Source organism: Telluria sp. Soil_C_11, from assembly GCF_057657395.1.
Window position 1 is genome coordinate 55198 of the sequence record NZ_JBDGIN010000003.1, and the last position, 230686, is coordinate 285883.

The window sequence follows — 230686 nt, forward strand, 5'->3', positions numbered from 1 at the left end:
CACCACGATCATCGCGGTTTCCTGGTCCAGCACCTGGTTGATGGTGCACATCTGGCCCAGCTTCATCAGCTGCTTGATGACCTCCGATGCCTTCACGGCCATCTTGTGCGCCAGTTCGGCCACGGTGATGGTTTCCGGCACGTAGACGTCGCGCACGATGGCTTCGGTCGGGGCCTGGAAATTCGATTCGCGATCGTCGTGGCCGCCACGACGGCCACCACGGCCGCCGCCCGCGCGCCAGCCGTCACGGCCGCCGGTCGAGGGGGCGCCACGCCCCTTCATGCCGCCGCCCGGAGCGCCGCGTTTCTTGTCGTCCGACCAGGTCGAGGCCACGTTGGCCGACTTGATCGATTTCTTGTCGCCCGGCTTCGGACGCGCGCCATTGCCGGTCGATTCGCCCGGCTTGGCTTCGCCCGGCTTGGCCGTCGTCGCCGGCTTGTGCAGGGTGGCCGGCTCGGCTGCCTTCGGCTTCGGCGCCGGCACTTCCGGCGCCTTGATCACGCGGCGCGGCTGGGCCATCATGGCCTTGATCTGGGCCACTTCGTCGGCCACGGCCTTGCGTGCGCGCTCGGTGGCGGCAGCGCGTTCGGCGGCTTCCTTGGCGGCTTCGTCGGATTTGCGCTTGGCTTCTTCGGCAGCGGCCTTCTTGGCTTCGTCGGCGGCAGCGCGCTTGGCTTCGGCGGCCGCATCGGCGGCGCCGGCCGCGGCGTCGGCCTGGGCCGAGGCTTGAGCTTGCGCTGCAGCCGCGGTTTCACGCTGGGCACGCTCCTCGGCGTCGCGCTTGGCCTGCTCTTCGGCCGCCTTGGCCTGTGCGGCCTTCTCGGATTCGAGCTTGGCCAGGCGTTCCTGCTTTTCACGCAGTTCCGCTTCCTGGCGCGCCAGCAGTTCCGACTGGCGGCGCGCTTCCTCGTCACGACGCGCCTGTTCGGCGGCGTCGATCACCGGGGCCGTGGCGGCCTTGGTGGTGACCAGGTCGTCGCGCTGCACGAAGGTGCGCTTCTTGCGTACTTCGACCTGGATCGTGCGCGATTTGCCGCTCGCGTCAGCCTGCTTGATCTCGGAGGTTTCCTTGCGGGTCACCGTGATCTTCTTCTTTTCGCCCGATTCGGCAGCGCCATGGGTACGGCGCAGATGGTTCAGCAGCTTATCCTTATCATCCTTGGACAAGGGATCTGACGTCGAACTTTTCTCGACGCCAGCAGAACGCAGCTGCGTCAGCAGCAAGTCTGCAGGCATCTTCAGTTCGGTGGCAAATTGGGCTACGTTGTTACTCGCCATTCAGTCCTCTTTTCTATGTGTCGCGCGATGATAAAGAATAATGTGCAAACCCTTATGCCTTGGCCGTTTCGACCTGGCTCCAGGCTTTCGCCTGCAGGGCCTTGGCCCGGTCGTCGTATTTCGCGTCGACCAGTTTCATCTCATCGTCGGTCACATCATTAAATGCGTTCTTGATCAGTTCACGGGCACGGTCGGTCGGCAACGCCAGGATGGCGCTGAACTCGTCGTAGGCCAGGCCTGCGAATTGCTCGAGGGTCTTGATGCCGGCCAGGCCAAGCTTGCCGGCGGTCGTGCGGTCCATCCCTTCCAGGTTGACCAGTGCCTCTTCCATTCCCTCGAGGCCTTCTTCGGAAGCGATCGCTTCGGTCACCAGTGCGTCACGGGCACGGGTGCGCAGTTCGTTGACGGTGTCTTCGTCGAACGATTCGATTTCGAGCATTTCCGAAATGGGAACGTAGGCGATTTCTTCAAGGCTCGAGAAACCTTCCTCGACCAGGATATTCGCCACTTCCTCGTCCACATCCAGCTTTTCCATGAACAGCGCGCGCACGGCGGCCGTTTCCTGTTCAGCCTTGTTGGCCGATTCCTCGGCCGTCATGATGTTGATCTTCCAGCCGGTCAGGTCGGACGCCAGGCGCACGTTCTGGCCCGAACGGCCGATCGCGATCGCCAGGTTTTCCTCGTCGACCACGACGTCCATCGCGTGCTTCTCTTCGTCGACCATGATCGACGACACGTTGGCCGGGGCCAGCGCGCCGATCACGAACTGGGCCGGATCTTCCGACCACAGGACGATGTCCACGCGCTCGCCGCCCAGCTCGCCGGTCACGGCCTGCACGCGCGAACCGCGCATGCCGACGCAGGTGCCGATCGGGTCGATGCGCTTGTCGGCCGTGAACACGGCGATCTTGGCGCGCACGCCCGGGTCGCGGGCGGCCGACTTGATCTGCAGGAGGCCCTGCTCGATTTCCGGCACTTCCAGCTCGAACAGCTTCATGATGAATTCCGGCGCGGTGCGCGACAGGATCACCTGCGGGCCGCGCATATTGCGGTCCACGCGCAGGATGTAGGCACGGACGCGGTCGCCGATGCGCAGGTTTTCCTTCGGGATCATCTGGTCGCGCGGCAGGCGCGCTTCGATCTTGCCCGACTCGACGATCGCATCGCCGCGCTCCATGCGCTTGATGGTGCCGGTGACGAGGGCGTCGCCGCGCTCCAGGAAGTCCTGCAGGATCTGCTCGCGCTCGGCATCGCGCACGCGCTGCAGCACGACCTGCTTGGTGTCCTGGGCGAAGCGGCGGCCGAACTCGACCGACTCGATCGGCTCTTCGATGTATTCGCCGACTTCGATGTCGGGGATCTGCTCCTTGGCTTCGAAATGCAGGATTTCCTGGTCCGGCAGCTGCAGGCCGGCCTCGTCCGGCACGACGTGCCAGCGCTGGAAGGTTTCGAATTCGCCGCTGTCGCGATCGATGCTCACGCGGATGTCGACATCGCCCTCGTAGCGTTTTTTCGTGGCCTGCGCCAGCGCGAACTCGAGCGCGCCGAAGACGACCTCTTTATCGACGTTTTTTTCGCGCGCGAGCGCATCAACCAGTAACAAAATTTCGCGACTCATGCTTTGCGACTCCTAAAATCCACCTTCGGCACCAGGCGTGCCTTGTCCAGTTCGGCCAGCGTAAATTCCAATAACGCCGGGCCATCCTTGCTTTCAAATTCCAATCCGACCTTGTCGCCTTGCGGTGCATGCAGGATGCCCGTATAGGTCTTGCGGTTCGCGGTGCCGGGCATCGCGACGCGCAGCTTGACCGTGCATTCTTCACCGGCAAAGCGCTCGAAGTCGGCCAGGGTGCGCACCGGACGGTCCAGTCCGGGCGACGACACTTCCAGGCGCTCGTAGTCGACGTTTTCGACCATCAACACGTGCGACAGCTGGTGGCTCACCGTGGCGCAATCTTCGACCGAGATCGGTCCCTTTTCGTCCGCCACCGCCGCCGGGAAGTCGATGAACACGCGCAGGATGCCTCGCTCGGCCCGCTCGATATCGACGAGTTCGTAGCCCAGTCCTCCGACTGTCGTGGCGATCAAATCAAACAGCTGCACTGACTTCTCCAGATCACCGGCTAGTGCCGGACCTCGTAAAACGATTCAACAAAAAAAAAATGGGCAACTGCCCATCTTCTTATATTCCTCACCAGATTCCATGCCCTCACACCAGACAAAACACCGGGCAGAGCTTGGATTGGTTTCGAATTATAACCCGATACGGGGCAGCTCGCAATCGCTGCCCTGCAAAATGAACAGGTATGCAACAGTTTACACCTTTGGCGGCCGGGGCGCAGGACATCCCGTTTTACGTCGGTCCCGCAGCGCACCAATGCCTCGTCCCTGCGCAGTCTGAATAGTGCCGGGGCACCAGTCCTCCCGCGCGGGACGGCCTTGCCCGGATTAACCCCTGCGGCCGCGGCGCGGCAAGCCGTGGTCGCTCACGCGCGGCCCCTGCGGACGGCGGTTCTGGCCGGCGCCGGCGAAGCCGAAGGTGGTCTGCAGCGGATCCGGCTGGCGCGGCCCCTTGCCGCCACCGCCGCCACCACTACGGCCCTGGCCGCCATTGCGCCCCTGGCCACCGCTGCCTCCCTTGCCGCCGCCGAAGCCGCTGCCGCCACGTCCCTGCGCACCGCCGAGGATGCCGGACTGGCCGCGGCCGCCCTGCTGGGCGCCCACACGCACCACCGGCGGGCCGAACGGATCGACGTTGCGGTTGGCGTCGGCGCGGTCGATGCGGTTGCCATTGGCGCGGTCCTGACTGACGCCGCCGCGCTCCTTGCCGCCGCCCGGCTTCTGCTTCTGGCCACCCTGGCCCTGGCCGGCGCCGCCCTTCTTCTCGATGCCGAAGGCGGTCATGAAGTTGCGGACGTCGTTTTCTTCCAGCTCTTCCCAGCGGCCGCGCTTCAGGCCGGTCGGCAGGGTCATCGCGCCATAGCGGGTACGGATCAGGCGCGAGACGGTCAGGCCGACCGCCTCGAACATGCGGCGCACCTCGCGGTTGCGGCCTTCGCCGATCACCACGCGGTACCAGCGGTTCACGCCTTCGCCGCCACCGTCGACGATCTTGGTGAAGGACGCCAGGCCGTCTTCCAGCTCGACGCCGGCCAGCAGCTTCTGGCGCATGCCCTCTTCCAGCTCGCCCAGGGTACGCACGGCGTACTCGCGGTCGATGTTGTAGCGCGGGTGCATCAGGCGGTTCGCGAGGTCGCCGGAATTCGTGAACAGCAGCAGGCCCTCGGTGTTGAAGTCGAGGCGGCCGACGGCCAGCCATTTGCCGGTTTTCATGGTCGGCAGGCGGTCGAACACCGACGGACGGCCTTCCGGATCGTCCGCGCTGACGATTTCACCGGCCGGCTTGTGGTACACCAGCACGCGCGGCGGCTTGTTGTTGTTCACGCGGCGCTGCAGCAGCTTGCCGTTGATGCGCACGGCATCGGTCGGCAGGATGCGCTGGCCGATGTGGGCCGGCTCGCCGTTCACCGACACGCGGCCGGCGATGATCAGCTCTTCCATGTCGCGGCGCGAACCGAGGCCGGCCTCGGCCAGCACCTTGTGCAGCTTGGGCGCGTCGTCCTCGGCGGTCAGGTCGCGGCGCACCTTGGACGGCTGGGGCTGGCCACGGCCGCCCTCGCTCGCGTCGAAGGCGTCCGAGGTGACGAAGGAGAACACGGCGTCGGCGTCGTTCGCCTTGCCGCCGCGGCTGTCCTTGCCGCCGCGCGCGTTCTTGCCCTTGGCCTGCTGCTTGCCCTGCTGCTTACCCGGCTGGGCTTGCTGTCCCTGCTGGCCCGGCTGGGCCTGCTGTCCCTGCTGGCGGGCTTGCTGGCCCGGCTGGCCTTTCTTGCCCCGCTTCTGGCCATCCTGCCTGCCGCCGCGCGCGTCGCGGCGCTGCTCGCCGCCCTGCCCGGGCTGCTGCTCGGCGCCCGGCTGGGCCGACTGGGCGGCGCCGGTGCCGGCGTCATCGGCCTGGACGCGCGGCGCTGCCGCCGTTGCGCCGGCCACTTCGCGCTGCTGGCGCTGTTCGCGCATCTGGCGCGGGCCGCGCGGCTTGCGCTGGCCGTCGTCCGTGGCGTACACGGCCGACTCCGCGGCGCTTGCCGCCGGCTGCGCTGCCTGCTGGACCGGCTGCGCCGGCTGGGCGGCTTCGGCGGCGGGCGCCGGGGCCGGCGCGGCCTGCTCCGCCACATCGGCGGCTTTCTTCGCGCGCGGCTTGCGGACCGGTTTCGCGGCTTGCGCTGCCGGGGCCTCACTTACCGGCGCGGCGGCTGCGGTTGCCGATGCGGCAGGCTCGTCGGCCGGCTTGGCCACGGCCTTGCGGGTGCGTTTCGGTTTGGCTTCGAGGTTCGGCTGCGCGCCGTCGGCCGCCGCCTGGGTGCGCGGCTTGCGCTTCGGCTTGGCTGCCGTCTCCAGCCCTGCCTCGGCAGGGGTCGTCTCGGTGGTGTCGGTTGGATTCATCATTCGTTTCGTTGTTTTTTGCTGACCTGGCGCGAGATCAACCGCCGGTTGCGGGCGCAGGGTCTTGCTCGGGTTCGTGCGCGGTGTCGTGCACGGGGACTTCAACAGGTGAAGTGTCGTCAAATTGTTGCAAAGCCGCTTCCAGCGCCTCCAGGCTGCGCCCGTCGGCCCCGTCGGCCACCTGCTGCAGCGGCGGCAGCTGCGACAGCGAGGCCAGGCCCAGGTCGTCGAGGAACTGCCGGGTCGTGCCCAGCAGCGCCGGCCGTCCCGGCACCTCGCGGTGGCCGACCACGTCGATCCAGCCGCGGTCTTCCAGCATCTTGATCGTCTGCGAGTTCACGGCGACGCCGCGGATCTCTTCGATGTCGCCGCGCGTGACCGGCTGGCGGTAGGCGATGATCGCCAGCGTCTCCAGCGTCGCGCGCGAATACTTCGGCGGCTTTTCCGGCGCGATCCGGTCGAGATAGGGCTTCATCTCGGGCCGGCTCTGGAAGCGCCAGCCGGATGCCAGGCTGACGATCTCGATGCCGCGGTCCTGCCAGTCCTGGCGCAGTTCTTCCAGCAGGATCTTGATCGTGTCGGCGCCCACGCCCGCGCCGATCTGCCTGCCGTTCGCGTCGACGTCGGCGAACAGTTTCTTCATGCCGTGGATCGTCATCGGCTCGCGCGCGCACAGCAAGGCGGTCTCGAGGACCTTCTTGGCCTCATCAGTGTTCATAACGATGTCGTCAGCGGATCTTGCAAGTCGCGCAAAGAAAATATCAAACACAAACCAGTTCAGCGGCCACACAGCGCGATCGCGGCGCGCCGTTGCAGCGACACGCAGGCTTGCGCCCCGGATGAGACAGCACACGTTGAAACTGGGTTCCGTGGCCCGGTGGGGGCACCGGGCGGAATACCGTGGGGAGCTCCCGGCCCCGCCACGCGGCAGTCCGCCGGTCAAGCAGACTGCAATGGTTGACTTTCAGGAGAAACGGGGCTGCTGGCGCAGGAAGGAAACCAGGCTGTGGAGGCAAGGCTCCGGGCGTGCCAGGCAAGCGAACGACATCGTTTCTACCAATTGGCGGCCATTGTACCCGATAAAACCCGGAAAGGGAGAGGCTGTGCACAGGCGAACACGCGCACCCCCGCCCGGCGCGGCGCCGGGCTGCGCCCGCTCAAACGCCGAGCCGTTCGGCCAGGATCGCGGAAACGCCCAGGAAGGCCGGGTAGTCGGCCGTGATCACATAGGTCGGGACCGCCGACAGGTAGCCGGCGAAGCGCCCCTTCTGCTCGAAGCGGCGGCGGAAGCAGGAACGCTCGAAGCGCTCGCCCAGGCGCGGCACGATGCCGCCGCCGATGTAGACCCCGCCCTGGGCGCCGAGCGTGACGGCGAGGTTGCCTGCTACCGTGCCCAGCATGCCGCAGAAGGCTTCGACGACTTCGTCGCACAGGGCGCATTCGCCGGCCAGGGCGCGGCGCGAGATCTCCGGCGCATCCAGCGGCTCGGCGGCGACGCCGCGGTGATGCGCCAGCGCGCGGTAGATCAGTTCGACGCCGGCGCCGGACAGCAGGCGCTCGGCCGATACGTGCTCGAATTCGCGCCAGGCGAACTGCAGGATCGCAACCTCGGTCTCGTTGGCCGGCGAAAAGGTCACGTGGCCGCCTTCGCTGCGCAGCGCGGTCCAGCTCTTGCCGTCCGGCGTCGGGATCAGGCCGGATACGCCCAGCCCGGTGCCCGCGCCCAGCAGGCCGATCGGCGCGCCCGCGCCGGCCGCACCGCCGCCGACCTGGCGCTTGTCGCTATCCAGCAGCCACGGCAGCGCCATTGCCAGCGCCTCGAAATCGTTGACCACGACAAAGGTGTCGAAACCGCACTCGCGGCGCAGGGCTTCGATCGAGAATTCCCAGTGGTGATTGGTCATGCGCACCATGTCGCCCATCACCGGATTGGCGATCGCGATCGCTGCGTGGCGCACCGCGCCGGAGCCTGCCACCGCATCGGCGACCTCCGGCAGGGCCAGGTAGGCGCGCAGGGCGTCCGCCAGGGTCGGATAATCGGCACAGGCCAGCACCTCGATATGCGCGATGCGGCCCGGGCCGGGTTCCAGCGCGAAGCGCGCGTTGGTGCCGCCGATGTCCGCGAGCAGGCGCGGGCTGGCATGCCCCGCAGTCGCGTTCAGGGAGGCGGAGGTCGGCTGGAGAGCGGAGGATGCGGGTGCGGCGGTCATGGCGTGGAATCGGAAACAGATTCCGAAAGCTTAAGGATTTCTTGGCTTCAGCGCAAGCGTTTATTGTAGTTTAGGTACACGCCACCTTGTTTAGCTAGGAATCCTGTTAAAAATCGCCACAAATTCCGAGTAGTCGAGCTACCAAATCAGCCAGTTTTGGACCTGAGTTCGGCGTCCGCCATGCCGTCCGCGCAATGCGCGTTCCAGGCGTCGAGGCCGCCGCGCAGCGGACGCGCGCGGTGGAAACCGTTGTCGAGGAATGCCTTGGCCACCTGGGCCGCGGTGATGTCGTTCGGACAGGAGCAATAGACGACGATGTGGCGCTCGCGGTCGAGGGTCGCCATCAGGCGCTCCGGGGTGTGCTCGCCATACACCAGCGCGCCGGGAATGCCCTCCTCCATCCCGCGCGCGGTCACGCTGCGGGCATCGACGATCAGCGGGTCGTGGCCGGCTTCGAGCAGGCCCTTGAGTTCCTCGGGAGTGATGCGCGGCAGGTCGGCGGCGCCGAGGTTGCGGCGGCGTTCGATGTACTTGAGCAGGATGAACAGGGCGAGCAGCGCACCGACCACCATCAGCGCGGTGCTGCCGAGGGTCTCGAACCAGCCGATCACGTCGTCGACGCTGCCGTGGAACCAGGCGCCCAGTCCCATGCCGACGCCGCTCCACAGCAGCCCGCCGGCCACCGACAGCCAGATGAAGCGTTGCGTGGTGGTGCCCATCGCCCCGGCCAGCGGCGGCGCGATGGTATTGAAGCCGGGAATGAACTTGGCGACCACCAGCGACTTGGCGCCCCAGCGGCTGAAGTTGTCTTCGGTCTGGCTGACGCAGGAATCCGGCGACAGCGAAATCCGGCACAGCAGCCGCAGGATGCGCTTGCCGTAGTAGCGGCCGGCGCGGAACCAGAAATAATCGCTGATCAGGCAGGCCACGATGCTGGCCGCCAGGTACAAGGGCCAGTTGGCATGCTGGTCGACCGCCAGCGCGCCCGCGATGATCAACACCGGAAAGGCGGGAATCGGCAAACCGATCTGCTCGAGCAGCACGACGCCGAACACGATCAGCGCGCCGTAGGTATGTATCAGGTGGGAAAGCTGGGCCATGTCGATATGGTATCGGAAATGATAGACCCGCGCGGCCTTGACAAACAACAAACCGGGGTCAGACTCCCGATTTTGGAAAGAGCCAACAGGACATTTCCAAAATCGGGAGTCTGACCCCGGTTTTAGCTGGATCAAGTTCAGGCGCCGCGCGGGATGGCGGCCAGCAGCGCCTGGGTGTAGGGGTGCCGGGGGTTGCGGTACAGCTCGTCCGAATCGGCCATCTCGACCACGCTGCCGTGGTGCATCACCATCACGCGGTCGGAGATGTACTTCACCACCGACAGGTCGTGCGAGATGAAGATGTAGCTCATCTTGTACTCGTCCTGCAGGTCCTGCAGCAGGTTCAGCACCTGGGCCTGGACCGAGACGTCCAGCGCCGATACCGACTCGTCGCACACCAGGATTTCCGGCTTCATCGTCAGGCAGCGCGCGATCGCGATGCGCTGGCGCTGGCCGCCGGAGAATTCGTGCGGATAGCGGTGGAAGGCGTGCTCGGGCAGCCCGACGCGCTTCAATAGATAGTGCGCATGCTCGACCCGCTCGGCATCGTTGGCGCCGATGCGGTGGATGCGCATCGGCTCCAGCAGGATCTGGCCAACCGTGAAGCGCGGATTCAGCGAGGCGTACGGGTTCTGGAAGATGATCTGGATGCGCCGCTTATAGGCCTGGTACTCGCGGTCGCTCATCGCCAGCAGGTCGCGGCCGTCGAACATGGCGCTGCCGCCGGTGGCGCGGTGCAGGCGCAGCAGGGTCAGGCCGACCGTGGTCTTGCCGGAGCCCGATTCGCCCACCACTCCCAGCGTCTTGCCGCGCGGGAGCGTGAACGACACCTCCTTCACGGCCTTGAACTCGCGCTTGCCGAACAGGCCTTCGCGCAGCCAGAAACTCTTCTGCAGGCCCTGCACCACCAGCACGTTGTCGTCGCCGGCAGCATAGCCGCGCGCACGCTGCGGCAACACGATCTCCGCGGAATGCCGCCCGCTCAGGTAATCGTCGATCACCGGCAGGCGCACCGGCCGCTCGTCCAGCTTCGGCCGGCAATGCAGCAGCGCCCGCGTATACGCATCGGCGGGCGCATGCAGGACCTGGGCGGCCGGCCCCTCTTCCCTCACCTCGCCGTGGCGCATCACGATCACGCGATCGGCGATTTCTCCCACCAGCCCGAGGTCGTGGGTGATGAACAGCACCGACATCTGGTGCTTCTTTTGCAGGCGAGCGATCAGCTCCATGATCTGCTTCTGGATCGTCACGTCGAGCGCGGTGGTCGGCTCGTCGGCGATCAGGAGCCGCGGCTCGCAGGCGATCGCCATCGCGATCATCACGCGCTGCTGCTGGCCGCCCGACATCTGGCTCGGGTAGGCGTCGATCTTGTTGGCCGGATCGGGGATGCCGACTTCTTCGAGCAACGCGAGCGTGCGTGCGCGCGCCTGGCGCTTGTCCATGCCCAGGTGCAGGCGCAGCACCTCGCCGATCTGGTACCCGACCGTGAACACCGGGTTCAGCGAGGACATCGGCTCCTGGAAGATCATCGCGATGTCCTTGCCGCACAGCCTGCGGCGCGCCTCGATGGACTGGTCGAGCAGTTCGCGGCCGTCGAAACGGATCGACGAACCTTCGTGGATGACGGTGGTCTCCTGCGGCAGCAGGCCCATCACCGCCAGCGAGCTGACCGACTTGCCGCTGCCGGATTCGCCCACCAGGGCCACGGTCGCGTTCTTCGGCAGGCTGAAGGAAATGCCCTTCACCGCTTCGAAGGTGTTCTTTTTGTCGATGCGGAAGGACACGCGCAGGTCGCGCACCTCGAGCAATGGCTGATCGAAAGTCATATAGTGCTCACTTCAGTTTCGGATCGAGCGCATCGCGCAGCGCATCGGCGAACAGCGAGAACGCCGTCACCAGCAGGGCCATCGCGCTGGCGGCGGCGGCCAGCTGCCACCACTTGCCCAGGATGAGTTCATTCTGCGCCTCGTTCAGCATGCTGCCCCAGGACACCACGCCCACCGGCACGCCGAAGCCGAGGAAGGACAGGATCACTTCGGCCTTGATGAAGCCGACCACCAGGATCGACATCTGCACCAGCGCCACGTGCGAGACGTTCGGCAGGATGTGCGAGAACATCCGGCGCCAGCTCGACGCACCGATGGCGTCGGCAGCCATCACGTATTCGCGCGCCTTGTGCTTGATGTACTCGGCGCGGATCAGGCGGTAGGGCCCGGTCCAGCCGGTCAGGCCGAGGATCAGCACGATGGTCAGCACGCCCTTGGTCTGCAGCACCGCCGCCACCGTCAGGATCATCAGGATCGACGGGATCGAGGTGAAGATGCTGTAGAACCAGTTGAACAGGTCGTCGACCTTGCCGCCGTAGAAGCCGGAAATCGCGCCGAACAGCGTGCCCAGCGCCACCGCCACCAGGGCCGCGACCAGGCCGACCACGATCGAGGTCTGGCCGCCCTTGATGGTTTTCTTGAGGATGTCATGGCCCCATTTGTCGGCGCCGAAGGGCAAGGTCGATGCCTTGGCCACCTGCGCGGCATGGCCATGCCGGGCCAGCTCCGTCTTCAGCTGCGCCAGGTCGGCCGCCAGCGGATCGAAGGCATTCGGCGGCGCCGGCGGCGCCGGGCGCGACAAGGCGGCCAGCGCAGGATCGGGCCCGACGAAGGTCGGCGGCGCATAGTTCACCGCCACTTCGTCCTCCCAGTCGGCGGCGACCAGGCCGGCACCGGAGAGCAGCACGGACAGCAGGAACAGCAGCACCACCGCCAGCGAGGCCATCGCGATGCGGTCGGCGCGCAGGCGCCGCCAGGCGAGCGCCCACAGGCCAGGAGAAACAGCAGAGTTCATTCGGAAAAGTCCTTCGTCTTGCTTGAGTTGCCTTATTTCAGCTGGACCCTCGGGTCCACTGCCTGGTACATCAGGTCGGCCAGCAGGTTGAACACCATGGTGGCGGCGGCCACGTACACCGTGATCGCCTTGATCACCGGGAAGTCGCTGCGCTCGACCGCCAGGATCACCTCGCGCCCGATGCCCGGGATGCCGAAGAAGCGCTCGAGCAGGAAAGCGCCGATCAGCAGGGCCGGCAGGTTGCCCATGACGTAGGTGATGATCGGGATGGCGGCATTGCGCAGCACGTGGACCCAGACGATGCGGCGCTCGGACAGGCCTTTGGCGCGCGCCGTGCGCACATAGTCCTGGCCCACTTCGTCCAGCACGAAGCTGCGGAACAGGCGCAGGGTCGGCGCCACCGAGACCGTCAGGCCGATCAGGATCGGCAGCGTGGCGTAGCGCAGCAGGTTTTCCAGGAAATGGTCGCCCCAGCCCTGCACCGGGAACAGCCCGAGTTTATAAGCCAGGCCGTACTGGAACACGATGATGTAGACCAGGATCGAGATCGACATGCCGACCGTGCAGGCGACCATCACCAGGCGGTCGGTCAGCGAGCCGCGCACGAAGGCGATCGCCAGCGCCAGCGCGATCCCGATCAGCGTCTCCAGCACGGTGAGCGGCACCAGCACCGTCAGCGAGGGCCCGAGCCGGGTCGACAGGATGTGCGACACCGGCTCGCCGGTGCTCCAGGCGTTGCCGAAGTCGAAGGTCAGGATCTGCCTGACGAAGATTCCGAGTTGCACGTACCAGGGCTGGTCCAGCCCGAGCTGGGTGCGGATGTTGGCGATCGCCTGCGCATCCGCCATCTTCCCCGCCAGCAGGTAGGACGGATCGCCGCCGACCCAGTTGAACAGCACGAAGACCAGCACCACGACACCGGCCATGGTGGGCAGCATTTGCCAGAGGCGGCGAAGTACATAAGCAAACATCGGGATTCCTGGTGATTCTCAGGGGCAAAACGAAACTATAGACCAGTTTTCCACCCTTGCCTCATGAAATCTACGATCCCGGCCATAGCCTTCATGCCATGAACCGGGAATTTTTGCATTGAATAGCATTGAACTGTTGTATTGACGCAATGTTACAAACGTATGCATATTGACTATCGGCAGAGACTGGTGGTCTGATGGGCAAGTTTGGAAAAAAATTCTCTATTTTTTCCAAATTACGAATGGCTAGATCAAGCAATTCAATTTTCTGGCATATATGTATGCGATGACAACAAAATAGCGCATATACATATAGTCACCCTCAGATCATTTCTTGGAGTTGTAATGCATAAGAAAAAAGCAATCGTCCAGGCCGTGTCGTTCGCCGTCGCCTACGTGGCGTTCGGCGGCGCGGCCATGGCGCAGGAGACTTCCTCCGCCCCGATGCAGCGCGTGGAGATCACGGGCTCGAGCATCAAGCGCGCCACCGCCGAAACCGCCTCGCCGGTGCAAGTGGTCAGCCGCGAAGACCTGGCCAAGTCGGGCAAGGGCACCGTCGCCGAGTACCTGCAGACTCTGACCGCCGACGGCGCCGGTTCGCTGCCGACCGGCTTCGGCAACGGCTTCGCCGCCGGTTCGACCGCGATCTCGCTGCGCGGCCTGGGCGCGACCTCGACCCTGGTGCTGCTGAACGGCCGCCGCATGGCGCCGTTCGCGCGCGCCGACGACGGCCAGAAGAGCTTCACCGACCTGTCGACCGTGCCGATGGAAGCCGTCGAGCGCATCGAGATCCTGAAGGACGGCGCTTCCTCGACCTATGGCGCGGACGCGATCGCCGGCGTGGTCAACATCATCCTGCGCAAGGATTTCACCGGCATGGTGCTGAAGGCGGAAGGCGGCGAATCGAAATACCGCGACGCCGAGATGGGCAAGGCTTCCATGACCTGGGGCAAGGGCGACCTCGACAATGACGGCTTCAACGTCATGACCAACGTCGAGGTGTACACCAACCACAAGCTGCAGAACAAGGCCCGCGCCGACCGCGAATGGATCGGCCACGGCGACATCCGTCCATGGGGCTACGCCGCCAACACCCAGTTCGCGGAAGGCTACATCACTCCTGGCGCGTCGCGCGCAACCCCGACCGGCGCCCTGCGCGATCCGAAGACCGGCAACTACGTCTCGCTGCCGGGCTGCTCGCAGTTCTCGGTGACGACGGCGCAGGACCCGGCCGGCGGCTGCCTGTGGTACGTGGACCAGTTCCGCTCGATGCAGCCGCAGATCGACGGCTTCAACCTGTACGCGCGCGGCACCAAGAACCTGGACGGCGGCCTGCAGCTGTACGCGGAAGCCGGCTACTCCAGCCGCAAAACCGCCTTCGACATGCCGCCGTCGTCGACCAACCCGACCGTGGCCTTCCCGCCGAATGCCGCCAACCCGACCGGCGTGATCAACTACGGCAACACGATCCTGATGTCGGCCGCGCATCCGCAAAACCCCTACGGCGCCGATGTGCGCGTGCGCTACTCGCTGTTCGACGTCGGCCCCGTCACCCGCGCCGTCGGCAATTCCTTCAACCGTTTCGTGGTCGGCATCAAGGGCCAGCAGTTCGGCTGGGACTTCGACACCGCCCTGGTGCATTCGAAGTCCGAGCTGGACCTGAACTACCACAACATGCTCAACATGAAGGTGCTGCAGGCTGCGCTGGGCAATCCGGCCAGCCAGTACTTCCCGTACTACATCGGCACCCAGGCCGGCAAGAACCCGGCTTCGCTGTACGCGGCGATGGTCACCAACGCGACCTCGCACTCGACCACCCAGCTCGACATCGTCGACTTCAAGGCGTCGCGCGAGCTGATGCAACTGCCGGGCGGCGCCCTGGGCATGGCGTTCGGCGCGGAACACCGCCGCGAGAAGCTGGACAACCCGTCGCTGTCGGGCAGCGAGGACGGTTCGATCAACTCGAACTACGTCGCAGCCAAGGGTGACAACAACGTCTCGGCGGTCTTCGTCGAGGTTGCGGCCCCGGTCATCCCGACCGTCGAGCTGACCGGAGCGGTTCGCTACGACAAGTACAAGAACTTCTCCTCGACCACGCCGAAGTTCGGCGCCAAGTGGACCCCGCTGAAGACCTTCGCCCTGCGCGGCACCTACTCGGAAGGCTTCCGCGCCCCGGGCCCGGCGGAAGCCAGCGCCCAGTCGCAGAGCACCGGCAACTCCACGGTGCGCGATCCGATCCGCTGCCCGGGCGGCGTGCCAGCGGCCGGCGGCGCCACCGCGGCCGATTGCGCGATCTCGATCGGCGCAGTCAAGGTCGGCAACCCGAACCTGCAGCCGGAAACCTCGAAGGGCTACACGCTGGGCATGGTCTGGGATCCGCTGGCCAACACCAGCCTCTCGCTGGATGGCTGGAAGATCCGCCGCGAGAACGAGATCAACCCGCTGCCTTACGTCGAGGCCGCCGCCCTGCCGACCGCGATCCGCAACGATAACAACCTGGTCGTGAACGGCGTGGTGATCCCGAACTCCGGCACCCTGCTGCTGTCGAACGCACCGTACCGCAACGCCAGCTACACCGAAGTCAAGGGTGTGGACCTGGACATCAAGCAGCGCGTCAAGCTGGGCGACTACGGCCGCGCAGTGGTGGGCCTGACCTGGACCCACATCGCTTCGTGGGTACGCGCCGAGAAGAGCGGCACCCTCTACCAGTACGCGGGCACGCACGGCAACTGCGACACCTCGAACTGCGCCGGTACGCCGAAGGACAAGATTAGCGCAACCGCTTCGTGGGACGTCAGCCAGAAGTTCAACATGACCGCGACGGCCAACTACCGCGCCGACATGCAGAACGTGGGCTTTGCCGGCGACAAGTGTGCAAGCACCTTCGCGAACGGCTCGCCGGCCCCGGGCAACTGCCGCCTGGCCTCGTTCACCACGATCGACCTGTCGGCACGCTACAACGTGACCAGGCAGCTGCAGGTCTACGGCTCGATCTCGAACCTGTTCGACAAGATCGCGCCGCTCGATCCGCTGACCTACGGCGGCCTGAGCTACAACCCGATGGACGCCAGCGGCGCCATCGGCCGCTACTTCAAGCTCGGCCTGCGCTACTCGATGTAATGCGTGTTCCCGGCCGCTCCGCGCGGCCGGCACAAAGCAGAACGGCGAACTCCGGTTCGCCGTTTTTTTACGACCTCGCCCCGCGCAGGGGCCGATTTACTCCTGCCGCAGCCTGCGCTGGCGCACCGCCTGCGCCAGCCCTTCCAGCACCCCGACGCTGGTGTCCCAGTCGATGCAGCCGTCGGTGACCGACTGGCCGTAGACCAGCTCCTTGCCCGGCACCAGGTCCTGGCGCCCGCCCACCAGGTGGGATTCGATCATCACGCCGACGATGCGGGTGTCGCCCTGCGCCACCTGGCCCGCGATGTCGGCGCACACCGGCACCTGGTTCTGCGGATTCTTGCTGGAATTGGCGTGCGAAGCGTCGATCATCAGGCGGCTGGCCAGGCCGTTCGCGGCCAGCTGGCGGCAGGCGTCGTCGACGCTGGCGGCATCGTAGTTCGGGGCCTTGCCGCCACGCAGGATGATGTGGCAATCCTCGTTGCCCGCGGTCGACACGATCGCCGAGTGCCCGCCCTTGGTCACGGACAGGAAGTGGTGCGGCTGCGAGGAAGCCTTGATGGCGTCGGCCGCGATCTTGATGTTGCCGTCGGTCCCGTTCTTGAAACCGACCGGGCAGGACAGGCCCGACGCCAGCTCGCGGTGCACCTGCGATTCGGTGGTGCGGGCGCCGATCGCGCCCCAGCTGACCAGGTCGGCGATGTACTGCGGGCTGATCACGTCGAGGAACTCGGTGCCGGCCGGCAGGCCCAGCTCATTAATGTCGCGCAGCAGCTCGCGCGCCATGCGCAGGCCGTCGTTGATGCGGAAGCTGTTGTCCATGTACGGGTCGTTGATCAGGCCCTTCCAGCCTACCGTGGTACGCGGCTTTTCGAAGTACACGCGCATCACGATTTCCAGCTCGCCCTTGAAACGCTCGCGCTGTTCGGCCAGGCGGCGCGCGTACTCCAGCGCCGCCTTCGGATCGTGGATCGAGCACGGGCCGATCACCACCATCAGGCGGTCGTCCTGGCCGTGCAGGATGCGGTGCAGGGCCACGCGCGCCGAGGCCGCGGTCTGTTCGGCCGCCGGCGTGACCGGAAACTCGCGGATCAGGTGGGCGGGCGGCGTCAGTTCCTTCATTTCGCGGATGCGTAGATCGTCGGTGCGGGGCATTGCTGTTCTCCGTTCTTTCAATGAAAAAAAACCGCCATCGCTGGCGGTTTTTCTGGAATCTTGCGTCGGACTTCGTTCTGCTGTTGCGTGAACCTGCCGCTACTCCACCGCCGTCGGGCTGGAATGGCTAAACCAAAAATAAAAGGTAAAGAAGGCAGTGTGGCGCATAGGTCGTCCGGGGGGTGTCCGATTGACTATAACAACAATATATCTGCATTGGCAAGCTCTTTATCCGTCGCGTGCAGCCGTCATGACAGGCGATCGGTTGCATGAAGCCGACACCCAGCCTGGGTGAACGGTGCACGGTTGAGAGATGTCAGTTGCGCCGGGAAGTCCAGTGCAAAAGTCGCGACAAGCCCCGGCCGACTTGCTCCTTGTGCGAGCTGGGCAGGGAATCCCTCAATGCCACATGGAGTCTGGAAAATGACCGAAACCCCGATATCCCGATCGATCCGCCGCCTGTTCGCGGGCGGCGGCGCCGCCGGCCTGGCGCTGCTGGCGCTGCCCGCCGCGCTGCCGCCGGCCGCACTGGCGCAGGAAGCCGCACCCAAGCCGATCCAGCGCGTCGAAATCACGGGCTCGAACATCCGCCGTTCCGAAGCCGAGACCGCATCGTCCGTCATCACCGTGAACCGCGCCGACATCGAGAAGTCCGGCAAGAACACCGTGGCCGAGCTGCTGCAGACCCTGGCGGTCGACAACCAGGGCTCGGTGCCGACCACCTTCGGCAACGGCTTCGCCGCCGGCGCTTCCGGCATCTCGCTGCGCGGGCTGGGGGCGGCCTCGACGCTCGTACTGCTGAACGGCCGCCGCATGGCGCCCTACGGCCTGGCCGACGACGGCCAGAAACAGTTCTCCGACCTGAACGTGATTCCCAGCGATGCCGTCGACCGCATCGAGGTGCTGAAGGACGGCGCCTCGGCCATCTACGGTTCCGACGCGATTGCCGGCGTGGTCAACGTCATCCTGCGCAAGGACTTCCAGGGCCGCACGGTGCGCTTCTCGCGCGGCGCCACCCAGGACTGGGACGGCAAGCGCACCAACATCGCCTACACCCAGGGCATCGGCAGCCTCGACACCGACCGCTACAACTTCCTGTTCAGCCTCGAGTACAAGAAGTTCGACGAGATCTGGTACCGCGACCGCCGCGACCGCGACTACATCGGCCGCATCGACCTGCGGCGCTGGGGGTATTCGGCCAACGAGGGACTGGGCGGCACCGGCGCGATCATCCCGAACAGCGGCGCGGCCGGCAATGCCATCAATGGCAACGTGCGCAACCCGGCCGACCCGGCCAACTACACCAACCGCGGCAACCTGGCCGGGGCCGGCTTCACCCGCACCTTCCCCGGCGCAGCCTGCGGCAACTTCACCACCCACCCGCAGGGCGATCCCGGCGGCGGCTGCCTGATCGATGCGCCCCTCGAATACAACCAGGTCGAGCCGAAGCAGGAAAACATCAGCTTCTTCACGCGCGGCACCTGGCAGCTGACACCCGACATCCAGGTCTACAGCGAACTGAACTGGTACACCAGCCAGAGCGACACCTCGACCACGCCATCGGGAATCAGCGGCTCGGTCGGCTTCCCGGGCGGGCCGGTCAACAACGCGATCGTCCAGTTCGGCCCGACCCATCCGGACAACCCCTACTTCGGCGCCGCCGCGCGCCTGCGCTACCTGGCCGCCGACGTCGGCCCGCGCCAGTCCGGCATCGAATCGAATTTCATCCGCTGGATCGGCGGCGCCAAGGGCAGCAACTTCGGCTGGGACTGGGACAGCGCCCTGCTGTTCTCGCACAACCACGTGAACAACAACCAGACCGGCTTCCTGCAGCGCGACGTCGCCTTCGCGCTGCTCGATCCGAGCCCTGCCAACGTCGCCGCCGCGCTCGCCAACAGCCCGGCCTACGCGGCCCTGCCGCCGGGCACCGTGTGGCGCATCGCCGAAAACGCCGGACTGAACCCGCCGGAACTGTACGCGGCCCTGTCGCCGTCCATCGGCAACAGCGCCAACAGCAAGGTCGGCCAGATCGATTTCAAGGCCACGCGCGAATTCGGCGGCATGCCCTGGCTGGCCGGCAACCTGGGCCTGGCCGTCGGCGGCGAATGGCGCCACGAGAAGACCGAACTGCGGCCGACCACCGGTACCGAGCGCGGCAACATCATCGGCCTGGGCTACTCGGCGTATGCGGGCCAGCGCAACGTGTTCGCGCTGTATGGCGAGGCGCTGGCGCCCCTGCCCTTCAACCTCGAGGCCTCGGCGGCGCTGCGCTGGGACCACTTCACCGACGTCGGCAACTCGTACACGCCGAAGGCCGGCCTGAAGTGGACGCCGGTGCGCGAGTTCGCCCTGCGCGGCACCTTCGCGCGCGGCTTCCGCGCCCCCAGCGCGGCCGAGAACGGGGTCGGCGGCCTGGCCGCGTTCTCGACCGCGTCCGACCCGCTGCGCTGCGCGCTGGGCGTGACCAGCGTCTGCAATCCGGCGGCCATCGCCCTGATCACCTCGCCCAATCCGTCCCTGTCGCCGGAGCGCTCGCGCAGCTACAACCTGGGCATGATCTGGGATCCGCTGCCGCGCACCAGCATCTCGGTCGACTACTGGACGATCAAGCGCAAGAACGAGATCAACCAGGAACAGGTGGACGCCGCCATCGCCGCCGGCAGCGTGGTGCGCGACCCGACCAGCGTCAGCAACATCCCCGGCGACCCCGGCGCCATCACGGCGGTGCTGACGCGCTACGTCAACTCGGCCCAGACCAAGGTGCGCGGACTCGACATCGATGCCCGCTACGCCCACCGCCTGCCGGACGACTGGGGCATGGCGACCTTCGACGTCAAGTACACCCACCTGTTCGAATGGACCCGCACCGAGCGGGACGGCAGTTCGCGCGACTTCGCCGGCACCCACGGCAACTGCGACGTCACCAACTGCACCGGCACGCCGGACAACCGCGCCAACCTGCGCTTCGGCTGGGAACGCAGCGACTGGCGCATCTCCGCCAACGTGAACTACCGCGGCAAGATCGACAACACCTTGTTCAAGAACGATCCCGACGGCTGCGCCAGCCACCTGGCCAACGGCGCCGATGCGCCGGGCGGCTGCGAACTGGCCTCGTTCACCACGCTCGACCTGGTGGCGCGCTGGAAGCCGCTGCCGCGCTGGGAATTCTTCGGCTCGGTCCAGAACGTGTTCGACAAGGTGGCGCCGCTGGATCCGCTGACCTATGGGGCGCAGGCCTACAATCCGCTGGATTATGAAGGGGCGCGTGGGCGGTTTTACCAGCTGGGGGCGCGGTACACGTTCTAAAAAACGCCGGCCGTAAAACGTCGTCCCCGCGCCCTAAGTACGTCGTCCCCGCGAAGGCGGGGACGACGTATAAAAGCTGCGAACTTCGGTACTTCAGCTACGCGAAAACCACCTGGCTTAAGCCGTACCACCCACCGTCACCCCATCGATGCGCAAAGTCGGCTGGCCCACGCCCACCGGCACGCTCTGGCCTTCCTTGCCGCACACGCCGACGCCGGAATCCAGGCGCATGTCGTTGCCGATCATGGAGATGCGGTTCATCACGTCCGGGCCGTTGCCGATCAGGGTCGCGCCCTTCACCGGATAGGTCACCTTGCCGTCTTCGATCATGTAGGCCTCGCTGGCCGAGAACACGAACTTGCCGTTGGTGATGTCGACCTGGCCGCCGCCGAAGTTGACCGCGTACAGGCCGTTCTTCACCGAAGCCAGGATCTCCTGCGGATCCTTGTCGCCGGCCAGCATGTAGGTGTTGGTCATGCGCGGCATCGGCAGGTGGGCGAAGGATTCGCGGCGCGCGTTGCCGGTCACCGGCATCTTCATCAGGCGCGCGTTCATCGTGTCCTGGATATAGCCCTTCAGGATGCCGTCCTCGATCAGCGTGGTGCACTGGGTCGGGTTGCCTTCGTCGTCCATGTTGAGCGAGCCGCGGCGGTCCTTCAGGGTGCCGTCGTCGACCACGGTCACGCCCTTGGCGGCGACGCGCTGGCCGATCATGCCGGAATACGAAGACGAACCCTTGCGGTTGAAGTCGCCTTCCAGGCCGTGGCCGACCGCCTCGTGCAGCAGCACGCCGGGCCAGCCCGGGCCGAGCACGACGGTCATCGGGCCGGCCGGGGCCGGACGCGCTTCCAGGTTGACCAGGGCCGCCTGCACCGCTTCGCTGGCGTACTGGTCGAGCAGCTCGTCGCTGAAGTAGTTGTAATCGTAGCGGCCGCCGCCGCCGGACGAGCCCATCTCGCGCCGTCCGTTCTGCTCGGCGATGACGGTGACGGACACGCGCACCAGCGGGCGGATGTCGGCCGCCAGCACGCCGTCGCTGCGCACCACCAGCACCACGTCGTATTCGCCGGCCAGGCCGGCCATCACCTGCACCACCCGCGGGTCCTTGGCGCGCGCGATCTTTTCGACGCGTTCGAGCAGCTTGACCTTGGCGGTGGCGTCGAGCGAATTCAGCGGGTCGTGCGGCAGGTACAGCGAACGGCCGCCGCTCGGCTGGATGCTGGAGGCGACCTTGATGCGGCCGGCGCCGGCGCGCGCGATGGTGCGGGTGGCCGCGGCGGCGTCGAGCAGCGCGGCCTGCGAGATCTCGTCGGAATAGGAAAAGGCGGTCTTGTCGCCGGACACGGCGCGCACGCCGACGCCCTGGTCGATCGAGAAGCTGCCGCTCTTGACGATGCCTTCTTCCAGGCTCCAGCCTTCACTCTTGGTGAACTGGAAATACAGGTCGGCGTAGTCGACCTTGTGCGTGAACATCGTTCCGAGCGTCGTGATGAGCTTGCCTTCGTCGAGCCCGAACGGCGTCAACAGCACGTCGCGCGCGACGGCGAGGGAGGAAAGATTCGGTTCGAATGGCTTCATGTGTCAGGTCTTTCTGGTAAGGATAGGCCATTGTGCCATATCCGATTTTGTAGGGTGGGCACGTGGTGCCCACCCTACGGTTAAAGCTTGCGATGTTTTAATGCGGGCAGGCTCTGGCGCACCTCGGCCAGGAAATCCGTGTCGATCTCGCCGCTGACCACGCCCTCGCCCTCGGCCAGCTGGCTGCTCACCTCGCCCCACGGACTGATGAGCATGCTGTGGCCGAACGTGCGGCGGCCGTTGCGGTGGGTGCCGCCCTGGGCCGAGGCCAGCACATAGCACTGGTTCTCGATCGCGCGCGCGCGCAGCAGCACTTCCCAGTGCGCCATGCCGGTCGTGTGGGTGAAGGCGGCCGGCACCACGATCAGCGCGACCTCGCCCATCGCCCGGTACAGTTCCGGGAAGCGCAGGTCGTAGCATACCGACAGGCCGACCTTGCCGAACGGCGCGTCGAAGCTGCCGACGGCCTCGCCGGGCACGATGGTGCGCGCCTCGTCGTAGCTTTCCTCGCCACGTGTGAAACCGAACAGGTGGATCTTGTCGTAGCGGCTGACCGGCTTGCCTTCCGGATCGTAGACCAGGGTGGTGTTCAGCACCCGGCCGGCATCAAAGGAGATGAGCGGCAGGGTGCCGCCGATCAGCCAGAAGCCGTGCTCGCGCGCCTGCGCCGCCATGAATTCCTGGATCGGGCCGTGGCCCGGCTGTTCGGCATGGCCGACTTTATCCGTGTCGGACATGCCCATGATCGGCCAGTATTCCGGCAGGGTGACCAGCTTCGCGCCCCTGGCGGCGGCTTCCGCCAGCAGGCGGCGCGCGGTTTCCAGGTTTTCCCCGACGTTCGGCGAGGACACCATCTGCACTGCTGCAACCGTCGTCTTGCTCATCATTGGCCTTTCTTTTTCGCTGTCTGCGCGGCCGCGTTGGCCGCCGCCGCGTTCGCCGCCTGGTTGTCGAGCTTGGTCACGTTCGGCGACTTCCACGGACCGGTCACCTGCATGTGGTAGGTCAGCGCTTTCATGACCGGCGCCCGCAGGAAGAGCTGGGCCAGGAAGCTGCCGATGCCGATCACCGGGTTGACCGCCAGCGCATACACCAGCGGCCCCGTGCCCAGGTTGAATTCGGGGATCACCACCACGTGCAGGTTGGTGGTTTCGTTGGCGATGTCGGCGGTGCCGTCCATCAGCACCGTGGCCGCCACCCCGTGCATTTTAAGGTTATCCGTGTGCACCACCCCGCGCGAGATCATGGCGTTGGCGGTGATGCCGTCGAAGGCCAGGCCTTCCGAGAACACGTCGTGGAAGTCGAGCTTGAGCATGCGCGGCAGCATCTGCAGGCTCAGCACGCCGAGCAGCTTGGCCGCGCCCGGATCCTTCTTGAGGAACTGGCCATCCTCGACGTTCATCTGCACCTGGCCGGACAGGCTCGGGATGTCGAGCGAATACGGCAGGCCGGCCCAGGAGATGTCGCCCGACAGCGAGCCCTTGCCGCGGCGCAGGGTGCCCGGGAAGCCGAGGCGGTCCAGCAGGCGGCCGGCGTCGCTGATGTCGAGGTTGAAGTTCAGGGCGGTGTTGCTCTTGCCGTCGCGCGTGAGCCAGCGCCCGTTGGCCTTCAGCTGGCCGTCCGGATTGGTGATGGCGATGCGGTCGATGCGCCATTCGCGCCCGGCCAGGGCCTGGGCATTGCTGGCCACCAGTTCCAGGCGCCCGAACTGCTTGTCGAACAGCTCGAAGCGCTCGGCCACGATGTCCAGGCCGGGGATGCCGGCGCTGCCGGCCTTGTTCGATTCCAGCAGGTCCTTGACTTCGTTGGCCGAGGATTCCGGGATGTCCAGCGACGCCAGGCGCGCCGTCACCTTGCCCATGCCCTGTCCATTCTGCGCCTCGTTCCAGGTCACCCAGCCGGTGATCTGGCGCGAATCGACGCTGGCCTGCCACACGCCCGGCTGGTGCGATACGCCCACCACCACGTCGTGCAGCGAACGCTCGCCGATCACCAGCTCGCCGGTGCGCGCGCCGATCAGGTCCGGCATCACGTACTGGGCCATGCCGCCGCCCTGCCCCGCCTCGGCCGAGGACGGCGCCTGGGCTTCGGCCGGCCCGGCGATCGCCGCCGCCGCCGCGATCCAGCGGTCGACGTTCACCGACTTCATGTCCACGTTGATCATCATGCCGCTGTCCGGCTCCGGCGCCGGCACGTTCACGCCGATGCCGCCGCGCTTGACGATCCAGGGGCCGTGCGGCTGGCGTTCGCGCACGTAGCGCGCGGCCATGGTGGTGCCGAGGCCGACGCGGATCTCGTCGCGGGCCACGCCATTCTCCGCGGTCGGCTGGCCGGTCAGGGTGAAGTGCAGCGGCAGCACCTCGGCGGCGGGCTTGTTCAGCGGCGCCGGCAGCTCGACGCCGAGGCCGGCCAGGTTCGAATCGAGCACGATCTGGGTCTGGCGGTCCTTCACCGTCACCGAACCGCCGAAGCGCGCACCGCCGCTCAGCTTGCCCGCCAGGCGCTGCAGCGCCGGCAGCGAGCCGGTGGCGCGCATGCCGTCGGCGGTGGCGGTGCCGGCCATGCGGATCACGATGGCGCCGTCGCGCTGGGTGCCGCCCGACAGCTGCAGCGGCCCGCCCAGGAAGCTGGCGCCGATGCCGTTCAGGTTCACGCCGCGTTCGGAAAACTCGACCTTGCCGAGCGCGGCCTGGATCGGCGGCAGTTCGGGGAACAGCGTCACGTCGTTGTTCTGCAGCTGGAGCGCGCCCTGGACGCGGGTGGCGTGCAGGTCGGCCAGCGGCAGGTGCAGCTTGAGCCCCAGGCGCGCATTGCCGGTGGCTTTCGTCTCTTCCGTGAAGTGGCCGATCCATTCCAGCACCGGGCTGGTCGCCACGTAGCGCAGGAATTCCTGCAACTGGCCGGCGGCGGCGCCGTCGATGTCGAGCATCGATTCGTGGGCGCCCAGTTCCGGGATCACGGCGGTGACGTTGTTCAGGCTCAGGCCGAGGGTGCGGGCGCTGTCGGCATGGATTTCCATGCGCGCGCGGTCGAACAGGATGGTGCCGTTGATGTTCTCGGCCAGCGGCCACAGCGGCGACTTGCCGTCGGGCGCGCGGTGCGCGGGCGCATAGTCGAGCTTGCCGTTGTCGATGCGCCCGCTGACGCGGAATTCGCCGCGCGCGCGCTCCGCCGCATTCCCGGCGTGGAAGGGGAAATGGGCCAGCTCGCCGCGCAGGCGCACCCTGGCGTCGCGCAGCATGCCGCCCTGCAGGGCCCCGGTCAGCCACTCGCGCAGGCCGTCATGGGTGACCAGCGGCAGCCAGCGCCCGATGGTGGCGATATCGAAGCCGTCGACGGTGCCGCTGAAGTCGGCGTTGCCCGGCCCCTTCACCCCGCTTTTATCCTCGTTCAGCGGCAGCAGGTGCCGGCCCGACAGCGTGCCTTTCAGGCTGCCCTGGGTGAAGTCGAGGCCGTCGACCTCGACCAGCAGCTGGTCGGCCTGCGGATACGACCAGCGCGCGCGCAGGCCCAGCTGGTCGAACGGCATGTCGGCTTGGGCGAACCAGGCCGGCAGCGCCAGCGCCAGGCGCTCCGAGGCGATGTTCAGGCTGCCGCCGCGGTCGCTGGCGTCGATGCTGCCGCTCAGGTTGCGCACGCCCGGCGTCGCCGCCCGTCCCGCCTGGGCCGCCAGCGGATCGATGCCGAAACCCTCGACCTGGCCGCGCAGGCGCCAGGCGGCGGGCCTGGGGAAGCTCCCTTCCCATTCGGCGTCGACGTCGAGCAGGCGGCCGCGCGGCGCCAGCCCGGCCAGCAGTTCGCGGTGCGCCGGCGCCAGCGGCATCTGGGCCGCCAGCGTGGCCAGGGCGCCCAGGTCGACCTGCTCGGCGCGCACCTTGAAGCGCTCCGGCTTGCCGGCCGTGGCCGGGCGCCAGGTTTCGCTCAGCGTGGCGGGCGGCAGCACCACGCCGTCGCGGGTCACGACCGAAAAGTTTTCGATGCCGATGCTGTGGCCGAGCGCGCCGAAAGTCGGCTTGCCGTCCTCGGCCCCGGGCTTGAGTTCTTCGCGCGCCGACAGTCGCCCGGACACGCGCGCCAGGGCCAGCGGCGGCGCGTCCGGCGCCAGGCGGGCGCTGACCCCGGCAAGGCCGAGGTCGGCGGTGAAGCCGGCCAGGCGGGCCTGGTCGAAGTTGATCCAGGCGCGCACGGAGCCGCGGCCGGCCTCGACGTTGAACGGATAGGTGATGTACTGCTTCCAGCTGGCCAGGTCGGTATTCCGCAGGTCGGCATACAGCTCGCCTTTCCAGCGGCTCGGGTCCGAGGCCCTGGCGCCGAAGGCCGGGTGGCTGAAGCGGGCGCGGACGTCGAGCGGGGCCGAGACGCCGGCCGGCGGGCTGGCCTTGAGGGCGAAGCGGTGCGAGGTCCAGCGGTTCTCGAGCGCCATCGTGACGTTCGACAGTTCCAGCACCGGCGCGCCGCGCAGCTGGTCGGTCCAGGACAGCCGGCCTTCGCGGATCACGATCTCGCGCTGGCGCAGCAGCCAGTCGGCGCCGCCGCCGTTGCCCTCTTCCTTGCGGTTCGGATCGATGCGCACCCCGGCCACCCAGAACACGCCGTCCGGCGTGCGGCGCACGTCGAGTTCCGGACGGTTGATTTCGAGGCTGTCGAAACGCGGCTCGGCGGCGATCACGGACCACCAGGACAGGGTCGCCGAGACCGACGGCAGGGCCAGCACCTGGCGGCCCGCGCGGTCGCGCAGGAGGACGTCGCCGAGGAACAGGTTCGGATGCAGGCCGCGCCAGGAGGCGTACACGCGCGCGATCGTGACCTGGTTGCCGAGCGCGCGGCTGGCGGCCCGTTCGATGTCGGGCTTGTACAGGTCGATGTTCGGCAGGACCGCCCAGCGCAGCGCCAGGAACAGCAGCATGAAGGTGAAATAGACGAGCAGGACGGCTTTTACCGTAAAGCCGAGCACATGGTGCGACGCCAGGTTGGCATAGCGGTAGGCCGTACGCAGCCGGCGCCAGCGCTCGGCCAGCGCCAGGTGCTCATGGGCGGCGGACGCGTGCGCGTGCGCGTCCGCGGCCGGCGTCGCCTGCGCGTCTTCGTCTCCTCGTTCGGCCTGCTGTTCCGGGTTGTGCATCAGGATGCTAATAAGTGAAGGCTCGCCGAAAATTGTTCGTCAATGATTTTTTTGTCAATAAGTGAAGCGCTTGCAACGATCGCGGCGTCTACCTTACCATCATGCTGACCCAGGGCAGCATGGCGGGCAATTTTACCCCATAGCACGCCTCCCGGAACGTACAAACTCGTCTGGATTTGCCCTATGAATTCCCCTGCAAGCGCATCACGCTTTTACCAACGCTGGCTCGGCGCCGATCCGGCCCGCGCCGGACGGCTTGCCGCCCTGTCCACATTATCGTTGTCCTCCCTCGATTTCGGCGCCGCACTGGAGGCTGAGGCAAGCCATGGCCCGAATGGCGCCAGGCTGCCGCTGGGACGCGCCATGCGCCGGCTGCGCAATCTTTTGATCTGCGCCATTATCGAACGCGACCTCGACGGCCGCGCCGACCTCGACGAAGTCGTCACCGCGATGAGCCGTTTCGCCGACTTCGCCGTGCAGTCCCACCTTGCCGAACTGATGGCCGAAATGACGGCCGCCCACGGCGTGCCGGTCGGCGCCGATTCCGGCCGCCCGCAGCAGATGATGGTGCTGGCGATGGGCAAGCACGGCGGCGGCGAGCTGAACGTCTCGTCCGACATCGACCTGATCTTCGTGTACCCGGAAGACGGCGACACCCAAGCCGGGCCCGGCCAGCGCCCGCTGTCGAACCATGAATTCTTCGTCCGCCTCGGCAGGAAGCTGATCGCCGCGATCTCGGAGATCACGGAAGACGGCTTCACCTTCCGGGTCGACATGGCGCTGCGCCCGAACGGCAAGTCGGGGCCGCTGGCGGCCAGCCTCAACATGGTCGAGGACTACCTGATCGTCCAGGGCCGCGAGTGGGAACGCTATGCCTGGGTCAAGGCCCGCGCCGTGACCGGCGACCCGCTCGATATCGCCGCGCTGGACGCCATCGTGCGCCCCTTCGTGTTCCGGCGCTACCTCGACTTCGGCGTGATCGACGCGATCCGCACCATGCACGCCCAGATCCGCGCCGAGGTCAACCGCCAGGAGCGCCTGCACCCGGAGCGCAGCCATAACGTCAAGCTGGGACGCGGCGGGATCCGCGAGATCGAGTTCCTGGCCCAGGTGTTCCAGCTGATCCGCGGCGGACGCGACCCGGCGCTGCGCGAACGCTCGACCCGGAAGACCCTGCGCCTGCTGGCCGAGCGCGAGCTGCTGCCCGCCGACGCGGTCGAGCGGCTGCTGGACGCCTACACCTTCCTGCGCAACCTGGAACACCGGCTGCAATACCTGGAGGATGCCCAGACCCATACCCTGCCCGCCTCGCCGGACGACCGGCTGGCGGTGGCGCGCATGATGGGCCTGCCCGACGAGGCCGCGCTGCTGGCGCGGCTCGACGAACAGCGCGCCTTCGTGGCGGCGCAGTTCGACGCCATCTTTGCCGAAAAATCGGCGGACAAGGGCGCCGAGCCGTCCGACCAGGCCATTTCCGTGGACGCATCCATGGGCGACCCGGAGAACGGCGATGCGATCGCCCAGCAGTTGGCCGCCCTCGGCTTCGACGATCCGCAGGGCGCTAGCGCGCGCCTGCTCGCGACCTGGCACGCGCCGCGCCTGCAGACCCTGCCGGAGGCCAGCCGCAACCGGCTGGCGGCGCTGGTCAACACGGCCCTGGCTGGAATCGCCGCCGCGGTGCGCGAAGCCGGCCTGGGCAGCCATGCCGCCACCCTCGGGCGCCTGCTCGACTTTTTCGAGGCGATCGCGCGCCGCTCGGCCTACCTGTCGCTGCTGACGGAGTATCCGCACACGCTGGAGCGCGTGATCCGCATGATCAACGCCAGCGGCTGGGCCGCGACCTTCCTCACCCAGCACCCGATCCTGCTCGACGAGCTGCTGGACGACCGCGGCAACAGCGCCGCGGACTGGGCCGACGAGCTCCCGGCCTTCGCCGCCAGCCTGGCAGGCCAGCTCGACGCCGCTCCGGGGGACACCGAGCGCCAGCTCGACATCCTGCGCGAAGCCCACCACGCCCAGCTGTTCCGCCTGCTGGCGCTGGACCTGGCCGGAGAATTGTCGGTCGAGCGCCTGGCCGACCACCTGTCGGCCCTGGCCGACCTGATCGTGCTCGAAGTCGTCAAACGCGCCTGGCTCACCATCCCCAGGCGCCACCGGGAGGTGCCGCGCTTCGCCGTGATCGCCTATGGCAAGCTGGGCGGCAAGGAACTGGGCTATGTGTCCGACCTGGACGTGATTTTCCTGTTCGATGACGACGACCAGGATGCGCCGGGCAATTACGCCAAGCTGGCCCAGCGCTTCATTACCTGGATGACGACGCATACCCCGGCCGGCATCCTGTTCGACATCGACACCGCCCTGCGCCCGGACGGCGCCAGCGGCATGCTGGTGTCGTCGGTGTCCGCCTTCGAGCGCTACCAGCGCAGCTCGGCCTGGATCTGGGAGCACCAGGCCCTCACGCGGGCCCGCTTCTGCGCCGGCGATGCCGGCATCGGCGAGCGCTTCGAAGCCATCCGCGAAGAGGTGCTGCGCCAGGACCGCAGCCTGCGCGAGGCCGAACTGCGCGACGAAGTCGTCAGGATGCGCCGGCGCATGCACGACGCCCACCCCAGTTCTAGCGACCGTTTCGACCTGAAGCACGACGATGGCGGCATGATCGACATCGAATTCATCGTCCAGTACCTGGTCCTGCGGCATGCCTTCGCCCATCCGCAGCTCACCGCCAACAAGGGCAATATCGCCCTGCTGCGCATGTGCGGCGAACTCGGCCTGATCGACCCCGCGCTGGCGGCAGGCGCAGCCGACGCCTACCGCCTCATGCGCAAGCTGCAGCACCAGGTCCGCCTGCAGGGCCAGGAAAATGCCCGCGTCGACCCGGCCCTGGTAGCCTCCCAGGCCGAAGTGGTCGTGCGCCTGTGGCGCGCCTGCTTCGGCGCCTGATCCTTCCTGCCGGCGCGAACGCCGCCGGCAAGCTCCCCATCCTCATCCGCAAGTGCCGGGATTCATGCCTGGCACATGTTGCGTTGCGTCATGTTGCTTTTTTTCCACCTTTAGATCCTTTGTGCAAAATTCTCTCCAATTGTATTGACGCTACGCAAGCTGAATGATTTTATAAGCCCTGCGTATGTACACACATTCCTCTGAGCAAGCGAATGTGGATCGCGTAATTTTGTGTTTAACAAAGAAGGTTGGCGGCCATGAACTGCCGAACCTCTGTCCTCATCGGAGAATCCATGCAACAACGTACGAAGATCGCCATGGCGGTGGCAGTTGCCATCCAGGCGATGACCAGCATTGCACAAGCGCAGACTGCGGAACAGCTGCAACGCGTCGAGATCACCGGCTCGCGCATCCGCCAGGTCGACCTGGAAACGGCACAACCGATCCAGGTGATGACCCAGGAACAGATCCAGAAGACCGGCCTGGTGACGGTGGGCGACATCATCAACAACCTGTCCGCAGCAGGCACCCCGGCCTTCTCGAAGGGCTCGACCCTGACCTCGAACCGCGAACAGGGCGGCCAGTACATCAACATGCGCAACCTCGGTTCGAACCGCCTGCTGGTGCTGGTCAACGGCAAGCGCTGGACCGCGACCGTGGCCGGCTACACCGACATGTCGACCATCCCGTCGTCGATGATCGAGCGCATCGAAGTGCTGAAGGACGGCGCTTCCTCGATCTACGGCTCGGACGCGATCGCCGGCGTGGTCAACATCATCCTGAAGAAGACCATGCAGGGCGGCCAGGCCAGCGTCTACGCCGGCCAGAACGAAAAGGGCGACGGCAAGACCAAGGACTACGCGATCAGCTACGGCGCCGGCGACGACAAGGCCAACATGATGTTCGGCCTGACCCACAGCAGCCAGGGCGAAGTCTGGGCCAAGGACCGCGAGATCACCGCCACCACCTATGGCCCGAACCACCTCAACGCCGGCTTCGGCGCCAGCCCCTGGGGCCGCATCCGCCAGGTCAGCGCCTCCGGCTCGGCCACCGGCTTCAATAACATCCTGAACCACACCGGCTCCTACATGGGCGACGGCACGGGTTCGAGCTCGCGCGATCCGGCCAACTACCATGCCTACGCCGGCGCCGACGCCGACACCTTCAACTCGAGCTCGCAGATGCAGTACACGTCGCCGACCCGGCTGACGTCCATCTTCACCAAGGGCAGCATCGCCCTGCCGTACGACATGCGCTTCACCAGCACCGCGATGTACGCGGACCGCGTGTCCTCGCGCCAGATCGCCGGCTACCCGCTGAACTCCCTCACGCAGAGCAAGTTCCCGGTGTACATCGACAAGGACAGCTACTTCAACCCCTACGGCAACCAGGTGGCCGGCGCCGGCAAGGGCCAGGACCTGTTCTTCTACCGCCGTACCATCGAAGTGCCGCGCGTGACCGAGAACGAAAACCGCACCCTGCACATCGACGCGGCCCTGGAAGGCGATTTCACTGTCCACAACATGGCGTGGAACTGGAATGTGGGCTACAACCACAGCGCCATCAGCGGCACCGTGCTGTCCACCGGCAACCTGAACCTGCTGAGCCTGAAAAAAGCCCTCGGCCCGTCGTTCCTCAACGCCTCCGGCCAGGTCCAGTGCGGCACCGCGGCCGCCCCGATCGCGCTCGCCGAATGCGTGCCGTTCGACGTGCTGGGCGGCCCGTCGGCCTCCACCGCCGCCGCGCTGAAGTACGTGATGTCGACCGGCCAGGCCAGCTACGGCAGCACCATCAACAGCGCCACCGCCGACATCACCGGCGAACTGTTCAAGCTGCCGGCCGGCACGCTGGGCATGGCAGCCGGCCTGGAGCACCGTACCGTCAGCGGCTATGACCGTCCGGGCCAGTTCGAACAGTCGGGCTACTCGACCGACCTGGCCGGCAACGCGACCGTCGGCAAGTTCACCGTGCGCGAAGCCTACCTGGAATTCAACATCCCGCTGCTGAAGGACCTGCCCTTCGTCCATCACCTGAGCGCCGACATCGCGTCGCGCTACTCCGACTACAGCAACTTCGGCAACACCACCAACAGCAAAGCCAGCCTGATGTGGAAGCCGATCAAGGACCTGCTGGTCCGCGGCACCTACGCCGAGGGCTTCCGCGCGCCGACCGTGGGCGACACCTTCGGCGGCGGCTCGCAATCCTTCGACACCTACCTCGACGCCTGCGACAGCCTGTACGGCGAAGCGGCGAAGAACCCGGCCGTCAAGGCGCGCTGCACCGCCGCCGGCGTTCCTGCCAACTTCCGCCAGGTCAACCAGGCCGGCACCCCGGTCCCGGCCGGCGGCGCCCAGACCCCGGTGCCGTTCAACACCGGCGCCGGCAACGACTCGCTCGAGCCGGAAACCGCCACCACCAAGACCCTCGGCTTCGTCTTCAGCCCATCCTTCGTGAGCGGCCTGTCGATGTCGGTGGACTACTTCGACATCCGCGTGAAGAACCGCATCACGGCGGTGTCGGCGGCCTACGAGATCAACCAGTGCTACGTCAACGGCGTGCAGTCGTTCTGCGACAAGATCAAGCGCGACTCGAGCGGCCAGATCTCGAGCCTGTCCCGTGGTAACGCCAACCTGGGCGAACTGGGCACCAAGGGCCTCGACCTGGCCATCGCCTACCGCCTGCCGCGCACGGCCTATGGCCAGTTCAACGTGCGTTCGGAATCGACCTATGTCGACTCCTACCGCATCAAGAGCAGCGCGACCTCGGACTTCGTGGACTACGCCGGCGAGTTCGGCATCAACCGCGTCAAGTCCAACCTGGCGATCGACTGGAGCCTGGGCAACTGGAGCGCCACCCTGGCCTCGCGCTACTACAGCGGCGTGAAAGCGCACTGCTGGAGCGCAGCCGCCAACCTGGAGTGCAGCAACGCGAACGACCCGGCAAGCTGGGGCACCGGCTACACCAAGCTGGGCGCCATGGTCTACAGCGACCTGTCGATCGGTTACTCGCTGCCGTGGAAAGGCAAGCTGCTGGTGGGCGCGAACAACGTGTTCAACCGCAAGCCGATCGTCGTGTATGACGCCGGCAGTGCTTACGGTGGCAACTCGTCGTCGTCGTCGGTGGATCCGGAACGCCCAATCGACCGCTTCTTCTACGTCCGCTACAACCAGCAATTCTGATAGGACGGCCATGTGCGGGCTTCGGCCCGCACAGCTGGCGATGCCCGCCCGGCTTTTTGCCCGGCGGGCATTTTATTTTTCGATAGCCCTGCTCCGCCCCCGCACCGCGCCGGTTGCGGCGCCCAAGTCCCTCTCCCTACAGTCGATCGTTGCAAAAAAGTAACAAGAAGCTAAGAAGAACACGCTTCCTGGTCGTTTTTCCTTATGTCTTCTTTGCAAAATCAAACACCAATGACAAACTGCTCAGGCCGCTTTTTCGCCCTGGCGGAAACAATTTCAAAAAGCAATTTAACAAAGGCAATACGGAAATTGTATTTACGCGAACTTTTCGAAAAGAATGTTTGTAATTACGCACATAAACAACATGCATAAACATTCTTCAGAAAACGTTGACAGCCATCCATTTCGGATGATTTTATTGCAATCTTGGAAGATATGTACGCAGTACATTTTTCCTAAACAAGTCGCATCAGCGACAGCGTTTCCGCGGCCGGGTTGTACCCCAGCCTGCCGCGCCCTAACCCTAGGAGTTTTGCAATCATGATGGAAAAAGTCTTATCCCGGTCGATCCGTTTGATCTGCCTGGGCGGCGTTGCCCTCGGTGTGCAGGCGGCATACGCACAAGAGGCAGCGCAGGCCACTTCGATGCAGCGCGTCGAAGTGACCGGTTCGCGCATCCGACAGGTCGACCTGGAAACGGCACAACCGATCCAGGTGGTGACCCAGGAGCAGATCCAGAAGACCGGCCTGGTCACTGTTGGCGACATCATCAACAACCTGTCGTCGGCCAGCTCGCCGGACTTCAGCAAAGGTGGCTCGCTGGTGTCGAACCCGGAAAACGGTGGCCAGTACGCCAACCTGCGCAACCTCGGCTCGAACCGCCTGCTGGTTCTGGTCGACGGCAAGCGCTGGACCCAGTCCGTGGGCGGCTACACCGACCTGTCGACCATCCCGGCGATCTTCATCGAGCGCATGGAAGTCCTGAAGGACGGCGCTTCGGCGATCTACGGTTCGGACGCAATCGCCGGCGTGGTCAACATCATCCTGAAGAAGAACATGGAAGGTGGCCAGATCAGCCTGTATGAAGGCGCCAACCAGCACAAGGGCGACGGCAAGAGCAAGGACTTCTCGATCAGCTACGGCGCGGGCACCGACAAGGCTTCCATCATCTTCGGCCTGACCCACACCGAGCAGGGCGCAGTCTGGGCCCGTGACCGCGACATCACCGCATTCAGCTATGGTCCCGCTCCGGACCACTACAGCGGCGGCGCAGGTCCGTGGGGCCGTATCCGCCAGGTCAGCGCGACCGGCGGCGCGACCGGCTTCAACCAGTACCTGAACCACACCGGCGGCTTCTTCGGCGACGGCACCGGCAGCCCGTCGAACCTGCAGAGCAGCTACCACAAGTTCGCGAACGCCCCCGAAGACACGTTCAACTCGACCTCGCAGATGATGTTCGCGATGCCGACCAAGCTGGACAGCATGTTCACCAAGGGCAGCGTCGAACTGCCGTACGGCATGCACTTCACGACCACCGCGATGTTCGCGCAGCGCCAGTCGCTGAGCCAGGTGGCCGGCTATCCGCTGAACTCGATGACCCAGTCGAAGTTCCCGGTCTACATCGACAAGGACAACTACTACAATCCGTACGGCAACCAGGCCCTGGGCGGCACCGGCGGCCAGGACCTGTTCTTCTACCGTCGTACCATCGAGCGTCCGCGCACCACCGACAACGAAAACCGCACGATCCACATCGACGCGCAGCTGGCCGGTGAATTCAATGCGCTGGGCAAGACCTTCAACTGGGACGTGGGCTACAACCACAGCTCGGTCAGCGGCACCATCGTCGGCACCGGCAACCTGAACCTGCTGAACCTGAAGAAGGCCCTGGGCCCGTCGTTCCTGAACGCCTCCGGCCAGGTCCAGTGCGGCACCCCGACCGCCCCGATTCCGCTGGCAAGCTGCGTACCGTTCGACATCCTGGGCGGCCCGACGGCTTCGACCGACGCAGCGCTCGACTACGTGATGTCGGTCAGCCAGCACGGCTACGGTTCGACCACCAACAGCGCCACCGCCAACATCGGCGGCGAAATCATGAACCTGCCGGCAGGCGGACTCGGCTTCGCAGCCGGCCTGGAGCACCGTGAAGTGCGCGGCTACGACACCCCGGGCCAGTTCGAGCAGTCGGGTTATTCGACCGACCTGGCAGCCAGCCCGACCTACGGCCGCTACAACGTCAAGGAAGCGTACGGCGAACTGCGTATCCCGTTGCTGAAAGACGTCCCGCTGGTCAAATCGCTGACCGTCGACCTGGCCAGCCGCTACTCGAAGTACAGCAACTTCGGCAGCACCCACAACAGCAAGGTGAGCGTCGAATGGCGTCCGATCACCGACCTGCTGGTGCGCGGCAACTGGGGCCAGGGCTTCCGTGCGCCGGCACTGGGTGACACCTTCGGCGGCGGTTCGCAGTCGTTCGACACCTACCTCGACCCGTGCGACACCAAGTTCGGCAATGCTGCGACCAATCCGGAAGTGGCGGCACGTTGCGCGGCTGCAGGCGCAGGCGCAGGCTTCCGCCAGCTGGGCCAGAACGGCACCCCGATCGCCGCCGCTGGCGCACAGGGCGCCTACCCGTTCCAGAACGGCGCGGGCAACCGCTTCCTGGGCCCGGAAACTTCGGTGACCGATACCCTGGGCTTCGTCTACAGCCCGTCGTGGCTGCCGGGCGCATCGGCTTCGCTGGACGTGTACCGCGTGAAGATCGACAACCGCATCACCGGCGTGTCGGCAACCTACGTGGCGAACCAGTGCTACATCCAGGGCATCCCGTCGTTCTGCACCTCGATCGTGCGTAACGCTGCCGGCGAGATCACCGACCTGGCACACGGCAACGCCAACCTGGGCAGCCTGAAGACCGACGGCGCCGACCTGTCGCTGAGCTACCGCTTCCCGACCAGCCAGTACGGCCGCTTCGGCCTGCGTTCGGAAACGTCGTACACCCGTTCCTTCTCCGTGAAGGCTTCGGATGATTCGAACTGGGCAAACTACGCCGGCGAGTACTACTACAACAAGTTCAAGTCGGTCACGTCGCTGGACTGGAGCCTGGGCAACTGGGGCGCCACCTGGACCGTGCGTTACTACAGCCCGACCAAGGACCAGTGCTGGGATGCTGAAGCGGGTATCGAGTGCTCGAACCCGACCGGCTTCACCGAGAGCTGGGGCGACGGCTACAACCGTATCGGCGCCATGGTCTATCACGACATGAACGTGAACTACAAGACCTCGTGGAAAGGCCAGATCATGTTTGGTATCAACAACGTCTTCGAGAAGAAGCCGCGTATCGTCTACGCAGCTTCGGGCATCACCTCGTCGTCGGCTGTTGACGCACAAATGCCGATCGACCGCTTCTTCTACGTCCGCTACAACCAGGCGTTCTAATCGGCCAGGCCCTTCGGGGCCTCCGATGGACGCCTGCCAGATGCCCGCCGGGTCCGCCCGGCGGGCATTTTTTCATTCGACCGGGTATCATGGGCGGTCAAAGCGAAACGAATACACCATGGTCATCAAACTCAAGAACGACAAAGACATTGCAAAGATGCGCGTCGCCGGCCGCCTGGCCGCCGAGGTGCTGGACATGATTTCCGAACACGTCGCGCCCGGCGTCTCCACCGAGGAGCTCGACAGGCGCTGCAACGAATACATCCGCAAGGTGCAGAAGGCGACCCCGGCCAACGTCGGCTACCACGGCTTCCCGAAAACCCTGTGCACCTCGGTGAACGGCGTGGTCTGCCACGGCATCCCGAGCGAGAAGGAAGTCCTGAAGGACGGCGACATCATCAACATTGACGTCACCGTGATCAAGGACGGCTGGCACGGCGACACCAGCCGCATGTTCTTCGCCGGCACGCCGTCCGCCGAAGCGAAGGGCCTGGTCGACACCACCTTCGACGCCATGATGGCCGGGATCCGCGTGGTGAAACCCGGAGCGCGCCTGGGCGACGTCGGCCACGCGATCCAGACCCTGGCCGAGAAGGCCGGCTACTCGGTGGTGCGCGAATACTGCGGCCACGGCATCGGCCGCGTCTACCACGAAGACCCGCAGGTGCTGCACTATGGCCGCCCGAACACCGGCCTGCTGCTGAAGGAAGGCATGACCTTCACGGTCGAGCCGATGCTGAATGCCGGCGACGCCGACGTCGAACAGCTCGACGACGGCTGGACCGTGGTCACGGCCGACAATTCCCTGTCGGCGCAGTGGGAACACATGATCGCCGTCACGAAGGACGGGTTCGAGATCCTGACGCCCTGGCCGTAGGGTGGGCACCCCCGTGTCCACGCGTGACGTATGCGATTTGTTGACTTCACGCGTGGGCTCGGAGAGCCCACCCTACGTAATCCGCACGGCCCAAAAAAAACGCTCCCGAGGGAGCGTTTTTTGTTGCGGCAGTGCGGATTACTTCGCGTTCATCAGCGCCACGGTGGTGTCCAGCATGCGGTTGCTGAAGCCCCACTCGTTGTCGTACCACGACGACACCTTCACCAGGCGGCCCGACACCTTGGTCAGGGTCGCGTCGAAGTTCGACGATGCCGGGTTGTGGTTGAAGTCGACCGACACCAGCGGCTCGGTGTTGTAGGTCAGGATGCCTTTCAGCGCGCCTTCCGAAGCGTCCTTCATGATCTTGTTGATTTCTTCGACAGTCGTGTCGCGCTTGGCGATGAAGGACAGGTCGACGATCGAGACGTTGATGGTCGGGACGCGGATCGCGTAGCCGTCCAGCTTGCCGTTCAGTTCCGGCAGCACCAGGCCGACCGCGGCGGCGGCGCCGGTCTTGGTCGGGATCATCGACTGGGTGGCCGAACGGGCGCGGCGCAGGTCTTCGTGCATCACGTCGGTCAGCACCTGGTCGTTGGTGTAGGCGTGCACGGTGGTCATCAGGCCGGTTTCCAGGCCGATCGCGTCGTGCAGCGGCTTGACCAGCGGGGCCAGGCAGTTGGTGGTGCAGGATGCGTTCGAGATCACGGTGTCGCTCGACTTCAGCACATCCTGGTTCACGCCGAATACGATGGTCGCGTCGACGTCCTTGCCGCCCGGTGCCGAGATGATGACCTTCTTGGCGCCGCCCTTCAGGTGGGCCGATGCCTTTTCCTTGGTGGTGAAGAAGCCGGTGCACTCCAGCACCACGTCCACTTTCATCTCGCCCCACGGGATCTCGGCCGGGTTACGCTGCGCGAACACGCGGATCTTGTCGCCATTGACGATCATGGTGTCGCCTTCGACCACGACGGTACCCGGGAACTTGCCATGGGTGGTGTCGTAGCGGGTCAGGTGGGCGTTGTGCTCTGCGTTGCCGAGATCGTTGATCGCCACGATCTGGATGTCCTGCTTCTTGCCGCCTTCGTAGAAAGCGCGCAGTACGTTGCGGCCGATGCGGCCATAGCCGTTGATTGCTACTTTGATCGTCATTGTTTACTCCTGATTGAAAAAAATCTTATCTTCGAAGCATAGCGCGAAAAGCATGCCGCACGGATCGTCTCCAGTCCGTGCGGCTTGAATCAATCGTCAGGCGGAGATGACCGACTTGACCTTGCCAACGACGTTTTCGACGGTGAAGCCGAAGTGCTTGAACAGCACCGGCGCCGGGGCCGATTCGCCGAAGGTGTCGATGCCGACCACGGCGCCTTCCAGGCCGACGTACTTGTACCAGAAGTCGGTCACGCCGGCTTCGATCGCGACGCGCGGGATGCCCTTGCCCAGCACTGCCTGCTTGTAGGCGGCGTCCTGGCGCTCGAACACGTCGGTCGACGGCATCGAGACCACGCGCACTGCGATGCCCTGGCCGGCCAGGGCCGCGGCGGCGTTCACGGCCAGCTCGACTTCCGAACCGGTGGCGATCAGCACGGCGCGCGGATGGTCGGCGTCGCGCAGGATGTAGCCGCCTTTGGCGATGTTGGCGACGGTGGCCGCGTCACGCTCCATGTACGGCAGGTTCTGGCGCGAGAAGATCAGGGTCGCCGGGCCGTCCTTGCGCTTGAGCGCTGCGCCCCACGCCACCATCGACTCGGTGGTGTCGCACGGACGCCAGTTGTCCAGGTTCGGGATCAGGCGCAGCGAGGACACGTGCTCGACCGACTGGTGGGTCGGGCCGTCTTCGCCCAGGCCGATCGAGTCGTGGGTGAACACGAACAGCGAACGGATCTTCATCAGCGCGGCCATGCGCAGCGCATTGCGGCTGTAGTCCGAGAAGGTGAGGAAGGTCGCGCCGAACGGGATGTAGCCGCCGTGCAGGGCGATGCCGTTCATCATGGCGGCCATGCCGAATTCGCGCACGCCGTAGTTGATGTGGTTACCCGGGGTGCCCGAGCGCACCGCGACCGATTCCTTCCAGTTGGTCAGGTTCGAGCCGGTCAGGTCGGCACTGCCGCCCAGGAACTCCGGCAGGCTAGGTGCCAGGGCCTGGATCGCGTTCTGGCTGGCCTTGCGGGTGGCGATGGTTTCTTTCTTGTCGATGGTCGAGGCGATGGCGGCGGCCAGGGTCTCTTCGAACTTGCCCGGCAGCTCGCCCTTCATGCGGCGCTCGAATTCGGCGGCCAGTTCCGGGAACTGCGCGCGGTAGCCGTCGAACAGCTTGTTCCATGCGCCTTCCACTTCGGCGCCCTTCTGCTTCTGGTCCCAGGCTTCGTAGACCGGCGCCGGGATGTCGAACGGGATCGCGTCCCACAGCAGGTGCTCGCGCACCGCCGCGACTTCCTTGTCGCCCAGCGCGGCGCCGTGCACCTTGTCGCCGCCCTGCAGGTTCGGCGAACCCTTGCCGATGATGGTCTTGCAGCAGATCAGGGTCGGACGGTCCGAAGTCTTCGCCCTGGCGATGGCGGCATCCACGGCTTCGACGCTGTGGCCGTCCACGTCCGGGATCACGTTCCAGCCGTAGGCTTCGAAACGCTTCGGGGTGTCGTCGGTGAACCAGCCTTCGACCTTGCCGTCGATCGAGATGCCATTGTCGTCATACAGCCAGACCAGCTTGTTCAGGCGCAGGGTGCCGGCCAGCGAGGCCACTTCGTGCGATATGCCTTCCATCAGGCAGCCGTCGCCGACGAAGGCGTAGGTGTAGTGGTCGACGATGTCGAAGCCCGGGCGGTTGAATTCCTTCGCCAGCAGCCATTCGGCGAGCGCCATGCCGACCGAGTTGGCGATGCCCTGGCCCAGCGGGCCGGTGGTGGTTTCCACGCCCGGGGTGATGTGGACTTCCGGGTGGCCCGGGGTCTTCGAGTGCAGCTGGCGGAAGTTGCGCAGGTCGTCCATCGACAGGTCGTAGCCCGACAGGTGCAGCAGCGCATAGTGCAGCATCGAACCGTGGCCGTTCGACAGCAGGAAGCGGTCGCGGTTCATCCAGCCCGGATTGGCCGGGTTGTGGCGATAGTGGCCATCCCACAGCGCAACGGCGATCTCGGCCATGCCCATCGGCATGCCGGGGTGGCCGGAGTTGGCTTTCTGGACGGCGTCCATCGCCAGCGCGCGGATCGCGTTGGCCATCAGGGTGGTGGTTTGCAGAGGTTTCATGGATGTGGTGAGTCTGAGGATTGGAAAGCGTGACGCACAAGCGAGTCTTAACCGGGTATTTTACCAGAGCAGGCGCCCGACGCCTTAAAATGCCGGTCTGCCATTTATCGCCATTGCCATCCATGCCACGTTTTTACTGCCCCCAGCCGCTCCTTCCCGGAGCCATCGTCGACCTGCCGGAAACGGTGGCCCACCACCTGCACGTCGTGCGCCAGCAGGCCGGCGACGAAGTCGTGCTGTTCAACGGCGAGGGCGGGCAGGCCACGGCGCGCCTGCTCGACATCGGCAAGCGGCGGGCCAGCGCGGAAGTCGTGGCCTTCGACGCCGTCGACGTCGAACTGCCCTACTCCATCACGCTGGCCCAGGGCCTGCCCGAGGGCAGTAACAAAATGGACTGGATCGTCGAGAAGGCGGTCGAACTGGGCGTCACGGCGATCCAGCCGCTGGCGGCGGTGCGCTCGGTGGTGAAGCTGTCCGGCGATCGTCTCGACAAACGCCGGGCGCACTGGGAAGGCGTGATCGTGGCGGCGTCCGAGCAGTGCGGCCGCAACCGCCTGGCGCGGCTGGCGCCGCTGCAGGAGTTCGGGCGCTGGATCGCGCAGCCCGACGAGAGCGTGCGCATCCTGCTGTCGCCGCGCGCGACGCAATCGATGGCGGACTGGGCGCGCACCACGGCGCCGCGCGCGGTCACGCTGATGATCGGGCCGGAAGGCGGCTTCAGCGCACAGGAAGAAGAGACGGCGCTGGCGCACGGGGCGCTGGCGCTGTCGATGGGACCGCGGGTGCTGCGTACCGAGACCGCGGGATTGGCGGCGCTGGCGGTGCTGGCGTCGCACTGGGGCGGCATCTAATAGATAGAGGGCGAAAAAAAACCGCAGCCGAGGCTGCGGTTTTCGCATGCGGCGCAAGCACCGCATGGCAGTTCATCAGAACTTGTGGTTGTACTCGACGGTGAAGCGGACCGAACGCGGCGACTGGTAGTAGCGCACTTCGCGGTAGGTCGGGTTGATCACGGTTTCGTCGCCGGTGTCGTACTGCGATTCCTCGGCCAGCGCGGTCTGCGAGTTCAGGGCATTGAACACGTCGACCTTCAGGGCCAGGCCCTTGACCAGGTTCGGTGCGTAGCTCACGTTCAGGTCCAGGCGCTTCTCCCACGGCATGCGGCCCTTCGAGCCACGCGGGCTGGCCTTGCCGCCGCAGTAGTAGTACTCGTAGCCGTAGCCCGGGCCGCCGTACTCGTAGCCCAGTGCCCACGACGGGTCTTCACCCGCGTCGACCGCGTTGTTGGTGCCGTAGCACAGGCGCGGGCGGCCCGACTGGACCAGCAGGTTGCCGCCCACGGTCAGTTCCGGGGTCAGCTGGTAGAAGCCGAATGCCTTCAGCGAGTGCAGGCGGTCGTTCGGCAGCAGGCCGTTGCTACCCACGGCGAATTCCGGGAAGTCCCATGCCGCCGAGGTACCGATGTCGGTCTGGCCGGTATCCGAACGGGTCTGGCCTTCCATGTTGCCCTTGCTGCGCGACAGCGTGTAGTTGATACGGCCATACCAGCCGTTGCGCAGCGGGTGCTCCAGGAAGGTGTCGATTGCGGCGTACTTGCGCTCCGCGCTCGGCTCACCCATGTCGGCAGCGCTGAAGTGCGCCCACTGGCCCTGGCCAGGGATCACATTGCCGGCGGCGTCGTTGGCGTTGATGTACACCGTCATGCCGCGGCCCGGGTTGAAGATCTGGCAACCCAGGGCGCCAGGATTCTCGACACTGATGCCGTTCTTCTGCGCGTAGTCGTACAGCAGGCGCCAGTCGCAGCTGTCGTCGATACCGGCGCCCAGCTTGCGGTAGGTGAAGCGTGCACCGAAGTTCAGGTTCGGGCTCCATGCGCGCTCGAAGCCCAGGGTGAATTCATCCTGGTAGTTCGGCTTCAGGTCGCGGTCGATGACCGAGCGCACGTCCTTCGCCTGGCCGTATTCGCCGTTGGCCGAGTACGGCACGTTGATCGCGGTCAGGCCCAGCGGTGCGCCGGTGGCCGGATCGATGCCGGTATAGGTGAAGTCCTGCTGGGTGTAGGTCGAACGCGAGGCCGCGCGTGCCGCTACCTGGGTCGGCAGCTGCAGGTAGTAGCGGCCGAGGCTACCGTAGACCTTCAGCGAAGCGTCGCCGTTCACGTCCCACGCGGCCGACAGGCGCGGAGCGATCTGGTGCTTCATGTCGATGAACTTCTCGCCGTCGCCGTTGGAGTTGCTGTACGAGTCGTTACGCAGGCCCGCGGTGATCAGCAGGTTCTTGGTGGCTTGCCAGCGGTCTTCGATGTACTGGGCCGACTGCTTGGACGAGGCTGCCGTCACCGACGAGAACACGACCTGGCGGGCATAGTAGCCGTCGACGCCGGAACCGCCGAAGTTGGCGACGATTGCCGGACGGCTGACCGACAGCGGGGTCGGCACGCCGGCCTTGCCGTCGCCGACATAGCGGTAGGTCCAGGAGCTGCCGCCGCTGGTGGCGTAGCCGGCGGTGCTGCTGTTCAGCTTCGACTGGTCGATACCAGCGCGCAGGGTGTGGCTGCCGATCTTGTACTCGATGTCGAGGCGGCCTGCCTTGACGGTGTCGTCGCCCGGATTGCTGCGCGAGCCCGGGAACACGTTGTAGTTGCGGTACAGCGACGACGGGATCGCGCCCCACTGGTTCTGCGGCAGCGTGGTGCCGATGGTCGGCGGCAGGTTGGTGCCGCCGATGGTGTTCGCGCCCAGGGCTTCGTACACGGTGCCACGCTCGGTCTTCATCTCGCCGTACAGCGCGGTGACGGTGAGGTCGTCGTTGATGTTGCCGGTGTAGCGCAGGCTGTTGACCTTGGCGCCCGGGGTGCCCGGGTAGGCCGGATCGGTCGGGCCCAGGTTGTGCGCCAGCGCCGACGTGTACAGCTGGTTGTTCGGCTGGCCGTCCAGTACCGCGGCGGCGTTCGGGTTGTTCGGGTTCAGCGTGTAGCCGTACTTCTGGTAGCGGGTCTTGTAGTCATCGCCGGCGCTGGTGAATTCCAGGCGGTGGTTGTCGGTGATGTTCCAGTCCAGCTTGCCCAGCCAGCGGTTTTCCCACGAGCGGTTCGAGTTCCAGCCCTGCTGGTTGATGGTGGCCGGGTTGGTCACGGTGTACGAAGCGACATACGCGTCGTTGCTGACCGTCTGGTCGGCGGCGACGAACATGAACAGCTTGTCCTTGATGATCGGACCGCCGACATAGGCGCCGTACTGGCGGCTGGTGGTCTGGCGGTTGTCGCGGCGCAGGTCCATCTTGCCGTCGGTTTCCGCATTGTTCACGTCGCCGGTGTTCGGGTAGTAGATGTTCTTGGCCTTGGCGCGCAGGCTGTCCGGGGTCAGGCTGTAGGTCGCGCCGGCTTCCCAGTTGTTGGTGCCGCTCTTCGAGGTGACGTTCAGCACGCCGCCGATCGAACGGCCGAATTCGGCGCCGAAGCCGCCGGTCAGGACCGAAGCCTGCTGGATGGCGCCGAACGGCAGTTCCATCGAGCCTAGCTGGCTCAGCGGGTTGGTGATCGGGAAACCGTTCAGGTAGAAGGAGTTTTCGGAAGCGCCGCCGCCGCCGATCGAGGTGGTGTTACCGAAGGCCGAGTCGCCCTTGGTGGTGCTCGGCGCCAGCAGCACGATCGAGGTCAGGTTCTGCGCGACCGGCAGCTTCGACAGTTCTTTCGCGGTGAAGACCTGGCCGTTGGTCGCGTTCGACACGTCGATGCGGCTGCGGCGGCCGGTCACCTGGACCGTCTGCGTATTCAGGAACGACGCGTCCACGCCCTGGCCCAGCAGCACGTCGACTTCGACGGTGCGCGCGACGGTGCCGTTCTGGAGCAGTTGGACACGGTAGTGGCCGACCGGCAGCGCCGTAACCTGGTAGCGTCCGTTGGCGTCGATGGTCGCGGTACGGCGGTAGCCGGTCTCGGTGTTCTGTAGTGCGATGGTCGCGCCAGGCGCGCCTTCCACACGTCCATTGATCGTGCCGGCGGCATTCGACTGCGCCATCGCCGGCTGGACCACGCCCACGGTCAGCGCCATTCCCCCAAATGCCAGCGCCAAAGCATGGACTAATACGGTTTTCTTCAACATGTGATTCCCTTATTTTCGATTCCAACAGCCTTGTAGACTGTCCTGTTTTAAATCACTTAACCAACCCATCTTGTATTGACAGGTGTATTTATATCCTTCATCATGAGGTGCCCGAGAGACTTTACGAGTCGGAAATAAATTATTGCGATAAAAACACACATATTCTTGGGGTGTCAATTTCGCACATGTATCAATGGCGGCCTGGCGAACCAGGAAGGACCCGCACCAAGATGGCGCAGTTTTCATTGTGTTTTATGCTGCGTCGCAATATGCATACTGCATAGCGGCGTTTAAACGAATAAAGTTTTGCCGGTTTCCCGGCCATATCGCGGGAGTTAGCAAAAATTTCAGCGCATCGCTATTCCGCGTGCTTTAGCTCGCGATGCAACAATTTGGTGCGGGCCACGACCACGCCAGCCTGCGCCTGCCGGTCCCGCCGTAAAAATGTCTTGAATTGTCCAGACGATTTATACCAACGAAATGTTGGAGTGACGCAACAACATCTGCACGAATAAAAAAACCCGCAGGCGAGCCTGCGGGTTTTTGCGTACTGCCGAACCGGGGGTTCGATCAGAACTTGTGGTTGTACTCCACCGAGAAGCGGACCGAACGCGGCGCGGTGTAGCTGATCACCTGGCCGTAGGTCGAGCTGACGTCCGTCGTGCTGCTGATGTTGTAGGTTTCGTCGTACACCTGCACGGTCTGGCGGTTGGTTGCGTTGAACACGTCAACCTTGAATGCCAGGTCCTTCAGCGCTGCCGGACGATAGGCCAGGTTCAGGTCGAGGCGGATATCCCACGGCAGCTTGCCGTAGCTGCCGCGCGGAGCCGGCTTGCCATTGCAGTAGAAGAACACCGAACCATAGTCAGCTTCCGGCGGCACATCCGGGTTCCAGCCGAAGCAGCTGCGCGGACGTCCCGATGCTGCCAGGAAGTTGCCGCCCACGGTGATTTCCGGGGTCACGTCGTAGAAGCCGAAGGCCTTGATCTGGTGGGTACGGTCGTTCGGCAGCAGGCCGTACGAGTTCACCATCAGCTCCGGATTATCCCAGGTCGAGGTGGCGGCGACGTCGGTCTGCGCATTGTCCGACTTGGTCTGGCCTTCGGTGTTGCCCTTGCTGCGCGACCAGGTGTAGTTCAAGCGGCCGTACCAGCCGTTGCGGTACGGGTGCTCGGCGAACAGGTCGATCGCAGCATAGGTGCGCTTCGGCTTGTCGAAACCCATTTCCTTGGCGGTGAACGTCACCTTGGTGTAGTTCGAACGCGTACCGGCATAGTCGACCAGGAAGGTCGCATCCTTGCCCGGGTTGAAGGTGGCGCAACCGAAGCCATCCCAATTGTCGGTGTTGATGTTATGCGAGGCGGCATACGCATCGAACAGGCGCGGATCGCAGTAGTCGTCGATGGTCTCCTTCAGCGTGCGGTAGGTGACGCGGGCGCCGACGGTCAGGTCCGGCGTCCAGGCCTTCTCCAGGCCCAGGGTGGCTTCGTCCTGGTAGGTAGCCTTGATATCACGCGCGGTGACGACGTTCGGATCCTTCGCCTGGCCCAGTTCGTTGTTCACCGAGTACACGCCCGAGATCGGGTTCAGGCCGGTCGGCTGGCCGTACTGGTCGGTGCCGGTATAGGTGAAGGCCTGGCGGGTCAGGGTCGAACGGCTGGCGCCGCGCACTGCCAGGTGGGTCGGGATCTGCAGCGCGTAGCGGCCTGCGGTACCGTAGACCTTCAGCGACGAATCGCCATTCACGTCCCAGCTCGCAGCAAAGCGCGGCGAGATCAGGCTCTTGACTTCCAGGAAGGTCTGGCCGTCACCGTTGATGTTCTTGAAGCCTTCGTTACGCAGGCCCAGGGTCAGCAGCAGGTTCTTGGTGGCCTGCCAGCGGTCTTCGATGTACTGCGCATCCTGCTTCGAACCGGCATCGGTCACCGAGTCGAACAGGCGCTTGCTCACGTAGTAGCCCTGGGTACCCAGGCCGCCGCCGCTGGCGGTGGACGCCTTGGTCGGGCCAAAGGACAGCAGCGCGTTCGGGTTGGCGGTCTTGGCGTACACCCAGATACCGCCGCCGCCGTAGGTCTGGCCGATCTTGCTCGATTCCAGCTCGTTGTTGTCCAGGCCGGCACGGATGGTGTGATCGCCCAGCTTGTATTCCAGGTCCAGACGCTTGGACTTGATCTTGCTCTGCGATTCAGCATTGTCCACGCTGCCCGACAGCACCTGCGGACTGAAGTAGTTCAACCCCGGCGCCTGAACGTTGCTTGCGGCCTGCACCTGGAAGATGTTTGCCGGGACGCTGCCGACCTGGTCATAGCTCGACGATACCGGCATGCGGCTCTCGCCGGCCAGCGCGGTCAGGGTCAGGTTGTCGGTCAGGTTGCCGGTGTAGCGGAAGATCGAGACTTCGGCGCCGACGGACGGCGAGAAGTTCTCGTTGTTCTTGTAGTGCTGCGACGCGGTCTGCGGGCCGACGACTCCCGGGCTGTTGGCGGTCGGATAGGTATAGCCGAACAGCTGGCGGTTTTCGCGGCCGACGTCGCCGATGAAGGTCGCTTCGAGGCGGTGGCTGTCGGTGATGTTCCAGTCGAACTTGCCGACGTAGCGGTCGGTCTTGTCCTGGGTCTTCTCGTAGCCGGTCGCGGCCAGCGAGGAGGAGGTACGGATGCCGTTCACGCGCTCCTGGTTGGCGCGACGCTGCTCGAGGGCGACGAAGGCGAACAGGGTGTCCTTGATGATCGGGCCACCCAGGGTTGCCGAGTACAGGTATTCGTTACGCTGGATATTGTCGCGCTGCAGGTACAGGGTCCCGTCGGTCTTCGCGTTACGTTCGGCGCCCGTATTCGCGTAATAGCGGTTCTTCGGGGTCGCGCGCAGGCTGTCTGGCGTGAACTGGGCGCTCGCGCTGACTTCCCAGTTATTGGTACCGCTCTTGGTGGTGATGTTGACCACGCCACCCACGGAACGGCCGAATTCGGCGCCGAAACCGCCGGTCAGCACCTGGGCCTGGGAGATGGCGCCGAACGGCAGTTCGGAAGCGCCCAGCTGGGTCACAGGGTTGGTAACCGGGAAACCGTTGATGTAGTACGCGTTTTCGGACGGCGCACCGCCGCCGAACGAAGCACCGCCCGTGTAGCGCGGGTCGGCGCGGGTGGTATTCGGTGCCAGCTGGATGATCGCCGCGACGTTCTGCGTGGTCGGCAGCTTGGCAAGCTCCTTGGCGGTGAAGACGGCGCCGTTGTTGGTATTCGACACGTCGATACGGTTACGGCGGCCGCTCACCTGCACGGTCTGGACGGCGCCCGACGTGAACGATGCGTCGACACCCTGACCGACCAGGACATCCACTTCCATGGTATTGGCAACGGCACCGTTACGCACCAGCTCGACACGATAGTGGCCCGGCGGCATTGCGGTAGCGAAGTAACGGCCGCTGGGTTCCGGCGTCACCGAGCGGCGATAGCCGGTCTCGGTATTGATCAGGTTGAGCGTGACGCCAGCCGGCGAGGCGACGCTGCCGACAATGTTACCGGCGGCGTTCGACTGGGCCATCGCTGGCTCCATCACGCCAACGGTCAACGCCGCACCGGCAAATGCCAGCGTCAATGCGTGTACTAAAACGGTTTTCTTGAGCATGTGATTTCCTATTTTGGTATTTCAGCCGTTCTCTCTACGGCCAGGTAACTGCTTGCTGAATCACTTCTGTTGCCAGAACCACTGACTCCCAACCTCTTTTCAAGTAGGCGAAGTCCTATCCTGTTTCATTAAGGATATGTATTCACATAAAAACATAGCGATTCTGCAAGTGTCAATTGGCAATCACCCAATGCGCATAGCCCAAATGCAACGGAAATCGGGTGCACCATGTTGGGGCAGGCAAATATGCACAATTGTGTAGCGCAGCAATACGAATGTTTCACAAGACTGGAAAGAATCTTCCGTTTGAAAAACGTGAGTAAAATCAAGTAAATATATATACATACATGTAAAGATCACCCGTATTGCATGTATTGCACTGCATCATATGTATATGCAAGCGTACAAGGATCGTGAAAAACGCCCACTTATGGTGCATAGAAACTATTTGTCCTGAATTTGTCAGATGTTGGATAAGTGCAACGTTCCGGACACCCATGCAACGTTGCGGACACCCGTGCGCCACAGCGACGCCCCTCGCATGGCGGACAGTACGGACACCGGACACCCGAGGCCGGACATTTCCCCGGCAAGCGCAGGGCGGCTTACAATAGAGGGTTGAACCTCTGACGCGTTTGCCAGCGAAGCCCCTACCCATGCTAAGAATTGCCGAATTAAAACTTCCCCTCGACCATCCTGAACCGGCGTTGCGCCAGGCCGTGCTCACCCGCCTCGGGATCGGGGAAGACGAGCTGATCGACTTCACCGTGTTCAAGCGCAGCTACGACGCGCGCAAGCGCAGCGCCATCGTGCTGATCTACGCACTGGACGTGCAGGTGAAGGACGAGGCGCAGGTATTGCAACGACTGCAGCACGACCGCCAGGTCATGCCCTCCCCCGACACCGGCTACAAGTTCGTGACGAGCGCCAAACCGGCGCCCGGTACTCCGCGCCCGGTGGTGGTCGGCATGGGGCCGTGCGGCCTGTTCGTCGCCCTGATCCTGGCCCAGATGGGCCTGAATCCACTGGTGCTGGAACGCGGCAAGGTCGTGCGCGAGCGGACCGTCGACACCTTCGGCTTCTGGCGCAAGCGCAAGCTCAACACCGAGTCGAACGTCCAGTTCGGCGAAGGCGGCGCCGGCACCTTCTCGGACGGCAAGCTGTACAGCCAGGTCAAGGATCCGAAGCACTACGGCCGCAAGGTCCTGTCCGAGTTCGTGAAGTCGGGCGCGCCGGAAGAGATCCTGTACGTCAGCAAGCCGCACATCGGCACCTTCCGCCTGGTGAAGATGGTCGAGCAGATGCGCGCCGAGATCCTGTCGCTGGGCGGCGAAATCCGCTTCGAGACCCGGGTCGAAGACGTGCTGGTGGAAGGCGAAGGCAACGCCCGCCAGGTGGTCGGCGTGCGCCTGGCCTCGGGCGAAGAGATCCCCACCCGCCACCTGGTGATGGCGATCGGCCACAGCGCGCGCGATACCTTCCAGATGCTGTACGACCGCGGCGTGTACATCGAAGCGAAGCCGTTCTCGATCGGCTTCCGGGTCGAGCACCCGCAGTCGCTGATCGATGCCTGCCGCTTCGGCCCGAACGCCGGCAACAAGATCCTCGGCGCGGCCGACTACAAGATCGTGCACCACGCCTCGAACGGCCGCAGCGTGTACAGCTTCTGCATGTGCCCGGGCGGCACCGTGGTCGCCGCTTCGAGCGAGGAAGGCCGCGTGGTCACCAACGGCATGAGCCAGTATTCGCGCGCCGAGCGCAACGCCAACAGCGCGATCGTGGTCGGCATCACGCCGGAAGACTACCCGGGCCACCCGCTGGCCGGCATCGCCTTCCAGCGCGAACTGGAGTCGCGCGCCTTCGTCCTCGGCGGCAGCAACTACGACGCGCCGGGCCAGCTGATGGGCGATTTCGTGCGCGGCGTGGCGTCGACCGAGTTCGGTTCCGTAATCCCGTCCTTCAAGCCGGCCGTGCACCTGACCGACCTCGCCACCGCCCTGCCCGACTACGCCACCGTCGCCCTGCGCGAAGCCTTCGTCGCCTTCGACAAGCAGATCAAGGGCTACTATAAAGAGGACGCGGTGCTGACCGGCGTCGAGACCCGGACCTCGTCGCCGATCCGCATCAAGCGCCACGACGACAGCCTGCAAAGCCTGAACACGCGCGGCCTGTATCCGGCCGGCGAAGGCGCCGGCTACGCGGGCGGCATCATGTCGGCGGCGATCGACGGCATCAGGATCGCCGAAGCCGTGGCACTGTCGCTGGTCGCCTGAGCGTGACGGCCCAGGCCAAGGGCGGCGCCGCGGTCCCGGCCGGCCACGGCGCCGTGGTCCCGGCGCTGGCGATTGCCGCCGCCATGGTGTCGCAGTACGCCGGCGCGGCCTTCGCCAAGCACCTGTTCCCGCTGGTCGGGGCCGAGGGCGTGGTCGCGCTGCGCGTGGGCCTGTCGGCCCTGCTGCTGGCGGCGTTCACCCGGCCCTGGCGCGCCCTGCCCTCGCGCGCCGACCTCCCCAATCTCCTCCTCTACGGCCTGACGCTCGGCTGCATGAACCTGCTGATCTACCGCGCGTTCTCGCGCATCCCGATCGGCATCGCGGTTTCGATCGAGGTGATGGGTCCGCTCGCGGTGGTGCTGCTGTCCTCGCGCCGCGCGCGCGACTTCCTGTGGGTGGCCTGCGCGGCCTTCGGCCTGTGGCTGCTGCTGCCGCTGCGCGGGTCGACTTCCGCGCTGGACCCGGCCGGCATCGCCTACGCGGCCGGCGCCGCGTTCTGCTGGGCCCTGTACATCGTGTTCGGCAAGCGCGCCTCGCAATCACAGGGCTCCGGCACCGTCGCGTGGGGCATGCTGGCGGCCAGCGCCTTCATCGTGCCGGTCGGGGCGGCGAGCGCGGGCGCCGCCCTGCTCTCGCCGTTCGTGTTAATGGCGGGCTTCGCGGTCGCCGTGCTGTCCTCGGCCGCGCCGTACACGCTGGAGATGATCGCGCTGCGCAGGCTGCCGCGGCGGGTGTTCGGCATCCTGGTCAGCTCGTCGCCGGCAGTGGCGGCATTGGCCGGCTTCGTGGTGCTCGGCGAGAGGCTCGCCGCCATGCAGTGGCTGGGCATCGCGCTGGTGATCCTCGCCTGCGGCGCCACCGCCGCCAGCGCCGGGCAACACTGAACAGCGGTCCGGCGCGCCGGATGGTTCAAATGTTGCCCTTTACAAAAATCCTCAAGACCACAAATATTTTCGACAAGAACTTGTGTCTTATTTAGGCATCACTACGCCTGCATTAAGCATCGCTACGCCCGAATTCGCTTGGTTTGCGAATTTCTATACGTGTATCTTAGCCCTGTATAAATGTTACAAAAAAGGTATTTTTCGATAACCTACTCTTTAGGATTGAAATGCTTACCGAAAAACTCATGGCAAGAACGCTGCGTGTAGTGTTCTCGGGTACCGCCATTGCAGCCGGCATCGGCTTGACGAGCCAGGCCTTCGCCCAGGCGCAAACCCAGACCCAGGAAGCCCAGCAGGCCCCGATCGCACGTGTCGAGATCACCGGCTCGGCAATCAAGCGCATCAACGGCGAAACCGCGGTGCCTGTCACCGTGATCCGCGCCGAGGATCTGAAGCGCGAAGGCATCACCACCATCGAACAGGTGATGTCGACCCTTTCCGTCTCCCAGGCCCAGACCACCTCCAGCCAGTCGGTCGGCGCGAGCACCGGCGGCGCCTCGTTCGCCAACCTGCGCGGCATCGGCGCCAACAAGACCCTGGTGCTGCTGAACGGCCGCCGCCTGGCGAACAACGCCTATGACAGCTCGGCGCCGGACCTGAACATGATCCCGTTCTCCGCGCTCGAGCGCGTCGAGGTGCTGCGCGACGGCGCATCCGCGCTGTACGGCTCGGACGCGGTGGGCGGCGTGATCAACTTCATCACCAAGAAGAACTTCCAGGGCGGCGTCATCACGGCCGGCCTGGACAAGCCGCAGCACGCGGGCGGTCGCGGCTACAATGCCAACGTGGCCTACGGCTTCGGCGACCTGGATACGAACGGCTGGAACGTCTCGGTCGTGATCGACCACCAGGAACAGAACCACATCGGCGGTACCGAGCGTCCGTTCAACACCCGCTTCGCCGGCGGCCTGTCGGCCTCGACCTTCCCGGCCAACTACTTCCAGGGCGGCGACAGCTTCAACCCGGCCGCTCCGGACTGCAAAAGCGGCGTGGCCCTGATCCCGAACGGCGCCGGCGCCTGCACCATGACGACCTCGTCGTTCGTCGACTATATCCCGCGCAGCACCCGCGACTCCGGCCTGATCCGCGGCACCCTCAAGCTGCCGGGCGATCATGAACTGGGCGTCGAGTACCTGACCAGCGAGAGCGTGGTCGCGACCCAGATCGCGCCGGTGCCGTACGGCGGCCTGTACATGAATCGCCTGACCCCGGGCGGCGCGCCGAACCCGTTCTACCCGAACAACCCGGCGCTGGACCCGACCTACACCGAGGACTTCATGCCGGACGGCGTGCTGCCGGGCTTCATCCACGTACGCTGGCGCGACATGCCGAACGGCGTCCGCCAGGACAAGAACACCAACAACCAGCAGCGCCTGGTGGTGTCCCTGCAGGGCAAGGTCGCCGGCTGGGACTACAACACCGCCGCCACCTGGAACGAGAACCGCGTGAAGGAACGCCTGATCGGCTACAGCAATGGCGACCTCATCACCCAGGGCGTGCTGGACGGCGTCATCAACCCGTTCGGCGACCAGACGGCCGCCGGCACCGCGCTGCTGAACTCGGCCGGCCTGGAAGGCGAAGTCATGCACGCGCGCGGCCAGTCGACCGGACTCGACTTCCACGCCAGCCGCGAATTCGGCGATTGGCTGGGCGCCGGCCGCAGCGTCGGCCTGGCGCTGGGCGCGCAAGCGGGCTACGACAAGTTCACGCAAGCCGCCAACCCGGAATTCGCGCAGAAGGTCATCGCCTCGACCGGTATCGACCCGGCCACCTTCAACTCCGGCACCCGCCATACCTACGCGGCGTACGGCGAGCTGAACGTCCCGCTCACCAAGGCCCTCGACGTGACGATTTCGGCCCGCTACGACAAGTACAGCGACTTCGGCACCAGCACCAACCCGAAGGCATCGTTCCGCTTCCAGCCGACGGAAAGCGTGCTGCTGCGCGGCTCCTACTCGACCGGTTTCCGCGCGCCGTCGCTGTATGAGATCCACTCCGCCCAGACCATCACCAACACCGGCGGCAACTACGACGACCCGATCAACTGCCCGGGCGGCACCGCGCTGCCCGGCAAGTCGCCGTCGGCCGTGTGCAACCAGCAGTTCCAGGCCCTGCTCGGCGGTAACCCCAACCTGCAGCCGGAGAAATCGAAGAACGCCACGATCGGCGTGATCCTCGAGCCGATGAAGGACCTGAGCCTCGGCATCGACCTGTGGGCGATCACCCTGAGGAACACGATCGGCAACCTGAGCCAGGACTTCATCTTCGAAAACCCGGCGAAGTATGCGCCCCTGTACCACCGCAACGCCGCCGGCGACCTGTCGGTGGACGGCTCGCAGTGCCCGAACCCAGTCACCTGCGGCTACATCGACGACCGTACCCAGAACCTGGGCGGCACCATCACCAATGGCGTCGACCTGTCGCTGAACTACCGCCTGCGCGCAGGCGGCATCGGCAACTTCACGCTGACCTCGAACGCGACCTGGATCCACAAGTACCAGTTCCAGAACGAAGCCGGCGGCGAGTGGAACCAGAACATCGGCATCTTCTCGCCCTCGGGTACCGGGCCGGTATTCCGCTGGCAGAGTACGACCAACCTGGTGTGGAACAAGGATCGCCTGTCGGCCGGCCTGACCGCGCACTACAAGACCGGTTACATCGACCAGGTCAACGACTCGGTCGACACCCAGCCGGCGGGCTACCGCGTGCCGTCGTACACCACGTTCGACCTTTACGCGGCATACGCACCGCGCAAGGGCCTGGGCCTGACCCTCGGCGTGCGCAACCTGTTCGACCGCGACCCGCCGCTGTCCTTCCAGGACAACCTGTTCCAGGCCGGCTACGATCCGCGTTACTACGATCCGACCGGCCGCACCTACTACGCCCGCGTCAACTACACCTTCTAAGTACGGCCTCGCAGGCCGCATCTTCCGGAACCCATGCCAGTCAGTTCGCTGACTGGCATTTTTTTGACCCTCCCGGGTGATAGACTGGAACGATGTCCAAACGCCAGGAAAGCCCCCGAATGCGCCTCTTCGCCGCCTGCCTCGCCGCCGCCATCTGCACGTCCGCCTCCGCAGCCGAATACACCCTGCCCGCCACGCCCCAGACGGTGGCCTGGGGCTACTACTCGGGCCAGTCCAAACCCGTATTGACCGTCCACTCGGGCGACACGGTGCGCATGCAGGCCCTGTCGACCTGCGGTTCGCCCGAGCGCATGCTTGCCAACGGCGTGAAGGCGGAGCAGATCCCGCCCTACACCGCGGCGATCTACAGGGAAGTCACGGAAAAAGGTCCCGGCGGGCATATCCTGACCGGCCCGGTGGCGATCGCGGAGGCCGAGCCGGGCGACGTGCTCGAAGTGCAGATCCTGAAGGTGGACCTGGACGCGGATTTCGCCTGCAACGTGTTCGGGGTCGGTTCCGGCTTCCTGCCGACCGAGTATCCCTACGGCCGCTACAAGGTGGTTCCGCTGGACCGCCAGAAGATGATCGGCCATTTCGCGCCGGGCATCGAGATTCCGCTGCGCCCCTTCTTCGGCAGCATGGGCGTGGCGCCGGCCGGCGGCAAGATCGATACCGCGCCGCCCTTCGTCCATGCCGGCAACCTGGACAACAAGGAGCTGGTGGCCGGCACCACGCTATACATCCCGGTCGCTGCGAAGGGCGCCCTGTTCCAGGCCGGCGACGGCCACGCGGCCCAGGGCAACGGCGAGGTCGACATCACCGCGCTGGAGACGTATCTGTCCGGTACCTTCCGCTTCGTGGTGCACAAGAACCGCCGCCTGCTCTGGCCGCGCGCCGAAACGCCCACCCACTACATCTCGATGGGCTTCTCGAAGGACCTGAAGGAAGCGACCACCTTGGCGCTGCGCGACATGATCGCGTTCCTGATGGAAGAGAAAAAGCTGTCGCGCGACGATGCCTACATGCTGTCCAGCGTGGCGGTGGACATGGAGATCACCCAGCTCGTGGACGGCAACGTCGGCGTGCACGCGATGCTGCCGAAGAAGATCTTCAGCGCCAAGCGCTGAGCTGCCTGGCACGGGCGAAAAAAAACCCGCCGCATCTGCATGCGGCGGGTTTTGTCGTTTACACGGCTACCAGAATCAGAACTGGTAGGTCGCGCTCACGTAGCCGGTCTGGCCGTGCGGATCGTACCAGGTCGGATCGTAGCCCGTCTGGAAGTAGGAACCGCCGGTGATGACTTCGGTCGGCTTGCGGTTGAACAGGTTCTTGACGCCTGCGGTCAGGGTCAGGTTCTTGATGCCGCTGTAGGTGCCCTGCAGGTCCCAGGTCGAGAAGGCGCCGACGTGCTGGGCGACCGGCTCTTCCGCATCCGCGCGGTAGGCATCCCAGTAGCCCGACTGGAAGTTATTGGTCAGCGACAGGCCGACTTTCTTGTACTTCCAGTCCAGGGTCAGCTGGTCGCGCCAACGGAAGATGATGCCGCCGTTGGAGACCGCGCTCAGCACGTTGCCGTCCTTGTCGATGGTCGCGGCGACGCTGCGCTGCACCGTGCCGTCCGCCAGGGTCAGGTCGTACTTCGAGGTGTAGGTACCGTTCAGGCGCAGGTTGAAGTTGCCGTAGGTCGGGCTCTTCAGCAGGGCCCAGCGCACGTCCACGTCCACGCCTTCGGTCTTCACGCTGCCGGCGTTGATGTTGGTGCCGACGATGTTGGTGATGTTGCCCGCCGGATCACGGGTCACAAGGCCGACGTAGGCCGGGTTGCCGGCTGCTGCCTGGCCCAGCGTGAACGACGGCGACAGCGTGGTCACCAGGTTGTTGACGTTGATCTTCCACCAGTCGACGGCGATCGACAGGCCCTTGACCGGATCGGCCACGAAGCCCAGCGACGACTGTTCCGACTTCTCCGGCTGCAGCTTCGGATTGCCGCCGTAGGTCTGGTTGAACTGGCCGAACTGGCCGGTGACCGGGTCGGTCAGGTTGGCGCTGGTGCCGATGGTCTGCTGGTTCATCAGCTCAGGCAGCGACGGCTCGCGGAAGCCCTTGCCGTAGGAACCGCGCAGCAGCAGCTGCGAGACCGGCTGCCAGCGCAGGCTGACCTTCGGGTTGGTGGCGCTGGCGTTCGGGTAGCGGTCGTGACGGACGGCCAGGTCGGCTTCCAGGTTCTTGACGATCGGGACGATCGTTTCGGCGAACACCGCCGACGAATTGCGCGAAGCCGACAGCGGCAGCTGGGCCCCGCCGTAGCCCGACACGTCGCCGCTCTGGTAAGCCGCGCTCGGATTGACCGACAGGTTCTCGTCGCTCATCGAGGCGCCGACGGCGAACTTCATCATGCCGGCCGGCAGCTGGTACAAGTCGCCCGAGATGCGTGCGTTGATGGCGTCGTTGCGCAGCACCGCGTTCATCACCGGACCGACGTAGTTGGTCGCGTAGATCTGGCGTGCCAGGTCGGCCGACTGGTACTGGGCCAGCGGGTTGAAAGCGTCGTTGTTGCTCAGCAGCTTGACCAGCGCGGTCTGGGTCTGGTAGCCCTGGAGCGCGCGCTCGGTGACGTCGCTCGAGTTGTGGGTATAGGCGACGTCGTAGTCATAGCCCTTGACGGTGCCGCGGAAGCCCAGCGCCAGGTGCGATGCGATCGCGGTGTCGCGGGCGATGCGGTCGCCGCCGTCGAAGGCGCGGTAGCTGACGGTCAGCGGCTGGCCGTTGACGCCGGCCTTGGTGGCGAGGGCGGTCGGGTAGTACGGGCTGTTCGGCGAGACGACGATTGCCGGGTACAGGTTCGCTGCTTCGAAGGCCGGATCGGTCGACAGGAAGGAGGCGCTGTACGGCGAGGGTTGCGCGCGCTGCGTGGTCTCGTTGCGCGACACGAAGCCTTCCATGAAGAGCTCGGCGCTGTCGTTCAGCTTGAAGCGGAAGCTGCCGCCCAAGTTGGCGCGCTTGGCTTCCGGCACCAGGTTCACGTACGGCGAGCTGTCGAAGCGGCAGGTGCCGAGGTTGGCATCGTAGGCGCTGCCGTTGGCGGTGCAGTTGTCCGGCGACAGCGCATTGCCGATGCCCGAGCCGATCGAATTCAGCTTGTTCGGGATCACGCCCATGGCGTTGGGCGTGGTGACCGGGTCGAAGGTGCTGTAGTTGCCGCTCGGGGTGGCGCTGGCGTCGCGCAGGCCGTTGTTGTTCCAGGCGTTGTTCGCATAGCTGCGCTGGCGGCCGAAGATGGCCTTGTCCTTGCTCACATCGGCCGACAGGGTGATGTTGTAGCGGTCTTCGTCGAAATCGCCCCAGCCGGCCAGGAGGCTGGCCTTGTGGGTCTGGCCGCCGCCGTAACGGCTGACGCTGGTGTAGCCGGTGGCTTCCACGCCCTGGTAGTTCTGGCGGGTGATGAAGTTGATGACGCCGCCGATCGCGTCGGAGCCGTACACGCCGGAGGCGCCGTCCTTCAGCACTTCCACGTGGTCGATCGAGGCCAGCGGGATCGAGTTGACGTCGACGGCGGTGCCGTCGGTGGCGTAGTTGCCGAGGCGGCGGCCGTTGACCAGCACCAGGGTCTTGCTCGAACCGAGGCCGCGCAGGCTGGCGCTGGACATGCCATAGGTCGACAGGCCCGCGCCTTCGGCCTGGTTGGTCGCGCCGGCCATGGCGTTCGCGGTCAGGGTGGTCAGCAGTTCGGCGGTGTTGGTGGCGCCGCTGCGCTTGATGTCCGCGGCGCTGACCATCTGCACCGGCAGCGAGCCTTCGACGTCGGCGCGCTTGATCGACGAACCGGTCACTTCGACGCGGGCGATCGGTTTGGCCGTTTCCTGCGCCAGCGCGTGGCCGGCGATGCCCACGCCAATGGCGCCGGCAAACATGACGCGCACTGCGCGCGACAGGGTTTTTTCTTTGAACATGGATGATTCCCGAACGATGATGAGATGTCGCTGGCTTGGGAAGATCGAGGTCGCCCAAGTCGGCGGACAGAATAATGATCGCCACCTTGCCCCTTGGTCAATATGTCCGACGAGAAAACTACATTTGTACAACATAACATTTCGTAACAAATGTAATGTTGCTGAACAACGTTCGTTTTGATCAATTTGCTGCATAGCAACAAAAAAAGGCGCCAAGAGGCGCCTTTCCGATTTTCTTCACATTTTCATCACATTTCCATCACGCTTTCATCACGCTACAGCCACCCTGCCTTGCGGAAGCGCCGATACAAATAGACACATACTGTCATCATCGCCGCCAGGGCCATCGGATAGCCCCACTTCCATTCCAGCTCCGGCATGTACTTGAAATTCATGCCCCACACGCCGGCAAAGGCGGTGAACACGGCGAAGATGGCGGCCCAGGCGGCCAGGCGCTTGTTCACTTCGCTCTCGTCGATCGAGACCATCGACAGGTTGACCTGGATCGCGGTGGCGATCGTGTCGCGGATGGTGTCGAGGCGGCCGGCGATGCGGATCAGGTGGTCCTGCACGTCGCGGAAGTAATCCTGGACCCCGGTCGCGAGCGCCGGCGCGCGCCCGCCCAGCAGCGACCCGACGGCATCCAGCAGCGGGATCACGGCATGGCGCAGTTCCAGGCCCTTGCGCTTGAGCTGGTACAGGCGTTCGACGTTCTGGCGCTGGGCGCCGTGGGTGAAGATGCGGTCCTCGATGGTTTCCAGCTCGGACTCGAGCATGTCGACGATCGGGAAATACCGGTCCACCACGGCGTCCATCAGCGCGTACATCACGAAGGACGAGCCCATGCGCAGCAGGTGCGGCTCGCGCTCGGCGCGGGCGCGCACGCCGAGGAAGCCCTTGGCGGCGTCGCGCCGCACCGACAGCACGTAGTTGGGGCCGGCGAAGATGGCGAGTTCTCCGGTGGCCAGGGCGTCGCCCTCGAGGTCGACCGTGTGCACGACGGTGAACAGGCAGTCGCCGTATTCTTCGATCTTGGGCCGCTGGTGGCCACGCGCGGCATCCTCGACCGCCAGTTCGTGCAGGTTGAACTCTTCCTGCATCTGGCGCATCTCGGCATCGGTGGCATCGCGCAGCGCGACCCAGACGAAGCAGCCGGGACGTTCGAGATAGTCGCTGATGTCCTCGACGGGGATGTCGGAGAGTTTTTTACCTTCCTGGTAGGCGACGCAGTTGATCAGCATGGAACATCATCAAAGCAGCGCATGTTGCGCGGATGACAGAGCTTACACCATGAACCAGTGTTCCCACACTCTTCTACCACGTCGTCCCCGCGCTCTTCTACCACGTCGTCCCCGCGCTCTTCTACCACGTCGTCCCCGCGCAGGCGGGGATCCAAGTTTGCCGGCGCCAACGTAGCTCAAGCAGGACTTGGGTCCCCGCCTGCGCGGGGACGACAGTATTTCTTATTCGTCTTTCGCCCCGTCGATCCCCAACTCCGCAATCTTGCGCGTGATGGTGTTCCGCCCGATCCCGAGCCGGATCGCCGCATCGTTCTTGCGTCCGTGCGTGTGCTTGAGCGCGGTGCGGATCAGGGCCGTTTCGAACTGCTTGCCCAGCACGTCCATCACCTCGACCTGGCCGTCGGACAGCATGCGCGCGGCCTGCAGTTCGAGCAGGCCGATCCAGCCGTCGGTGCCGGTGGGCGCCGCCATCGACGGCAGGACGCTGCCGCCATCCGCGCCGCCGTGCAGCGGACCGGCGGTCGGCGCCGGCATCGCCACCGCAGCCGCCGGTACGGCCACCGAGGCCGCGCTGGCCGGCTGGGCCTGGGTCAGGTCGCGCGGCAGGTCCTTGACCTCGACGGTCTGGCCGGGCGCCATCACGGTGATCCAGTTGCACAGGTTTTCCAGCTGGCGCACATTGCCCGGCAAGTCGAGGGCCGACAGGAAGCGCTGCGCCTCCTCGCTCAGGCGCTTGGGCTCGACGCCCAACTGGCGTGCGCTCTGCACCAGGAAATGGCGCACCAGGATGGGGATGTCGTCGCGCCGCTCGCGCAGGCTGGGCAGGCGCAGCCGGATCACGTTCAGGCGGTGGTACAGGTCTTCGCGGAACAGGCCGTCGCGCACGCGCTGTTCCAGGTTCTGGTGGGTGGCGGCGATCACGCGCACGTTGGCCTTGACCGGCTGGTGGCCGCCGACGCGGTAGAAGTGGCCGTCGGAGAGCACGCGCAGCAGTCGGGTTTGCAAGTCAAATGGCATGTCCCCGATTTCATCCAGGAACAGGGTGCCGTTCTCGGCCTGCTCGAAGCGGCCGCGCCGCATGGCCTGGGCGCCGGTGAAGGCGCCGCGTTCGTGGCCGAACAGTTCGGATTCCAGCAGGTCCTTCGGGATCGCCGCCGTGTTCAGGGCAATGAAGGGCTGGGAAGCGCGCGGGCTGTGCTTGTGCAGGGCGCGCGCGACCAGTTCCTTGCCGGTGCCGCTTTCCCCGGTGATCAGCACCGTCACGTTCGACTGCGACAGGCGGCCGATGGCGCGGAACACTTCCTGCATCGCCGGCGCCTGGCCGAGGATCTCGGGGGTCTCGGTGGGTGCGATCTCGACGCTGGCCTCGCGCAGGCTCTCTTCCAGCGCACGCCGGATCAGCGCCACCGCCTTGTCGATGTCGAACGGCTTGGCCAGGTATTCGAAGGCGCCGCCCTGGAACGAGGCGACCGCCGAGTCGAGGTCGGAGAAGGCGGTAATCACGATCACCGGCAGGCCGGGATGCTTTTCCTTGACGGCGGCCAGCAGGTCGAGCCCGGATTCGCCCGGCATGCGGATGTCCGAGACCAGCACCTGCGGGGTCTCCTGCTCGAATGCGGCCAGCGCCTCGCGTCCACTGGCAAAACTCCGGGTTGCGAGGTTCTCGCGCGCCAGGGCCTTTTCCAGCACCCAGCGGATCGATGCATCGTCGTCGACAATCCAGATTGGTTTCATTGGTTCAGTGCTTCCCCGCATAGATACATCCATCATTAGACCGCGGCCGCACCGTCCCGGTGCTTATGGCAGCGGGATCAGGATGCGGAAATCCGTCAGTCCAGGCCGGCTTTCGCACTCGACCAGCCCCAGGTGCTGCTGCACGAAGGTCTGCGCCAGCGTCAGCCCGAGGCCGCTGCCGCCTTCCCGCCCGGAGACGAGCGGATAGAAGATGCGGTCGCGGATCTCAGGGGCGATGCCCGGTCCATTGTCGATGATATGCAAGTCTAATGCCAGCCCGTAACGAACCTTGGCCAGGGTGACCTGGCGCGCCACGCGGGTGCGCAGGACGATCTCGGCGTCGCCCGCGGCGATCCGCTCGCGCAGGGCCTGGGCGGCATTGTGGACGATGTTCAGCACGGCCTGGATCAGTTGCTCCTTGTCGCCGCGGAACTCGGGGATCGAGGCATCGTAGTCGCGCCGGATCGCGAGGCCGGACGGGAACTCGGCCAGCACCAGGCTGCGCACGCGCTCGCAGACTTCGTGGATGTTGACGTCGCCGACGATGTGCGGGCGGCGGTGCGGGGCCAGCAGGCGGTCGACCAGGGTCTGCAGCCGGTCGGCTTCCTTGATGATCACCTGGGTGTACTCGCGCAGGGATGCCTCCGGCAGCTCGAGCTCGAGCAGCTGGGCCGCGCCGCGGATGCCGCCCAGCGGGTTCTTGATCTCGTGCGCCAGGTTGCGGATCAGCTCCTTGTTGGCCTGGCTCTGGTCGAGGATGCGCTCCTCGCGGTCGAGCTTGAGCTGCTGCACGTTCTCGCGCAGCTCGACCGCTACCTCGCCCTCCCCGGCCGCGCTGACGATGCTGTGCACGTGCAGCGGCTCGCGCCCGCTGCGCTGCAGGGTCAGGTCCTGGCGCAGGTCGGCATACTTGTGCGCCAGCGCCTGCCGGCACAGGGCATCGAGTTCCTGGCCGTTGAGGAACAGCCCGGCCAGCTTCTGGCGCGACAGCGACTTCACCGAGACTTCGAGCAGGTGCTCGGCGGCCGGATTCGCGTAGCGCACCAGGCCGCCGGCGTCGGCCACCAGCACGGCGGAAGCCAGCAGCTCCAGTCCGGTGAACCTGTCCTGATGCGTGCGCTCCGGCGTCATGTCAGCGGATGTTGGCGATCTCGCGCTTCAGCGCTTCGATGTTCTTCTCGGCGCGGCCGATGTCGTCGCGCATTTGGGCCACGCGTTCCTGGTACTTGGCGTAGTTGCGCTCGTTGCCCTGGCGTTCGGGCTCGCCGTTGTTGAAGTCGCGCTGAAGAATGGACAGTTTCTTCTCCTCGGCGCGCAGTTCCTCGTCGAGGATCGCGCGGCGGTCGTCGTCGCGCGCGCGCTGGGTGGCGTTGTCGACGCGCGGGAAGGCCGCCGGGGCGCTGGCCGCCGCGGGACGGCTGGCGCCCTGGCGCATCGTCGCGCCGGAATTCGCGGCCGGCGCACGGGTCGGCGCCGGCGACGAGATGGCGCCGGAGACGATCGAATCGACCACCTTGCAGCCGCCGGTATTGGTATCGGTGTACAGCACGCGGCCTTCCTTGTCGACGCAGCGGTAGACGACGGATTGGGCATGGGCGGCGGTCGCCAGCAGCAGCGCCGCGAAGACGGACGTGCGCAGAATTCGAACACTGCTTGTCATTCGCATCAGCTCAGTCAGCACGATGTGCCTGGTTGGGAATCCACCGAATATACCGCATCCAAAGAAAAACGCGGGGCAGCCGGCCGGCTTTCCCCGCGTTTTTGTTACTTCACGGATACACTTTCACAAGGATCCGTTGACGATCGATTACGACGAATAGTACATGTCGAACTCGGCCGGGTGCGGGGTCATGCGCAGACGCTGCACTTCCTGCATCTTCAGCTCGAGGTAGGCGTCGATCATGCTGTCGCTGAACACGCCGCCGCGGGTCAGGAACTCGCGGTCCTTGTCCAGCGCTTCCAGGGCTTCTTCCAGCGATGCGCACACGGTCGGGATCAGCTTGTCTTCTTCCGGCGGCAGGTGGTACAGGTCCTTGGTCGCGGCTTCGCCCGGGTGGATCTTGTTCTGGATGCCGTCCAGGCCTGCCATCAGCAGCGCGGCGAAGCACAGGTAGACGTTGGCCAGCGGATCCGGGAAGCGGGTCTCGATGCGGCGGCCCTTCGGGTTCGCCACGTGCGGGATGCGGATCGAGGCCGAACGGTTGCGGGCCGAGTAGGCCAGCTTGACCGGGGCTTCGTAGCCCGGCACCAGGCGCTTGTACGAGTTGGTGCCCGGGTTGGTGATGGCGTTCAGCGCGCGTGCGTGCTTGATGATGCCGCCGATGTAGTACAGGGCGGTTTCCGACAGGCCGGCATAGCCGTCGCCGGCGAACAGGTTCTTGCCGTCCTTCCAGATCGACTGGTGCACGTGCATGCCCGAGCCGTTGTCGCCGTTCATCGGCTTCGGCATGAAGGTGGCGGTCTTGCCATAGCTGTGGGCGACGTTCCAGATCACGTACTTCATGGTCTGGGTCCAGTCGGCGCGCTCGACCAGGGTCGAGAACTTGGTGCCGATTTCGTTCTGGCCGGCGCCGGCCACTTCGTGGTGGTGCACTTCGACCGGGATGCCCAGGGCTTCGAGGATCAGGCACATTTCCGAACGCATGTCCTGGAAGCTGTCGACCGGCGGGACCGGGAAATAGCCGCCCTTGACGGTCGGACGGTGGCCGCTGTTGCCGCCTTCGAAGTCCTTGTCGGTCGACCAGGAAGCTTCTTCCGAGTTGATCTTGACCATCGAACCCGACATGTCGACTTTCCACTGGACCGAGTCGAAGATGAAGAATTCCGGCTCCGGGCCGAAGAAGGCGGTGTCGCCGATGCCGGTCGACTTCAGGTAGGCTTCGGCGCGCTTGGCGATCGAGCGCGGGTCACGGTCGTAGCCCTTGCCGTCCGACGGTTCGATCACGTCGCACTGCATGAAGACGGTGGTCTCTTCCATGAACGGGTCGATGTTGGCCGAGCTCGGGTCCGGCAGCAGCAGCATGTCCGACGCTTCGATGCCTTTCCAGCCGGCGATCGAGGAACCGTCGAACGCGTGGCCGGATTCGAACTTGTCTTCGTCAAAGTGCGAGATGGGAACGGTCACGTGCTGCTCTTTGCCGCGGGTATCGGCGAAACGCAAATCGACGAACTTGACTTCGTTTTCCTTCAGCATCTGCATTACATCTGCGGCGGTCCTTGCCATTCGTATTCTCCTGATTGAAAAAGGGGTGTCGGCGACGCCAACGGGGCGTGCGACAGGCGCATCTCAGTTAAAGCAGAAATTGTGCCAGCACTTGACCATGAGCAAATAAGCAATCTGTCCTTGGACCGCCTGCGTTTTGCCCCTTAAAATCAATGAGCCGGTGCGGTGCACAATAACGATGCAGCTTTAGTGCGAGCTCATCCATACGCACCAGCTTGGTGCAAGTGCGGCAGTATGCACCAAGTTGAAGCAAGGTGCACCATTTGTGCGAGCGCCGCGCCATCATCACTCAACCAGGGAGGACCCCATGACCACCACCGACGAGATCCTGGCCGCCGCCAGGGAGCGCGCGCCCGGCCAGCCGTATGCCGGCGCCGTCACGCCGCAGGAAGCGTTCACCCTGCTGCGGGACGATCCCCGCGTCAAGCTGGTCGACGTCCGCACGAATGCGGAGCGCGACTGGATCGGCCGTCCCGCCGTCCCCGAAGCCCAGCACGGCGCCGTGCAGTGGACCCTGTACCCGGGCGGCACGCCGAATCCCGACTTCGCGGCCCAGCTCCAGCAGGCCGCCGACAAGGACGACGTGGTGCTGTTCCTGTGCCGCTCCGGGGTGCGCTCGCGCCACGCGGCGCGCGCTGCGACCGAGCTCGGCTACAAGAACGCTTTCGACATCCTCGAGGGCTTCGAGGGCGACCGCGACGGCGAAGGCCATCGCAAGACGGTGGGCGGCTGGTGCAAGGCCGGCCTGCCCTGGGTAGGCGCTTAAGCGCGCACGCGCTGGCGCACGAAGTTGATGTGGCTGCGCAAGCCGTACAGCGCGTCGGCATAGGCCAGCGGAATCGAGATGTGGTTCACGCGTGCCTCGATCTCGTCGAGGCGCCGCAGCAGGTCGGCGCGCACCTCGTCGCAACGGGCCGGATCGGCGTTCTCCAGTGCCTGCTCGACCGCGCGCAGCTGGCCGTACCAGCGGTACACGCGCGAACGGATGCGCCACACGTACAGCGGCGGCACGATTTTGGACAAGGGAATCAGCAGCGCCGCCAGCGCCACCATCACGACCCACAGGCGGTCGAACAGGTTCGCCAGCCAGAACGACAGGTAGCGCTGCAGGAAAGGCGGGCCGTCGCGGTAGTACTTGGCGGCTTCGCGCGAGACCGGGATCTCGGTGTACTTCGGCGACGGGAACTGGCCCTGCTGCTGGAACCAGCCGGCGCCGCCATGGATCTCGGTGGCGGATTTCACGAACAGGTCGACCAGGGCCGGATGCAGGTCGTCGCGCGCGACCAGGGTCGCGGTGGGCGCGATCAGGTGGAAGTCCTGGGATGGAATATCGCGTCCGAGATCGACGATCCCCCTCGGCAGCACCACATGGGTCAGGAAAGGCAGGCGCCGCGTGTAGGCCTCGGCCTGGCGGAAATCGTATAAGCGGATGCCCGGGGTCTGCAGCAGCATCTGGATCAGCGGCGCCTCGGGCGCCGAACTGAACACCAGGCCGTCGATGCGGCCGGCCAGCAGCTCGACGGTGGCCGGGGTGTTCTCCAGCGAGGAGATGGTCAACTGGCCCGGCTCGACGCCGTTCACCGACAGCACCTGCCGGAACAGGCGCGGCACGCCCGTCCCTTCCGGGCCGAGGTTGATGCGCAGGCCTTTCAGCTGGGTCAGGCTGCGGATATCGAGCTTGCGGCCGTTCCGGCCCTGGGTGCGCTCGCGCAGGAACAGCCACACCGGCTCGGTGAACAGGCTGCCCAGCGACATCAGGCCCTTTCCTTCGGCCTGGGCTTCGCTGGTCGAGCCGCTCTGGACGAAGGCGATGTCGGCACGGCCGGCGATCAGGCGCTGCAGGTTGTCCTCGGAACCGAGCGAGCGCTGCAGCTCGACCTTGATGCCATCGCGCGCGAGCAGGGCCGCGTACTTCCGGCCGAACTCTTCGTAGGCGCTGTTTTCCTGGCCGGTGGCGAGCACCACGTGGCGCGGCGGCGCCGGGTCGACCACGATGTAGGCCACCACGCAGGCGGCCAGCACCAGCAGGATGGTCGGCAGGGAAGCGAGCAGCAGGTCGCGCAGCGACACCAGGCTGAACTTGCCGAACTTGGGCCGCCTCACGCGGCCCCCGGTCGATCAGGCCCGCCGCTCAATGCAGCACTTCTTCCACCGCGGCCGGCTTCGGGCGCACTGGCTCGGGCTTCGGCTGTTCCGGCGCCTCGCTGCGCGGTTTCGCGCGCGGGGCCGCGGCGGCCTTGGCGCGGAGGGCGTCCACCGCTTTCGGATGGGCGCCCTCGCCCGCCGCCTTGGCGCGGGCGGCGTCGGCGGCCGGCTTGTGGTGCGGCGTGTCGCCGGCGTCGGGCTTGGCGTGCCCAGCAGCTTCCCTGGCCGGCTTGGCGTGGGCCTGTTCGGCGGCCGGCTTGGCCGCGGTCTTGGCGGCAGGCTTGGCCGCTGCTTGTGGCGACCCGGCATCGGCAGCCGGCTTGTGCTGCGCCGGCGCGGCCTCATCCGCCTTGGCGGCCGGTTTTACCGCGGCAGTCGGCTTGGCCGGCACGGCAGCCGCCTGGGCGGCCGACTTGGTTGGCGCCGTCACCTCTTCGGCCTGGGCGTCTTCGGGCGCCGGCTTCACGGTGGCGACATCGTCGGTCAGCTGGTTGCCGGCGGCCGCGGCGGCGGCTGCCTTCTCGGCCGCCGTCACCACGTGCAGGCCCGGCACCGTCACCGTGTCCTGCTTCTCGATCATCGGCATCAGGCTCGGCGCCAGCGTCACCAGCAGCTGCACCGGCAGCGCGCTGGTGAAGTCGTAGTGGGCCGACTCCGGACCGTGCACATAGGCCGTCATGCTGCCGAAGAAGCGCTCGCCGATGTTGAACACGAAGGTCGCCGAGCGGTTCACGTAGCGCGATTCGATCAGGCGGTGGCCGGCGCCGTAGACGTCGAAGCGCTGGTCGCCGGTGCCGGTCTTGCCGCCCAGGGCGATCACGCTGCCGTCCTGTTTATAGAAGGCCTGCTTGACGCGCTTGGCGGTACCCTCCTGCACCACGCCGCGGATGGCGTCGGCCACCGCACGGGCGACTTGCGGGTTCAGCACCTGCTCGCCCTTGCCGTCCTCGCTGCGCTTGACCAGGGTCTCGTAAGGCGTGTCCTTGGCGAAGTGCAACGAATCGATGCGCTGGGTCGGCTTGCGCACGCCGCCGTTGATGATGATGCCCATCAGCTCCGCCAGCGCGATCGGCCGGTCGGCCGAGGCGCCCAGGGTCGTCGCGTAGGACGGCACCAGCGAATCGAAGGGATAGCCCATCTTCTTCCACTGCGCGTGGATCTTCAGGAAGGCCTCGACCTCGATCAGGCCGGCGATGCGCTTGTCCTGGGCATGCTTGCGGTGGGTCTTGAACAGCCAGGAATAGACTTCCTGGCGCTCCTTCACCGAGGCCTTGGTCACCTCGTCCCAGCCCGCCTTCGGGTGGGTGCGCAGGTAGCCCGCCAGCCACAGCTCGAGCGGATGGACCGAGGCGACGTAGCCGCGGTCGGCCAGCGACATGTTGGCCGGCGCGTACTGCTCGTACATCTTGGCGATGCGTTCCTCGTCCACTTCCCTGTCGTCCGGCAGGTGGGTGTGGATGAACTTGCTGAATTCGGCCAGCGACGCATCCGGCATGATGGTGCGGTGGACCGCCGCCACCTTCGACGCGGCCGGGCGCACGCCCTGCATCAGCGCGGCCTCGACTTCGTTCCACTCCATGCCGCGGTACTTGTTCCAGAAGCGCGCCAGGAAGTCCTTGCCCTCGCGGTCGGCGAAGCGCGACAGGTACTCGGCGCGGCGCGGATCGTCGGCGTCGGCCAGCAGCTGGGCCGAGGAGCCCGGCAGCTGGAACATGTAGTAGCGCACCACGTCGCGCATCAGGCGCACGAACACCAGGTTGGTCGAGTTCTGCAGCGCCTGCTGCACGGTCAGGATGCGGCTGTCGTCCAGCTTGCTGAAGTTGCCGAAGGTGTGCAGGCCGCCGCCGGTGAAGAAGGCCTCGCCCGGGTTGCCCGAGTACTTGCGCTCCATCGCCGCGTTCAGCATCGGCGGCAGGCTGCGGTCGGCGCCTTCCGGCAGGGTCATGAAGTACTCGACCGCCCACTGGCTCAAGCGGTCCTTCGGATCGATCTTCACCTTGGCCAGCTCGGCCTTCGACATCGGCTCGTAGCGCTGGTGCAGCTGGTCGACGATGTCGAGGTAGGTGGTCAGCGTGCGCAGCTTGGCGGTCGAGCCGAGGTCCAGCTTGGCGCCCTCGTTGATGTCGAGCGGCTGGTCGTAGTTGTCGGTCTGGACGCGCAGGTAGTTCACATGGTCGCCGCGCTCCATCAGCGTGAAGCTGTACACGACCTTGGACGGGTCGCCGTTGCCGAGCATGCCCTTGCCGGTCAGGCCCGCGGCGGCCGCGGCTTCGTTGTCGGTCAGGCGGCGCAATGCCGCGGTGACGGCCTTCTGCGCTTCCGAGTTCAGGGTGGTCACCACCGACAGGTCGAGGCGGTCGAGGTTGTACAGGCGCGAGTCGCCCAGCAGGTTGGCCAGGTGGTTGCGCACCGCGTTGGCGGCCTTGCGGGTGACGAAGGTGTTGGCCGGCGGCGGCGCCACGCCGGAGCCGAGCGCCGGATGCAGGGTCGCGGCCAGCGCGGCGTCGCGCAGGGCTGGCGAGATCACGCCGGCCTGGGCCAGCACCCGCAGGTGGCTGTTGGTGAGCTGTTCGAGATCCTTCTCGCCGGCGCCCAGGTAGTAGGCCGGGCGGCGCTGGGCGATCATCAGCGACAGCGCTTCCTTGTAGACCAAGGCGAATTCCGGCGTCGCGGCATTGCTGCCCAGGATGCGGTTGACTTCGGCGAAGTCGCGGCCGTACCAGACCCACATGCCGTCGCCGATGCCGTTCACCTCGCCGTAGCCCAGCTTGGCCGACAGCGGCACCGTGTTCAGGTATTCGAGCACGATGCGGCGCCGGGTCGCGCTGGTGTCCTCGCCATCCTGGTAGGAGCGCAGCATCGCCGACGCCATCTGGCGCAGCTTGTCGGACAGCGAGGCGGTGCGGCCTTCCGGCGAATGGCGGTATTTTTCGATCTGGGTCGCCAGCGTCGAGCCGCCGGCCACGCGGCCGCCGCTGCCCAGGCCGACCGCGTGCAGCGACTTGTCGAACACCGCCTTCGAGAAGCGGTCCCACTCCACCGCCGGATTACGCTTCGGGTAGGTGGTGTCGAGCAGTTCGCGGTTCTCGATGAACAGCAGGCTCTGCACCAGCAGCTTCGGTGCGGCGTCGAATTTTTCGTACAGGCGTTCCGGGAAGCGCGCCGAGAACAGCGGCTCGCCGCTGTAGTCGAGGATGTCGAGGCCGGCGCGGGTCTTCTCGTGGTAGGTCGCGAACAGGCCCATGTCGGCCAGTTCGACCATCTTCGGCGACATGCGCGCCTGCGACACGATCACGTAGTCGCGCGTCTTCAGCTTGGCCAGGTAGTTCGGCAGGTTCGAATAGCCGAGCCGCTCGTCGTACGGGCTGGCGGAGGGAAAGCGGATCGCATCGCTCGGGCCTGTGTCGACGCGGTAGCTGATCTTCTTGGCCAGCCCGGCGAAGAAGCGGGCCTGCACCGCCGAGGTGCGGCTTTCGTAGACGGCGAACGCGGCGCCGCCGGCCACCAGGACCAGCATCAGCACCAGCAGCGCGCGCTTGACCCTGCGCCAGCGGCGCCTTGGCGGCGCGCCTGGCGCCGGCGGCTGCTCGACGCCCGAGCCGGAATCCGCGGGCACGGGAATGGCCGCGGGCTCGAGGACGGGTTCCAGGCGGGTCGCCGTGTCGTGCAGGGGGACTTCCTGCACGGCGGCCATCGCTGGCACGCCGGCAAGGGCGGATTGGCCCGGCAGCACGAAATTACGGATGCGGCGCAGGGCGCGGGAGAGGCGGGGCCGTCCAGGACGGCGAATACGTTCCATATCGTTTAACCGGTTTGAATCTATGTTCTGCAATTCCCGTCAACCGGCGCGCCCACTACTGGCGCTGCGAGTGATCCAGGTCGTCGAAAAGTTCACAAAGTCAGGCGCAACCTCACTCCAGATTGCGCTGCTCACAGACATCATTCCACCACATCAATGTGACATACAGGAGCCGCTCACACAGATTTTTGACGTCGCCCGAGTATTTTCGCAAAAAAACAACGGCTCAGTTTGCACGACCGTACCAGCGCCGCAACTACCGCTGCGAGGGCTGCGGTAACGGCTGGTACTCGGCCCCCATGCGCGCCAGTTCCGCGCACATGTCGCCGAAGGCGGAAGCGACCTGGACGGGGTCGCCTTTCACGCCCAGTTCGATGTGGCGGCGCGTCTTCATATCACCAACGCTGGGCAGGCTGAATACGTTGACGCCGGGGTAGTTCGCCTCCAGGCGCTCCATCAGCGGGGTCAGCACCGCTTCGGCCTGGCCGTACACCAGCAGCGCGCGTTCGGCGCGCGCTTCGCGGTGGAACAGGTGGCCGTACTGCGTGTCGAGCACCCAGGCGATCATCGGCCAGGCCATGACCGGAAAGCCGGGCACGAAATGGTGCGGCGCGCCGGCGTGGCGGGCTACGCTGAAGCCGGGGATGCGGTTGTAGGGATTCGGGATCAATGTGGCGCCCGCGGGGAATTCGGCCATCCTGAGGCGGTGCAGGTTGTCCGGCGAATCGAGATCCGGCTCGATGCCCGCTTCGCGCGCGGTCTCGCGGATCCGTTCCTGGACCAGCAGCTTCCCTTCCGGATGCAGCGCGAGCGGCCGCCCGAGCGCCGCGGCGGCGCACTGGCGCGTGTGATCGTCCGGGGTGGCGCCGATGCCACCGGTGGAGAACACGATGTCGCCACCGCCAAAGCTGCGCTCGAGCAGCGCGGTGATGCGCGCCGGATCGTCGCCGACGATCTCGGCCCAGGCCAGCTGCAGCCCGCGCTCGCCGAGCAGCTCGATCACCTTGGGCAGGTGCTTGTCGCTGCGTTTGCCGGACAGGATTTCGTCGCCGACGATGATCAGGCCGAATGCCATCCTTGCCTCCTTGGGTCAGGTGGGCGCCGGTTCCTTGTTTGCCTGTCCCGCGCGCAGGTCCTCCAGCGCCTGCAGGCAGTAATACTGGAACCACAGCCCGGTGAAAATGAAGATGATCAGGTAGAGCCAGATCGACAGTACCGCCAGCACCGGGAACAGCACCACCGACAGCAGCGCGCCGCCGATCCAGGCCACGCCCGGCAGCGCGCCCAGCAGGCCGGAGATGGTGCCGATCAGGAGCAGCTGGCGGCGCCGGCTGCGCACGATGATGCGGCGTTCCTCCAGGCTGGCGTGGATCGCCAGCGCGTCGTAGCTCATCACGCGCGCCGTCAGCCAGCCCCACAGCACGGCCTGCACCACCAGCGCGACCGGCGCCAGCGCGTACAGCGGCAGGGTCACGATCCACAGCAGCGCGAACACCACGATGCCGGACAGGTTGGCGCCCAGGCTGCCGAGGAAGCTGCCGCCCTCCTTGCGCTCCAGGGCCGGAAACTGGACCCGGCTGACGTGGCGCGCGATGGCCGGCATGGCGCCCACGCCGATGAACAGCAGCGAGGTGATGATCATCAGCGGCAGCAGCGCCAGCATCGCCACCAGCGGCACGACCAGGGTCTTCAGGAAGCCCAGGCCCAGGGTGGAGAGGATGCTGCCGCTGGTCTCGAACAGGCCGTATTCCCGGAACGTATCCTGCAGCCAGTCGTACAGCGGCTGCATGCCGGCGTACAGCAGGCTGCCCCACAGCGCCAGCGACAGCAGCAGCGGCACGACCGACAACAGCAGCATGCGGCTCGAGAATTGCGAGCGCAGCGCGCGGCCGTAGGCGATCGCGATCGGGCGCACCATCAGGCGCTGCCTCTCGGCCGGCGGCCGAGCGATTCGGCCAGGCGCACCAGGCCCAGCCACTGCTGGCGCCAGAAGCCGCGGCCATAGTCGCGCGCCGCGCGCACCGTGCCGTCCGGGGCGGTGCGCTCGAACTGGTCGCGCACGCCGGTGCCGTGGAAGCCCGGCGCGAAGTTGGCGGTCCTGAACAGCAGGTCCCAGACCGGCAGCAGCACGCCGAAATTGCAGCCGCCCAGCTCCCTGCCCTTCGATTCATGGCCGATCCCGACCGCGTGGTGCGTGCGGTGGAAGCGCGGCGAGACCAGCAGGCGCTCGCCCAGCCAGCCGAAGTGGATGCGCACGTTCGCATGCTGCAGCGACTGGAGCGCGCGCGAGACCGACACCAGCAGCACGTACTGCGAGGGCGCCACGCCGATCGCCAGCGCGATCAGGGCCAGGTAGACGTCGCGCAGCAGGTCGTCCAGCAGGTGGTTCCGGTCGTCGCTCCACAGGTTCATGTTCTGCTGGCTGTGGTGCAGGCTGTGCAGGGCCCACCACCAGCGGAATCTGTGCTGGCCGCGGTGGAACCAGTAGTCGAAGAAATCGATCACCACCAGGTAGACCAGGAAGCTGGCCAGCGGGCTCATGCCGGACACCAGGGACTCCAGGTTAAACGGGTGCACGCCTTCCATGCGCAGCATGCCGGCCACGTGGTCCATCACCGGGTCGAGCGTGAAGAATACCGCCATCGTGAAGAAGCCCAGGCGGTGGATCAGGGTGTAGACGAAGTCGTTCCAGCGCGCGTGGCGGTCGCTCATCTGCTGGGCCGGGATGATCGCCTCCAGCGGGCGCAGGATCAGGTACAGCGCCGCCACCTCGCAGGCGCCGGCCAGGAACCACTCGACGCCCTCGAAGGCGTCCTCGGCGTATTCGCCCAGGCCGGTATAGAACAGGAAGGGTTCGACCACGGACTCGAACAGCCAGCCCTGGAGGAATGCGAACCAATCGAGGAAATGCTGGATCATTGTTTGAATTGAGAAGCGTACGCGGGATGCTCACGCAGTGTAGCGAAACAGAAGCCTTTCTGCTCGAGGCCACCGATCAAGGGTTCCAGGTTGGCCGGCGCCCACGGGTCCTTGCGCGACCAGATGCCCATGTGGGCCATGAAGATGTCGCCGTCCTTGAGCCCGCCGAGGGCGCGCTTCAGCAGCAGCGCGTTCGGGAATGCCTCGCTGGACGTCTCGTCGCCGGAAAAGCCGGCCGGCGCCCAGCCCACGTGGCGGTAGCCGCAGCCTTGCGCGGCGGCCAGCACGTTGGGCGAGGTATGTCCGCCCGGCGCGCGGAAGATCGGGTCGAGGTGGCGTCCGGTCAGTTCCCTGAAACGGGTGTCGACGCGGCGCAGCTCGTCGCAATACTGCTGCGGAGTCCAGCCCTGGAGCGTCCCGGCGCGGGCGCCGAACTGCGGCTTGACCAGCATGCGTCCGCCGGCCTCGTCGCGCTTCCAGTAGACATGGTCGAAGGTGTGGGAGCCGAAGGCGTGGCCTTCCGCGACGCGCGCCTTCCAGAAATCGGACCAGGACGGATCCAGCGACCAGTCGCCGCGCACCGTCTTTTCGTTGGCCAGGAAGAAGGTGGCCTTGATGTGGTGCCTGCGCAGCGTATCCGCGATCAGTTCGGCCTGCGACTGGCTGCCGGTGTCGAAGGTCAGGTAGATGGTGCCCTTGCAAACATCGGCGGCCGAGGCTTGCAGAGTTACGGTAGCCGCCAGCAGCAGCGCCGCCGCGGCCTGGGCTGGCCGCGGCCGCATCACATCCTCGGCGCCGAGTTGGCGAAGAACACCCCGTGCGGCGAGCGGCCGACCGGGATCATCTTGAGCACCTTGCGGCTGGCGACGTCGATCACGGCAACCTTCTTGATCCAGCGCTGGGTCACCCACAGGGTCTTGCCGTCGCTGGAGAGTTCCATGCAGTCCGGGCCGCCCGGCACCGGGATCATGCCGACGTTCTCCAGCGTGACCTGGTCGATGATGTTGATCGAGTTCTGCACGCGGTTCGACACGAACACGTGGCGCTTGTCGCCCAGCGCGCGGAAGTTGTGGGCGCCGTTGCCGGTCTTGATGCGCTTGACGGTCTTGGCGGTGCGCCAGTCGATCACCTCGACATAATCGCTGCCCATGATCCCGACCAGCAGGTACTTGTCGTCCGGCGTCATGGTGATGCCGGCCGGGAGCTTGCCGACCGCCATGGTCCACTTGATGGCGCCGGTCTTCAGGTCGATCGCGCTGACCTGGTCGCTGCCCTGGCGGGTGATGAAGGCGGTGGTGCTGGCCGCGTCGAACGCGATGTGGCTGGGCATGCGCGGCATCGGCACGCGGCGGCTCAGCACGAAGTTACCGTTCACGTACTGGTAGATGTCGACGCGGTCGAGGCGCAGCGCGGTCGAGACGAACCATTTCTGGTCGGGCGAAAAGCCGATCTGGTAGGGATCGAGCACGTCGGTCACCTTGCGCTGGACCTTGCCGGTGACCGGATCCAGGAAGATCAGCTCGTTGCCGACCGAGCTGGCGACGATCACGGACTTGTTGTCCGGCGTGGCCATCAGGTGGTGCGGCTCCTTGCCGACGGCGAAGGTGCCGTTGTCGGCGCCGGTCGCCTGGTCCAGCAGCTGGACCGTGGCATCACGCGAATTCAGGACGACGACGACGTTGGCCTGGGCGGCCTGCACGGCGCTCAACAGGCAAAGACCAGAAACGAAAAGCTTACGAAAACGACGCAGCATGGGAGGACGACAGCCCGGAGGTGGAGGAAGTTCTTATTCTACGGGGAAACGTCTGTATTCGAAGGGTGGTTGACAGGTTTCGACAAGAATTCGGCGCGCCCCCGCAACACAGTGGAAAAGGCGTCAACAGTATGTGAACACCATGGGATTGGCAGTTTCATAGCAACCGGGCAGGCCATCGACTACAATCGCCATTTCACCCTGAACAAGAGGACCATATCATGCCCATCACCACCACGAATTCCGGCCTGCAATACGAAGACACCGTCGAAGGCAGCGGCCCGGAAGCCAAGGCCGGCCAGTACGTGACCGTGCACTACACCGGCTGGCTGCAGAACGACGACGGCAGCCAGGGCGCCAAGTTCGATTCCAGCAAAGACCGCAACGACCCGTTCCAGTTCCCGCTGGGCGCCGGCCACGTGATCAAGGGCTGGGATGAAGGCGTGCAGGGCATGAAGGTGGGCGGTGCGCGCCGCCTGATCATCCCGGCCAGCCTGGGCTATGGCGCACGCGGCGCCGGCGGCGTGATTCCGCCGAACGCGACGCTGATCTTCGACGTCGAGCTGCTGGCGCTCTGATTCATGCCTGCGTGGGCACGTGGTGCCCACCCTACGGCGATGCGTGTGATCCGGTAGGGTGGGCACCACGTGCCCACGCCGAATCGACCGAGGGTTTCTTCTAATTGAGGGGTGATTCCTGCCGGGATGCGCTAAGATGCCCGAAGTATTGGCATTTTATCCAAGGAGTTGCCCCATGAGTTTGCAAGAACAGTTCGCCCAGGCCCAGATCGATTCGAAGAACCTGCCCGAACGTCCGGACAACATGACGCTGCTGAAGATCTACGCCCTGTTCAAGCAGGGCTCCAGCGGCGACGTCACCGGCGAGCGTCCGGGCTTCACCGACATGGTCGCCCGCGCCAAGTACGACGCCTGGGCGGCCCTGAAAGGCACCTCGCAGGACGACGCGATGCAGCAGTACGTCGACCTGATCGAAGACCTGAAAGACTGATCAGGCGGCAAACACCTTGCGCATGCTTTCCGCCACCTTCGCCTCGATGGTGCAGCGGAAAGCGCCCATCAGGAGGCCCAGCCTGATGCGCAAGTCCGCCTGACGCTCGCCCAGCGCGAGCGTCCCTTCCACGCCGCTGCGCTCGAAACGCAGCACGTCGCCCTCCCACCTGCAGTGCAGGCCATATTCTCCCGCCAGCTTGTCCGCCATTTTCTGGGCCGCCGCGCGCGCCGCATCCTGGCTGAGCTGGTGCTGCTGGGTGATGCTGATATCCGCCATCTGGCTCTTCCTTCCTGAATCGACAACGACAAAGTCCGCCATCATGCCAGCTGGGTCGCGCAAAGGCCAGCAGCGGCGCCCTGTTGATGAGCATCAATTGCTTAAAAGGTGTAGCGGGTGACCATTTCCCTTGCGGTCCGCCTGCCGCAGCCTGCTCAACGGAGGAAGCCACCATGTCACGAGACGCCAGCCTGCCCGAACCCGCCCAGCCCCCGATCGGCTACGTGCCGATGCCAACCGCGCCGTATCGCCAGCACCGCAAGGCCGCCCAGCTGCTCGACCAGCCCGGCCGCCCGCGCCTCCCGGGCGGGCCTGGCGCCGGTGCGCCGGGCCGTGCCGGCAACGAGGAAGAGAGTTCGCAGGACGACGTTCCCCTGCCCTACGCCTTCGGCGCCCGGGTGCTGATGTGGAAGCAGGACCCGTCGGTGTCCGAAATCGGCACCCGCAAGGTGTTCCTGCCGGGCGTGGTGCTGGCCGGCCCGCGCGACGCCCGCATCGCCATCGGCGACGATCCCGACATCCCGGCGGTGGAGCCGAACGCCTTCGGCGACTTCGTGACCATGCCGGACACGCCGCAGTTCGACGCCGTCCACACCTTCGCCGTGGTGCGCCAGACCCTCACCATGTACCAGCGCGCCCTGTCCACCGCAGGCAGCACCATGCCCCTGCCCTGGCAATGGAACAGCAGCGTCGACACCTCGCCGCTGCAGGTCCATCCCTACGGCCTGCCGAACGTGATGAACGCCTATTACAGCCGCACGCAAGCCTGCCTGAAGTTCGGCGACTTCATCCCGCCCGGCGAGACGGCGCGCGTGTACACCTGCCGTTCCTTCGACATCGTCTCGCACGAGACCGGCCACGCCGTACTGGACGGCATCAAGCCGCAATGGCTGATGGCGGACAACCCGCCGCAGACCGGCGGCCTGCACGAATCCTTCGGCGACCTGACCGCGATCTTCCTGGCCCTGTCCCAGCTCGACCAGTGCGAGGCGGTGGTGGCCCAGACCAAGGCGCACTTGCACGACAAAACTTTCCTGGCAGACATCGCCGAACAGTTCGGCCTGGCGCTGGGCAGCACCAACGGCCTGCGCAATGCCGACAACGACCTGACGCTCAGCGAAGCCGGCACCGAGGTGCACGCGATCTCGCAGGTCTTCACCGGCGCCGTGTACGACATCCTGGCCGACATCTTCGCCTTCGAGCGCAACCCGGAACTGGAGGATTGCGCCAGCGTCCTGCACCGGGTCGCGGCGTGGCTGCGCGGGCTGCTGCTGCGCGCCCTGATCGCCGCTCCCGACGCCGCCGCCACCTATGCCGACGTCGCCAACGAGATGCTGCGACTGACCCTGGAAGACGGCAAGCCGGCGGAATACACGACCTTCATCCGCAACCGCTTCGCCCAGCGCGAAGTGGTCGAGGTGCCGGCCACCTTCACCGGCCCGCACCCGCCCGGGCTGCGCCTGGCGCCGCGCGTGACCGACGCGCCGGGCGCGAAACAGGACCGGCGTGCCTGCTGCGGCACCATGAACCTGGCCGAGTACTACAACGTGGAGCGCATCCTCGACGCCGAAGCGCAGGCGCTGGCGCGCTGGTGCCTTGATCACGGCCGCTTCGGCCCGGCCGGCGAAGAGGTGGCCAAAGCCGGAACGGAAGCCGAGGCCACGGTCGCCGCGATCAAGGCCGGGGCGGACGGCATGACGGCGGCGGCGGCCACGGCACGGGTCTCCGCCACCGGGACCGCCGCTGGCAAGGTGCTCGGCATGCCCGCGGCCTGAGATGAAGATCGGCGCCCGGCCGGCAGGCCCTGAGCGGCCATCTGCGCGCAAGCCGCCGGGCCAGCCGTTGAATATTCGGCAATTGTTCCTCTTGGCAGCGCCCGCAAGAAGAACATTTGCTTATGTATATTGTGTATAAGCCTGATTTGTCGTAATGGCCGAATTGCCCTAAAATACAGTGCTTTGCCGCGTCCGGCGAACCCTCCGAACCCAACACGCCGCCGCTTCCACTGATTAAGGACTGTTATGACCCACGTTGTCACCGAATCGTGCATCCGTTGTCGCTATACCGATTGCGTGGATGTATGCCCGGTAGATTGTTTCCGGGAAGGCCCGAACTTCCTCGCCATTGATCCGGACGAGTGCATCGACTGCGCCGTGTGCGTGGCGGAATGCCCGGTCAACGCGATCTACGCGGAAGAGGACGTGCCGTCGGACCAGCAGCAATTCATCAAGCTGAACGCCGACCTGTCGCGCAACTGGCCGTCGATCACCAAGACCAAGCCTGCCCTGCCCGACGCGGAAGAGTGGAAAGACGTCAAGGACAAGCTGGACCAACTGGCCCGCTAAGAAGCCTGCCACATACATCAACAGGAAAGATCAGCATGACAATCAGTGCCACCCCCGAAGTGGGCACCATCGCTCCCAACAGCTCTTTTGCCGGCGCCATCGAAGCCGACGCCGTGATCATCGGCGCGGGTCCGGTCGGCCTGTTCCAGGTGTTCGAACTGGGCCTGCTCGAGATCAAAGCCCACGTGATCGATTCGCTGCCGGCCGTCGGCGGCCAGTGCGTGGAACTGTACCCGGACAAGCCGATCTACGACATCCCGGCCGTGCCCGTCTGCACCGGCCAGGAACTGACCGACAACCTGCTCAAGCAGATCGAGCCGTTCGACCCGACCTTCCACCTGGGCCAGGAAGTCACCACCGTCCAGCGTCGTGAAGACCACCGCTTCAACGTCGAAACCTCGACCGGCACCCGCTTCATCACCAAGACCATCTTCATCGCCGCCGGCGTCGGTTCCTTCCAGGCGCGCACGATCAAGGTCGACGGCATCGAGAAGTTCGAGAACAGCCAGCTGTTCTACCGCGTCAAGGATCCGGCACTGTTCGAAGGCAAGAACCTGGTCATCTGCGGCGGCGGCGACTCCGCCCTGGACTGGGCCCTGAACTTCGTCGGCAAGGCCGAATCCGTGGTGCTGGTGCACCGTCGCGAAGACTTCCGCGCCGCCCCCGCTTCGGTCGCCAAGATGAAGCAGCTGTGCGAAGAATACGAAATGCAGCTGATCACCGGCCAGGTCACCGGTTTCGACGAAAAGGATGGCACGCTGTCCGAAGTCAAGGTCACCGGCGCCGACGGCGTGACCCGCCGCGTCCCGCTGGACATGCTGATGGTGTTCTTCGGCCTGTCGCCGAAGCTGGGCCCGATCGCCGAATGGGGCCTGGACATCGAACGCAAGCAGCTGAAGGTGGTGGACACCGAGAAGTTCGAAACCAACGTGCCGGGCATCTTCGCCGTGGGTGACATCAACACCTACCCGGGCAAGAAGAAGCTGATCCTGTCGGGCTTCCACGAAGCCGCGCTGGCCGCCTTCGGCGCCGCACCGTACATCTTCCCGGACAAGAAGATCCACATGCAGTACACGACGACCTCGCCGAAACTGCACAAGATCCTCGGCGTCGAGACGCCGGTATTCGACTGAACGTTCCGTTTCAGCCTCGCGACGAACAAGCCCCGCCTCTGCGGGGCTTTTTTCTTATGTAGGGCACTTAACCGAAGGCGGATAAGGAACTGTGATACTAATGTTGCATTGCACTATTTTTTAGATTCAGGACACCATCTCATGTTGCCCCACGCCAAACCAATTGGCCTATAATTGATCGAATCTGCTGCGCAAATGTATGTACGCAGAGCAATGAGAAGGAAATAACATGCTTTATCAACTGCACGAGATGCAACGCTCCTTCCTGAACCCGCTGATGCAGTGGGCCGATGCCTCTGCAAAACTGTTCTCGAATCCCGTCTCGCCATTCGCCCACACCCCGTTCTCCCAGCGTATCGCCGCCGGCTATGAGCTGATGTATCGACTGGGCAAGGATTACGAAAAACCGGCCTTCGACCTGAACTCGACCACGATCGACGGCCAGACGGTCGGCATCATGGAACGCACCGTGGTCAGCAAGCCGTTCTGCAAGCTGCTGCATTTCAAGAAGGACCTGCCGGACGCGGCGTTCGCGGAACTCAAGCAGCCGACCGTGCTCGTGGTCGCTCCATTGTCGGGGCACCACGCCACCCTGCTGCGCGATACCGTGCGCGCCCTGCTGCCGAACCAGGACGTCTACATCACCGACTGGGTCGACGCCCGCATGGTGCCGATGTCGGATGGCCCGTTCCACCTCGACGACTATATTTATTACGTACAGGACTTCATCCGCCACCTGGGTCCGGACGTGCACGTGATCTCGGTCTGCCAGCCGACCGTGCCGGTGCTGGCCGCGATCTCGCTGATGGCGACCAACAAGGATCCGAAGCTGCCCAAATCGATGGTCATGATGGGCGGCCCGATCGATCCGCGCAAATCGCCGACCGCGGTCAACGACCTGGCGACGGAAAAGCCATTCTCCTGGTTCGAGAACACCGTGATCTACGCGGTGCCGGGCAACTACCCGGGCTTCGGCCGCAAGGTCTATCCGGGCTTCCTGCAGCACGCCGGCTTCATCGCGATGAACCCGGGCCGCCACGCCCAGAGCCACCGCGAGTTCTACCAGCACCTGGTGCGCGGCGACGACGATTCGGCCGAAGCCCACCGCAAGTTCTACGACGAATACAACGCCGTGCTGGACATGCCGGCCGAGTACTACCTGGAGACGATCAAGACCGTGTTCCAGGACTTCGCCCTGCCGAAAGGCACCTGGGAAGTCGGCGGCCAGCTGGTGCGTCCGCAGGACATCAAGGATGTGGCCCTGTTCACCATCGAAGGCGAACTGGACGACATCTCCGGCGCCGGCCAGACCCACGCCGCGCACGAACTGTGCACCGGCATCCCGGCCGAAAAGCAGGAGCAGTTCACGGCGCCCAAGTGCGGCCACTACGGCATCTTCTCGGGCCGCCGCTGGCGCGAGATCATCTGCCCGATGATCGGGGAGTTCATTCGCAAGAATGCCTGACCTGGCAGTGGGGCCATGAAAAATGCCGCGGAATTCCGCGGCATTTTTTTTACCGTCGTCCCCGCGAAGGCGGGGACCCAGGTTTGTTTGCGTTTCGTTAGCGCCTACAAGAATTGGATCCCCGCCTTCGCGGGGACGACGGGGTGTGCTTATTTGTGCGCCGCCCGATACCGCTCCAGCTCGGTGTTGAGCCATTGTGCGCTGGTCGTCGGCTGTCCGTCGCCGCAACGTATCAGGTAAGACTTGCCGCTCATGCTGCTCTGGGACGCCGCGCGGTCGATGAAGGCCTTCGTGTCCGGCACCAGGTCGCGGCGCTGCAGGTAGTCGTATTTTTCCTGCAGATGCTCGCGGGCCGCCTTGCTGTCGTGCCAGCTGCCGTTGCGGTTGAACTGGCAGCCGGACTGGGCGACGTAGTCGAGCAGGTGGGCGATTTCCTGGCGCGCACGCGCGTCCTGCTGCGCCCACGCGGGCGCGCCTGCGCTCAGGGCGACGGCGGCGGATAAGGCAATCAGGGTGCGTCGGCGATGCATGCGTCCTCCAATATCCAATGTCCAATTTCCATAGGCAAATGCCACACTACCACATCGGTCATCCGATGCGGCAGCGCGGCCGGTAGGTCACCTGCCGGGGCCGCCCCATGGGCAGCCCGCGGTATCAGTGATTGATCATCAGGTCTGCGATCACGCCGGTGGCGATGGCCGCCAACACGTAGTCGCTCCCTGTCTGCACCCAGTGATAGCCCCTCGGCGGAGGCCGCAAATGGTGTTCGCGATAATTGTTCACCACATACTGGTGGTTGCGGTAGCGGCTCGGCAGGCGGTCGCCGCGGCGGAAGCTGTGCTCCGGTCCGGCGCCGTTCCAGCGGTGTTCGTCGCCACCCCAGCCTTCGTTGCCGTAGCGGCCGCCGCCGCGGGCCTGGTAGCCGTCGCGGCGGTCGTCGCGGCGCTCGTCCCGGCGGTCGTATTGGCGGTTGCGGCCATCGTCGCGGTCGCGCTGGCTGTAACGGTCGCCGCGGTCGCGGTCACGGTCGCCGTGATAACGATCCTGGGCAAAACCCGAGGCGCTGGCGCTCAGCAGTGCGGTCAGCAGTGCTGGAATGATGAGGTGCTTCTTTTCCATAAGACCCTCCTGTTCGTTCATTGCCTGGGTTCAGTAGACCATCAAGCGAACTCGGCACTCCGTACGGTGCAGCACGCAAGGCTGTAGGACAAATGGCAGCGTTCCTGACAGCAGAGCGGCCATGGCGGGCCGGCTTTCGACGGCGCCGCCCATTTAGCGGATAATGGCGGTTTAGCAAACGCCAGACTTTTATTCAGTAACCGCTTGAGCACCGTGACGAAATCCCTCGCCGACCAGATCGAAGACCTGTTGCCGCAGACTCAGTGCACGAAGTGCGGCTACCCTGCCTGCCGTCCGTACGCCGAAGCGATCGCCAACGGCGAGGCCGACATCAACCGCTGCCCGCCGGGCGGCCTGGAAGGCGTCGCGCGCCTGGCGCGGGTCACGGGCCGGCCCGTCATCCCGATCAATCCGGCCAACGGCGTCGAGCGTCCGCGTCCGGTCGCCTTCATCGACGAGGCCCTGTGCATCGGCTGCACCCTGTGCATCCAGGCCTGCCCGGTGGACGCCATCCTCGGCGCGCCCAAGCAGATGCACACCATCCTGCCCAGCCTGTGCACCGGCTGCGACCTGTGCGTGGCGCCCTGCCCGGTCGACTGCATCAGCATGATCCCGGTGACGGGAGAGCGTACCGGCTGGGATGCGTGGTCGCAGGAGCAGGCCGATGCCGCCCGCGCCCGCCACGATTTCCGCAGCGAGCGCCTGCAGCGCGAGAAGGAAGAGAACGACGCGCGCCTGGCCGCCAAGGCCCTGGAAAAGATGCGCGCGGTGACGGCCGAAGAAACCAACACCGCCGAAGAGCTGGCCGAGAAGGAGCGCAAGCGCGCCATCATCGCCGCCGCCATCGAGCGCGCGCGCCTGAAGGCTGCCGGGAAGTCCGAATAAACGCCCTCACATGAACGCAAGCAAATGAACGCCACTAAGCGCTACGAGATCTTCACGCGCTTTCGCGCCGCCAATCCCCATCCGACCACCGAACTCGAATACAGCACGCCATTCGAACTGCTGATCGCGGTGCTGCTGTCGGCCCAGTCGACCGACGTCGGCGTCAACAAGGCCACGCGCAGGCTGTACCCGGTGGCGAACACGCCGCAGGCCATCCTCGACCTCGGCCTGGACGAGCTGAAGACCTATATCTCGACCATCGGCCTGTACAACAACAAGGCGAAGAACGTCATCGCGACCTGCGAGATCCTGGTGAACCAGTACGGCGGCGAAGTGCCGCGCGACCGCGAAGCGCTGGAAGCCCTGCCCGGCGTGGGCCGCAAGACCGCCAACGTGGTGCTGAACACGGCCTTCGGCGAACCTGCGATGGCGGTCGACACCCATATCTTCCGCGTCTCGAACCGCACGAAGATCGCGCCGGGCAAGAACGTCGACGAGGTCGAGCGCAAGCTGCTGAAGTTCGTGCCGAAGGAATTCCTGCACGACGCCCACCACTGGCTGATCCTGCACGGCCGCTACACCTGCGTGGCGCGCAAGCCGAAGTGCTGGAACTGCATCATCAACGACCTGTGCGAATTCAAGGACAAGACCCCGGCGCCGGCCGGCGTCCTGCCTCCGTCCGTGCCTGCGCTTACGGATTGAGAAGCGTCATCGCGCCGGGTGCGAACGAAGCGCGCCGGATGCGCCCGTCGACCACTTCGTCAATGCACAGCATCTCGAGCGTGCCCACGCCTTCCGGGAAGTTGCGGGTGATGAGTTCGAGGTCGGTCACGAACTTCCCCATCACGGTGCGCGACAGCAGGCGCGTAGGCGCGCATCAGCGCATCGATGTCCCTGGCGTTGAAGGCGTCGAGCTGGGCCTGGACAACGGCGAAGGGCGAACTGTTTTGCATTGCGGTGTCGTGAGAGGGTGGATGGGGCTGGGAGTCTACTATTTTTAATCCGCGCGCTTCAATGCCCGCAGCGTGTAGGCCAGGTTCTCGGCGGCCGAAAAGACCTCCTTGCCGGCCGGCCGGGGATACAGGTTGTAGAAAGGTGCGCGGTACCAGGACTTGTCGAGTGCAAGGACAAGACCGCGGCGCCGGCTGGTGCACAAGAATCACTTCGTCAGCACCAGCGAAAAAAACACGGAGCCCAATCCGTTCGACAGCTTGAAGAACAGCTTGTTGCGGCCCTGCCTGACATGCACGACGCGCTTGCCTTCGCTGAAGTTGTAATCGCGGCCATGGATGTTGTCCGCGTCGTGGACCTCCCTGTAGAACGGCCCCTTGGCCACATTCCTGCCGCGCCAGACCAGCCTGTCGTTGAGCCACAGCTGCGCGTCGTCGTGGGCGCCGACCCAGATCGTCAGGTCCCGAGCCTTGTCGACCATCAGCTCGGTATAGCCGTAATACACGGCCTCTTCGGCAGGCTGGGGCGGAACCAGGGGATAGTTTGCCGAGTCGACGTATTCCCACTTGAGCAGGCGGCCGTCCTTGCCGCGATAGGCGGCGTCCAGGACCACGGCCTGCTCGGGCGGATCGGGCGAAAGCCACGCGTCGCCATGCTTGCGCTCGAAGGGGCCGATCAGGTACCAGCGATTGACGTAGACACGGTCGGCATAAGGGCCGCCGGGTCCGATGATGCGACCCGTGCCCTTGACCTTGGCGCCGGCGGGGACCTCCGGAATGCGCACGATGGTTTGATCGATGTCGTCGTGGTTGCCCGCCACGACATTGCCCTCAATCCCCCGGCCCGCCCGGTCGGAATTGATGAATGCATCGATCGCCCGAAACACGGACGACATGGACGCGCCGGCGGGGCTTTTCGCGCCCGGGGGGCCGCCGCCAACTTGCCCGCCTGGCCCGCCCTGCCGCACAGCGCTGCTGCTGCGTAATTCGCCTGCCGCCATGCGCATGCCGTCCTGCTGCTGCTTCAGTTGCCGGCCGCGCCGGGCCAAAGCGTCACGCGCCTTTGCTTCAAGCTGCTCGATCATCGAAGCCGCATCGACGGGCTTGCCGGCTTCGGCGCCGGCCGGCTCTTCCGGCTTGGGCATCTGCGCGACCTTTTCCAGCGCTTTTTGCTTCGGGATGTGGAGCAGCTTCGCCAGTCGCTCGGCGCGGGCGTCACGCTCGATCTTGTCGATCCTGCGGGACAGCTCCCTGGCTTCCTCGAGCAGTTCTTCCGGCGTCCTGGGCTGCGCGCTGAACTGCACGTGGTCATCGTTGTCAGCCGCCGCCCCCGATTCGAGCTGGGACTTGATCCGCGCCATGTCGTGCACGCGTTTTTCGAGGCGCGCCCGTTCCGTGAGCTGCTTGCCGGCGTCGACCATTGGCTGCTCCCGGTCGCGCCGGATGCGCTGCTGGTCCAGCTCGACGCGAACGACGACTGCGTACAGCACGCCGAGCAGCGCCGCATGCGCCACGAGCGACAGCGACAGGAATGGGTATCGCCGGACGTGGATCATTTCGACAGCACCACCGAATAGAACATCAGGTCCACCCCGTTGTACAACTTGAGCAGGATGGTGTTGTGCCCCTTGTTGAAGTGCAGCCGGCGCTGGCCTTCGGTCAGGTTCAGGGTGTGCATCTCGGGCAGCGTCATGAAAGGCTGGCGGTACCAGGGCTTGTCGACGCCATCGCCGCTGAGCCAGACCAGGCGGTCGTTGAACCACATCTTGGTATCGTCGTCGCCGCCGATCCACACCCACAGGTCCATGTCGCGGTCGACCACGACCTCGGTGTAGGCGTAATACACGGCGTTCTCGGCGCGCGGCAGCGGGATCGACGGGTAGCGCCCGTCCTGCTGGAAGGTCCAGCGCACCGGCAGGTCGTTCTTGCCGTAATAGACCGCGTCGAGGTCGACGCCACGCTCGGGCGGATAGATCGCGTTCTGGCTGTCATGGCCGGCGCCTTCGAAGGGGCCGATCACATACCAGGTATCGAGGAAGATGCGGTTGGCGTAGGCGCCACCGGCGCCGATCGTGCGGCCGCGGCCGGTGCGCATGGTGACGGCGTCGACCGGCGGGGGTGCCAGGAACGCGCCGAAGCTGCGGGAGTCGCTGAAGGCATTGCTCGACATGTCGATGCTGCTGCCCGTGATCGCGCCGGGCGCGCCCAGCGCCAGGCCGCTGACCAGGGCCTCGACCTTGCTGCCGCGCGAGGCCGAGTTCTGCACGATGCCATTGCCCCCTGGCCGTCCACCCTGGCCGCCCTGGCCGCTCATCTGGCCATTGCCTTGGCCCTGGCCACCCTGGCCGGCCGCCTTGCCGCTGCCCGGTCCCTGGCCGGCTTTACCGCCTTGCGGCCGGCCTGGCTTCAGCTCTCCTGCCTCCGGCTTGATGGCGACGCCCTGCTGCTGCGCCAGCAGTTGCGCGCGGCGCTGCGCCAGGGCGGCCTTGGCCTGTTGCGCCAGCTGGGCCACCTGGACTTCCGGCGATGCATGCTTGGTCGATGCCGGCCTGGGTTTGCGCGCCTCGTCGAGCTGCACGCGCCTGAGGGCCTCGGCCGCGGGGATGCGCAACACGCGTGCCAACTCGGTGGCGCGGATCTTCTGCTGCACCTGCCCGATCTGCCGGGCCAGTTCACGCGCCCGCTCGGCAGGATCGGGCGGCAGGGGGGCGTCCTTGCCGCCTTTGCCCTTGCCCTCGCCACCGGCTTCGCCTGCGCTTTCCGCCAGCGCATCGCGGATCTCCTCCATCGTGCGCAGCTCGCGCCGCATCTGGCGCTGCCCGGTGTGTTGCAGCGACTGCGCGACCTGCGCGCGCAAGCCGTCGTCGCGCTTGATGGCGACGTGCACCGGCCCGGCCGTGTACAGGCTGGCCGCGAGCACGCCGTGCGCCGCCAGCGATGCGATCAGCCAGGGATGACGGCGCCACGGCTCGACCATGCTCGAACCGTCCAGTCGGAAAGTCGCGTCGGCATTCATTTACTGCCGGCGTGCACGCATCGCGATATTGCTCAGGCCTTCGAACTGGCACAGGTCGAGCACATGGACGATGGACTGGTAAGAAGCGTTGCCGTCTCCCTCGATGCGCACCGGCCGGCCCGGATGCGCACGCGCCTCGCCCGACAGGCGCTCGTGCAGAGCCTCGATCGACAGCCTGTCCTCGCCGATCGCTACCTGGCCCGCGCGGTCAACCCGGATCACCAGCGGATCGGGCGCAGCGTCGGCCAGGTCGAGCGTGGCGGAGGAGCGAGGCAGCGTGATCGGGATGGCCTTGTCCTTGTGCTGCTGCTCCTTCTGCTTGAACGAGGTCGCGACCATGAAGAACATCAGCAGGAAGAAGATGCAATCGATCAGTGCGATCAGGCCGATCTCGGGCTGGTCGTCCTCGCCGAGCTCAATGCGCATGGCCGGCCTCCCTGGCGCGCACTTCGTCCAGCAGGCGTCCGAGCTGGCGTTCCAGCAGGATGCCGATGTTCACCATGCGGTTGCGAAAGAAGTGGTGCAGCGCCAGCGACGGCAGCGCCACCGACAGCCCGGCCGCCGTGTTGACCAGGGCCTTCGAGATGCCGCCGGCCAGCAGGGTCGGATCGCCCATGCCGTTGAAGGCGATCACGTGGAAGGCCTCGATCATGCCGACCACGGTGCCCAGCAGGCCGACGATCGGCGCGATGGTGGCGACCACGTTCAGGGCATAGGCCTTCTGCTGCTGCAGGCGCAGCTCCGTCGACGCGATCTCGGCCGCGCGCGCCGAAAGCGTCTCGGCCGGCAGCCGCGGATGCCCGGCCATGAATTCGAGCACGCGCGCCAGGCTGCTGCGGTCTTCCCCGGCGCGCGTCGCCAGCGCCGCGTAGTCGCCGGCCCGCCACAGGCCGAGCGCCTCGTCGGCCAGGTCCTGCGGCGCCACCTTTTGCGCGCGGAAGTTCGCCAGCCGTTCGAACGCCACGGCCAGCGCCAGCACCGACAGCGCGCCGATCACGACGACGCCGGTGCCGCCTTCGAGCAGTTGGGAGGCGAGGTTCAGTTCCTGCATGGCGGTCCTTTCGCTAATGTTATTAATTTCCGGCTAATTTAACACAATATATCCACGCATTAGCAATACAAATTGCCACAACATGGAAATATTATTTGCCATCAATAAGAAACCATGGCGAACCCCGTACGCCGCCTGCTAGGCTAGGGATTGTTCCGGACCGCTGCGTCCTTTATCGAGGGGAAAACCATGCCCATACCTGTCATGAATCTGGTGCGCGCCGCCTGCACGGCGGTTCTGCTCTGCCTGTCGTGCGGCGCCACCGCGCAAGGCTCCGGCATCCGTTACGGCGTCGCGCCGGCGCAGGACTGTATGGTGGGGAGCGCCGCTCCCGCGCAGGGCAAACGGGTCGATGCGAGCGGCGTCGCCGTCGAAGGCGGCGACGTGCGCCGGATCAGTGTGAGTTTCGACGAGGCGGTCGCCACCGATACCATCCACGTCGCCATGAACGAAGCCGGCTCACGCGCGCTGGCGCTGGTCGAAATACAGGATGCGGATGGAGGCTGGCGCAAGGCTTGGGAAGGACGGCTTGCCGCGCCCGCAGCGAACTTTTCGGAAGTGGCGTGTTTCGAACCGAAACTGCCGCAGAAACAGGTGGTGCGGGCCCTACGCCTCACTTTCCGCGACGCGCCAGGCCAGATCGACGTCAATTACGCGGCGCTGCTGCGCCGCTGAGCCTCAGAGTCTCAGAGCAGGACCAGGTTATCCCGGTGCACCAGCTCGGGCGCCTCGACGTAGCCGAGGATGGACTCGATCTCGCTGGAAGCGTGGCGCATGATGCGCCTGGTCTCGGAAGCGGTGTAGTTGGCGAGCCCGCGCGCGATCTCGGCGCCGTCCTCGGTCACGCAGGTGACCAGTGCACCGCGCCCGAATTCGCCGCGCACGGCCGTCACGCCGATCGGCAGCAGCGACTTGCCCTCTTTCTGCAGCTTGTGCGCGGCGCCGGCGTCCAGCACCAGTTCGCCCGCCGTGTGCAGGTGGTCGACCATCCACTGGCGCCGCGCGGTGAGGCGCGCGGTGGGCGCCAGCAGCTGGGTGCCGATCGCTTCGCCTCTGCCTAAGCGCACCAGCACATTGTCTTCCCTGCCCCAGGCGATCACGGTATGCGCGCCCGAACGCGCGGCGCGCTTGGCGGCCAGCACCTTGGTCAGCATGCCGCCGCGGCCGATGCTGCTGCCGGCGCCGCCGGCCATCGCTTCGAGCGAGGTGTCGCCGGCCTGGGCTTCGGCGATCAGCTTCGCTTGAGGGTCCTTGCGCGGGTCGGCCGAGTACAGGCCCTTCTGGTCGGTCAGGATCACCAGGGCGTCGGCCTCGATCAGGTTGGCGACCAGCGCGCCGAGGGTGTCGTTGTCGCCGAACTTGATCTCGTCCGTGACCACGGTGTCGTTCTCGTTGATGATCGGGACCACGCCCAGACGCAACAAGGTGGTGAGCGTGGAGCGTGCGTTCAGGTAGCGTTCGCGATCGGCCAGGTCGGCGTGGGTCAGCAGCACCTGGGCGGTCTTCACGCCGTGCGTGGCGAAGCTGGTTTCGTAGATCTGGGCCAGGCCCATCTGGCCGCAGGCGGCGCAGGCCTGCAGTTCGTGGATGTCGGTCGGGCGCGCGCTGAAGCCGAGGCGCAGCATGCCTTCGGCGATCGCACCGGAAGACACCAGCACGACTTCCTTGCCGAGGGTGCGCAGGGACGCGATCTGGGCGGCCCAGCGCGCGATCGCGGCGTTATCGAGGCCGCGGCCTTCGTTGGTGACGAGCGAGGAGCCGACCTTGACGATGATGCGCGAGGCGGACTGGATGACGGAGGTGGCGGACATGTCGGAGTTCATGATTCGGGGAGTGGCGAAAAGGGCTTTCCTGGCGGGCGAAGCAGCAGCAGCGCCAGGCCGAGCAGCACTTCGATTCCGCTAACGACGAACAGTGAGCCCTGGGGCAGGCCGATCGCGAAGGACGCGGCGAGGCGGCCGAGCGGCTGCGCCAGGATGAATAATGCTGCGAGGTCGCCGAGGATGGGCTGGTCGCCCCGCCTGGCCGCCAGGAACGCCAGCCCCGCGGTGGCGAGGCGCACTCCGACATAGATGGCGTAGAACTGGCTGTAGCCGTTCACGCCCACGAGAAACAGGCCCATCGCTTCCGCGACCCGGTCCGGATCGAGGAATGCCGACAACGCGGCCAGCGAGCTGGCCGTGGCGGTCGCCTGCAGCAGCCGGCTGCGCAGGAGAAAGCGGCGCGACGGGGATAGGACCAAATCAGTCTTCGAGAATCTTGAAGCGGGGATCGTCCGGATCGATCGACGAGATGCCGCGCGCTTCCTCGGTCATCTGCTTTTCTTCGGAACGGTGCTCGACGTGGCGCTTCTCTTCCAGGTACTTGTAGATCGCGTGGACCAGGTCTTCGCAGCCTTCGCGGCTCAGCGCCGAGATCTCGAACACCGGGCCCTTCCAGGCCAGCTTCTTGACGAAGTCCTTGACAGCCTTCTTGCGCTCGTCTTCCGGCACCACGTCCAGCTTGTTCAGCACCAGCCAGCGCGGCTTGTTGACCAGCTCTTCGTCGTACTTCTCGAGTTCCTTGACCAGGGCCTTGGTGTCCTTGACCGGGTCGGTCTTGCCGTCCGCCGGCGCAAAATCGACGATGTGCAGCAGCAGGCCGGTGCGGCTCAGGTGGCGCAGGAACTGGTGGCCCAGGCCGGCGCCTTCGGCCGCGCCTTCGATCAGGCCCGGGATGTCGGCGATGACGAAGCTCTTCTCGTGCGAGACGCGCACCACGCCGAGGTTCGGATGCAGGGTCGTGAACGGATAGTCGGCGATTTTCGGCTTGGCGTTGGACACCGCCGTGATGAAGGTCGACTTGCCGGCGTTCGGCATGCCCAGCAGGCCGACGTCGGCCAGCACCTTCAGCTCGAGGCGCAGCGCGCGGCGCTCGCCTTCCTTGCCTTCGGTCTTCTGGCGCGGCGCGCGGTTGGTCGAGGTCTTGAAGTGGATGTTGCCCCAGCCGCCCTCGCCGCCCTTGGCCAGCAGTTCGACCTGGCCATGTTCGGTCAGGTCGGCCAGGATTTCGCCATTGTTATCGTCGATGATCAGGGTGCCGACCGGCATGCGCAGGTAGACGTCCTCGGCGCCCTTGCCGTAGCAGTCGGAGCCGCGGCCCGGTTCGCCGTTGCGCGCCGTGTGCACCTTGGAGAAGCGGAAGTCGACCAGGGTGTTGACGTTGCGGTCGGCGATCGCCCAGATCGAGCCGCCGCGGCCGCCGTCGCCGCCGTCAGGGCCGCCGAACGGACGGAATTTCTCGCGTCGGAACGAGGCGCAGCCATTGCCGCCGTCGCCGCCGATGACTTCGATTCTTGCTTCGTCGATAAACTTCATGATGAACCACCAAAACTGAGGGCTATGTCACTGTTAAATGTGCCACAAGATGGGCCCATGGATACGCACTTAACGGTGACAGCGCCAGAAATTAAAAAGGCTCTACCTGTGGGCAGAGCCTATCGATTGCAAGGCTTGCGCCTCACGTCGCGGAACCTGCCGGGGCAAGGTTCCGCTGCGCCGCTATTTAGGCAGCGACTGCTTCAGCAGCAACGACGGTCACGTACTGCTTCGAGCCGACGCCTTGCTTGACGAACTTGACAGTGCCGTTCACCAGGGCGAACAGGGTGTGGTCCTTGCCCAGGCCAACGTTGGTGCCCGGACGGATCGTGGTGCCGCGCTGGCGCATGATGATGCCGCCTGCGTTGATCGACTGGCCGCCGTAGACCTTCACGCCAAGGCGTTTGCTTTCTGAGTCACGGCCGTTGCGGGTAGTACCGCCGCCTTTTTTGTGTGCCATTTAGATGCTCCTTGATGACTGATGAGGACGCGCGGCAATTAGCCGTTGATCGCAACCACTTGGATTTCGGTGTAGTTCTGGCGATGGCCCTGACGCTTCTGGTAGTGCTTACGACGACGCATCTTGAAGATACGCACTTTGTCGTGACGACCGTGCGAAACAACAGTCACGCGAACCGAAGCACCTTCCACCAGCGGAGCACCAAATTTGATGCTCTCGCCCTCGCCGACGGCGAGAACCTGATCGATAGTGAGTTCGGAACCAATGTCTGCCGGTATCTGTTCTACTTTGAGTTTTTCGCCAGCGACAACTTTATATTGCTTGCCACCGGTTTTTATGACCGCGTACATGATTTGAAACCTCATTGATTGTTTGAAGAAATTCCAGCGAATCGGGCGTACAGCATGCTCGGGATTCGGGGAACAGAGGATTATACATAAATTGGTGCAGGGCGTCAAAACCGCTGTGGTGACCCGGCACGAACGTGACGCCTGAGCAACTGGCCGCCGATCCCGCCGGATGGTCGACTGATGCGAAAGAGCGCGGGATTGGCTTGCTTATCGTATAATCGCGCCACTTAACACATCCACATCGCACTCAACGTCCAGCAGGTCCGCCTTGTCCGCCGCCACCAACAACGCCCAACAGAACCCCATCACCCGCACGATCGCAGCCGACATGGAGGCCGTCAACGGCGTGATCCGCCAGCGGCTGCAGTCGGACGTCGCGCTGGTGAACCAGATCGCCGAATACATCATCAGCGCCGGCGGCAAGCGGATCCGCCCCGTGCTGGTGCTGCTGCTGGCCAATGCCTACGGCTACCAGGGCAAGGGCCACCACGAACTGGCGGCGGTGGTGGAATTCATCCACACCGCGACCCTGCTGCACGACGACGTGGTCGACGAATCCTCGATGCGCCGCGGCCGCCAGACCGCCAACGCGATGTTCGGCAACGCTGCCTCGGTGCTGGTCGGCGACTACCTGTACTCGCGCGCGTTCGAGATGATGACGAGCCTGGACAACATGCGCGTGATGGAGATCCTGTCGCGCGCCACCACCGTGATCGCCGAGGGTGAAGTCCTGCAGCTGCTGAACATGCACGATCCGGACGTGACCCAGGAAAGCTACCTGACCGTGATCCGCTCCAAGACCGCCAAGCTGTTCGAGGCCGCCGCCCAGCTCGGCGCCCTGGTGGCCGGCGCGAACGACGCCCAGATCGAGGCCGCCGGCGAATACGGCCGCTCGCTGGGCACCGCGTTCCAGCTGATCGACGACGTGCTCGACTACGCCGGCGACGCCGCCGAGATCGGCAAGAACGTCGGCGACGACCTGCGCGAAGGCAAGCCCACCCTGCCCCTGATCTATGTGATGGAAAACGGCAGCATTGAACAGCGCGCCCTGATCCGCAGCTGCATCGAACAGGGCGACGAAACCCATTTCGACGCCGTGCTGGCGGCCGTCACCAGCAGCGGTGCGCTCGACTTCACCCGCCGCGCCGCCGAAGCCGCGGCCAAGCGCGCCGCCGATGCGATCGCCGACCTGCCGGACAGCGAATTCAAGCAGAGCCTGCTGCAGCTGTGCAGCTTCGCAGTTGACAGGAACCACTGAGGCAACTATAGTAATGCCTTCCCGAGATTCGGCAACGGGTCTCAAACCAGTCGGGGTGTAGCTTAGCCCGGTAGAGCGCTACGTTCGGGACGTAGAGGCCGGAGGTTCGAATCCTCTCACCCCGACCATCCGATTCCTGGCGAATCATGACAGCAAAGCCCCTCGTCGAAGGGGCTTTTTGCTTTGCGGATCAGGACATGCCGCATCAGCTGCCTGCGCGACGGGTGCAGTAGTCGTAAGCGTCCGCCTTCGGCGCCAGGTCGGTGTCGACCAGGATGATGACCGGGGCATTGTCGGCGCGCTTGCCGAAATAGGCTTCGAAGCCCTTCCCCAATACGCCGCTGGTAAAGGCGATCTTCCCGCTGGCGCTGTCGTAGGCCATGGCGCCGCTCTTCTTGCCTCCGCTGACCCACGCATACTGGCTGGCGCTGCTGAATTCGATCACCTTGTAGGTATAGCCGGCCTGGTTGTATTGCTGGCGGCAGGCATAGGTTCCCGCTTCGAACGTGCCGCCGCGGACCTTGAACACGCTCAGCGGTTCGATCCCGGCGAGGGCGGGACCAACGAGCGCCAGCCCCAGGGCCGGCAGGAACAGCATGTTCGCAAAGCATCGGTGGATGGGTTTCATGGATGTCCGGATTCGGATGAGTGGTTGTGAGTTTGAAAATACCATATGTTGTCCGGAATGCCGAGCATTGGCCGGCCTGGGGGACGGCATCGGCACGTCAAGCTTGGCGCAGCTGTGCCGTTTCGCTGTTGACAGAACCACCGAGAAAAACTATAGTCATGCCTCTCGAAACGCCGGCTCCGGCGTTCCATACCAGTCGGGGTGTAGCTTAGCCCGGTAGAGCGCTACGTTCGGGACGTAGAGGCCGGAGGTTCGAATCCTCTCACCCCGACCATCTCCTTTTTCCAGCAGATTCACTTCAGCGGCCAGAACCAGACTTCCTTGCTGGTCCAATAGCAATCGCTCCCACATACCCGTATGCCTCCAGCCGGCGCGGATACGATATCGATGTGCCCATTTTCGAAAAGGCCTGGAATCAGCTTCCAGAACGACACGATCCCGTTTCCGTTTCCGATGGCATCCTGCACGTCCCTGCCGCTGAATTTTTCAGGCGTACCGAGCCGTGACTGGTGTGCGAGCAATAGCGAGAGGTTGCGCTGCCCCATCTCGATCAGCTTGCCCTGATACGGCCCTTTCTTGATCCTCAGGCGTCCCGGAATGGTTTTCCCGGACTTGATGAGTGCAAGGCTCATACGGATCGCACAAGTGTTGTCGTAAGCCGGGTTACCGATTAGCTCGTCCCACCCAAGTGTTCTGAGCAGGTCCAGCTGTTTGAGTACTTTATTTGACGAGAAATTGGCCCGCAAGGCGGCGTACGAGAGTTGCCACATGAGTGCTCCTATCGATGAGTACACGGGTATTTGGAAACGAACTGCCGGTACAGCAGAACCGCCGCATTGCCGGGCATGGAGCCGCGGGGCCGATCTACCAGATTCGCCCAGCCACGCTCTTCGAGTTCGTGCGGTTTGATGCGGCCAGGGGCACACCAACTGATCCCTTGCGTGGCATCCACGACGCCGCCGACATAGCCTGCGGCATAGCGCTCACGTTCGGGCACGTCTCCCAACAGCCAGGACATGAAGCGATCACCGGTCATCCGTGGCTGTGCGGCGCATGCGCCATCCTTCAGCGGGAAGGCTGAGCGGAACTGTTCGACCAGCACTGCTGCGGCGGCATCCGGCATGGACCCGGCGGGACGAGCAGCCAGCACATCGAGCACCCGCTCGTCCATCTGCACGACGTCCAGGCCGGCGGGCGGACACCATTGGGCACCTCGGGTACTGTCCGCGACTCCCGCCATGTAGCCCTGAACGTAGGGCTTGTCGAAGTCATGCCGGACATCCGGACCGCCCCGCAACCCGGCAATGAGCTGGTTTCCGGTGACGCGTGCCGGACGCCGGTTCGCGCCGGTGGCCATGGACGCGGCAAGGGCCAGCGCGAGGATGGCAAGATGAAATCTCATTCGTGGGGATTTGAAGGGCGAAAGCCCCATTCTTGCGCTCCAGCGCGGGGGGCAGGTTGAACGGCATCAATCAGTGGCGGCGAGCCTGCCGACTATCCGTCGTTGAATTTACATTAGCGCTAATGTATTATCTGGCGCATGGACCCCAAACAAGACCCCGGGCTCGGCGAACTGCTGCGCTACGTCACCGAACTGCTCGAACATGGCGCCGAGGAGCACTACCGTGCGATGCGCGTGAATTACCGGGTGCGCTATACGCCGGTCCTGCGCGCGCTGCACGCCGGCGCCCGGACCGTCACCGACATCACCGAACGCAGCCGCCTGACGCAGGGCGCCATCAGCCAGACCGTGGCCCTGCTGGAGGACGATGGCCTGGTGTCGCGCCACGCCGTCGACGATGGACGCAAGAGCGGCATCCGGCTCACGGCGGCCGGCCGCGGCCTGGTGGCCAAGCTCGAACGGCATTGGGTCGCCACCTTCGCCGCCATCGACGCGCTCGAGGAAGAAACCGGCTATCCGCTGCGGCGCGCGCTGGTGGCCGCGGCCGAAGCGCTGGAGCGCGAAGACTTCTCGGCCCGGGTCACCGCCGCCAAAGCACAACTGAAGAAAGGAGCGCATCCCCATGCCGACTGATCACCCACAGGCGCGCAACTGGTTCGACCAGGGCGGCCGCGCCTACGCCCGTTTCCGGCCCGAGTACCCGCGCCAGCTGGCGGCCTTCCTCGCCTCGAAGGCGCCTGGCAACCAGCTCGCCGTCGACGTCGGCTGCGGCAATGGCCAGCTGACGCAGCTGCTGGCGCCTTACTTTGCGAAGGTGGTCGGGCTCGATCCGAGCGCCGACCAGATCGCGAACGCGGTCCCGAACGAGCGGATCGATTACCAGTGCGCGCCCGCCGAACGGCTGCCGCTGCCCGATGCCAGCGCCAGCCTGGTCACCGCGGCCCAGGCCGCGCACTGGTTCGACCTGCCGGCCTTTTACCGCGAAGCGCGCCGCATCGCCGTCCCGGGCGCGATCCTGGCGCTGGTCAGCTACGGCGTGCTCCGGATGGACCCGGCGCTCGATGCGCGCTTCCAGAAATTCTACTGGGAAGAGATCGGGCCCTACTGGCCGCCGGAGCGCAAGCTGGTCGACAACGGCTACAGGACGATCGACTTCCCCTTCGAAGAACTGGCGCCCGCCGCGATGGACATCCGCCTCGACTGGCACCTGTCCGAATTCCTCGGCTATCTCACGACCTGGTCCGCGGTGAAGAGCGCCCGGGAAGCGGGCAAGGAAGAGCTGCTGGTCGCCTTCGCCAACGATATCGCACGGGCCTGGGGCGACCCGAACCTGAAGCGCACCATCGCCTGGCCGATCAACATGCGCATCGGTCGACTCTAGCCGCATGGATTACCTCGGCCTGAAACACTTCCACATGGGCTGCGCCGCCCTCTCCGGCGCGCTGTTCCTGCTGCGCGGCGTGTGGATGATGCGCGCTTCGAACATGCTGCAGCGGCGCTGGGTGCGCGTCGCGCCGCATGTCGTCGATACCCTGCTGCTGGCCAGCGCGATCGGCCTGGCCGCCTGGAGCCATCAATACCCCGGCCGGCAGCCCTGGCTGACCGCCAAGGTGGTGGCCCTGCTCGGCTACATCGTGCTGGGTTCGATCGCCCTGAAACGGGGCCGTACGAAAGGACAGCGCCAGGCCGCGTTTGCCGCGGCGCTGGCGCTGTTCGCCTACATCGTGTCGGTGGCCGTCACCAAGCGGCCCTTGCCCTTCTACTGATCAGCGGGCGCTGTTCAAACGCACCAGCAGCGCGCCGCCGGCCGACAGGGTCGCCAGCAGCGTCACGCCGGTCCAGCCCCAGCTTGCCAGGACCTGGGCGCCGAGCAGGCCGCCGGTCGCCATGCCGATGAACATGCAGGTCATCAGCACCGCGTTCAGGCGGCTGCGCGCTTCCGGCGCGATGCCGTAGACGATGGTCTGGTGCGAGATCAGGCTGGCCTGCACGCCCAGGTCGAAGCCGACCGTCGCCAGCGCCAGCAGCGCCAGTTGGGCCTGCACCGGCAGCAGCGGCATCAGCAGCATCACGCCGAACGACACCACGGCGATGGCGCAGGCGATGCGCAGCACCCATTCCGGGCCATGGCGGTCGGCCAGGCGGCCGGCGATGGGCGCCGCCAGGGCGCCGGCGGCGCCGGCCAGGCCGAAGGCGCCGGCCGCGCCCGAGCCGAGATGGAACGGGGCCTCGTGCAGCATCACGGCCAGGGTCGACCAGAAGGCCGAGAAGCCGAGCGCCAGCAGGCCCTGGGCCAGCGCGGCCTGGCGCAGCTTCGGGTATTCCACCCACAAATGGACGAGCGACTTCAGCAACTCCGGATACGGGTGATCGCTGGTCGGCGCAAAGCGCGGCAAGCCTTTCGCCAGCACCACCGCCAGCAGGGCCACGCTGGCGGCAGCGGCGACGAACATCGCGCGCCAGCCGAAGGTCTCGGCGACGAATCCGCTCACCACGCGCGACAGCAGGATGCCCATCAGCAGGCCGGTCATGACCGTGCCGACCGCCTTGCCGCGCTCTTCCGGCGGGGCCAGCGTGGCGGCCGCGGGGACGATGTCCTGGGCCACGGTCGCGAACAGCCCGACCAGCAGGCTGGCCACCAAGAGCACCGGCAGGCCCGGCGCGAAGCCGGTCAGCAGCAGGGCCGCGCATAGGACCACGGCCTTCAGCAGGATGATGTTGCGGCGGTCGAAACGGTCGCCCAGCGGCGCGAGCAGCAGCAGCCCGAGCGCGTAGCCGAGCTGGGTGAGCGTCGGGATCCAGCCGATCTCGCGCGGACTGGCGTGCAGGTCGCCGGCCAGGACGCCCAGCGTCGGCTGGCTGTAGTAGAGCGCGGCCACGGTCAGGCCGGTGGCGCCGGCCAGCAGGAAGGTCAGCGACGACGACAGGTGGGGCCTTGCATGGGCGGTCTGGACGGTGTTCATGGTGTGCTTCCGATAGGTCTCGATGGCGCCATTATCGTCACCCGGGCTGGACGACGGTAGACGCGGCGGACGTCGAAGTGTTATACGATGGACGTATGAACCTTGAACTTAACGGCGTTGTTTCCACCGCCGACCGTATGATGCTCGTGGAAACATTTGTCCGCATCGTCGACGCCGGCAGCCTTTCGGCGGCGGCGCGGCTGCTGGAAACCACCCAGCCGACCGTCAGCCGGCGCCTCAAGACCCTGGAAAAATCGCTGGGCGTGCGCCTGCTGCAGCGCTCGACCCACGCGATGAAGCTGACCGACGACGGCATGCGCTGCTACGCGCGGGCCAAGGAGCTGATCGCCGGCTGGCAGGAATTCGAGAGCGAGATCCGCGGCGCCGGCGAGGAGCCGGTCGGGCTGCTGCGCGTGATCGCGCCGCACGCCTTCGGCCAGCAGCAACTGGTGGCGCCGCTGGCCGAGTACCTGAAGCGCTATCCGAAGATGGCGGTCGACTGGACCCTGCACGACCGCACGCCGGACTTCATCGCCGAGGGCATCGATTGCGCGATCCGGGTCGGCGACATTCCCGATCCCTCGGTGGTGGCGATCCGGCTGGGCGAGGTGCCGCGCATCGTGGTCTGCGCGCCCTCGCTGCTGGAAGGCGGCGCGGTGCCGGCCCACCCGGCCGAGCTGGCCGGCCTGCCGTGGATCGCGGTGTCCCCCTACTACCGCAACGAGGTCGCGCTGACCCACCGCGAGAGCGGCAAGACGGTGCGCTTCCCGGTCCAGCCGCGCATGTACACGGACAACCTGTATGCGATGCGCAGCGCGGTCCTGCAGGACATCGGCGTGGCGATCGGCTCGTCCTGGGCCGTGCGCGAAGAACTCGAGGCCGGCCGCCTGGTGCAGCTGACGCCGGACTGGCAGGCCGCGCCGCTGCCGATCCACCTGCTTTATCCGCCGGCGCGCTTCTATCCGGCGCGGCTGCGGCGCTTCATCGACATCATGCGGGTGGCGGTGCCGCAGGCCTTCGGGATCCTGCCGGCGGATTGAAGCGGCTGCGACTCAGTTCCCGGCCTGTACCGAGCCGATGCCCGACGCCGACTTGTTGACCGTGCGCGGCTTGCCGTAATAGGTCAGGTTGCCCATGCCCTCCACCACGGCGTCGAGCCGGTTCCTGGCGTAGACCTTGACGTCGCCGATGCCGCGGAAGCGGATGTCCGCGTCGTTCGCGAGCAGGGCTTTCGCATCGACTTCGCCGACCCCTTCCGCTTTCATGCTGAAGATCTTCACTTCGCCGTTGATGCCCACGCTGCCGGCGCCCCGGTAGGTCACGTCGAGGCGCTCGCCGCGGACCTGGTTGAGCTTGATCTCGCCCGCGCCTTCGACGTCGAGCGCGCGCAGGGCCGGCATGGTGATGACCACGCGCTGCTCGCCCCTGGAGTTGTACTTCTTGTCCCTGTCGGGCATGCGCAGGCGCAGTTCGCCATCCACCACTTCGCTGGTGAGGTCGCGGATGAACCTGGCGTCGCCGCGCACGGTCAGCGACTGCGCCTTGCCCGCATCCACGGTGACGCTGATCGGACCGTGCACGCTGATCGACGTGAAGGCCGGCGCATTGCGGACCTGCTCGTCCGCGTGGGCGGTGGCGGCGATGGAAAGGGCGGCGGCAAGGGCAAGGGTAGTCAGGCGCATCGCAAAACTCTCGGTCGGGTTAAGGTGAACCCATTGTAAGCAGAGAACCCCTGCCCGGCCGATGTTTTGCGACGGACTGCATTTTTCGCTGCCTTGTTTGCTAATTGCGCTGCTCGGCCAGCAGCGCCCGGATCTCCGGCACGCAGGAACCGCAGTTGCCGCCCGCCTTCACGCAGGCCGTCACCGCCGACGCATCTTCCAGGCCATGCTTCGCGATCGCGATGCGGATCGTGTTGCGGCCCACGCCGAAGCAGGAACACACGGTCGGCCCCGGATCGGCGCCCTGTTCGCGCGCGCGGCCGGACAGCAGGCCGGCGCGGTCCTGCGGCGTCAGGGCTTCCTTGCCGAACATCTGCGCCAGCCAGGCGCGTGCGGGCAGATCCTGGCGCTGCGACACGAACAGGCAAGCCTCGATGCGGCCGTCGACCAGGTGGGCCGCGCGGTACACGCCGCCGCAGCGGTCCTCGAGTTCGATCCAGTCGGCGTCTTCGTCCTCCACCTGCAGCAGGCGCCGCGCCCAGCCGGCCGCGCCGGCAAACGGATGGCGTCCGGCCAGTTCGTAGCGCACGAAGTCCGCACCCTGGATGCGGGTCCAGTTGGCCGCGTCCTCCAGCGGCAGCTCGGCCCGGCTGAGGATGAAGCCGAACCAGTTCACGCCGAAGGGTTCGACGCGCACCGGCGTGTGCTTGAATTCCGGCTCGCCGGAGACCGGATCGACCGCCGGGTTGACGATGCTGCCGACGCGCGCATCGGACGCGGTCTGGCCGCTCCAGTGGATCGGCATGAACACGCTGCCGCGCGCGATGCCGCCGCCGTGCCGCACGCGCGCCACGCTTGCACCCCAGCGGCTGCTCACGCGCGCCAGCTCCCCCTCCTTCACGCCGCACAGCAGGGCATCCTGCGGATGCAGGTCGACGAAGGGTTCGGGCAGGTGTTCGGCCAGCCTGGCCGAGCGCCCGGTGCGCGTCATCGTGTGCCACTGGTCGCGCACGCGGCCGGTGTTCAGCACCAGCGGGTAATCCGCGTCGGGCGCATGCGCGGGCAGGCGCGCGCGCGTGGCCACGAAGCGCGCCCTGCCGTCCGGGTGGGAGAACTGGCCGTCGCCGAACAGGCGCTTGGCGGAATCGCCGGGCCTGCGTACCGGCCATTGCACGGGGTCCAGCGCATCGTATTCGGCGCGGCTCAAGCCGGCCAGGCCGCCAATATCGAAAATGCGTCGCCGCTGGCTGCCGGCGCCGTTCTGCCAGCCCGACAGGCGCGCATGCTCATCGAAGATCTGGTGCGGCGAGGTGAAATCGAAGCCCGTGAAGCCCATGCGGCGCGCCACGTCGCAGACGATGTCCCAGTCCGGCCGCGCCTGTCCCGGCGGCGACAGGAAGGCGCGCTGGCGCGAAATGCAGCGCTCGGAATTGGTGACCGTGCCATCCTTCTCGCCCCAGCCCAGGGCCGGCAGCAGCACGTGGGCGAGTGCGTTCGTGTCGGTGCCGGACACGATGTCGGACGCCACCACCAGCGCGCATTTCTCCAGCGCGCGCCGGGCCTGATCGGCGTCCGGCAGGCTGACCAGCGGATTGGTGGCCATGATCCACACGGCCTTGACGGCGCCCTCCTCGATCGTGCGGAACAGGTCGACCGCCTTCAGGCCCGGCTTGCCGGCGATGCGCGGGGCGTCCCAGAATGCGCGCACGGCGGCGCGCTGGCCGGCGTCCTCCAGGTCCATGTGGGCCGCCAGCATGTTCGCCAGGCCGCCCACCTCCCGTCCGCCCATCGCGTTCGGCTGGCCGGTCAGCGAGAACGGCCCCATGCCGGGGCGGCCGATGCGGCCCGTGGCCAGGTGGCAGTTGATGATGGCGTTGACCTTGTCGGCGCCGCTGGACGACTGGTTGACGCCCATGGTGAAGGCGGTGACCGTCTTGTCCGTCTTCGCGAACAGATCGTAGAACGCCAGCAGCTGCTGCGGATCCAGCCTGCACGCCCTGGCCACGTCGAACAGGCTGCCGGACTGCCCGGCCGCCTCCAGCGCCTCGCCCAGGCCGGCGGTATGGGCGTCGACGAAGGCGCCGTCGAGGCCGCCGTGGGTGGCCAGGTAAGCCAGCAGGCCGTTGAACAGCCAGACATCGCTGCCCGGCTTGAGCGGCAGGTGCAGGTCGGCCAGGTCGCAGGTGGCGGTGCGGCGCGGGTCGATCACCACCACCTTCATCTGCGGCCGCGCTTCCTTTGCGCGCACCAGGCGTTGATATAAGGTCGGATGGCACCAGGCGGCGTTCGAGCCCACCAGCACCACCAGGTCGGCCAGTTCGAAGTCTTCGTAGCAGCCGGGCACGATGTCTTCGCCGAAGGCGCGCTTGTGCCCCGCCACCGCCGAGGACATGCACAGGCGCGAGTTGGTGTCGATGTTCGCGCTGCCGATATAGCCCTTCATGAACTTGTTGGCGACGTAGTAGTCCTCGGTCAGCAGCTGGCCGGAGACGTACAGCGCGACGGCATCCGGGCCGTGCTCGGCGACGATGCGCGCGAAGCCGTCGGCGACCTTGCCGAGCGCCTCGTCCCAGCTGCTCTCGCGCAGCACGCCTTCTTCGCGCAGCATGGGAGCGAGCAGGCGCCCTTGCAGGCCCAGGGTCTCGCCCAGCGCCGAGCCCTTCACGCACAGGCGGCCCTGGCTGGCGGGATGGGCCTCGTCGCCCAGGATGGCGAGCTGGCCGTCCTGGCCGAGCCGGGCGCTGACGCCGCAGCCGACGCCGCAATAGGGACAGGTGGTACGGACGGTGGTGGGGATGGCGGACAGCTTCATGCAGGACTCCGGTTACGCGGCCGCCAGGGACTGGGCCTGGCCGAACAGCAGGTGATGGCGGATGGCGGCGATGTCGGTGCGGTTCTGGATCAGCTCGAAGTACCACGGCCCGTCGGCGACGTCGCCGTACAGCACTACGCCGAGCAGGCGGCGCCCGCCGACCACCAGGCGCTTGTAGACGCCGCCGCGGCGGTCGCGCAGCACCAGGTCTTCGCTGCCTTCGCTGCCGACGATGTCGCCGGCCGAGTACAGGTCGACGCCCGTCACTTTCAGCTTGGTGGCGGTGGCCTGCTGCACGTAGCGGCGGTGGCCCCGGCCCGCCAGGTGGGCCGCGCAGACGCGCGCCTGGTCCCAGATCGGCGCCACAAGGCCGAAGGTGGCGCGGCGGTGCTGCACGCATTCGCCGACCGCATAGACGCGCGGATCGTAGGTCTGCAGGGTATCGTCGACCACGATCGCGCGCTCGACGTGCAGGCCGGCTTCCCTGGCCAGCGCGACGTTGGGCCGCACGCCGGCCGCCATCACCACCAGGTCGGCCGGGATGCTGTCGCCATCGCCGAAGCGCACCGCCCGGACCCTGCCCTCGCCTTCGATGGCGGCGGTCTGGCGGCTCAGCAGGATGCGCAGGCCGCGCCGCTCCAGCGAAGCGCGCAGCAGCTCGGCCGCCGGCGGATCCAGCTGCTGGTTCATCAGGCTGGCGGTCACGTGCACCACGGTCACCTCCATCCCCTGCCGCAGCAGGCCGTTGGCGGCTTCCAGGCCCAGCAGGCCGCCGCCGATCACCACCGCGCGCCCGCCCTTGCGCGCGGCCGCCAGCATGGCGTCGACGTCGTGCAGGTCGCGGAAACCGATCACGCCCGGCAGGTCGTGGCCGGGCACCGGTACGATGAAGGGCGTCGAGCCGGTCGCGATCAGCAGGCGGTCATAGGACACGGCCAGGCCGGAGGCGGCATGGACGATGCGCCGCCGGCGGTCGATGCGCACCACCGGGTCGCCGGCGTGCAGGGTGACGCCATTGGCCGCATACCACTCGCGCGAGTGCAGCATGATGTCGTCGACCGTCTTCTCGCCCGCCAGCACCGGAGATAACAAAATCCGGTTGTAGTTCCCGTGCGGCTCGGCGCCGAACACGGTGATGCCGTACATGCCGGGGTCGAGCGTCAAGAGCTCCTCGACCGTGCGCATGCCGGCCATGCCGTTGCCGATCACGACCAGGGACGGTTTCATCATGCACCTACCCAGACCTGGCCATCCTGCACGCGCACCGGATAGCTGGCCACCGAGTTGTGCGGCGCTTCCAGGCACTCGCCGGTCTGCAGGTCGAAGTGCTGCTTGTAGATGGGCGAAGCCACCACCACGCGCTCGCCGATGCTGCCGACCAGGCCGCGCGACAGCACCGCCGCATGCGAGTTCGGGTCGTAGTTATCGATGGCGAACAGGCTCGGGGACTCGGCGCCGACACGGAACACGGCCACCTGGCGCCCGTTCAGCAGCGCACACACGCCGGTATCCGGCACGATGCGGTCGAGGGGGCAGACGGCGTTCCACTGGTCCAGTTGAATATCGCGATGCATGGTTGTTCTCCTCGATGGTTCAGGCAATACGGGTGATGGGAATGACGCGCGTGCGTTCCTCCGGCGTGGCCGGCCGCACCTGGCCGCGTTCCGGCATGAAGACCACGTTGTCGTCGACGGTTTCGCTGTTCACGAAGCTGCGGAAGCGCGCGCGCACGGCAGGGTCTTCGACCGCGTTCTTCCATTCGTCGGCATAGCTGTCGACCACGCGCTGCATGTCCGCTTCCAGTTCGGCGGCGATGCCGAGGCTGTCCTCGACCACCACCTGCTTCAGGTAATCCAGGCCGCCTTCCAGGCTCTCCCTCCAGGTGCTGGTGCGCTGCAGGCGGTCGCCGGTGCGCACGTAGAACATCAGGAAGCGGTCGACCAGCTTCACCACGGTTTCCTCGTCCAGGTTCGACGCCAGCAGCTCGGCATGGCGCGGCTTCATGCCGCCGTTGCCGCATACGTACAGGTTCCAGCCTTTATCCGTGGCGATCAGGCCGACGTCCTTGCCCTGCGCCTCGGCGCACTCGCGGGTGCAGCCGGACACGCCGAACTTGATCTTGTGCGGCGCGCGCAGGCCCTTGTAGCGGTTTTCCAGCGCGATCCCGAAACCGATGCTGTCGCCCACGCCGTAGCGGCACCAGGTCGAGCCGACGCAGGACTTCACGGTGCGCAGCGACTTGCCGTAGGCGTGGCCGGACTCGAAGCCGGCCGCGATCAGCTCTTCCCAGATCGCCGGCAGCTGGTCGACCCGCGCGCCGAACATGTCCACGCGCGCGCCGCCCGTGATCTTGGTGTACAGGCCGTATTTCTTGGCCACCTGGCCCACCGCGATCAGGCCGTCCGGCGTCACCTCGCCGCCCGGCATGCGCGGCACCACGGAATAGGTGCCGTCCTTCTGGATATTCCCGAGGAAGTAATCGTTCGAATCCTGCAGGCTGGCGTGTTCGGGCTTCAGCACGAAGTCGTTCCAGGTCGAGGCCAGGATGTTGGCGGCGACCGGCTTGCAGATGTCGCAGCCCAGCCCCTTGCCGTGCCTGCCCAGCAGCTCGCCGAAGCTCCTGATGCCGCCCACCCGCACCAGGTGGTGCAGTTCCTGGCGCGAGTACGGGAAGTGCTCGCACAGGTGGTTGCTGACGGCCAGGCCGGCCTTCGCCATCTCGGCCTTCATGACCTGGTTCACCAGCGGCACGCAGCCGCCGCAGGCCGTGCCGGCGTTGGTGCAGGCCTTCACTGCCGCGATGTCGCAGGCGCCGCCCGCCACCGCGTCCGCGATCGCGCCCTTGCTGACCGCGTTGCAGGAGCAGACCTGGGCCGTGGCCGGCAAGGCCTCGACGCCGATCGCCGGGCGCGCCCCGCCCTCGCCCTGGGGCAGGATCAGGAACTCTGGCGAGGCTGGCAGTTTCAGGCCATTCAGCATCAGCTGCAGCAGGTTGCCGTATTCCGCCGCGTCGCCGACCAGCACCGCGCCCAGCAGGCGCTTGCCGCAATCGGAGACCACGATTTTCTTGTACACCCGCTTGCGCTCGTCGCTGAACTGGAAGCTGCGGCTGCCTTCGGTATTGCCGTGGGCATCGCCGATCGAGGCCACGTCCACGCCCATCAGCTTCAGCTTGGTGCTCATGTCGGCGCCAGCAAATGTCCCTTCCTGGCCGAGCAGCGCGCGGGCGACGGTGCGCGCCATGTCGTAGCCGGGGGCGACCAGGCCGAAGCACTGTCCCTGCCAGGCTGCGCACTCGCCGATCGCGTAGACGTCCGGGTCCGAGCTCAGGCAGGCGTCGTCGATGGCGATGCCGCCGCGCGGGCCGAGCGCCAGCCCGCAGGCGCGCGCCAGCTCGTCGCGCGGACGGATGCCGGCCGAGAACACGATCATGTCGGTCTCGAGGAAGCTGCCGTCGGCGAATTCCATGCGGTGCGTGGCGCCCTCGCCATCGACGATGCGCAGGGTGTTCTTTTGCGTGTGCACGGTCACGCCCAGCTCCTCGATGCGCGAGCGCAGCATGCGCCCGCCCAGCTCGTCCACCTGCACCGCCATCAGGCGCGGTGCGAATTCGACCACGTGGGTGTCGAGCTGCATGTCGCGCAGCGCCTTCGCGCACTCCAGGCCCAGCAAGCCGCCGCCGATCACCACGCCCGAACGCGCCCGCTGGCCGCAAGCCAGCATCGCCTCCAGGTCTTCGATGGTGCGGTAGACGAAGCAGCCGGCGCGCTCGCGGCCTTCCACCGGCGGCACGAAGGGAGACGATCCGGTGGCGAACACCAGCTTGTCGTAGCCCAGCACTTCGCCGCCGGCCAGAAGCACGGTCTTTGCGGCGCGGTCGACCGCCACCGCCTTCGCGTTCAGTTTCAGCTTGACGCCGCTGCGCCCGAAGAAGCCTGGCGCCACCAGCGACAGCGCGTCGGCGCTGCGGCCGGCAAAGAACTCCGACAGGTGCACCCGGTCGTAGGCCGGGCGCGGCTCTTCGCACAGCACGGTCACGTCGAAGCCATGGCCGGCGTCGCCGCACAGGGTTTCGAGGAATTTGTGGCCCACCATGCCGTGGCCGATGACGATCAGTTTCATGATGCTTGTTCCTTAAGCTGCGGCCGGCGCCGGGGTTTCGGTGACGGCGGCGCCGAAGCGCACGCCGATCGCGCACAGGCTCGATGCCAGCACGGCGCCGCCGAGGACGAACAGGGTCTGGCGCACGTCGCCGGTGCCCTTCATGAGGAAGCCGGCCAGCACCGCGCCGACGTTGCCGCCCGCGCCGACGATGCCGGCCACGCCACCCAGGGCCTTGCGGCTCACGAAGGGCACCAGCGCGTAGGTGGCGCCGCACGCCATGTGGGTGCACAGGCCGAAGGACAGCATCGCGACGATCGCCGCGGCCACGCTGGCGGTCTGCGAGAACCACAGCAGGCCCAGGCCCTCGCCCACCATCAGGATGAACAGCAGGTTGACGCGGCTGTTCAGGCTGCCTTTCGCGGCGGCCTTGTCGGACAGCCAGCCGCCCAGGGCGCGGGCGAACAGGGCCAGCAGGCCGAAGCTGCCGGCGGCCATGCCCGCTTCCTTCAGCGACAGCTTGAAGTGGTCGACGTAATAGACCGCGGCGACGTTGTGGATGAAGAGTTCGATGCCGAAACAGGCGCCGTAGGTCACGAACAGCAGCCACGCGCGGTAGTTGCGGCAGGCTTCCGCAAAACTGGCCCAGCCGCCCTTGCCGCCGGCTTCGAAGGGAATGCCGGCCGCGCGCAGCTCGGCGTAGTTCCCTTCCGGGCAGTCCTGGGTGAACTTCCAGTAGGCCACGGCCATGGCCAGCATCGCCACGCCCGGCACCAGCAGGGCCGCGCGCCAGCCCATGGTCTCGCTGACGCCCGCCATGACCACGGCGCTCGTCAAGAGCGGCATCAGGGCTTGCGCGGCGCCGCCGCCGCTGTTGCCCCAGCCGGCCGAGGCCGCGTTGGCGGTGCCGACCACGCGCGGGCCGAACATCACCGAGGTGTGGTACTGGGTGATCACGAAGCTGGCGCCGACCGCGCCGATCCCGAGGCGGAACAGCAGGAAGCTTTCATAGCTCTGGGCCATGGCCACGCCCAGCACGGGGATGGCGCCGATGGCGAGCAGGCCGGTATAGGTCTTGCGCGGGCCGAAGCGGTCGCACAGCGGGCCGACCAGCAGGCGCACGACGATGGTGATGGCGACGGCGGCGATGTTGATGTCGGCGATCTGCGCCATCGACAGGTGGAACTCGCCTTTGATGACCGGCATCAGCGGCGCGCAGGCGAACCAGGCGAAGAAGCAGACGAAGAAGGCCACCCAGGTCAGGTGGAAAGCACGCATTTGCGGCGTACTGAAGGAGAACAGCTTGATTGAATTTGCTTTGCCGGCCATGGTTCGCTCCCGATAAAAAAGAAAAGGCGCCCGCTGCCTGGCCGAACGCATGGGTGCATGGGTTCGGGTGCAGCGGACGCCGTTGTCCTGGTGTTCTGTCTACCTTCCGGGCCGCCGTTGGACCGGTGGATATGCATGGGATCGCCGTTGATCCGTGCAGGGAGTGTTTGCAAGAGCCGTGCCAGATGCCCTTTCCCCTGGCGCGCCGCAGCGCTAGCGGGGACTGCGCTTCATTGCGGTGCACCATGCGCGATAATGAGGCGCCGGCATGCACTGTTCATGAAGAGATATAAGCGGAAGGATTGCTGCCGTCCCAGACCTTGCCGTCCATCAGCACGGACGAGCGCAGCAGGCCGGCGGGCGCCGCCACGCCGGCCTGCGCGGCGGCTTCGCGGTACAGGCCGACCCGGTTGACGCGGGCGGCGACGGCCAGGTAGTCCGGATCGTCGCGCAGCAGGCCCCAGCGCCGGTGCTGGGTCATGAACCACATGCCGTCCGACAGCCAGGGAAAATTCGCCTCGCCGTCGGCGTGGAAGCGCAGCGGGTCCGGGTCGCGCCAGCGCCGGTCCATGCCGTCGTCATACCAGCCGTTCAGGCGCGCGGCGATCAGTTCGCGGCCGGCGTTCACATACGCCGGGCTGGCCAGCACCTCGGCGGCGGCATCGCGGTGCGCCGGCGAGGCGTCGAGCCAGCGCCCCGCTTCCAGCAGCGCCGCTACCAGCGCGCGGCAGGCGTGCGGATGGGCGTCGACGAAGGCGGCGGTGGCGCCCAGCGCCTTGCCGGGATGGTCGGGCCAGATGTCCTGGCTGGTGGCGACGGTGAAGCCGCCGCCGTCCAGCACCGCGCGCGCGCTCCACGGCTCGCCCGCGCAGAAGCCGTCGATGTGCCCGGCGGCCAGGCTGGCCGCCATCTGGCCCGGCGGGACGGTCGCCGCCTGGATGCCGCGCAGCGGATCGATGCCGCTCGCCGCCAGCCAGTAATACAGGAACATCGCGTGGTTCCCGGTCGGGAAAGTGTGGGCGAAGGTAAAGCGGCGGCGGCCGCGCAACATGTGGGCCGCCAGCGACGGCCCGTCGAGGACGCCCTGCTCCGCCAGCGCGCGCGACAAGGTGACGGCCTGGCCGTTGCGCGACAAATTCATCAGCACCGCCATCGGCACGGCGCGCGCACCGATGCCCATCTCGACCCCGTACACGAGGCCATACAGCACATGGGCGACATCGAGGCTGCCGTTGGCCAGGCGGTCGCGCATGCCCGACCACGAATGCTCGCGGCTGAGTTCGAGCTTGATGCCGTATTTTTCGTCCAGCCCGAGCACGGCGGCCATCACGAGCGGGGCGCAGTCGGTCAGCGGCATGAAGCCGGCGCGGATGATGGGGGTTTCGGGGCGGTCGGAGCCGATCAGCATATAAGGTCCTTAGCCGTCGTTCCCGGGCAGGCGGGAACCCAAGTTTGCTGGTGTTTCGGCAGCTCATGCAGAACTTGGATCCCCGCCTTCGCGGGGACGACGATACATACGTCAACTATAAAAGGTCTTCCACATCCAGAATCCGCTGCGCCACCTCACCCAGCTTCAACTTCCTGTTCATCGCCATGCTGCGCAGCTTCTGGTAAGCCTGCTCTTCGGTCAGCCCGCTGCGCGCCATCAGCACGCCCTTGGCGCGCTCGACCAGCTTGCGGTCGGCCAGCTGGCGGCGGGTGTCCGAGAGTTCGTCCAGCAGCCTGCGCTCGCGCTTGAAACGGGCCAGGGCCACGTCCAGCACCGGCTTCACGCGCTCGGGCAGCAGCCCCGCCACGATATAGGCCGAGACGCCGGCGCCGAGCGCGGCATCCATGCTGGACGGGTCCTGGTCGTCGGTGAACAGCACGATCGGACGCGGCGCGTCGCGGGTGGCGATCACGATGTGCTCGAGCACGTCGCGGGCGTCGGATTCGCTGTCGATGATGATCATGTCCGGCTGGATCTGGGCGATCCGCTCGGGCAGGAAGATATCGGCCGGCAGCGCGGCGACGATGTCGTAGCCCGATTCCAGCAGCCCGATGCGCAGCGCGGTGTTGCGCTGCGCTTGGGCGGCGGCCTGCTCGCCGCCGCATGGCGCGGTGTTGACCACGACGATACGAAGGCTGCGCTGGACGGGAGGTGGCGGTTTCATGCCTTGGGAATATGCAAGTTCCGGGCCAGACAGATATTTCCGAAACGCATAACCGAAGTAAGGACGAGCCACAGTTTAACGTCAAGAAACATTCACAATACTAATGGAGAACATCACGAAGTAAAAGTTCCCTTATGTCTGAAGTCTCCCTATACTGCACCGCAACAACTGAGATTTCACGGAGAACTTCATGAGCACCGCAACGATCACCCAGGCACAGGACAAAGGTCTGCGCCACCAATTTGCCGACAGCATCGCCCGGATCCGCGAATTCGCGATCGAACTGTTCGTCGCCCATGGCGGCTGGTTCGTACAGGACGCCGACCGCAGCGCCCGGAAGAGCCGCCGCGAGCTGCTGTCGCTGGCCGCCGCCGCCGAATCCCACAGCCCTTCGCTGTCGGCCGAACTGCGCCACCTCGCTTCCAAATAATTGACAAGGACACCATCATGACCCCAGTCGAATACATCACCGTCGGCATCTCGGCGCTGGCCATCGTCACCCGCATCGTGTTCTTCATCCGCAACCCGTCCGTGACCACCCCGACGGAACTGTGGATGACCGAACAGCCGCAATTCAAGGAAGTCGGCTAAGCATCACCATCCAGTCGCTACTGTTCTCCACGCCCGGCATTGGCCGGGCGTTGTCGTTTACGGCGCCGTACGTACGCAGGCGCGCGACGCCCGCGGCGAGAATCCACACAGCATGCTTGTCGGCTGAGCTAGAATGCTTTTTTGCAATTTCTCTCTGACACGCGATGCGCCTTCCCGTTTACGCTTCTCTCGCCGTCCTGGCTGCCCTGCTGGCCCTGCCCGTTGCCGCCTCGACGCCCATCACCCTCGACCAGGCCATGGCCCATCCCGACTGGATCGGCACTCCCGTGGAAACCGCATGGTGGAGCTGGGACGGCAAGCAGGTCCTGTACAAGCAAAAGCGCACCGGTTCGCCGCTGCGCGACATCTACCAGACCGGGGCCCAGTCCGGCCTGAACAAGGCCCGCAAGGTCGAGGATGCGGAACTGGCCAGGCTGGACGGCGCGCTGGTGGTCTACAACCGCGAGCGCACCCGCGCCGCCTTCATCCGCAACGGCGACCTGTTCGAGCGCGACCTCAAGAACGGCGAGCTGGTGCAGATCTCGCGCAGCAGCGGCGTCGCCATCAACGCGGTGCAGTATTCCGCCGACGGCCGCAGCGTGCAGTTCCGCATCGGCGACGACTGGGCCACCTGGGACCGCGCCAGCCGCCTGGTGTCGCCGATCGCCGTGGCGCGCGCGGCCAAGGAGCCGGGCGCCCAGGAGCCGGATGCGCTGCGCGACATGCAGCTGCGCCTGATCGCCACCCTCAAGCGCCAGAAGATTGATCGCGACGCCAACCGCGCACGCGCGGAGGAAGAACGCCGCGCCGACCCGACCCGCGCCCCGGCCCCGATCTACCTGGGCGACAAGCTGTCGATCGCCGCCACCCACCTGTCGCCGGACGGCCGCTGGCTGCTGGTCGTGACCGGTCCGAAGGATGGCGGCGACAAGGGCCGCGTCGGCAAGATGCCGCGCTACGTGACCGAGTCCGGCTACGAAGAAACCTCGGACGAGCGCACCCGCGTCGGCCGCAACAGCCCGCACCCGCACGGCCTGAAGCTGGTCAACCTGCTCACCCGCGAGGTGAAGGACCTGTCCTTCGACGTCCTGCCGGGCGTGAACGCCGACCCGCTGGCCGCCATGCGCGCCGAACGCAAGCTCGATCCGCTCAAGGGCAACCGCGCCGTGAAGGTCGGCTTCGACGGCGAGAACGTGGTCTGGAGCGCGAACGGCGCGAACGCGGCGGTGATGCTGCGCGCGGTCGACAACAAGGACCGCTGGATCGCCACCGTCGATCTGCCGCGCGCCGCGCTCAAGCCGGTGCACCGCCTGACCGACCAGGCCTGGATCAACTTCGACAGCAGCGAATTCGGCTGGCTGCCGGACAACAGCACGCTGTGGTACCTGTCCGAGGAAACCGGCTATGCCCACCTGTACACGCTGGACGCTTCCGGACGCACCCGCGCCCTCACGCAGGGCAAGTGGGAAGCGTCGGACGTGGCGTGGTCGGCCGACGGCGCCACCGCCTGGCTGCTGTGCAACCGCAAGACCCCGGGCGCCTATGAAGTCTGCGCGGTCAACGCGAAAGACGGCTCGACCCGCGAAGTCAGCCGCCTCGACGGCGGCGTGGAAGACTTCCGCCTGTCGCCGGACCAGCGCAAGCTGCTGGTGCATTACTCCGGCCCTTACCTGCCGCCGCAGATCGCCACCCTGCCCTCGAGCGGCGGCGACGCGGTCAGGCTGACCGATACCCGCACCACCGAATTCAAGTCCCACGACTGGATCCAGCCGCAGTTCGTGGCCGTTCCCTCCACGCATGGCGCGGAACCGGTCTGGTCGAAGCTGTACCGTCCGGCCCGGCTCGAGCCGGGCAAGCGCTATCCGGTGGTGATGTTCGTGCACGGCGCCGGCTACCTGCAGAACGTCACGCAGCGCTACACGCCCTACTTCCGCGAGCAGATGTTCCACAACCTGCTGGTGCAGAAGGGCTACGTGGTGCTGGACATGGACTACCGCGCCTCGAAGGGCTATGGCGCCAAATGGCGCAGCGCGATCTACCGCCAGATGGGCCACCCGGAACTGGAAGACTACCTGGACGGCGTGAACTGGATGGTCGCCAACCAGCAGGGCGACGCGAAGAACGTCGGCATCTACGGCGGCAGCTACGGCGGCTTCATGACCTTCATGGCCCTGCTGCGTGCGCCGGAAGTGTTCAAGTCGGGCGCCGCGCTGCGCCCGGTCACCGACTGGACCACCTACAACCACGAGTACACGGCCAACATCCTGAACACCCCGGACCTCGACCCGGAAGCCTACAAGGTCTCGTCGCCGATCGAGTACGCGCAGAACCTGCAGGGCAACCTGCTGATCGCGCACGGCATGGTCGACGACAACGTGTTCTTCCAGGACTCCGTGCGCATGGCCCAGCGCCTGATCGAACTGAAGAAGGATCACTGGGAACTGGCGCCGTATCCGATGGAGCGCCACTCCTTCGTCCAGCCCGAAAGCTGGTATGACGAGTACCGCCGCATCTACCAGCTGTTCGAGCGCACACTCAAGCAGGCGCCCGCGGCGCAGTAACACGGTATCATCGGGGCGCCTGCGGGCGCCCTTTTCAATTCTGCCTTCGATTCCGCCATGCCTGCCAAACGCCTGTTGCCATCCCTTCTTCCCCTGATCCTGCTGCCGGCCGCCGCGCTGGCCCAGAGCCTGCCCGAGGCCGGACAGCTCGATGCGGACAAGGTGCTGCAGTCGCGCTATGGCAGCGCGCCGGCGACGCCGGGCGCTCCGGCGGCTCCTGCCGCTGCGGCGGAGACGGCGGCAAGACCCGCCCCCGAGGCGCCGCCGGCAAAGGCGCCGAAGACCGCGAAAGCCGCCCCGGCGCAATCGCACGCCCAGGCCGAAGCGGCCGAACCGGCGCCCGCGCGCGCCGAGCCCGCGCCGGACTGGGGCGACGGCATCACGGGCGTGGTCATCGAGGCCAGGGGCGCCGAGGGCAAGGCCGCGCTGCCCGTCACCTTCGGCCAGGTGTTCGCGCAGGGCGACCTGAAACGCTCGGACACGCTGCTCGGCCGCCTGCCCGATGGACGCACGGTGCCGCTGCAGGTCGACGTCAAGGCCACGCACGCGGACGGCTCCGTGCGCCATGCCGTCATCAGCGCGCTGCTGCCGCCCGGCGGCAAGGGCGGTGCGCAGGCCATGGCGCTGGTGAAGGGCAAGGCCGGCGCCGCGAAAGCCGCTGCGCCCACGTCGGCGCAAGCCCTGCTCGACGCCGGCTTCACGGCTTCGGCCAGCGCCGTCATCGACGGCCAGGCCTGGACCGCGTCGGCCGACAAACTGCTGCGCCAGAAACCCGCCGTCTGGCTGGACGGGCCGCTGGTGACGGAATGGCTGGTCTCGGCCCCGCTCAGGAACGACAAGGGCGCCGAACATCCGCGCCTGAGCGCGCGCTTTGCCGTGCGCTGGTACCGCGCGCTGGGCAAGGCGCGGGTCGACGTCACGCTGGAAAACGCCTGGGCCTTCCAGCAGGCGCCGCGCAACGAGACCTACGATGCCCGCGTGCTGGTCGGCGGCCAGGAGGCGTATGCCAAGCCCGGCCTGGTCCACTTCAACCAGGCGCGCTGGCGCAAGACCTTCTGGTGGGGCGAGGTCCCGGCGGTGCACGTCCGCCACGACAGCGCCTACCTGATCGCCTCGCGCGCGCTGCCGAACTACGACCGCTCGGTGCACGCCTCCGGCCGCGCGCTGGCCGACCTGCAGGCCGCGTGGAACGGGCCGAAGACGGAACCGATGGGCATCGGCCTGGCGATGGCCGCCATGCCGACCACCGGCGGACGCGACGACATCGGCCTGCTGCCCGGCTGGGCGGCACTCTACCTGCTCAGCATGGACAGGCGGGCAAAGGAGGCCACGCTCGGCACCGCCGACCTGGCCGGCAGCTGGTCGATGCACTACCGCAACCGCGCGACCGGGCGGCCGGTCAGCCTGCTCGACTTTCCCTACATGACCATCGTCGGCCAGCTCAGCGATACGGTCAATCCCAGGACCCGCAAGTCGGAAGCCTTCCCGCCCTGTCCCAAGGACGCGTGCAAGACGCCCTACGTCCACGACATCTCGCACCAGCCCTCCTTCGCCTATTTACCCTACCTGGTGACCGGCGACTTCTACTACCTCGAAGAGCTGGAATTCTGGGCGATGTACGACGTCTTCAATTCCAACCCCGCCTACCGCCAGAACATCAAGGGCCTGCTCAATCCGGAGCAGGTGCGCGGCCAGGCCTGGGGCTTGCGCACGCTCGGCGAGGCGGCCTACATCGTGCCCGACGACGATCCGTTGAAGTCGCACTTCAGGCGCATCCTGAAGAACAACATGGACTGGTACAACGCCACCTACACCGACAACCGCGACGCCAACCAGCTGGGCTTCATCTCGATCGGCTACGCCTTTCCCTACAAGAATGGCACCGCGATGGCGCCGTGGCAGGACGACTTCTTCACCGCCGCGATCGGCCATCTGGTCGACCTCGGCACCGAAGGCGCCGCGCGCCTGCTGGCCTGGAAGATCAGGTTCCCGATCCTGCGCATGACGGCGCCGGGCGCCTGCTGGACCGGTGCGACGGTGTACGAACTGACCGTGCGCGACACCGCGACCTCGCCGATCTACACGACCATGGCGCAGGCCTACAAAGCCAGCCATTCGCCCGCGGTGTCGGCGCTGCCCTGCGACAGCGCCGAGCTGGCGCAGGCGATCAAGGCGAAGCCGGGGGAGATGACGGGTTACGCCTCCAGCGCCACCGGCTATCCGGCAAACCTGCAGCCGGCGCTGGCGTATGCGGCCGATGCCGGCGGCAAGGCCGGCCAGGAGGCATGGCGCAAATTCATGGCGCGCAGCGTCAAGCCGGACTACGGCGGCTCGCCGCAGTTCGCGATCGTGCCGCGCGGCCCGCAAAAATAGCGCCGCTCATTGCGTCCGGGCGCCGGACTCGAACCAGGCCGCGACCTGGGCCCGCTCGGCATCCGTCATGTTGGTCATGTTCGCCAGCGGCATGGCCTTCAGCTGCACCGCCTGCTGGTAGATGCGGGCGGCGTTCTGCGAGATGCCGTGCGGGTCGTCCAGCATCACGCCGGCCGGCGCGCTGGCGAAGCCGGCCTGCGTCGGATGGGCCGCATGGCAGGACACGCAGCGCTGCCGGATGATGCCCTGCACCGCCGCGAACTGGGCGCCCGCGTTGGCGTTCGCAGCCGGAGCGGCGGCCGGCGGCGCCGGCGCGATCGCCACCGCCACCGCCAGCAGCAACAGCACGCCCACGGCCGGATAGCGCCATTCGACGCGGCCCTTGTGGCGCAGGTTGAAGAAGTGGCGGATGAAGACGCCGGCCAGCATGATCGCGGCCAGCACCGCCCAGGCATGCGCGTGGCGCCAGGTCATGGCGAAGTGGTTGCTGATCATGATGAACAGCACCGGCAGCGTGAAGTAGTTGTTGTGCACGCTGCGCTGCTTGCCGCGGATGCCGTAGACGGGGTCGGGCGTCTGGCCGGCGATCATCGCATTCACCATCCTGCGCTGGCCGGGAATGATCACCATCGCCACGTTGGCGACCATGATGGTGCCGATCATCGCGCCGACGTGGATGTAGGCCGCGCGCCCGCCCAGGGTATGGGTCAGCACCCAGGCCGCCCCGGAAAGAAAAGCGAAGATCACGGCGCCGAAGGCCAGGTCGTGCTTGCCCAGCTTCGAGCGGCACAGCAGGTCGTAGACGATCCAGCCCGCCACCAGGCTGCCCAGGCCGATGCCGACCGCCTGCCAGCTCGAGAGCGCGGCCACGCCGCGGTCGACCATCATGGCCTGGGCATTGAAGTAATACACGATGGTCAACAGGGCGAAACCCGACAGCCAGGTCGAATACGCTTCCCATTTGAACCAGTGCAACTCCTTCGGCAGCTCGGCCGGCGCCACCAGGTATTTCTGCGGGTTGTAGAAGCCGCCGCCATGCACGGCCCACAGTTCGCCGGCCACGCCCTTGTTCGCCAGTTCGCTGCCGGGCGCCGGCGGCCTCAGGGAGTTATCGAGCCAGACGAAATAAAAGGAGGCGCCGATCCAGGCGATGCCGGTGATGACGTGCAGCCAGCGCACCAGCATATTCATCCATTCGAGGGCATACGGAAGCAGGTAGTCCATGAACATCCTTATCGTGATCGGAAGCATCTGAAGTGCGCAATGAGCAAAGATAAACCGGTTTCCATTTATTCAATATGAAAAATACCGTATATTCGACATAAGCGAGCGCATATACGCGTTTTTTCCCGAGCTTCCGATGTCCAGCCTGCCCCAGCACCTCGACCTGCACCTGATCCGCATCCTCTACCTGCTGCTGCAGGAAAAGAACGTCTCGCGCGTGGCGCTCAAGCTGAACCAGCCCCAGCCCTCGATCTCGGCCTCGCTGCGTAAACTCCGCGAACTGACCGGCGATCCGCTGCTGGTGCGCGGCGCGCGCGGCATGGTGCCGACCCAGCACGGCGAGAGCCTGCTCGAACCCGCCCGGCGCATCCTGGACGAGACCGAGAACCTGTTCGTCAGGAAGACGCCCTTCGTGCCCGAGCAGGCCGCGCGCACCTTCCACATCGCCGCGCCCGACTACCTCGACACCCAGTTCCTGCCGAACGTGGTCGCCAGCATCCGCCGCGGCGCGCCCAACAGCAAGGTGGCCATCCACCACCTGGGGCCGGGCACGGACTACCTGCGCATGCTGTCGGACGGCGAGATGGACCTGGTGATCGCCAACTGGGACGAACCGCCCGCGCACCTGCACATCTCGAAGCTGTTCGAAGACCCGATCATCTGCACCATGCGCGCCGACAGCGCCTACGCGCGCCGCACGGCCAGCGACGCGATGACGCTCGCGGACTACCTCGGCCTGCCGCACGTGGCGCCCTCGCCGACGCTGCCCGGCTACCACGGCGTGATCGATGCCTTCCTCGAGCGCGCGGGAATGCAGCGCAAGGTGGCGGTCGAGTCGCCCTACTTCGGCCTGATCCCCTACATGCTGACCCAGACCGACCTGGTGCTGACCACCGGCCGCCAGTTCATCCGCTTCTACGAAAAGACGCTGCCGCTGAAGAGTTTCACGGTGCCGATCAAGTTTCCACCGATGCGTTTCTATCAACTCTGGCACCAGCGCGTGCACCAGTCGCCCGAGCACAAGTGGCTGCGCGACCAGGTGACGACGGCGGCGAAGGCGCTGGTCAAGGCCTGAACGCCGAACCCGCGCCGTTCATTTTGGCGCACGAACGCACCATTCCGGTGCTGTTGCTCGAAAACGGGGCAATCCGTCGGCCCCGCGTAAAGACGATGCATAGCGCGCCCCAAATTGGAACGCTTATTGCTATCAAGAAGTGCATTAGCAAACCTTTGCACTTTTTGGGAACAGACACGCATGGATGCCTATAAAACCGGGGCCGACGCACTCTTCATCCTGCTCGGCGGGATCATGATCCTGGCGATGCACGCCGGTTTCGCCTTTCTGGAACTGGGAACGGTGCGCCGGAAAAACCAGGTCAACGCCCTGGTCAAGATCCTGATCGACTTCGCCGTCTCGACCATCGCGTACTTCTTCGTCGGCTACATGATCGCGTATGGCGTCAACTTCTTCGGCAGTACCGGCACGCTGGTGGCGAAGAACGGCTACGAACTCGTGAAGTTCTTCTTCCTGCTGACCTTCGCCGCGGCGATCCCGGCGATCATCTCGGGCGGCATCGCCGAACGCGCCAAGTTCCATCCGCAGATGGCGGCCACCGCCGTGCTGGTCGGCCTGGTCTATCCTTTGTTCGAAGGGATCGCCTGGAACAATCGCTTCGGCTTCCAGGACTGGCTGCAGTTCACCTTCGGCGCGCCGTTCCACGACTTCGCCGGTTCGGTGGTGGTGCACGCCGTGGGCGGCTGGGCCGCGCTGCCGGCGGTGCTGCTGCTGGGCGCGCGCCGCGGCCGCTACACCAGGGATGGCCGCATCTCCGCCCATCCGCCGTCGAACATCCCCTTCCTGGCGCTGGGCGCGTGGGTCCTGACCGTGGGCTGGTTCGGCTTCAACGTGATGAGCGCGCAGACGCTCGACAAGATGAACGGCCTGGTGGCGGTGAATTCCCTGATGGCGCTGACCGGCGGCACGCTGGTCGCCTTCATCATGGGCCGCAACGATCCGGGCTTCGTCTACAACGGCCCGCTGGCCGGCCTGGTGGCGGTGTGCGCCGGTTCGGACCTGATGCATCCGCTCGGCGCCCTGGTGACGGGCGCGATCGCCGGCGCCATCTTCGTGGCGCTGTTCACGCTGGCGCAGAACCGCTGGAAGATCGACGACGTGCTGGGCGTGTGGCCGCTGCACGGCCTGTGCGGCGCCTGGGGCGGCATCGCGGCCGGCATCTTCGGCAGCCGCGCGCTGGGCGGCCTGGGCGGCGTATCGCTCGCCTCGCAGCTGCTCGGCACCCTGCTCGGCATCGTCATCGCCGGTGCGGGCAGCTGGATCGTCTACGGCCTGCTGAAGGCAACCGTCGGCCTGCGCCTCGACGCCGAGCAGGAATTCGACGGCGCCGACCTGTCGATCCACCGCATCAGCGCCACGCCGGAGCGCGAAACCACCTTCCAGTGATCGGCCGCCCGGTCAGCCGGCCAGCGAGGCGCCGAACATCCCCAGCACCGCGACCGCCATCACCGCGGTGCACAGCCAGCCCAGCGCGCGCAGCCGCCCGGAGATCTTCAGGGTTCCCATGATCTTCGGGCTCGACGCCACCGCCATCATGATCACCATGACCGGCACCGCGATCACGCCGTTCAGTACCGCGCTCCAGTACAGCGCCTTGATCGGGTCGAGCGGCACGAAGTTGATGCCGATCCCGGCCAGGGTCGCGACGATGATGATGGCGTAGAACTTGCGCGCCGCCGAGAACTTGTCATCCAGGCTGCTCTTCCAGTGGAAGGTGCCGGCCATCGCGTAGGCGGCCGAACCGGCCAGTACCGGAATGGCCAGCAGGCCGGTGCCGACGATCCCCGCCGCAAACAGCATGAAGGCCATTTCGCCGGCGATCGGCTTGAGCGCCGACGCCGCCTGGGCCGAGGACTGCAGGTCGTCGACGCCGTGCGCATGCAGGGTCGCGGCGGTGGTCAGCATGATGAAGAAGGCCACCAGGTTCGAGACCGCCATGCCGACCAGGGTGTCGAAGCGGATACGCCGGAACTGCTCCTTGACCTGCTCGGGCGCGCGCCGCAGCGGTTGGGCGTCGGCGTCGGCGCGCAGCTCCTCCACTTCCTGCGAGGCCTGCCAGAAGAACAGGTAGGGACTGATGGTCGTGCCGAACACGGCGACGATGGTGGTCAGGTATTCCTTGTGCCACTGCGGCTGCGGCCAGACCAGCGAGCGCAGCACCTCGGGCCACGGCACCCGCACCACGAACACGGTGGCGACATAGGCCAGCAGCACCAGCGTCAGCCATTTCAGGATGTTGACGTAGCGCTGGTAAGGGACGAACACCTGCAGCAGCACCGACAGCACGCCGAACGCCACCGCGTAGTAATGGGCCTTGCCGGGAGCGACCAGCACCATCGCGTCGCCCATCGCCGCGATGTCGGCCGCGATGTTGATGACGTTCGCGATGAGCAGCAGGCCGACGATCAGCCACACCAGCTGGCGCGGCGCGAAGCGCTGCAGGTTGGTGGCCAGCCCGCGCCCGGTGACCCGGCCGATGTGCGCGCTGATGACCTGGATCGCCACCATCAGCGGATACGTGAGCAGCAGCGTCCACAGCAGGTTGAAGCCGAACTGGGCGCCAGCCTGGGAGTAAGTGGCGATGCCGCTCGGGTCATCGTCCGCCGCACCGGTGATCAGGCCCGGGCCGAGCTTCGACAGCCAGGCCGAGGCTTCCGGCGATGGCTTGTCGGAGTCCTTGAAGTCCATGACGCCATCATGGACGCAGGCGACGGCTTGCTCCGTTCGCCTGCGCACGCAACTGTGGGTAAAGCCGCGACGCGCAGGAGCGCTTCAGCCGCCGAGCGCCGCCAGCAGCCTGCTGCCGACCGGCGCGCCCCAGCCGGTGCAGGCATCCCAGCCCGTTCCCGCCGCATACGCGCCGTTGTTCCCGGAGCTGATGTCGCGGAACGCGCCGCTGCCGGCCACCGGCCCGTACAGCTGCGGATTCAGCCAGCCGACGGGCGTCTCCAGGCGCTGGTTGAAGCGCGCCACCAGGCCCGCCCACAGCGGCGAAACCGCGCTGGTGCCGCCGACCACGAAGGTGAGGAAGTCGACCCGCACCCGGTAGCCGGTCGCCGGCGAGGCATTGCCGGCCACGTCGGGCAGGCCGCGTCCGATGCGCCCGCCCGTGTTGCTTGACCGCGGCACGCCCGCCGCGTCCTGCCAGGCCGGCAGGTCGAACACGTCGCTGACGCCGCCGCCGGTGGCGCTGGTGTGCGGGTCGTCGTTCCACACGGTCTCGCTGGCGATGCTGCCGCCGCTGGCGGTGAGGCGGGTACCGCCGCAGGCCAGCACGTACGGGCTCGAGGCCGGGAAGTCGGCATGCGCCAGGCCGTCCGGCGTACCGTTCTGCGGGTTCTGGTCGCCGGAGCCGGCGTCGCCGGCGGCGCAGCATACCGTGACGCCGAGCGCCGCGGCGGCCTGGAACGCCTGGTCCATCGCCTGCAGCCCCTGCTCCGACCACTCGCTCTCCGGCGCGCCCCAGCTGACCGAGATCACCGACGGCTTGTTGACGCTGTCGTGGACGGCGGCGGCGATCGCATCGACGAAGCCCTGTTCGCTGTTCGGCGCGAAGTAGACCGCGATCGAGGCGCCCGGCGCCACCGCGCCGGCGATCTCGATGTCGAGCATGACCTCCGCATCCGCGCTCCACGGCAGCGAGGGACTGTTCTTGCCGCCGTCCACCGACACCGCGGTCACCTTCGGCGTGGCCAGGTCCAGGCTGCGGAAGTAGGCGTTCAGGTCCGACGTGCGGTAGCCGCCGCCCAGTTCGATGATGGCGATGCACTGGCCGCTGCCGTCCAGGCCCTGCGGGAAATCGTACAGCCGGGCGATGTCGGGCGGGGTGAAGGCCGCCGCCGCGGCGCTCTCCCCGGCGGCCTGCATCGGCGGCGTCGACAGGCGGTAGTGCGGCCGGGCGATCGGCGTGTCCTCGATGCCGAACACGCCTTCGACGATCCCGCCCAGCTCGGGCGGCAGGTGCACGGGGGCGGTGCGGCGCCGCGAGATCCCGGACGCATGCTCGACCCGTTCGATGGTGGTCTGGAACGCGGCGCCGACCTGGGCCGCGGTGCCGGACAGGACGATGCTGCGCGCGGCCGGCCTGCGCTCGACCACGGCCAGGCCGGCCTTGCGCGCGAAGTCGGCGACCGCGTCCAGGTCTTCCTCGCTGGCGCCGTAGCTGGCCGCGTATTCTTCGCGCGTCAGGTAGCGGCGCCGCGCGCGCTCGGCCTGCAGCGCGTGCTCCGGCAGGCCGGCGCGGCGCCGCAGCACCATGGTGATCTGGAACCGTTCGTCGGCCGGTACCGGGCCGAGGGATTGGACGCCGGCCATCGGGGCCGGGATGCTGCCGGAGAGTTTGACCATGTTGACCTCTTTGATGTGACGACATTAAGTTGAAGCAACATCGGCCAGTGTGCGCGTCTGTTTCCCAAAGTATTTGATCGGCGCCAAGCCGGGCGGCGCGCGCCCTTCCGTGCAACAATGCGATTGAACCTTCATGCGGCGCCCGGGTATTCACCGAAAACAGCGGAGAACGAATGCGTGGACCAGCAGGCGGATAAACGGTCCGATAGCGAGGCGGACCTGGTTGGCCGGATTGCGGCCGGGGACCGCCATGCCTTCGAAATCCTGTACCGCACCTACTTTCCACGCCTGACGCGCTTCCTGCACCGCATGACGCGCAGCGCGACCACGATCGAGGAGATCGTCAACGACACCATGCTGGTCGTGTGGCAGCGCGCCGCGACCTTCGACGGCAGCTGCAAGCTCTCGACCTGGGTGTTCGCGATCGCGTTCCGCAAGGCCTGCAAGGCGCTGCACGGACTCGACGAACCGCTGGACGCTTTCCCGGACAGCCTCGAAAGCACGGCGGACTGCCAGCCGGAATGGCGCTTCGAGCAGCTGCGCCTCGGCCATGCGCTGGATACCGCGCTGGCCGCGCTGCCGCTGGAGCAGCGCGCGGCCTTCCAGCTGACCTTCTATCACGACATGAGTTACGCAGAGATCGCAGACATCATGGAATGCCCAATCAACACAGTCAAAACCCGGCTGTTCCACGCGCGCCGCCGTCTTGCCTCGCAGCTGGGACGGCAACTGGAGGGCCGGATATGAGCCCCGACGAACTCTTTTCCTCCGAGCACCGGGCCGCCCAGGAATCCCTGCCCTGGCTGGCCAACGGCACCCTCGACGTTAGCGAGCGCGACAGGCTGCGCGCGCACCTGCGCGCCTGCACGCGCTGCCGCGACGACCTCGACCTGCTGCAGGCGCTGCGCGCCGCCGGCCCGGGCCCGGCGCCCGACTGCGACCCCGAGCGCGCCTGGGCGCGCATGCTGCCGCGCCTCGATGCGGCGCCAGCGCCATCGGCGGCGCCGGCCGCCGCCCCGGCGCGCTGGCGCGAGCGCCTCGCCGCCAACGACCGCAGCTGGCTGCGCCGCGCGGTGGCCGCGCAAGCCGCCGTGATCGCGGTGCTGGCGGTCCTGCTGCTGCGTCCGGGCGCGGATCCGGGCGATGAGCCGGCCTATCGCGGGCTCGGCGCTACGGCGGCGGTGCAGTCCGGCATCGTGGTCGTGTTCCGCCCGGACACGCCGGAGCGCGAGCTGCGCCGCATCGTGCGCGCCAGCGGTGCCCGTATGGCAGGCGGCCCGACCGATGCCGATGCCTATCTGTTGAACGGCGACGACCCGGCGGCCGCCTTGCGCAGGCTGCGCGCCGAGCCCGCCGTCGTGCTGGCCGAACCGCTCGGCGCCGGAGAACGGCCTTGAAACGCCTGCTGTCCGCCCTGCTGGCGCTGGTCCTGGCCTGCTGCGCCCTGCCCGGCGGCGCGCAGAACGGCGTGCAGGACAGCGATGCGCAGGCCTCGCGCCAGCTGCTGGTGATGCTGCGCATGCCGCCCCAGCACTTCCGGCCCGACAGCAGCTACGGCGGCGGCTACGCCGACGACGGCACCCGCGCCGCGCGCCGCCGCCAGGCCAGGGAACTGGCGGACGCCTATGGCCTCAAGGTGGTGGACGACTGGCCGATGCCGGCGATCGGCATCGACTGCTTCGTGATGGAAGAGCCGGGCAACGCCCCGCTCGAGCGCGTGCTGGACGCCCTCGGCCGCGATCCGCGCGTGGCTTGGGCCCAGCCGGTCAACCGCTACCACGGGCTGGAAGAGAGCGCGGCACGCGGCGGCGACCCGCTGTATGCCGTGCAGCCGGCCGCGCGCTCCTGGCACCTGGCCGAGTTGCACCGCGTCAGCACCGGGCGCAAGGTGACGGTGGCGGTGGTGGACAGCGGCGTCGACGGCGCCCATCCGGACCTGGCCGGGCAGATCCTGCTGCGCCAGAACTTCGTCGACGCCCTGCCCGATGCCGCCGAAGCGCATGGCACCGCGGTGGCCGGCATCATCGCCGCGCGCGCCGGCAACGGCATCGGCATCGCCGGCGTCGCCCCGCAGGCCCAGCTGATGGCCCTGCGCGCCTGCTGGGAAAGCGCGCGCCAGGAAACCCAGTGCAACAGTTTTACGCTGGGCAAGGCCTTGCATTTCGCGCTGGTCAACGGTGCGCGGATCATCAACCTGAGCCTGGGCGGGCCGTCCGACCGCCTGCTGCAGACCCTGATCGAGGCGGCCCTGGCGCGCGACGTGGCCGTCGTCGCCGCGGTCGACCCGCGGCGGCCCGACGGCGGCTTTCCCGCATCGCAGCGCGGCGTGATCGCGGTGGCCCCGACGGGCAGCCGGCATCCGCTGCCGGCCGCAGCCTGGCTGGCTCCCGGCGCCGACGTGCCGGCCACGCTGCCCGGCGGACGCTGGGGCCTGGTGTCCGGATCGTCGTACGCGGCCGCCCATGTGGCCGGGCTGGCGGCGCTGGTGCTCGAGCTGCGGCCGGGTGCCCCGCCTGCCCTGGTGCGGCGCGCCTTCGCGGCGGCGCCGCGCACGGCCCTGGTCGCGCACGATCCCGGCCGGGAACAGGAGCAAGCTGGTAGCATAGACGCATGCGCGACCATTGCGCGCGCCGCCGGAACCTGCGCTTGCCAATGTCCAACGACCGCCGCCGTGACCGCCGATGCTTCCCGCTAGCGCATGCGCACGCCGCCGCCTGCCTTTTTCTTGCCTGCGCAATGCTTCCTGTATGCGCACAGACCAGCGGCAACCTGCAACTGGTGTCCGAGTACGCGGTGCGCGGCATCTCGCTCAGCGCCGGCCATCCGGCCGTGCAATTGCGCATCGACCATGACATCGAAGACGGCTGGTACGCGGGCGGCTTCGCCTCGCCGGCGACCCTGGGCGAGCGCAGCCAGGCCCAGCTGATCTTCTACGGCGGCCGCGCCGGCAGGCTGGCGTCCGGCCTGTCCTGGGACGCCGGCATCAGCCGCACCGCCTTCCTGCGCGACCGCGGCTACGACTACACCGAATTCCATGCCGGCCTGGCGCTCGACCGGGCCAGCGTCCGCCTGTTCCTGTCGCCCGCCTACTACGGCGAGGAGCGCACCGCCTACCTCGACCTGAACGCCTTCCATCCCCTCGACGACCGGCTCAGGCTGACCTTCCATGCGGGCGTGCTGCACACCTTCGGCGCCTACGCCGGCCCGCGCGACCGGACCGACCTGCGCATCGGCCTGGCCTCCACCTTCGGCGACTGCACCGTGCAAGTCGGCTGGCAGGCGCTGCTGCGCGCCGAACATGGCGGACCGCCCCGCGCCCGCGCGCTGACCGGCAGCGCCGGCATCCGGTTCTGATCGAACTCGTTGAACCTTCCCTGGCGAGGACGGCATTAACCGGATGCCCTTCCTTCGATTTCCTGACAGGAGCACATCATGAGCATTCATTCCCGCGTGACCGCCTGCCTCCGGGCAGGCCTGTTCGGCGCCGCCCTGGCCGCCGCCCTCGTTTCCTGCGGCGGTGGCGGCGGCAGCAGCGGCGACAACAACATGCAGATGCAGCCACCGCCCGTCACGCCCACCATCGCCAGCAATTTCCTCATGCGTTCCCTGGTGTCGGATGGCGCCGGCGCGGAGCATGTCGACGGGAAACTCATCAACGCCTGGGGTATCGCGTTCAACCCGACCGGCTTCGTCTGGGTGGCGAACAACGGCAGCTCGACCTCGACCCTGTATGACGGGAACGGCGTTCCGCAGAGCCTGGTGGTCGCGATTCCGCCGAGCAGCTCGAGCGCGTCCAACCCGACCGGCATCGTGTTCAACGGCAGCGCCAGCTTCCAGGTGACCCAGAACGGCGTCACCGGCGCCAGCGCCTTCATCTTCGCCTCCGAGAACGGCACGCTGTCGGGCTGGTCGCCGACGGTCAACCGCACCAACGCGATCCTGGCCGTCGATACCGGCGCCGGCGGCGCGGTCTACAAAGGCCTGGCGATCGCCAGCTTCTCCGGCGCCAACTACCTGTATGCAGCCGATTTCCGGAATAACCGGGTCGACGTCTACGACGCCAACTGGAACAGGGTGACGCTGCCCGGCGGCGGCTTCACCGATCCCAACCTGCCGGCCGGCTACGCGCCCTTCGGCATCCAGGCCATCGGCGGCCGCATCTACGTCGCCTACGCCCAGCGCACCGCCGGCAGCATCGACGAGACCAAGGGATCGGGGCTTGGCATCGTCGACGTGTTCGATGCCGGCGGCGCCCTGGTCCGGCGCCTGGTCACCGGCGGCGCACTGAATGCGCCCTGGGGCCTGGCGATGGCGCCGGCCAATTTCGGCGGCGCCAGCAACCTGCTGCTGGTGGCGAATTTTGGCGATGGAAAAATCAACGCCTACAACGCCGACACCGGCGCGTTTGCCGGCACCCTCATGAAGGCCGACCGCACGCCGATCGTCATCGACGGCCTGTGGGGCATCGCCTTCGGCAACGGCGTGAACAACCAGCCGACCAACACGCTGTTCTTCACGGCCGGCCCCGGCGACGAAGCGCACGGCCTGTACGGGCGGATCGACCTGCAGCAGTAAGCTACACCGCGGCCTCCTCGCCGCGCTGGCCCACCGCATGCGCGATGTGGCTCACCAGCGAACCCGGTTCGACCGGCTTGGCGAGGTAGTCGTTGAAGCCCGCCTGCATCGCCCGGTTGCGGTCGTCCTGGCGCGTGAAGGCGGTCAGGGCGATGGCCGGGATGGCTCCGCCGGCGCCGGCCGAGCGGCGCCGGATGCGGCGGATCAGCTCGAAGCCGTCGACCTCGGGCATGCCGATGTCGCTGACGATCACGTCCGGCCGCTCGCGCTCCAGCAGCGCAAGGGCCATGCCGGCATTCGGCGCGGCCATGATGATGGCGCCGCTGTGCGCCAGGATCTGCTGCAGCACGTCGAGGGTGTCGGGCGCATCGTCCACCAGCAGCACCTTGACGCCGGCCAGCGCGCCCTGCCCCAGCCTGGCGGCGGCGTCGGACACCGCGTGCTCGGACGGCGGCAGCGTCGCCGCTTGCGGCTCGGCCAGCGGCAGGCGCAGGGTGAAGGTGGTGCCGGCCTGCGGACCGGGACTCGACACGCCGATGGTGCCGCCATGCAGCTCGACCAGCTGGCGCGCGATCGACAGGCCCAGCCCGAGGCCGCCGTGCCGGCGCGTGATCGAGGCGTCCTGCTGGCGGAAGCGGTCGAACACATGCGGCAGGAACTCGGGCTCGATGCCGATCCCCGAATCGGCCACGCGGATCACGACGTCGCCGCCGTCGCGGCCCAGCATCACCTGCACCGTGCCGCCGCCCGGGGTGAACTTGACCGCGTTCGACAACAGGTTCCACATCACCTGCTGCAGCCGGCCGGGGTCGCCCAGCACCATCGATTCCCCGCGTTCGAGGTCGACGCGCAAATCGATCTTCTTGGCCACCGCCGCCGGATGCACGGTGCCGAGCGCTGCCTCGACGACCTTGTCCGGCTCGACCAGCTGCACGTCCAGGCGCAGCGTGCCCGAGATGATGCGGCTCATGTCGAGCAGGTCGTCGATCAGCTGGGTCTGGGCGCGGGCGTTGCGCTCGATGGTCTCCAGGCCGCGCCTGAGCGTCGCCTCGTCCTTGGTGCCGCGCTGGAGCATGCTGGCCCAGCCGAGGATGGCGTTGAGCGGGGTGCGCAGCTCGTGCGAGAGGGTAGCCAGGAACTCGTCCTTCAGGGCGCTCAGGCGCTCGGCCTCGTCGCGCGCCGCGCGCTCGCGCATGAGCAGGTCCTGGCGTTCGGCGGCGGTGGCTTGCGAGATCTCCAGCACCCGCGCATTCGCTTCCAGGCGCGCATTGAACAGGGAGGCCAGCAGGGCGAAGCCGAGCACGCCGAAGGTGGCGATCACGACCAGCGTCGCCAGCCCGCCGTGGTTGACGCCGTCGCGCACGGCCGCCATGCACACGCTGTCCTGCGGGAAATTGGCGGCGGCCATGCCGGTATAGTGCATGCCGGCGATGGCCGCGCCCATCACCACCGCCGCGCCCAGGCGCGCCAGCCACACATGGGGCACGTTGTGGCGCAGGCGGAAGGCGATCCACAGCGCCAGGCCCGACGCCGCGATGGCGATCGCGACCGACAGCGCGAACAGCCACGGGTCGTAGACGATGCCCGGCTCCATGCGCATCGCCGCCATGCCGGTGTAGTGCATGGCGGCGATGCCGATCCCCATCAGGACCGCGCTGACGGCCAGGCGTGTCGTTCCCAGCTCCGCGCGGCTGACCTGCCACAGCGCCAGGCAGGAAGCGGCGATCGGCAGCAGCAGCGAGACCAGGGTCAGCGGGAGGTCGAAGGCGATCGGGATCGGCAGGCGGAACGCCAGCATGCCGACGAAGTGCATGGCCCAGATGCCGGAGCCCATGGCGATGGCGCCGCCCACGATCCAGGCGGCGACGGCGCGGCCGTGCGATTCGCTCACGCGGCCCGCCAGGCTGAGCGCCGCATAGGAGGCGACGATCGCGACGAGGATCGACAGCACTACCAGCGGCGTTTCGTAATGTCCGGTCAGCATCGGCAACCACACCTTGGCAACGGAAAAGGAAGACAGCTGCCAACAGTATGCTACGACTTCCCCCGGACCGGCGAGTCAGGAAACATCCGACACAAGACTGTTACTATTACGAAACAACTTCGCCAACCGTGCGACAGTGGCCGCGTGCTAGCCGCGCGCTACGCCGGCCCGCTCCAGCATCGCGTGCAGCAGCACGTTGCAGCCGGCTTCGAGGTGATCGGGACGCGCATCCTCGATCTCGTTGTGGCTGATGCCATCCTTGCAGGGTACGAAGATCATCCCGGCCGGCGCCAGGCGCGCCACGTAGATCGCATCGTGGCCTGCCCCGGAGACCACGTCCATGGTCGAATAACCGAGCTTGTCCGCCGCCTTGCGCACCGCGCCCACGCAGTCCGGGTGGAAGGGGCAAGGCGGGTAATACGACACGCGTTCCAGCTGGATGCCCAGGCCGCTCTCGGCGCGCGTGCGCTCGACGAAGGCCATGATCTCCCCGTGCATGGTGTCGAGCAGTTCGTCGTTCACGTTGCGCAGGTCGATGCTGAACTTGACCCGGCCGGGGATCACGTTGCGGCTGTTCGGGAACACCTGCACCATGCCGACCGTGCCGCGGCCGTAGGGCGGATAGCGGTTGGCGATCGCCACCGTCTCCTGCATGATGCGGGTCGCCACCTGCAGTGCGTCGCGGCGCAGGTGCATCGGGGTCGGGCCGGCGTGCGCCTCCATGCCCTCGACCGTGCAGTCGTACCAGGACAGGCCCATCACGGCCGGCACCACGCCGATCACCTTGTCCGCATCTTCCAGCACCGGGCCCTGCTCGATATGGGTTTCGAAATAGGCGCCGATCGGATGGTCGCCCGGCGTCTGGCTGCCCCGGTAGCCGATCCGTTCGAGCTCTTCGCCGACGCTTTTGCCGTCGACGTCGCGCGCCGCACAGGCCGTCTCGAGGCTGAAGGCGCCGCAGAACACGCCCGAGCCCATCATCACGGGCACGAAGCGCGAGCCTTCCTCGTTGGTCCAGAACGCGACCTCGACCGGCGCCTCGGTTTTGATATCCAGGTCGTTCAGGGTGCGCACCACTTCGAGCCCGGCCAGCACCCCGTAGTTGCCGTCGAACTTGCCGCCGGTCGGCTGGGTGTCGATGTGGCTGCCGGTGACGATCGGCGGCAGCGCCGGATTCGCGCCCTCGCGGCGCATGAAGACGTTGCCGATCTGGTCCACCGTGACGGTCAGGCCGGCTTCCTGCGCCCACTGCACGACCAGGTCGCGGCCCTGGCGATCGAGGTCGGTGAGGGCGAGGCGCTTGACGCCGCCCTTCTCGGTGGCGCCGATCTGCGCCAGGTCCATCAGGGAATTCCACAGGCGGGGGCCGTTGATGCGGAGGTCGTTCATGGTGCTTCCTTTATTGTTGGCAGCGCTACCGTCATTCCCGCGGAAGCGGGAATCCGTGCTGAGCGCGCGATGACGTAGCCTTGACCGGTACTGCCGATTCAGCATGGATTCCCGCCTTCGCGGGAATGATGGATCAAACGGTAACGGCGCTATTCGCGTTCACGTTTGCATTAGCCGTAGTGGCAGTGAACGCCGGCCGCTCCACATACCGCCCCGCCCCTTCCTCCGCCCGCAGGTCCCCGTCCGCATACGCCACCTTCCCGGCCGCCACCGTATGCGTCGGCACCCCGCGCACGGTGCGGCCTTCGAACACGTTGAAGCCGCCCTTCGAGTGCTGGGTCGCGGCAGACAAGGTGCGCGTCGCTTCCGGGTCCCACACGACGATGTCCGCATCCGCACCCGCGGCCAGCACGCCCTTGCGCGGGTAGATGTTGAAGATCCGGGCCGCATTGGTGGAAGTGACGCTCACGAACTCGGATGGGGTCAGGCGGCCGGTGTTGACGCCGGCGTCCCAGACCACGGCCATGCGCTCCTCGACGCCGCCGCAGCCGTTCGGAATGCGCGTGAAATCGTCGGCGCCCATCGCCTTCTGCTCGGCGCAGAAGGTGCAATGGTCGGTGGCGGTGGTGTGCAGGTTCCCGCCCTGCAGGCCCTGCCACAGCGCGGTCTGGTGGTGGCTGGAGCGGAACGGGGGACTCATCACGAACGCGCGCGCGTAGGCCGGGTCGGGGTTGGCGTAGACGCTGTCGTCGATCACCAGGTGCCCGGCCAGGGCTTCGCCGTAGACGCGCTGGTCGTGCGCGCGGGCGCGCGTGATGGCTTCCAGCGATTCGGCGCAGGACACGTGCACGATGTAGACGGGGGTGCCGAGCACGCCGGCGATGGCGATCGCCCGGTTCGCCGCCTCGGCCTCGACCGCGGGCGGGCGCGACAGCGGATGCGCCTCCGGGCCGCGGATGCCCTTGGCCAGCAGCTCGCGCTGCAGCTGGTAGACCAGTTCGCCGTTCTCCGCGTGCACGGTCGGGATCGCGCCCAGTTCGAGCGCCCGGCGGAAGCTCTTCACCAGGGTCTCGTCGTCGGCCATGATCGCGTTCTTGTACGCCATGAAGTGCTTGAAGCTGTTCACGCCATGCTCGCGCACGAGGGTGCCCATGTCCGCATGCACCGACTCGTCCCACCAGGTGACGGCGACGTGGAAGGTGTAGTCCGCGGCCGCCTTCTTCGCCCAGCCGCGCCAGGTGTGGAAGGCGTCCATCAGCGGCTGCTTCGGATCGGGGATCACGAAATCCATGATGGTCGTGGTGCCGCCCGCCAGCGCGGCCGCGGTGCCGGTGTAGAAATCGTCGGCGGTGACGGTGCCCATGAAGGGCAGCTGCATGTGGGTGTGGGTATCGATCCCGCCCGGCATCACGTACTGCCCGCCGGCGTCGATCACGGTTGCGCCGGCCGGCGCCTCGAGATGTTCGCCGACGGCGGCGATCTTGTCGCCGATGCACAGGACGTCGGCGCGGAACGCCCGGTCGGCGTTCACGACGGTACCACCGCGGATCAACACACTCATCACGATCTCCAGTAGGGTGGGCACCCCGTGCCCACGGTTTGCGGCCGCATGGTGGGCACATGGTGCCCACCCTACATGTTTACTCCAGCGGACGGGCGGCGGCCATCGCCGGCACCGCCCTGCCCTTCATCATCAGGCCGTACACCACCGCGGCAATCGCGATGCCGACGAACCATGCATAGGTATATAGAGTCCTGAATCCGGCGCCGACGTTCGGGAAGGCGTCCGGGAAGGCCGCGTTCAGGAAGCCGGGGATGTTCGGCAGCACGCCGGCCACGAAGGCGACGATGGCGGCCATGTTCCAGCCGTTCCGGTACGCATAGATGCCGTCGTCGCGGTACAGCTGGTCGACCGCCAGCTCGGTCTTGCGGATGAAGTAGTAGTCGATGATCAGCACCCCGGCGATGGGGCCGAGCAGTGCGGAGTAGCCGGTGAGCCAGATGAAGATGTAGTTCTCGGTCTTCTCGAGGATCTTCCACGGCATCATGACCAGGGCGATGCCCGCCGTGATGTAGCCGCCCACGCGGTAGGAAATATGCCGGGGCGACAGCGCGGAGAAATCGTAGGCCGGCCCCACCAGGTTGGCGGCGAGGTTGACGCTGGCGGTATCGATCAGCAGGATCAGCAGCGCCACCAGCACCGCGATGCCGGTCATGCGGCTAGCGACGTCGACCGGGTCCCACAGCGCCTTGCCGTACAGGACCACGGTGGCCGAGGTGACGGTCACCGCCAGCGCGGCCAGCAGTCCCATCGGCAGCGGCAGGCCGAGCGACTGGCCGACCACCTGGTCGCGCTGGGTCTTCGCGAAGCGGGTGAAGTCGGGGATGTTCAGCGCCAGCGTGGCCCAGTAGCCGATCATCGCGGTCAGCGACGGCCAGAACACGGACCAGAACAGGCCGGCCTTCGGGCCGCCCGCCACGAAAGCGGAAGGCTGGTCCAGCAGCGGACCGAAGCCGCCGACCTTGTCGTAGACCCACCACAGGAGCAGGAAGCAGATCGCGATCTTCAGCGGCGCGGTATAGGTTTCGAGCTTGCGGATCGATTCCATGCCGTGCACGATGAAATACATCTGGATCGCCCAGAAGCCCAGGAAGCAGGCCAGCTGGCCCGGGTTGATGCCCAGTCCCGGCAGGTTGGCGCCGCCGATGGGGGCGCCGAGCAGCACGCCCAGCAGGGTATAGATCATGCTGCCGCCGAACCAGGTCTGGATGCCGTACCAGCCGCAGGCGACGATCGCCCGCATCAGCGCGGGCAGCCGCGCGCCGCGCGTGCCGAACGAGGCGCGCGCCAGCACCGCGTACGGGATGCCGTACTTGGTGCCGGCGTGGCCGATCAGCAGCATCGGCAGCAGCACGATCACGTTCGCGACGAACACGGTGGCCACCGCCTGCCAGGCCGACATGCCGCCTTCGATCAGGCTGGCCGCCAGCATGTAGGCCGGGATGCTGATCACCATGCCGACCCACAGGGCGGCAAAATGGTACCAGCGCCAGCTGCGCTGCGCGGCACTGGTCGGCGCCAGGTCCTCGTTCCAGAGTTCTTTGTTGACTGCGGGGTCCATGCTCATCGGGTGTTTCTCCATCGGTTACGTTTCAAACTTCCCCGAATACTACCTCCGCCCGCGGGTTGCGTGGGTCTTTCGTCCAGTTCATGTAGGGCAGCCCGGTCGGCTGCGGCACCATCGTGATGCAGCCCTCGACCGGACAGGTGATCTCGCACAGGTTGCAGCCCACGCACTCGGACGGCTTGACCTCGTAGCGCCGCGCGTTGCCGTCCACCATCCGGGCGATCGCCTGGTGCGAGGTGTCCTCGCAGGCCACGTAGCATTTGCCGCACTGGATGCACTTGTCCTGGTCGATGCTGGCGATGACCTGGTAATTCATGTCCAGGTATTTCCAGTCGGTCGTGTTGGCCACCGCCTTGCGCGAGAACGCGGCGATGTTGGCGTAGCCCTTGCGGTCCATCCAGCGCGACAGCCCGTCCTTCATCTCTTCGACGATGCGGAAGCCGTGCAGCATCGCCGCCGTGCAGACCTGCACCGAGCCGGCGCCCAGCGCAATGAATTCGGCGGCGTCCTGCCAGTTGCCGATGCCGCCGATGCCGGAGATCGGCAGGCGGGCAGTCAGCGGATCGCGCGCGATTTCGGCCACCATGTTCAGCGCGATCGGCTTGACCGCCGCGCCGCAATAGCCGCCGTGGGTGCTGGCGCCGCCGACGATGGGATAGGCCACCATGCGGTCGAGGTCCAGGTGGGTGATGGAGTTGACGGTGTTGATCAGCGAGACCGCGTCCGCCCCGCCCGCCAGCGCCGCGCGCGCGGGCGCGCGCACGTCGGTGATGTTGGGCGTGAGTTTCACGATGACGGGCAGGCGCGTGTACATCTTGCACCAGCGCGTCACCTGCTCGATCAGGTCCGGCTGCTGGCCCACCGCCGCGCCCATGCCGCGCTCGGGCATGCCGTGCGGGCAGCCGAAATTCAGCTCGATGCCGTCGGCGCCGGTGGCCTCCACCAGCGGCAGCATCTCGCGCCACGGCGCCTCTTCGCAGGGCAGCATCATCGAGACGACCAGGGCGCGGTCCGGCCACGCCTTCTTGACGGCGGTGATCTCGCGCAGGTTGATCTCGAGGCTGCGGTCGGTGATCAGCTCGATGTTGTTGAAGCCGATGACTTCCCGGTTCTTGCCATGCAGGGCCGAGTAGCGCGACGACACGTTGACGGCCGGCGGATCCTCGCCCAGCGTCTTCCACACCACGCCGCCCCAGCCGGCCTCGAAGGCGCGCACCACGTTGTAGGCCTTGTCGGTCGGCGGCGCCGAGGCCAGCCAGAACGGGTTCGGGGACTTGATGCCGCAAAAATCGATGCTCAGGTCGGCCATGCTGCCTCCGCAGTGGATTGGATGTCGTGATGGATGGCCAGCGCGGCCAGCTTGCCGTGCTGGACCGCCTGCACCGTCAGGTCCTGGCCCGGCGCCACGCAATCGCCGCCGGCGTACACGCCAGGGAGCGCGGTGCGGAAGCAGCTATCTATCAGGATCTTGTTGCTGCGTTCGTTGGTCTCACGCTCTATTTCACGGGCCAGCGGGTCGACCAGGGCGGCCAGTCCCACGCCCTGGCCGATCGCCTTGAACACGGCGTCGGCGGCGATCTCGATGATGCCGCCGGTCGTCACCAGGCGGCCGTCTTCCAGCCGCGTTTCCTCGAAGCGCATGCCGCGCACGCGGCCCGCATCGTCGAGCAGCACTTCGAGCGGCGCGGCCCAGGTGCGCATGCGCACGAAATGGGCCTTGGCGATCTCGATCTCGTGGCCGGTCGCGCTCATGGCGTCGAAGCCGCGGCGGTAGACCAGCGTGACCTCGTCGGCGCCCAGGCGCTTGAGCTGGACCGCCATGTCGATCGCGGTGTTGCCGGCGCCGATCACGATGGCGCGGCGCGGCACCGGCAGCGCGGCCAGGTCTTCGGCCTGGCGCAAGGTGGCGATGTAGTCGACCGCCGCCATCAGGCCGGACGCGTCTTCGCCGGTCAGGCCGAGGCGGCGGCTGGCCGCGAGGCCGAGGCCGAGGAACACGGCGTCGAAGCGCGCATGCAGGTCGGCCAGCTGCAGGTTCTCGCCGAGCGCGCAGCCGTACTGGATCTCGATGCCGCCGATCGACAGCAGGAACTCGACTTCGCGCTGGGCGAAATCGCCGGGCAGCTTGTACTTGGCGATGCCGTACTCGTTCAGGCCACCGGGTTTTTCGCGCGCCTCGAACACGACCACGCCGTGGCCCAGCATCGCCAGCCGGTGCGCGCAGGCCAGCCCGGCGGGACCGGCGCCGACCACGGCGATGGTCCTGCCGGTGGACGGCGCGCGCTTGAACGGATGGCCGTCGAATTGTGCGTTGTCGAGGGCGTGGCGCTGCAGCAGGCCGATCTTCACCGGCTGGCCCTCGGCGTCGTTGTTGCGCACGCAGGCGTCCTCGCACAGGATCTCGGTCGGGCACACGCGCGCGCAGCTGCCGCCCAGGATGTTCTGCTGCAGGATGGTGCTGGCCGCGCCTTCGAGGTTGTGGTCGTGGATGTTGCGGATGAAACTGGCGACGTCGATGCCGGTCGGGCAGGCGCGCGTACAGGGGGCGTCATAACAGTAGAGACAGCGCGCGCTTTCGATGGCGGCCTGGCGGCCGGTGAGCGGCGGCGCCAGGTCGGTGAAGCGCTCGGACAATGCGCTATGCGTGCAGCCGGCCTGCGGCAGGTGCTGGAGTGACTCAATCATGTTGCATCCCTTGTGGCTGGGAGCTTCGCAAACCTACTGCGCGTTGCACTGGCGGCCTGCGATGCTCGCCGTACCGTAAGTACGGCTGCGCTTCTCGGCCACCATTGCTGCCGCTCGCTACGGTTTTCGAAGCTCCTGTTGTTGTACTGATATTTCGGGAAATGCTCTGATGCCGGTACTGCCTGCTGCTGTTGTGAAGAGCGCTTATTTCATCTGCGGGAACGCAAACTCCGCCCCGCTGCTCGCCGTATTCGGCCAGCGCTGCATCACCGCCTTGTGGCGCGTGTAGAAGCGCACGCCTTCCGGGCCGTAGGCATGGTGGTCGCCGAACAGGCTCTTCTTCCAGCCGCCGAAGCTGTTGAAGGCCATCGGCACCGGCAGCGGCACGTTCACGCCGACCATGCCGACCTGCACCTGCCGCACGAATTCGCGGGCCACGCCGCCGTCGCGGGTGAACACGGCGACGCCGTTGCCGTATTCGTTCCTGTTGATCAGCTCCAGCGCGCTGCCGACGTCCGGCATGCGCACCACGCACAGCACCGGGCCGAAGATCTCTTCCCGGTAGATGCTCATCGACGGCTGCACGTGGTCGAACAGGGTGCCGCCGACGAAGAAGCCGTCTTCGCGGCCCGCCACGCGGTAGCCGCGGCCGTCCACCACCAGGGTCGCGCCCTGCTCCACGCCTTCGCCGATCAGCTTCTCGATGCGCTGCTTGGCGGCCTGCGTCACCACCGGACCCATTTCTGCGCCCTGCTCCATGCCGTCCCCGATCTTCAGCGCCTTGGTGCGCTCGGCAAGGCGCACCACCAGCTTGTCGCCAGCGTCGCCGACCGCCACCGCCACCGAGATCGCCATGCAGCGCTCGCCGGCCGAGCCATAGGCCGCGCCGATCAGGGCATCGACCGCCATGTCCATGTCGGCGTCCGGCATCACGACCATGTGGTTCTTGGCGCCGCCCAGCGCCTGCACGCGCTTGCCGGCAGCGCTGCCGCGCGCGTAGATGTATTCGGCGATCGGGGTCGAGCCGACGAAGCTGACCGCCTGCACGTCCGGGTTGTCGAGGATGGCGTCGACCGCGCCCTTGTCGCCGTGGACGACGTTGAACACGCCGTCCGGCAGCCCGGCTTCCTTCAGCAGGCGCGCGTGCAGCAGCGACGGCGACGGGTCGCGCTCGGAGGGCTTCAGCACGAAGGTATTGCCGCAGGCGATGGCGACCGGGAACATCCACATCGGCACCATCACCGGGAAGTTGAACGGGGTGATGCCGGCCACCACGCCCAGCGGCTGGCGCATCGACCAGGCGTCGATGCCGCGCGCGATCTGGTCGGTGAACTCGCCCTTCAGCAGCTGCGGGATGCCGACCGCGAACTCGACCACCTCGATGCCGCGCGCGACCTCGCCCTGCGCGTCGGCGAAGGTCTTGCCGTGCTCGCGCGTGATCATGGCGGCGAAGTCGTCGACATGCTGCTGGCACAGCTGCAGGTACTTGAACAGCACGCGCGCACGCGCCAGCGGGGGAGTCGCGGCCCAGGCCGGGAAGGCCGCCTGGGCGGCGGCCACGGCGGCATTCACCTCGTCGCTGCTGGCCAGCGCCACGCGCGCGCAGGGCTGGCCGAGGGCCGGATTGTAGACATCGGCGTAGCGCCCGGAAGCGCTGTCGACTTCGCGCCCGCCGATATAGTGTTGGATCGTCTCGTTCATGATGTTCTTTATTAACTGTATTAGTCCAGGTTCCGGAGTACGTCGCTTAACTTTCCGAACAATTCGTCGACGTGCTTTTTCTCGAGGATCAGCGGCGGCGACAGGGCAATGATATCCCCGGTGACCCGGATCAGCACGCCGTCCGCGAACGCCTTCTTGAACGCGGCATAGGCGCGCGCGCCCGGCTTGCCGGCGATCGGCTCCAGCTCGATGCCGGCCACCAGGCCGATGGTGCGGATGTCGATCACGTGCGGCAGTCCGCGCAGGGCGTGCACCGCGTCTTCCCAGTAGGGCTGGATGGCCTTCGCGTTTTCCAGTACGCCCTGCTCCCTGAACACCTCGAGGGTGGCGATCGACGCCGCGCAGGCCAGCGGATGGCCCGAATAGGTGTAGCCGTGCGCCAGTTCGATGCCCGGCGGCGCATCCATGAAGGCGTCGTGGATGAATTTTTTCGAGAACACCGCGCCCATCGGCACGACGCCGTTGGTCAGGCCCTTGGCGGTGGTCATCATGTCCGGCTCGACCTCGAAATAATCGGCCGCGAACGGCGTGGTCAGGCGGCCGAAGCCGGTGATGACCTCGTCGAAGATCAGCAGGATGCCGTACTTGTCGCAGATCTGGCGCAGGCGCTTCAGGTAGCCCTTCGGCGGCACCAGCACGCCGGTGGAACCCGACACCGGCTCGATGATCACGGCGGCGATGGTCGAGGGATCGTGCAGGGCGACGATGCGCTCCAGCTCGTCGGCCAGCTCGGCGCCGAAGTCCGGCTCGCCGCGCGAGAACGCGTTCTTCAGCAGGTTGTGCGTGTGCGGCAGGTGGTCCACGCCGGGCAGCAGCGGGCCGAAGTTCTTGCGGTTGGGGCCGATGCCGCCGACCGACAGTCCGCCGAAGCCGACCCCATGGTAGCCGCGCTCGCGGCCGATCAGCCGGGTGCGCCCGCCCTCTCCGCGCGCCTTGTGGTAGGCCAGCGCGATCTTCAATGCGGTGTCGACCGCTTCCGAGCCGGAGTTCGTATAAAACACATGGCCGAACTTGTGGCCGCTGTACTCCATCAGCTGCTCGGCCAGGTCGAAGGCGGCCGGGTGGCCCATCTGGAAGGTCGGCGCGAAATCGAGCTGGCCGACCATTTCGCTGACCGCGGCGACGATCCTGGGCTGCGCATGCCCGCAGGGCACGCACCACAGGCCGGCGGTGCCGTCGAGCACGGCGTTACCGTCGACGTCCTTGTAGTACATGCCTTCCGCCGATACCAGCAGGCGCGGATGGGCCTTGAAGTCGCGGTTGTTCGTGAATGGCATCCAGAACGACGACATCGACTGCGGCATGGATTCGTTCATGTGTCTCTCCCCTGGTGGACAGCCAAAAGATTTACCAATTGGCAAAATCATCGTGCAATAATAGACAGCAAGACAACGGTGGCACATATACACAACCGGCGAAATGGTCCAACCGTACTGGTAGCATAACCTGTACAGTTGCCAGCGTCGCACCGAAGGAGCTGGCAATGGCAAGCACTGAGGAGCACCCGCAGGGAGGCCTGCGTGAGCAAGATCCTGCCGCCATGGAAGGCGGGAGCGATCCTGCCTGGCCGGTGCTGGCGATCGACCGGCAGCGCCGCGGCAGCCTGGTGGACCAGATCGTCGCGGCGATCTCCGGGATGGTAAATCGGCGGCTGCTGCGCGTCGGTACCAAAATGCCCTCGGTTCGACAATTCGCAAAGGTCAACGGCGTCAGCACCTTCACGGTGGTCGAATCCTACGACCGCCTGCTGCACCTGGGCGTGCTGTCCTCGCGCCGCGGTTCCGGCTTCTTCGTCGCGCGCGGCGGCCTTGACGCGGCATCGCCGCCCTGCCCGTCCGCCGGCCCGGCCGGCTTCTCCCCCGCCTCGGTCGACGCCCTCACGCCCGACCTGTATTCCGGCCAGTCCGACGCCTTGCCGGTCGGCGCCGGCTGGCTGCCGCCCGAATGGTACGGCGAGTCGACCATCCTCGACGCGGTGCGCCACGCGATGAAGATCCCGGCCGGCCGCCTGCGCGGCTACGGCCATCCGCTCGGCTTCCCTTCGCTGCGGCAGCACCTGGCGCACAGCCTGTCGGCCGAGCTGTGCGCGGCCGAGCCGGAGCAGATCCTGCTGACGCATGGCGCGACCCACGCCTTCGACCTGGTCCTGCGCACCTTGACGCGCCCCGGCGACGTGGTGTTCGTCGAAGACCCCGGCTACAGCAACCTGCTGGCCCTGGTGCGCCACCACGGCTGCATCCCGGTCGGCATCCCGCGCAGCGCCTCCGGCCTCGACATGGAGGTGCTGGCGAACGAAGCGGCGGCGCAGCACCCCAAGCTCATGTTCGTCAACACGGTGCTGCAGAATCCCCTGGGCACCTCGCTGTCGCAGGCCCAGGCGCACCGCCTCCTGGCGCTGGCCGAGCAATACGATTTCTGGCTGGTCGAGGACGACATCTACCGCGAGCTGGCCGCGCCCGGCGAAGCCTCGCTGGCGGCGATGGACGGGCTGCGCCGCGTGATCCGCATCGGCAGCTTTTCGAAGACCCTGGCACCTAGCCTGCGGGTCGGCTCGATCTGCGCATCCGGCTCGCTGGTGCCGGAACTGGTGCGGGTCAAGATGCTGACCGGGCTGACCACCTCGGAAGTCAACGAACGCGCCGTGTTCGACGCGGTCAGCAGCCGGGCCTACCGGCGCCAGGTCGAGCGCCTGGCCCAGCAGCTCCTCGACGCCGGCGAGCGCGCCCAGGACCGCCTGCTCGGGGCCGGCCTGCAAGCGCTGGCGCGCCCGCGCGGCGGCATGTTCGTCAGCGCCGGCTGGACTTCGCCTTCGACGCCGGAGCGCAACGGCAGGACGATCGCCGAGCGGGCCCTGCGCGCCGGCATCCTGCTGGCACCCGGCGAATTCTTCAGCCTGCACACGCCGCACACCCCCTGGTTCCGCTTCAACGTCGCCTACGCGTCCGAGCCGCTGCTGCTCGACTTCCTGCGCACCCAATCTTGACAAGGATGGCAATGACCACAACCACGACCACGCACCCCGTCGACGCCCCGCCCGGCAAGCGCGTCCAGCATCGCGAGGAAGTCGAAGGCGCGATCCTGCGCGAAGCGGTGCGCCTGTTCGCCGAGCGCGGTTTCGATGGCACCTCGATCGCCGACGTGGCCGAGCGCGCCGGGCTGTCGAAGCAGAACCTGATGTACTACTTTTCGACCAAGCAGGCGCTGTACGAGCGCGTGCTCGACGATGTGCTGGACGAATGGCTGGAACGCATGGCCTGCCTGGCCGATCCCGCGCAGGACCCGGCCGACGTGCTGCGCGCCTACGTCCGCGCCAAGCTGCGCTTCTCGCGCGAGCAGCCGCTGGCCTCGCGCGTGTATGCGATGGAAGTGATCGGCGGCGCCAAGCTGTACGGCGAGCAGATCCGCCAGCGTGTCGTGCCGCTGCTGCGCCAGGACATCGCCGTGTTCGAGCGCTGGATCGCCGACGGCAGGATCGCGCCCGTGAACGCCACCCACCTGCTGTTCGCCGTATGGGCGATGACCCAGTCGTACGCCGACTTTTCCGCGCAGATGGTGCTGGTGCTGGACCGCTCCGAGCTCACCGGACAGGATTTCGACGACGCGGCAAAGCTCATCACCGGCATGGTGCTGGCCGCGCTCGGCATTCAATGAAAGGAATGACCATGCCCGACCTGAAGCCCGTTACCCTGGACACCGAACGCCTGCTGCTGCGCTGGATGACCGAAGACGACATCGACGGCCATTACGCCGTGTTCTCCGACCCGGAAGTGGCGCGCTACTGGAGCAGCGAACCCTGGTCCGACATGGATCAGGCGCGCCAGGCGATCGCTTCCACCATCGCCGCCTACGCGGACGGCAGCGGCATGCGCCTGGCGATTGTCCAGCGCGACAGCGGCCAGTTGATCGGCAACGTCTCGCTGCACCACTTCTTCGAACAGAACCGGCGCTGCGAAATCGGCTACGCCCTCGCCAGCAGGCATTGGGGCCAGGGCTATGCGACCGAGGCGCTGCGCACGGCGATCCGCTACGGCTTCGACGTCCTCGGCCTGAACCGCATCGAGGCCGACATCGACCCGCGCAACGCCGGCTCCGCGCGCGTGCTGGAGAAGCTCGGCTTCAGGAAGGAAGGCTATATGCCCGAGCGCTGGATCGTGTTCGGCGAGTTCGCCGACACGATCAACTACGGCCTGCTCCGGCGCTACTGGGACGAGCGCTGAGCAGCGCTACCAGCCTGAAAAAGCCTCCAGGGCAAGGCGCATCGTCGAAGACAGTACGTTAGTACGGCGAGACGATGCAACGCCGCCATGGAGGTTTTTTTCAGGCTGGCGGCGCCATCCAGACCAGGTTCCACAGGTGGCCGTCGATATCCTCGAAGCCCTGGGTGACCATGAAGCCGTGGTCTTCCAGCGGATGCGGCGCGCGGCCGCCGGCGGCGACCGCCTTCTCCACCAGGCCCGCCACCTCGTCGCGGGTCTCGCACATCAGGCAGATGATCACTTCATTGGCTTCCTTGGCCTGCACCACCGGCTTGTCGATCAGGCTCCTGAAGAAGTCCTCGGTCGTCAGCATGGCGCTGATGCCTTCGTCGATGACCACGTTGGCCGCGCGCTCGTTGGAGAACTTCGGATTGAAGCCGAAGCCGAGGCTCGCGAAGAAGGCCTTGGATTTTTCCAGGTCCTTGACCGGCAGGTTGAAGATGACTTGCTTGCTCATGATGTCTCCTTGTCGATAAATGATTTGATCAGGCCTGCTGCGGCGCCATCCATACGAGTTCCCAGATGTGGCCATCCAGGTCTTCGAAGGCGTGGCCGTACATGAAGCCGTGGTCCTGCGGCGCGCGCGGGGCGCGGCCGCCGGCGGCGATGGCCTTGGCCACCATGCTGTCGACTTCCTCGCGGCTCTCGCAGCTCAGGCAGACCAGCACCTCGGTCGCCTCCTTCGCCTGCACGATCGGCTTGTCGACGAAGGTCTTGAAGAAGGCTTCGGTCAGCAGCATCGCGTAGATGCTGCCCTCCGCGATGACCATGCCGGCCCCGCTGTCGTTGGTGAATTGCGGGTTGAAGCCGTAGCCGAGCGCGCTGAAGAAGGCCTTGGACTTGTCCAGGTCCTTGACCGGCAGGTTGACGAAGATCTGCTTGTTCATGACATCCCCATGTTGGAAGGTGAGTTGGAAATCGGCCCTGCATCTCGACGACGAGTGATGATGAACGAAATCGACAGGCGTTTGAAATTTTTTTTACCAGACCGCTTCGGTGTTGCGCCAGGCCGGCAGGGCCTGCACGCGGTCGAGCCAGGCCAGCAGGTGCGGATACCCGTCCAGCGGCAGCCGCGCGCGCTCCCGAACCATCAATGGCGCCGCCACCGCATAGTCGGCCAGGGTCACGCCGTCCCACACCAGCCAGCGGCGGCGGGCCAGGTGCTTGTCCAGCACCGTGGCCGCCTGCGCCAGGTCGGCCGCGCCGCGCGCCAGCTCGTTCACGTCGGCGTCCTGGCCCGTCACCATCTTCTTCCACACGTTTTCCCAGGCGATCACGCTGACTGCCGGCGCGACAGCGCGCGCCCAGCACCAGGGCCTCCAGCTCGTCGGCGTCGAACATCAGCGGCGGCAGGAAGAAGCCGGTGCGCAGCAGGTAGCCGACGCCGGCCGATCCCTCGACGGGTGCGCCGAGCTGGGCCAGCGCCTGGATGTCGCGGTAGATGGTGCGCTCGGACACGCCGAGACGTTCGGCCAGCTGGGCGGCCGTGACCGGGCGGCGGTTGCCGCGCAGGGCATCCATCAGCTGGAACAGGCGGCCGGTACGGGTCATGGGGCCATGGAGTCTAGAAATTTCATAAATGCAATATTATCAAAGCTCCAGCAAGCGTCCGTTCATCCGTCCGCCCGACCGGCCATCCCATGTTTTGCGCATTTCGTCGGAGCATGCTGGAACCCTGCCCGCGCAAGGACTACAGTGATTCCATCGAACGACAACCCAGGAGTCCCCACCATGAAAAGCGCCAACTTCCGTACCTTCTGCGACAGCATGGAAGACGTCGCCCGCGACATCGTCCGCGCCTGCCGCCGCGGCGCCCGCACCATCGCCGCGATGCCATGGCCGGCCATGCTGGCCTGCTGCATCGTGCTGGCGTTCGTGATCAGCATCCTGCCGCTGGCCCTGTTCCTGTTCATCCTGTTCATGGGCGTGAAGGTCGTGGCCGGCGCCTTCGTCATCGACCGCCGCCGCACCGTGCGTGAACAGTAAGGAGTCCGTATCATGAGCGCCAGCCAGATCAACCAGGGCCTCGACTTCCTGCGCGACGCCTTCAACGAAGCCAGCAAACTGTGGTGGCGCTTTTTCGACTGGCTCGCCGTGGTCGAATGGCGCCAGCTGGCGCTGACCTGGTTCCTCGCGTTCCTGGTCTGCGTGCCCCTGAACATGCCGGAGCTGGCAACCTGGTACCTGATCGCCTCGTTCGGCGTGAAGATCCTCGCCGGCGGCAAGCGGAAAGCCGAGCTGCTGGCGAAGGAAGCGACGATGCAGGCCAATGTCGCCACCCTCGAGCGGCGCCTGATGGAAGCGCAGATGGCCGCCCTGCAGGCCCAGGTCGAGCCGCACTTCCTGTTCAACACCCTGGCCCTGATCGGCCAGCTGATCGAGACCGATCCGCAGGAAGCGGCGCGCGTGCACGCCCACCTGATCGAATACCTGCGCTCGACCCTGCCGCAGATGCGCGCCCGCGACGGCGCCACGCTGGGCAAGCAGGTCGAGCTGTCGAAGGCCTACCTGTCGATCATGCAGGCGCGGATGAAGGAAAGGCTGAACGTGCGCTTCGAGGTGCCGGTCTTCCTCGGCAGCGCGCCGTTCCCGCCGATGATGCTGCAGACCCTGATCGAGAACGCCATCAAGCACGGCCTGGAGCCGAAGATCGCGGGCGGCACCGTCACCGTGCGCGCCTATGTCGACGGCGCCACCCTGCACGTCGAAGTCTGCGACGACGGCATCGGCATCGACCCGCACGCGGACGACGGCATCGGCCTGGCGAATATCCGCGAACGCCTGCAACTGCTGTACGGCGCGAACGCCGAGCTGGTGATCCACACCCCGGCCAGCGGCGGCGCCTGCGCCCTGATCAAGCTGCCCTACCAGATGATGGAGACCGCATGATGAACGGAGGCGTGCTCACCGCGATGATCGCCGACGACGAGGCGCCGATGCGCGACCTGCTGCGTGCGCGCCTGGCCGCGGTCTGGCCGGAACTGCGCATCGTGGCCGAGGCCGCGAACGGCGTCGAAGCCGTGGCGCTGGGCGAACAGCATCGGCCCGACATCGCCTTCCTCGACATCCGCATGCCGGGCCTGAACGGCATCGAAGCGGCGCGCCAGCTGTACCGGCACTCGCACATCGTATTCGCCACCGCCTACGACCAGTACGCGCTGGACGCCTTCGAACAGGGCGCGCTCGACTACCTGCTCAAGCCGGTGACCGCGGAGCGCCTGGCGACGACCTGCGCGCGCCTGCAGGTTCAGCTGAAAGCGCGAATGAAAGCGCCCTCTCCCGCCCAGCCGGACATCGGCCAGCAGCTGGCGAGACTGACGGCGCTGCTGGAAAACCGCGGCCAGGAAAAGCCGAAGACCGGCTACCTGCGCTGGATCCAGGCCCAGGTCGGCGCCAGCCTGCGCATGGTGAGCACGCGCGAAGTGCTGTTCTTCCAGTCGGACGAAAAGTACACGCGGGTGCAGACGGCGGGCGGCGAATTCCTGATCCGCAAGACCCTGAAGGAGCTGGCCGAAGAGCTCGATCCGGACGAGTTCTGGCGCATCCACCGCTCGACCCTGGTGCGCGTGGACGCCATCGGCGAAGTCGCGCGCGACCTGCGCGGCCGCCATATGCTCAGGCTGCGCGGCCATCCGTTCGAGCTCGAAGTGAGCCGCAACCACACCTATCTGTTCCAGCAGATGTGAATCGTCCGGTGGTGCTGGTAGGATGGATGCGTCCCCCGCATCCATCGATCAAGGAGCCGCCATGCCGTCGATTGCCATCCCCTGCCTGCGCTACCGCGACACGCCCGCCGCCATCGACTGGCTGTGCGAAGCCTTCGGTTTCGAATGCCAGATGGCGGTGCCGGGCATCGACGGCGCCATCGCCCACGCCCAGCTGACACTGGACGGCGGCATGATCATGCTGGGCTCGGTCAGCAGCGAAGGAGAATATGGTCGCCTGCTGGCCCAGCCGGACGAAATCGGCGGCCGCGAAACCCAGACCGTCTACCTGCACGTCAAGGATGCCGACCGCGTCTGCGAGCGCGCGCGCAATGCCGGGGCCAGCATCCTGCAGGAGCCGGCCGACACCGAATTCGGCAGCCGCGGCTTTTTGTGCCGCGACCCCGAAGGCCATGTGTGGAATGTCGGGACCTACGACCCGTGGAAGCCCGAGCAGCTGTTCAATAAGCCTTGATCGGCCGGGCGGATCAGCTGAACAAGCCCTCGTCGGAGCCGTCGCCGTCGAAGAAGCCGCCATTGCTGTCCAGGCCGCCGCTATCGTCGAGGCCGCTGTCGAACAGGCCTTCCGACGCGACGTCGCCGGGGTCGGTGTCGAGCAAATGACGGCCGGAGGATTGGCCGATATCGCCCAGGCCCGCCTGCTCGGCCAGCGAACTGCCGGACTGGTCGCTGAACAGGTTGTTGCCCGTGTCGTCACTGTTCAGCAGACGGCTGCCGCCGCCCTGGTCATGGTGGTGGAACATATTGTCCAGGCCATGGAACAGGAAGTTGCCGGCTGCCACGCCGGCCGCGGTCGCCGCGATCGAGCCCAGCAGGCCACCGCCGCCGCCCAGGAAGCCGCCGGGGCGTGCGCCGAACATGCCGCCCATCATCGACGGCTGCTGGGATTGCGCTGGATACTGCGGCGGATAATCGCGGGGGTCGCGCTGGTACTCGCGCCTTTCCTGCTGCATGGGCGCACTGGCGGGACGGGCGTCGCCGCTATTGCCCCAGGTGTTGGCATCCAGGAACCGCCTGTCGCCCTGCTGGGCCGAGCGGACCTGGTTTTCCAGCTGGGCAATCTGGTCCTTGGCGCTTTTCAGTGCCTGTTCCAGCAGCAGCGAGCGCTGGACCAGCAGGTAGGCGGCGTCCGGCTGCTGGGCGACCGCGCGCTGGATCAGGGCATCCGCTTCCGGATCCTTCTGGATACCGCGCGCCTGGATCAGCTGGCTCAGGAAATCGTGCAACATCTGCGAATCTTGCGGGCTCATGGACTTGCCTCCTAAATATCGAATCCGGTTAGGCCCATGTTGAGGGTGTGGTCAGGATTTCAAGTCGACCAGCTTACGCGGGCCTGAAGAAAATCTGGTTACGCCTGCCGATCTCCGGAATCCTGGCCAGGTCATCCGGCCCCTTGACCTCCCGGTCGACGTCGCGGAAGAACGCTTCGGCGTGGGCGGGCGCATCGATGATCAGCATGTGCGCCGGCGCTTCGGAAGCGCCTTCGAAAGCATGGAGCGTACCGCCGGGAGCATAAAGAAATTCGCCGGCCTGGATGAGCTGCTCCTGTCCGGCCACCTGGAAGCGCACTTGCCCTTGGGTCACATAGTAGGCTTCATCCCATGCATGATCATGCGGCGGCGGACCCGCGTGCATGGGAAGCACGACTTCCATCAAGGACCAGGCATGGTCAGTCTTGTCACCCGGGCACAGGAATTTCACCTGGGCGCCGAGGACGCTCAAGGTTTCTCCTTCGCCTTGCTTCATTACAACGATGTGCTTGCTCATGGCGCCCTCCGCGGAACTGCTGGATCAGGACCTTACTATGATCCTTTTTTGGCAGTCCATGAAGGACAATCCGCCGGCGTCTCCGGGAGCCGGAAACGGCGGCGATCCTTGCTGCTTACTTCTTCAGGTCCCAGCCGCCGAACGCGTTCGGCAGTTGACCGGCGGCGGTGGTTTCCATCAGCTCGCCCTTCAGGTTGGTCAGCACCACCGGCAGCTCGTTGCCCCCCAGCTCCAGGGTCACCTGGCGGCAGGCGCCGCAGGGAGCGATCGGGCCGTCGGTGTCGCCGATCACGGCCAGGGCCGTGAAGTCGCCCGGCTTGTAGCCGTGGGCGATGGCCGAGAAGAAGGCGGTGCGCTCGGCGCAGTTGCACAGGCCGTAGGAAGCGTTCTCCACATTGCAGCCGCGGAAGATGCGGCCATCCTTGCATTCGAGCGCGGCGCCGACCTTGAACTTCGAGTACGGGGTGTAGGCCAGTTCGCGGGCGGCGCGGGCTTCTTCGATGAGTTTTTCGTATTTCATGGGGACTCCAGATCGTCGTCGTTCCCGCGCAGGCGGGAACCCAAGTTTGCATGCGTTTCGGCGGCTCATGCAGAACTTGGGTCCCCGCCTTCGCGGGGACGACGGGTCATTCTTACGGACGAATCGTCTTGTAGATCATCGGCTGCGCCGCCGGCTGCTCCTGCGCGATGCGGTAGGCCGCCTGCACCTGGCGCACGGCCTGCTCGGCCGCTTCCTGGGTGCGCGCGTGCACCATCGCCAGCGGCTGGCCGGCGTCGATCCTGTCGCCCAGTTCGGCCAGGCCGGTCAGGCCGACGGCGAAGTCGATCGGGTCCTGCGGGCGCACTCGGCCGCCGCCCAGCGCGACCACGGCCAGGCCCAGGCCGCGGCAGTCGGTCGCATACGCGTAGCCCGATTCCAGCGCCGGCACCGGCACCACGATCGGGGCCTTGGCCAGGTGGGCGTCCGGCTTGTCCATCAGGTCGGCCGGGCCGCCCAGGGCGGTGACCATGCGCGCGAAGCGCTCGGCGGCTTCGCCGGAGTCCAGCGCGTGCTGCAGCTTCGCGCGGGCTTCGTCGGAGGTCGCGGCCAGGCCGGAGATGACCAGCATCTCGGCGCACAGCGCCATCGTGACTTCGTGCAGGCGCGCCGGACGCGATTTACCCGTCAGGTAGTCGATCGCGACGCGCACTTCGACCGCGTTGCCGGCCGCCGGGCACAGCGACTCGTTCATGCCGGTCAGGATCGCCGAGGTCTTCGTTCCGGCGCCGTTGCCGACCTTGACGATCGATTCGGCCAGCTCGACCGACTTCTCGTAGGTCGGCATGAAGGCGCCGCTGCCCGCCTTGACGTCCATGACCAGGGCGTCCAGGCCGGCGGCCAGTTTCTTCGACAGGATCGAACCGGTGATCATCGCGACCGACTCCACGGTGGCCGTGGTGTCGCGGATGCTGTAGAAGCGCTTGTCGGCCGGCGCCAGCTGGGCGGTCTGGCCGATGATGGCGACGCCGACTTCCTTCACGACTTTCTTGAACAGGTCCGGATCGGGCACGGTCGAGTAGCCGGGGATCGAATCGAATTTGTCGAGCGTGCCGCCGGTGTGGCCCAGGCCGCGGCCCGAGATCATCGGCACGAAGCCGCCGCAGGCCGCGATCATCGGGCCCAGCATCAGCGAGACGACGTCGCCCACGCCGCCGGTCGAGTGCTTGTCGACCACGGGACCCGGCAGGTTCAGCGACTTCCACTCCATGACCTGGCCGGAATCGCGCATCGCCAGGGTGAAGGCGACGCGTTCGTCCATGTTCATGTCGTTGAAGTAGACGGCCATCGCCAGGGCGGCGATCTGGCCTTCGGTCACGTCACCGTTGGGGATGCCGCGCACGAAGAACTGGATCTCTTCCTTGCTCAGGACGCCGCCGTCGCGCTTCTTGCGGATGATTTCTTGGGGGAGGAACATGGTATTCGCTCTCTATAAACACCGTAGGGTGGGCACCCCGTGCCCACGCGTGACGCCGGCATCTTGCTGGCGTCCGCGTGGGCTCGGTGAGCCCACCCTACATTAAACAATCGATCAGACGCCGTACGGAATCCAGACGTTCTTCACCTGCGAAGCATGCTGCAGCACGGTCTTGCCGCAAGCCTGCTTCGCATCGAACCAGTCGCGGCCTTTCGCGCCGCCGGTCCAGGTGCGCTTCAGCGACTCGGCCGACAGGCGCTCGACTTCGGCGCAGCCCTCAAGCGAACCGTCGTGGCGCCACACGGCGTCGACGTCGAAGTGCGACGCCAGCGTACGCGCCAGCTCGTCGGCCGAACCCGTCACGATGTTCAGCGCGCCGCCCGGCAGGTCGGAGGTGTCCAGCACCTGGTACAGGTCGAGCGCCGACAGCGGATGCGCTTCCGACGGCACGGCGATCACGCGGTTGCCCAGCGCCAGCGCCGGGGCCACCAGCGAGATGAATCCCAGCAGCGGGTTCTCGTTCGGGCAGACGATGCCGATCACGCCGACCGGCTCGTTCAGCGCCACGGTGATGCCGTGCATCGGCGGCTGGTGCGCCAGGCCGTCGTACTTGTCGGCCCATGCGGCCCAGTAGAACAGGCGCTCGATCGAGGCCTGGACTTCCGCGGCGGCGTTCTTCGCGCCGGTCTGCTGGGCGATGCGGGCGGCGAATTCGTCGGCGCGCACGGCCAGGTTCTCGGCGATGTAGTACAGGACTTGCGCGCGGTTGTGCGCGGTCGCCTTGGACCAGCCGGCTGCCTTGTGCGCGGCTTCGACGGCGTTGCGGATGTCCTTGCGGTTGCCTTCGCCGATGTCGGCGAGGAACTGGCCGTTGGCGCCATGGATCGCGCGGCTGTAGGCGCCGTCCGGGCGGGCCTGCTTGCCGCCGATGTAGAGCTTGGCGGTGCGGTCGACGGCGAAGGGATTGCCCTCTTCCGCCGGTTTCACTTTGCCCTTCTCGGCGATGACCGGTGCGGCCGGGCGGCGGTCTTCCGCCAGCGGGGTCAGGTACTCGTACATGCCTTCCTTGCCGCCTTCGCGGCCGAAGCCCGATTCCTTGTAGCCGCCGAAGCCGCAGGCTGCGTCGAACTGGTTGGCGGTGTTGATCCATACCACGCCCGCCTTGATGGCCGGCGCGACGTCCAGCGCCAGGCTGATCGACTCGGTCCACACGCAGGCGGCCAGGCCGTACACGGTGTTATTCGCCAACTGGACCGCCTCGCCCGGGGTGCGGAAGCTCATCGCCACCAGCACCGGGCCGAAGATTTCGGTCTGGGCCACGGCGGCCGAGGTCGAGGCACCGGTGATCAGGGTCGGCAGGAACCACGAGCCGCCAACCGGCATGTCGCAGGCCGGCTGCCAGATCTCGCAACCTTCGGCGCGGGCCGATTCGACCAGGCCGGTGATGCGCTGCTGCTGCACCGGATCGACCAGCGCGCCGATGTCGTTCGATTTATCCAGCGGCGAGCCGACGCGCAGGTTCTGCATGCGCGCCTTGACCTTGGCGATGAAGCGCGGGTAGACAGATTCCTGCACCAGCAGGCGCGAGCCTGCGCAGCAGACCTGGCCCTGGTTGAACCAGATCGAGTCGACCAGGCCTTCGACGGCGGCGTCCAGGTCCGCGTCTTCGAAGACGATGAAGGGCGACTTGCCGCCCAGTTCCAGCGACAGCTTCTTGCCGGAACCGGCAGTGCTCTTCCTGATGATGCGGCCGACTTCGGTCGAGCCGGTGAAGGCCAGCTTGTCGATGCCCGGATGGTTGACGATCGCCTCGCCCACGCGGCCGTCGCCGGTGACGATGTTGACCACGCCGGCCGGCACACCGGCCTGCTGGCAGATCTCGGCGAACAGCAGCGCCGTCAGCGAGGTGAACTCGGCCGGCTTGAAGACGATGGTGTTACCCGCGGCCAGCGCCGGCGCGACCTTCCATGCCAGCATCAGCAGCGGAAAGTTCCAGGGCACGATCTGGCCGACCACGCCGACGGCGCGGTAGTCGGCGAACTCTTCCGACTGCAGCTGGGCCCAGCCGGCGTGATGGTAGAAATGGCGCGCGGCCAGCGGCAGGTCGGCATCGCGGGTTTCGCGGATGGTCTTGCCGTTGTCCAGGGTCTCGAGCACGGCGAACAGGCGCGAGTGCTTCTGCAGCAACCTAGCCAGCGCATACAGGACCTTGGCGCGGCCATGGCCGCCCATCGCCACCCAGCCCGGCTGGGCGCGGCGTGCGGCTTCGACGGCGCGGTTCACGTCGTCCGAGGTGGCTTGCGTCACCTGGGCCAGTTCGCTGCCGTCGGCGGGGTTGAAGGAGCCGAAGGTCTCGGTCGCTTCGGTCCAGGCGTTATCGATGAACAGGCCGAAACGGCGGCCATGCTGGTCCAGCCACGCTTGCGCTTCCTTGGTGCTTTCGGGTGCGGGGCCGTAATCCATAGTCTGAAGAATCTCTTTAATAGTAGGCATGACGAATCCGTGTGCTTTTTTGCTTATTAAGGTTGCGCGTGGCGATGGGCGGCGGAATAGAAGCCCGTCACATGATGTTCGAGCTGGCGCTCGATGTCGGTCAGCAGGCTGGAGGCGCCGATGCGGAACAGGTGCGGCTGCAGCCACTCGTTGCCCAGCTCTTCCTTCATCACGGTCAGGTACTGCAGCGCGGATTTCGCCGTGCTGACGCCGCCGGCCGGCTTGTAGCCAACCTTGAAGCCGGTTTGTTCGTAGTATTCGCGGATCGCGCGCACCATCACCAGCGACACCGGGATGGTGGCGTTCACGCCTTCCTTGCCGGTCGAGGTCTTGATGAAGTCGGCGCCGGCCATCATGCAGACCCACGAAGCCTTGGCCACGTTTTCCAGCGTGACCAGGTCGCCGGTCGCGAGAATGGCTTTCACGTGCGCTTCGCCGCACGCCTGGCGGTAGGCCAGCATCTCGTCGTACAGCGCCTGCCAGTTGCCGGTCAGGACGTGCTGGCGGGTGATCACGATGTCGATCTCGGTCGCGCCTGCGGCCACCGACAGCTCGATCTCGCGCAGCTTGGTTTCCATGCTCGACAGGCCGGCCGGGAACGCGGTCGACACGGCGGCGATCGGCAGACGGCCCTGCAGCACCTGCACGGCCGGCTGGATCATCTCGTGGTACACGCAGACGGCGCCGGTAGTCAGGTTGTCCAGGCCCAGTGCCTGCATCAGGTCGGTGCGCAGCGGGCGCATCGCCTTCATGCACAGGCGCTCGACGCGGCCCGGGGTGTCGTCGCCGGACAGGGTGGTCAGGTCGATGCACTGGATGGCTTTCACCAGCCAGGCAGCCTGGTAGTCCTTCTTGACCGTGCGGCGGTTCGCCAGGCTGGCGGCGCGGCGGTCGGCGGCGTTGCGGTTGACCTTGAGGTGGTTGATCCAGCCCAGGTCGAGGCCGATGGCCGTGTTGCGCGCAGTGATGATTGTAGAGTCGAGGTTCGGGCTCATATCAGGGCAGTTCCGTTCGAGAGAGGTTTGACGCCGAGGTGTTTGGCAAGGGTTGCACCGATATCGCTGAACGTGTCGGCGGTCGGCAGTTCGCGCGCGGGCGCGGCCGGGCCGAAGAACAGCATCGGGATGTGTTCGCGGGTGTGGTCCGAGCCGGGCCAGGTCGGGTCGCAGCCGTGGTCGGCGGTGATCACGACCAGGTCGCCTTCCTTCAGCCTGGCCGTGAATTCCGGCAGGCGCGCGTCCAGTTCGTGCAGCGCGTTCGCGTAGCCGGCGACATCGCGGCGGTGGCCGAAGTGCATGTCGAAGTCGACGAAGTTCACGAAGGTCAGCGACTTGTCGGCGGCCGTATCGGCCACTTCCAGCAGGCGGTCGAACAGCGCCATGTTGTCGGCGCCCTTGATCAGCCGGGTCACGCCCTGGCCCGCGAAGATGTCGCTGATCTTGCCCAGTGCGATGACTTCGCCGCCAGCGTCCTTGACGTGGTCGAGCAGGGTCGGCGCGACCGGTGGCACGGCATAGTCGTGGCGGTTGCTGGTGCGCTTGTAGTTGCCGTTCGAGCCGGTGAAGGGACGCGCGATCACGCGGCCGATGTTGTAGGGCTTGACCAGTTCATACGCCGCTTCGCACACTTCGTACAGGCGCTCCAGGCCGAAGGACTCTTCGTGCGCGGCGATCTGCAGCACCGAGTCGGCCGAGGTGTACAGGATCGGCTTGCCGGTGGCGACATGCTCGTCGCCCAGCTCGTTGATGATGGTCGTGCCCGAGGCGTGGCAGTTGCCCAGCCAGCCCGGCACGCCGGTGATCTCCTGCAGCTTGTCGGTCAGCTCTTTCGGGAAGCTCGGCACGGTCTTCGGGAAGTAGCCCCAGTCGAACAGCACCGGCACGCCGGCGATTTCCCAGTGGCCGCTCTGCGTGTCCTTGCCGGTCGACTGTTCGCGGGCGACGCCCCAGGCGCCGCTGAAGCCCTCGCGTTTCGCGAAGCCGGCCGGCCATTCGCCGCTGGCCTTGTGCGCGGCGGCGCCCAGGCCGATGCGTTCGAGGTTAGGCAGCGACATCGGCTTGCCTTCCTGCGCGGCCCATGCGGCGATGTGGCCGAGGGTGTTGGCGCCGAGGTCGCCGTACTTGTCGGCATCCGGCAGCGCGCCGAGGCCGAAGGAGTCAAGCAGGAGGATGAATGCGCGTGACATAAATTAGTTATCTCCAGAATCGAACCCGCGACCTTTCATTCGTCGCCCCCGCGAAGGCGGGGGTCCAAGTTTGCGTGCAACTCGACTGCTCTTGCAAACTTGGGTTCCCGCCTTCGCGGGAACGACGATTAGCCGCAGGGACGACGAATCAGGCGTTAGCGGTAGCGCCCAAACGCTCAATGAACGAATAAATCAGGGTAACCAGATCCTTGGCCGCCACCGCAGCATACTTCAGGGTCTGCTCGTGCGACAGCGGGAACGGGGTCAGGCCTTCGGCCAGGTTGGTGATGGCGGAGACGCCGGCCACCTTCAGGCCGCAGTGGCGGGCGGCGATCACTTCCGGCACCACCGACATGCCGACCACGTCGGCGCCCATGGTACGGAAGGCGCGGATCTCGGCGGCGGTTTCGAAGTGCGGGCCCGGGGTCGACAGGTACACGCCTTGGTGCAGGGTGATGCCCTTCTCTTTGGCGACGGTCTTGACCAGTTCGCGGGTCTCGGCGTCGTACGCGTTGGCCATGCTGAAGAAGCGCGGGCCGAAACGCTCGTCGTTCGGGCCGGCCATCGGGCTGCCCGGCAGCAGGTTGATGTGGTCGGTCAGCGCCACGATGCTGCCGGCGTCGACTTCAGGACGCAGCGAGCCGGCGGCGTTGGTCACGAACAGCAGTTCGCAGCCGATCAGCTTCAGGGTGCGCACCGCGGAGGTCATCACGCTGGCGCCGTAGCCTTCGTAGAAGTGGCCGCGGCCCTTCATGCAGGCGACCGGCACGCCGGCCAGGGTGCCGAGCACCAGTTCGCCGGCGTGGCCGTGCACCGTGCTGATCGGGAAGCCCGGCAGGTCGGCATAGCTGATCGCCACCGCATCGCTCATCTGCTCGGCCAGCACGCCGAGACCGGAGCCGAGGATGAGTGCCACGCGCGGCGCGAAACCGGGCTTGCGGGCACGGATGACGTCGGCGGCTTCGAATGGGGTGTTGCTGAGCATGGATGGCTTCCTTGTGAGATATCGCTGGAGTTCGGGTTCGTGCTGGGTGGACCGGAGAGGCCTTGTACTGCAGGGCTGCACCGATTGCGGGAATCCGGCGCACCAAAATAATCGAACTATGCATTATCGTGGATTGGTATGGCAAATACCAAATATTTGCTCGATTTATATATAGAATGTATAAATATGGATTCGCCCCTGTATGCATGGCGATACATCGTTCAGCCTGCCGCCGCCAGAGGGATGAACTGTTGCGTTGACGCTCGCCAAACAAATGTTTAACATCACAAACAATTGTTTATACCCATATCGACTGCCCCTGCCGTGACCGAGCACTCAAAAAAACAACAGTTGCTGGAACTGATCCGCGCGAATCCCTTCATTGCGCAGCAGGACCTGGCGGGCAGCCTGGGCCTGTCGCGCTCGGCCGTGGCCGGCTACATCGCGGGCCTGATCCGCGAGCGCAAGCTGCTCGGGCGCGCCTACGTCCTGCCGGACCGCCGTCCCGTCACCTGCATCGGCGCGGCCAACCTCGACCGCAAGCTGCGCTCGCTGGCCGGCATCGCCCTGCACACCTCGAATCCGGCCAGCCAGAGCGAATCCTTCGGCGGGGTCGCGCGCAACATCGCCGAGAATCTCGCACGCCTGGGCACGGCGGTTGCTTTACTGACGGCGACGGGCAAGGACAGCTCGGGCGCCGCCCTGCTCGCGCATGCGCAAACCCTCGGCATCGACACGGGCGGCACGCTGCAGCTCGAGGGCGTGGCCAGCGGCACCTACACGGCGGTGCTGGACCAGGATGGCGAGATGGTGGTCGCGCTGGCCGACATGGCCCTCTACGACCGCCTCGACCCGGCCTTCGTCGACAGCCGCCAGGCCCAGCTCGCGGCCAGCGCGCTGGTGGTGGCCGACCTCAACCTGCCGCTGGCGACGGTGGACGCCCTGCTCGCCCAGGCCCGGCGCAGCGAGGTGCCGCTGGTGCTGGTGGCGGTGTCGGAGCCGAAGATGGCGCGCCTGCCGCGCGACCTTGACGGCGTGCGCCTGCTGATCCTGAACCGCGGCGAGCTCGCCGCGCTGGCCGGACGCGAACTGGCCGGCGACACCGGGCTCGATGCGGCGGTGGCCGAGGTGCGGGCCCGGGGCGTGCGCGACCTGGTCGTCACGCGCGGCGCCGACGGCGTGCTGTTTACCCGCGGCGATGACATCGTGCGCCTGCACGCGGACGGCGCCGAGGTGGTCGACGTGACCGGCGCCGGCGATGCCTTTGCGGCCGCCGTGTGCTGGTCGCTGCTGCAAGATGGCGACGACCTCGAACTGGCCTGCCGCCGCGGCCTGAAGCTGTCCGCGCTGACCCTCGGCGTGGCGCAGACCGTGCACCCGCGGCTCGGACCGGACACTCTCATGAACACGAACACCCAGGACTGAACATGCAAGCCTTTCTCCAGTTTTCTCCCGAAGTGCAAGGCGCCCGCGCCGCCGGCAAGCCGGTCGTCGCGCTCGAATCGACCATCATCTCGCACGGCATGCCCTACCCGCAGAACGTGCAGACCGCGCGCGAAGTCGAGCAGGTGATCCGCGACGCCGGCGCGGTGCCGGCCACCATCGCCCTGATCGACGGCCGCATCTGCATCGGCCTGGCCGACGAACAGCTCGAGCTGCTCGGCCAGTCGAAGGACGCGATCAAGGTCAGCCGGCGCGACCTGGCCTATGTGCTGTCGCAGAAGAAGCTCGGCGCCACCACCGTGGCCGCTACCATGATCTGCGCGAAGCTGGCCGGCATCGAGGTCTTCGTCACCGGCGGCATCGGCGGCGTGCACCGCGGCGCCGAGACCAGCTTCGACATCTCGGCCGACCTGCAGGAACTGGCGCAGACCGGCGTGGCCGTGGTGTGCGCGGGCGTGAAGTCCATCCTCGACATCGGCCTCACCCTCGAATACCTCGAAACCCACGGCGTGCCGGTGGTGAGCGTCGGCCAGGCCGCCTTCCCGGCCTTCTTCACCCGCGACAGCGGCTTCCGGGCCGACTTCCAGCTCGACACGGCCGAGAACCAAGCGCGCTTCATCCGCACCAAGTGGCAGCTCGGCCTGGACGGCGGCGTGGTGGTCAGCAATCCGGTGCCGGAAGCCGCCGCCATGCGCAACGAAGAGATCGACGCCATCATCGCCCAGGCCCTGCGCGAGGCCGATGAACAGGGCGTGAAAGGCAAGCTTGTCACGCCTTTCCTGCTGGCGCGGATCAAGGAACTGACGGGGGGGCGCAGCCTCGCCACCAATATCGCGCTGGTCAAGCACAATGCCCTGGTCGGCGCCAAACTGGCCGTGGCGCTGGCACACACGGTTCACCAATCCTGACGGATCACCATGTCGATCGACCTGAAGCAGCTGAAATACTTCCTCGCCGTGGCCGAAGAAAAAAGCTTCAGCCGCGCCGCCGAACGCCTGCACATCTCGCAGCCGCCGCTGTCCCAGCAGATCATGAAGCTTGAAAGCGAGCTGGGGGTGCGCCTGTTCGCGCGCACCACGCGCAGCTTCGAACTGACGGTAGCCGGCAAGGCCTTCATGCAGGAAGCCTCCGACCTGCTGGGCCGCATGCGCATGGCGGTCGACACCATCCGCCAGATCGACCGCGGCGAAGTCGGGCGCCTGCGCGTGGGCATCGTCGGCTCGGCGATGTGGGGTCCGATCCCCGGCCTGCTGGAGCAGTTCCAGAGCCAGTTCCCGCGCGTGACCTGGACCATCCACGAACTCGGCCCGAACGAACAGTGGGATGCCCTGCGCGGCAGGCAGATCGACGTCGGCTTCTGGCGCGAGCCCAAGCGCGATGCGGACGAACTGAAGCACGCCAGCCTGCGCCAGGACCTGTGCTTCCAGGAGAACTACTGCGTGGCGGTCAACGCCCAGCATCCGCTGGCAAGCAAGGAGCACATCGACCTGCTGGATGTCGCCGGCGAACCGCTGCTGACCCTGCACCTCGACCAATCGGCCGAGCCGCGCTACCTGATCCAGTGCTGCGTGAACGCCGGCTTCCAGCCGACCATCTTCCAGGAAGCGGCCGAGCCGCAGACGCTGCTGGCGATGGTCGGCGCCGGCCTCGGTGTGGCGCTGATGCCGGAGACCACCGGCCGGATCGGCTGGCCGGGCGTGCGGTTCTTGCCGATCAAGGGGAATCCGCCGTCGGCCAACCTGTACATCACCTATCCGATCCAGGACGATGCGCCGGTGGTGCGGGCGTTCCTGAAGATCGTGAATCCGGAAGGCGAATAGGCATCGCGGTTAGAATGGGTTCTCGAAACCCTGTGAAAGCACCACCATGAAAAAGACCGACCTGGCCAAGTTCGACGCCAAGAAGCTGATGAACCAGGCTGGCCCGCGCGGACCATCCTTCGGCACTGCCGAGACGGCGCCCGTCGACCGGCGCGAGCAGCGCGAGCGCGACCGCGCCCTTGGGCTGGTGCCGTTCGCGGTCAAGCTGAATGGCGACCTGGTCAGGCAGTTGCAGGCCATGGCCAGGGAACGCGGGCTCGACATGAACGAACTGGTTGCCGACCTGCTCCAGAAAGGCCTGGCCGGATAAGCCTCAGTGCGTGGCGCCGCCCGCCAGCGCCACGTCATTCTCCACCGCCAGCGCCACCTCGACCGCGACGCGCAAGCCCGCCACGATCTCCTCCAGCGTCATCGAAGCCGTCGGCTGCACGGGATAAGCCTCCGCCTGCTCCGGCAGGAAAGGCACATGGATAAAACCTGCCTTGACCGGCAAACCGCGCAGGTGGTGCATCAGCGCATAGAACACATGGTTGCACACGAAGGTGCCGGCGGTCTGCGACACGCCCGCCCCGATGCCCCGCTCGCGGATCGCCGCCGCCATGGCCTTGATCGGCAGGGTCGTGAAATAGGCCGCCGGGCCGTTTGCGACGATGGGAACGTCGACCGGCTGCTGCCCGAGGTTGTCGGCGATGCGGGCATCGTCGACGTTGATGGCGATCCGCTCGATCGAGATCTCGGGCCGCCCGCCGGCCTGGCCGACCGCGATGACGATATCGGGCCGGAGCTCGTCGACGGATCCAAGCAGCGCTTCGGCGGCGCGCCCGAACACGCAGGGCAGCTCGCGCGCCACCACCCTGAAGCCATCGCCGCGCCAGCCATCGAGCCGGCGCACGGCTTCCCATGAAGGGTTGATGGCGGCGCCATCGAAAGGATCGAATCCTGTGAGCAGGACGGTTTTCATAGGCTTATCGATACATCAGGAAGTACAACAGGACGATATTCGCCAGCAGCAGCGGCAGCGCGGTCGGCAGCTGGGCCTTGATCACGGCGTTCTTGTCCGGCAGCTCGAGCAGGGCCGCCGGCACGATGTTGAAGTTGGCCGCCATCGGCGTCATCAGGGTGCCGCAGTAGGCGCTGAACATGCCGATCGCCGCCATCACGGCCGGATTCGCATGATACACCCCGACCAGCACCGGGATCCCGATCCCGCCCGCGATCACGGGGAAGGCGGCGAAGCCGTTGCCCATCACGACCGTGAACAGCGCCATGCCGATGCAGAAGGCGGCGCAGGCGACCAGGCGCGAATCCATCGCGATATACGAGGTCGTGATGTGGGCCACGGCCTTGCCGACGCCGGCCTCGGAAAACAGCAGGCCGAGCACGGCCAGCATGTGCGGCAGCACCACCGCCCAGCCCATCGCATCGATCAGGCGGCGTGCCTCGCGCACGCCCTGCAGCGGAGTCGCGCGCGTGAGCCAGCAGGCCAGCGCCAGCGCGACGATGGAACCGCAGCCCATGCTCACCAGGGTCAGGTTCTTCGGGTCCAGCAAGGGCGTCGCATCGATGCGCACGTCCTTGAGCAGGGTCGAGCCGAGCATCGTCACCACCGGGATCGCCAGCGCCGGTACCAGCAGCTTGTGCCCCAGGCGGGCGGCACTGGCGCGGCGCGCCTCTTCCGGCGGCATGCTCGCCTTGCCGCCCCTGACCAGGCCAACGCCCGCCACCAGCGCCATCCCGACCATCAGCAGGCCCGTGGCCGCCGGCGGCATGCGCCCGCCAGCCAGGTAGAGCAGCGCGTACAGGCCCCAGAACAGCGCCGTGCTGAAGCGGCGCGGATTGCTGCGGTCGCGCAGGTTCATGATGGCGGTGGCCGCGAACAGCAGGCCCACCAGCAGGTAGAAATCGTCGAGCGCCAGGATCATCGCGCCGCTCCGCTCACGGCGCCGCGTGCGATGCCGGCGGCGCGCAGGATATGGGCGTCGAGCCGGCGCAGGTTCCAGGCGTGGATCAGGAAGGCCGTCACCGCGGTCGGGATGCCCCACAGCGCCATGTGCAGCGGATCGACTTCCAGGCCCTCGGCGCGCAGGATGGTCTGCATCAGCACGATGGCGCCGAAGGCCACGAACACGTCTTCGCCGAAGAACAAACCGACGTTGTCGGTGGCGGCGCTCATCGCACGGATGCGCTGGCGCATGGCTTCATCCAGTGTCACGCCGCGCGCCTCGGCGGCCGCCTCGGCCATGGGCGCCACCAGCGGACGCACCATGTTCGGATGGCCGCCCAGGCTGGTCAGGCCGAAGGCGGCGGCCAGTTCGCGCACCAGCAGGTAGACCGTCAGCAGGCGCCCGGTGGTGGCGGAGCGGATCTTCGCGATGCTGGCCTGGGCGTGCTCTTTCAGCCCGGCGCGCTCCAGCAGGCCGATCGCGGCCAGCGGCAGCAGCAGGATCAGCGGCAGGTTGCGCGTCTTGACGAAGGCCGTGCCGAGCGACTCCAGCAGGTGCACGATGGACAGGCCGCCGGCCACGCCGGTCACGCCGCAGGCGGCGATCACGACCAGCACCGGATTGGCGCGCAACAGGAATCCGGCGACGACGACGGCAATGCCGAGCAGCGGCCACAGGTTGACGGCAGTGTGCATGGGTCTCCAGCTGGGTTCGTTATTTTTGGCGAAGAGATATTACCTCAGTACCAGGCCGGCACCGCAAATGGATGAGATCCACCGCCGCAGCCCGCGTTGGCGTGGCTTTTGAGTCCGGCCAGGCGGCGGTTGCATGCACGGGCCTCGCCCGCTTTGCGTGCGCGCATGCCAAATCCGGCTTCTCCGGCTATGCTCGGTGAATCATCAACGGGAGGCCAATCATGCATTCGTCCACCCATCCATTCCGCGGCGCCAGGCTGCTGGCCGCGCTGCTTGCCGCGCTCGGCCTTGCCAGCTGCGGCGGCGGCGTCGACATCGGTATCGGCTTCGTCTGGCATTCCGACGACCGCCCCTGGCCGAACCACCCCGACTGGCCCAGCTGGCCCGACCGTCCCCAGGGCGCCACCGGACTGTTCCCCATTGCCGGGGACATCTGCGGCGTCTGCACGGGGTCGCGCGACGGCACCGGTTCGGCGGCCCGCTTCAACGGCCCGGAAGGCATCGCCGCCGACGCCGAAGGCAACCTCTACGTGGCGGAACCGGCCAGCGCGACCATCCGCAAGGTCTCGCCGCAAGGCGCCGTCACGACCCTGGCCGGCACGGCCGGCGCGGTCGGCTATGCGGACGGCACCGGCGGCGCGGCGCGCTTCAACCAGCCGTCGCGGCTCGAAGCCGATTCCCAGGGCAACCTCTACCTGACCGACACCGGCAACTCGGTGGTGCGCAAGGTCACGCCGGGCGGCGCGGTCGCCACCCTCGCCGGCAACGGCACCTGCGGCAGCGTGGACGGGCGCACCACGACTGCCCAGTTCTGCAACCCGAAAGGCATCGCGCTGGATCGCTGGGGCAACCTGTGGGTCGCGGACACCGGCAACCACACGGTGCGCCGCATCGATCCCAACGGCAACGTCAGCACCGTCGCCGGCTCGCCCGGCGTGTGCGGCAGCGCGAACGGGCGCGGCGACGTGGCGCGCTTCTGCAATCCGCAGGACGTGGATGTCGACGAATGGGGGAATGTGTACGTGGTCGACACCGGCAACTCGACCGTCCGCATGATCAACCCCAAGGGCGAGGTGACGACCCTGGCGGGCCAGGCCGGCCAGTGCGGGGCGGTGGACGGCAGCACGACCGTGTCGCGGCTGTGCGCGCCCAGCGGCATCGCCATCGAGGGCAACGACCTGTATATCGCGGATACCGGCAACGGCACCGTCCGCCGGATCAACCTCGACAACGTGACCAGTACGGTGGCGGGCGTCGCCGGGCGCCAGGAAGTTCAGTTCGGCGCACTGCCCGGCGGACTGGACCATCCGGCCGGCGTGGCGCGCGCGCCGGACGGTTCGTTCGCGCTCACGACCCATAACCTGGTCGTGAAGCTGCTGCCGGCAAAATAGGAGAGTTATTCCGGACGCACCGGCGTGCCCGCATCCTTGCCCACCACCGTGGTCCACGGGCGCACGCGCCAGCTCTTCACCAGGCCCCGGGTGACGTAAGGATCGGCCTCGGCGAAGCGCTCGGCGGCGTCCGGGGAATCGCCGGCGAACAGCAGGACGGCGGTGTCGGTCGGATCGGCCAGGGCGCCGGCGAGCACGAGCTCACCGCGCTGCTCGGCTTCCCAGGCCATCTTCAGGTGTTCGCTGCGGAACTCGCCGCGGCGCGCCAGGTAGTCGGGCGCCAGTTCATACATCAGCAGGTAGTGCACAAAAGGTCTCCTATGAAATCGACAACGTTGGACGCTCTTCGGCATCTTAACCCATCCCAAATGTGGGCAAGCACGGCGATGGCACCATGGCCGCCATGAAACGCCATCACATCACCCTGGGCGCCCGCACGACGGCCGACGGCGTCGTCACCTCGGCCTCGAGCACCGTCTCGGTCGACGGCGCCCGCATTGCGCTCGAAGGCGACCAGGTCAGTTGCCATGCCTGCGGCGGCACGGGCACGATCCGCTGCACTGGCCCGCGCACGCCGGAGCGCCACGACGGCCGGCTGGTCGCGCTGGAACACGACCTGTGCATCTGCAACTGCGCCACGCCGCCGAAGCTGGTCCCCAGCCAGGGCGTCCGCTACCAGACGGTCGACGAGTCGGTTGCGCCATAGGCCCGCCTTGGCGTGCGGCCGCCTGCAGCGTCCCGCCAGGCATGTTATTGTTGGTATATGGCAACGCATTCACAAGCTGATTCATGTCCTCGCGCTTTTGTACCTCAGCGCACAGAATTTCGTGGATGGCAGAGGTAGACTAAGCGCATGGACACTCGCAAAAAAGTAGCGGCAGGGATGGCTGGCTTTGCCAGCATGCTGTGGCTGGGCCTCACGGCCGCGGTCGCCGCCAACCAGCGCCGCCTGGTGTTCAATCCCACCGTCGAGCGCGAAGTCCAGAACCCGCGCAGCAGCGGCCACCGCACCCGTCCCGTGGTGCTGCGCGCCGCCGACGGCACCCGCCTCTGCGGCTGGCTGATGACGCCGAAGATTCCCGGCCGCCATCCCGCCGTCGTGTATTTCGGCGGCCGCTCCGAGGAAGTGTCGTGGGTGGTGCGCGATGCCGGCAAGCTGTTCCCCGACATGGCCGTGCTGGCCGTGAATTACCGCGGCTATGGCGAATCCCATGGCGATCCGGCCGAGATCCACATGGTCGAGGACGGGTGCATGCTGTTCGACTGGATGGCCGCGCGCGCCCACGTGGACCCGCACCGTATCGCCGTGGTCGGCCGCAGCCTCGGTTCCGGCGTCGCCGTGCAGGTGGCGAAGGAGCGCCCGGTGCATTCGGTGGTCCTGATCACGCCCTACGATTCGATCCTGGCGATCGCCAAGCGCAAGTTCCGCGTGATGCCGATCGAGTACATGCTGCGCCACCGCTTCGAGTCCATCAAGTATGCCCCGGCCCTGAAGGCGCCGACCTATGTGCTGCGCGCCGCCAGCGACGACGTGGTGCCGCATTCGCATACCGACCAGCTGGTGGCCAAGCTGGCCCAGCTGTGCGGGGACGACATCGTGCCCGATTCGGACCACATGAACATCCCCTACCTGGAGGGCACCCAGAGCCGCATCGCGGCGTTCCTGGGCTCCCAGTTCGCCAAGCCGCTGGCCGAAGCCGCGGCGGCGGGCAGTCCCGCAGCCGGGGCCGTTCCGGCAAGCGCCGCTTCCGCTGCGCCGATTCCCGCGCCGGCCATCGCCTCCGTCGCCATCGACGGTGCGCCGGCCGCTCTCCTTCCCTCGCCCGCCGGCGCGATTCCCGCACCGGCCATCGCCAGCGCCCTCGATACGGCCACCCCGATCGCCCTGCCCGTCATCGACGCCGCCCCGGCACTGGCTGCGCTGGCGTCGCCGCTGTCGCCGGATGGCCTTCCCCTGGCCGGCAAGTAAGTACGCCGGCAGGCTGCATCGGCGTTTCCGCGTCATGACGCACACGACAATACGTGTGGTTTTCTGTTAGAAACAGCTGAAAAATAGCACTATTTATATTTCAACTAAATAAATTGCGAAGTAAAATCGTATTTGCCACGAATAAACGGGCTGATGCATAGTTGCAAGGCCGAGCTGCAAAAGTCACCTGTATTTCCAGATACGCAGCGCCGTGGTCGACCCTGGTCCGGCCAGTGCCTGTTGCGATGACGCGACGGCATTCCGCCAGCCTCGACCGCGATACAAATCGACACCACATCAGGAAAAGATTTTTGACACAATCCGCTGGCATCGTGCCACGGATGGGCTGGTCCTTGCCTTGCCGCCTCCCATCGCAACCGTTGCGCCGGGTACAATATCAGGATTCCAGGAGCCATTACATGAAATTCAAGCAACTCAGTATGACGATCGCGGCGCTGTGCGTCGCCGGCAGCGCTGCAGCGGGCGCGCCGAAGCTGGGCATCGTCTACGACGCCGGCGGCAAGTTCGACAAGTCGTTCAACCAGTCGGCTGCCGAGGGCATTGAGCGCTTCAAGAAACAGAACGGCATTAACGTCTTCGAAGCCCAGGCCAGCAGCGATACCCAGGCCGAGCAGGTGCTGCGCGGCCTCGCGCGCAAGAAGCTCGACCTGATCATTTCGGTCGGCTTCTCGCAGACCCAGGCCGTGCAGAAGGTGGCCGCCGAATTCCCGGCCGTGCACTTCGTCCTGATCGACGGCACCGCCACCGGCAAGAACGTCAACTCGATCCTGTTCAAGGAGCAGGAAGGCTCCTACCTGGTCGGCGTCGCTGCCGCGATGGCCGCCAAGTCGGGCAAGATCGGCTTCGTCGGCGGCATGGACATCCCGCTGATCCGCGCCTTCGAGTGCGGCTATGCGCAGGGCGCGAAGGCCGTCAATCCGAAGATCGACGTGCAGCAGAACATGGTCGGCACCACCGCCGCCGCCTGGAACGACCCGGCCAAGGGCGGCGAGCTGGCGCGTGCCCAGTTCGACCGCGGCGCCGACGTGGTGTTCGCCGTGGCCGGCGGTTCGGGCCTGGGCGTGATCCAGATGGCCAAGACCAAGGGCAAGCTGGCGATCGGCGTCGACTCCAACCAGAACGATATCCAGCCGGGATCCGTGCTGACCTCGATGGTCAAGAACGTCGGCAACGCCACGTATGACGCGCTGATGCAGGCCAAGGCCGGCCAGTTCGCTTCCGGCGTGACCTACAAGGGCCTGAAGGAAGGCGGCGTCGACTGGGCACTGGACAAGAACAACCGCGCCATCGTCCCCGCAGCAATGGAAAAGCGCGTGAACCAGGCCAAGGCCGACATCATCAGCGGCAAGATCAAGGTGGTCGATTACCGCGCCGCCGGTTCCTGCCCCCAGTAACCGTATTCCTGATTTACCCAAAGCGCGCCGCGCCGGATTGAAAACCGGCGCGGCGCGTTTTTGAATAATGCATCCCGTCTTTACTAATTCTGACTACAGATCGCTATGCAGCCAGCCGTAGAATTTCGCAACATTAGCAAAGCCTTCGGGGCGGTGCAGGCGAATGCCGACGTCAGCTTCTCGATCGCCAAAGGCTCGATCCACGGCGTGATCGGTGAAAATGGCGCCGGCAAGTCGACTTTGATGAGCATCCTGTACGGCTATTACAACGCCGACAGCGGACAAGTCCTGATCGATGGCCAGGCGCGCGACATCCGCACCAGCCATGAAGCCATCGCGCTGGGCATCGGCATGGTCCACCAGCACTTCATGCTGGTCGAGAACATGACCGTGCTCGACAACGTCATGCTCGGCAACGAAGGCGGCTTCAAGCTGGCCGCCAAGCGCGGCGCGGTCGAAGCGAAACTGCGCGAGATCTGCGAACGCTACCGCCTCGACGTCGACCCGCTCGCCACCGTCCACGACCTGTCCGTGGGCGCCCAGCAGCGCGTCGAGATCCTCAAGCAGATCTACCGCAGCGCCAACATCCTGATCCTGGACGAGCCGACCGCCGTCCTGACCGCCCAGGAGACGGCATCGCTGTTCGAAATCCTGCGGCTGTTCAAGGAACAGGGCAAGACCATCATCCTGATCACCCACAAGCTGCAGGAGATCATGGACATCACCGACGAGGTGACGGTCATGCGCGCCGGCCGCGTGGTCGGCGCCGTCAAGACGCTCGACACCTCGAAGGAGCAGCTGGCCAACATGATGGTCGGCCGCCCGATCCAGAGCGAGCTGCCGCGCGCGCCCTTCAATCCGGGCGCCGACGTGCTGAAGGTCTCGAACCTGCAGCTGAAGGACGCCAACGGCGTGGCCCTGCTGTCGGACATCGACTTCACCCTGCGCGCGGGCGAGGTCGTGGCGATCGCCGGCGTGTCCGGCAACGGCCAGAGCGAGCTGCTCGAGATCCTGTCCGGCATGCGCCTGCCGACGTCCGGCAAGGTCGAATTCCTCGGCCAGGACCTGCCCTACGACGGCCGCTCGAACGCCGACGGCCTGCCCGCCACCTTCCGCGAGCTGGGCATCGGCCATGTGCCGGAAGACCGCCTGCGCGACGGCGTGATCAAGGATTTCTCGGTCATGCAGAACACCGTGTTCGGCTACCAGGACAAGGTCAGGAACCGCTGGGGCCTGTTCGACTTCAAGAAGATCGCCCAGCGCTGCGCCGGCCTGATGCAGGCCTTCGACGTGCGTCCGAACAATCCGGACCTGCGCATCGGCCTGCTCTCGGGCGGCAACCAGCAGAAGGTCGTGATCGCGCGCGAGGTTGCCGCCGGACCGAAACTGATGCTGGTCGGCCAGCCGACCCGCGGCGTCGACATCGGCACCATCGAGAGCATCCACACCCAGCTGCTGCGCCTTCGCGACGAGGGCGTGGCGATCCTGCTCTCCTCCGTCGAACTGGAAGAGGTGCGCGCGCTGGCGGACCGCATCCTCGTGATGTCGGGCGGGCGCATCACCGGCATCCTGCCGATCGACGAATTCGACACCACGCGCATCGGCCTGCTGATGGGCGGCATGCACAAGTCGTGATTGAACCAAGCTGACATGAAAACTGAACTTCCACGCTGGGCCACGGGTTTCGTCCTGCCCATCCTGAACCTGCTGTCGGCGCTGCTGGTTGCGGCGCTGGTGATCCACCTGCTGGGCGAGAGCCCGCTGGAATCCATGGGGATCCTGATCAACAGCGCGATCGTCAATCCGGAAGGACTGGCCTACACGCTGTTCTACGCCTCGACCTTCATCTTCACCGGCCTGGCGGTCTCGATCGCCATGCAGGCGGGCCTGTTCAACATCGGCGCCGAAGGCCAGATGTATATCGGCGGGCTGGGCTTAACGTTAGCTATGCTGGCCTTCGACGCGCACGCACCAAGCTGGCTGCTGATCCCGGTCGGCATGCTGGGCGCGGCCCTGTTCGGCGGCCTGTGGGCCTTCCTGCCGGGCTACCTGCAGGCCAGGCGCGGCAGCCACGTGGTGGTCACGACCATCATGTTCAACTTCATTGCCGCCAGCCTGATGAACTTCCTGATCGTGAAGTACATGATCCCGGAAGGCCAGCAGAACCCGGCCTCGCGCGTGTTCTCCGACGCCGCCGCCCTGCCGCTGCTGTCAAGTTGGTTTGCCGGCGCGGACGGCACCTCGCCGCTCGGCGATACCCCGCTCAACATCAGCTTCCTGGTGGCGATCGTGGCGCTGGTGATCTACGGCGTGGCGGTGTGGCGTTCCTCGTGGGGCTACAAGCTGCGCGCCACGGGCCTGAACCAGCACGCGGCCCACTACGCCGGCGTGAAGATCAGCCGCACCATCATCGTCACCATGCTGGTGTCGGGCGCGCTGGCCGGCCTGGCCGCGGTCAACTCGGTGCTGGGTTCGACGCACTACCTGTCTCTGAATTTCCCGGCCGGCGCCGGCTTCGTCGGCATCGCGATCGCGCTGATGGGCCGCCAGCACCCGGTCGGCATCTTCCTGTCGTCGGTGCTGTTCGGCGCGCTGATCCAGGGCGGCTTCGACCTGTCGCTGGAAAAGCCGAACATCCCGCAAGAGACCTTCATCTTCATCCAGGGCCTGATCATCCTGTTCTGCGGCGCGATGGAAAACTTCTATGCGCCGGCCGTCCTGAAACTGATCAATCTCGGTAAAGGTAAATAATCATGGAAGACCTTCATCTCGCCAGCATCGTCGTCTCGACGATCCGCAATGCGCCGGTGCTGATGTTCGCCGCGATGGCCGGCCTGTTCGCCGAACGCAGCGGCGTGGTCGACATCGGCCTGGAAGGCAAGATCCTTGCCTCGGCCTTCGTCTCCGCCGCGGTGGCGTACACGACCCAGAACCCGTGGTACGGCATCGCCGCCGGCGTGGCCGTATCGGCGGCGCTGGCCATGATCCAGGCCTTCGTCGCCATCACCCAGAAGGGCAACCAGCTGGTGTGCGGCATCGCCATCAACATCGCGATGAGCGGCCTGACCTTCGTGCTGGCCCAGTTCTTCTTCCAGCAGGGCGGCCGCACGCCGGACCTGGGCAGCGCGCGCCTGACCGACGTCATCCTGCCCGGCACCGCGGCCCTCGACAACATCCCGTTCATCGGCTGGCTGTACGGCCACGTGATCGGCGGCCAGTCGGTGCTGGTCTACCTGGCGTTCCTGCTGGTGCCGGTGGTGCACTGGGTGGTCTACCACAGCCGCTTCGGCCTGCGCCTGCGCGCCTGCGGCGAGAACCCGCACGCGGCCGATGCGGCCGGCGTCTCGGTCGAGCGCACCCGCTACCTGGCGATGCTGGTGGCCGGCGTGCTGTGCTCGTTCTCGGGCGCCTACCTCGCCATCGTCCAGAGCGGCTTCTTCCTGCGCGACATGTCGGCCGGCGCCGGCTACCTGGCCCTGACCGCCCTGGTGTTCGGCAACTGGCGTCCCATCTACACCGTGCTGGGCTGCCTGATGTTCGGCCTGTTCGGCGCGATCCAGATCCAGCTCGAAGGCGTCGACCTGCCGGTGGTCGGCCGCATCCCGGGCTCGCTGATCCAGATGATCCCGTATGTCGTGACCGTGGTGGTGCTGGCCGGCCTGATGGCCAAGTCGGTGGCGCCGAAGGCCATTGGCAAGCCGTTCGTCAAGTCGCGCTGAGCCAACGGTACGCGGACGTCACGCGTGGGCACGTGGTGCCCACCCTACGAATCGCGGTAGGGTAGGCTCCCCGAGCCCACGCCTTGCATTCATTCCGCCGCGTAGGCGCGCGCCTGCGAGCGCGCAAAGGTCCACGCAAAACCAATACCGGCCGATGCGCCGGTATTTTTTTTCATCAGCGGACTGTCCCGGTTCGCCGCTCCCGCAGTCGATTCATAGCGCACGAAGCCGAACAGGCGCAGGTCGGGATTCAACCGGTAGGTCCCGAACAGGCCGGTGCGCACCAGCAGCAGGCCGCTATCCGCGTGATAGGCCGGCCGCTCAGGCGTCGCATACTGCGGCTGCACTTCATAAAAATAGCGGTTGATGCGGCGATCGCCGAACACGGCGCCGAGCTGGGCTTCCATGGTCCAGCGCGCCGCCTCTCCCCGCTTTTCCCACACCAGGCGCGGCTCCATGGTCCAGCCCTGGCGCCGCAGCCCGCTCCTGGCCTCGATCACGGCGCGCAGCGGCAGTTCGAAACGCAATCTTCCCCGCTCGCCCAGGTCGGCAAACTTCACCTTCACGCGCGGGCCGAATTCGACCAGGGTGCCGAGGTCCGGCATGCCGCGCCGCGCCTCGACGTCGTCCGAGTGGGCCGGCAGCGAGGCGGCGAAGCCGATGTCGAATTCGACCTTGTCGGTGTTCAGCAGGCGCGCGCCGATGCCGTTCTGGTCGGCGCGCAACACCTTGCCGCGGTAGATCAGGAAGGGCAGCGCCAGGCCGCGGTTCGAGCGGTCGTCGGCGCCCGGATAGGCCGGCGTGCTGAAGGCGGCGGCGCCGAGGCCGGCTTCCCACAGCGGGAGGTTGCGTTCGACGGGCTGGGCCTGGGCGGCGGCGAGCGCGGGCAGCAGAGAGATGCCCGCGCCGGTCAGGAAGGATAGTGTGCGCATGGTGCCATTCTAGCGGCGCCCATTTGCCGATGGCGCGAGCCTCGCAGGGTGGGCGTGCGGCACCCACCATGCGGATACGCGCCCAGGCAGAGGATTTATTGCCAGATCGCCTGCAGCAGCTGCGCCAGGTGGTAGCCACCCTTGATCAGCTGGGTCTTGGCGATCGCGGAGCTCGGCACCGGATAGTTCTGCGGCACTTCCAGGCTCCAGGTGTAATAGGTCTCGCCCTTCTTGCTGGTCTGCGGGGTGATCTTGCCGACGGTGACGCCGTCGAAGGCCTGCTTCGACACGGCCAGCGCGTCGTCCGCCCACTGGTAGGGCCAGGTGACCGGGTCGCCGCTGGCGCGCGCGACTTGCGGCTTGCCGTCGATCGCGGCCTGCGCGAACTTCTCGGGGGTCCTGGCCTGGATGCGGCGGAAGGCGTAATTGACCGTGGTGCTGTCCCAGTAGGAGTGGAAGGGCTTGGTCAGGGCCTTCGGCACGCCTTCCTTGATCGGCTTCGCCTCTTCCGGCGGGATCACGTCGGACAGTCCGGCGACCAGGCTGGTGAGCTTGGCGTCGTCCATCAGGAAGTTGTTGCCGCCGCGCGAATCGAAGACCGCGGTCTCGTCGATTTCGGCCCTGGTCTTCGGCACCACGAACTTGCCGTCCTTGTTCACGAAGGCCGCTCCCACGTGCAGCGGCTGGTGGATGTCGCCGGTCATGTGGGTGATCAGGATCAGGGCCTGGCGCGGGGTGAACCTGTGCGGGTTGGTGGCCGGGGTGTCCTTGCCCTGCAGGACGGCGATCGCCTGCTTCAGGGTCTGCACGATGTCGTCGTCGGCGGTGCCGGCCGCGCCGTCATGGTAGTGCTCCAGCTGGAACGGCACGTCGGTGTAGTGGTACTCGCTGTGCTTCGGGTTGGCGTTCACGTACTCGACCATGTCCGGGCTCTGCGGGCCGCAATAAGTGCCCTTCACGCAGTCCGGCCAGTTGGCGACCGATTCCAGGGTTTCGCCCGGCAGCAGGATGGCCTTGACCTGCTGTTCGGCCTTGCTGCCCTTGATCAGCTTGTCCGCGATGGCGCCGACGGCGCGGTGGCCGTCATTGCCCCAGGCGAGGGCATCGGTCGAAGCGAAGGCGCCTGCCAGCGCGAGTACACATGCGAGTTTCTTCATGATGGTTCCTTGTTGGCGCATCGGCGGGTAAGCGTCAGCGCACCTTGTGGATACGGGCCTGCGGCGCGGCCAGCGAGGACGCGCCGGTTTCAGGATGTTGTTTCAGGTAGCCGATCAGCGCGTCGAGGTCGCGCATGCCGGTGTCGTGGCGGTTGACGCCTTTTGCCAGCACCGGGAAGTTGTCGCCGCCGTCGGCCAGGAAGTTGTTGGCCACGATGCGGTATGTCTTGCCGTCGTCGACCGGCTGGCCGTTCACCTTCAGGCTGCCCGGCACCAGGCGCTGGCCGACCGGGCGCGTGCTGTCCCAGGCGTAGGACAGGCCGCTCGACACCTGCAGCATGTAGCGGTCGTTGCCCGGACGGTCCCACTGCTGTTCGAGCAGGGTGCGCAACTGCGCGCCGCTGATGTCCAGCACCACCAGCGTATTGCCGAACGGGAGGACGGCCTGGGCCTGGCCGAAGCCGACCACCCCACCCTCGCCCGCTTCCAGGTCCTTGCGGATGCCGCCCGGGTTCATGAAGCCGAGCTGCACGCCGTGTTCGCGCATGGCGGCGACCACCGCGTCGGCGATCACGTCGCCCAGCGGCGATTCGCCGGCCTCGTTTTCCCTGCGCGCGACGGTCGGCGCGGCGATGCGCGCGACCGGCTTGGCCAGTTCCGCGGTGCTGCGTGCGCGCACCTCGCGCAGGTAGGCCGCCAGCTGCGCATCGGGGGTGAAAGCGCCCGGCGCCATCACCACGTTGCGGACCTGGATGTCGTCGACGCGGCCGCTGGCCGGATCGACCGTCATCCTGATGCGCGACAGCAGGTGTCCCATGGCGTCGGCCTGGGTGACCACGCGGCCGTCGACCTTGCACAGGTAACCCTTGTGCGAGTGGCCGGTGATGACCAGGCGGATGGCCGGATCGAGCTTCTTGACGATGCCGACGATCGGGCCCTGCAGGCCGTCGCAATACGTCTTGTCGTAGGGTTCGCCGGTGTGGCCGCCTTCATGGATCAGGACCACGAACACCTTGGCGCCCTGGGCCCGCATCTCGGGCAGCACATTGTTGATCGACTCGGCCTCGTCGAGGAAGGACAGGCCCTTGATGGCCGAGGCCACCGCCACCGAGGGCGTGTCCTTCAGCACCGCGCCGACCAGGCCGACCTTCACGCCCTTGACGTCGACGATGCGCCAGCCCGGCACCAGGTTCCTGCCGGTCTGCGCGTCGACCACGTTGGTGGCGAGGTAGGTGAAGCCGGCGCCGCGGAAATCCTTCGAAATCTGGCAGGCCTTGTCCGGCCGCGGCGAATCGCAGCCGCCATGCTGCTGGCGCAGCAGTTCCTTGCTGCCCTGGTCGAATTCGTGGTTGCCGAGCGAGCTGGCGACCAGGCCCATGCGGTTCATCGCTTCGATGCTGGGCTCGTCCGCGAACATCGAGGACATCGCCGGGCTGGCGCCGACCAGGTCGCCGGCGGCGACGAACAGCAGGTCCTTGTCCTCCTTGCGGAAGGCGTTCAAGGCGCCTTTCAACACGTCGATGCCGCCGGCCTGGATGGTCTCGCGCTGAGCACTGCCCGCCGGCGCCCAGGTGTACTTGCTGGGTTCCAGGTTGCCGTGGAAATCGTTGATCGCGACCAGGTTGAGTTCGATGCTGCCGGAGGCCGGATGCGGGGAAGTGGCGCAGCCGGCGGCCGCGAAGGCGAACGCGACGGTCAGGGCAGCGGTGCGGAGACGAAGGGCCATGTGGATGTCAATACGAATGCAGGGATCAAAAAAAACAGGCCCGAAGGCCTGTTTCATTATCGGCGATTGGCGCCGGCCACTCAACTGCCGCGGCCGGCGTCAGCCTCACATCAGATGTCGACCGAGAAGGTGACCGATGCGAAGCGCGGAGCGCCCAGGTAGTAGCGCAGCGGCGAGCTGCTTGCCGGGATGCCCGGATAAGCAACCATGTTGGTAATGGTGGTCGACGCCGGGTTGCGGTACTGCTTGTTGGTCAGGTTGCTGACGTTCCACTGCAGCTTCGGATTCTTCAGCAGGCCGTAGTTCGCGAACTTGTAGCCACCGTCCAGCGCAAAGGTGGTGTAGCCCGGAGCGGTTTCGTCGTTGACCAGGGTGCCCTGCTGTTCGCTGGTGGCGCGAGCCTTCAGGCGAACGTAGAACGCGCCCTGCTCGTACTGGGCCGACAGGCCTGCCTTCCAGCGCGGGGTGTTCGGCATTTCCTTGCCGGCGGTCGGCAGGACTGCGGTCGAGTTGATGCGCAGGTCGTTCTTGATCTCGCTCTTCTGGTAGCCGAGCGAACCGTAGAAGGACCAGCCGTAGATCGGCATGTTGTTCGCTTCGATCTCGAAGCCGCGGTTGCGCACGGCGCCGACGTTGGTGTAGATGCTTGCCTGGGCGAGATCGTCGAACGCAGTTGCCTGGCGGTTCTTGAAGTTCACGTCGAACACGGTCAGGGTTGCAATGTACTTGTTGTCCTGGTGGCGGTAACCGAGGTCGGTGTTCCACGAGGTCTCGGACTTCACGTCGCCGGCCAGGGTCGCCACGCCATTGACGAACTGCACGTTGGTGCCGGCGTTACCGAATACGAAGTTCGGCGGCGCCTTCATGTTCTTGGCGATCGACGCGAACAGCTGGTCGTCGTTGGTGAGGCGGTAGCGCGCGCCCAGCTGCGGCAGCACCGAGCTGTAAGTCTTGGCGATACGGTAGGTACCGTAGGTGTTGCCTTCGCTCAGGTTGTTGGTGACGTCACGCTTCAGGTGCGGGGTACGCACGCCGAAGTTGATGGTGACCTTGTCGTCCATCATCACGACGGTATCCTGCAGGAAGACCTGCCAGCCGATCGACTTGGTGACCCAGTCGCGGCTCTGGAACAGGGTGCCGTCAGCACGACGCACGGCGTTGTCCTGCAGCCACGGGTCGAAGTTGCCGAAGTTGTCCACCGGGACCATGGTGCCGGTCTGGCGGTGCTTGGCGTTCTCGTACCAGAAGCCGCCCAGGATGGTGTGGTCGCCGACGGTGTGGGTCAGCGAGGTGGTGACGCCAGGACGGTTGGTGCGGGTCACGCTGGCGTTCGCCACGATGACGTTATCTTGGGTGTCGCCGTCGCCGTTCAGGTCGACCGTGCCGTTCAGGTTGTAGCGGCCGTTGCTGCCGATGGTGGTGCCCAGGAAGGCGTTTTCCTTCTGCGAACGCTGCTGGATGCCGCCGTTGCCGAAGCCGTACCAGTAGTAAGGAACGATCTTCAGGTCGGTGTCCGCGCCCAGGCGGAACTTGGCGGTTGCCGAAGCGATGGCGTTCTTGAACGGGTTGCGCGACAGACCATAGTACGTCGGAGAAGGAGCGATCTTCGATTCGTCCTGGGGGGTACCTTTAACCGGGGTCAGGTGGCCAGGGAACACGGCGCTGGTGTCATAGTAGTAGCCGTTGTTCTGCAGCTCTTTCAGCGTGATGTTGTTGATGTTGTTGTTGTTCGCGTTATTCCACAGGATGGTCGCGTGGATGTAGTTGAAGCGATCCCAGTCGTAGTTGAAGCCGCCGTCGACGTGCTCGCGATCGGCGCCGCCTTCACCCTTCCACTTGTCGGCCTTGGCGCGCGAGTAGGAGATGAATGCCTTCGAGCGCTTGTCCGAGAACAGGCCGGTGTCGTAGCGGACGAAGGTCTTGAACAGGTTCAGCTGGCCCAGGGTCTGCATCACGCGGACGCGCTGGTTGTTTTCCGGGTTGCAGGTGACGATGCCGAAGTTACCGCCGGTGGCGCCGACTTGCGGCGAGTCCACGTCGGTCGAACCCTGGGTCACGAATTCCGAGCAGGTGTTTTCCTGGTCGACGTATTCTTGCGGGTACACCGAGAACGAACCCGAATCGTTGACCGGCACGCCGTTGATGGTGGCGCCGATCTGGTCGCTGTTGAAGCCGCGCAGGGTCAGGCCGCCGCCGAACAGGCCGGTTGCATCCATGTTGTAGCTGTTCACCGACGGCAGCATCTCGAGTGCTTCATAGGCGTTGCCGGTCGGGCGCTGCTTTTCCAGTTCCTCTGCCGTGATGGTCGAACGTGCCTTCGGCGCGTCTTCGGTGACCATCAAACCCATACCAATCTTCTTGCCGGTGATGACGACTTCGCGCGTCTGGCCCGCGTCAGTATCGATCTTCTGCGTGGTCGAAGTTTGGGCGTTGGCCGCGGCCGCGAAGCATGCCAGCTGGCATGCCACAGCGATCAGGCTGAGGCGCAACTTGGGTTGTTGATGAAAAGCGGATTGCATTAAGAACTCCCTAGAGTTTTATTGTAAAAATGACAACAGCAGCGTTGACCCTGCGAAAATCTATGGGGAGGGGCACCCCCTCCGAGTTTGGAGCACGGCAGTATAGGAAGCGGATATGTCAGACTGATGACATGGAGATATTTGCAGAACATCTTGCAAATTTATCTAGCCGTGTCACCGATCATGCATGAGCCCACCTTGTGGGGCAAATATGATTTCTCTTGGAAACTTATACGTTATTCGTATAAATCTATTAAAAAAATCACAAAGCGACCACGTAATCCCTGCAAACGTGCATAAACAGTGTCGGCCGGATTATAAGGGAGGCATGCCTAGCGGAAATCACAAAGCGTGAAAATCTAAAAATCTGTCCGATTGGCAAAGATTTTTGTCGCGTCTGCGAGACAGATTGTCGTTTTAGGCAAGTCTTGCCCGCCCGACAACGCTGTCGAGCGGGCAAAATATTACTTTGCGGAATGTGCCTGGCGGTCCAGGGCGGCGATGTCGGCTTCGAATTTCGCGAAGCGTTCGTCGAGCTGGCGGGTCAGGCGCGCCTTGTCGGCGGCCGGGAGGAAAGCGTAGCGGATGCTGTTGTAGGACGCTTTCTTGACTTCCGCGTAGCCGGGCTTGTAGCGGCTGGCAAACAGCACGTACTCGTTGGCCAGGTTGTGGCGGGTCACGCCGGCGTCGTCCGTCGAGATCACATAGGGCACGCCATATTTACGGTACAGGGTCACCGGATGATCCTGTCCCTGCACGCCGTTGATGAAGGCGTTCGAGGTCAGGTTGATCTCGACCGGGATGTCCCTGGCGCGCATGCGCTGCATGATCGACACGATATTCGTCTCGTGGGCCAGGTCGATGCCGTGGCCGATGCGGTCGGCGCCGGCCAGGTTCACGGCCTGGTCGATGTGGAACTGCAGGTCTTCCGGCGGGACGTCGCCCAGCGCCAGCTCACCGGCGTGCATCGCCACCTTGACGTCCGGGTAGACCGACTTCAGGAAGCGGAACATCTTCATGTGCAGGGTGTAGTCGCGCATCGACACCATCTGGCTCTCCTGCCCGACGATGTTGACGCCGACGATCTTGCTGTCCCTGGTGGCGGCCTTGAAACCGGCCAGCATCGAGGAGAACACCTGGGACGGGTTCAGCAGGCGCAGCACATAGGTCTGGTAGCGCATGGTGAAGCGCTCGTCGTCGATGCCGGCGGCGGCCTCGTCGATCTTGGCGACGAAGTCGGCGATCGACTGGTTGAACTTCGGATCCGCATCGAGCTGGCTCATCCAGGCGCGCATCTGGGCATTCAGGGCCGCATCGTCGTGCGCGTTCTGCCAGGCCTGGGCGTCGAAGTCCTTGTTCACGACGAACGGCGACATCTTGAACATGGTCTCGATGTAGCTGACGTTCTCGCCGATGGCGCGCTCCTTGATCTCGACCAGGCCTTCGTGGAAGTTGGCGTTCGAGACCGGGCCGAAGTAGCCGAAGGTCTGGAAGAACTGGCGATCCGGCGGCGCCTGCACGGCGCCGTGGTTATGGAAATCCTTGCTCGACCAGCGCTGCAGCAGCTCGCGGTAGGTGAAGTCGTCGGCATAGACGTCGGCGCTGGCCAGGCAGTTGCGCGCCGATGCCGGCTTGGCGCGCTCGGCGTCGACGATCGCCTTGTCGGTCTCGATGCGGTAGGTCTGCTTGTTGACGCAGTAGCCCTGCTTGTCGAGGAAGTCGACATAGGTCTCGGCATACAGCGCACCGGAATAGTGGTGGTGCAGGTCGCCGCCCTTCGGCATCTGGGTGAAGAACATGGTCAGCTCGGCCGTCTTCGGCTCGCTGCCGGCGATCAGCGCGGCGTAGTGGCGCGCGGTGGCGGCTTCGTTGGCCTTGGCGGCGGTGGGACGCGCGCCGGCATTGGCGGCCAGTGCCAGGCTCAGGGCCACGGCGAGGAGAGTCTTCTGCATGTGTGCTTTCGGTCGGTCTTGGGGCGAAACCTCAGGGCAGCGTCCGCTCGTGCACCGCGACTCATGCCACTGGCATGAGTCGCCCAGCCGCGTAGGTGGCGCGGATGGCGCGGTCGTCGCCCAGCAGGGCCAGCGCAAACAGGGTCTCCTCGAGCGTGTTGCTGTGCGCGGTGCGGCGCTCCAGCAGCGGCGTGGCCTTGGGGTCGAGCACGATGAAATCGGCCTCGGCGCCCCGAACGAAATTCCCGATCGTGCCCTCGAGCTGCATGCTGCGCGCGGCGCCCAGCGTGGCGAGGTAGAACATGCGCAGGGCCGGGAGGTAGCTGCCTTTCAGTCGCGCAACTTTATACGCTTCATTCATGGTTTGCAACATCGAGAACGACGTGCCCGCCCCCACGTCCGTGCCCAGCGAGACCAGGGCCCCGGCATGGTCGGCGCGGGCGATGTCGAACAGGCCGCTGCCCAGGAACAGGTTCGAGGTCGGGCAATGCGAGATCGCCGAGCCGGATTCCGCCATCCGCGCGAAGTCGGCATCGTCCAGCCAGATGCAGTGGCCGTACATGGCGCGCGCTCGCATCAGGCCATAGTGGTCGTAGACGTCCAGGTAGCTGCGGCGCTGCGGGAACAGTTCGCCGACCCATTTGCATTCGTCGCGGTTTTCCGAGACGTGGGTCTGGATGAAGGTGTCCGGCCAGGCGCGCGCCAGCTCGCCGGTGGCGGCCAGCTGGGCCTCGGTGGAGGTCGGGGCGAAGCGCGGCGTGATCGCGTACATGCTCCTGCCCTTGTTGTGCCAGCGCCGGATCAGTTCTTCGCTCTCGCGCAAATCGGCGGTGTCCTGCAGGAAGTCCGGGCAGTGGCGGTCCATCAGCACCTTGCCGGCGCCCATGCGCAGGTCGCGCGCGGCACTCGCCTCGAAGAAGGCGTCGACCGATTCCTTGTGCACGCTGCAGTAGACCAGGGCCGTGGTGGTGCCGTTCCTCAGCAGCTCGTCGAGGAAGAAGTCGGCGGTGGCGCGCGCGTGCGCGGGATCGCCGAACTGGCGCTCGGTCGGGAAGGTGTAAGTCTCCAGCCACGGCAGCAGGCCCGGGGCCGGCGAGGCGATCATGTCGGTCTGCGGGAAATGCAGGTGGGTGTCGATGAAGCCCGGCGTGATGATCTTGCCGCGGTAATCGACCGGCACCACGCCCTCCGGCAGCGTCGGCGCGAGCTGCGCGTAATCGCCGGCCGCCTTGACCTTGCCCGCTTCGACGATCAGCAGGCCGTCCGCATGCCAGACATGGGCGTCCTGCTTGACTCCGGGATCGGCGTGAAAATGCAGCAGGCTTGCTCGGTAGGCCTGCAGGTTTTGGGTGTCCATCGACATTAGATTCTTTCTGTTGAGGCTATGGTCACGGTGCGGGCTTCCCACACCATCAGCAGTTGCGCGGCCACGGCGACGGCGATCACGGCGGGCGCCTTGCCTTCGATGCCGGGCACCCCGATCGGGCAGACCATGGCATCCAGGCGCGTTTGCTCCACGCCGCGCTCGCGCAGGCGGTGCTCGAACTGCTTGCGTTTGGTATGCGATCCGATCAGCCCGAACCAGTCTTGATCGAGGCTTGGGCGCTTCAGGATCGTTTCGGCCAGGCGCTGGTCGAGCGCATGGCTGTGCGTCATGACGAGGAAGCTGGTGCTCGGCGCGGCCCGTTGCGCCAGCGCTTCCGGGATATCGGTCGCTTCGGCCACGACGTTGGCCGGCAAGTGGTCGGGGAACAGGTCTTCGCGCTCGTCGACCCAGGTCACGCGGCAGTGCAGGTCCGCCAGGGCGCGCACGATGGCCGCGCCGACGTGGCCGGCGCCGAACAGCATCAGGTGGTCGCGCGGCGCCTCGACCTTGTCCACCAGCCAGCGCCGTCCGTCGGGACCGCGCATGATATGGGTCCCTTGCGCGCGTGTAAAGTCCGGGGCCTCGCCGCCCTGGATCCGTTGCGCGCACGCGTCGAACAGCGCCAGGTCGGGCGCGCCATCGATGGCCACCAGGCGCCAGCAGTCCTCGCCGGCGCGCGCCGCCAGTTCCGCCAGGTGTGCCCGGTCGGCCAGTTCGAAGGCCAGCTGCACCACCCCGCCGCAGCACTGGCCGAGGCTGGGGCCGAGCGGGAAGCGTTCCAGGCGCCGGGTCTCGCCGGCCGCCAGCATGGCGCGCGCCGTTTCGACGCCGCGCAGCTCCAGGTGGCCGCCGCCGACCGTGCCCCACTGGCGCGTCGCATCCACCAGCATCTTCGCGCCGGGTTCGCGCGGCACCGAGCCTTCGACCGCGGCGACCGTCACCAGTACGGCAGGCGCGGCCCCAAGCCCGGCGCCGTGCGCCGCTGCGGACAGCCAGTCTTCCATCTCAGGCGCTCGCCGGCGTTGCCGCCTGCACCGCGGCGACGGCATTCAGGATCGCTTCGCAGGTCGCCGGCGCGTGCAGCGGCGGATGGACCTGATGGCCCTTGATGCTGGAGATGGCGTCGCGGATCGCGAAGAACACGGAGAACGGCAGCAGCAGCGGCGGCTCGCCCACGGCCTTCGAGCGGTGGATCGAATCCTCGACGTTGCGGTTCTCGAACAGGCGCACGCGGAAGTCTTCCGGGCAGTCGGACACCGCCGGGATTTTATACGTCGACGGCGCATGCGTCATGAGCTTGCCGCCCTCGTTCCACCACAGCTCCTCGGTGGTGAGCCAGCCCATGCCCTGGATGAAGGCGCCTTCGACCTGGCCGATGTCGATGGCCGGGTTCAGCGACTTGCCCGCGTCGTACAGGGCATCGGCGCGCAGCAGTTTCCATTCGCCGGTCAGGGTGTCGACGATCACTTCCGACACGGCGGCGCCGTACGCGAAGTAGGAGAACGGGTGGCCGGTCATGGTCTTCGGGTCCCAGTGCAGGCCGGGGGTGGCGTAGTAGCCGTCCGACCACAGCTGGGTGCGCGCCAGGTAGGCTTTCGCCACCAGCTCGCCGAACGGGATCTCGGCGCCGTTGACGAACACGGTGTCGGCCGCGAAGCGCACCTGCTCCGGCACGCCGCCATACTGCTTCGCCGCGAAGGCCGCCAGGCGCTCGCGGATCTGGCGCGCGGCGTCCTGGGCCGCCTTGCCGTTCAGGTCCGCGCCGGTGGAGGCGGCGGTGGCCGAGGTGTTCGCGACCTTGCTGGTATTCGTGGCGGTGATGCGCACGCGCGCCAGGTCCACGCCCAGCTCGTGCGCCACCACCTGCATCACCTTGGTGTTGACGCCCTGCCCCATCTCGGTGCCGCCATGGTTGACCAGGATGGAACCGTCCACGTAGACGTGCACCAGCGCACCGGCCTGGTTCAGGTGGGTGACGTTGAAGGCGATGCCGAATTTCACGGGCGTGAGCGCCAGGCCCTTCTTCAGCACCGGGCTGGCTGCGTTGAACGCATCGATGCTTGCGCGGCGGGCGCGGTATTCGGAACTCGCCTCGAGCTCGTCGACCAGCTCGTGGATCACGTTGTCGACCACCACCTGGCCGTAGGGCGTGACGTTGCGCTCTTCCTTGCCGTAGAAATTCAGCTTGCGGATGTCGAGCGCGTCGCGGCCGAGATTCCTCGCGATCTCGTCGAGCACGTATTCCATCGCGATCGCGCCCTGCGGGCCGCCGAAGCCGCGGAAGGCGGTATTCGACTGCGTGTTGGTCTTGCCGCAGGCGGCGCGGATGTCGACGTCGGACAGGTAATAGGTATTGTCGAAGTGGCAGACGGCGCGCGTGGCCACCGGGCCGGACAGGTCCGCCGAGAAGCCGGCACGCGACACCATGTCGACCCTGGCCGCGACGATGCGTCCGTCGTCGTCGTAGCCGACTTCGTATTCGTAGTGGAAGCAGTGGCGCTTGCCGGTCACCAGCATGTCGTCGTCGCGGTCGGCGCGCAGCTTGACCGGGCGGCCGCACAGCTTGGCCGACACCGCCGCCGCCGCGGCCCACAGCGCCGACTGCGATTCCTTGCCGCCGAAGCCGCCGCCCATGCGCCGGCACTCCACCACCACGTGGTGCGAATGCAGGCCCAGCGCGTGCGCGACCACGTGCTGCATCTCGCTCGGGTGCTGGGTCGAGCACAGCACCAGCATGCCGTCGTTTTCCTGCGGGATGGCGTAGGCGATCTGGCCTTCGAGGTAGAACTGTTCCTGGCCGCCGACGTGCAGTTCGCCTTTCACCGTGTGCGGCGCGCGTTCGAAGGCGGCCTGGGCGTCGCCGCGCGCGAGGCGCATCGGCGGCAGCACATAGCTTTGCGCCTTGCGCGCTGCCTGCGGCGTCAGGATGGCCGGCAGCTCTTCGTAGGCGACGACGCCCTTCTTCGCGGCGCGGCGCGCATTGTCGTGGGTGTCCGCCACCACGACGAACAGCGGCTGCCCCACGTACTGCACCAGGCCGTCGGCCAGGATCGGATCGTCGTGGATGATGGGGCCGCAGTCGTTGGTGCCGGGGATGTCGCGTGCCGTGTAGACCGCGACCACGCCGCGGCTGGCGCGGACCAGCGAGAGGTCGATAGACTGGATCCTTGCGTGCGGTTTACTGGACAGGCCCAGCGCCGCGTGCAGGGTGCCGCGGACCTCGGCGATATCGTCGGTGTAGTCGGCCTGGCCGAGCACGTGCAGCCGCGCCGATTCGTGGGCCTTCGAGACGCCGACCGCAGTCCACGCCGCCGTCTTCGGTTCCGGTGCGCTCATGTCGTTCATGGTCGCTCTCCTCAGGCAAATACGTTCACTGCGTCCGCCGGCAGCGGGTTCTCGCGCCGGGTCTCCAGCCAGAAGCGGCGCAGCAGGTTCTGCGCGCCCTGCATGCGGTAGGCGTTCGAGGCGCGCATGTCGGTGAGCGGCGCGTAGTCCTGCGCCAGCGCCGCCATCGCCTCCTGCAGCGCGGCCTCGTCCCAGGCGCGGCCGGTCAGGGCCGCTTCGGCCTGTGCGGCCCGTTTCGGGGTCGCGGCCATGCCGCCGAAGGCGATGCGCGCCTGCTGGACGACGCCTGCGTCCAGTTCGAGGGCAAACGCGGCGCACACGGCCGAGATGTCCTGGTCGAAGCGCTTGGCCAGCTTATAGGTACGGAACGCGACCCCGGCGCGCGGCAGCGGGATCCGCAGCGCCTGCACGAATTCGCCGGGCTGCAGGTCCTTCTGCTGGTAGCCGAGGTAGAAGTCTTCCAGCGCCAGTTCGCGCTCGCCCGCCGGGCCGCGCAGCACCAGGCGGCTGCCGAGCGCGATCAGCCAGGGCATCGAGTCGCCGATCGGCGAGCCGTTGGCGACGTTGCCGCCCAGGGTGCCGGCATTCCGGATCGGCAGCGAGGCGAAGCGCTGCCACAGCTCGGTCAACTCCGGATAGCGCGCGCAGATGGCGGCATAGGCATCGTTGAGGGACACGCCGGCGCCGATCTCGAGCATGCCGCCGGCCTCGCGCACGGCTTTCAGTTCACCGACATGGCCGAGGTAGATGATGTCGGCGAGCTCGCGCATCTGCTTGGTGACCCAGAGGCCGACGTCGGTCGACCCGGCCAGCAGCACGGCCTGCGGATGGGCGGCGCGCGCCGCCACCAGCTCCTCGACGCTGCGCGGCGCGTGGAAGGTCTGGCCATTGAAACTGTACACCGCGCCGGCTTCGCGCTGCAGCCCGCGCAAGGTGGCGGCCAGGGCCTCGCGGTCGAAGCCGACGCGCGGCAGTTCCGTCATGCGGCGCGCGGCATCGATGATCGGACGGTAGCCGGTGCAGCGGCACAGGTTGCCGGACAGGGTGTCGTCGATCTCGCGGCGGTCCGGGCAGCCATGCCCGGACGGCAGCCCGTCCCGTTTCAGGTACATCCCCCACAGCGACATCGCGAAGCCCGGCGTGCAAAAGCCGCATTGCGAACCGTGGCATTCGACCAGCGCCTGCTGCACCGGATGGAGCGCGCCGCCGGCCTGCTGCAGGTCTTCGACGGTGAACAGGGCCTTGCCGTCCAGGGTCGGGGTGAACTGGATGCAGGAATTCACCGCCTTCATCTCGAGCCGGCCGTTTTCCAGCGAACCGATCACGACGGTGCAGGCGCCGCAGTCGCCCTCGGCACAGCCTTCCTTGGTGCCGGTGCAATGCAGGTCTTCCCGCAAGTGCTGCAGGACGGTCTGCGTGGGCGCGACGCCGCTCGCTTCGTGAACGGCCCCGCGGTAGAAGAATCGGATCGGTGTGGACATTGTTGCCTCGGATTTAACCCAGCTTGTGAGATTAACACCGGAGGAGGCGCCAGATATATTCGATTGATGATTTTGGATATAATCAATTTCGAATACAACCATGCACCGTAACGCGCTTTCATTCTACAAACAGATGCTGCATTTGCCAGCACGGCAGCTGAACAAGGCGAAAACGCAAAACTTGCTATGCTTGACCCGACCAGGGAGGGAAAGCATGTCTTTGCACGTCGTACATTTCATCGGTCCGATCAACGCCAACTCGGCCTGCACCATCCGCAACCTGTGCCTGCAGGCCCTGCAGAGCGGCGCCAGCGAGATCGAACTGCATATGTCGACCGAGGGCGGCAACATGACGGCCGGCTTCGCGCTGTATTTCTTCCTCAAGTCCCTGCCCCTGCCCCTCACCACCTGGAACGTCGGCAGCGTCGAATCGGTCGGGGTCGCGATCTTCCTGGCCGGCCAGAAGCGCTATGCCTGCCCCGGCACCCGCTTCCTGATCCACCCGCTGCACTGGGGCTTCGGCAACCTGGTGGCGGCCGACCATGCCCGCATCTCGGAATGGCGCGACTGCCTCGACTTCGACGCCGAGCGCTATGCCACGATCTTCGAGGAAGCCACGCGCGGCGCCCATGCGCCCCACGACATCCGCGGCTACCTCACCGGCAGCTCGCGCATCTACACGGCCGACCAGGCCGTCCAAGCCGGCATCGTCCACGACGCCCGCCAGGCCCGCCTGCCCGAAGCCGGGACCACGTCGCACTGGTGGAACTGAGCGTAGCAAACTTGCAAGGCCCCTCCCCTTGCCTTTAGAATCGACTCCTTCCCCGATTCTTCACGGTCTGCCTTGGAAACCGTACCCCTTTGGGCGCTCGTCCTTGCCCTCGTTCTCCTGATTCTCTGCTCGGCCTTCTTCGCGATGGCGGAAACGGCCCTGATGGCGGCCAACAAGTACCGCTTGCGCCACATGGCCAAGCGCGGCCACCGCGGCGCCGTCACCACCCTGTGGCTGCTCGACCGTACCGACAAGCTGCTGTCGCTGGTGCTGATCGCGAATACCCTGATCAATGCGATGGCCACCGCCCTGGTGACGGCGATCGCGATCCTGTTCTTCGGCCATGAGGAAAGCGTGATCACGATCGCCACCGCCAGCGTGGCCTTCCTGCTGATCGTGTTCGCCGAGATCGCGCCGAAGGTGATCGGCGCCACCTATCCGGAACGCATCTCGCTGGGCACCAGCCTGGTGCTGCGGCCGCTGATGAAGGTGGCCAAGCCGGCCATCTGGTTCGTCAACCTGTTCGTCTCCGCCATCCTGCGCCCCATGGGCATCCGCGCGAACGCCGATGCTCACCAGCAGCGCCTGTCGCCCGAGGAATTGCGCACCGTCGTGCTGGAAGGCGGCAACTTCATGCCGCAGAAGCACAAGAGCATCCTGCTCAACCTGTTCGACCTGGAAAAGATCTCGGTCGAGGACATCATGACCCCGCGCAGCCAGATCGAAGCCCTGAACCTGGCCCTGCCGGTCGAGGACATCAAGGCCGAGCTGACCACCTGCTACCACAACAAGCTGCCCGTCCACGACGGCGAGATCAATCGGATCGTCGGCATCCTGCACGTGCGCAAGGCGGTCGGCCTGCTGAACCAGGCGGACGAGCTGACCGCCGACCACTTCCGCGAACTGTTGAGCGAACCGTATTTCATTCCCCAGGACACGGACGTGTTCACCCAGCTCCAGTATTTTCAGGAAAACAAGGAGAGGCTGGGCATCATCGTCGACGAATACGGCGAGGTGCAGGGCCTGGTGACGCTCGAGGACATCATCGAGGAAATGATCGGCGACTTCACCACCTCGACCCCGGGCACCGCGCGCGCCGACGCCATGGCCTGGAGCGCCAAGGGCGAATGCCTGCTCGAGGGCAGCACGCCGCTGCGCGACATCAACAAGAAACTGGGCCTGGAGCTGCCGCTGGACGGCCCCAAGACGGTCAATGGCTTGCTTCTCGAACAACTCCAGGAAATCCCGGAGTTCCCCATCGCACTCAAGGTCGGGCAATGCGTGATCGAGGTGGTGCAGGTGCAGAATCAATCAATCAAGATCGTGAAACTGTTGCGGCCGGTGGCTATCAAACGGTGGCTGGCGGCCTAAACCACGTCGTCCCCGCGCAGGCGGGGACCCAAGTTTTGCGTGAGTTAACGAGACGCCTGCAAACTTGGGTTCCCGCCTGCGCGGGAACGACGATGATTCGCCTCGGGAGCCGCAATGTCACTCAGCCAGATCTTGTCACCCATGCAATACCATTCCATCTACGTGGTATGCACGCGTCTTTCCCGGAGGCTATCTCTTTACAAATCTAATGCCTGCGGGCATGATCCCAAGCAGCCGCCGGGAATGACTGGCCAGCCCGGCTCCTTGTCGCCAATCCATCCCTGATCCTATGGCAGCAGTCCTCCCCAACACGACCGCAGGCACCGCATTGCCCGGGTTGGCGCGCGCCCTGGTGCAGGCTGGACGGTTGACGCTGCCGCAGGCGGACGGCCTGCAAAAGAAGGCCGCCGCCGACAAGACCGGCTTCATCGACACCCTGCTCGGCGCCGGCGCCATCGATGCGCCCGGCCTGGCGGTGTTCTGCGCCGAGACCTTCGGCTATCCCCTGCTCGACCTGTCCACCTTCAGCACGGAGTCCCTGCCGGCGAACGCCATCGATGCGCGCCTGATGCAGACCCAGCGCGTGGTGGCGCTGTCCAAGCGCGGCAACAAGCTGTCGGTGGCGCTGTCCGATCCGACCAATACCCAGGCCCTGGACCAGATCAAGTTCCAGAGCGAAGCCTCGGTCGAGCCCGTGATCGTGGCCCACGACACCCTGCTGGCCCTGCTGGCCGGGCTGTCGAAGAACGCCGAGCAGAGCATCAGCGAACTGGTCGGCGACGACGCCGACATCGAATTCGCGGAGGACGAGCCGCAGCAGGCCACCCAGGCCGAAGCGGCGGCCGCCTCGGAAGTCGAGGACGCGCCCATCGTGCGCTTCCTGAACAAGGTGCTGATGGATGCGATCACCCTCGGCGCCTCGGACATCCACTTCGAGCCCTACGAAAAGCAGTACCGGATCCGCCTGCGCGTGGACGGCGTGCTGCGCGACCACCTGGCGCCGCCGCTGTCGATCCGCGACAAGCTGGTCTCGCGCATCAAGGTGCTGGCCAAGCTCGACATCTCCGAAAAGCGCGTGCCGCAGGACGGCCGCATGCGCCTGGTGCTGTCGCCGACCAAGACGATCGACTTCCGCGTCAGCACCCTGCCGACGCTGTTCGGCGAAAAGACGGTCATGCGTATCCTCGACGCCACCCAGGCGCAGATGGGCATCGACTCGCTCGGCTACGACCCCGACCAGAAGGCGCTGCTGATCGACGCCATCACCCGCCCCTACGGCATGGTGCTGGTGACGGGCCCGACCGGCTCCGGCAAAACGGTTTCTTTGTATAGCTGCCTCAACCTGCTGAACAAGCCCGGCATCAACATCTCGACGGCCGAGGATCCGGCCGAGATCAACCTGCCCGGCGTGAACCAGGTCAACGTCAACGAAAAGGCGGGACTCACCTTCCCGGTCGCGCTGAAGGCCTTCCTGCGCCAGGATCCGGACATCATCATGGTCGGCGAGATCCGCGACCTGGAAACCGCCGACATCGCCATCAAGGCCGCCCAGACCGGCCACATGGTGTTCTCGACGCTGCACACGAACGATGCGCCGTCCACGCTGACGCGCCTGATGAACATGGGCGTGGCGCCGTTCAACATCGCCTCGTCCGTGGTCCTGATCACGGCCCAGCGCCTGGCGCGCCGCCTGTGCACCTGCAAGCAGCCGCTCGACATCGAGCGCGACGTGCTGAAGGCGGCCGGCTTCCGCGACGGCGACCTGGACGGCGAATGGAAGCCCTACGGCCCGGTCGGCTGCGAACGCTGCCTGGGTTCGGGCTACAAGGGGCGGGTCGGCATCTACCAGATCATGCCGATCTCGCCGGCGATCGAAGCCCTGATCCTGGCCAACGGCAATTCGATGCAGATCGCCGCCCAGGCGGAAAGCGAAGGCGTGAATTCGCTGCGCCGTTCCGGCCTGATGAAGGTGAAACAGGGACTGACCAGCCTCGAGGAAGTGCTCGGCTGCACCAATGAATAGGAAATAATATGGCAACTTCGGCCCAAGCACGTGCCGCTGGCGGCGCCCAGATCAAGGAATTCGTGTTCGCCTGGGAAGGCAAGGACAAGACCGGCAAGACCGTGCGCGGCGAGATGCGCGCCGGCGGCGAAACCATCGTCAACGTGACGCTGCGCCGCCAGGGCATCATGGTCACCAAGGTCAAGAAGAAGGTCTACCGCAGCGGCAAGAAGATTGTCGACAAGGACCTGACCCTGTTCACGCGCCAGCTCGCCACCATGATGAAGGCCGGCGTGCCGCTGCTGCAATCCTTCGACATCGTCGGCAAGGGCCACTCGAACCCGTCGATGTCCAAGCTGATCATGGACCTGCGCGGCGACATCGAGACCGGCACCAGCCTGAACAACGCCTTCCGCAAATACCCGCTCTACTTCGACCCGCTGTTCTGCAACCTGGTGGGCGCCGGCGAACAGGCCGGCATCCTGGAAGACCTGCTGACGCGCCTGGCGATCTACAAGGAAAAGACGCTGGCGCTGAAGGCCAAGATCAAGTCGGCCCTGATGTACCCGATCGCGATCCTGGCGATCGCCTTCATCGTCACCGCCGTGATCATGATCTGGGTCGTCCCGGCCTTCAAGGAAGTATTCACCAGCTTCGGCGCCGACCTGCCGGCCCCGACCCTGTTCGTGATGGCGATGTCCGACTTCATGGTGAAGTGGTGGTACGTCATCTTCGGCGGCCTGTTCGGCGCGATCTACTTCTTCTTCCAGGCCTGGCGCCGTTCCCTCAAGATGCAGCAGGCCATGGACCGCCTGCTGCTGCGCCTGCCCGTGTTCGGCGACGTGATCCGCAAGGCGACCATCGCCCGCTGGACCCGCACCCTCGCCACCATGTTCGCGGCCGGCGTGCCGCTGGTCGAAGCCCTCGACTCGGTCGGCGGCGCCTCGGGCAATGCGGTGTACCTGGATGCGACCAAGAAGATCCAGACCGAAGTCAGCACCGGCACCAGCCTGACGGCGGCGATGCAGAACGCCAACGTGTTCCCGAACATGGTGACCCAGATGGTCGCCATCGGCGAAGAGTCCGGCGCCCTCGACGGCATGCTGGGCAAGGTCGCCGACTTCTACGAAGAGGAAGTCGACGAGGCCGTGGGCGCGCTGTCCTCGCTGATGGAACCGCTGATCATGGTGATCCTGGGCGTGCTGATCGGCGGCCTGGTGGTGGCCATGTACCTGCCGATCTTCAAGCTGGGCTCGGTCGTGTAAACTTGCAGGGCGCACGTTCGGCTGCCCAAAGCCCGCAAAACCCCATAGAATAGGTTGATTCACGGAAATCAACCTATTCCTGCCACGCCATGCAACCGGACACCCTCCTCTTCGCCGCCCCCGCCAGCCTGATCCCGGCCATCGCCGCCGCCATCTTCGGCCTGCTGATCGGCAGCTTCCTGAACGTGGTCGTGCACCGCCTGCCGATCATGCGCCAGCGCGAAATCGACAACTACATCGCCGACAAGGAAGGCAAGCCGCTGCCCTTCCCGGAGCGCTACAACCTGATGGTGCCGCGCTCCGCCTGCCCGCACTGCGGCCACCGGATCACGGCGCTGGAAAACATCCCCATCGTCAGCTGGCTGGCCCTGCGCGGGAAATGCAGCGCCTGCAAGGCGCCGATCTCGGCCCGCTATCCGGTCGTCGAAGCGGTCAGCGGCATCCTGTCGGGACTGCTGGTCTGGCATTTCGGCAGCGGCTGGGCGGGCCTGGCGACGCTGGTGTTCACCTGGCTGCTGATCGCGATGACGCTGATCGACATCGACCACAAGGAACTGCCGGACGACCTCACCTATCCGCTGCTGTGGCTGGGCCTGCTGGTCAACCTGGACGGCAGCTTCGTGCCGCTGCGCGATGCCGTGCTCGGCGCCGCCGGCGGCTACCTGTTCCTGTGGGCGGTCGCCCGCACCTACGAACTGGTGCGCGGCCATATCGGCATGGGCGACGGCGACTTCAAGCTGCTGGCCGCGCTCGGCGCCTGGTTCGGCTGGAAGATGCTGCCCATGATCATCATCCTGTCGTCCTTCGTCGGCGCCGCCATCGGCCTGGCCATGATTGCGATCGGCAAGACCAAGAAGGGCCAGCACATCCCGTTCGGTCCCTACCTGGCGGGGGCTGGTATGATCGCCCTCTTCTACGGACCGGAACTCACCCAGCTCGCGATGGGGCTGGCGCAGCCTTGAATGGATAAACAGGATTCCACGCGGACGATGCCGAGGTTCGATGTCGGCCTGACCGGCGGCATCGGCTGCGGCAAGACCACCGTCGCCGACCTGTTCGCCGCGCGCGGCGCTTCGGTGATCGACACCGACCAGATCGCGCACTCCCTCACCGCGCCGCACGGCGCGGCCATGCCTTTTCTCCTCGACGAGTTCGGCCCGGATTTCGCCACGCCGGACGGCGCCCTGGACCGCGCGAAGATGCGCGCCCTGGTGTTTGCCGACCCCGGCGCGCGCACGCGCCTGGAGGGCATCCTGCACCCGCGCATCCGCGAAGCCACGGCCGCGGCCGCGCTGCTGGCCACCGGCCCCTACGTGATCTTCGTGGTGCCGCTGCTGATCGAATCCGGCACCTGGCGCGAGCGGGTGGCGCGGGTGCTGGCGATCGATTGCCCGGAGGAAGTGCAGATCGCGCGCGTGATGGCGAGGAATGGCTTGCCGGAAGCCCAGGTGCGCGCCATCATGGCGGCCCAGGTCACGCGGGCGCAGCGCCAGGCGGCGGCCGACGACATCATCCTCAACGACGACGGGCTCGAGGCACTATTGCCCCAGGTGGAACGCCTGCACGCCTTTTATCTTAACGAAGCGGCAAGATTGGCGGAATCGCCGAACGAGCGTTTGTAATTTTGCCCATCATGGTTCAGAATCACGGGATCGCTCCAGCATACGCCGAGAGGAATGCCACTTTGATCGTCTACGAATACCCATTCAACGAGCGGATTCGCACGTTGTTGCGGCTCGAGGACCTGTACGAGAAATTCAAGTTCTTTGTGAATCAGGAGCATCCTCTGCAGCACCATGTCGCGCTCGCGACGATCTTCGACATGCTGGAAGTGGCGGGGCGCGCCGACCTCAAGTCCGACCTGCTGCAGGAACTCGAACGCCAGAAGCAGAGCCTGATGAGCTACCGCAGCAACCCGGCGGTCGCCGCCGAGGCGCTGGATGCCGTGCTGGCCGAGCTGGACACCGTCAGCAACGCCCTCGTCAACGCCCAGGGCAAGACCGGCCAGAACATCCGCGACAACGAATGGCTGATGAGCATCCGCGGCCGCACCGTGATGCCGGGCGGCGCCTGCGAATTCGACCTGCCTTCCTACTACGCCTGGCAGCAGCGCACCGCTGCCCAGCGCCATGCCGACATCATGGGCTGGTTCGCACCGCAGGCCCCGCTGTTCGACGCCCTGGCCCTGGTGCTGCGCCTGCTGCGCGATTCCGGCGGCCCGGTCAAGATGATCGCGGCGAGCGGCAGCTACCAGCAGATGCTGCAGGGGAAGGTCTACCAGATGCTGCGCCTGTCGATCGACGATCGCCTGGGCGCCATTCCGGAAATCTCGGCCAACAAGTACATGCTGTGGGTGCGCTTCACGAGCCAGGGCGGTGACCTGAAACCCAAGCCGCTCGAAGACGATGTACCATTCGAGCTCACCCTCTGCAACTTCTGAATCCCGTCATGACTGTCGTTTCCTGTCCCACCTGCGGCAAAAAGGTCGAATGGACCCCGGCGAACAAGTTCCGCCCATTCTGCTCCGAACGCTGCAAGCAGATCGACCTCGGCGCCTGGGCCGAGGAGAAATACACGATCCCGGGCGCCACGCCCACCGATGCCCAGGATGATCCGCTGGCCGACCAGTAAGCCGCACCTTTTTCGAGGGAGTACGCATGCCGCTGATCACCCTTACCGTCCGCAAACCCAAGAGCGCCGAATTCAAGGCGCAGGTGCTCGATGCCGTGCACGCCAGCCTCGTCTCGACCGGCGTGCCCGGCACCGACAAGTTCCAGCGCGTGCTAGAACTCGACGCCGACGATTTCCGCTTCGATCCGACCTACCCCGACGTTGAAGGCAGCCGCAACGGGGATTTCGTGCTGATCGAAATCCTGTGGTCGGTCGGGCGCAGCGTGAAGGTCAAGAAGAAGTTGCTGGCCGAGCTGATGGAGCGCCTGCGCGGTGCGGGGCTGGATCCGGAAAACGTGATGGTGGTGTTCAAGGAGACCAGCTGGGAGAACTGGGCCTTCGCGGGCGGCCGCATTCTTCACACATGAGGATTCTTGCGCTGGCCGCGATCCGCGGCTACCAGCGCTGGATTTCACCGCACAAAGGCTTTTGCTGCGCGCTGCGCGCCCGGCGCCGGTGCGCAATCCCTGGCGCCACAAGGAACAGGGCCATTGCGATGTGCCCTGCGACTCGCCCGGCTGCGACGCTCCCGGCTGCGACCTGCCGGACCTGTCCTGCCACGGCGGCCATGGCAACCGCGCCTGCGGCTGCGCCGAAGATGTTCTCGACCTGGCCGACTGCGGCTGCGATATCGGCGACTGCGGCCGCGCCAATCGCCGCCGCGCCGAACGCTGGCGCTACAAATGCTGCGGCCGGCGTGCGCGCCGGCAGCGCGACAACGCCCACCTCGATGCCCTGGCGCGCAGGATCGCCGAGCGCAAAAGACAGCAGCGATAGGCGGCTGCTATAGTCGCTGTTCACCTTTTCGCAGGAGCCAGCGATGCAGAAACGAACACTTGGAAACCTGGAAGTCTCGGCCCTCGGCCTCGGCTGCATGGGCATGACCCACGCCTACGGCAAGGCGCCGGAGCGGCCGGCCATGGTCAAGCTGCTGCGCGATGCGGTCGAGCGCGGCGTCACCTTTTTCGATACGGCCGAAGTCTACGGCCCCTTCAATAACGAGGAACTGGTCGGCGAGGCCCTGGCGCCGCTGCGCGACCAGGTCGTGATCGCGACCAAGTTCGGCTTCGCGCCCGATCCCAAGGGCGGGCCGCGCTGGAGCGGGCTGGACAGCCGCCCGGAGCACATCCGCGCCGTGGCCGAGGCATCGCTCAAGCGCCTGAGAACCGACACCATCGACCTGTTCTACCAGCACCGCGTCGATCCGGACGTGCCGATCGAGGACGTGGCCGGCACGGTCGCTGAGCTCATCAAGGAAGGCAAGGTCAAACACTTCGGCCTGTCCGAAGCCGGCGCCGAGACGATCCGCCGCGCGCACGCCGTGCAGCCGGTGACGGCGCTGCAAAGCGAATACTCGCTGTGGACGCGCGAGCCGGAAGCGGAGATCCTGCCGCTGCTGGAGGAGCTCGGCATCGGCTTCGTTCCCTTCAGCCCGCTCGGGCGCGGCTTCCTGACCGGGAAGATGGACGAGAACACGCAGTTCGACAGCTCTGACTTCCGCAACAGCCTGCCGCGCTTCACCGCCGAAGCCCGGAAGGCGAACCAGGCCCTGGTCGACCTGCTGGGCCAGGTCGCGCAACAGAAAGGCGCGACGCCGGCCCAGGTGGCGCTGGCCTGGCTGCTGGCGCAGAAGCCCTGGATCGTGCCGATCCCGGGCACCACCAAGCTGAGCCGGCTGGAGGAGAATATCGGGGCGGTGGCGCTGGAATTGACGGCGGAGGACCTGGCCGGAATCGACGAGGCCGCGTCGAAGATTACGGTGCAGGGGGCGCGCTATCCGGAGCACTTGGCGCGGATGGCGAAGGGCTGAGGAGCCTGATCGTCGGTCCCCGCGCATAAACAACCGTCGTCCCCGCGAAGGCGGGGATCCAAGTTCTACTGCGCAGGCTAATCAACGAACTTGGGTTCCCGCCTGCGCGGGAACGACGGGATAACGCACCTTGTCCAACCACTCCAGCAACGGAATGGTCGCCGGCAGCAGCGGGCTGACCGAATACCCGCCCTGCCACGCAAACGCCTGCCCTTCCAGGCTTTGCGGCTCACCGATCCACTCGCGGCTGATGTAGAAGTACAGCCGCACATGGGCATGCTCGTACACATGCTCGACGCAGCACCAGGGTTCGGCGCTCACGACGTGCACGCCCAGTTCTTCGACGAACTCGCGCTGCAGGGCGTGGAAGATGTCCTCGCCCGGCTCGACTTTCCCGCCCGGGAATTCCCAGTAGCCGGCATACGGCTTGCCGTCGGGGCGCTGGCCCAGCAGTACGTCGCCGTTCTCGCGCATCAGGATGCCGACCGCGACGTCGATCGGCTTTTTCACTTCAGACATCCACCAGCTCCTGCCTGGGTGCGGGCGGCAGCTTGCCCGCGTAGTCCTTGGCGAACTGCCAGGCCACCCGGCCCGAGCGCGAGCCGCGCTGCAGCGCCCAGCGCAAGGCCTCCGGACGCGCGGCCTCGACCTGCTGCGGCGTGCAGCCGAAGCTCGCCAGCCAGTGGCCGACGATGTCCAGGTAGTCGTCCTGCTTGAACGGATAGAAGGACAGCCACAGGCCGAAACGCTCGGACAGCGAGATCTTTTCCTCGACCGTCTCGCCGGGATGCAGGTCGCCGTCGTCGCCATGGCTGTAGCCGGCGTTGTCCGACATTTTTTCCGGCATCAGGTGGCGCCGGTTCGAGGTCGCGTAAATGAGCACGTTGTCCGACTGCGCCGTGATGCTGCCGTCCAGCGCCACCTTCAGCGCCTTGTAGCCGGCCTCGCCCTCTTCGAAACTGAGGTCGTCGCAGAAGATCACGAAGCGCTCCGGACGGCCGGCCACCAGGTCGACGATGTCCGGCAGGTCGGCCAGGTCGGCCTTGTCGACCTCGATCAGGCGCAGGCCCTGGCCGGCGAAGCCGTTCAGGCAAGCCTTGATCAGGGACGACTTGCCGGTGCCGCGCGCGCCGGTCAGCAGGACGTTGTTGGCCGGGCGGCGCTGCACGAACTGGAGCGTGTTCTGCTCGATCTGCTCCTTCTGGGGGCCGACGTGCTGCAGGTCGTCCAGACGGATGGCCGAGGCGTGCAGCACCGGCTGCAGGTATTTCTGGCCGGCGGCGCCCGAACCGGGACGCCTGCGCCAGCGGAAGGCAAAGCTGCGGTTCCACTCCGGCTCGCGCGGCACGCTTGGGGGCAGCATCGCCTCCAGCCTGGCGAGCAGGTTTTCGGCGCGGTGCAGGAACTGGTCGAGCTGGTTCATAGGAGATTAACTGAGCCTGCTTACGAACGGTAATCGGCGTTGATCGAGACGTAGTCGTGCGACAGGTCGCAGGTCCAGACCGTGGCCGCGGCATCGCCCCGGCCCAGTTCCACGCGCACCAGGATCTCCGCCTTCTTCATCACGCGCTGGCCGTCCTCTTCGCGGTAGTCCGGGTTGCGGCCGCCGGCCTTCGCCACCAGCACGTCGTCCAGGTAGAGATCGAGCTTCGTGGTGTCGAGGTCGTCCACGCCGGCATAGCCGATCGCGGCCAGGATGCGGCCCAGGTTCGGGTCCGAGGCGAAGAAGGCGGTCTTCACCAGCGGCGAGTGGGCGATCGAGTAGGCGATCTTGCGGCACTCTTCCATGTCGCGGCCCTGCTCCACCGTGATGGTGATGAACTTGGTGGCGCCTTCGCCGTCGCGGATGATCTGCTGGGCCAGGTGGGTCGAGATGCCGGTGACGGCGTCGCGCAGGGCGGCGTAGTCCGGGCTGTCGCTTGAATCGATCACCAGCGAACCGGCGCCCGTCGCCATCAGGATGAAGGAATCGTTGGTCGAGGTGTCGCCATCGATGGTGATGCAGTTGAACGAGCGGTCGGCCGCGTAGCGCACCAGTTCGTCCAGCACCGGCTGGGCGACCTTGGCGTCGAAGGCCACGTAGCCCAGCATGGTCGCCATGTTCGGCTTGATCATGCCGGCGCCCTTGCTGATGCCGGTGAGCGTCACGCTGTGGCCGCCGATGCTGGTGGTGAGCGAAGCCGCCTTCGGCTGGGTGTCGGTGGTCATGATGGCTTCGGCCGCGTTGAACCAGTTGTCCTGCTTCAGGTTGCCGACTGCGGCCGGCAGCGCGGCGACGATCTTCTGCACCGGCAGCTGTTCCAGGATCACGCCGGTCGAGAACGGCAGCACCTGCTGGGCGTCGATACCGAGCAGGCGCGCCACTTCGTCGCAGGTGGCCTTCGCATTCGCCAGGCCCGGCTCGCCGGTGGCGGCATTGGCGTTGCCGGTGTTGACCACCAGCGCGCGGATCGGCTTGCCGCCCGCGGACACGGCCGCCAGGTTGGCCTTGCTCACCTGGACCGGCGCGGCGCAGAAACGGTTCCTGGTGAAGACGCCGGCGACGGTGGCGCCTTCGGCAAGTTTCATCAGCAGCACGTCCTTGCGGTTCGGCTTCTTGATGCCGGCTTCGGCAAAGCCGATCTCGAGGCCATTCACGGGCTTCAGGTCGGCGGCGACGGGCAGGGGGGAATTGACGGCCATGGCGTTCTCAGAATGAAAGATTGTCGAATCCAATATTGTACCGCCAGCGGCTGGGATGGGGCGCCGCATCGTCGTTAATGACTTTTTAAGACGGGTGCTTAATAATTGGCAACATTATTACTAAAAATGGCATGCCCGTGAAAATTGCGCTCCCGACTTCGCTGCTGGCGGCTTCCGTGCTGGCGATCTCCGCTTTCGCGGCCGACCAGCCGCCCGCGGCCAGCCCGGCCGCCCGGCCCGCTCCCGGTCCGGTCGCGGACGCCATGCAGTCCGCCCTGCGCGAATGGCAGCTGGCCCAGGAGCCGCGCCTGCCCCTCCCCGTCCAGCTGGACCGCATGGCGGCCATGCGCTACACCCCGGAGACCGCCGCCAAGCTGCGCACCGTGTTCGGCAACGAGCAGCCGTTCACGGTCGACCGGCAGCCGGCGAAGACGGGGCGCCTGCTCTACCGGATGCGCCTGCAGCCGCTGCACCATGCGGACGATGACGGTTCGCGCGTGGACTGGGACGAGGCCCTGCTCGACTTCGACATGGACAAGGCCGGCAAGACCGTCGACCTGAACGGCCACTGGAACACCCTGGCCGCCGAGGAAGCCGGGATGCGCCTGAGCGCGGAGGACATGACCCTGACCGGGCGCCAGTCGCGCAGCCGCGACCATCTCTGGTTCGGCAACGCCGCGGTGCGCGTGGCCCGCGTGCGCGCGGAGGGGAAAGCCGGCGACACGATGCTGGCCATGGACGACCTGCGCATGAGCTGGCGCAGCGCGGACCGCCCGAAGACCATCGACATGCAATTCCAGAGCCGCATCGGCGCCATTGCCGTCGCCGGCGAGAAGGTCGAGGACGTGCGCTTCGACATGCGCTTCGTGAACATCGACAGGGCCTCGATGGCGGCGCTGCAGGCCGCCGGCGAGCGCCAGCGCAAGGAGCTGGCCGCGATGACGCCCGAGCAGACGCTGGCCGTGGTCAAGCCGCTGCTGCTCGGCTTCGGCAAGGCCTCCATCGCGCGCGGCTCGGCCATCGAGATCGACGAGATCAGCGCGCGCTTCCACGGCATCAAGGCCAGCATCCGCGGCCGGGTCGGCCTGGCCGGCGCGGTCGAATCCGACCTGCATGACTTGACGGCGTTCGCGAAGAAGATCGCGGCCCGCTTCGAGATCCGGGTGCCGGTCGCGATGGTCCGCGAGATCGGCGGGGTGGTCGCCGCGCGCCAGGCGCAGCAGCAGGGCACGACGCCGGACGCCGCCAGCACCGCCCAGATGGGCCAGACGATCGCCGACGTCATGGTCGGCAAGCTGGTCGGCGGCGGCTTTGCGCGCATCGAGAACGACGTGCTGGTCTCGAACCTCGAGTTCCGCGACGGGAAGCTGACCGCCAACGGCAAGGAAGTGACGCTGCCCACGCCCGCGCCAGGCGGCCAGCAGCCGGCCACGACGCAGCGCTCGAACCTGCCGCCGGGCGCCCTGCAGGCGCGCCGCATCGAAGACAGCTGCCGCCTGCCGGACTTTCCGGACGAGGTCATCGGCCAGGACAAGCCGCTGCGCGCGGGCTTCGCCTGGCTGGTCGACGACCAGGGCAAGGTCGGCAACGTCCGCGTGACGGCGCCCAGCGGTTATCCGGGCTGGGACCATGCCATGACCGAGGTGCTGGGCCAGTGCCGCTACATCCCTGCCCTGCAGGACGGCAAGCCGATCGGACTGCAGGTCGACTGGGACGTGGCGCGCAGCGCAGGCGGGCCGCGCTCCCCCAGTCCAGGGACTTGAGTAAGATGTCCTTCCCCATGCGGAGCCTTCCATGACCGACACCCAACGCAGCGTCCTGAGCGCCTGTTTTTCGCTGGCGATCATCCTGTTCGCCCTGTTCGTGACCCAGCGCTTCGTGCTGCCGCTGCTGTGGGCGGCGATCCTGTGCATCGCCACCTGGCCGCTGTACCGGCGCGCGCTGGCCTGGACCGGCAACCGCGAGATCCTGTCCGCGGCCCTGGTCACGCTGCTCCTCGCGCTGCTGTTCATCACGCCGCTGACGCTGGGCGTGGTCCAGGCCGCGCACCAGGCGCCGGCGCTGGCCCAGCTGGTGGCCAGCGCCAACACCGAGGGCCTGGCGGCGCCCGCCTGGCTGCTCCGGATCCCGCTGGCCGGGGATGCCATCTACAACTGGTGGCAGGCCACGCTGGGCCAGCCGCACGGCCTGGCGCACCTGCTGCACGACAGTTCGGTGGGCCGCATGCAGTCGGCCAGCGAAGTGCTGAAGCGGGTCGGCAGCGGCACCCTGCACCGCCTGATCGACATCGCCTTCGCCTTCCTCTGCCTGTTCTTCTTCTACAAGGACGGCCATGCGCTGCAGGGCCAGACCAACGCCATCGGCGCCCACCTGATCGGCGCCCAGCGCTGGACGCTGTATGCCCTGAAGGTGCCGACCGCGGTGCGCGCCACCGTCAACGGCCTGGTGCTGGTCGGGCTGGCCGAAGGCGTCCTGCTGGGTATCGGCTACCAGATCGCCGGCGTGCCCTCGTCGGTGCTGTGGGCGGCCGCCACCGGCGTGCTGGCCATCATTCCCTTCGGCGCGCCGCTCGCCTTCGGCGCCGTCGCCGCGCTGCTGCTGTACCAGGGCGACGCGGCGGCGGCGGCGGCCATCGCCGCCTGGGGCGCCGTCGTGCTGTTCGTGGCCGACCACTTCGTCCGCCCGACCATCATCGGCAACGCCACCAAGCTGCCCTTCCTCGCCGTCCTGCTGGGCATCCTGGGCGGGGTCGAGACCCTGGGCCTGATCGGGCTGTTCGTCGGCCCGGTGGTGATGACCCTGTTCGTCACCCTGTGGCACGAAGAGAAGCGCTTCCGGCATCCGGGACCGAGGGGCGCATGAACACCAGGGCGCAGGCCAGCAGCGCCATGTGGGCGGCGCAGGAGTAGAACGGCGCGATCGCGGGCTGCGCGACGTCCGAGCGGGAGAACATGTCGAGCAGTCCGTTGGCGAGGTTCCAGCCCCAGTGCAGGCCCACCGCCGCCCACAGCGTGCGCGTGCGGTACAGCGCCGCCGCGTAGGCCAGGCCGAAGCAGAAGATCGTCAGCCACTCGACCGGTCCCTTGTGCAGGCGGTAGACGTGGTTCAGCACGAACAGCGCGGCCGACACCGCGATGAAGCTCCAGTGCCTGCCGAGCGCCGGAAAGGCGCGCAGCACGAGGCCGCGGGTGACGATGTCCTCGGCCGTGGACGCGATGAAGGTGGAGAACAGGAGGAAGGCCAGCGCGCCCGCCAATGCCGTGCCGGACGGCGCCTCCATCCACGAGAAGGTGTACACGCCGGTGCGCGCACCGATCGCGACGGCCGCGAACTTGGCGGCGATCGCCAGCACGAGGCCCAGCGCCAGCAGCCGCAGCCAGCCCGGGCGGGCATCCAGGTACCAGGCACGCATGCCGCTGAAGCCCAGCGAGCGCGAGCCCCACCAGGCGGCAAACGGGAACAGCAGCAGCAGCATGGGGTTCCCGACGCCCTCGGGCATCTGGTAGAAGAAAAACAGTACGGCGGCCACCAGCAGCAGGCGGGACGAGGCCGGCTGCGGGACGGCGCCATCGGTCAAGGTCCGCATGCGCTCTCCAGAGGGATTGAAAGCTTGCCAGAATAGCATGGCCTCGAGCTGCCGAAATGAATATCATCGCAAGCTTGACCCTGACGCCACGTCAGGCTCCAGACTGGCGCCACGCTGAAGAAAGGAGACACCCGCATGCTGAAAATCGGAGAACTCGCCGCGCTCGCCAAGCTCACGGTACGCACGCTGCACCATTACGACAGCATCGGCCTGCTCCAGCCTTCGGCGCGTTCCGATGCCGGCTACCGGCTCTACGGCCGCGACGACGTGGCGCGCCTGCACCAGATCCAGGCCCTGCGTTCGTTCGGCATGGGCCTGGCCGACATCGGCCTTTACCTGGACAGTCCGGATGGCAGTCCGCTGGCCGTGGTCGAGCGGCAGTTGCGTGCGCTCGACCGCCAGGTGCAGGAGGCGGCACGCGTGCGCGAGCAGCTGCAGCGCCTGCACGGCGAGCTGGCGGCCGGCCGCCAGCCGGAGCTGTCCACCTGGCTGCACTCACTGGAGCAGATGAGCATGTACGAAAAATACTTTACGCAGGACGAACTGGCGCGCCTACCGATGTACCACGACGAAGCGGTCAAGGCGCAATTCAAGGGACTGGTCGACGAAGCCCAGGAGATGATCCGCGGCCAGGTGGCGCCGGATTCCGACACCGCCAGGGCCTTCGCGCGGCGCTGGCTGGACGCCTTCGGGCGCGGCACCGGCGGCGACGCCGGACTCGCCGCCCGCATCAACTTGATGGCGCAGCGCGAACAGGGAAGTCCGGGCCTGCCGTCCGGGGTCATGCAGTATGTGATGGCCGCGATCGGCGAGCTGAAATACGAAGCCTGGGCGAAGTACCTGGCCCCCGGCGTCATCGCCCGGATGCGCCGCCACCATGCCAGCCGCGGGCCGGAATGGGCCGTCCTGATCGGCCAGGTGCGCGAACAGATGCGCCTCGACCCGGACGCCGCGCAGCCGGCTTCGCGGGCGCTGGGGCGCCAGTGGATGGCGCTGTTCCACGACATGGTCGGCACCGACCCGCAGGCGGTCGCGGATTTCCGCCGCGCGGCCGCGGAAGAACCGGTGCTGCGCCAGGGGTCGGGGATCAGCGATGAGGCGATTGCGTGGCTGCGGAAGGGGCTGGCGGATTAAATGACGTCGTCCCCGCCTGCGCGGGGACGACGTGCATCTACTACCTGATTACGCCAGCTTGCCGTGGCAGGCCTTGAACTTCTTGCCGCTGCCGCAAGGGCACGGATCGTTGCGGCCGACCTTCATGCCCATGTAGGTGGTGGCCGGGTCGTCGCTCACCGCGGTGGTGCCGGCGGTGGCCGCCTGCGGCGCCATCAGTTCTTCCGGCGCGGCGGTCGGATCGAAATCGGCGTGCTGGTAGTTGACGTTTTCCAGGTGCGCCGCGGCCGCCTGCATCGCCGCCTCGGCCGCCTCGACTTCCTCGCGGGTCTGGATGCGGACCGTCATGATGGTGCGGATCACTTCGTTCTTGATCTGGTCCAGCATCGAACCGAACAGCTCGAAGGCTTCGCGCTTGTATTCCTGCTTCGGGTTCTTCTGGGCGTAGCCGCGCAGGTGGATACCCTGGCGCAGGTGGTCCAGCGCCGCCAGGTGCTCGCGCCAGTGGGTGTCGATGTTCTGCAGCATGACGTTGCGCTCGAAGCCGCCGAACGCGTCCTTGCCGACGATCGCCACCTTGCTGTTGTACGACTCGTCGGCGGCGGCCAGCACGCGCTCGAGGATGTCGTCGTCGTTCAGGTTCGGCTCGTCCTCCAGCATCTGCGCCAGCGGCACCTGCAGCGACCATTCGTCGGCCAGCACGCGCTGCAGCGCCGGGATGTCCCACTGCTCCTCGACCGACTCGGCCGGCACGTAGCCGCGCACCACGTCGGTGAACACGCCCGTGCGCAGCGACGAGATCAGCTCCGAGATGTCGGCCGCTTCCAGCAGTTCGTTACGCTGGGTGTAGATCACCTTGCGCTGGTCGTTGGCGACGTCGTCGTATTCGAGCAGCTGCTTGCGGATGTCGAAGTTGCGGGCCTCGACCTTGCGCTGGGCCGACTCGATCGAGCGGGTCACGATGCCCGCCTCGATCGGTTCGCCTTCCGGCATCTTCAGGCGGTCCATGATCGCGCGCACGCGGTCGCCGGCGAAGATGCGCAGGAGCGGATCGTCGAGCGACAGGTAGAAGCGCGAGGAACCCGGGTCGCCCTGGCGGCCCGAACGGCCGCGCAGCTGGTTGTCGACCCGGCGCGACTCGTGGCGCTCGGTACCGATGATGTGCAGGCCGCCTTGCGCCACCACGTGGTCGTGCAGCGACTGCCATTCGTCGCGAAGCTTCTGCGACTGTTCCTGCTTCTGCTCCGGCGACAGCGATTCGTCCGCTTCGATGAACTGGATCTGCTTCTCGACGTTACCGCCAAGGACGATGTCGGTACCGCGGCCTGCCATGTTGGTGGCGATGGTGATCATCTTCGGACGGCCGGCCTGGGCGATGATTTCCGCCTCGCGGGCGTGCTGCTTGGCGTTCAGCACGTTGTGCGGCAGGCCGTTCTTCGTCAGGATGCCGGACAGCAGTTCCGAGTTCTCGATCGAGGTGGTACCGACCAGCACCGGCTGGCCGCGCTCGTAGCAGTCGCGGATGTCGGTGACCATCGCGCCGTATTTTTCCTCGGCCGACTTGTACACCTGGTCCTGGCGGTCCTTGCGCTGCGACGGCTTGTTCGGCGGGACGACCACGGTCTCGAGGCCGTAGATCTCCTGGAATTCGTAGGCTTCCGTGTCGGCGGTACCGGTCATGCCGGACAGCTTGGTGTACATGCGGAAGTAGTTCTGGAAGGTGATCGAGGCCAGGGTCTGGTTCTCGTTCTGGATGCGCACGCCTTCCTTGGCTTCCACGGCCTGGTGCAGGCCGTCGGACCAGCGGCGGCCGGTCATCATGCGGCCGGTGAATTCGTCGACGATCACCACTTCGCCGTTCTGCACCACGTAGTGCTGGTCCTTGTGGTACAGCACGTGCGCGCGCAGGGCGGCGTACAGGTGGTGGATCAGGGTGATGTTGGCCGCGTCGTACAGCGAGGCGCCTTCCGGCAGCAGGCCCATCTTGGTCAGGATGGCTTCGGCCTTCTCGTGACCGGCCTCGGTCAGCAGCACGGTGTGCGCCTTCTCGTCCTTGGTGTAGTCGCCCGGGACTTCGACCTGGCCCTTGCCGTCCGGGGTTTCTTCGCCGATCTGCAGGGTCAGCATCGGCGGGACTTCGTTGATCTTGTGGTACAGGTCGGTGTGGTTCTCGGCCTGGCCGGAAATGATCAGCGGGGTGCGGGCCTCGTCGATCAGGATCGAGTCCACCTCGTCGACCACGGCGAAGTTCAGGCCGCGCTGCACGCGTTCGCGCGCTTCGTAGACCATGTTGTCGCGCAGGTAGTCGAAACCGTATTCGTTGTTGGTGCCATAGGTGATGTCGGCGCCGTAGGCCTTCTGCTTGCTGTCGTGATCCATCTGCGACAGGTTCACGCCGGTAGTCAAACCCAGCCAGCCGTACAGGCGGCCCATCTGCTCGGCGTCGCGCTGCGCCAGGTAATCGTTGACGGTCACCACGTGCACGCCCTTGCCTGACAGCGCGTTCAGGTAGACCGGCAGGGTTGCCATCAGGGTCTTGCCTTCGCCGGTGCCCATCTCGGCGATCTTGCCGTAGTGGAGGACCATGCCGCCGATCAGCTGCACGTCGAAGTGGCGCATCTTCATCACGCGCTTGGCGGCTTCGCGGCAGACGGCAAACGCCTCGGGCAGGATGTCGTCGAGGGACGCGCCGCCGGCGATCCGTTCCTTGAATTCGGGGGTCTTTGCCTGGAGTTCGGCGTCCGACAGCTTTTCCATCTGCGGCTCGAGCGCGTTAATCTCGCGCACGGTTTTTTGGTATTGCTTGAGCAGTCGCTGGTTACGGCTGCCGAAAATCTTGGTCAGGAATGACATGCTGTGTTCTTAAAAAGTACGCCGCGAAAAAGCCATGGATGATATCAAAATAATATCCGCCGAAGACCGCCTATGGCAAAAAGCCACCGATTTTATCATGCGATCCGGCCACACTTGGGGGTGAACGGGCGCATCACAAGTGCAGGCGGACAAAGAATGTTATCAAATTGCATCCGAAAGCACATTTCCGCATGCTTCTTTCGGACGCGCCCCGGCTGTGGTATGTTCCGCGCATGGAGTCCCCCAAACAGCCCCCCTTCCATATTTATGGCACGCGCGTGCGCCGCACCTCGATCGAGGCGACGGACTTCCTGCGCCGCAACGACCGCCTGGCCAGCCTGCTGCCGGCGGCGACGCGCATGGCCAGCCTGCAAAAAGAGGTGCGGCTGGTCTTGCCGCCGATGTACGCCAACTGTGAAGTGCTTTCGGTACAGGACAATGTGCTGACCCTGGCAGTCCCCTCCTCGGCCGTGGCCGCCAAGCTCAAGCAGCAGGTGCCGAAGCTGCAGGCCGCGCTGCAAAAGAAAGGCTGGCAGGTGGATTCGGTGCGGATCAAGATCCAGGTGGGACGCGCGCTGCCGGCCGAACCGGAGGGACTGAAACCCTCCTCGCTGGAGCTGCCGCCGACGGCGGTGCAGGCCTTCGAGGAGCTGGGGGATGCCTTGCCGGAATCGCCGCAGAATGCGCCGCTGATCGCGGCGATCAGGCGGCTGGCGGAGAAGCGGAAGAAATAAGGCCGTTAGCGCTTGCTATGTCGTTATCGCCTGATCCGTCGTCCCCGCGCAGGCGGGGACCCAAGTTCGGCGCGTACTACTAGCGCTTGAGGCTATCGATACGCAAATAAACTTGGGTTCCCGCCTTCGCGGGAACGACGTACTGAGGCCGCGTGAAACACGAACGCTGCGACCACTCAGGTCAGCGCCCACTCCCGCTCCATCTGCGCCCCATACGACACCGGCGCCCGCTCCTGCTCGTCGAAGGTGACGATCTCGTAGGACTCCGGATGCGCCAGCAGTTCGCGCAGCAGCAGGTTGTTCAGGCCATGGCCGGACTTGTGGGCTTCGTAGCTGGCCAGCAGCGGGTAGCCGACCAGGTAGAGGTCGCCGATCGCGTCGAGGATCTTGTGGCGCACGAACTCGTCTTCGTAGCGCAGGCCGTCGGCGTTCAGGATACGGTACTCGTCCATCACGATCGCGTTTTCCAGCGAGCCGCCGCGCGCCAGGCCCATGCCGCGCAGGCTTTCGACGTCCTGCATGAAGCCGAAGGTGCGGGCGCGCGCCACGTCGTGCACGTAGGAGACCTTGCCGAAGTCGACGACCGCGCGCTGCATGGTGCCGTCCACGGCCGGGTGGTTGAATTCGATGAAGAAGTCGAGCCTGAAGCCGTCGTACGGGGTCAGGCGGGCCCACTTCTCGTTGTTGCCGCTGCCCTGGCGCACTTCGACGGGCTTGAGCACGCGGATGAACTTCTTGGCCGCGGCCTGCTCCTGCACGCCGGCCTGCTGCAGCAGGAAGACGAAGGACGAGGCCGAGCCATCCATGATCGGGATTTCTTCGGCGGTGACGTCGACGTACAGGTTGTCGATGCCGAGGCCGGCGCAGGCCGACATCAGGTGCTCGACGGTCGAGACGCGCGCATTTTCCTGGATCAGGACCGAGGCCATGCGGGTGTCGCCGACGATTTCCGCGTTCGACGGAAACTCGACGACAGGGTCGAGGTCGACGCGGCGGAACACGATGCCCGTGTCGATGGCGGCCGGGCGCAGGGTCAGCTCGACCTTGGTGCCCGAGTGCAGGCCGACACCTGTCGTACGCACCAGCTGTTTGATTGTTCGTTGTTTGAGCATCCCCCGATTATATCGTAGGGTCCCTGCCTACGCCGGAGGAGGCCTTGGTCCCACACCCCTTCCGGTGGCAGGAATGCCACGTTTTCAAGGGTGTTCGGCTTCGGCTTGCGCCGATTGGACTCCCTTTTCGTGGCGAATCAGGTACAAACCGCTGCCGATGATGATGGCCGCCCCGATCAGCGTGTAGCGGTCCGGCAGGGCTTGCCAGAAGATCCAGTCGATCGCGATGCCGCAGGCCAGGGCCGTGTATTCGAACGGCGCCACCACCGAGGCTTCGCCGTGGCTGAAGGCTTCGGTGATCGCCAGCTGGGCCAGGAAACCGCTGAGTGCCAGCCCGCCCAGCAGCGGCAGGTGGCGCAGTTCGACCGGCGCCCAGTCCGGCGCCGCCAGCACCGTCGCGCCGACCGCCATCATCAGCATCAGCCAGAACACCATCTGCTCGCTGCTGTCGGTGCGCGCCAATACCCGTCCGGTGACCGCCGATACCGCGTAGAACACCGCCGCCACCAGGATCGCCAGGCCGCCGAGCGTGAGAAAGCCTTCGCCGCTCGGCCGCAGCACCACCAGCACCCCGGCCATGCCGATCGCGATCGCCAGCCAGCGCGCGCCGTTCACGCGCTCGTTCAGCACGAACACGGACAAGGCCGTGATCAGGATCGGGCCGATGAAGAAGATCGTGTAGGCTTCGGCCAGCGACAGTCCCCTCACGCCATAGGCGAACAGGGCCAGCATGAGGATGCCGATCGCCGCGCGCAGCAGGTGCAGCGGCCAGCGGATCCGGAAGATGGACCGGGCGCCGCTGCGCCTGAAGCCGCCGCGCCAGGCGACGTAGACGCAGACCAGCGGCAGCGACGACAGGGACCGCAGCGCCGCCACCTGCATCGCCGGGAATTCGGCGGACAGCAGCTTCATGATCGTGTCCATGATCGAGAACATCAGCACCGCGGCCAGCATCGCCTGGATGCTGCGCAGGTTGCCGCTCATTCCAGTGTCCGCTGCCGCGCGGCTCACAGGCGCTTCTCCATGAAGACGGACAGCGGATCCGCCCGGTACTCGCCGAAGGGTTCGCAGCGCACGAAGCCGAAGCGTTCGTACAGGGCCAGCGCTTCGGGCTGGTGGATGCCGGTTTCCAGCTTCAGCGTGCGCAGGCCGCACATGGCGGCGAACATGCCGATATGTTCGAGCAGCTGGCGCCCGGTGCCGCGGCCGCGCTGCGCTTCGTCGACGAACATGCGCTTGATCTCGCCATAAGCTTCGCCCAACGCGGCGCGGTTGACCAGGGCCGCGCAGCCGCGAGCTGCGCCATCGACATCGCGCGCGACCAGGAACAGGACATCGCCCTGCAGCAGCGAATCGATGTCCATCAGGTGGTTGCTCTCGGCCGGATACAGGGACGCGCAGTAGGCGTCGAGGCGCGCCAGCATCGCGCGGATTTCGGGCTGGTCGGGGGATTCGGTATTGATGATCATGGTGTTCCTGCCCGTCGTTCCCGCGAAGGCGGGAACCCAGGTTCGGCGCGTTCCACTGATGCTACAAGCTACAGATACGCGAACAAAACCTGGATCCCCGCCTGCGCGGGGATGACGTGTACTTACTTACATCTGTTCCAGCATCTTCTCGGCCGACGACACGGCAAAGCCGCCGCCGTTCTCGAGGTTCAGCTGCTTGACCACGCCGTCCTCGACCAGCATCGAATAGCGCTGGCTGCGCACGCCCAGGCCCTTGGCGGTCAGGTCGAGTTCCAGGCCCAGGGCCTTGGTGAAGGTGCCGCTGCCGTCGGCCATCATGCGGACGATGCCGGTGGCTTTCTGGTCGCGGCCCCAGGCGCCCATCACGAAGGCGTCGTTGACCGACACGCACCAGATCTCGTCCACGCCCTTGGCCTTCAGCTGGTCGGCCAGCTGGATGTAGCCCGGCAGGTGCTGGGCCGAGCAGGTCGGGGTGTAAGCGCCCGGCAGGCCGAAGATGGCGATGGTCTTGCCCTTGACGAGGTCGGCCACATTGAAGGTGTTCGGGCCGAGCGAGCAGCCTTCGGTTTCGGTCTCGATGAATTCCGACAGGGTGGCTTCTGGCAGGCGGTCGCCGATCTGGATGGTCATGGTAATACTCCAATGTTGTGATAATCAGAACCCGCAAGTATGCCTGATCTTCAACAAACCGGGGTCAGACTCCCGATTTTGGAAAGATCTCATGAGCCATTTCCAAATTTCGGAGTCTGACCCCGGTTTGAGGCAGCGTAAACAAAAGGCCAGTACCGCTTGGTCGGTACTGGCCCTTGCATCATGGAGCGCCGGTGGTCAGCCGGCTGGAGTGTGCTCGCTGTTTAGTCGGCTTGCTTGCGGAGGAAGGCCGGGATGTCGTAGGTCTCGACGCCGTTGTTCTGCATCGCGCGGACCTGCTCGGAGGCCTGCTCGCGGCGCCACACGGCCGGCTGCTTCATGCCGTCGCCGGCGCCGCCGGTGCTGATCGAGCCCATGCCCATGCCGCCCGCCGACACGGTGGCCGCGCCCGACATCATCGGTGCGCCGTAGGTGCCGGTGCGCAGCACCTGCTGCGGCTGCACCAGCGAGATGCTGGCCTTGTTCTTGCCCAGGCCGGTCGCGACCACGGTCACGCGCAGTTCGTCGCCCATCTCGTCGTCGTAGGCGATGCCCTGTGCGATGGCGGCGTCCGGAGCGGCGAAGGCGCGCACGGCGGCCATCACTTCCTTGATTTCCTTGCCCTTCAGGCCGCGCGATGCGGTGACGTTCACCAGCACGCCCTTGGCGCCCGACAGGTCGATGCCGTCCAGCAGCGGCGAAGCCACGGCCTGTTCGGCGGCGATGCGCGCGCGGTCGACGCCCGAAGCGGTCGCGGTGCCCATCATGGCCTTGCCCTGCTCACTCATGATGGTCTTGACGTCGTTGAAGTCGACGTTGATGTGGCCCGGCACGTTGATGATCTCGGCGATACCGGCCACGGCGTTGTTCAGCACGTCGTCGGCATGCTTCATCCATTCCAGCATGGAGTCGTCTTCGTAGATGTCTTCCAGCTTTTCGTTCAGGATCACGATCAGCGAATCGACGTGCTTGGTCAGCTCGGCCAGGCCGGCTTCGGCCACGTCCATGCACTTCTGGCCTTCGTAGGAGAACGGCTTGGAGACCACGGCGACGGTCAGCGCGCCCAGGCTCTTCGCCACTTCGGCGACGATCGGCGCGGCGCCGGTGCCGGTGCCGCCGCCCATGCCGGCGGCGATGAAGACCATGTGTGCGCCGCGCAGCGAATCTTCGATGCGCGCGCGCGACTGCTCGGCCAGCTGGCGGCCGACTTCCGGACGCATGCCTGCGCCCAGGCCGGAATCGCCGATCTGGATGATGTTGTGCGCGCCCGAAGCGGACAGCGCCTGTGCGTCCGTGTTTGCGGCGATGAACTCGACACCGGAAACACCTTTATTGATCATGTGCTGAACCGCGTTGCCACCGGCGCCGCCGACGCCGACGACCTTGATGACGGTTCCCAGTGCTGCGTTATCGACCATATCGAACTCCATGATGAACTCCTAATCTCAATGAGCCGTTCCCAAGCTGCAGACCTCATCGGCAGCGATCAAACCTGCAGATTGGAAACATGCATGTATTTTAAAAATAATTTACGTTGGTTACCAAGAAAAAACGTAACTGCAAGTACCAAAAGTTTTAAAAGTTCCCTAAAAACCACTCTTTCATCCGTTGCCACACTGCTTTCACCGATCCATCCTGGCGAGTCACGATGTGGCCACGCAAATACTGCTTCTTCGCTTCCAGCAAAAGGCCGAGAACGGTCGCGTAGCGCGGGCTGCGCACCACGTCGGCCAGTTGGCCGCGATACTCCGGCGTGCCGAGGCGCGCCGGTTTCAAAAAGATGTCTTCGGCCATCTCGATCATGCCCGGCATGATCGACGAACCGCCGGTCAGCACGATGCCCGACGAGAGCACGCCTTCGTAGCCGGATTCGCGCACCACCTGGTGCACCATCGCGAACAGCTCCTCGACGCGCGGCTCGATCACGGCCGCCAGGGCCTGGCGCGACAGCGAGCGCGGACCGCGGTCGCCCAGGCCCGGCACTTCCAGGGTCTCGCCCGGATCGGCCAGCACCTGCTTGGCCACGCCGTAGCGGATCTTGATCTCTTCCGCTTCGCCGGTCGGGGTGCGCAGGGCCATCGCGATGTCGCTGGTGATCTGGTCGCCGGCGATCGGGATCACGGCGGTGTGGCGGATCGCGCCATCGCTGAACACGGCGATGTCGGTGGTCCCGCCGCCGATGTCGATCAGGACCACGCCGAGTTCCTTCTCGTCGTTGGTCAGCACGGAATCGGCGGACGCCATCGGCTGCAGGATCAGGTCCGAGACCTCGAGTCCGCAACGGCGCACGCACTTTACAATATTCTGCACCGCGGACACCGCACCTGTAACAATGTGCACGCGCACTTCGAGGCGGATGCCGCTCATGCCGATCGGCTCGCGCACGTCTTCCTGGTTGTCGACGATGAATTCCTGCGGCACCGTATGCAGCAGCTGCTGGTCGGTCGGGATGTTGACCGCCTTCGCCGTCTCGATCACGCGCGCCACGTCGGTCGCGGTGACTTCCTTGTCCTTGATCGCCACCATCCCGCTCGAATTGAACGAGCGGATATGGCTGCCGGCGATGCCCGCATACACGTTGCGGATCTTGCAGTCGGCCATCAGCTCGGCTTCTTCGAGCGCGCGCTGGATCGACTCGACGGTCGCTTCGATGTTGACGACAACGCCCTTCTTCAAACCCTTCGACTCGTGCTGGCCGAGTCCAATTACTTCATGGCGCCCATCGGCCATCACCTCGGCCACGACCGCCACCACCTTCGAGGTGCCGATGTCGAGGCCGACGATCAGGTTCTTTGCGTCTTTTGTCATGTTTGCTGTCGCCTGCTTGATTAGATTTGCTTTGTTGTTTTAGTGGGTGCTTTTTTCTTTGCTGCCTTGACCGGCTTGGATGCGTCGGCCGGCACGCTCAGCGCCGCCGACGACAGCGCCAGGCCGTTCGGGTAGCGCATGTCGATCGTGTCGATGCGTCCTTCCTGCAGGCGCGCCACCAGCTGGGGATAGATGCTCACCAGCCGCTGCACGCGCGCCTTCATGCCATCCTTGCCCTGCTCGCGGCCGAGTTCCACGCTCATGCCGTTGTCCAGCCGGACCGTCCAGGCATAGCGCTTCGACAGGCTCAGCGAAACCGGCACCAGGGCCACCTTCGAGAACAGGCCGCGCAGCTCGGCAAAGCGCGCCAGCACCTCCTTCTCGCTGCCGGCGGGACCATCGAAAGCAGGCAGTGCATGGTCCTCGTCGGCCTCGGCCAGGTTGGCGGTGAAGGCATCGCCCTTCACGGACAGCAGGCGCCCATCGTCGCCCCAGGTGCCGAGCGCTTCATGCTCCTCGACCTGGACGATCAGCTGGTTCGGCCACTCGCGGCGCACGCTGGCCTTGCGGACCCAGGGCACGGCCTCGAAGGTCGAACGCACCTGCTCCAGGTCGGAAGTGAAGAAATTCCCCTTGATCTTGCCAAGCACGCTGTTGCGCACCGTGAGTTCGTTCACGTGCTGCAGGTCCAGGCCGTACATGCTCTCGACACGCACCGCACGCAGGGTGAACATCGGGCGCTGCGACAGCCACCAGACGCCAGACGCGATACAGGCGAGCGCCACCAGCGCGCTGATCGCGCTGGCGGTTGCGTTCAAGGCTCGCACGTCATGCCACATCGTTTATGCCTTTTCCTTCGTCTGGCCGATCTTCAGGCTGGCGGAGCGCAGGATCTCGACGCACAGGTCTTCATAGCTCGTCCCTTCGGCGCGGGCGGCCATCGGCACCAGCGAGTGCGTGGTCATGCCAGGGGAGGTGTTCACCTCCAACAGGAAGAACTGCTTGTCGGATTCGCGCAGCAGCACGTCGATGCGGCTCCAGCCTTCGCAGCCGAGCGCGCGATAGGCCTTTTCCACGTGGCGCTGAATCGCCTCGGTGGTGGTGGCATCCAGCGGCGCCGGGCAGTGGTACTTGGTGTCGTCCGTGAAGTACTTGTTCTGGTAGTCGTAGTTGCCTTCCGGGGCCACGATCTCGATGATCGGCAGCGCGCGCGCCGTCGCGCCGGTGCCCAGCAGCGGTACCGAGAATTCGCGGCCTTCGATGAACTGCTCGGCCAGCACCAGCTTGTCGTACTTGTGCGCCAGGTCGACCGCGGCCTTCAGGTCGGACGCAGCAGTGACCTTGGTGATGCCGATGGTCGAGCCTTCGAGCGGCGGCTTGACGATCAGCGGCAGGCCTAGATCCGCCACCACCTTGTCCAGGTCGGTGTCCTCATCGATCACGGCATATTTTGGCGTCGACACGCCATGCGCCAGCCAGACGATCTTGGTGGTGATCTTGTCCATGCCGACGCTGGAGGCCATCACGCCGCTGCCGGTATAGGGGATGCCGAGCTGCTCGAGGGCGCCCTGCAGGCTGCCGTCCTCGCCGTAGCGGCCGTGCAGCGCAATGAACACGCGGTCGAATTTTTCCGCGGCCAGGTCGGCCAGCGAACGCTCGGCCGGGTCGAAGGCGTGCGCATCGACGCCCTTCGATTGCAGGGCCTGCAGCACGCCGGTACCGGACAGGATCGAGATCTCGCGCTCGGCGGAACGGCCGCCGAACAGGACGCCGACCTTGCCGAGTTCTTTGACTTCGGATGGGGATAAAACGCTCACGATGAAACCTTTTGATGCTGGGTCAGTTGATGCGGAACGCCGCCGATCGAGCCGGCGCCCATGGTGAGCACGACGTCGCCGTCGCGCGCCACCTTCAGGATCGTCGCCGGCATGTCGGCGATCGATTCCACGAAAATCGGTTCGATCTGGCTGCCGGCGCGCAGCGCGCGCGCCAGGGCACGGCCGTCGGCGGCCACGATCGGGGTTTCGCCGGCCGAGTACACCTCGGCCAGCAGCAGCACGTCCGGCGCGCCCAGCACCTTGACGAAGTCTTCGAACAGGTCGCGGGTGCGGGTATAGCGGTGCGGCTGGAAGGCCAGCAGCAGGCGCCGGCCCGGATAGGCCGCGCGCGCCGCCGCCAGCGTCACCTGGGCTTCGACCGGATGGTGGCCGTAGTCGTCGACCAGGGTGAAGCTGCCGCCGCCCTCGAGCGGAATCTCGCCGTAGCGGGTGAAACGCCGGCCGACACCGCGGAATTCGGCCAGGCCCTGGGCCGTGGCCTCGTCCGGGACGCCGATCTCGCGCGCGATAGCGATCGCCGAGCAGGCGTTCAGCACGTTGTGCATGCCCGGCTGGTTCAGCACGAAGTCGGTGTCCGGATAGCCTTCCTGGCGCACGGTGAAGCACATGCGGGTGCCGTCGGCGCGGGCGTCCAGCGCACGCACTTCGGCATCCTCGGAAAAGCCGTAGGTCGTCACCGGCTTGGTCACCTGCGGCAGGATGGCGCGCACGTTGGCGTCGTCGATGCACATCATCGCGCGGCCGTAGAACGGCAGGCGGTGGGTGAAGTTCACGAACGCGGCCTTCAGCTTTTCGAAGTCGTGCTCGTAGGTGTCCATGTGGTCGGCGTCGATGTTGGTGATCACCTCGATCATCGGCGTCAGGTTGAGGAAGGACGCGTCCGACTCGTCGGCCTCGGCCACGATGTAGTCGCCGGTGCCCAGCTTGGCGTTGGCGCCGGCGCTGTTCAGGCGGCCGCCGATCACGAAGGTCGGGTCCAGGCCGCCCTGCGCCAGCACCGACGCCACCAGGCTGGTGGTGGTGGTCTTGCCGTGCGTGCCGGCGATCGCGATGCCGCGCTTCAGGCGCATCAGCTCGCCCAGCATGATGGCGCGCGGCACTACCGGGACCTTGGCGGCGCGCGCCGCCACCACTTCCGGATTCGCCTCGTTGACGGCGGTCGAGGTCACCACGGCGTCGGCGCCGCGGATGTGCTCCGCCGCGTGGCCGGTGTGGACCGTCGCGCCCAGTTCGGCCAGGCGCTGGCTGGCGGCGTTCGAGGCCAGGTCCGAGCCCGACACTTTATAGCCGAGGTTCAGCAGCACCTCGGCGATGCCGCTCATGCCGCTGCCGCCGATGCCGACGAAGTGAATGTGTTTGATCTTGTGCTTCATGCCCTGCCTTCGCTCAATTCTTCAAGTACCTGCGCAATCGCCGCATTGGCGTCGCGCCGGCCGACCGCCTGCGCCGCTTCCGCCATCTTCAGGCAGTCGTCGCGGCTCAGCGATTGCAGCAGCTTCGCCAGCTGCTGCGGATTCAGTTCGCCCTGCGGCAGGTGCAGGGCCGCCTTTTGCTTGTCCATCCAGACCGCGTTGTCGCGCTGGTGGCCGGTGGTGCTGGCAACGAACGGCACCAGCACGCTGGCCACGCCCGCTGCCGTCAGTTCCGACACCGTGATCGCGCCGGCGCGGCAGATCACCAGGTCGGCGTTCGCGTATTCCGCCGCCATGTCGTCGATGAAGTCGACCACGTTGGCCTGCACGCCGGCGTTCGCATACGCCGCGCGCAGGGCCTCGATGTTCTTCTTGCCCGACTGGTGGGTGACCACCGGGCGCACGCCTTCCGGAATCAGGGCGAGGGCCGCGGGCACGGCATCGTTCAGCACTTTCGCGCCCAGGCTGCCGCCCACCACCAGGATGTTCAGCGGACCGCTGCGGTTGGCGAAGCGGTGGCCCGGCGACGGCATCTCGAGGATTTCCTTGCGCACCGGATTACCGGTGACGACCGCCTTGCCGGCCGCCTTCCCGAAATCTGCCGGGAAGCCGAACAGCACGCGCTGGGCGATCGGGGTCAGGATCTTGTTCGACAACAGCAGGGCCGCGTCGGCATTCACCAGCGCCAGCGGCACGCCGCCCGCACGCGCCATCATCCCGCCCGGCACGGTCACATAGCCGCCCATGCCCAGCACCACGTCCGGCTTGCGCAGTGCGAGGTATTTGCGGCAGGACGCGAAGCTGGCGACCAGCTTGAACGCGCCGCGCACGGTGTGGCCCAGGCCCTTGCCGCGCATGCCGGCGAAATCGATGCGGTCCATCGCGATGCCGTGCTTCGGCACGATATCGCCTTCCATGCCGTGGGCGGTGCCCAGCCAGCTCACTTCCCAGCCGCGCTCGCGCATGGTTTGCGCGATGGCGATGCCCGGGAAGATGTGGCCGCCGGTGCCGGCCGCCATGATCATCAAGCGCTTGGTCATTTGCGGCCTCCACGCATCAGCACACGGTTTTCGTAATCGATGCGCAGCAGGATCGCCAGGCCGACGCAGTTGAACAGCACGCCCGAACCGCCGTAGCTCATCAGCGGCAGGGTCAGGCCCTTGGTCGGCAGCAGGCCCAGGTTCACGCCCATGTTGATGAAGACCTGCACCCCGAGCCAGATGCCGATGCCCTTCGCGGCCAGGCCGGCGAAGTGCTGCTCAAGCGCGATCGCCTGGCGGCCGATGTCGAAGGCACGCTTCACCAGCCAGTAGAACAGGCCGACCACGACCAGCACGCCGACCAGGCCGAGTTCTTCGCCGATCACGGCCATGATGAAGTCGGTGTGGGCTTCCGGCAGGTAGTGCAGCTTCTCGACGCTGCCGCCCAGGCCGACGCCGAAGAACTCGCCGCGGCCAAAGGCGATCAAGGAATGGGTCAGCTGGTACGCCTTGTCGAGCGCATTGCCCTCTTCCCACGGATTCATGTACGCGAACATGCGCGCGCGGCGGAACGGCGACAGCGCGATGATGGTCGAGAACACCATCACCAGCACGGCGCCGATGCCGCCGAACCAGATCATGTTGAAGCCGCCCAGGAACAGGATGCCCATCGAGATGCAGACCACCACGCCGAAGGCGCCGAGGTCGGGTTCGAGCATCAGCAGGCCGCCGACCAGCGCCATCGCGGCGGCCATCGGCATGAAGCCCTTGGTCAGCTTGTGCATGTACTGCTGCTTGCGCACCGTGAAGTCGGCGGCATACAGCACCGCCACCACCTTCATGATCTCGGACGGCTGCATCTGCATGATCTTCAGCGGCAGCCAGCGCCGCGCGCCATTGACCGAGACGCCGACGCCCGGCACCAGCACCAGGGCCAGCAGGATCAGCGTGCCGACGAACATCAGCGGCGCGAAGCGCTGCCAGGTCGCGACCGGGACCCGGAACACGAACAGGCCGACCACCAGCGAGAACGCGATGAACATCGCCTGGCGGATCAGGAAGTAGTTGTTCTTGCCGCCCAGGTAGGCGAACTTGGGCGAGTCGGCCAGCGCGATCGAGGCCGAGTACACCATCACCATGCCGAACAGCAGCAGCAGCACGACGACCCACACCAGCGGCTGGTCGTATTCCATCATGCGCGACGGCCGGGCACGCGCGGCGACCACCGCGTCGTTCGAGGAACCGCCGAACTTGAAGGGGATCTGGAAGGCCATCAGATGTCCTGCCCCTTCTCGAGCGCGATCTCGCGCACGGTATCGACGAATACCCTGGCGCGGTGCGCGTAGTTGGTGAACATGTCCAGGCTGGCGCAGGCCGGCGACAGCAGCACCACGTCGCCGCTCCTGGCCAGGCCGCTGGCGCGGCGGGTGGCTTCTTCCAGGCTGCCCAGGTCGAAGCACGGCACGCCGCTCGGCTCGATCGCGGCCTTCACCGCCGGCGCATCGCGGCCGATCAGCAGCACCGCCTTCACATAGCGCGAGCATGGCGCGGACAGCGGCGCGAAGTCCTGGCCCTTACCGTCGCCGCCGGCGATCAGCAGGATCTGGCGGCCGGTCTCGCCGAAAGTCTGGCCCAGGCCTTCCAGCGCGGCCACGGTGGCGCCGACGTTGGTGCCCTTGCTGTCGTCGTAGTACTCGACCTCGTCGATGCTGGCGACCAGTTCGACGCGGTGCGGCTCGCCCTGGTAGTCGCGCAGGCCGTGCAGCAGCGGCGCCAGCGGCAGGCCGCAGGCGCGGCACAGGGCCAGCGCGGCCAGCGCATTCGAGGCATTGTGGATGCCGCGGATGCGCAGCGCGTCGGCCGGCATCAGGCGATTGATCACGCGTTCCTGCGCTTCTTCCGGTTCGCCCTTTTTACGTTTCTTTTCCGGCTCTTCCGCCGGATTCGCATTCGCCAGCCACAGCACGCCGCGCTCGTTCACCAGGCCGAAGCTGCCGGGAGCGTCCGGCTCGCCGGTGCCGAAGGTCGTGACCTGTGCGTCCGGCGAGGCCATGCGCATCACGGTGGCGTCGTCGCGGTTCAGCACGCGGACCGTGTCCTTGCCGAAGATGCGCGCCTTGTCGAAGGCATAGGCGGTCATGCTGCCGTGCCAGTCCAGGTGGTCCTGGGTGACGTTCAGGACGGTGGCGGCGTCCGGGTTCAGGCTGAAGGTGGTGTGCAGCTGGAAGCTGGACAGTTCCAGCACCCAGGCTTGCGGCAAATCGTCGCCTACGCGCATGTCGTTGTCCAGCACTTCGCGCAGCACGTCCAGCGCGGCCGGGCTGATGTTGCCTGCCACGCGCGTGCTGAAGCCGGCGCGGCGGCACAGCAGGCCGGTCAGGCTGGTCACCGTGGTCTTGCCGTTGGTGCCGGTGATGGCGATGACTTTCGGGGCGTAGCCACGGGTTGTCTTCAGGTCGGCCAGGGCCTGGGCGAACAGCTCGATCTCGCCCCACACCGGGATGTTGCGGGCGGCTGCTGCCGGGCTGATGTCGGCCAGCTCGCGTTCCGGCGCCAGGCCAGGGCTGACGGCGACGAAGTCGACGCCGTCCAGCAGGCCGGCATCGAAGCCGCCGCCGATGAACTCGGCGGCCGGCACGGACTCGCGCAGCGCGGGCAGGCGCTGCGGCTCGGCGCGCGTGTCGGCCACGCGCACGCGCGCGCCGCAGCGCGCCAGCCATTGCGCCATCGCGAGGCCCGATTCGCCGAGCCCGAGTACCAGTGCGGTTTTGCCGTCGTAGTTCATCGTTCGTTCAATGCCCGATTAACGCAGTTTCAGGGTCGAGATACCGATCAGGACCAGGATGATGGTCACGATCCAGAAGCGCACCACGACCTTGGTTTCCTTCCAGCCCTTCTGTTCGAAATGGTGGTGCAGCGGCGCCATCAGGAACACGCGGCGGCCGGCGCCATAGCGCTTCTTGGTGTACTTGAACCAGCTCACCTGGATGATCACCGACAGGGTCTCGGCCACGAACACGCCGCCCATGATGAACAGCACGATCTCCTGGCGCACGATGACGGCGATGGTGCCGAGCGCGCCGCCCAGCGCCAGCGCGCCGACGTCGCCCATGAACATCTGCGCCGGGTGCGCGTTATACCAGAGGAAGGCCAGGCCCGCGCCCGCCATCGCGCCGCAGAAGATCAGCAGTTCGCCGGCGCCCGGGATGTGCGGGATGAACAGGTATTTCGAATAGGTCGCGTTACCGGTCAGGTAGGCGAACAGGCCCAGCGCGCCGCCCACCATCACGGTCGGCATGATGGCCAGGCCGTCCAGGCCGTCGGTGAAGTTGACGGCGTTGGACGCGCCCACGATCACGCAATAGGTCAGCGCGATGAAGCCCCACACGCCCAGCGGATAGCTGATGGTCTTGAAGAACGGGACGATCAGGTCGGCCTTGGGCGGCAGGTTCATCGAGAAGCCCGACTGCACCCAGGCGAAGAACAGCTGCCACACTTCCCACGGGGTCGCGGCCGAGACCGAGAACGCCAGGTACAGCGACGACGCGATGCCGATCAGCGACATCCAGAAGTATTTTTCGCCCGAACGCATGCCTTCCGGGTCCTTGTAGACCACCTTGCGGTAGTCGTCGACCCAGCCGATCGCGCCGAAGCCGAGGGTCACCACCAGCACCGGCCAGATCAGGCGGTTCGACAGGTCGCACCACAGCAGGGTCGAGAAGGCGATCGAGATCAGCACCAGCACGCCGCCCATGGTCGGGGTGCCGTGCTTGGCCAGGTGGGTCTGCGGACCGTAGGTGCGCACCGCCTGGCCGACCTTCATCGCGGTCAGCTTGCGGATCACCGCCGGGCCGCACAGCAGGCCGATGACGATCGCGGTGATCGTCGCGAACACCGCCCGGAAGGTGATGTAGTTAAAGATGCGCATCGGACCGACATAGTCCTGGAAATATTGTGCGAGCCAGAGAAGCATTTAGTGAGAATCCTTGCCAGTGTTTTGTGATTGAACGAGATGCTGGACCACGCGTTCCATCTTCATGAAGCGCGAGCCCTTCACCAACACAGTTGCGTCGGATTTGCTGCCCAGTTGCTTATCCAGTGCTGCCAATAAATCGTCGAACTGCTCAAAGTGTTGCGCGCCCGCGCCCGTCATGTGGCGCGCCAGTGCGCCGGTGACGAGCACGGTCTCGATGCCGCGGCTTGCCGCATATGCACCGATTTCTTCGTGAAACTCGGGTCCTTGCGTGCCGACTTCGCCCATGTCGCCCAGCACCAGGATGCGCGGCGCGGCCGCTTGCGCAAGCACGTCGATGGCGGCGCGCACCGAATCCGGGTTGGCGTTGTAGGAGTCGTCGATCACGGTGGCGCCGTTGGCGGCCTGCTTGCGCTGCAGGCGGCCGCTGACGGGCGCGAATGCTTCCAGGCCGCGCACGATGGCGTCCTGGGGAATGCCGGCGGCGAGCGCGCAGGCGCAGGCGGCCAGGGCGTTGCGGACGTTGTGTTCGCCGGCGGCGGAGAGCTTGATCTTAAAGCCGTCGTTCCCGCGCAGGCGGGAACCCAAGTTTGCTTGCTCGTCGGCGGCGCTTGACTTGGATTCCCGCCTGCGCGGGAACGACGAGCTAACGACCAGGTCCGCACCAAAGCTGTTCGGCGCGTACGTCGCACGCACATCGCAAGCCCCGGACAAACCAAACGTCAGCACATCCTTGCCAGCCGCCAGCTCGCGCCACAGCCCGGTGTACTCATCATCCCCCGGAAACACGGCCACGCCGTCCGCCGGCAGGGCGGCGAGCACCGAGCCGTTCTCGCGCGCCACCGCTTCCACGGTGTGCATGAATTCCTGGTGCTCGCGCTGGGCGTTGTTGACCAGGGCGACGGTCGGTGCGGCGATGGCGGCCAGGCGGGCGATTTCGCCCGGGTGGTTCATGCCCAGTTCGACCACGGCAGCCTTGTGCGCGCCGGTCAGGCGCATCACGGTCAGCGGCACGCCGATCTCGTTGTTCAGGTTGCCCTGGCTGGCCAGGCGCGCATCTTCGCCGACGCTGGCCGCCAGGATGGAGGCGATCATTTCCTTGACCGTGGTCTTGCCGTTGCTGCCGGTGACGCCGATCAGGGGAATAGCGAACTGGCTGCGCCAGGCGTTGCCGATCCGGCCCAGGGCCGCCAGCGTGTCCGGCACCACCAGGGCCGGCAGCGGGAAGTTGTCCGGCAGCTTTTCCACGACCACGGCCGCCACGTTCCGGGCGACCACCTGGTCGAGGAAGTCGTGGGCGTCGAAGGTTTCGCCGCGCAGCGCGACGAACAGCGCGCCGGCTGGAGCCGAGCGGCTGTCGGTCGACACGCCTTCGAAGGCGGCGTCACGCGTCATGCGGGCGCCGGCGATCGAAGCGGTCAGCTGTTGGAGCGATCCGTGCATTAATTCGTCCTCATCATCGTCAGCCGCGCGCTCAAGGCCAGCGTGGCATGGTCGGCATCGGAAAACGGCATCTTCCGGCCTTTGATTTCCTGGTAGGGCTCGTGCCCCTTCCCCGCCAGCAGGATCACGTCCTGCTTGGCGGCATGCTTCACCGCCGACAGGATGGCGGCGGCGCGGTCCTCGATCGCCTGGTAGGTCGAGGTGGGATGCTGCTGGTCCATGCCGGCGACGATCTGTTCGATGATCGCGCGCGGCTCTTCGCTGCGCGGGTTATCGCTGGTCACCAGCACGTGGTCTGCCATCTGGGCGATGGCGCCCATCTGCGGACGCTTGCCCGGGTCGCGGTCGCCGCCGCAGCCGAACACGCACCACAGCTGGCCGCCGCGTTCCTGCGCCACCTGGCGCAGCGCCACCAGCGCCTTTTCCAGCGCGTCCGGGGTATGCGCGTAGTCGATCACGACCAGCGGGGCCTCAAGGCCGCCAACCTGCTGCATGCGGCCCGGGGCCGGCTCGAGGGTCTCGATGGCGTCCAGCGCGGCGCGCAGCGGCGCCTCCTTCGCCAGCAGCACGCCCAGCACCGCCAGCGCATTGCTGACGTTGAAGTGGCCCACCAGGCGGGTGCGGGCGAGCGCGCTGCCTGCCGGCGCATCGACGTGGAACTCGGTGCCGGCCGGGCGGCTGCGCAGTTGCGAGGCGCGCAGGATGGCGACGCCGTCGAGCGCCGGTTGCTGTTCTTCGCTGCGGACCGTGTAGCCGGTGACCGCCACCTGCGGGTAGTGGGCGCGCAGGTGCGCGGCGATGCGCCCGCCCGCGGGGTCGTCCAGGTTCAGCACGGCGTGCTTCAGGCCCGGCCACTCGAACAGCTTCAGCTTGGCGGCTTCGTAGCTGTCCATGTCGCCGTGGTAGTCCAGGTGATCGCGGGTCAGGTTGGTGAACACGGCCACGTCGAAATGCATGCCGGCCGTGCGCTCCTCGACCAGGCCGATCGACGACACTTCGATTGCCAGCGCGCGCGCGCCGGCGTCGCGCAGGCCGGCCAGGCGGGTCGCCAGCAGCACCGCATCCGGGGTGGTGTAGCCGGTGGCGTCGAATTCGGGTTCCACGCGGGCGCGCACCAGGCCCACGCCCAGGGTGCCGATGACGGCGACGCCGTTGTCCTGGCCGCCCAGGCGGGCCAGCGCCTGCGCCGTCCACAGCGCGATCGAGGTCTTGCCGTTGGTGCCGGTCACGCCCACGGTGAACATGCCGGCGTCGGGCTGGCCGTAATACGCATGGGCGATCGCGCCGGCGTTCTTCTTCAGGTTCTCGACCGCCAGGTGCGGCACGTCGATGCTTTCGTCGAAAGCGAAATCGCGGGCTTCATGCACGACTGCCGCCGCGCCCTTCTCGAGCGCCGAACCGATGTAGTTGCGGCCGTCGGCGGCGCCCTCGCCCGGGTAGGCAAAGAACACGTCGCCGCGGCCCACGCGGCGCGAGTCGGAAACGAGACGGCCGCCTGGGGCGGCGGCGCGAATCCATTGGCAGATGTCTTCCAGGCTCGTCATCAGTTGCTCTCCTCGAGAGGATGTTCGGGGATGATGATGTCGGTGACCGTCGAGTCGGGCGGCACGTTCGCCGCCCTCAGCGCATTCGCCGCCAGCGCCGCGAAGGTCGGCGCCGCCACCGCGCCGCCGGTGTGGAACGGGCCGCTCGGGTCGTCGATCATCACCGCGATCACGAAACGCGGATTCGACATCGGCGCGATGCCGACGAAGTTGCCGATGTAATGGGTCTGCGAATAGCGGCCGTCGATCACCTTCTGTGCGGTGCCGGTCTTGCCGCCGATGCGATAGCCGGCCACCTGGGCCTGCGAGGCGGTGCCTTCCGGGCCCACCACGGATTCGACCATGACGCGCATCTGGGCCGCGGTCTTGGCCGAGACGATCTGCTGGCCGACCGGCTTTTCGGTGATCTTCTGGAAGGACAGCGGGATGATGTCGCCGTCGCGCGCGAAGATCAGCCAGGCGCGCGCCAGCTGCAGCAGCGACATCGAGATGCCCTGGCCGAAGGACATATTGGCCTTGGCCACCACAGGCCACGATTTGTAGGGACGCACGCGGCCTGCGACCGCTCCGGGGAAGCCGAAGCGCGGCGCCTGGCCGAAGCCGACCTTGGTGAACATTTCCCACATCTCCTGGGCCGACAGCAGCTCGGAGATCTTGGTGGTGCCGATGTTGGACGACTTCTGGATGATGGTGCCGACGTCGATCACGCCATGCGGATGGGTGTCGCGGATGACGTGGCCGCCGGTGGAATAACGTCCGTTGCCGGTATCGAAGGTGCTGCGCGGCGTGATCAGGCCCTTGTCGAGCGCCAGCGCCACCGTGAATGGCTTGAGGGTCGAACCCGGCTCGAAGGTGTCGGTAATGACGCGGTTGCGCAGCTGCTCGCCGGTCAGGTGCGAGCGGTTGTTCGGATCGTAGGTAGGCCAGTTGGCCAGCGCCAGCACTTCGCCGGTGTGCACGTCCAGCACCACGGCGGCGCCGGCCTTGGCGTGGAACTTCTCGACCGCGTTCTTGACGCTGTTGAAGGCGATGTACTGCAGCTTGCTGTCGACCGACAGGGTCAGGTCCTTGCCGTCGTGCGGCTCGCGCGACATGCCGATGTCTTCGACGATGCGGCCCAGGCGGTCCTTGATCACGCGGCGGCTGCCCGGCTGGCCGGCCAGGGCCTTCTGCTGCGCCAGTTCCATCGCTTCCTGGCCCACGTCCTCGACGTTGGTGAAGCCGACCATGTGCGCCATCACCTCGCCCTGCGGGTAGTAGCGCTTGTATTCCTTGCGGGTGTCGATGCCCTCGATGCCGAGCTTCTCGATCTTCGCGACGACGTCCATCTCGACCTGGCGTTTCAGGTAGACGTAGCTGCGGTCGGAGTTCAGCTTCTTCAGCAGTTCCGCCTGCGGCATCTCGAGCAGGCTGGCCAGCTCGCGGATCTTGTCGCTGGACGCCGGGCTGGCCTTGTAGTCGTCGGTGAAGATCGAGACCGACTTCACCGGCAGCGAGGAGCCCAGCACCATGCCGTTGCGGTCGAAGATCTTGCCGCGCGTGGCCGGCAGTTCCTGGGTACGCATGTAGCGGTTGGCGCCCTGCTCCTGCAGGAATTTGTTGTCCGCGACCTGCACCCACACGGCGCGCCCGGCCAGCACCGCGAAGGCGGCGAACAGCACGAACAGCACGACGCGCGAGCGCCAGTCCGGCAGGCGCACCGCCAGCACCGGGCTCTTCGAGAAGGCCACGCCCTTGGACGCGGCGACGCGGGAATTGGAGCGGGACGTACCGGCACTCGACCTCATTTGCCGCCTTCCGTCAGGTATTGCGTGCGCGCCGGGCTCAGGGGCGCCATGTTCAGTTGCGCGCGCGCGATCTGTTCGATGCGCTCGTTCTTGCCGAGGGTCGACTGGTCGAGCTGGAGCTGGGCCCAGTCGATATCGAGCTGGCGCTGCTGGGTCGCCAGTTTCTCGATGTCGTTGACAAGGTGGTTGCGCTGGTAGCGGGCGTTCACGACCGATAGCGCGCAGCCGACCAGCAGCACGGCCAGCACGACGTTGAGCTTGCCGGTCATCGTGCTAACCCCATGGCCGAAGCACCCAGGCGTTCCGCCACGCGCAGCACCGCCGAGCGGGCGCGCGGGTTGGCCTCGACCTCGGGGCCGGACGGCTTGGTCTTGCTGATCAATTTCATCAAGGGCTGAGGCAGGTCGGCGGCACGGATCGGCAGCCGGCGGTCCGGCTGCTCGACCTTGGCCTTCGAGGCCAGGAACTGCTTGACCATGCGGTCTTCCAGCGAATGGAAGCTGATGACCGACATGCGCGCGCCGGGCGCGAGCAGACCGAAGGCCGCGTTCAGACCTGCTTCAAGGTCCTCAAGCTCTTGATTGATGAAAATCCGGATAGCCTGAAAGGTGCGGGTTGCCGGATCCTTGCCTTTCTCCCGGGTTTTGACCGCGTTTGCCACGATTGCGGCAAGCTGTCGTGTGCTTGAAATTGGCTCGACTGCCCGGCGAGCAGCAATCGCCTTTGCAATCTGAAAAGCAAACCGTTCTTCCCCATAATCGCGAATCACCTTTTCCAGTTGTTGTTCCGGCACCGTTGCCAGCCATTCGGCGGCCGAGATGCCCCGTGTCGTATCCATCCGCATGTCCAGGGGACCATCGTTGCGGAAGCTGAAACCGCGGCTGGCGTCGTCCACCTGGGGCGACGAGATGCCGAGGTCCAGCAGAATGCCGTCGACCTGGGCGATTCCGCGTGCCGCCAGCGCGTCGACCATGGTCGCGAAACTGTCGTGCACGATCGCGAATCGCGGATCGTCAATCTGCTCGGCGGTGGCGATCGCCTGGGGATCCTTGTCGAAGGCGATCAGGCGCCCTTGCGGGGCCAGCTTCGACAGGATCAGCCGGCTGTGACCGCCGCGGCCGAACGTGCCATCTATATAAGTACCGGATGCGCGCGCACCGTCGAGACCGAGCGCATCGACTGCTTCATCCAGCAGCACCGTACGATGCTGCAATTCAGGCACCGGAATAACGTTCATGGCGGCGCCTTAGAAGGAGAAATTGGAAAGGACATCGGGCATGCCGCCGGCGACGGCTACGGCCTCGTCTGCGGCCAGTTTGGCGGCGTCCCAGATCTCGAAATGGGTTCCCATCCCGAGCATCATCACTTCCTTCTCCAGTCCCACTGCGCTGCGCAGTTCGGGTGAAATGAGCACCCGGCCCGATCCGTCCAACTCGACATCGCAGGCGTTACCCAGGAAAATGCGTTGCCACGCCCTGGCGGACATCGGCCAGGCGGCGATCTGTTCGCGATGTTCTTCCCACACCGGGCGCGGGAAGAACAATAGGCAACCATGCGGGTGTTTCGTGAGCGTCATACGGCCTTCACACTGCTGCAACAAGGCGTCACGGTGCTTGGCCGGTATTGACATCCGGCCCTTCGCATCGAGATTGATCGCTGACGCGCCCTGAAACACGTATATACCTAGTTTTGGAGAGTTATCAGTTTGTTAGTTTTAGGCGCCGGGAGATCCTGATTTCTCCCACAAAACTGCACTTTTTGCCACCGTTTCCCACTTTAGAGGAAGCGTTGTCCTTGGTCAAGCGAATTCACGTTTGGAAAAAAGAGAAATTGCCAATGAAACCAATGACTTAGCGAACTTCCCTGAAGCTGGCTCAAGTAAAAATGTTGAGCAAAATTAGATACTTAGCTAATAGTGTGCATGTGCAAGCTCATGTATACACATGGGTTTTACGTTTGATCGTCCGCAACTTTTTACTGGCGGTAGGTCGGGCCGGCGCGACAGGTTTCACCCCCTTTGCATGGCACGGTACGCTGAGAAATTGCAGATCGATGCAGGGCGAGTTAGGATGAAACCGAGGCGATAACCCAGCAGGGCTCGGCGCCTGGTAAGTGAGCACCTGCTAACTCATCTGCCCTGGAGAACGTCGTGAGCATCACACTTGCCCGGACCCGCACCGTCTACGACCTTCATGAGGTCCAGGGTGCGCTCGACCGTAGCCGCGGACGTTCGCCCGAACTCGACGCGTTCTACGAACGCATGCTCGAGACCGGCGCCGAACGTTTCGTCACCACCCCCTCTTCCCTCGACGCCCTCGACCCGCTGTTCGAGGAATGCCCGAACTTCGACGAAGTGCTGGACGACCTGGCGCGCTATTTGCGCCTGGCCCACGCCGGCGACAAAGGGTTCAACGTCATGCCCATCCTCTTGTTAGGAGGACCGGGCGTCGGCAAGACCCATTTCGCCAAACGCCTCGCGAAAGTCATGCAGACCGATTGCGAACTGATCAGCATGAACGCGCTGTCGGCCGGCTTCGTCATCACCGGCAGCTCGGCCAGCTGGCGCGGCGCCAAGTGCGGCAAGGTCGCCGAACGCCTGGTGCGCGGGCAGTTCGCGAATCCGGTGATCGTGCTGGATGAAGTGGAGAAGGCTTCGGGGTCCTCGCAATCCGATCCGCTGGCCGCCCTGTATCAGTTACTGGAGCCGGAGACGGCCTGCGCTTTCCGCGACGAGTTCATCGACGTGGATATCGACGCCTCGCAGATCTTCTGGGTGCTGACCGCGAATTCGACTGAGGGTATCCCGCATCCGCTGCTGAACCGCATGGCCGTGTACGAAGTGCCGGCGCCGACGCCCGAGCAGGCGGCCGGGATTGCGCAGCGCATGTATGCGGGGCTGCTGCGCGAACTGAACTTAAGTGGATTCGATCCGCGGCTGGGGGATGTGGTGCTGGACAAGCTGGCGGGGGTGTCGCCGCGCGACCTGCGCAAGACCTTGCTGGATGGGCTGGGGTATGCGGTGGCGGATGGGCGGGAGCATGTGATTGCTGCCGACATTCGGGTCAAGGTGGTGCCGGGTAAGGGGCGGATTGGGTTTTAATCGAACTTCATTAAGCGATCCCATATCCTTTCATCGAAAACGGCTTTTGTTGATAGAAATACACTTCTAAACGCACACGCGGAAACTCCTGGTGTCAGATCAGTGCTGAGCTCATTTTCGAATGTTTATACTGCCCCGACCCAGGTTCAGACGGGTGATCACTTCCTATTCTCTTTATGTCTAGCTAAAATCTGATCGCTTATTGCAGTAAGGTCACCACCCGAACACTCTTCATCGCCACAAGGGCGGATCAGGCGAAGGCCTTGTAGTATGGCCCATTCCAAGGGGTCGCCAGAATAGGCAGGAAAAAGGACGGTTAAATCACAAGTGCCATTTGATTTCAATCTGAGCCGAGCCTGATCCCAGCTTCTTCCATCCCACTTATATCCGTGTTGAAATTCTACGAGCGACTGAATGTCCGATTTGCTGCCACCGCACCCATTTGGTTCAAGTATGATGAGTTTCGATTCAGGTCTAAGCTTTCCTCGCAAGGTCCAAACACGGTCATGAACGGAATCCTGCGCCAACCGGCGATCAATCTCGTGTGCTCCGTCAGTGATGCACCAGGCTCCAAGCCGGAGTTCGCAATCGATGGAAGGTGCGGCATATGCCGAAAGATTAGCAGCTCCCCACAAAAAAACCGTAAGAATTAGAACCGCAGAAATTTTCCCTATTCCCATTAACAACCTCCATTTGCGGCACTTACACCAGGGGCGCAAGTGTTAAGGAAGCGCTGAACAATTCATTTTCGCGCGCGAAAGTCAGTCCGATACGCGGGTGAGTTTCGCGCGCCGTAGTTTCTGATCGAATCTGGCGCTCTAGGGTCCCGGATCGGCCGTTCCGGGCGAAATTTGCGGCCGATTTTCGACCTCAGGACGCAACTTGGGCGTGCGCTGGTCCAAGGGACCTGCGAGCCAGGACCAGATTGGCGAAGCCGAACAGCGTCAACAACTGGGCGTTGTTCTTTGCCAGGCCGCGATAACGCGCCTTGCGATGCTTGAACAGGCACTTGACGACATGGAAGCAATGTTCGACTTTCGCACGCACGCTGGCCTTGGTTTCTCCAGCTTTTCCCGGGCGCGCCCCAGCGGATTCTTTTTGAGCGTCTTGCGCGCGCTCGGGCGCATCGCGACGTGCCAGTCGATTTCCTTGTCCGCGTTTTCCGGGCGCTTGCCCACACCCTGGTAGCCAGCGTCGCCCAACACGGCCTTTTCGCCACCGTGCAGCAGCGCATGGGTCTGGGTCACGTCGGCCACATTGCCAGCCGTGCCAACGACCGAGTGCACCAGGCCCGTAGCCATATCGACGCCCACGTGCGCCTTCATGCCGAAGTGCCAGTCGTTCCCTTTCTTCGACTGGTGCATCTCGGGATCGCGTTTCTTGTCGCCGTTCTTTGTCGACGGCGGCGCCGCAATCAGGGTCGCATCGACGATCGTCCCCTCGCGCATGACCAGGCCTTTGCTGGCCAGATGCACGTTGATTTCATCGAAGATCCGGCGCGTCAGGTTGTGCTTCTCCAGCAGCCAACGGAATTTCAGCAGCGTCGTCGCATCCGGCGCCGATTCATGCGTGAGATCGATGCCGACGAAGCCTCGAATGGACTGACTGTCGTAGATCGCATCTTCGATGCCCTCGTCCGACAAACCAAAGCACTGCTGGGCAATGTACATGCGCAACATGCGCTCCAGGCCTATCGGCGGACGGCCTCGGCCATCGCCCTTCGGGTAATACGGCAGCAACGCGGCGACCAGCGCCGGCCACGGGGTCGCGGCCTCGATCTCGGCCAGGAAACGCTCGCGTCGCGTCCGCTTTTTCTTGCTGGCGAACTCCGCGTCGGAAAAGCTCGTTTGCTTCATTGGGTGGTCAGAATGATGGGATGCGTCATTGTGCCAGTTGCACGTCGCGCCGGGGGCTCGGCGATTAAATCAGCGCTTCCCTAGAGGGTTTTGTTAGGCGTTCTTAAGCACAAAAACTAACAATGACCTGATGAACACTTCATCAACGTTTCTCGTCATTTTTATTTAACTTTCTTGTCCCACAATACACCCAGAGCGATAAAAACGAAAGCGCATATAAAGTAGAAAGCCACAAAACCATAAAAAGGCCCTGGTTGTACCCCAACCTCGTAGACAGATCTTCCCGCACCACGAGATTCAACGACGACCTCCCCAATTACTAACGCGTAAGTCGCATAGGCTCCGGTTGCAAGGCCACCAAAAATACTGAGCCACGGAGTAATTCTTGCAAATAGATCAAACATAAACTTTTAATGCCATAAGATTAGAGCCCCGCTTTTTGCTCAATAAATTTTTGTGTTGCGCCAATTGATACATCGGATACATTCTTGCCAAGAGCTTGCCCGGTGGACTCGCCCATCATCACATGAGCGCCGAAGTTCGTAGACGATCTCGTCGTCTCGGCAACATGGCTTGCCACCCCTCCACTATTGGCAAGGCGGCCAACTGCACCTGCGGCAGCGTTATCAACCTTAGCGCCAACAGCGGCCCCGACGGCTCCGCCAATTGCACCTGATACTATCTTGGCGCCACTAACTTTATTCCCGTTCACGGCATCAGTCGCAGCAGAGCTCGTCCCTCCAAGCAAGCCGCCAGTAGCAGCCGTTCTAACGACGGCCTGTGT

The 230686-nt window shown here is 66.2% G+C and carries 187 protein-coding genes, 2 tRNA genes and 3 pseudogenes (2 of these 192 running past the window's edge); 73 read left to right on the forward strand and 119 right to left on the reverse strand.

Annotated elements, in window-relative coordinates:
* The 10 genes from infB to AC3A6M_RS05925 all read right to left on the reverse strand — a co-directional run.
* Nucleotides 1-1278: the beginning of a translation initiation factor IF-2 gene (infB, locus tag AC3A6M_RS05880; protein ID WP_487851797.1), read on the reverse strand. 1599 nt of this gene lie to the left of the window's left edge; the window shows 1278 of its 2877 coding nt (coding positions 1-1278); its start codon is at nt 1276-1278; its stop codon lies beyond the left edge, outside the window.
* A 52-nt stretch (nt 1279-1330) separates the two neighbouring features.
* Nucleotides 1331-2896 carry a transcription termination factor NusA gene (gene nusA / locus AC3A6M_RS05885; protein WP_487851798.1) on the reverse strand — a complete coding sequence of 522 codons (1566 nt, stop codon included), beginning with the start codon at nt 2894-2896 and terminating at the stop codon, nt 1331-1333.
* Complete coding sequence (gene rimP, locus AC3A6M_RS05890) at nt 2893-3381, reverse strand: ribosome maturation factor RimP (protein ID WP_487851799.1); 489 nt, start codon at nt 3379-3381, stop codon at nt 2893-2895. Before rimP ends, nusA begins: the two co-directional genes overlap by 4 nt.
* A 345-nt stretch (nt 3382-3726) precedes the next feature.
* Nucleotides 3727-5778 carry a 23S rRNA pseudouridine(2605) synthase RluB gene (gene rluB, locus AC3A6M_RS05895; RefSeq protein WP_487852183.1) on the reverse strand — a complete coding sequence of 684 codons (2052 nt, stop codon included), beginning with the start codon at nt 5776-5778 and terminating at the stop codon, nt 3727-3729.
* A 37-nt stretch (nt 5779-5815) separates the two neighbouring features.
* A complete protein-coding gene (scpB, locus tag AC3A6M_RS05900; protein WP_487851800.1) occupies nt 5816-6496 on the reverse strand; it encodes an SMC-Scp complex subunit ScpB in 681 nt (226 codons plus the stop codon).
* Nucleotides 6497-6935: 439 nt separating this feature from the next.
* Nucleotides 6936-7988 carry a glucokinase gene (locus AC3A6M_RS05905; protein ID WP_487851801.1) on the reverse strand — a complete coding sequence of 351 codons (1053 nt, stop codon included), beginning with the start codon at nt 7986-7988 and terminating at the stop codon, nt 6936-6938.
* A 146-nt stretch (nt 7989-8134) separates the two neighbouring features.
* Nucleotides 8135-9088, reverse strand: a complete 954-nt coding sequence (locus AC3A6M_RS05910; RefSeq protein ID WP_487851802.1) for a DedA family protein/thiosulfate sulfurtransferase GlpE — start codon at nt 9086-9088, stop codon at nt 8135-8137.
* Between the two features lie 137 nt (nt 9089-9225).
* Nucleotides 9226-10914 (reverse strand): ABC transporter ATP-binding protein, encoded by a 1689-nt coding sequence (locus tag AC3A6M_RS05915; protein ID WP_487851803.1) that lies wholly within the window; start codon nt 10912-10914, stop codon nt 9226-9228.
* 7 nt (nt 10915-10921) lie between these two features.
* The gene (locus AC3A6M_RS05920; RefSeq protein WP_487851804.1) at nt 10922-11929 is read right to left on the reverse strand and encodes an ABC transporter permease; all 1008 of its coding nucleotides are present in this window, start codon (nt 11927-11929) and stop codon (nt 10922-10924) included.
* Nucleotides 11930-11961: 32 nt separating this feature from the next.
* Nucleotides 11962-12900: an ABC transporter permease gene (locus AC3A6M_RS05925; protein WP_487851805.1), complete on the reverse strand. Its 939-nt coding sequence runs from the start codon at nt 12898-12900 to the stop codon at nt 11962-11964.
* Between the two features lie 345 nt (nt 12901-13245).
* Between AC3A6M_RS05925 and AC3A6M_RS05930 the strand changes: the two genes are divergently transcribed.
* Nucleotides 13246-16020, forward strand: coding sequence for a TonB-dependent receptor (locus AC3A6M_RS05930; protein ID WP_487851806.1), 2775 nt, complete (start codon nt 13246-13248; stop codon nt 16018-16020).
* A gap of 96 nt (nt 16021-16116) precedes the next feature.
* On the opposite strand, the gene aroG is transcribed toward AC3A6M_RS05930, so the two are convergent.
* Nucleotides 16117-17175, reverse strand: coding sequence for a 3-deoxy-7-phosphoheptulonate synthase AroG (gene aroG / locus AC3A6M_RS05935; protein WP_487851807.1), 1059 nt, complete (start codon nt 17173-17175; stop codon nt 16117-16119).
* A 423-nt stretch (nt 17176-17598) separates the two neighbouring features.
* On the opposite strand from aroG, the gene AC3A6M_RS05940 reads away from it, so the two are divergent.
* Nucleotides 17599-20481 (forward strand): TonB-dependent receptor, encoded by a 2883-nt coding sequence (locus AC3A6M_RS05940; RefSeq protein WP_487851808.1) that lies wholly within the window; start codon nt 17599-17601, stop codon nt 20479-20481.
* 117 nt (nt 20482-20598) lie between these two features.
* On the opposite strand, the gene tldD is transcribed toward AC3A6M_RS05940, so the two are convergent.
* The 3 genes from tldD to AC3A6M_RS05955 all read right to left on the reverse strand — a co-directional run bounded on the left by tldD (nt 20599) and on the right by AC3A6M_RS05955 (nt 27181).
* Complete coding sequence (tldD, locus tag AC3A6M_RS05945) at nt 20599-22059, reverse strand: metalloprotease TldD (RefSeq protein ID WP_487851809.1); 1461 nt, start codon at nt 22057-22059, stop codon at nt 20599-20601.
* An 80-nt stretch (nt 22060-22139) separates the two neighbouring features.
* Nucleotides 22140-22946 (reverse strand): carbon-nitrogen hydrolase family protein, encoded by an 807-nt coding sequence (locus AC3A6M_RS05950; RefSeq protein WP_487851810.1) that lies wholly within the window; start codon nt 22944-22946, stop codon nt 22140-22142.
* Nucleotides 22943-27181: a YhdP family protein gene (locus AC3A6M_RS05955; RefSeq protein WP_487851811.1), complete on the reverse strand. Its 4239-nt coding sequence runs from the start codon at nt 27179-27181 to the stop codon at nt 22943-22945. The genes AC3A6M_RS05950 and AC3A6M_RS05955 overlap by 4 nt, the downstream gene beginning before the upstream one ends.
* A gap of 183 nt (nt 27182-27364) precedes the next feature.
* On the opposite strand from AC3A6M_RS05955, the gene glnE reads away from it, so the two are divergent.
* The 4 genes from glnE to map all read left to right on the forward strand — a co-directional run bounded on the left by glnE (nt 27365) and on the right by map (nt 37615).
* Nucleotides 27365-30121 carry a bifunctional [glutamate--ammonia ligase]-adenylyl-L-tyrosine phosphorylase/[glutamate--ammonia-ligase] adenylyltransferase gene (glnE, locus tag AC3A6M_RS05960; RefSeq protein ID WP_487851812.1) on the forward strand — a complete coding sequence of 919 codons (2757 nt, stop codon included), beginning with the start codon at nt 27365-27367 and terminating at the stop codon, nt 30119-30121.
* Nucleotides 30122-30414: 293 nt separating this feature from the next.
* Nucleotides 30415-33300, forward strand: a complete 2886-nt coding sequence (locus tag AC3A6M_RS05965) for a TonB-dependent receptor domain-containing protein (protein WP_487851813.1) — start codon at nt 30415-30417, stop codon at nt 33298-33300.
* Nucleotides 33301-33945: 645 nt separating this feature from the next.
* Entirely contained in the window at nt 33946-36738 is a 2793-nt protein-coding gene (locus AC3A6M_RS05970; RefSeq protein WP_487851814.1) for a TonB-dependent receptor plug domain-containing protein, read from the forward strand.
* Between the two features lie 118 nt (nt 36739-36856).
* Nucleotides 36857-37615 carry a type I methionyl aminopeptidase gene (gene map, locus AC3A6M_RS05975; protein ID WP_487851815.1) on the forward strand — a complete coding sequence of 253 codons (759 nt, stop codon included), beginning with the start codon at nt 36857-36859 and terminating at the stop codon, nt 37613-37615.
* 138 nt (nt 37616-37753) lie between these two features.
* Here map and gap read toward each other — a convergent pair whose 3' ends face one another.
* Nucleotides 37754-38764, reverse strand: coding sequence for a type I glyceraldehyde-3-phosphate dehydrogenase (gene gap / locus AC3A6M_RS05980; protein ID WP_487851816.1), 1011 nt, complete (start codon nt 38762-38764; stop codon nt 37754-37756).
* Nucleotides 38765-38860: 96 nt separating this feature from the next.
* Nucleotides 38861-40858 carry a transketolase gene (gene tkt, locus AC3A6M_RS05985; protein WP_487851817.1) on the reverse strand — a complete coding sequence of 666 codons (1998 nt, stop codon included), beginning with the start codon at nt 40856-40858 and terminating at the stop codon, nt 38861-38863.
* Between the two features lie 122 nt (nt 40859-40980).
* On the opposite strand from tkt, the gene AC3A6M_RS05990 reads away from it, so the two are divergent.
* Complete coding sequence (locus AC3A6M_RS05990; protein ID WP_487851818.1) at nt 40981-41709, forward strand: 16S rRNA (uracil(1498)-N(3))-methyltransferase; 729 nt, start codon at nt 40981-40983, stop codon at nt 41707-41709.
* A gap of 75 nt (nt 41710-41784) precedes the next feature.
* On the opposite strand, the gene AC3A6M_RS05995 is transcribed toward AC3A6M_RS05990, so the two are convergent.
* Together AC3A6M_RS05995 and AC3A6M_RS06000 are read right to left on the reverse strand one after the other, a co-directional pair.
* Complete coding sequence (locus tag AC3A6M_RS05995; protein WP_487851819.1) at nt 41785-44961, reverse strand: TonB-dependent receptor; 3177 nt, start codon at nt 44959-44961, stop codon at nt 41785-41787.
* Between the two features lie 570 nt (nt 44962-45531).
* On the reverse strand, nt 45532-48588 hold the full coding sequence (locus AC3A6M_RS06000) for a TonB-dependent receptor (RefSeq protein ID WP_487851820.1): 3057 nt from the start codon (nt 48586-48588) through the stop codon (nt 45532-45534).
* A 656-nt stretch (nt 48589-49244) separates the two neighbouring features.
* Here AC3A6M_RS06000 and AC3A6M_RS06005 point away from each other — a divergent pair.
* The 4 genes from AC3A6M_RS06005 (at nt 49245) to AC3A6M_RS06020 (ending at nt 55838) form a co-directional block, all read left to right on the forward strand.
* Complete coding sequence (locus AC3A6M_RS06005; protein ID WP_487851821.1) at nt 49245-50861, forward strand: NAD(P)/FAD-dependent oxidoreductase; 1617 nt, start codon at nt 49245-49247, stop codon at nt 50859-50861.
* Between the two features lie 2 nt (nt 50862-50863).
* Nucleotides 50864-51745 (forward strand): EamA family transporter, encoded by an 882-nt coding sequence (locus tag AC3A6M_RS06010; RefSeq protein ID WP_487851822.1) that lies wholly within the window; start codon nt 50864-50866, stop codon nt 51743-51745.
* 245 nt (nt 51746-51990) lie between these two features.
* Complete coding sequence (locus tag AC3A6M_RS06015) at nt 51991-54711, forward strand: TonB-dependent receptor (RefSeq protein ID WP_487851823.1); 2721 nt, start codon at nt 51991-51993, stop codon at nt 54709-54711.
* A 119-nt stretch (nt 54712-54830) separates the two neighbouring features.
* The gene (locus tag AC3A6M_RS06020) at nt 54831-55838 is read left to right on the forward strand and encodes an acetamidase/formamidase family protein (RefSeq protein WP_487851824.1); all 1008 of its coding nucleotides are present in this window, start codon (nt 54831-54833) and stop codon (nt 55836-55838) included.
* Between the two features lie 75 nt (nt 55839-55913).
* On the opposite strand, the gene AC3A6M_RS06025 is transcribed toward AC3A6M_RS06020, so the two are convergent.
* The 6 genes from AC3A6M_RS06025 to glnA all read right to left on the reverse strand — a co-directional run bounded on the left by AC3A6M_RS06025 (nt 55914) and on the right by glnA (nt 64859).
* Nucleotides 55914-58661 (reverse strand): TonB-dependent receptor domain-containing protein, encoded by a 2748-nt coding sequence (locus AC3A6M_RS06025; RefSeq protein WP_487851825.1) that lies wholly within the window; start codon nt 58659-58661, stop codon nt 55914-55916.
* A 275-nt stretch (nt 58662-58936) separates the two neighbouring features.
* On the reverse strand, nt 58937-59902 hold the full coding sequence (gene corA / locus AC3A6M_RS06030; protein ID WP_487851826.1) for a magnesium/cobalt transporter CorA: 966 nt from the start codon (nt 59900-59902) through the stop codon (nt 58937-58939).
* 222 nt (nt 59903-60124) lie between these two features.
* Nucleotides 60125-61636, reverse strand: coding sequence for a nitrogen regulation protein NR(I) (ntrC, locus tag AC3A6M_RS06035; protein ID WP_487851827.1), 1512 nt, complete (start codon nt 61634-61636; stop codon nt 60125-60127).
* 63 nt (nt 61637-61699) lie between these two features.
* Nucleotides 61700-62767 (reverse strand): nitrogen regulation protein NR(II), encoded by a 1068-nt coding sequence (gene glnL, locus AC3A6M_RS06040; protein ID WP_487851828.1) that lies wholly within the window; start codon nt 62765-62767, stop codon nt 61700-61702.
* Nucleotide 62768: 1 nt separating this feature from the next.
* A complete protein-coding gene (locus AC3A6M_RS06045) occupies nt 62769-63296 on the reverse strand; it encodes a DUF4124 domain-containing protein (protein ID WP_487851829.1) in 528 nt (175 codons plus the stop codon).
* Nucleotides 63297-63443: 147 nt separating this feature from the next.
* On the reverse strand, nt 63444-64859 hold the full coding sequence (gene glnA / locus AC3A6M_RS06050; RefSeq protein WP_487851830.1) for a type I glutamate--ammonia ligase: 1416 nt from the start codon (nt 64857-64859) through the stop codon (nt 63444-63446).
* A 307-nt stretch (nt 64860-65166) separates the two neighbouring features.
* Between glnA and AC3A6M_RS06055 the strand changes: the two genes are divergently transcribed.
* Nucleotides 65167-65625 (forward strand): rhodanese-like domain-containing protein, encoded by a 459-nt coding sequence (locus AC3A6M_RS06055; RefSeq protein ID WP_487851831.1) that lies wholly within the window; start codon nt 65167-65169, stop codon nt 65623-65625.
* On the opposite strand, the gene AC3A6M_RS06060 is transcribed toward AC3A6M_RS06055, so the two are convergent.
* From AC3A6M_RS06060 to AC3A6M_RS06090, 7 genes and pseudogenes are all read right to left on the reverse strand, one after another.
* On the reverse strand, nt 65622-66962 hold the full coding sequence (locus AC3A6M_RS06060; protein ID WP_487851832.1) for a TAXI family TRAP transporter solute-binding subunit: 1341 nt from the start codon (nt 66960-66962) through the stop codon (nt 65622-65624). The two genes, AC3A6M_RS06055 and AC3A6M_RS06060, sit on opposite strands and share 4 nt — an antisense overlap.
* A gap of 550 nt (nt 66963-67512) precedes the next feature.
* Nucleotides 67513-70521, reverse strand: a pseudogene (locus AC3A6M_RS06065) (transglycosylase domain-containing protein); the annotation flags it as partial.
* Between the two features lie 538 nt (nt 70522-71059).
* Nucleotides 71060-71878, reverse strand: coding sequence for a competence/damage-inducible protein A (locus AC3A6M_RS06070; RefSeq protein ID WP_487851833.1), 819 nt, complete (start codon nt 71876-71878; stop codon nt 71060-71062).
* Between the two features lie 15 nt (nt 71879-71893).
* The gene (locus AC3A6M_RS06075) at nt 71894-72721 is read right to left on the reverse strand and encodes an EI24 domain-containing protein (RefSeq protein ID WP_487851834.1); all 828 of its coding nucleotides are present in this window, start codon (nt 72719-72721) and stop codon (nt 71894-71896) included.
* Nucleotides 72721-73722 carry a sterol desaturase family protein gene (locus AC3A6M_RS06080; RefSeq protein ID WP_487851835.1) on the reverse strand — a complete coding sequence of 334 codons (1002 nt, stop codon included), beginning with the start codon at nt 73720-73722 and terminating at the stop codon, nt 72721-72723. The genes AC3A6M_RS06075 and AC3A6M_RS06080 overlap by 1 nt, the downstream gene beginning before the upstream one ends.
* Entirely contained in the window at nt 73719-74504 is a 786-nt protein-coding gene (locus AC3A6M_RS06085) for a polysaccharide deacetylase family protein (RefSeq protein ID WP_487851836.1), read from the reverse strand. Before AC3A6M_RS06085 ends, AC3A6M_RS06080 begins: the two co-directional genes overlap by 4 nt.
* Entirely contained in the window at nt 74504-75475 is a 972-nt protein-coding gene (locus tag AC3A6M_RS06090; protein ID WP_487851837.1) for a YncE family protein, read from the reverse strand. Before AC3A6M_RS06090 ends, AC3A6M_RS06085 begins: the two co-directional genes overlap by 1 nt.
* A 221-nt stretch (nt 75476-75696) precedes the next feature.
* On the opposite strand from AC3A6M_RS06090, the gene AC3A6M_RS06095 reads away from it, so the two are divergent.
* Together AC3A6M_RS06095 and AC3A6M_RS06100 are read left to right on the forward strand one after the other, a co-directional pair.
* Nucleotides 75697-76053: an FKBP-type peptidyl-prolyl cis-trans isomerase gene (locus tag AC3A6M_RS06095; protein WP_487851838.1), complete on the forward strand. Its 357-nt coding sequence runs from the start codon at nt 75697-75699 to the stop codon at nt 76051-76053.
* A gap of 175 nt (nt 76054-76228) precedes the next feature.
* A complete protein-coding gene (locus tag AC3A6M_RS06100; protein WP_487851839.1) occupies nt 76229-76483 on the forward strand; it encodes an acyl-CoA-binding protein in 255 nt (84 codons plus the stop codon).
* On the opposite strand, the gene AC3A6M_RS06105 is transcribed toward AC3A6M_RS06100, so the two are convergent.
* Complete coding sequence (locus tag AC3A6M_RS06105) at nt 76484-76762, reverse strand: polyhydroxyalkanoic acid system family protein (RefSeq protein ID WP_487851840.1); 279 nt, start codon at nt 76760-76762, stop codon at nt 76484-76486.
* 173 nt (nt 76763-76935) lie between these two features.
* On the opposite strand from AC3A6M_RS06105, the gene AC3A6M_RS06110 reads away from it, so the two are divergent.
* The 4 genes from AC3A6M_RS06110 (at nt 76936) to AC3A6M_RS06125 (ending at nt 81705) form a co-directional block, all read left to right on the forward strand.
* Complete coding sequence (locus AC3A6M_RS06110; protein WP_487851841.1) at nt 76936-78537, forward strand: hypothetical protein; 1602 nt, start codon at nt 76936-76938, stop codon at nt 78535-78537.
* A 246-nt stretch (nt 78538-78783) separates the two neighbouring features.
* Nucleotides 78784-79107 (forward strand): ferredoxin FdxA, encoded by a 324-nt coding sequence (gene fdxA / locus AC3A6M_RS06115; protein ID WP_487851842.1) that lies wholly within the window; start codon nt 78784-78786, stop codon nt 79105-79107.
* 35 nt (nt 79108-79142) lie between these two features.
* Nucleotides 79143-80240 (forward strand): NAD(P)/FAD-dependent oxidoreductase, encoded by a 1098-nt coding sequence (locus AC3A6M_RS06120; protein WP_487851843.1) that lies wholly within the window; start codon nt 79143-79145, stop codon nt 80238-80240.
* A gap of 229 nt (nt 80241-80469) precedes the next feature.
* Entirely contained in the window at nt 80470-81705 is a 1236-nt protein-coding gene (locus AC3A6M_RS06125) for a polyhydroxyalkanoate depolymerase (RefSeq protein WP_487851844.1), read from the forward strand.
* A gap of 149 nt (nt 81706-81854) precedes the next feature.
* Here the strand turns inward: AC3A6M_RS06125 and AC3A6M_RS06130 are convergent, their stop codons facing one another.
* Nucleotides 81855-82235, reverse strand: coding sequence for a YfeK family protein (locus AC3A6M_RS06130; protein WP_487851845.1), 381 nt, complete (start codon nt 82233-82235; stop codon nt 81855-81857).
* Between the two features lie 124 nt (nt 82236-82359).
* Nucleotides 82360-82824: an RcnB family protein gene (locus AC3A6M_RS06135; protein ID WP_487851846.1), complete on the reverse strand. Its 465-nt coding sequence runs from the start codon at nt 82822-82824 to the stop codon at nt 82360-82362.
* 213 nt (nt 82825-83037) lie between these two features.
* Between AC3A6M_RS06135 and rsxB the strand changes: the two genes are divergently transcribed.
* Together rsxB and nth are read left to right on the forward strand one after the other, a co-directional pair.
* Entirely contained in the window at nt 83038-83709 is a 672-nt protein-coding gene (gene rsxB / locus AC3A6M_RS06140; protein ID WP_487851847.1) for an electron transport complex subunit RsxB, read from the forward strand.
* A 24-nt stretch (nt 83710-83733) separates the two neighbouring features.
* Entirely contained in the window at nt 83734-84411 is a 678-nt protein-coding gene (gene nth / locus AC3A6M_RS06145) for an endonuclease III (RefSeq protein ID WP_487851848.1), read from the forward strand.
* On the opposite strand, the gene AC3A6M_RS06150 is transcribed toward nth, so the two are convergent.
* From AC3A6M_RS06150 to AC3A6M_RS06175, 6 genes are all read right to left on the reverse strand, one after another.
* On the reverse strand, nt 84401-84541 hold the full coding sequence (locus tag AC3A6M_RS06150; protein ID WP_487851849.1) for a hypothetical protein: 141 nt from the start codon (nt 84539-84541) through the stop codon (nt 84401-84403). The genes nth and AC3A6M_RS06150 overlap by 11 nt on opposite strands.
* A 165-nt stretch (nt 84542-84706) precedes the next feature.
* Nucleotides 84707-84865: a hypothetical protein gene (locus AC3A6M_RS06155; protein ID WP_487851850.1), complete on the reverse strand. Its 159-nt coding sequence runs from the start codon at nt 84863-84865 to the stop codon at nt 84707-84709.
* A 3-nt stretch (nt 84866-84868) separates the two neighbouring features.
* A complete protein-coding gene (locus tag AC3A6M_RS06160) occupies nt 84869-86215 on the reverse strand; it encodes a hypothetical protein (RefSeq protein WP_487851851.1) in 1347 nt (448 codons plus the stop codon).
* Complete coding sequence (locus AC3A6M_RS06165) at nt 86212-87675, reverse strand: hypothetical protein (protein WP_487851852.1); 1464 nt, start codon at nt 87673-87675, stop codon at nt 86212-86214. The genes AC3A6M_RS06160 and AC3A6M_RS06165 overlap by 4 nt, the downstream gene beginning before the upstream one ends.
* Nucleotides 87676-88101, reverse strand: coding sequence for an ExbD/TolR family protein (locus tag AC3A6M_RS06170; RefSeq protein WP_487851853.1), 426 nt, complete (start codon nt 88099-88101; stop codon nt 87676-87678).
* The gene (locus AC3A6M_RS06175) at nt 88091-88726 is read right to left on the reverse strand and encodes a MotA/TolQ/ExbB proton channel family protein (protein WP_487851854.1); all 636 of its coding nucleotides are present in this window, start codon (nt 88724-88726) and stop codon (nt 88091-88093) included. The genes AC3A6M_RS06170 and AC3A6M_RS06175 overlap by 11 nt, the downstream gene beginning before the upstream one ends.
* 204 nt (nt 88727-88930) lie before the next feature.
* Here AC3A6M_RS06175 and AC3A6M_RS06180 point away from each other — a divergent pair, with 204 nt between their 5' ends.
* On the forward strand, nt 88931-89401 hold the full coding sequence (locus AC3A6M_RS06180) for a hypothetical protein (RefSeq protein ID WP_487851855.1): 471 nt from the start codon (nt 88931-88933) through the stop codon (nt 89399-89401).
* Nucleotides 89402-89412: 11 nt separating this feature from the next.
* Here AC3A6M_RS06180 and proB read toward each other — a convergent pair whose 3' ends face one another.
* The 5 genes from proB to rplU form a co-directional block, all read right to left on the reverse strand.
* Nucleotides 89413-90537: a glutamate 5-kinase gene (gene proB / locus AC3A6M_RS06185; protein ID WP_487851856.1), complete on the reverse strand. Its 1125-nt coding sequence runs from the start codon at nt 90535-90537 to the stop codon at nt 89413-89415.
* 8 nt (nt 90538-90545) lie between these two features.
* Complete coding sequence (locus AC3A6M_RS06190) at nt 90546-90968, reverse strand: hypothetical protein (protein ID WP_487851857.1); 423 nt, start codon at nt 90966-90968, stop codon at nt 90546-90548.
* 1 nt (nt 90969) lies between these two features.
* Nucleotides 90970-92082, reverse strand: coding sequence for a GTPase ObgE (gene obgE, locus AC3A6M_RS06195; RefSeq protein ID WP_487851858.1), 1113 nt, complete (start codon nt 92080-92082; stop codon nt 90970-90972).
* A gap of 187 nt (nt 92083-92269) precedes the next feature.
* Entirely contained in the window at nt 92270-92542 is a 273-nt protein-coding gene (rpmA, locus tag AC3A6M_RS06200; RefSeq protein ID WP_047824517.1) for a 50S ribosomal protein L27, read from the reverse strand.
* A 38-nt stretch (nt 92543-92580) separates the two neighbouring features.
* Nucleotides 92581-92892, reverse strand: a complete 312-nt coding sequence (gene rplU / locus AC3A6M_RS06205) for a 50S ribosomal protein L21 (RefSeq protein WP_036230184.1) — start codon at nt 92890-92892, stop codon at nt 92581-92583.
* Between the two features lie 268 nt (nt 92893-93160).
* Between rplU and ispB the strand changes: the two genes are divergently transcribed.
* Nucleotides 93161-94150, forward strand: a complete 990-nt coding sequence (ispB, locus tag AC3A6M_RS06210; protein ID WP_487851859.1) for an octaprenyl diphosphate synthase — start codon at nt 93161-93163, stop codon at nt 94148-94150.
* A 51-nt stretch (nt 94151-94201) separates the two neighbouring features.
* Nucleotides 94202-94278: transfer RNA gene (locus AC3A6M_RS06215), tRNA-Pro, on the forward strand.
* A gap of 77 nt (nt 94279-94355) precedes the next feature.
* Here the strand turns inward: AC3A6M_RS06215 and AC3A6M_RS06220 are convergent.
* Nucleotides 94356-94778 carry a hypothetical protein gene (locus AC3A6M_RS06220; protein WP_487851860.1) on the reverse strand — a complete coding sequence of 141 codons (423 nt, stop codon included), beginning with the start codon at nt 94776-94778 and terminating at the stop codon, nt 94356-94358.
* A gap of 197 nt (nt 94779-94975) precedes the next feature.
* Between AC3A6M_RS06220 and AC3A6M_RS06225 the strand changes: the two genes are divergently transcribed.
* A tRNA-Pro gene (locus tag AC3A6M_RS06225) sits at nt 94976-95052 on the forward strand.
* Between the two features lie 19 nt (nt 95053-95071).
* Here AC3A6M_RS06225 and AC3A6M_RS06230 read toward each other — a convergent pair.
* Complete coding sequence (locus AC3A6M_RS06230; protein WP_487851861.1) at nt 95072-95548, reverse strand: T6SS effector amidase Tae4 family protein; 477 nt, start codon at nt 95546-95548, stop codon at nt 95072-95074.
* A gap of 8 nt (nt 95549-95556) precedes the next feature.
* Nucleotides 95557-96210 carry a Rap1a/Tai family immunity protein gene (locus AC3A6M_RS06235; protein ID WP_487851862.1) on the reverse strand — a complete coding sequence of 218 codons (654 nt, stop codon included), beginning with the start codon at nt 96208-96210 and terminating at the stop codon, nt 95557-95559.
* A 108-nt stretch (nt 96211-96318) separates the two neighbouring features.
* On the opposite strand from AC3A6M_RS06235, the gene AC3A6M_RS06240 reads away from it, so the two are divergent.
* From AC3A6M_RS06240 to AC3A6M_RS06250, 3 genes are read left to right on the forward strand one after another with little or no spacing between them, the layout of a single operon-like run.
* The gene (locus AC3A6M_RS06240; RefSeq protein ID WP_487851863.1) at nt 96319-96813 is read left to right on the forward strand and encodes a MarR family winged helix-turn-helix transcriptional regulator; all 495 of its coding nucleotides are present in this window, start codon (nt 96319-96321) and stop codon (nt 96811-96813) included.
* Nucleotides 96803-97561, forward strand: a complete 759-nt coding sequence (locus AC3A6M_RS06245) for a class I SAM-dependent methyltransferase (protein ID WP_487851864.1) — start codon at nt 96803-96805, stop codon at nt 97559-97561. The genes AC3A6M_RS06240 and AC3A6M_RS06245 overlap by 11 nt, the downstream gene beginning before the upstream one ends.
* A gap of 4 nt (nt 97562-97565) precedes the next feature.
* Nucleotides 97566-97946, forward strand: coding sequence for a SirB2 family protein (locus AC3A6M_RS06250; RefSeq protein WP_487851865.1), 381 nt, complete (start codon nt 97566-97568; stop codon nt 97944-97946).
* Here the strand turns inward: AC3A6M_RS06250 and AC3A6M_RS06255 are convergent, their stop codons facing one another.
* Nucleotides 97947-99143, reverse strand: a complete 1197-nt coding sequence (locus tag AC3A6M_RS06255) for an MFS transporter (protein ID WP_487851866.1) — start codon at nt 99141-99143, stop codon at nt 97947-97949.
* A 95-nt stretch (nt 99144-99238) separates the two neighbouring features.
* Here AC3A6M_RS06255 and AC3A6M_RS06260 point away from each other — a divergent pair, with 95 nt between their 5' ends.
* On the forward strand, nt 99239-100183 hold the full coding sequence (locus AC3A6M_RS06260) for a LysR family transcriptional regulator (protein ID WP_487851867.1): 945 nt from the start codon (nt 99239-99241) through the stop codon (nt 100181-100183).
* 12 nt (nt 100184-100195) lie between these two features.
* Here AC3A6M_RS06260 and AC3A6M_RS06265 read toward each other — a convergent pair whose 3' ends face one another.
* The 8 genes from AC3A6M_RS06265 to AC3A6M_RS06300 form a co-directional block, all read right to left on the reverse strand.
* Complete coding sequence (locus tag AC3A6M_RS06265) at nt 100196-100825, reverse strand: head GIN domain-containing protein (protein ID WP_487851868.1); 630 nt, start codon at nt 100823-100825, stop codon at nt 100196-100198.
* A 100-nt stretch (nt 100826-100925) separates the two neighbouring features.
* Entirely contained in the window at nt 100926-103616 is a 2691-nt protein-coding gene (locus AC3A6M_RS06270; protein ID WP_487851869.1) for a molybdopterin-dependent oxidoreductase, read from the reverse strand.
* A 12-nt stretch (nt 103617-103628) separates the two neighbouring features.
* A complete protein-coding gene (locus AC3A6M_RS06275; protein WP_487852184.1) occupies nt 103629-104843 on the reverse strand; it encodes an NAD(P)/FAD-dependent oxidoreductase in 1215 nt (404 codons plus the stop codon).
* Complete coding sequence (nirD, locus tag AC3A6M_RS06280; protein WP_487851870.1) at nt 104843-105190, reverse strand: nitrite reductase small subunit NirD; 348 nt, start codon at nt 105188-105190, stop codon at nt 104843-104845. Before nirD ends, AC3A6M_RS06275 begins: the two co-directional genes overlap by 1 nt.
* A 19-nt stretch (nt 105191-105209) precedes the next feature.
* Nucleotides 105210-107738 (reverse strand): nitrite reductase large subunit NirB, encoded by a 2529-nt coding sequence (gene nirB / locus AC3A6M_RS06285; protein ID WP_487851871.1) that lies wholly within the window; start codon nt 107736-107738, stop codon nt 105210-105212.
* A 12-nt stretch (nt 107739-107750) separates the two neighbouring features.
* On the reverse strand, nt 107751-109046 hold the full coding sequence (locus tag AC3A6M_RS06290; RefSeq protein ID WP_487851872.1) for an MFS transporter: 1296 nt from the start codon (nt 109044-109046) through the stop codon (nt 107751-107753).
* A gap of 277 nt (nt 109047-109323) precedes the next feature.
* Nucleotides 109324-110454 (reverse strand): CmpA/NrtA family ABC transporter substrate-binding protein, encoded by a 1131-nt coding sequence (locus AC3A6M_RS06295; RefSeq protein WP_487851873.1) that lies wholly within the window; start codon nt 110452-110454, stop codon nt 109324-109326.
* A 115-nt stretch (nt 110455-110569) separates the two neighbouring features.
* Nucleotides 110570-111199, reverse strand: coding sequence for an ANTAR domain-containing response regulator (locus AC3A6M_RS06300; RefSeq protein WP_487851874.1), 630 nt, complete (start codon nt 111197-111199; stop codon nt 110570-110572).
* A 190-nt stretch (nt 111200-111389) separates the two neighbouring features.
* Here AC3A6M_RS06300 and AC3A6M_RS06305 point away from each other — a divergent pair, with 190 nt between their 5' ends.
* The 4 genes from AC3A6M_RS06305 to AC3A6M_RS06320 all read left to right on the forward strand — a co-directional run bounded on the left by AC3A6M_RS06305 (nt 111390) and on the right by AC3A6M_RS06320 (nt 116724).
* Complete coding sequence (locus AC3A6M_RS06305; protein WP_487851875.1) at nt 111390-111629, forward strand: hypothetical protein; 240 nt, start codon at nt 111390-111392, stop codon at nt 111627-111629.
* 17 nt (nt 111630-111646) lie between these two features.
* On the forward strand, nt 111647-111790 hold the full coding sequence (locus tag AC3A6M_RS06310; protein WP_487851876.1) for a hypothetical protein: 144 nt from the start codon (nt 111647-111649) through the stop codon (nt 111788-111790).
* Nucleotides 111791-111954: 164 nt separating this feature from the next.
* Nucleotides 111955-114351, forward strand: coding sequence for a S9 family peptidase (locus tag AC3A6M_RS06315; protein WP_487851877.1), 2397 nt, complete (start codon nt 111955-111957; stop codon nt 114349-114351).
* Nucleotides 114352-114408: 57 nt separating this feature from the next.
* Nucleotides 114409-116724 carry an RIFT barrel domain-containing protein gene (locus AC3A6M_RS06320; RefSeq protein WP_487851878.1) on the forward strand — a complete coding sequence of 772 codons (2316 nt, stop codon included), beginning with the start codon at nt 114409-114411 and terminating at the stop codon, nt 116722-116724.
* Between the two features lie 6 nt (nt 116725-116730).
* Here AC3A6M_RS06320 and AC3A6M_RS06325 read toward each other — a convergent pair whose 3' ends face one another.
* Nucleotides 116731-117948: a urate hydroxylase PuuD gene (locus tag AC3A6M_RS06325; RefSeq protein ID WP_487851879.1), complete on the reverse strand. Its 1218-nt coding sequence runs from the start codon at nt 117946-117948 to the stop codon at nt 116731-116733.
* A gap of 136 nt (nt 117949-118084) precedes the next feature.
* Here AC3A6M_RS06325 and AC3A6M_RS06330 point away from each other — a divergent pair, with 136 nt between their 5' ends.
* Both AC3A6M_RS06330 and AC3A6M_RS06335 read left to right on the forward strand, forming a co-directional pair.
* Nucleotides 118085-119023 (forward strand): LysR substrate-binding domain-containing protein, encoded by a 939-nt coding sequence (locus tag AC3A6M_RS06330; protein WP_487851880.1) that lies wholly within the window; start codon nt 118085-118087, stop codon nt 119021-119023.
* A 180-nt stretch (nt 119024-119203) separates the two neighbouring features.
* Nucleotides 119204-120409, forward strand: a complete 1206-nt coding sequence (locus AC3A6M_RS06335; protein ID WP_487851881.1) for an ammonium transporter — start codon at nt 119204-119206, stop codon at nt 120407-120409.
* Between the two features lie 12 nt (nt 120410-120421).
* Here AC3A6M_RS06335 and AC3A6M_RS06340 read toward each other — a convergent pair whose 3' ends face one another.
* The gene (locus AC3A6M_RS06340) at nt 120422-121711 is read right to left on the reverse strand and encodes an Nramp family divalent metal transporter (RefSeq protein ID WP_487851882.1); all 1290 of its coding nucleotides are present in this window, start codon (nt 121709-121711) and stop codon (nt 120422-120424) included.
* An 84-nt stretch (nt 121712-121795) separates the two neighbouring features.
* Entirely contained in the window at nt 121796-123370 is a 1575-nt protein-coding gene (locus tag AC3A6M_RS06345) for a S53 family peptidase (protein ID WP_487851883.1), read from the reverse strand.
* Nucleotides 123371-123547: 177 nt separating this feature from the next.
* Between AC3A6M_RS06345 and AC3A6M_RS06350 the strand changes: the two genes are divergently transcribed.
* The 5 genes from AC3A6M_RS06350 to AC3A6M_RS06370 all read left to right on the forward strand — a co-directional run bounded on the left by AC3A6M_RS06350 (nt 123548) and on the right by AC3A6M_RS06370 (nt 127945).
* Complete coding sequence (locus tag AC3A6M_RS06350) at nt 123548-124117, forward strand: RNA polymerase sigma factor (protein ID WP_487851884.1); 570 nt, start codon at nt 123548-123550, stop codon at nt 124115-124117.
* The gene (locus AC3A6M_RS06355) at nt 124114-124767 is read left to right on the forward strand and encodes a zf-HC2 domain-containing protein (protein WP_487851885.1); all 654 of its coding nucleotides are present in this window, start codon (nt 124114-124116) and stop codon (nt 124765-124767) included. Before AC3A6M_RS06350 ends, AC3A6M_RS06355 begins: the two co-directional genes overlap by 4 nt.
* Nucleotides 124764-126065, forward strand: a complete 1302-nt coding sequence (locus tag AC3A6M_RS06360) for a S8 family peptidase (protein ID WP_487851886.1) — start codon at nt 124764-124766, stop codon at nt 126063-126065. The genes AC3A6M_RS06355 and AC3A6M_RS06360 overlap by 4 nt, the downstream gene beginning before the upstream one ends.
* Nucleotides 126023-126724 carry a TorF family putative porin gene (locus AC3A6M_RS06365; protein WP_487851887.1) on the forward strand — a complete coding sequence of 234 codons (702 nt, stop codon included), beginning with the start codon at nt 126023-126025 and terminating at the stop codon, nt 126722-126724. The genes AC3A6M_RS06360 and AC3A6M_RS06365 overlap by 43 nt, the downstream gene beginning before the upstream one ends.
* A gap of 78 nt (nt 126725-126802) precedes the next feature.
* The gene (locus tag AC3A6M_RS06370; protein WP_487851888.1) at nt 126803-127945 is read left to right on the forward strand and encodes a TIGR03118 family protein; all 1143 of its coding nucleotides are present in this window, start codon (nt 126803-126805) and stop codon (nt 127943-127945) included.
* Between the two features lies 1 nt (nt 127946).
* On the opposite strand, the gene AC3A6M_RS06375 is transcribed toward AC3A6M_RS06370, so the two are convergent.
* From AC3A6M_RS06375 to aptA, 8 genes are all read right to left on the reverse strand, one after another.
* Nucleotides 127947-129929, reverse strand: coding sequence for an MHYT domain-containing protein (locus AC3A6M_RS06375; protein WP_487851889.1), 1983 nt, complete (start codon nt 129927-129929; stop codon nt 127947-127949).
* Nucleotides 129930-130076: 147 nt separating this feature from the next.
* The gene (locus AC3A6M_RS06380; RefSeq protein ID WP_487851890.1) at nt 130077-131318 is read right to left on the reverse strand and encodes a Zn-dependent hydrolase; all 1242 of its coding nucleotides are present in this window, start codon (nt 131316-131318) and stop codon (nt 130077-130079) included.
* A 133-nt stretch (nt 131319-131451) separates the two neighbouring features.
* Nucleotides 131452-132879 carry a dihydropyrimidinase gene (hydA, locus tag AC3A6M_RS06385; RefSeq protein ID WP_487851891.1) on the reverse strand — a complete coding sequence of 476 codons (1428 nt, stop codon included), beginning with the start codon at nt 132877-132879 and terminating at the stop codon, nt 131452-131454.
* Between the two features lie 79 nt (nt 132880-132958).
* Entirely contained in the window at nt 132959-134446 is a 1488-nt protein-coding gene (locus AC3A6M_RS06390) for an NCS1 family nucleobase:cation symporter-1 (protein WP_487851892.1), read from the reverse strand.
* 25 nt (nt 134447-134471) lie between these two features.
* Entirely contained in the window at nt 134472-135755 is a 1284-nt protein-coding gene (gene preA, locus AC3A6M_RS06395; protein WP_487851893.1) for an NAD-dependent dihydropyrimidine dehydrogenase subunit PreA, read from the reverse strand.
* Nucleotides 135743-137131, reverse strand: coding sequence for an NAD(P)-dependent oxidoreductase (locus tag AC3A6M_RS06400; RefSeq protein ID WP_487851894.1), 1389 nt, complete (start codon nt 137129-137131; stop codon nt 135743-135745). Before AC3A6M_RS06400 ends, preA begins: the two co-directional genes overlap by 13 nt.
* Nucleotides 137132-137335: 204 nt before the next feature.
* Entirely contained in the window at nt 137336-138832 is a 1497-nt protein-coding gene (locus AC3A6M_RS06405; RefSeq protein ID WP_487851895.1) for a CoA-acylating methylmalonate-semialdehyde dehydrogenase, read from the reverse strand.
* A gap of 20 nt (nt 138833-138852) precedes the next feature.
* The gene (gene aptA / locus AC3A6M_RS06410; protein ID WP_487851896.1) at nt 138853-140169 is read right to left on the reverse strand and encodes an omega-aminotransferase AptA; all 1317 of its coding nucleotides are present in this window, start codon (nt 140167-140169) and stop codon (nt 138853-138855) included.
* A gap of 167 nt (nt 140170-140336) precedes the next feature.
* On the opposite strand from aptA, the gene AC3A6M_RS06415 reads away from it, so the two are divergent.
* The 3 genes from AC3A6M_RS06415 to AC3A6M_RS06425 are packed head-to-tail and all read left to right on the forward strand — an operon-like array spanning nt 140337 to nt 143070.
* On the forward strand, nt 140337-141836 hold the full coding sequence (locus tag AC3A6M_RS06415) for an aminotransferase-like domain-containing protein (protein WP_487851897.1): 1500 nt from the start codon (nt 140337-140339) through the stop codon (nt 141834-141836).
* Nucleotides 141837-141847: 11 nt separating this feature from the next.
* A complete protein-coding gene (locus tag AC3A6M_RS06420; protein ID WP_487851898.1) occupies nt 141848-142504 on the forward strand; it encodes a TetR family transcriptional regulator C-terminal domain-containing protein in 657 nt (218 codons plus the stop codon).
* Nucleotides 142505-142515: 11 nt separating this feature from the next.
* Entirely contained in the window at nt 142516-143070 is a 555-nt protein-coding gene (locus tag AC3A6M_RS06425; RefSeq protein ID WP_487851899.1) for a GNAT family N-acetyltransferase, read from the forward strand.
* 100 nt (nt 143071-143170) lie between these two features.
* Here AC3A6M_RS06425 and AC3A6M_RS06430 read toward each other — a convergent pair whose 3' ends face one another.
* The 4 genes and pseudogenes from AC3A6M_RS06430 to AC3A6M_RS06445 all read right to left on the reverse strand — a co-directional run.
* On the reverse strand, nt 143171-143566 hold the full coding sequence (locus tag AC3A6M_RS06430; RefSeq protein ID WP_487851900.1) for a VOC family protein: 396 nt from the start codon (nt 143564-143566) through the stop codon (nt 143171-143173).
* A gap of 28 nt (nt 143567-143594) precedes the next feature.
* Nucleotides 143595-143996, reverse strand: a complete 402-nt coding sequence (locus AC3A6M_RS06435; protein ID WP_487851901.1) for a VOC family protein — start codon at nt 143994-143996, stop codon at nt 143595-143597.
* Nucleotides 143997-144089: 93 nt separating this feature from the next.
* On the reverse strand, nt 144090-144386 hold the full coding sequence (locus AC3A6M_RS06440; protein ID WP_487851902.1) for a glutathione S-transferase family protein: 297 nt from the start codon (nt 144384-144386) through the stop codon (nt 144090-144092).
* A 109-nt stretch (nt 144387-144495) separates the two neighbouring features.
* A pseudogene (locus tag AC3A6M_RS06445) lies at nt 144496-144660 on the reverse strand (helix-turn-helix transcriptional regulator); the annotation flags it as partial.
* Nucleotides 144661-144840: 180 nt separating this feature from the next.
* Here AC3A6M_RS06445 and AC3A6M_RS06450 point away from each other — a divergent pair.
* From AC3A6M_RS06450 to AC3A6M_RS06465, 4 genes are all read left to right on the forward strand, one after another.
* A complete protein-coding gene (locus AC3A6M_RS06450; RefSeq protein ID WP_487851903.1) occupies nt 144841-145095 on the forward strand; it encodes a hypothetical protein in 255 nt (84 codons plus the stop codon).
* 12 nt (nt 145096-145107) lie between these two features.
* Nucleotides 145108-145998 (forward strand): sensor histidine kinase, encoded by an 891-nt coding sequence (locus AC3A6M_RS06455; RefSeq protein WP_487851904.1) that lies wholly within the window; start codon nt 145108-145110, stop codon nt 145996-145998.
* A complete protein-coding gene (locus AC3A6M_RS06460; RefSeq protein WP_487851905.1) occupies nt 145995-146795 on the forward strand; it encodes a LytR/AlgR family response regulator transcription factor in 801 nt (266 codons plus the stop codon). The genes AC3A6M_RS06455 and AC3A6M_RS06460 overlap by 4 nt, the downstream gene beginning before the upstream one ends.
* Nucleotides 146796-146856: 61 nt before the next feature.
* Nucleotides 146857-147288: a VOC family protein gene (locus tag AC3A6M_RS06465; RefSeq protein WP_487851906.1), complete on the forward strand. Its 432-nt coding sequence runs from the start codon at nt 146857-146859 to the stop codon at nt 147286-147288.
* 13 nt (nt 147289-147301) lie between these two features.
* Here AC3A6M_RS06465 and AC3A6M_RS06470 read toward each other — a convergent pair whose 3' ends face one another.
* The 8 genes from AC3A6M_RS06470 to xapA all read right to left on the reverse strand — a co-directional run bounded on the left by AC3A6M_RS06470 (nt 147302) and on the right by xapA (nt 156219).
* Nucleotides 147302-148084: a DUF2076 domain-containing protein gene (locus tag AC3A6M_RS06470; protein ID WP_487851907.1), complete on the reverse strand. Its 783-nt coding sequence runs from the start codon at nt 148082-148084 to the stop codon at nt 147302-147304.
* 73 nt (nt 148085-148157) lie between these two features.
* On the reverse strand, nt 148158-148601 hold the full coding sequence (locus tag AC3A6M_RS06475; RefSeq protein WP_487851908.1) for a cupin domain-containing protein: 444 nt from the start codon (nt 148599-148601) through the stop codon (nt 148158-148160).
* A gap of 115 nt (nt 148602-148716) precedes the next feature.
* Nucleotides 148717-149121 carry a cytidine deaminase gene (locus tag AC3A6M_RS06480; RefSeq protein WP_487851909.1) on the reverse strand — a complete coding sequence of 135 codons (405 nt, stop codon included), beginning with the start codon at nt 149119-149121 and terminating at the stop codon, nt 148717-148719.
* A 112-nt stretch (nt 149122-149233) separates the two neighbouring features.
* Nucleotides 149234-150556: a thymidine phosphorylase gene (deoA, locus tag AC3A6M_RS06485; RefSeq protein ID WP_487851910.1), complete on the reverse strand. Its 1323-nt coding sequence runs from the start codon at nt 150554-150556 to the stop codon at nt 149234-149236.
* A 114-nt stretch (nt 150557-150670) separates the two neighbouring features.
* Nucleotides 150671-153049: an aldehyde dehydrogenase family protein gene (locus AC3A6M_RS06490; RefSeq protein WP_487851911.1), complete on the reverse strand. Its 2379-nt coding sequence runs from the start codon at nt 153047-153049 to the stop codon at nt 150671-150673.
* Between the two features lie 26 nt (nt 153050-153075).
* Nucleotides 153076-154044 carry a deoxyribose-phosphate aldolase gene (gene deoC, locus AC3A6M_RS06495; protein WP_487851912.1) on the reverse strand — a complete coding sequence of 323 codons (969 nt, stop codon included), beginning with the start codon at nt 154042-154044 and terminating at the stop codon, nt 153076-153078.
* The gene (locus AC3A6M_RS06500) at nt 154041-155234 is read right to left on the reverse strand and encodes a phosphopentomutase (RefSeq protein ID WP_487851913.1); all 1194 of its coding nucleotides are present in this window, start codon (nt 155232-155234) and stop codon (nt 154041-154043) included. Before AC3A6M_RS06500 ends, deoC begins: the two co-directional genes overlap by 4 nt.
* Nucleotides 155235-155382: 148 nt before the next feature.
* Nucleotides 155383-156219: a xanthosine phosphorylase gene (gene xapA / locus AC3A6M_RS06505; RefSeq protein ID WP_487851914.1), complete on the reverse strand. Its 837-nt coding sequence runs from the start codon at nt 156217-156219 to the stop codon at nt 155383-155385.
* A gap of 351 nt (nt 156220-156570) precedes the next feature.
* On the opposite strand from xapA, the gene AC3A6M_RS06510 reads away from it, so the two are divergent.
* Genes AC3A6M_RS06510 through AC3A6M_RS06525 form a run of 4 tightly spaced genes read left to right on the forward strand, consistent with a single transcriptional unit; the run spans nt 156571 to nt 159792 of the window.
* A complete protein-coding gene (locus AC3A6M_RS06510) occupies nt 156571-157644 on the forward strand; it encodes a carbohydrate kinase (protein ID WP_487851915.1) in 1074 nt (357 codons plus the stop codon).
* Nucleotides 157645-157646: 2 nt separating this feature from the next.
* Nucleotides 157647-158570: a pseudouridine-5'-phosphate glycosidase gene (locus AC3A6M_RS06515; protein ID WP_487851916.1), complete on the forward strand. Its 924-nt coding sequence runs from the start codon at nt 157647-157649 to the stop codon at nt 158568-158570.
* A gap of 9 nt (nt 158571-158579) precedes the next feature.
* A complete protein-coding gene (locus AC3A6M_RS06520; protein ID WP_487851917.1) occupies nt 158580-159482 on the forward strand; it encodes a LysR family transcriptional regulator in 903 nt (300 codons plus the stop codon).
* Between the two features lie 46 nt (nt 159483-159528).
* Nucleotides 159529-159792 (forward strand): hypothetical protein, encoded by a 264-nt coding sequence (locus AC3A6M_RS06525; RefSeq protein ID WP_487851918.1) that lies wholly within the window; start codon nt 159529-159531, stop codon nt 159790-159792.
* 3 nt (nt 159793-159795) lie between these two features.
* Here AC3A6M_RS06525 and pcp read toward each other — a convergent pair whose 3' ends face one another.
* The 3 genes from pcp to AC3A6M_RS06540 are packed head-to-tail and all read right to left on the reverse strand — an operon-like array spanning nt 159796 to nt 162120.
* Nucleotides 159796-160443: a pyroglutamyl-peptidase I gene (pcp, locus tag AC3A6M_RS06530; protein WP_487851919.1), complete on the reverse strand. Its 648-nt coding sequence runs from the start codon at nt 160441-160443 to the stop codon at nt 159796-159798.
* A 4-nt stretch (nt 160444-160447) separates the two neighbouring features.
* Nucleotides 160448-161404: a DUF979 domain-containing protein gene (locus AC3A6M_RS06535; protein WP_487851920.1), complete on the reverse strand. Its 957-nt coding sequence runs from the start codon at nt 161402-161404 to the stop codon at nt 160448-160450.
* Nucleotides 161401-162120 (reverse strand): DUF969 domain-containing protein, encoded by a 720-nt coding sequence (locus AC3A6M_RS06540; RefSeq protein WP_487851921.1) that lies wholly within the window; start codon nt 162118-162120, stop codon nt 161401-161403. The genes AC3A6M_RS06535 and AC3A6M_RS06540 overlap by 4 nt, the downstream gene beginning before the upstream one ends.
* Before the next feature lie 221 nt (nt 162121-162341).
* On the opposite strand from AC3A6M_RS06540, the gene AC3A6M_RS06545 reads away from it, so the two are divergent.
* Nucleotides 162342-163511, forward strand: coding sequence for an NHL repeat-containing protein (locus AC3A6M_RS06545; RefSeq protein WP_487851922.1), 1170 nt, complete (start codon nt 162342-162344; stop codon nt 163509-163511).
* Nucleotides 163512-163516: 5 nt separating this feature from the next.
* Here AC3A6M_RS06545 and AC3A6M_RS06550 read toward each other — a convergent pair whose 3' ends face one another.
* On the reverse strand, nt 163517-163819 hold the full coding sequence (locus AC3A6M_RS06550) for a YciI-like protein (protein WP_487851923.1): 303 nt from the start codon (nt 163817-163819) through the stop codon (nt 163517-163519).
* Between the two features lie 95 nt (nt 163820-163914).
* Here AC3A6M_RS06550 and AC3A6M_RS06555 point away from each other — a divergent pair, with 95 nt between their 5' ends.
* From AC3A6M_RS06555 to AC3A6M_RS06580, 6 genes are all read left to right on the forward strand, one after another.
* Nucleotides 163915-164217: a PAAR domain-containing protein gene (locus tag AC3A6M_RS06555; protein WP_487851924.1), complete on the forward strand. Its 303-nt coding sequence runs from the start codon at nt 163915-163917 to the stop codon at nt 164215-164217.
* A gap of 147 nt (nt 164218-164364) precedes the next feature.
* A complete protein-coding gene (locus tag AC3A6M_RS06560) occupies nt 164365-165480 on the forward strand; it encodes an alpha/beta hydrolase (protein ID WP_487851925.1) in 1116 nt (371 codons plus the stop codon).
* Nucleotides 165481-165899: 419 nt separating this feature from the next.
* Nucleotides 165900-166895 (forward strand): BMP family lipoprotein, encoded by a 996-nt coding sequence (locus AC3A6M_RS06565; RefSeq protein WP_487851926.1) that lies wholly within the window; start codon nt 165900-165902, stop codon nt 166893-166895.
* Nucleotides 166896-167000: 105 nt separating this feature from the next.
* Complete coding sequence (locus AC3A6M_RS06570) at nt 167001-168530, forward strand: ABC transporter ATP-binding protein (protein ID WP_487851927.1); 1530 nt, start codon at nt 167001-167003, stop codon at nt 168528-168530.
* 15 nt (nt 168531-168545) lie between these two features.
* The gene (locus AC3A6M_RS06575) at nt 168546-169646 is read left to right on the forward strand and encodes an ABC transporter permease (RefSeq protein WP_487851928.1); all 1101 of its coding nucleotides are present in this window, start codon (nt 168546-168548) and stop codon (nt 169644-169646) included.
* Nucleotides 169647-169648: 2 nt separating this feature from the next.
* Entirely contained in the window at nt 169649-170614 is a 966-nt protein-coding gene (locus AC3A6M_RS06580) for an ABC transporter permease (RefSeq protein ID WP_487851929.1), read from the forward strand.
* A gap of 89 nt (nt 170615-170703) precedes the next feature.
* Here AC3A6M_RS06580 and AC3A6M_RS06585 read toward each other — a convergent pair whose 3' ends face one another.
* The 9 genes from AC3A6M_RS06585 to xdhA form a co-directional block, all read right to left on the reverse strand.
* Nucleotides 170704-171546, reverse strand: coding sequence for a MipA/OmpV family protein (locus AC3A6M_RS06585; RefSeq protein ID WP_487851930.1), 843 nt, complete (start codon nt 171544-171546; stop codon nt 170704-170706).
* 95 nt (nt 171547-171641) lie between these two features.
* A complete protein-coding gene (locus tag AC3A6M_RS06590) occupies nt 171642-172703 on the reverse strand; it encodes a S1/P1 nuclease (protein ID WP_487851931.1) in 1062 nt (353 codons plus the stop codon).
* A 34-nt stretch (nt 172704-172737) separates the two neighbouring features.
* A complete protein-coding gene (locus AC3A6M_RS06595) occupies nt 172738-174429 on the reverse strand; it encodes a bifunctional metallophosphatase/5'-nucleotidase (protein ID WP_487851932.1) in 1692 nt (563 codons plus the stop codon).
* A gap of 110 nt (nt 174430-174539) precedes the next feature.
* Nucleotides 174540-176948, reverse strand: a complete 2409-nt coding sequence (locus AC3A6M_RS06600) for a TonB-dependent receptor (protein ID WP_487851933.1) — start codon at nt 176946-176948, stop codon at nt 174540-174542.
* Between the two features lie 464 nt (nt 176949-177412).
* Nucleotides 177413-178900, reverse strand: a complete 1488-nt coding sequence (locus tag AC3A6M_RS06605) for an adenosine deaminase family protein (RefSeq protein ID WP_487851934.1) — start codon at nt 178898-178900, stop codon at nt 177413-177415.
* A 61-nt stretch (nt 178901-178961) separates the two neighbouring features.
* Entirely contained in the window at nt 178962-180257 is a 1296-nt protein-coding gene (gene guaD, locus AC3A6M_RS06610; protein ID WP_487851935.1) for a guanine deaminase, read from the reverse strand.
* 5 nt (nt 180258-180262) lie between these two features.
* Entirely contained in the window at nt 180263-181270 is a 1008-nt protein-coding gene (gene xdhC / locus AC3A6M_RS06615) for a xanthine dehydrogenase accessory protein XdhC (RefSeq protein ID WP_487851936.1), read from the reverse strand.
* Between the two features lies 1 nt (nt 181271).
* Nucleotides 181272-183611: a xanthine dehydrogenase molybdopterin binding subunit gene (xdhB, locus tag AC3A6M_RS06620; RefSeq protein WP_487851937.1), complete on the reverse strand. Its 2340-nt coding sequence runs from the start codon at nt 183609-183611 to the stop codon at nt 181272-181274.
* 11 nt (nt 183612-183622) lie between these two features.
* Nucleotides 183623-185092 carry a xanthine dehydrogenase small subunit gene (gene xdhA / locus AC3A6M_RS06625; protein ID WP_487851938.1) on the reverse strand — a complete coding sequence of 490 codons (1470 nt, stop codon included), beginning with the start codon at nt 185090-185092 and terminating at the stop codon, nt 183623-183625.
* A 214-nt stretch (nt 185093-185306) separates the two neighbouring features.
* Between xdhA and AC3A6M_RS06630 the strand changes: the two genes are divergently transcribed.
* The 11 genes from AC3A6M_RS06630 to AC3A6M_RS06680 all read left to right on the forward strand — a co-directional run bounded on the left by AC3A6M_RS06630 (nt 185307) and on the right by AC3A6M_RS06680 (nt 194982).
* The gene (locus AC3A6M_RS06630; protein ID WP_487851939.1) at nt 185307-185864 is read left to right on the forward strand and encodes an ATP-dependent Clp protease proteolytic subunit; all 558 of its coding nucleotides are present in this window, start codon (nt 185307-185309) and stop codon (nt 185862-185864) included.
* A 72-nt stretch (nt 185865-185936) separates the two neighbouring features.
* Nucleotides 185937-187235, forward strand: coding sequence for an HlyC/CorC family transporter (locus tag AC3A6M_RS06635; RefSeq protein ID WP_487851940.1), 1299 nt, complete (start codon nt 185937-185939; stop codon nt 187233-187235).
* 289 nt (nt 187236-187524) lie between these two features.
* A complete protein-coding gene (gene pilB / locus AC3A6M_RS06640; RefSeq protein ID WP_487851941.1) occupies nt 187525-189258 on the forward strand; it encodes a type IV-A pilus assembly ATPase PilB in 1734 nt (577 codons plus the stop codon).
* 8 nt (nt 189259-189266) lie between these two features.
* On the forward strand, nt 189267-190502 hold the full coding sequence (locus AC3A6M_RS06645; protein WP_487851942.1) for a type II secretion system F family protein: 1236 nt from the start codon (nt 189267-189269) through the stop codon (nt 190500-190502).
* Between the two features lie 89 nt (nt 190503-190591).
* On the forward strand, nt 190592-191464 hold the full coding sequence (locus AC3A6M_RS06650; protein ID WP_487851943.1) for a prepilin peptidase: 873 nt from the start codon (nt 190592-190594) through the stop codon (nt 191462-191464).
* Nucleotides 191465-191491: 27 nt separating this feature from the next.
* Nucleotides 191492-192124, forward strand: a complete 633-nt coding sequence (gene coaE / locus AC3A6M_RS06655; protein ID WP_487851944.1) for a dephospho-CoA kinase — start codon at nt 191492-191494, stop codon at nt 192122-192124.
* A gap of 62 nt (nt 192125-192186) precedes the next feature.
* Entirely contained in the window at nt 192187-192942 is a 756-nt protein-coding gene (gene zapD / locus AC3A6M_RS06660; protein ID WP_487851945.1) for a cell division protein ZapD, read from the forward strand.
* 8 nt (nt 192943-192950) lie between these two features.
* Nucleotides 192951-193133 carry a DNA gyrase inhibitor YacG gene (gene yacG, locus AC3A6M_RS06665; RefSeq protein ID WP_487851946.1) on the forward strand — a complete coding sequence of 61 codons (183 nt, stop codon included), beginning with the start codon at nt 192951-192953 and terminating at the stop codon, nt 193131-193133.
* 26 nt (nt 193134-193159) lie between these two features.
* On the forward strand, nt 193160-193540 hold the full coding sequence (locus AC3A6M_RS06670) for a tautomerase family protein (RefSeq protein WP_487851947.1): 381 nt from the start codon (nt 193160-193162) through the stop codon (nt 193538-193540).
* Between the two features lie 61 nt (nt 193541-193601).
* Nucleotides 193602-193949 carry a hypothetical protein gene (locus tag AC3A6M_RS06675; RefSeq protein ID WP_487851948.1) on the forward strand — a complete coding sequence of 116 codons (348 nt, stop codon included), beginning with the start codon at nt 193602-193604 and terminating at the stop codon, nt 193947-193949.
* A 43-nt stretch (nt 193950-193992) separates the two neighbouring features.
* Nucleotides 193993-194982, forward strand: coding sequence for an aldo/keto reductase (locus tag AC3A6M_RS06680; RefSeq protein ID WP_487851949.1), 990 nt, complete (start codon nt 193993-193995; stop codon nt 194980-194982).
* 81 nt (nt 194983-195063) lie between these two features.
* Here the strand turns inward: AC3A6M_RS06680 and AC3A6M_RS06685 are convergent, their stop codons facing one another.
* Genes AC3A6M_RS06685 through argJ form a run of 3 tightly spaced genes read right to left on the reverse strand, consistent with a single transcriptional unit; the run spans nt 195064 to nt 197664 of the window.
* Nucleotides 195064-195501, reverse strand: coding sequence for an NUDIX domain-containing protein (locus AC3A6M_RS06685; RefSeq protein ID WP_487851950.1), 438 nt, complete (start codon nt 195499-195501; stop codon nt 195064-195066).
* On the reverse strand, nt 195494-196405 hold the full coding sequence (locus AC3A6M_RS06690) for an ATP-binding protein (protein WP_487851951.1): 912 nt from the start codon (nt 196403-196405) through the stop codon (nt 195494-195496). The genes AC3A6M_RS06685 and AC3A6M_RS06690 overlap by 8 nt, the downstream gene beginning before the upstream one ends.
* A gap of 20 nt (nt 196406-196425) precedes the next feature.
* On the reverse strand, nt 196426-197664 hold the full coding sequence (argJ, locus tag AC3A6M_RS06695; protein ID WP_487851952.1) for a bifunctional glutamate N-acetyltransferase/amino-acid acetyltransferase ArgJ: 1239 nt from the start codon (nt 197662-197664) through the stop codon (nt 196426-196428).
* Nucleotides 197665-197801: 137 nt separating this feature from the next.
* On the opposite strand from argJ, the gene AC3A6M_RS06700 reads away from it, so the two are divergent.
* The gene (locus AC3A6M_RS06700; protein ID WP_487851953.1) at nt 197802-199427 is read left to right on the forward strand and encodes a DUF945 family protein; all 1626 of its coding nucleotides are present in this window, start codon (nt 197802-197804) and stop codon (nt 199425-199427) included.
* 31 nt (nt 199428-199458) lie between these two features.
* The gene (locus tag AC3A6M_RS06705; protein ID WP_487851954.1) at nt 199459-200526 is read left to right on the forward strand and encodes an AI-2E family transporter; all 1068 of its coding nucleotides are present in this window, start codon (nt 199459-199461) and stop codon (nt 200524-200526) included.
* On the opposite strand, the gene AC3A6M_RS06710 is transcribed toward AC3A6M_RS06705, so the two are convergent.
* A complete protein-coding gene (locus AC3A6M_RS06710; RefSeq protein ID WP_487851955.1) occupies nt 200471-201250 on the reverse strand; it encodes a CPBP family intramembrane glutamic endopeptidase in 780 nt (259 codons plus the stop codon). The two genes, AC3A6M_RS06705 and AC3A6M_RS06710, sit on opposite strands and share 56 nt — an antisense overlap.
* Before the next feature lie 135 nt (nt 201251-201385).
* Between AC3A6M_RS06710 and AC3A6M_RS06715 the strand changes: the two genes are divergently transcribed.
* On the forward strand, nt 201386-202384 hold the full coding sequence (locus tag AC3A6M_RS06715; protein ID WP_487851956.1) for a MerR family transcriptional regulator: 999 nt from the start codon (nt 201386-201388) through the stop codon (nt 202382-202384).
* 48 nt (nt 202385-202432) lie between these two features.
* Here the strand turns inward: AC3A6M_RS06715 and secA are convergent, their stop codons facing one another.
* On the reverse strand, nt 202433-205216 hold the full coding sequence (gene secA, locus AC3A6M_RS06720) for a preprotein translocase subunit SecA (protein WP_487851957.1): 2784 nt from the start codon (nt 205214-205216) through the stop codon (nt 202433-202435).
* Nucleotides 205217-205449: 233 nt separating this feature from the next.
* Between secA and AC3A6M_RS06725 the strand changes: the two genes are divergently transcribed.
* A complete protein-coding gene (locus AC3A6M_RS06725; protein WP_487851958.1) occupies nt 205450-205950 on the forward strand; it encodes a DciA family protein in 501 nt (166 codons plus the stop codon).
* Between the two features lie 176 nt (nt 205951-206126).
* On the opposite strand, the gene lpxC is transcribed toward AC3A6M_RS06725, so the two are convergent.
* The 19 genes from lpxC to mraZ all read right to left on the reverse strand — a co-directional run bounded on the left by lpxC (nt 206127) and on the right by mraZ (nt 226621).
* Complete coding sequence (gene lpxC / locus AC3A6M_RS06730) at nt 206127-207062, reverse strand: UDP-3-O-acyl-N-acetylglucosamine deacetylase (RefSeq protein ID WP_487851959.1); 936 nt, start codon at nt 207060-207062, stop codon at nt 206127-206129.
* An 84-nt stretch (nt 207063-207146) separates the two neighbouring features.
* On the reverse strand, nt 207147-208046 hold the full coding sequence (locus AC3A6M_RS06735; RefSeq protein WP_487851960.1) for a DMT family transporter: 900 nt from the start codon (nt 208044-208046) through the stop codon (nt 207147-207149).
* A 23-nt stretch (nt 208047-208069) separates the two neighbouring features.
* Complete coding sequence (locus AC3A6M_RS06740) at nt 208070-208531, reverse strand: GNAT family N-acetyltransferase (protein ID WP_487851961.1); 462 nt, start codon at nt 208529-208531, stop codon at nt 208070-208072.
* Nucleotides 208532-208657: 126 nt separating this feature from the next.
* A complete protein-coding gene (locus AC3A6M_RS06745; RefSeq protein WP_487851962.1) occupies nt 208658-209161 on the reverse strand; it encodes a redoxin family protein in 504 nt (167 codons plus the stop codon).
* 224 nt (nt 209162-209385) lie between these two features.
* Entirely contained in the window at nt 209386-210591 is a 1206-nt protein-coding gene (ftsZ, locus tag AC3A6M_RS06750; protein ID WP_487851963.1) for a cell division protein FtsZ, read from the reverse strand.
* A gap of 145 nt (nt 210592-210736) precedes the next feature.
* Nucleotides 210737-211969, reverse strand: a complete 1233-nt coding sequence (ftsA, locus tag AC3A6M_RS06755; RefSeq protein ID WP_052233471.1) for a cell division protein FtsA — start codon at nt 211967-211969, stop codon at nt 210737-210739.
* 20 nt (nt 211970-211989) lie between these two features.
* On the reverse strand, nt 211990-212808 hold the full coding sequence (locus AC3A6M_RS06760) for a cell division protein FtsQ/DivIB (RefSeq protein ID WP_487851964.1): 819 nt from the start codon (nt 212806-212808) through the stop codon (nt 211990-211992).
* Nucleotides 212809-212811: 3 nt separating this feature from the next.
* The gene (locus AC3A6M_RS06765) at nt 212812-213786 is read right to left on the reverse strand and encodes a D-alanine--D-alanine ligase (protein WP_487851965.1); all 975 of its coding nucleotides are present in this window, start codon (nt 213784-213786) and stop codon (nt 212812-212814) included.
* Nucleotides 213783-215180, reverse strand: a complete 1398-nt coding sequence (gene murC, locus AC3A6M_RS06770) for a UDP-N-acetylmuramate--L-alanine ligase (protein ID WP_487851966.1) — start codon at nt 215178-215180, stop codon at nt 213783-213785. Before murC ends, AC3A6M_RS06765 begins: the two co-directional genes overlap by 4 nt.
* Entirely contained in the window at nt 215177-216259 is a 1083-nt protein-coding gene (murG, locus tag AC3A6M_RS06775; RefSeq protein WP_487851967.1) for an undecaprenyldiphospho-muramoylpentapeptide beta-N-acetylglucosaminyltransferase, read from the reverse strand. The genes murC and murG overlap by 4 nt, the downstream gene beginning before the upstream one ends.
* Nucleotides 216256-217473: a putative lipid II flippase FtsW gene (gene ftsW, locus AC3A6M_RS06780; RefSeq protein ID WP_487851968.1), complete on the reverse strand. Its 1218-nt coding sequence runs from the start codon at nt 217471-217473 to the stop codon at nt 216256-216258. The genes murG and ftsW overlap by 4 nt, the downstream gene beginning before the upstream one ends.
* A complete protein-coding gene (murD, locus tag AC3A6M_RS06785) occupies nt 217473-218984 on the reverse strand; it encodes a UDP-N-acetylmuramoyl-L-alanine--D-glutamate ligase (RefSeq protein WP_487851969.1) in 1512 nt (503 codons plus the stop codon). The genes ftsW and murD overlap by 1 nt, the downstream gene beginning before the upstream one ends.
* An 18-nt stretch (nt 218985-219002) precedes the next feature.
* Nucleotides 219003-220172 (reverse strand): phospho-N-acetylmuramoyl-pentapeptide-transferase, encoded by a 1170-nt coding sequence (mraY, locus tag AC3A6M_RS06790; RefSeq protein ID WP_487851970.1) that lies wholly within the window; start codon nt 220170-220172, stop codon nt 219003-219005.
* On the reverse strand, nt 220173-221615 hold the full coding sequence (locus AC3A6M_RS06795; RefSeq protein ID WP_487851971.1) for a UDP-N-acetylmuramoyl-tripeptide--D-alanyl-D-alanine ligase: 1443 nt from the start codon (nt 221613-221615) through the stop codon (nt 220173-220175).
* On the reverse strand, nt 221615-223159 hold the full coding sequence (locus AC3A6M_RS06800) for a UDP-N-acetylmuramoyl-L-alanyl-D-glutamate--2,6-diaminopimelate ligase (protein ID WP_487851972.1): 1545 nt from the start codon (nt 223157-223159) through the stop codon (nt 221615-221617). The genes AC3A6M_RS06795 and AC3A6M_RS06800 overlap by 1 nt, the downstream gene beginning before the upstream one ends.
* Nucleotides 223159-224946 carry a peptidoglycan D,D-transpeptidase FtsI family protein gene (locus AC3A6M_RS06805; protein WP_487851973.1) on the reverse strand — a complete coding sequence of 596 codons (1788 nt, stop codon included), beginning with the start codon at nt 224944-224946 and terminating at the stop codon, nt 223159-223161. The genes AC3A6M_RS06800 and AC3A6M_RS06805 overlap by 1 nt, the downstream gene beginning before the upstream one ends.
* Nucleotides 224943-225215 carry a cell division protein FtsL gene (ftsL, locus tag AC3A6M_RS06810; protein WP_487851974.1) on the reverse strand — a complete coding sequence of 91 codons (273 nt, stop codon included), beginning with the start codon at nt 225213-225215 and terminating at the stop codon, nt 224943-224945. Before ftsL ends, AC3A6M_RS06805 begins: the two co-directional genes overlap by 4 nt.
* On the reverse strand, nt 225212-226183 hold the full coding sequence (gene rsmH, locus AC3A6M_RS06815; RefSeq protein ID WP_487851975.1) for a 16S rRNA (cytosine(1402)-N(4))-methyltransferase RsmH: 972 nt from the start codon (nt 226181-226183) through the stop codon (nt 225212-225214). The genes ftsL and rsmH overlap by 4 nt, the downstream gene beginning before the upstream one ends.
* Nucleotides 226184-226192: 9 nt before the next feature.
* On the reverse strand, nt 226193-226621 hold the full coding sequence (mraZ, locus tag AC3A6M_RS06820) for a division/cell wall cluster transcriptional repressor MraZ (RefSeq protein WP_487851976.1): 429 nt from the start codon (nt 226619-226621) through the stop codon (nt 226193-226195).
* A gap of 474 nt (nt 226622-227095) precedes the next feature.
* On the opposite strand from mraZ, the gene AC3A6M_RS06825 reads away from it, so the two are divergent.
* The gene (locus tag AC3A6M_RS06825; protein WP_487851977.1) at nt 227096-228046 is read left to right on the forward strand and encodes an AAA family ATPase; all 951 of its coding nucleotides are present in this window, start codon (nt 227096-227098) and stop codon (nt 228044-228046) included.
* Between the two features lie 870 nt (nt 228047-228916).
* Here the strand turns inward: AC3A6M_RS06825 and AC3A6M_RS06830 are convergent.
* Both AC3A6M_RS06830 and AC3A6M_RS06835 read right to left on the reverse strand, forming a co-directional pair.
* Nucleotides 228917-229824, reverse strand: a pseudogene (locus tag AC3A6M_RS06830) (IS5 family transposase).
* Between the two features lie 502 nt (nt 229825-230326).
* Nucleotides 230327-230686, reverse strand: the 3' portion of a protein-coding gene (locus AC3A6M_RS06835; protein ID WP_487851978.1) for an RHS repeat-associated core domain-containing protein. It continues 294 nt past the right edge of the window; only the last 360 of its 654 coding nucleotides appear in the window; the start codon falls outside the window, past its right edge — the gene reads right to left on this strand; the stop codon is at nt 230327-230329.

Coding starts and splice junctions, on each gene's coding strand:
- AC3A6M_RS06265 (WP_487851868.1), bottom strand. CDS start 100,825: ATGCGCCTGACTACCCTTGCCCTTGCCGCCGCCCTTTCCATCGCCGCC.
- AC3A6M_RS06630 (WP_487851939.1), top strand. CDS start 185,307: ATGTCTTTGCACGTCGTACATTTCATCGGTCCGATCAACGCCAACTCG.
- xapA (WP_487851914.1), bottom strand. CDS start 156,219: ATGCTCAGCAACACCCCATTCGAAGCCGCCGACGTCATCCGTGCCCGC.
- preA (WP_487851893.1), bottom strand. CDS start 135,755: ATGGCCGACCTGAGCATCGATTTTTGCGGCATCAAGTCCCCGAACCCG.
- AC3A6M_RS06165 (WP_487851852.1), bottom strand. CDS start 87,675: ATGAATGCCGACGCGACTTTCCGACTGGACGGTTCGAGCATGGTCGAG.
- AC3A6M_RS06090 (WP_487851837.1), bottom strand. CDS start 75,475: ATGCTGCGTCGTTTTCGTAAGCTTTTCGTTTCTGGTCTTTGCCTGTTG.
- pcp (WP_487851919.1), bottom strand. CDS start 160,443: ATGAAAACCGTCCTGCTCACAGGATTCGATCCTTTCGATGGCGCCGCC.
- glnE (WP_487851812.1), top strand. CDS start 27,365: ATGAATTCCCCTGCAAGCGCATCACGCTTTTACCAACGCTGGCTCGGC.
- AC3A6M_RS06320 (WP_487851878.1), top strand. CDS start 114,409: ATGCCTGCCAAACGCCTGTTGCCATCCCTTCTTCCCCTGATCCTGCTG.
- AC3A6M_RS06725 (WP_487851958.1), top strand. CDS start 205,450: ATGGAGTCCCCCAAACAGCCCCCCTTCCATATTTATGGCACGCGCGTG.
- AC3A6M_RS05970 (WP_487851814.1), top strand. CDS start 33,946: ATGCAGCGCGTCGAAGTGACCGGTTCGCGCATCCGACAGGTCGACCTG.
- AC3A6M_RS05910 (WP_487851802.1), bottom strand. CDS start 9,088: ATGGCCCAGCTTTCCCACCTGATACATACCTACGGCGCGCTGATCGTG.
- AC3A6M_RS06275 (WP_487852184.1), bottom strand. CDS start 104,843: ATGAAACCGTCCCTGGTCGTGATCGGCAACGGCATGGCCGGCATGCGC.
- AC3A6M_RS06130 (WP_487851845.1), bottom strand. CDS start 82,235: ATGCATCGCCGACGCACCCTGATTGCCTTATCCGCCGCCGTCGCCCTG.
- AC3A6M_RS06085 (WP_487851836.1), bottom strand. CDS start 74,504: ATGCGGCCGCGGCCAGCCCAGGCCGCGGCGGCGCTGCTGCTGGCGGCT.
- AC3A6M_RS06600 (WP_487851933.1), bottom strand. CDS start 176,948: ATGCAATCCGCTTTTCATCAACAACCCAAGTTGCGCCTCAGCCTGATC.
- AC3A6M_RS05905 (WP_487851801.1), bottom strand. CDS start 7,988: ATGACCGCCGCACCCGCATCCTCCGCTCTCCAGCCGACCTCCGCCTCC.
- murD (WP_487851969.1), bottom strand. CDS start 218,984: ATGAACTACGACGGCAAAACCGCACTGGTACTCGGGCTCGGCGAATCG.
- AC3A6M_RS06450 (WP_487851903.1), top strand. CDS start 144,841: ATGAAAAGCGCCAACTTCCGTACCTTCTGCGACAGCATGGAAGACGTC.
- AC3A6M_RS06135 (WP_487851846.1), bottom strand. CDS start 82,824: ATGGAAAAGAAGCACCTCATCATTCCAGCACTGCTGACCGCACTGCTG.
- AC3A6M_RS06025 (WP_487851825.1), bottom strand. CDS start 58,661: ATGTTCAAAGAAAAAACCCTGTCGCGCGCAGTGCGCGTCATGTTTGCC.
- nusA (WP_487851798.1), bottom strand. CDS start 2,896: ATGAGTCGCGAAATTTTGTTACTGGTTGATGCGCTCGCGCGCGAAAAA.
- AC3A6M_RS06230 (WP_487851861.1), bottom strand. CDS start 95,548: ATGTGGCAACTCTCGTACGCCGCCTTGCGGGCCAATTTCTCGTCAAAT.
- AC3A6M_RS06590 (WP_487851931.1), bottom strand. CDS start 172,703: ATGAAGAAACTCGCATGTGTACTCGCGCTGGCAGGCGCCTTCGCTTCG.
- AC3A6M_RS06745 (WP_487851962.1), bottom strand. CDS start 209,161: ATGACCATCCAGATCGGCGACCGCCTGCCAGAAGCCACCCTGTCGGAA.
- AC3A6M_RS06400 (WP_487851894.1), bottom strand. CDS start 137,131: ATGATTGAGTCACTCCAGCACCTGCCGCAGGCCGGCTGCACGCATAGC.
- murC (WP_487851966.1), bottom strand. CDS start 215,180: ATGAAGCACAAGATCAAACACATTCACTTCGTCGGCATCGGCGGCAGC.
- AC3A6M_RS06070 (WP_487851833.1), bottom strand. CDS start 71,878: ATGGCATTCGGCCTGATCATCGTCGGCGACGAAATCCTGTCCGGCAAA.
- AC3A6M_RS06345 (WP_487851883.1), bottom strand. CDS start 123,370: ATGGTCAAACTCTCCGGCAGCATCCCGGCCCCGATGGCCGGCGTCCAA.
- corA (WP_487851826.1), bottom strand. CDS start 59,902: ATGCTGATCAACTGCGTCGCCTACCAGGAAGGTAAAAAACTCTCCGAC.
- secA (WP_487851957.1), bottom strand. CDS start 205,216: ATGTCATTCCTGACCAAGATTTTCGGCAGCCGTAACCAGCGACTGCTC.
- AC3A6M_RS06570 (WP_487851927.1), top strand. CDS start 167,001: ATGCAGCCAGCCGTAGAATTTCGCAACATTAGCAAAGCCTTCGGGGCG.
- deoA (WP_487851910.1), bottom strand. CDS start 150,556: ATGTTCCTCCCCCAAGAAATCATCCGCAAGAAGCGCGACGGCGGCGTC.
- AC3A6M_RS06300 (WP_487851874.1), bottom strand. CDS start 111,199: ATGAAACCGCCACCTCCCGTCCAGCGCAGCCTTCGTATCGTCGTGGTC.
- AC3A6M_RS06580 (WP_487851929.1), top strand. CDS start 169,649: ATGGAAGACCTTCATCTCGCCAGCATCGTCGTCTCGACGATCCGCAAT.
- aroG (WP_487851807.1), bottom strand. CDS start 17,175: ATGCCCCGCACCGACGATCTACGCATCCGCGAAATGAAGGAACTGACG.
- AC3A6M_RS06340 (WP_487851882.1), bottom strand. CDS start 121,711: ATGGACTTCAAGGACTCCGACAAGCCATCGCCGGAAGCCTCGGCCTGG.
- mraY (WP_487851970.1), bottom strand. CDS start 220,172: ATGCTTCTCTGGCTCGCACAATATTTCCAGGACTATGTCGGTCCGATG.
- AC3A6M_RS06470 (WP_487851907.1), bottom strand. CDS start 148,084: ATGAGCCCGCAAGATTCGCAGATGTTGCACGATTTCCTGAGCCAGCTG.
- deoC (WP_487851912.1), bottom strand. CDS start 154,044: ATGAGCCCGAACCTCGACTCTACAATCATCACTGCGCGCAACACGGCC.
- AC3A6M_RS05995 (WP_487851819.1), bottom strand. CDS start 44,961: ATGTTGAAGAAAACCGTATTAGTCCATGCTTTGGCGCTGGCATTTGGG.
- AC3A6M_RS06015 (WP_487851823.1), top strand. CDS start 51,991: ATGGCAAGAACGCTGCGTGTAGTGTTCTCGGGTACCGCCATTGCAGCC.
- AC3A6M_RS06430 (WP_487851900.1), bottom strand. CDS start 143,566: ATGAGCAAGCAAGTCATCTTCAACCTGCCGGTCAAGGACCTGGAAAAA.
- AC3A6M_RS06460 (WP_487851905.1), top strand. CDS start 145,995: ATGATGAACGGAGGCGTGCTCACCGCGATGATCGCCGACGACGAGGCG.
- AC3A6M_RS06095 (WP_487851838.1), top strand. CDS start 75,697: ATGCCCATCACCACCACGAATTCCGGCCTGCAATACGAAGACACCGTC.
- AC3A6M_RS06045 (WP_487851829.1), bottom strand. CDS start 63,296: ATGACAAGCAGTGTTCGAATTCTGCGCACGTCCGTCTTCGCGGCGCTG.
- AC3A6M_RS05990 (WP_487851818.1), top strand. CDS start 40,981: ATGCCACGTTTTTACTGCCCCCAGCCGCTCCTTCCCGGAGCCATCGTC.
- AC3A6M_RS06455 (WP_487851904.1), top strand. CDS start 145,108: ATGAGCGCCAGCCAGATCAACCAGGGCCTCGACTTCCTGCGCGACGCC.
- AC3A6M_RS06295 (WP_487851873.1), bottom strand. CDS start 110,454: ATGCTGATCGGCTCCGACCGCCCCGAAACCCCCATCATCCGCGCCGGC.
- AC3A6M_RS06560 (WP_487851925.1), top strand. CDS start 164,365: ATGGACACTCGCAAAAAAGTAGCGGCAGGGATGGCTGGCTTTGCCAGC.
- AC3A6M_RS06330 (WP_487851880.1), top strand. CDS start 118,085: ATGTCCAGCCTGCCCCAGCACCTCGACCTGCACCTGATCCGCATCCTC.
- AC3A6M_RS06110 (WP_487851841.1), top strand. CDS start 76,936: ATGTCACGAGACGCCAGCCTGCCCGAACCCGCCCAGCCCCCGATCGGC.
- AC3A6M_RS06650 (WP_487851943.1), top strand. CDS start 190,592: ATGCAACCGGACACCCTCCTCTTCGCCGCCCCCGCCAGCCTGATCCCG.
- AC3A6M_RS06370 (WP_487851888.1), top strand. CDS start 126,803: ATGAGCATTCATTCCCGCGTGACCGCCTGCCTCCGGGCAGGCCTGTTC.
- AC3A6M_RS06555 (WP_487851924.1), top strand. CDS start 163,915: ATGAAACGCCATCACATCACCCTGGGCGCCCGCACGACGGCCGACGGC.
- gap (WP_487851816.1), bottom strand. CDS start 38,764: ATGACGATCAAAGTAGCAATCAACGGCTATGGCCGCATCGGCCGCAAC.
- rluB (WP_487852183.1), bottom strand. CDS start 5,778: ATGAATCCAACCGACACCACCGAGACGACCCCTGCCGAGGCAGGGCTG.
- AC3A6M_RS06515 (WP_487851916.1), top strand. CDS start 157,647: ATGCAAGCCTTTCTCCAGTTTTCTCCCGAAGTGCAAGGCGCCCGCGCC.
- AC3A6M_RS06585 (WP_487851930.1), bottom strand. CDS start 171,546: ATGCGCACACTATCCTTCCTGACCGGCGCGGGCATCTCTCTGCTGCCC.
- coaE (WP_487851944.1), top strand. CDS start 191,492: ATGCCGAGGTTCGATGTCGGCCTGACCGGCGGCATCGGCTGCGGCAAG.
- xdhA (WP_487851938.1), bottom strand. CDS start 185,092: ATGTCCACACCGATCCGATTCTTCTACCGCGGGGCCGTTCACGAAGCG.
- glnA (WP_487851830.1), bottom strand. CDS start 64,859: ATGGCAAGGACCGCCGCAGATGTAATGCAGATGCTGAAGGAAAACGAA.
- AC3A6M_RS06220 (WP_487851860.1), bottom strand. CDS start 94,778: ATGAAACCCATCCACCGATGCTTTGCGAACATGCTGTTCCTGCCGGCC.
- AC3A6M_RS06425 (WP_487851899.1), top strand. CDS start 142,516: ATGCCCGACCTGAAGCCCGTTACCCTGGACACCGAACGCCTGCTGCTG.
- ftsW (WP_487851968.1), bottom strand. CDS start 217,473: ATGGCCTTCCAGATCCCCTTCAAGTTCGGCGGTTCCTCGAACGACGCG.
- xdhB (WP_487851937.1), bottom strand. CDS start 183,611: ATGAACGACATGAGCGCACCGGAACCGAAGACGGCGGCGTGGACTGCG.
- tldD (WP_487851809.1), bottom strand. CDS start 22,059: ATGAAGCCATTCGAACCGAATCTTTCCTCCCTCGCCGTCGCGCGCGAC.
- murG (WP_487851967.1), bottom strand. CDS start 216,259: ATGACCAAGCGCTTGATGATCATGGCGGCCGGCACCGGCGGCCACATC.
- AC3A6M_RS05955 (WP_487851811.1), bottom strand. CDS start 27,181: ATGCACAACCCGGAACAGCAGGCCGAACGAGGAGACGAAGACGCGCAG.
- AC3A6M_RS06405 (WP_487851895.1), bottom strand. CDS start 138,832: ATGAACGAGACGATCCAACACTATATCGGCGGGCGCGAAGTCGACAGC.
- AC3A6M_RS06005 (WP_487851821.1), top strand. CDS start 49,245: ATGCTAAGAATTGCCGAATTAAAACTTCCCCTCGACCATCCTGAACCG.
- AC3A6M_RS06335 (WP_487851881.1), top strand. CDS start 119,204: ATGGATGCCTATAAAACCGGGGCCGACGCACTCTTCATCCTGCTCGGC.
- AC3A6M_RS05950 (WP_487851810.1), bottom strand. CDS start 22,946: ATGATGAGCAAGACGACGGTTGCAGCAGTGCAGATGGTGTCCTCGCCG.
- AC3A6M_RS06245 (WP_487851864.1), top strand. CDS start 96,803: ATGCCGACTGATCACCCACAGGCGCGCAACTGGTTCGACCAGGGCGGC.
- AC3A6M_RS06480 (WP_487851909.1), bottom strand. CDS start 149,121: ATGAAATACGAAAAACTCATCGAAGAAGCCCGCGCCGCCCGCGAACTG.
- aptA (WP_487851896.1), bottom strand. CDS start 140,169: ATGAACGAATCCATGCCGCAGTCGATGTCGTCGTTCTGGATGCCATTC.
- proB (WP_487851856.1), bottom strand. CDS start 90,537: ATGTCCGCCACCTCCGTCATCCAGTCCGCCTCGCGCATCATCGTCAAG.
- hydA (WP_487851891.1), bottom strand. CDS start 132,879: ATGAGTGTGTTGATCCGCGGTGGTACCGTCGTGAACGCCGACCGGGCG.
- AC3A6M_RS06540 (WP_487851921.1), bottom strand. CDS start 162,120: ATGCACACTGCCGTCAACCTGTGGCCGCTGCTCGGCATTGCCGTCGTC.
- AC3A6M_RS06375 (WP_487851889.1), bottom strand. CDS start 129,929: ATGCTGACCGGACATTACGAAACGCCGCTGGTAGTGCTGTCGATCCTC.
- ftsA (WP_052233471.1), bottom strand. CDS start 211,969: ATGACAAAAGACGCAAAGAACCTGATCGTCGGCCTCGACATCGGCACC.
- AC3A6M_RS06315 (WP_487851877.1), top strand. CDS start 111,955: ATGCGCCTTCCCGTTTACGCTTCTCTCGCCGTCCTGGCTGCCCTGCTG.
- guaD (WP_487851935.1), bottom strand. CDS start 180,257: ATGGACACCCAAAACCTGCAGGCCTACCGAGCAAGCCTGCTGCATTTT.
- AC3A6M_RS06105 (WP_487851840.1), bottom strand. CDS start 76,762: ATGGCGGATATCAGCATCACCCAGCAGCACCAGCTCAGCCAGGATGCG.
- AC3A6M_RS06000 (WP_487851820.1), bottom strand. CDS start 48,588: ATGCTCAAGAAAACCGTTTTAGTACACGCATTGACGCTGGCATTTGCC.
- AC3A6M_RS06290 (WP_487851872.1), bottom strand. CDS start 109,046: ATGGCCGGCAAAGCAAATTCAATCAAGCTGTTCTCCTTCAGTACGCCG.
- AC3A6M_RS06535 (WP_487851920.1), bottom strand. CDS start 161,404: ATGATCCTGGCGCTCGACGATTTCTACCTGCTGGTGGGCCTGCTGTTC.
- AC3A6M_RS06120 (WP_487851843.1), top strand. CDS start 79,143: ATGACAATCAGTGCCACCCCCGAAGTGGGCACCATCGCTCCCAACAGC.
- obgE (WP_487851858.1), bottom strand. CDS start 92,082: ATGAAGTTTATCGACGAAGCAAGAATCGAAGTCATCGGCGGCGACGGC.
- AC3A6M_RS06260 (WP_487851867.1), top strand. CDS start 99,239: ATGAACCTTGAACTTAACGGCGTTGTTTCCACCGCCGACCGTATGATG.
- AC3A6M_RS06310 (WP_487851876.1), top strand. CDS start 111,647: ATGACCCCAGTCGAATACATCACCGTCGGCATCTCGGCGCTGGCCATC.
- AC3A6M_RS06740 (WP_487851961.1), bottom strand. CDS start 208,531: ATGATCATCAATACCGAATCCCCCGACCAGCCCGAAATCCGCGCGATG.
- rplU (WP_036230184.1), bottom strand. CDS start 92,892: ATGTACGCGGTCATAAAAACCGGTGGCAAGCAATATAAAGTTGTCGCT.
- tkt (WP_487851817.1), bottom strand. CDS start 40,858: ATGAAACCTCTGCAAACCACCACCCTGATGGCCAACGCGATCCGCGCG.
- AC3A6M_RS06795 (WP_487851971.1), bottom strand. CDS start 221,615: ATGCACGGATCGCTCCAACAGCTGACCGCTTCGATCGCCGGCGCCCGC.
- AC3A6M_RS06520 (WP_487851917.1), top strand. CDS start 158,580: ATGTCGATCGACCTGAAGCAGCTGAAATACTTCCTCGCCGTGGCCGAA.
- nirB (WP_487851871.1), bottom strand. CDS start 107,738: ATGAAACTGATCGTCATCGGCCACGGCATGGTGGGCCACAAATTCCTC.
- AC3A6M_RS05915 (WP_487851803.1), bottom strand. CDS start 10,914: ATGACTTTCGATCAGCCATTGCTCGAGGTGCGCGACCTGCGCGTGTCC.
- AC3A6M_RS06715 (WP_487851956.1), top strand. CDS start 201,386: ATGCTGAAAATCGGAGAACTCGCCGCGCTCGCCAAGCTCACGGTACGC.
- AC3A6M_RS06325 (WP_487851879.1), bottom strand. CDS start 117,948: ATGGACTACCTGCTTCCGTATGCCCTCGAATGGATGAATATGCTGGTG.
- glnL (WP_487851828.1), bottom strand. CDS start 62,767: ATGACGCCGGAGCGCACGCATCAGGACAGGTTCACCGGACTGGAGCTG.
- AC3A6M_RS06735 (WP_487851960.1), bottom strand. CDS start 208,046: ATGAGCGGCAACCTGCGCAGCATCCAGGCGATGCTGGCCGCGGTGCTG.
- rsmH (WP_487851975.1), bottom strand. CDS start 226,183: ATGAACGTTATTCCGGTGCCTGAATTGCAGCATCGTACGGTGCTGCTG.
- AC3A6M_RS06690 (WP_487851951.1), bottom strand. CDS start 196,405: ATGAACCAGCTCGACCAGTTCCTGCACCGCGCCGAAAACCTGCTCGCC.
- scpB (WP_487851800.1), bottom strand. CDS start 6,496: ATGAACACTGATGAGGCCAAGAAGGTCCTCGAGACCGCCTTGCTGTGC.
- pilB (WP_487851941.1), top strand. CDS start 187,525: ATGGCAGCAGTCCTCCCCAACACGACCGCAGGCACCGCATTGCCCGGG.
- AC3A6M_RS05925 (WP_487851805.1), bottom strand. CDS start 12,900: ATGTTTGCTTATGTACTTCGCCGCCTCTGGCAAATGCTGCCCACCATG.
- ftsL (WP_487851974.1), bottom strand. CDS start 225,215: ATGACCGGCAAGCTCAACGTCGTGCTGGCCGTGCTGCTGGTCGGCTGC.
- AC3A6M_RS06180 (WP_487851855.1), top strand. CDS start 88,931: ATGAATCTGGTGCGCGCCGCCTGCACGGCGGTTCTGCTCTGCCTGTCG.
- AC3A6M_RS06685 (WP_487851950.1), bottom strand. CDS start 195,501: ATGTCTGAAGTGAAAAAGCCGATCGACGTCGCGGTCGGCATCCTGATG.
- AC3A6M_RS06170 (WP_487851853.1), bottom strand. CDS start 88,101: ATGCGCATTGAGCTCGGCGAGGACGACCAGCCCGAGATCGGCCTGATC.
- AC3A6M_RS05930 (WP_487851806.1), top strand. CDS start 13,246: ATGCATAAGAAAAAAGCAATCGTCCAGGCCGTGTCGTTCGCCGTCGCC.
- xdhC (WP_487851936.1), bottom strand. CDS start 181,270: ATGGAAGACTGGCTGTCCGCAGCGGCGCACGGCGCCGGGCTTGGGGCC.
- AC3A6M_RS06020 (WP_487851824.1), top strand. CDS start 54,831: ATGCGCCTCTTCGCCGCCTGCCTCGCCGCCGCCATCTGCACGTCCGCC.
- AC3A6M_RS06800 (WP_487851972.1), bottom strand. CDS start 223,159: ATGACGAGCCTGGAAGACATCTGCCAATGGATTCGCGCCGCCGCCCCA.
- lpxC (WP_487851959.1), bottom strand. CDS start 207,062: ATGCTCAAACAACGAACAATCAAACAGCTGGTGCGTACGACAGGTGTC.
- ftsZ (WP_487851963.1), bottom strand. CDS start 210,591: ATGGAGTTCGATATGGTCGATAACGCAGCACTGGGAACCGTCATCAAG.
- map (WP_487851815.1), top strand. CDS start 36,857: ATGGTCATCAAACTCAAGAACGACAAAGACATTGCAAAGATGCGCGTC.
- AC3A6M_RS06250 (WP_487851865.1), top strand. CDS start 97,566: ATGGATTACCTCGGCCTGAAACACTTCCACATGGGCTGCGCCGCCCTC.
- AC3A6M_RS06670 (WP_487851947.1), top strand. CDS start 193,160: ATGCCGCTGATCACCCTTACCGTCCGCAAACCCAAGAGCGCCGAATTC.
- AC3A6M_RS06595 (WP_487851932.1), bottom strand. CDS start 174,429: ATGGCCCTTCGTCTCCGCACCGCTGCCCTGACCGTCGCGTTCGCCTTC.
- AC3A6M_RS06175 (WP_487851854.1), bottom strand. CDS start 88,726: ATGCAGGAACTGAACCTCGCCTCCCAACTGCTCGAAGGCGGCACCGGC.
- AC3A6M_RS06235 (WP_487851862.1), bottom strand. CDS start 96,210: ATGGGGCTTTCGCCCTTCAAATCCCCACGAATGAGATTTCATCTTGCC.
- AC3A6M_RS06055 (WP_487851831.1), top strand. CDS start 65,167: ATGACCACCACCGACGAGATCCTGGCCGCCGCCAGGGAGCGCGCGCCC.
- AC3A6M_RS06080 (WP_487851835.1), bottom strand. CDS start 73,722: ATGATCCAGCATTTCCTCGATTGGTTCGCATTCCTCCAGGGCTGGCTG.
- AC3A6M_RS06100 (WP_487851839.1), top strand. CDS start 76,229: ATGAGTTTGCAAGAACAGTTCGCCCAGGCCCAGATCGATTCGAAGAAC.
- AC3A6M_RS06475 (WP_487851908.1), bottom strand. CDS start 148,601: ATGAGCAAGCACATCGTTGTAATGAAGCAAGGCGAAGGAGAAACCTTG.
- AC3A6M_RS06565 (WP_487851926.1), top strand. CDS start 165,900: ATGAAATTCAAGCAACTCAGTATGACGATCGCGGCGCTGTGCGTCGCC.
- AC3A6M_RS06710 (WP_487851955.1), bottom strand. CDS start 201,250: ATGCGGACCTTGACCGATGGCGCCGTCCCGCAGCCGGCCTCGTCCCGC.
- AC3A6M_RS06420 (WP_487851898.1), top strand. CDS start 141,848: ATGACCACAACCACGACCACGCACCCCGTCGACGCCCCGCCCGGCAAG.
- AC3A6M_RS06465 (WP_487851906.1), top strand. CDS start 146,857: ATGCCGTCGATTGCCATCCCCTGCCTGCGCTACCGCGACACGCCCGCC.
- AC3A6M_RS06605 (WP_487851934.1), bottom strand. CDS start 178,900: ATGCAGAAGACTCTCCTCGCCGTGGCCCTGAGCCTGGCACTGGCCGCC.
- AC3A6M_RS06415 (WP_487851897.1), top strand. CDS start 140,337: ATGGCAAGCACTGAGGAGCACCCGCAGGGAGGCCTGCGTGAGCAAGAT.
- AC3A6M_RS06805 (WP_487851973.1), bottom strand. CDS start 224,946: ATGAGGTCGAGTGCCGGTACGTCCCGCTCCAATTCCCGCGTCGCCGCG.
- AC3A6M_RS06390 (WP_487851892.1), bottom strand. CDS start 134,446: ATGAGCATGGACCCCGCAGTCAACAAAGAACTCTGGAACGAGGACCTG.
- AC3A6M_RS06270 (WP_487851869.1), bottom strand. CDS start 103,616: ATGAAGCTGTCCGCCATCCCCACCACCGTCCGTACCACCTGTCCCTAT.
- AC3A6M_RS06575 (WP_487851928.1), top strand. CDS start 168,546: ATGAAAACTGAACTTCCACGCTGGGCCACGGGTTTCGTCCTGCCCATC.
- ntrC (WP_487851827.1), bottom strand. CDS start 61,636: ATGAAACCAATCTGGATTGTCGACGACGATGCATCGATCCGCTGGGTG.
- AC3A6M_RS06680 (WP_487851949.1), top strand. CDS start 193,993: ATGCAGAAACGAACACTTGGAAACCTGGAAGTCTCGGCCCTCGGCCTC.
- AC3A6M_RS06705 (WP_487851954.1), top strand. CDS start 199,459: ATGACCGACACCCAACGCAGCGTCCTGAGCGCCTGTTTTTCGCTGGCG.
- argJ (WP_487851952.1), bottom strand. CDS start 197,664: ATGGCCGTCAATTCCCCCCTGCCCGTCGCCGCCGACCTGAAGCCCGTG.
- nirD (WP_487851870.1), bottom strand. CDS start 105,190: ATGCATCGCGATATTCAACTGGACCAGTGGAACGCCGTCTGCCCCCTC.
- rpmA (WP_047824517.1), bottom strand. CDS start 92,542: ATGGCACACAAAAAAGGCGGCGGTACTACCCGCAACGGCCGTGACTCA.
- AC3A6M_RS06760 (WP_487851964.1), bottom strand. CDS start 212,808: ATGTGGCATGACGTGCGAGCCTTGAACGCAACCGCCAGCGCGATCAGC.
- AC3A6M_RS05965 (WP_487851813.1), top strand. CDS start 30,415: ATGCAACAACGTACGAAGATCGCCATGGCGGTGGCAGTTGCCATCCAG.
- AC3A6M_RS05920 (WP_487851804.1), bottom strand. CDS start 11,929: ATGAACTCTGCTGTTTCTCCTGGCCTGTGGGCGCTCGCCTGGCGGCGC.
- AC3A6M_RS06435 (WP_487851901.1), bottom strand. CDS start 143,996: ATGAACAAGCAGATCTTCGTCAACCTGCCGGTCAAGGACCTGGACAAG.
- AC3A6M_RS05940 (WP_487851808.1), top strand. CDS start 17,599: ATGACCGAAACCCCGATATCCCGATCGATCCGCCGCCTGTTCGCGGGC.
- AC3A6M_RS06545 (WP_487851922.1), top strand. CDS start 162,342: ATGCATTCGTCCACCCATCCATTCCGCGGCGCCAGGCTGCTGGCCGCG.
- fdxA (WP_487851842.1), top strand. CDS start 78,784: ATGACCCACGTTGTCACCGAATCGTGCATCCGTTGTCGCTATACCGAT.
- AC3A6M_RS06075 (WP_487851834.1), bottom strand. CDS start 72,721: ATGGTGCGCCCGATCGCGATCGCCTACGGCCGCGCGCTGCGCTCGCAA.
- AC3A6M_RS06365 (WP_487851887.1), top strand. CDS start 126,023: ATGTCCAACGACCGCCGCCGTGACCGCCGATGCTTCCCGCTAGCGCAT.
- AC3A6M_RS06305 (WP_487851875.1), top strand. CDS start 111,390: ATGAGCACCGCAACGATCACCCAGGCACAGGACAAAGGTCTGCGCCAC.
- AC3A6M_RS06380 (WP_487851890.1), bottom strand. CDS start 131,318: ATGAACGACCTCCGCATCAACGGCCCCCGCCTGTGGAATTCCCTGATG.
- AC3A6M_RS06355 (WP_487851885.1), top strand. CDS start 124,114: ATGAGCCCCGACGAACTCTTTTCCTCCGAGCACCGGGCCGCCCAGGAA.
- AC3A6M_RS06500 (WP_487851913.1), bottom strand. CDS start 155,234: ATGTCACGCGCATTCATCCTCCTGCTTGACTCCTTCGGCCTCGGCGCG.
- AC3A6M_RS06490 (WP_487851911.1), bottom strand. CDS start 153,049: ATGCCTACTATTAAAGAGATTCTTCAGACTATGGATTACGGCCCCGCA.
- AC3A6M_RS06125 (WP_487851844.1), top strand. CDS start 80,470: ATGCTTTATCAACTGCACGAGATGCAACGCTCCTTCCTGAACCCGCTG.
- AC3A6M_RS06255 (WP_487851866.1), bottom strand. CDS start 99,143: ATGAACACCGTCCAGACCGCCCATGCAAGGCCCCACCTGTCGTCGTCG.
- AC3A6M_RS06160 (WP_487851851.1), bottom strand. CDS start 86,215: ATGATCCACGTCCGGCGATACCCATTCCTGTCGCTGTCGCTCGTGGCG.
- yacG (WP_487851946.1), top strand. CDS start 192,951: ATGACTGTCGTTTCCTGTCCCACCTGCGGCAAAAAGGTCGAATGGACC.
- AC3A6M_RS06525 (WP_487851918.1), top strand. CDS start 159,529: ATGAAAAAGACCGACCTGGCCAAGTTCGACGCCAAGAAGCTGATGAAC.
- AC3A6M_RS06645 (WP_487851942.1), top strand. CDS start 189,267: ATGGCAACTTCGGCCCAAGCACGTGCCGCTGGCGGCGCCCAGATCAAG.
- nth (WP_487851848.1), top strand. CDS start 83,734: ATGAACGCCACTAAGCGCTACGAGATCTTCACGCGCTTTCGCGCCGCC.
- AC3A6M_RS06240 (WP_487851863.1), top strand. CDS start 96,319: ATGGACCCCAAACAAGACCCCGGGCTCGGCGAACTGCTGCGCTACGTC.